This is a genomic window from Actinoallomurus rhizosphaericola (genome assembly GCF_024055675.1).
GTDB lineage: Bacteria > Actinomycetota > Actinomycetes > Streptosporangiales > Streptosporangiaceae > Actinoallomurus > Actinoallomurus soli.
The window spans coordinates 57420-284922 of the sequence record NZ_JAMXMW010000003.1; the positions used below are offsets into that span (position 1 = coordinate 57420).

The following is a 227503-nucleotide window of genomic DNA, read 5'->3' on the forward strand; positions in this document are numbered from 1 at the left end:
CCAGCACTTCGGCGAGCTCGCGCCGGAGAAGGCGCCGAACATCCCGCCGGTCGACGAGCGCGCCGTCGGCGCCCGCCGCATCCCGATCAAGACCAGGATGATCACGCTCCGCACCGGCATCCTCCCGGTCATCCAGGAGGCGACGCAGGGGATGCTGCAGCCGGACGACATCCTCGCCCTGTCGGAGAGCCCGGCGTCGGCCGGTCAGGGGCGCATGATCCCGCTGGAGCTGATCACGCCGGAGGGCATGGCCAAGCAGCTCAGCAAGTTCGTCGGCAAGATCGGCCCGCTGCACAGCCCGGCCGGGATGCAGGGCGCGATCCTCGAGGCGGGCCGCGCCAAGGTCCTGCTCGGCGCGGCCGCGGGCGCGGCCGGCAAGCTCGTCGGCAAGCGCGGCTGGTTCTACCGCGTCGCCGGCCCCGGCGCGGCCATGATCGACGACGTGGCGGCGGCCCTCCCGCCGCACGACCACCACCTGCTGTTCGGCCCCGGCCGGCCGGACAAGCTGTCGGAGGACCTGTCCGCGGCGCTCGGCTGCCACGTCTGTGTCGTCGACGCCAACCACCTCACCGGCGCGTGGGTCGTCGGGGCGTCCAAGGGCGTCGACCGCAAGTGGGTGGAGAAGGTCCTGTCCGACAACCCCGCCGGCAACGAGGACGAGCAGACCCCGATCGTGCTCATCCGCAAGATCTGAGGGCCGGTGCCGCGGTTCCTCCGCGGCACCGCCTCCGGCGCTCCGAAGCCGTCGCGTACGCATGGAAGGGCGCCCGTCCGATCCCGGGCGGGCGCCCTTCCGCGTACGCGCCCGATCCCGGACGGGCGCCCTTTCCCCGCGCGGGACCGGCGTCCTTCGGCTGCGCGGCCGGAATTGCCGAAAGGGGTGGCGCCGTCGTGGAAATGGACCGGCGGCGGCCCGGGAATGGCGGGCCTGTGAAAGGCCGGTGAATTGAGCCGCCGCCGGGCGGCGCCCTCCCTCGTGCGCTCTAGAGTCATGGAACCGCTCACACGGGGAGGGGTTCGCGGGCGGCATGCCGACCATGATCCAGGCGATCGCCGAACTCATCGCGCAGCGTCAGGAGAACGTCCTCCTGGGGCTCCTCATCGTCCTGCTCGTGACGAGCCCCCTCGCCGACCGCTACCTCGTCCGGCGCAGGCGGATCACCTACCGGGTGCTGTACAACTCGAAGATCGGTCTCAGTCCCGTGGCCCTGCACGACGTGGAGGACCGCTCGACGGTGACGGACCCGAGACTGCGGGAGTACGCGCGGACCTTCGACCGGCTCAGCATCGTCATCATCCGCGTCCGGAACACCGGCGGCTACGACATCGAGCCGTCCGACTTCACCAGGCCGTTGTCGTTCACCTTCAAGGACCGGGTCATCTGGAACGCGCGGATATCCGACGCCAGCACCGACCGGCTGCACGACGCCGTACGGGATCACCTGGAATTCTTCGCGACGACCAACGGAAACGCCGTAACGGGAAACGGCGGTCCCGATGTGAGAACGCTCCGGAGATTACTGGCCGACCGTCTGACGGGCCTGGTCAAGAGCCCGGCCGCCGGGCCGCCCGAGGACGTCCGGCAGTGGAACGGCGTCCGGCTGACCGGCCTGTCGCTGGAGCGGCGGCAGCGTTTCAAGCTCGTCGTCGTCCTGCGCGAGCAGGACGATCCGGCGGACGGCGCGATCAGCAAGAAGATCGAAGCGGACGGCGCCCTGACGAGTGGCTGGGTGAAGGACGAGAAACGCCAGCGGCGGCTGGGCTGGCCCGTGGCCGCGATCGCCGCCGGCGTCGTGCTCACCCTCGCCCTGACCGGGAACGTGGTCGCCAACTACTACCAGCGGAGGTCGGACCCGGCGCTGCACTGCGCGAGCGGCCATCTGCGCCTGGAGGGTTCCAGCGCCTTCTCCGACCCGCTCCAGGAGATCGTCCGGCAGTACCGCAGGGCCTGCGCCTCGGCGTCGATCGACCTGCAGCTCGCGGGGAGCCGCGCCGGCATGCACGACCTGTCCGCGGTCGGCGCTCAGAGTCGCGGCGGGCTCGCGGTGCTCAACGACGGGCCGGACACCACCCACCCGGCGATCGACCTGAGGAGTCATCCGGTGGCGGTGGTGGTCTACAGCGTGATCCTCTCGGACACCACCGGGGTCACGAACCTCAGCCTGGCACAGCTCCGGGACATCTACCGCGGCCGGTACCACCGGTGGAGCGAGCTCGGCGGCAAGGACGTCCCGATCCGGATCGTCGGCCGGGACGGTGAGTCCGGCAGCCGCCAGATCTTCCAGAGCAAGCTGCTCGGGCGGTCGGAGGGCGCGGCGTCCTCGACCGAGTGCCGGGAGAGCAGCCCGCCCCTGCACGCGCCGACGATCCGGTGCGAGCTGCGCACCACGGGCGAGCTCATCGACAAGGTCGCCCAGACGCCGGGCGCGGTCGGGTACGCGGACGCGCCGACGGCCAAGGCCGAGGCCGCCCGGCTGCAGAGGTTCCACGTGGTGACGCTCGACGGCCGGCTCCCCGAGGCGACCAGCATCGCCCAGGGCTATCCGTTCTGGACCGTGGAGTACCTCTACACGGCCGGCGCTCCGGCGGGCTCGTCGCTGCTGCGGAACCTCATCGCCTTCCTGGGCAGCGCGAACGCGCGCGCCGAGCTGAGCATCCGGGGCTACCCGCCCTGCATCGACCGGAACGGCGACCGGAATCCGCTGTGCACCCAGACGCCCTGACGGCCTCCTACCGGTGCGCGGCGATGACGGCTTCGCGGGCGGCCTTGGCGACCTGCTCCATGTGCCACGGTGACAGGCCCTGGTGGACCGGCAGGGCGAGCATCTCGTGGCGCAGCGGCTCCAGCTCGGCGAACCGGTGGCGGTCCAGGAGCGGGTGCGGCACCGGCCAGATCTCGATCGAGCGCACGCCGCGCTTCTGCAGCTCAGCGATGGTCCGGTCGCGCTGCGGAACGCGCACGGGGTAGTAGAGCGGCGCCACGCCGTCGGGCAGGCCGCGGAAACGCGGGGGGACCAGGTCGGGCAGGGAGTCCAGCAGGATCGCGTAGTTGCGGCGGCGCTGCTGACGGATCGCCTCGCCGTCGGCGCCGTGGACGGCCCACTCGGTCATCCGGGAGGATTTCGAGGCGGCGACCTCCAGGTCGGCGACCTCGAGGTTCCACTCGCCGATGACGACCTCGGTGAGCGTGCCCTCCTCGACCGCCTGCTCGGCCTTGCTGACCTTGCGGAACACCTTCGTGGCGGGCGCACGCAGCACGCCGGCCCGTGACTGGGCCGCCCAGCCCATGCTCTGCGACGCCATCGACCGGGCCATGCGCTTCCACGGCGGCCGGCCCTGGGCCTCGATGTGACCGTCCCGGATCAGCACGGCGCCGCCGTCCGGCACGCCCAGGGACTTGCGCGGGCAGAAGATCGCCGCGGCGCCGCGTGAGCCGATGGCGGCCCCGCCGTCGTAGGAGAACAGCGCGTGCGCGGCGTCCTCGATCACCAGCGTGCCCGGCGGCAGCGGCGGCATCGGGAAGCCGTAGTAGGAGATGAGGTAGGTCGCGTGGCACTGCCGCGACACGCGGAACAGGTCCTCGTGGTCCGCCTCGAGTGTGGGGAGCACCCGGTAGAACATGACCTCGATGCCGGCCAGCCGGGCGGCCTCGACCTCCGAGCCGCAGTGGTAGGCGGGCATGGCCAGCCGGTGTCCCGGCCCGAGGCCGAGGGCCTTCAGCGCCAGCCAGATCGCGCCGCGCCCCAGGTGGGTCAGCGTCAGCCCGTCCGAGTTGAACGGGAACTGCAGAGACCGCCGGGTGACCAGCGTCGCCGGCTCCAGCGGGGGATAAACGCTCATCAACGGGTCGCTCATAGGTCCCCTACCCTACTGTCCGCCTCCAAGGAGGACGCCGGTTCGCCGATCGGGCGAAACTTCGTCGCGGCGGGACACGTCGTACCTCGTACGGGGCGGTGAGCGGGTCGATGAGGAGAGGTGAGACGTTGCACACGTCAACGATCGGCGGTGTCTGGCACGAGGTCGTCGGCACGCAGCCGCACCCGTCGTGGTGGCTGGTCGGCGTCACCGGCGTGGTGGCGCTCGTGGCGGTGTCCTTCCGCTCGGTGTGGCACGTGCTGCGCAACGTCGTCACCATCGCGCACGAGGGCGGGCACGCGTTCGCGGCGCTGGTCACCGGGCGGCAGCTGCAGGGCATCCGCCTGCACTCCGACACCTCGGGCGTCACGGTGTCGCGCGGCCGGCCGTACGGACCCGGCATGATCGTCACGGCGTTCGCCGGGTACGTGACGCCACCGCTGCTGGGCCTGGGCGCGGCGGGGCTGCTCGCCGCGGGGCACATCACGGCCCTGCTGTGGGCGAGCATCGTCCTGCTCGCCGCGATCCTCGTGATGGTGCGCAACGCGTACGGCGTGGTGTCGGTGGTCACGACCGGCGCGGTCATCTTCGCCGTGTCGTGGTACGGCTCGGCCACCGTGCAGGCGGCGTTCGCCTACGCGTTCACGTGGTTCCTCCTGCTCGCGGGGGCGCGGCCCGTGGTGGAGCTGCAGAGCAAGCGCTCCGGGGGCCGCGCACCCGATTCCGACGCCGACCAACTGGCCCGCCTGACCGGCATGCCCGGACTGCTGTGGGTGTTCGGCTTCGGCGTGGTCGCCGTCGCCGCGCTGCTGGCCGGCGGGTCCTGGCTGTTGCCGGACACGATGCCGCAGCTGCCGAGCTGGTGAGCGACCGGGCAGCTCTAGTGCTTGGTGATGGGAGCGCCCGTGTCGGCGCCGACGACGTACCACGGCGCGCCGAACGACGTGACGCCCTGGCCCTTCATGTCGCCGGGCGCGGTGTCCTTCGCGTAGTAGTACAGCGGCCAGCCGTTGTAGACGATCTGCTTGGTCCCGTCGGACCGGGTCGTCGTCGACAGCATGGACGACTTCACCCCGGGTCCCGCGCTGGGCGTCGCGCCGGGCGAACCACCGGGCGACCCACCAGGCGAACCGCCGGGCGACGCGCCGGGCGAGCCACCGGGTGACGCGCCGGGCGAACCGGGCGCGGCGCCGCCGACGGCGAACGGCGGCCACTCCTTGGCGCAGGCGCCCTCACATGCGGACTTACCGCCCTGGCCCTTGTCCTTCTCGAAGGCGTACAGCGTCCGGCCCGTGCCGTCGACCAGGATCGTGCCCAGACTCGTCTTCTTGGCGTTGAGCACCCCGGCACCGGCGGCCGGCATCGACTCGGACGGCGCAGCCGACGCGGGCGCGGACGGACCCGGCGACGCGGGCCCCGTCGGGGAGACCCCGGGAGGCGAAACCTGTGGGCTGGAAGGCTGGGCGTACGGTCCCCCGCCGCCCTGCGATTCCGGCGTGGTCTTGCTGCCCTCGCCGCAGGCCGAGCCGAGCAGGCCCAGGGCCAGCACTCCGGCGGCAATGACTCCGTTACGCATTGTCCGTTCCTTTCCCCCGATGACGTAGGCGGGCACGTACGGACGCACGCCGTGGTTCGCCGTCATCCCCCGCGTCCGCGAGCCGGGAATGTGCCCCGGCGATTCGGTTACCCATCGCGGCGGCCCGTGAAGTGGAAACGGCCGACTTCTTTAACGGGCAAGGCGGATGTTTGACCGGACATGCCGAGACCGGACGCGAACATGACGGGGTCGGGGAAGACCTCTTCGCCGACCGTGTGGACGGGATCGGCCCACGAGGACGGGGCCGGCCCCTGCGAACCGGTCGGCCCCGAGAGACCGGGCCCGCCCGTGGAGACCGGGCCCGCCCGTGGAGACCGGGTCAGGCCGACAGCGTGTCCACGCCCCGGCGGAAGAAGTCGAGCGCGGTGGCGCGCTGGTCGTCGGCGGCCATGAGCGCGGCGTACGGGAGGGACGCGCCGCCGAACGCGTCGTCGTTCCAGTACGCGCCCCTCCGCCTGGCCCAGGGCGCGACATAGAGGTACGGCTCCGGGTGCGCGGCGTCGCCCGGCGACGCGCCGAACGCGGCCCGCCGGCCGGCGGCCTCGTCCCCCAGGTCCACGGCGGCGTCGAAGTGCTCCGGCCACAACTGCACCCGGCCCGGGCCGAGCGCGGCGGCGTCGAAACGCAGTTGCTCCAGCACCGACCAGGCGAAGCCGTACCACGCGCCCAGCGCCTCGGCGGCGGGCGGGCTCACCGTGAGGGTCAGCCCGGCGTCGGCGGGGGTCTGCGGAGAGTAGAGGTCCGGCGGCATCCCCAGCGGGACGCCGGCCAGGGCGGCGGCGTCCGCGAGGGTCCGCGGCGACGCGATGACGTCGCCGACGACCAGGCGGCCGTTCTCGACGCGGATCTGCCGGTCGTCGCCGAAGTAGGGCGTGCCGAAGCCGCCGCGGGTGAACCGCAGGCCGATCTTCCCGTTGGCGGCGCGGCGGGCGGCCGCGACGACGTGCTCGGCCAGGGCGTGCAGGGACCGGCGGGTCGCGGCGAAGTCCCGTGGCAGCGGCGCGAGGCGGCGCCACGCTCCCAGCCAGCGGTCCGCGCAGAAGCCGGCCAGCTCAGGGCGCTCCCGCGCCAGGTCGTCCCAGGCGCGGCCGAGCCCGCACACCGGGGTCACGAGCTTGGCGCCGTACGGGCCGGCGAGGGGGTCGTCGGCGTACCACGGCGGTGTCGCCACGGCGGGCGGGGACGGTTCGAGCACCCGGACGTCGTACTCACCGCCCAGCAGGTCCCAGGCCTCCCACCGTGGATTCATGGTCCTCCGTTCGGGTGCCGTGCCGCAGGACCCGGGGGCCGGACCGCACGGTCACGGTCGGGCCCCTAGTCGACCATGGATCCGGCCGCGAAGGAACACCGGATGGAGCGGTCGGCGTCGCCGCGAGCAGGACTTCTTTGGTTTTCCTACTAGGAAAGTATATATTTCGCCCCGGCCCGCCGTGGCGGGCCGCCACCGTCACTGTCTCCCGATTGAGAAACCGCCGATGATGCGTCGAGTCCCCGCCCTGCTCACCGCCACCACCCTCCTGGCCGCCGCGACGGCCTGCTCGGGCGGCGGTTCGGCCTCCTCCTCCGCCGGAACGGCGTTCGATCCGAAGAGCTGCCAGGGCGGGACGCTGTACATCCTCAACCAGACCTCGGCGACCGACGAGCACTTCGACCCGGCGCGGATCTACACCTCGGGAGGCGGCGCCGTCCCGTCCCTCGTCTTCCGGACCCTGACCACCCGCAAGCGGGTCCCCGGCCAGGCGGGCACGACCGTCGCACCGGACCTGGCCACCGACACCGGGACGCCGAGCGACGACGCCAGGACGTGGACCTACCACCTCCGCGACGGCCTGAAGTTCGAGGACGGCACGCCCATCACCGCCAAGGACGTCAAGTGGGGCGTGGAGCGGTCGTTCGCGCCGGAGCTGTCGGGCGGCATCCCCTACCTGCGCGACTGGCTGATCGGCGGCACCGACTACAAGGGGCCGTACAAGGGGCGGGAGCTGGACTCGATCCAGACCCCCGACGACAAGACGATCGTCTTCAAGCTGCGCAAGCCCGAGGGCGACTTCCCGTACGTCGCGACGGCCACGCAGTTCACCCCGGTGCCGAAGGCCAAGGACGGCGGCACCGCGTACGAGAGACACCCGATCTCCAGCGGCCCGTACAAGGTGCAGACCCACGTACAGGACAAGAGCCTGACGCTGGTCCGCAACCCCAACTGGTCGCGCACGGTCGACGACCAGCGGCTGGCCTGCCCGGACCGGATCGAGGCGACGTACGGCCTCAGCGCGGCCGTGATCAACCAGCGGCTCAGCACCAGCGCGGGCAAGGACGCCGACGCGGTCACCACCGACACCGACCTCAGCCCCGCCGAGCTGGCCCGCATCTCCACGGATCCGGCCCTCAAGAAGCGCACCGTGCGCGGTCAGTTCGGCTACACGAACTTCATCGCCTTCAACACCAAGGTCAAGCCGTTCGACGACACCCGTGTGCGGGAGGCGATCTCGTACGCCGTCAACCGGCAGGCGGTGGTCAACGCGGTCGGCGGCAGCTCGCTCGCCAAGCCGGCCACGACGTTCCTGCCCGACCAGGCCGCGTTCGGCTACCAGCCGTACGACGCCTTCCCGGCCGGTCCGACGGGGAACCCCGCCAAGGCCAAGGAGCTGCTGGCCCAGGCGGGGCAGTCCAACCTCACGATCACCCTCGCCCACCGCAACAACGACGCGCACCAGGACGGCCCGGCGGTCGCCACGGCCGTGCAGGAGGCCCTCAAGCAGGCGGGCGTCACCGTCAAGCTGAGGGCCTACGACGAGGCGAGCTACCGGTCGGTGCAGACCAAGCCGTCCACCGAGCCGGGCATCTTCCTGTCCGGCTGGGGGGCGGACTGGCCGACGGGCGGGCCGTTCCTGGCCCCGATCTTCGACGGGCGGCAGATCCTCCAGGACGGTGGCAACTTCAACTTCGCGCAGTACGACGACCCGAAGGTGAACGGCGAGTTCGACGCGATCAACAAGATCTCCGACCCGCTGCAGGCGCGGCCCCGCTGGGGCGCGCTGGACGCCGAGCTCGGCCGGCAGGCGCTCACGGTGCCGCTGTTCCACCCGGTCTACCTGCGGTTGTACGGCAAGAACGTCAAGAACACCTACCTCGACGAGTGGCGCGGCTCGTACGACGTGGCCATGGTCTCGGTCAAGTGAGTGAGCGCAGCGAGCGAACCATGAGCACAGCACCTCTGGTCACGCCTCCGACGAAGGAGGTCCCGTGAGTGAGCGCAGCGAGCGAACCATGAGCACAGCACCTCTGGTCACGCCTCCGACGAAGGAGGTCCCGTGACCGAGCTCGTCGCGGAGGTCGGCGATCCGGGCGCTTCGGCTCCCGGATCGCCGGCCCGGGCCCGGCAGGTGCTGCGCCGTCTGCGGTCGGACCGGCCCGCGATGGCCGGCCTGGTCGTCACCACCGTGCTCGTCCTGGCCGCCGTCCTCGCGCCGCTGCTGGCCGCGCTGGAGGGACAGGACACGACCACCTTCCACACCCAGCTCCTGGACTCCGCGCGCGGCGGCGTGCCGCGCGGCGCGCTGGGCGGGCTCGGCGCCGAGCACTGGCTGGGCGTCGAGCCGACCACCGGGCGCGACCTGTTCGCGCGTGCGCTGTACGGGGCGCGGATCTCCTTCACCGTCGCCTTCGGCACGCTCGTCGTGCAACTGCTGCTCGGCGTGGCGATCGGCCTGGCCGCGGGGTTCGGCGGCCGGTGGGTCGACGCCACGCTGGGCCGGCTCATCGACCTGGCCATCTCGTTCCCGCAGCTGATGTTCGCGATCGCGCTGCTGGCGATCGTGCCGCAGTCGTTCCCCCGGCCGGTGCTGCTGATGCTGGTCATCGGGCTGTTCAACTGGGGCGGCACGGCCCGGCTCACCCGGGGGCAGGTGCTGTCCCTCAAGAGCCGGGACTACGTCGCCGCGGCCCGGCTGTCGGGCGCGTCGCCGGCCCGGATCGCGCTGCGCGAGATCCTGCCCGGCGCGCTGCCGCAGGTCCTCACCTACGCCGCGATCCTGCTGCCGGCGAACATGGTGTCCGAGGCGGGGCTGTCGTTCCTCGGCGTGGGCGTGCACCCGCCGACCTCCTCCTGGGGGCAGATGCTGTCGACCGCCACCACCTGGTTCCGCGCCGATCCGATGTACGTGCTCGTACCGGGTCTGTCGCTGCTGACGGCCGTGCTGGCGTTCACGTTGTTCGCGGACGGACTGCGCGCGGCCCTGGATCCCAAGGCGTCCCTGCGAGGCGGCCGGTGACCCTCTACCTGCTCCGCCGTCTCGGCAGCCTGCTCGTGCTGCTGGTCGTCATGACGGCCATCGTCTACGGCATCTTCTACGCCATCCCCGCCGACCCGGCGGTGCTCGTCTGCGGGAAGGGCTGTGACGGCGGCCAGTTGGCCTCCATCCACCACAAGCTCGGCCTCGACCAGCCGATCACCGCCCAGTACTGGCACTTCCTGGAGGGCCTGGTCGTCGGCCGGGACTACAGCTCGGGGCCGGACGTCAGCCACTGCGCGGCGCCGTGCCTGGGCTACTCGTTCCAGACGGACCTTCCGGTGCTCTCGCTGATCGCCCAGCGGCTGCCGGTGTCGCTGTCCCTCACCGCCGGCGCGCTCGTCCTGTGGACCGTCACCGGTGTCGCCCTCGGCCTGGTGTCGGCCCTGCGCGAGAGACGGCTCACCGACCGTCTCGTCACCGTCTTCGTTCTCGGCGGCCTCGGCACGCCGGTGTTCGTGAGCGGCCTGCTGCTGCTCATGGTGTTCTGCGGCTGGCTGAAGTGGCTGGACTTCCCGGTGTACGTGCCGCTGACCGAGGATCCGGTGGGCTGGGCGCGCAACCTCATCCTGCCGTGGCTGACGCTGACGGTCCTGCAGTCGGCGATCTTCACGCGGCTGACGCGCACGGGCATGCTGGAGACCCTGTCGGAGGACCACATCCGGACCTTCCGCGCGTACGGCCTGCCCGAGCGCCGCGTCATCGGACGGCACGCGCTGCGCGGCGCCCTCACCCCGCTGATCTCGATCAACGCGGTGGAGTTCGGCGCGGTCCTGGTCAACGCGATGCTCACCGAGACGCTGTTCGGGCTCCCCGGCATCGGCCAGCTGATCGTCCAGTCGTCGAACAACGTCGACCTGCCGGTGGTGGCCGGGCTGACGCTGACGGCGGGACTGGCCGTCGTCCTGGCCAACACCGCCGCCGACCTCCTGTACGCGGCGGTCGATCGAAGGGTGGTCCTGACATGACCTCGCCGGTCGGCGAGCCCGGCACCGGGCGGAACGGCGGGGCGGGAGGGGACGTCGTCCTGTCGGTGCGCGGGCTGAGCGTCGAGTACTCCACCGGCGCGGGCGCGTTCCGCGCCGTCGACGGGGTCTCGTTCGACCTGACCGCCGGTGCCGCGCTCGGCGTGGTCGGGGAGTCGGGGTCCGGCAAGAGCACGACGGCGCTCGCCCTCCTCGGCCTGCACCGGAACACCGACGCGCGGGTCACCGGCCGGATCCTCCTCGGCGGCCCGGACGGCGTGGAGGTCAACGGGCTCGACGACGAAGGGGTCCGCCGGGTGCGGGGCGGGCGCATCGCGATGATCTTCCAGGATCCGATGACGGCGCTCGATCCCTACTACCGGATCGGCGACCAGATCGCCGAGGTGTACCGCGTCCACTCGGGCGCCGATCGCCGGGCGGCGTGGGCGCGGGCGGTGGAGGTGCTCGACCGGGTCGGCATCCCGGACGCGGCGCGGCGGGCCCGGGCGCGCCCGCACGAGTTCTCCGGCGGCATGCGGCAGCGGGCCCTCATCGCGATGGCGCTGGCCTGCGAACCGGAGATCCTTGTCGCCGACGAACCCACCAGCGCCCTCGACGTCACCGTGCAGGCGCAGATCCTGGACCTGCTCGACGAACTCCGCGCCGACACCGGGATGGCGCTGCTGCTCGTCACGCACGACCTCGGCGTCGTGTCACGGTCGGCCGACGAGGTCCTCGTCATGCACCGGGGCGAGGTCGTCGAGCGCGGCCCGGTGCGTGAGGTGCTGCGCGCTCCGGCGCGGCCGTACACCCGGGCGCTCCTCGACGCCGTGCCCCGCATCGACGCCCCACGGGACGCCCGGCGCGCGCCCGGGGAGCCCCTGCTGACCGTGGCCGGCGTCACGCGGGAGTTCCGGCGGCCCGGACGCGGCCTGCGACGCGAGACGACGCGTGCCGTGGACGACGTCTCGCTCGACGTACGGCGCGGCGAGACCCTCGGCGTCGTCGGGGAGAGCGGCAGCGGCAAGACCACGCTCGTCCGGATGATGGTGGGGCTGCTGCCTCCGACGTCGGGGCGGATCGTCTTCGACGGCGAGACGATCACCGGGCTGCCGGACAGGCGGCTGCGCCGCATCCGGCGGGACATGCAGATGGTGTTCCAGGACCCGGCGTCCTCGCTGAATCCGCGGCGCACCGTCGGCGACGGCATCGCCGACCCGCTGCGGGTCCGCGGCGTGCCCGACGGCGAGGCGCGCAGGACGGCGCGGGAGCTGATGGAGCGCGTCGGCCTGGACCCGGCGCGGCATGACCGCTACCCGCACGAGTTCTCCGGCGGGCAGTGCCAGCGCGTGGGCATCGCCCGTGCGCTGGCGCTGCGGCCCAGGCTGCTGGTCTGCGACGAAGCGGTCTCCGCGCTCGACGTCTCGACGCAGGCGCAGATCCTCGACCTGCTCCGCGACGTGCAGGAGGACTACGGCCTGACGATCGTCTTCGTGTCCCACGACCTCGCGGTGATCCGCCAGGTCAGCGACCGGGTCGCGGTGCTGCGCGGTGGCGCGCTCGTGGAGCTCGCCGACGTGGAGGAGTTGTACGCCTCTCCCGCGCATGAGTACACCCGTTCCCTTCTCGCGGCGGTGCCCGTTCTGGCCTGAGGGGCGGCGGCGAAGACGCCGGCCGCCCGTGGAACGGGCGGCCGGCGCCGTGGGGTCACGCGAATGTGCGGGTCACGCGGGCCCTCGGTCCCCTCCCGGGGCGGCGGCCCGCGTCCGGATCAGTACGCGCAGATCGCGTAGACGCTGATCCCGACCGTGCTGTAGCCGATCTGCCGGCCCAGGGCGATCCAGCCGCGGCCGTCGGGAGTCGGGAAGCTGCCGACGAGGATGGCCCCGTTGCCCTGGGCCTCGCCGCCGCCGCCGATGGCGCGCTTGCCGGCCGGGCAGTAGACGGTGCGCCGCTGGAAGCCGGGGACGTTCGCGTTGGGCAGGTTGACGATCTGGTAGCCGTCGGTCGCCGCCTTGTGGGCGGCCGGCCGTGCGGGTGCCACGCCCTTGTCGGCGTGGGCGGCGAGACCGGTCCCCACGACCGCGGCGAGAGCCATCGTTCCCGTTCCGAGCGCGTACATCTTTCGCATGCAGATCTCCGTTTTGAGGTAGCAGGAACTGCGTTGCCCGGACCTTTTCAGCCACCTTTATCGGCGGCCTTTCGGATCCATCGCCACTACTACCCGGACGACCTTTGCTCACACTCGGTCATCGTCGATTACCGCCTGCGACTTTTGCAGGCGTCGCATTCCTGGGGAGATGTTGGAAAGGTAAGACTGGCGACGCCGACCGGAGATGCCGAGAAGGCCGTCAATGGCCGATTCGAGCCACGGTCACCTCGACATCTCCGGCGTTTCGCCCGGAGCCGGAAAGGTCAGCGAGCCCAGGTCCAGGCGTAATCGGACGCCTCGACGGCGAACGCCTCTCCGCCGATATTCAGCGGCCGGAACGTATCGATCATCACGGCCGTTTCCGTGGTCGTCGTGTGGCCTTTCCCGACGGCGTCGATGACGCCCTCCACGGCGCCGGGCGCCGGGCCGTGGGTGAATCCGGAGGGATGCAGGCTTATCGACCCGATGTCGATTCCCGACCCCCGGCGCGCCGTGTAATCCCCGCCGACGTAGAACATCACCTCGTCGGAGTCGACGTTGTGGTGGTTGTACGGGATCGGGATCGCCGCCGCGTCGAAGTCGAGCGGCCGCGGGCAGAAGGAGCAGATGACGAAGTTCGGCCCCTCGAACGTCTGGTGCACCGGCGGCGGCGCGTGGGTGCGCTTCACGATCGGCTCGAAGTCGGCGATGTTGAAGGCGAACGGGTAGAGGCAGCCGTCCCAGCCGACGACGTCCAGCGGATGGTTCCGGTAGGTCAGCCGGGACAGACCCGCGCGGGTGCGGACGAGCACCGGCACGTCCTCCCCCTCCAGGACCAGCGGGTCGGCCGGACCGCGCAGATCGCGCTCGCTGTACGGCGCGTGCTCCAGGAACTGCCCGTACTGCGACAGGTAGCGCCTCGGCGGCCGGATGTGCCCGGACGCCTCGAAGACGATGAGGCGCAGCGGCGCGGCGGGGTCGGCGCGCACGAACCGGTGGATGGTCCCGGTCGGGATCACGACATAGTCGCCCGGGCCGACGTCCAGCGCCCCGTACGTCGATTCGAGCCGCGCCCGGCCGGCCTCGACGTACACGCACTCGTCACCGGCCGAGTTGCGGTACAGGTCGCCGTCCGTGTCGGCGGCCACGTACGAGATGCGGACGTCGTCGTTGGCCAGCAGCAGCCGCCGTCCGAGCACCGGGTCTCCCCCGGCCGTCAGCTCGTGCATCTTGAAATGGCGCGGCAGGAGCGGGTGGTTGGGCGACGTGCCGGCGGCGTGGGAGGGCAGGTCCACGCCCTCGCTCTTGACGATCGCGGTCGGCGGGTTCACGTGATAGAGCAGCGAGGAGTCGGATGAGAACCCCTCCTCCCCCATCAGTTCCTCGGCGTACAGCCCGCCGTCCGGTCTGCGGAACTGGATGTGCCGTTTACGGGGGATCTCCCCGACGGCGCGGTAGTAGGGCATCTCCACACTCCGGGTCTCGGAAAAGCGTCGATCACCTTCACTGCCGACTGTAGGCCGTGCGCCCCGACGGTCGCCAGAAGGCCTCGGGCCGGTCGGACCGCCCTGGGGAACGGGCGTGGTCACCGGGGCGCCCGCCAGCGACTAAGGTTCTACCGTCGCTCAACGAGGAGGAAGAATGCGCGGAGGCGTACGCCTTCCGGCCTTGATCGTCGCGCTCGGGCTGCTGGCGGGCTGCAGCGACCCGGCCGGCGCCGCCCGGCGCGAACAGGCCGCCGCCCGGAAGAGGTCTCCGTCCCCGCGGCCCACCGCGTCGCACTCGCCCGCGAAGCGCCACGGCAAGGCGGTGGCCTGGTGGCAGGCCGCCGGTACGACGAGGACCGCGGCCGGCCTTCGCGTGCAGACCGGGGCCGTCCACGCCGGGCAGGTGAAGATCATCCTGACCGACGTCTCCGGCCACGCCAGCCGCAGGATCACCGCCTCGGCGACCCCGCAGTCCGTCACGGTCGGGCACTTCACCCTCACCGCGGTCAAGGTCAGCAGGTCCGCCAAGCTCGCTCGGTACGGCGTCGGCTTCCACTACCGCCACTGAGCCGGCGGTTCCCGGGGCGGCCACCACCACCGCGCCGAACCGGTGTACCCCGGGGCGGCCTCCACCAGCGCCGCCGAGCCGGCGTACGTCCGGGACGCCGCGTCGGGCGGATGCCGTACCGGAATGGACCGGTGTCTTCGGGGCAGGAGGACGAGCGTGACAGCACTCGATGATCTCGACCCGTTCGCCATCTTCGACGCCGAGGCCGAGCGCCTCGACCGCTTCTTCAGCGGCCTGAAGGACGACGACTGGGCGCGGCCGTCCCGCTGCGAGGGCTGGACGGTCCGCGACGTCCTCGCCCATCTCGCCGGCGAGGAGGACTACAACCACGCCTGCCTCGACGACGACCTCGAAGGCCTGTGGACCCGCTTGGAGAAGAACGGCGTCTCCGGCCTCGCGGGCTTCAACGACTGGTGTGTGCGCACCCGCCGGAGCATGCCCGTGGAAGAGGTGCTCGACGAGTGGCGCACCCGGAACGGCGACACCCGCCGGCGGATGCGCGACCTCGGCCGCGACGCGCGGCTGCCCACGATGGCCGGACCGTACCCCGTCGGCCTCCAGGCGTTCCACTACGCCTCCGAGTACGCCACCCACGGCGACGACGTCGGCGTTCCGGTCGACGACGCCCGCGAGCGCACGGCCTGGCGCGTCGTGGTCGGCCGGTTCGCGCTGGAGGAGAAGGGCTCCCCGGTCGAGGCCGCCGAGGACGACGACGGCGACCTGGTCGTGCGGACGCCGCAGGCGCTGGGCCGGCTCACCCCGGCGGAGTTCGTCGATGCGACCGTGGGCCGCCTGCCCGGGAACCACCCGCTCGACCCGGGCCTCCGCGACGCCCTGCGCTGCCTCGCCTGACCGGCGCGCCGACCGCACGCGCACGGGCGGACGGGTCCACGCGGCCCGACGAGGCGCCCGGTGCTCCGCGCCGCCCACCTCGAGGCGCCCACCTCGAGGCGCCCACGTCGGTACGCCCGCGGCGGGACGCCCACGCCGGCGCGCCCGCCTCGAGGCGCCCGCGGCGGTACGCCGACGGCGGTGCGCCCGCGGCGGGACGCCGACGGCAAGATCGGTGGATCGGGTGGCGGATACCCTGAGGCCATGCCCACTGCCCTCATCACCGGCGCCACCGCGGGAATCGGCGCGGCGTTCGCCCGGCGGCTCGCCGCGGACGGCTTCCATCTGATCCTGCTCGCCCGCGACGGGGAGCGGCTGGCCCGCACCGCCGAGGACTGCGGCAACGCCGAGGTCGTCGTGGCCGACCTGGCCACCGACGAGGGCCTCGCCAAGGGCGAGGAGGCCGCCCGCCACGCCGACCTCGTCGTCAACAACGCCGGGTTCGGGCATAAGGGGCGTTTCCTGGAGGTGCCTCTCGAGGACGAGCTGACGATGCTGCGCGTGCACTGCGAGGCGGTGCTGCGGCTGACGTACGCGGCCCTGCCCGGCATGCGGGAGCGCGGCCGGGGCGGCGTCATCAACGTCGCCTCGGTGGCGGCGTTCTTCTCGCGCGGCACGTACGGGGCGTCGAAGGCGTGGGTGGTGGGGTTCAGCCAGGGCGTCGCCGCGGACGTCCCAGGCGTCCATGTCATGGCGCTGTGCCCCGGTTTCGTGCACACCGAGTTCCACGACCGGGCGAGGATGAACGTCTCGCGCATTCCGGAGCCCCTCTGGCTGGACGCCGACCGCGTCGTCGCGGACGCGCTGCGCGACCTCCGGCGGGGTGTCACGGTCAGCGTGCCCGGCGCGCAGTACAAGGCCCTGGTCGGGCTCGGCAAGCTGATTCCGCGAAATCTCGCGGGACGCCTCTCCTCGCGCACCGGCCGCCGATACGACTGAACCGGCCGCGGCCGTCACCCGCCGGCCCCGGATCACGCGGGATTCCCGCCGCTTCGGGTGTGATGCGCCGATCGCGGCCGCCCTCCGGCCCGCCGAAGCCCCTCGCGCGACGGGCCCGGTGCCGTTAGGTTTTCAGGCGGACCGAACGGAGGTGTCCCCCCATGCCCCTGTTCCCGCGCCGCACCGCGGCGGTCGCGTTGTCGGCCCTGGCCCTGTGCGCCGGCCTGACGGCGCCCCCGGCGAACGCCGTCGTCGGCGGATCGCCCGCCGCCCCGCCGCCGTGGCTCGCGGCGATCGGCACTCCGGCGTTCCTGATCCGGCCGTCCGGGCAGTTCTGCGGCGGCGCTCTCGTCGCGCCCGACAAGGTCGTGACGGCGGCGCACTGCGTCAACTTCCTGCGCCAGGTGCCGGGTCTGCTCAGCGCCGTCTTCGGCCGCGCCGACCTGACGAAGAAGGACGGCGAGAGCGTCCAGGTCAAGAGGATCTGGGTGAACCCCGGCTTCCACGAGACGTCGTTCCAGGGCGAGACGGTCGAGCACGACGACGTCGCGCTCCTCACGCTCACCCGGCCCGTGAACCGCCTCCCCGTTCCCCTGATCGGCTCGTACGGCGCCTATCCGCCGGGGGCCGAGGCCCGTGTGCTCGGCTGGGGCACGACCTCGGAGCGGGACCTGTTCAACGCGCGGCTCCGCGAGGCGACCGTGCCGATCGTCTCGGACACGCGGTGCGCGTCGGCGTACGGCCACGCCTTCGACGCCAAGGGCATGGTGTGCGCGGGTTCGCCGCAGGCCGACACGTGCCAGTTCGACAGCGGAGGCCCGCTCATCCTGCAGGGCCGGCTCGCCGGGCTGACCTCCTGGGCGTACGGCTGCGCGCGCCCGGGCTATCCGGGCGTCTACACCCGCCTGTCGGCCTACACGCTGCCCCGCTGACGCGGGCCCCGGCGCCGCCGGATGACGGGCCGGGCGCGCCGCCGGATGACGGGCCGGGCGAAGGTCAGAGGTAGAGGCCGGTGCCGTACTCGGGGCGCTCGTTGGCGACGGCGTGCAGGTCGCGCTCGCGCATCACGAGGTACTGCTCGCCCTGCACCTCGACCTGGTACTGGTCCTCGTCGTGGTACAGCACCATGTCGCCGACCTTGACGCTGCGCACGTTGTGACCGACCCCGCAGACCTCGCCCCACACCAGCCTGTTGGACTGCTCGGCGGTCGCCGGGATCACGATGCCTCCGCTGCTGCGACGCTCTCCCGACTCCTTCTCGGGGCGCACCATGACGCGGTCGTGCAGCATCTGTATCTCGAACTTGGGGTCGGCCACAGTCGGGATTCTACCGAGATGGCACGCTGTGTTCCGTCCCGGCCGGAGACGGCGGCCGGGCAGCACTGCACCGCGGTGCCCCGGGGCGAGGTCTCCCCGGGCTCACCGCGAAGATCCAGGATCAGGCCTGGCCGGCGGCGAGCCGTTCGAGCAGGGCGATCGCCGCCTGGCGTACGTCGGCCGGGACGACGCCGTCCAGGACGGTCCGCGCCTGCGCGAAGTCACGGGTGGTCGCGCACGTGACGGCGACGGACCCGGCGGCGGCCTTCTCCAGCGATCCGGCCGGCGCGCGGTCGGCCAGGTCCCGCGCGTGCTCGGCGAGATCGAGGTTGTCTTTGGTACTCGGGCTGCTCAACGCTTCTCCTTGGAGTGGCGGCGGTGCGGGCCGTCGTCGGCACGGTCACCACCGCGGATGCCGAGACGCAAAAAATCGTAGACGAACGGTCCGCGCGCGGCGGCATCCCCCTCCCCCGGACCGGTGGACCGGCCGGCGGCGCGCCCGCCACGTGCGGCGTTCGGCATCATCATTCCCGTCAGTCGGCGAACGTGTCGAGGTAGGCGAGGAAAGCCGCCCGCTCTTCGGCCAGTTGCGCGTGCGCGTCGCCGTACACGTGATCGAACATCTCGCGCGGATCCGGGTCGGGCAGCGCCCGGCACTCCGCGCGGACCCGCGCCCCGAGCTCGTCCGCCTCGGCGTCGAGTGCCGTGAAGAAGTCCTCGCCGGCCAGATCGTTCTTGGTCAGGTAGAGGCGGAGCCGCTCGATCGGGTCCTTCAGCCGCCACTCCTCGACCTCGGCGTCGGCCCGGTAGCGCTTCGGGTCGTCGGAGCTGGTGTGCGCGCTCATCCGGTAGGTGTCGGCCTCGATGAGCGTCGGTCCCTCACCGGCCCGCGCCCGCTCCAGCGCCGTACGGGCCACGGCGAGGGAGGCGAAGACGTCGTTGCCGTCGACCCGCACGCCGGGGAACCCGAAGCCCGCCGCCCGGCGGTAGATGGGCACCCGGGCCTGCGTCTCCGTCGGCGCGGAGATCGCCCAGTGGTTGTTCTGGCAGAGGAAGACGACGGGCGCGTTCTGCGCGGCCGCCCACACGAACGCCTCGTTCACGTCGCCCTGGCTGGTCGCGCCGTCACCGAAGCACGCCAGCACCGCCTCCGCCGCCCCATCGCGCTGCACGCCCATGGCGTAGCCGACGGCCTGGAGCGTGTGCGCGCCGATGACCAGCGTGTACCCGGCCATCCGGAACTTCTCGGCGTCCCAGCCGCTGTAGGAGGTGCACCGCCACAGCTCCAGGAGGTTGGCCGGCGGGATCCCCCTGCAGTAGGCGAAGCCGTGCTCGCGATAGCTCGGGAAGACGAAGTCCTCCGGCCGCAGGGCGCGGGCGGTGCCGATCTGCGCCGCCTCCTGCCCGAGGAGCGGCGCCCACAGGCCCAGCTCGCCCTGCCGCTGCAACGCCATCGCCTCGAGGTCGAGCCGTCGCACGAGCGTCATGTCGCGGAACAGGGCCCGGGCCTCCTCCGCGCTGATCTCGAAGGGATATCCGGGATGGTCGATCCGCTCCCCCTCGGGGGTGAGCAGCTGCACGAGGTCGGTCACACGATCTGATTTTGCCAGCATCGAGTGCGGTGTCTCGTCACCCGGGTGCCCCAGCGCCTCTGGAGTCCCCTCCGGCCCGGTGCTCGGGACGCGTCGCTCCGGCCGCGCCGGTGCCACGGCCGGGCCGGCGGTCCGGCAGCCAGGACCAATGGCGGTTTCGGGTACCGCCGTAATCCCCATTGATTCAATAGGGAACTTGGGACAGGATGAATCCGTAAGAGCGCCTGCACGGTGAGTGACGACACCACCGTCCGAAGGAGCGTTTGCCATGGCTCTGTGGAGACCGGACCCGACCTTCTATCCGTCCCCGCGAGAAGCGGTGAGCGCCCCGCCCGAGACGCTCGCGTACATCGCCGCGTTCGACCGGTCGGCCCGGCGGCCCGACGCGATCGCCGTCGTCGACGTCGACCCGGACTCCACCTCGTACGGCTCCGTGGTCGGCTGGACCGACCTGCCGCACACCGGTGACGAGCTGCACCACTTCGGGTGGAACGCCTGCAGCAGCGCACTGTGCCCGAACGCCCCGCACCCCCACGTCGAGCGGCGCTACCTCGTCGTACCGGGCCTGCGCTCCTCCCGGATCCACATCCTGGACGTCAGGGACGACCCCCTCAAACCGTCGATCGTCAAAGTGATCGAGCCGGAGGAACTGGCCGGCCGCGCCGGGTACTCCCGGCCCCACACCGTGCACTGCGGACCCGACGGGCTGTACATCTCGGCGCTCGGCGGAGCCGGTGGGCAGGACGGTCCCGGGGGCATCGCGGTGCTCGACCATGACTCGTTCGAGGTCGTGGGGGCCTGGGAGGCCGACCGGGGGCCGCAGCACCTCGCGTACGACTTCTGGTGGCACCTCACGCAGGACGTCATGGTCACCTCCGAGTGGGGCACGCCATCGATGATCGAGGACGGGGTGAACGCCGAGCTGCTGCTCGGCCGCAAGTACGGCCACGCCCTGCACTTCTGGGACCTGCGCAAGCGCCGTCACGTCCAGATGGTCGACCTCGGCGACGAGCACCAGATGGTCCTGGAGCTGCGCCCCGCGCACGACCCGACGAAGACCTACGGCTTCGCCGGCGTCGTCGTCAGCGTCGAGGATCTGTCCGCCTCCGTGTGGGTGTGGTACCGCGAGGACGGCGAGTTCAAGGCCCGTAAGGTCATCACGATCCCGGCCGAACCCGCGGACGGGAAGGGCCTGCCGCCGGTGATCGCGCCGTTCGGCGCGGTGCCGCCGCTCGTCACCGACATCGACCTGTCGGTGGACGACCGTTACCTGTACGTCTCGTGCTGGGGCACCGGCGAGCTCAAGCGCTACGACGTGTCCGACCCCTTCCACCCGGTCGAGGCCGGTTCGGTGCGGATCGGCGGGATCGCGCGCCGCACGCCGCACCCGGCGGCGCCAGACCTGCCACTCGCCGGCGGGCCGCAGATGGTCGAGGTCAGCCGCGACGGCCGGCGCGTCTACGTGACGAACTCCCTGTACGGCTCCTGGGACGACCAGTTCTACCCGGACGGCGTCGGCGCCTGGGCGGCGAAGATCGACTCGGGTGACGACTTCACCGTCGACGAGCGGTTCTTCCCACACGGCGACGACTTCCGCGGACTGCGCCCGCACCAGACCCGCCTCCAGGGCGGCGACGCGTCCTCCGACTCGTACTGCTATCCCTGATGACGATGAACGACGGTTCGCTCGTGGCGCTGGTCGCTCTCGGCGCCTTCCACGGGCTGAATCCCGGCATGGGCTGGCTGTTCGCCGTGGCCCGTGGCCTGCAGGAGCGGTCCCGGGCGCTGGTCCTGCAGTCGCTGCCGGCGATCGCGGCCGGGCACGCCGCGTCGGTGTTCCTGGTCGCGGCCGTGGTCACGCTCACCGGGTCGGTGCTGACCTCCCGGATCGTGTCGATCGGCGGCGGGGCCGTGCTGGTGGGGTTCGGGCTGTGGCGGCTGCTGTCGAGCCGGCACTTCCGGTGGGTGGGCATGCGGCTGACGCTGTGGCAGCTCGCCTGCTGGTCGTTCCTGATGTCGTCGGCGCACGGGGCCGGGCTCATGCTGCTGCCGGTGCTGACCCACGGCGCGGTGACCGTGCCCGGCCACTCCCACGGGATGGCGTCGGGCGCGGGCAGCGCGGTGACGACGGCGATCTTCGTGACGGGCGTGCACACGCTCGCCATGTTCGTCGTCGCCGGCACGATCGCCGTGATCGTGTACGAGGTCGTCGGCCTGGCGATCCTGCGCCGCGCCTGGTTCAACCTCGACCGGCTGTGGGCGGCCGCGCTCATCGGCGCGGGCGCGGCCACCCTGCTGATCGCCGTGTGAGGATCAGTGGGCGCTGGAGGCGGCCCAGAGGTTGATGCCGGCCTCGACCGCGTCGCGGTCGATCGCGGCGAGCTCCTCGTCGGTGAAGTCGAGCCGGTTCAGCGCGCCGAGGCTGTCCTCCAGCTGCGCCACGCTGCTCGCCCCGATGAGGGCGGACGTGACCCGCTGGTCGCGCAGCGTCCAGGCGATGGCCATCTGGGCCAGCGTCTGGCCGCGCTCCTCGGCCATCTCGTTCAGCGTGCGGACGTGCTTGAGGGTCTGCTCGGTGAGCAGGTCCGGAGACAGCGACTTGTCCTGGCTGGCCCGCGAGCCCTCGGGGATGCCGTTCAGGTACTTGTCGGTCAGCATGCCCTGCGCCAGCGGCGAGAACGCGATGCAGCCGACTCCCTCCTGTTCGAGGGTGTCGAGCAGGCCGCCCTCGATCCAGCGGTTCAGCATGGAGTACGACGGCTGGTGGATCAGCAGGGGGGTGCCCATCTCACGCAGGATCGCGGCGGCCTCGGCGGTGCGCTCCGGCGAGTACGACGAGATCCCGGCGTACAGTGCCTTGCCCGACCGTACGGCGTGGTCCAGCGCGCCCATCGTCTCCTCGAGGGGCGTCTCCGGGTCGAACCGGTGGCTGTAGAAGATGTCGACGTAGTCCACGCCCATCCGGGCGAGCGACTGGTCGAGGCTGGCCAGCAGGTACTTCCGCGAGCCCCACTCGCCGTACGGGCCGGGCCACATGTCGTAGCCCGCCTTGGTCGACAGCACGAGCTCATCGCGGTACGGCCGGAAGTCCTCCCGGAAGATCCGGCCGAAGTTGGTCTCCGCCGAGCCGTACGGCGGGCCGTAGTTGTTCGCCAGGTCGAAGTGGGTCACGCCCAGGTCGAACGCGCGGCGCAGGATCGCCCGCTGCGTCTCCAGCGGCTTGTCGTCTCCGAAGTTGTGCCACAGCCCCAGGGAGACGGCGGGCAGCTTCAGCCCGCTGCGGCCCGTCCGGCGGTAGGGGATCTGGTCATATCTGTTCTCGGCGGCCAGGTAACTCATGGTTCGCAAGTCTGCACCCTCGGTCCGGCCCTCCGAAGACCGAGGTCGGCCGAAACCGCAGCTCCGGCCGCCTCGGCCCGCACGAGAAGACGGTCCGGTCCGCCGGACCGGACCGTCACCCGACGTCCGTAGGGTCACACCCTCCAGGTGATGAACTCGCTGTCGTGGAACCAGGTGGTGTCGACGGCCGGCCATGCCCCGTTGACCTCCCGCGTGGCCACGGCCTCCTCGTAGTCGATACCGCTGAATGAGTATGACCAGCAAGCGCCCGGGTCGACGATGGTCGATGACAACCAGCCACGCTGCGGGAATTGGACCGTCTCCCGCGCCGAGCTGATGTTGCAGAACGTGAATCTTCCAGTGGCCGCCTGCGCCGCCGCCGGGACCAGCGCGGACGCGCCGACCGCCGCGGCGGTCAGTCCCAGCAGGGCCTTGGTACGAAGAGACACTATCGAATTCCTCCTGTTATATCGGCGGAACCACACACGAACGGATGATGACCGGAACGGGCCGCGAAATGACCGGCCCGGTCACGCGGGCAATTCGCACAGGTGATCTCGCGCCGCCGGACGCGGCGATTCCGTCGGGGCGACGGAGCGCGACACGAATCACGGTAAGAGGCAGTCAAATACCGGTCAACCAGCAGTCAGCGAACTAGGCATGCCTACCTCCGCCGGTTCGTGAGACCGGCGTTCTCGCCCGACGGGGAGATCGTGGCGCCGCGCCGGCCGTCGGTCCGCCGTCGGGCAGGAGGCGGCCGTCCCGGCGTCGCTGCCCGGATTGGCCGATCGTGGCCTGCTTCGACGCCTTCCGCGTAGATCAACGCGGTTCTAGGCTCCGCGTGGCCCTGATCTTGCGTGGAAGGTCCCTGATGCGACAAAGACGTCTGCTCATCTCCCTCGCCGCAGCCGCGGCGCTCGTCGGCGGGGCGGTTCCCGCGCTCGCCGCGCCGTCGACGAAGCCGACCCCGCCCGCGTCGGCGCGGCGTCAGTTCGACGCCAACCACCGCCTGCAGAAGACGCGCGAGCGCGCCGCCGCCACGGACCGGGAGGCCGAGTCCGGCAGCGAGGTGCTCGAGGGCAGCGCCCAGTGGTCGGAGGCCCGGACCTCCCCCGGGCTTCAGGTCCCCGGCGCCGCGCTGAGCGAGGCGGCCGCGCAGGCCGGCCGACTGCCGGTCCGCGGTGGCGCCTGGTCGCAGGTGACGACGGGACCGTACGACAACGACGCCGCCGGTTACGCCGACCCGGTCTGGTCGAACTACGGCGCGGGCTGGGGCCTGGTGTCCGGCCGGAACACCGCGCTCGCGACCGACGGCGGGTGGCTGTACGCCGGGTTCGCCGACGGCGGCGTGTGGACCTCCCGTGACGGCGGCCGGCACTGGAGCCCGACCTTCCAGCACGAGGTGACGTCCTCCATCGGCGCGCTCTGGGTCGACCCGTCGGACCACTCGCTGTGGGTCGGCACCGGTGAGGCCAACACGAGCTCCGACTCGTACGCGGGTCAGGGCGTCTGGCGCTCCACCGACCACGGCCGTACGTTCCGTCCGGTCGGCGGGGCCGAGCTGCGCAACAGCCTGATCTTCTCCATCACCGCGAGCGACCGCTATGTCTTCGCGGCGACCAGCCGGGGCCTGTGGCGCCGCGACCGCCGGAATCCGGCCGGCACGCCCTGGAGCCTGGTTCTCAAACCGGACCCGAACCCGACCGACTCGCCGTACCAGACGTCGTTCATCACCGATGTGGCGATCCGGCCCGGCAGCGGCGGGCAGAGCGTCCTCGCCGTCCTCGGCTGGCGCGGCGGATCCGACTACAACGGCTTCTACCTGTCGAACGCGGGTGGGGCTGCGGGCAGCTTCACGCGGATCACCCCCGCCGGCCTGGACAACTCCGACATCGGCCGCACCAGCCTGTCCTACACGCCGAAGGGCGACGCGCTGTACGCGGTGATCCAGTCACCGGAGTACACCAACGACGGACCGCCCGCCCCCGCGCAGAGCACCGCGCTGAAGGGCGTGTACAAGTCGGCGAACGGCGACCCGAACGGCCCCTGGACGCAGGTCGCCGACGTCGCCAAGCTCGCCCAGTCCGGGTCCGCGCTGAGCTTCCCCTCGACGTACGAGCCGGGCATCCAGACCTGGTACGACGAGTACATCAAGGTGGACCCCGCCGACCCGAACCACGTCTACCTCGGTCTGGAGGAGGTCTTCGAGACCCGCGACGGCGGGCGGACCTGGCACGCCATCGCCCCGTACTGGAACCTCGTCCCGCAGTGCTACACGCCCGGCGGGCCGGACAAGTGCCCCTTCACGACCCACCCCGACCAGCACGGCATCGCCATCGGCGGTGACGGCACGCTGTACGTCGGCAACGACGGCGGCGTGTGGTCGCGGCCGACGTCCCTGGGCACCGTCGCCGGATGGCGTGACCTGAACCGCGACCTCCACACCCTGCAGTACTACTACGCCGAGACCGGCCGCGACCCGCAGGGCGGCACCGGGATCTGGGGCGGGCTGCAGGACAACGGCACCAGCCTCCTGCCGGGCCGCTCCCCGACGATGGTGTCCCCGTTCGGCGGTGACGGCGGGGACGTGCTGGTCGACCCGGGCGACTCCGACCGTGCCGCGGTGGAGTACACCGACGCCTCGATCGCGGTCACCGCCAACGGCGGGCGCTCGGACGGCACCACGCCGTCGTTCCGGCTGATCTCCCCCGCCTGCGAGTGGAACCCGGACCTCCCCGGCTGCGACCCGAGCCCCCGGTTCATCGCGCCGTTCGAGCACGACGCGGCCGACGTGAACCACTGGATCACCGGCGGCCGGTACGTGTGGGAGTCGACGAAGGGCTTCGACACGACCTGCTCCGGAGCGACCTGTGACTGGAAGCCTGTCTTCGACGCCGGCGACGGCAGCTCGGTCACGGCCGTGGAGACGAACCACGGGGTGAGCTACGCGGGCTGGTGCGGGCCCTGCAACCCGCTCGACGACGAGGGCACCGGGTTCGTCCGCGGCCTGGCCACGAACTACGGCGGCACCTGGCACACGATCAACGCGCCGAACCTGCCGAACCGGTACGTCGCGGCGATCACCACCGACCCGGCCGACCCGGCCCACGTCTACGTCGTCTTCAGCGGCTACTCGCGCCACTGGATCCCGAACGCGGGCGTCGGCCACGTCTTCGAGTCGAGGAACGGCGGCGCCACCTGGACCGACATCAGCGGCGACCTGCCCGACGTGCCCGGTGACGACCTGATCGTGTGGCACGGGCACCTGGTCCTCGCCACCGACCATCTGGTCTACGTCGCCGACACCCGGGCGCCGGCCCGCTGGTCGCGGCTGGGCCGCGGCCTGCCGCATTCCGTCGCCGCCGACCTGTCGCTCTACCCGTCGGGCTCCGCCCTCCTGGTCGCCACCCACGGCCGCGGCCTCTGGCGCCTGACCCACCTCTGACGGCAACCGTCCCGCGCGGGCCCGCGTCCCACCGGGACGCGGGCCCGCACACTCTCCATCATCGAACGAGCACTGATCGTGACCTCGATGGATCTACCATGCAGAAGTGACCAGCCCGTTCGAGTACTCGGCCCGCTCCTCCCCCACGGGGATGGACCGCCGATGACGTGGACCGCCTGCCTTCCGAGATCCCGCACGGCGAGTCGGATTCCTTCTCGCGGGTCGAGCTGATCGACGGTGCTCTCGTCTTCGCCGCGCCGCAGAGCCGCCTCCATGAGCGCACGGTCTACGGGCTGAGCAGGGTCGTCGAAGCCCAGGTTCCGGACGATCTGACGACTGTGACGCGGATGGACGTCAAGCTCGGGCACCGTACAAGGCTCTGCCCGGACATGCTCATGATCGACGCCGCGGCGGCGGACGACATGGACCGGACGTTCTACACGCCCGACGAGGTGCATCTGGTCGTCGAGGTGGTGTCGCCCGAGTCGGAGGAGCGGGACCGGAGGCTCAAGCCGGCGCGGTACGCCGAGGCCGGAATCGCGCACTTCTGGCGCGTCGAGGACAACGGCGGTCGACCGGTCGTCTACGTGTACGAGCTGGACCCGGCGACCAGGACGTACGCCGTGACGGGCATCCACCACGGCAAGTTGAGCGTGCCCGTGCCGTTCCCGATCGACATCGACCTGGACGACCTGCCGCGTTAGGGCCGCGCCGGCGGGGCGGTGGAGCGGCGGGCGATGAGCTCGCCGGGCAGGGAGACGCCGGACGGGCGGTGGTCGTCGAGGAGTTCGAGGAGCGCGGTCATGGCCGCCGCGCCCAGTTGCTCGGCGGGCAGCCGGACGGTGGTGAGCTCCGGTTCGAGGGCGGTGGCCAGCAGGACGTCGTCGAAGCCGGTGACGGACAGGTCGCCGGGGATGTCCAGGCCGAGCGCGCGGGCCGCCTTGTACGCGCCCGCGGCGATCACGTCGTCGTCACAGACGAGCGCCGACGGGCGATCGGGCCGGGCCAGCAGTTCGAGGGCGGCCTGCCGGGCGGCCGCGACGTCGATCGCGGTGGCCCGGCGGATGAGGGACCCGGGGAACGCGTCGGCGAGCGCCTCGCCGCGTACGCGGAAGGTCCAGGCGTCGACGGCGGCGGCCAGGTGACCGATCCGGCGGTGGCCGAGCGCGGCCAGGTGACCGGCGATGGCGCGCATCCCCCCGGCGACGTCGAAGTTGATGGTCGGCGCCGGAGCGGCCGGGTCGCTGTCCATCAGGACGACGGGCAGGTCGCCGAAGTCGGTGACGCCGCCGACGATGGATGAGGCGAGGACGCCCTCGATGGCCTGGGTGTCGACCTGGCTGCGCGCCGGGCCGGCGTCGTCGGGCCACGGATGGACGATGAGGCCGAAGCCGCGGGCGGCGGCGACCTCGGCGGCGCCCGCGTAGATGGGGCCGAAGACCGGACCGGTGAGCGTCGGGACGACCAGCAGCACCGTGCGGGTCCGGCCGAGCCGGAGGTTACGGGCGGCGAGGTTGGGGCGGTAGCCGAGGCGCCGCGCGGCCTCGTGCACCGCCTGCCGCGTCTCGGGCTTGACCCTGCCCTCGGCCTTCCCGGCCAGCACGATCGAGACCGTCGACTGGGACACCCCGGCGGCCCGGGCGACGTCTCTGCTGGTCGGTCTCTTGTCCACGGCAAAAAGATTAGACCTGCGAACCGATCAGTGATACGTATGACGGAAGCCTCCGTAATACGTATGACAAGGATCCGATGCGCGCCTACCTCGACTTTCTGCGCAAGCCGTACGCCGCCCGGCTGCTCGGCGGCACGCTCCTCGGCCGGCTTCCGAACGGCATGGCCGCGCTCGCGATCGTGCTGTTCGTCCGCGCGCACGGCGGCGGGTACACCCTCTCCGGCGTGCTGTCGGCGGTGAACGGCCTCGCGGTGGCGGCGGGCCAGCCGGTGCTCGGGCGGGCGATGGATCGTTACGGCCAGACCCGGATCCTGGCCGCGGCGGCGACGGCGTCCGCGGCCGGGTTCGCGCTGCTCGCCGCGTTCGGCGGGCGATCGCCGGTGGTCGCGACCGCCGCGGTCGTCCTGGCCGGGTTCGCGATGCCGCCCCTGGAGGCGGGCCTGCGCGCGCTCTGGCCCTCCGTCCTGAACGGTCCCGCCGAGGTCCAGGCCGCGTACGCCCTGGACGCCGCCGCCCAGGAACTGCTGTTCACGGTCGGCCCCCTGCTCGTGGTCGCCGCCGCGGTGGTCTCGACGGAGACGGCGCTGCTCCTCACCGGCGCCCTCGGCATCGCGGGAACGCTCGTGGTCACGACCTCCCGGCCCTCGCGCGCCTGGCGCGGCGAGCCGGGCGGCGGGCACTGGGCCGGTCCGCTGCGCTCTCCCGGCATGCGCGTCCTGATCGCCTCTCTGAGCTGCGTGGGCGTGTCGCTCGGCGTGTTCAGCGTCGCGGTGGTCGCGTACGCCGACGCGCGCCACACCTCGTACGCCTCGGGGCTGCTGCTGGCGCTGATGTCCGGGGGCGCGCTGATCGGCGGGATCACGTACGGGCTGCGGCCCCGCACCGGGCCGGCGTACCGGCGGCTGGTGCTGTTGATGGCGTGCCTCGCGGCGGGTTACGTCCCGCTGACGTGGGCGCCGGGGTTCCCGGTGATGCCGGTGCTGGCGGTGGTCAGTGGCCTGTTCCTCGCGCCGGTGCTGGCGTGCGTTTTCACGCTGGTCGACGACCTCGCGCCGCGCGGCACCGTGACGGAGGCGTTCGCCTGGCTGGTGACGGCGTTCGCGGTCGGCAGTTCGGCGGGGGCCGCCCTCGCCGGCCTGGCGGGCGACGCGGGCGGCGTCCACGCGGCCTTCGCGGTGGCCGGCGCGGGCGGGGTCCTCGCCTTCCTGGTCATCCTCCTCGCGGGCCCGACCGGCGGCCTGGCGGCCGCCGCGGTCCGTGAGCCCGAGGTCGCCGGCCCGGTGAGCCGCTAGGGGACGTCACTGGGCGGGGAGTCGTACGGAGTAGATCGACGGGCTGTTCAGGTACCGGGACATCAGGGTGGCGCCGGTCACGGCGAACAGCAGGGGGACCATGAGGCCGTCGATGTTGCGGGTCAGTTCCAGGATGAGGACGACGGCGGCGATGGGCGCCTGCATGGCCGCGGCGAGCATGGCGGCCGCGCCGATGAGCGCGTAGCCCATGGCGGACGCCGGCCACAGGTGGGACCAGCCGTCGCCGAGCAGCGTGCCGAGCACGGCGCCGGTCGCCAGGGTCGGGGTGAACAGGCCGCCGCTCGCGCCGCTGCCCAGGCTGGCCGTCGTGGCCAGGGGCTTCAGGACGAGCAGGGCGGCGGCCATCGGAGCGGCGAGGGTCGCGTCCATCGTCAACTGGACGATCCCCTTGCCGTTGCCCAGCAACTGCGGATAGGGGATCGCGAGGACGCCCACGACGGTGAAGATCAGCAGGGGTGCCACGAGCAGGCCCCGGCCCTGTGGCCGGTTGCGGTGCGCGATCGCGATCAGGCGGGTGTAGCCGGTCGCGGCGAGTCCCGCGATCGGCCCGAGCAGGACCGCGAACACGATGAGCGAGGCGCTCCCGTGGAGCTGGCCGACCTGGTAGGACGGGGCGTTCGGCAGCGCCACCCACGCGACCGCGGTCGCGATGCACGAACTCGCCACCGCGGGCAGCACCAGGCGCAGCGAGAACGTCCCCAGCATGACCTCCAGCGTCAGCAGCGCCCCGCCCAGCGGAACGTTGTAGACGCAGGCCATCCCCGCGCCGGCCCCGCAGGCCGCCAGGAGCCTGCGATGCGCGCTGGTCATCCCGGCCCAGTCCGAGAACCGGCCGGCCAGCGCCGCTCCCCACTGGCGCGGAGCGCCCTCCCGGCCCAGGGAGGCGCCCATCCCCACGATCACGATGGACAGCAGCCCGGTGGCCAGGGTGGGGATGAGCGGCATCCGGCCCTCCCGCCGCCACAACGCGGCGCTGACCTCCGTACCGCCGGACCCGAACCGCCGCCGCAGGCACCACCAGCCCAGCCCCGCGATCGCTCCGGCGACGGCGAGCGCCACGACCCGGCGTTCCGGATCGGAACGCTCCACCGCGGCCAGGAACGGCCCCGAGTGGTACCCGTAGGTCAGATGAGAGGTGAGATGCAGCACCTCCATGAGCGCCGCCCCGGCCAGCCCGGTCACCACGCCGACGGCGGCGACCAGCAGCCACATCCGCACCGACAGGCGCGGCACATCGGCCGGGGGGATCAGGTTCGGCTGGTCGACGCCGGATCGCGCCGCCGACCTGGCGGCGGAGCCGTCGTCCTCCTGCCGGTCGTCCACGTCGGGCCGCATCACGCGGACGCGCGGTGTCCGCTCAACGGTACGTGCCGACGTACGGGCATGTCATCGCCCTTGTGCCGCTGATCCATGTTCGACCGGTACCCCTCCGTGTCTGGGCGAACTCAGCTGCGAGCCTAAACGGGAGGTCCGACCGCCCTTTCGGCGGGGCCGAAGATCGATAATGTGCCGATGTGATCGAGTCCCCTGAACCGGCGAAGTCCCGCCACCTGGTCCTCCACGACTACGGAATGGGCGGGCTCTGGTGGTGGATCCGGGCCGCGTCGGCCCAGCAGATCGTCGACACCTGCGCCGAGGTCGAGGTGGTCACCGACCCGGAGACCGTCGCGCGGGCCGAGACGTGGTCCCTCGACGAGCTCGACATCGACGCGCTGTCGGCGGATCCCGCCCTAGCGGCACTCCGCGACAAGCGGGACGGGCACCGGCATCGGCCCGGGTTCGGCGCCCTGGCCGGCCGGGACCGCGTCCACCTCGACATGCCGGGCGAGGACGGGGAGGACAGTCGATACCTGGTGGAGTTCGGTCCCGACGGGCGGTGGCTCCGCCAGGTGGAGCTCACCGGCGACGGCCCCGGCATCAGGACCGACTCCGCGAACTGGCCGATCAACCCGCCCATCGACCTCTACGACCCGCAGTACGCCGCCATGGAGATCGACGCCTCGGCCTTCGAGGACGCCTGGGACCGAGCGCTGCCCGATCCCGGCGACCATTCCTAGAGGGCGCGACGGTCATCGAACGGGCCGCCAGGGCCGAAGGCCGACGCAGAGAGCGTCGTGCTGGTGCCCTCTAACCTCAGCCCGCCAACCGGCCGCCCGATCCGCACATCGTTATCCGGCCCGGGCGAGGCTCAGGCCTGCCGTTCCTCCGCGACGGCCACCTCGACGCACATTCCTCCGGTGTCGTTACTGCGGCGGGACTTGCGCCATTCCAGGTTGCTCACGTTCGCCAGAGCTCCTCTGCGATTCGGCGGATCAGGTCTCTCGACATGTCCACGGGCAGGGCTTCTGTCCGGATCGACTCCCAAGACGACACCACCGTAGCGAGATCCTCCTGCCGTGTGGAGACCGCGCCGCCCAAGGCGCTCTCGGCATGCACGGTCTCGTTCCCGTCCTCCGAGGTCGCGACGGCAAACGGCCCGCGTACGCCGCGGTGGGCGCCGCTGGGGACGATCTGGATGCTGATGTTCTCGCGCTCGCTCAGCGTGAGGAGGTGCTGGAGTTGCTCGTACATCACTTCGGCGCCTCCGACGTTCCGGCGGAGTGCGCTCTCGTCGAGGACGCAGTACAGCGCCGGTGGCGGTGGGGCCTCTCGGGTGAGGATGCTCTGGCGCAGCATGCGCGCCTCGACGGCCGCCTCGTCGCCGCCCAGGAGCGCGCGGGCGTAGTCCGGCGTCTGGAGCAGACCGTGGATGAGGTCGATCTCGAAGACGCGGAGCCGGACGGCCGTGTCCTCGACGGGGATCCAGTCGACGAACCAGGCGGGGTACGCCGGGGCGCCCTTGCGCCAGTCGAGGATGCGGAGGAGCGCACCGCCGGTGGTGAGGGCCTCGTCGGCGGCTTCGGCGAACTCGGGGGTGGCGGGCGCCTGGCCGGTCTCGATCGAGCTGATCAGCGACTCCGAGCAGTAGATCTTCTCCGCGAGCTGGGCCTGGGTGAGGGCGGCCGCCTTGCGGTAGTGGCGTAGTTCGCGACCCCATATGGCTTGTGGGCTGTAGTACTGATTCATTCGCGTTATCTCCTTTGTCGGAATTCAGGCGGCCCCAGCGATGATGACACTCACTCCAGGTCATGGAATGGCAGGCGGAACGCTTCCCTAGAGTAAACCGGTGACGCCAGAATTGAGGGGCCGATCACGGCAACTCGAAAGGGCGATGATGGCGGAAGAAAATGGACGGGAAGAGGTCCAGGAGCTGTGCCGGCGTCTCTCCATGGCGTGCGGCAAGGCCGGCCTCACGGCCGAGGAGATAGCACCGACGCGGATTCGCGTCGGATTCCCGGGAGCGGGAATGCTGGCCGAGATCATCCGATGCATGCCGGACGTATCCGAGCGTCTGCACTGGTGGTGGTCGTGGGGCGACCCGATCTGCCCGGCCGAGGAGATCGACAAGGCGGTCGAGATGATCGTCCACGTCGTCAGGCCGGAATGATGGCCGGCCGTCCCCCGCCGGACGCCATCGCGCGACTCAGGCGTTCGGTGGACCGGTTCTACGCCGCATTGCGCTCGTCACCGTACGGCGGCGTGTCCTATCTCGCCGATCTGGCGTGGCTCAAAGTGCTGATCGAGAAATACCCCGGCGAGGCACGTCGAATGGTCGACGACACGAACCGCGAACACCACGATCGATGAGTCCGGATAATCGGCCGTCACGACCGGATCTCGCCGTCAGCCGTACGCGTTACTCAGGCGTGCCGCGACGATCGGGGCGAGTCTTCGGGCGTCCTCGGGATGGCCGGGCACGGTGAGCCAGACGATGGCGCGCCCGCCGACGATCATCGCCCTGTCCCTCCGGCCTGCGAGAGTGTCGTCGGGTACGAGATAGCCTCCGGCGATCCGTTGCGTTTCGCCGTAAGTGTAAGTGTGGAACGCCGCGAGTTTGGTGGCGACCAACATGTCGGCCTGCTGCTGGGACGCCGCGATCCATGCGATCGAGAGCGTAACGACCGGATCCTTACGCTCGGGCCCGACGTACACGCATGTGAGGGGCTTCGGCCACGTGACATCGGCGAGGGCCGCCTTTCGGGGCGTCGAGACGTAACCGTGCGCGATGATCCGTAGATCGGCGGGCGTCAGGAGCGTACAGGCGTCGGGCCAGTCGGAGGCCCGCACGCCCCCGAGCTCGGTCTGGGCCATCGGGGCACCGTCGCCCCGGTACGCGGTGATGACGGGATTCCGTGGCCCCGGCGACCAGAAGAACACAAGTCCGGCGGCGTTTCCCATGGCGATGGAATCGGTGGTCGGCAGGGGGAATACCGTGCTGCGACCGGTGTCGGTCCGTAGCGCGACGATGAACGAGGGCAGGAACTGGGATCGGTCCTTGACGACGGCGCTTCCGGCGGGCGCGTAGAGGATTCCCCCCGAACCGATGGGGAGAACGGGGTGGTGCCACGTGATCAGGTCGCCGTTCCGTTGCCAGCGGAGTCGTCCGGTCGAGGCATCGATGTCAAGAAGGGAAAGCGCGTGGGCGCCGTCCTGAAGAGAAATCGCGATGTCGGAGCCGTTCTCACCGATCGCGCAAGCGCCACCGCAGGTCATGCCTGAAGGGGCGGTGAAGATCAAACGGCCGTTTGGGGCGAACAGACGCAGCGTCGTTCCGGCCTGGGCGAGCACGTCGCCGTTCCTGGTCGCCAGAAGATCGATGCCGTCGACGCCGGCGGGGTCGGTGGCGAGGAGACGCTGCCAGGACACGCGACCGCCGGCCGGGTCCACGGAGAACAACCGTGCCTCGGTCCCGGCGCAGTGGAACAAGAAGACCGCGGCGGTGGGGGTGCTGGTGGCGGCACCATCGGAGCAGGCGGCGGGTAGTTCGGTCTGCCAACCGATCTTCCCGTCGGTGAGCCTGAGCCCGTACAGCACTCTCGCCTCGTAGCCCTGCGCCACGATCCCTCGAGATGTGACCAACATTGGCTGGAGACTGACACCGATGCGGAGGTCGGTACTCCATACGATCTGACCGGTCCGCAGATCATAGGCGGCGAAACGGTCCACACCGGGCCCGAGTTCGCTCGTGGCGGCGGTGTAGAGCCGATCGTCGAGAACCTCCACCGCATCGAAATTCCACCCTGGATCCGCGGTGATGGTCTGCTCGATCCGCCCGGAGCGTGGGTCGCGAACTGTCAGCGCACCGTCCGGGGCGGGGGCCACGATCGCTCTTTCCTTGATCACGATCAGTTTCGCGGAGCTGTCGAAGTCGGCGCTGGTCTCCGCCGACCAGACGGAGGTGAGCCGACCTGGCAGCGACTCGGGCCGGTGTTGCCTCCCCGACGATCCGCATAGCGCGATCAAAGCCGCGAAGAGTGCGACCCACACCATGGCTCGGCGCATTCAGCACCCCCGGGACGCGCGGAAGAGCTGGCTGCACAGCTCTTGCCTGCCCGCGACCGTGAACTTATCGTCGAGGGAGCCCTCGTAGACCGTTCCGTAGGTGTGGTAATCCGAGCTTCTCGCAGCGAGCCGGAACACGCCGGCCGTGGGGCCGGGGATCGTCTGCTGAAATTGCTTCCCGCCCGTCACGTAGGTGACCACCAGGTCGAACTCGTGGTAACCGGCCGTGGCCGTGAAGGTGACGGCCAGAGTCGTGCGCTCACCACGCGTGAGGTCGATCTGGTGATAACGAAAGTAGGGCCGCGACCCTCCCATGAAGACCGGAGCCCCGTGGCCGAAATCGACGCTCACCGGAATGGTCGGCTCCGATCCGCCCGGAGTGATTGCGAGAAATGCTGCGGCAGGGACTTTCTTCACCGGTCGCGGCCGTGGCCTGATGTCGACGATCCGCAGGCTCGACCTGCGCCCTTCCAAGACGATCGTGGCATCGATCTTGGTCACCGCGGCACCGCCGTGGCGCTGAATCAACGCCATGATGTCGGACTCCCCGGCCGTTCCGCTCTCCAGCGTGACCCGGTCCGCCGTCGATGTCACAGGCTCGGCCAGCACATAAGCGCTCGCCGCGAAGTTGTCGACGTCGACGATCGCGGACAGGGCGGGCCCGCGGTTGGGATTCGAGACGAACGACTTACCCCAGTCCGTCAGCCATCCGCCGAGCGCGCTCGCCAGCACCACTGCCAGGATCCCCGCGGCCCACGCACCCGCCCGATAGCCGAAACTCGGCCGCTTGGCCTCATCTTCGGCCGTCGGCTTCTGGTTATCGGCCCGGCGTTTCACCTTCTTCGATCTGGACCCCATAGCCGCCGCCCCGTTTTCTCACCGGTCGCTCTGATCGCCCTCCGAACAGTAATCCAAGCCGGAGAGGAGGTTGCTACACCGAGATCAGCGAGAGTGGCCTCGCCTCAGGCCGTCACTCATCGCACATGGGCGGCGATGGTCCGGGCGCATTCCAGAGACTCGGTACGGGTGGTGTCCACCTGCAGGTCGTAGACGACGCCCTGGTGAACGATCTTCGCCTGGGATGCCGCCATGCCGATGACCCGATCGCCCCGGGCGATCTCGCGGCCCGCGGCGATGGCCGGCTCACACCGGACCCCGACCCACAGGACCTCGAGCGTGTCGAGTGCCTTCTCCCAGCGGCGCTGGGAGAAGGCGCCGCCGAGGAAGACCTCGTCGACGATGATCCGGGCACCGGCGCGGGCCATCGCCGCCACGCCCTCGATCCACGCCGCCTCGAGCGCGCGGAACTCCGGCCCGACGGCGACCTCGCCGTCCGCGGCGATCTCGAGTCCCGCGGCCGGCGTCCGCGGAGACGCGGGCATCGCCTGGATCAGCGTGTCCACGCCGAGGGCGAGCCAGGGGTCCGGCAGGACGGCCTGCAGACACCGGGCGATCCCGGACTTGCCCGAGCTGGACCCGCCGTTGAGCACGATCACCTGAGTCGTCACCGCGCCACGGTAGCGGCACGCCGACGGCTCCGACCACGCATTTCTCGTCGGCCAGGCCGGATCAGGGGAAGGACCGGCTTTACAGTTCGCAGGACGAACTATATCGTTCGTCCTGCGAACTTTATCTACATTGGGAGTGAGAGAACATGAGTCGTACGGTCGCGGTCATCGGTGGTGGTTATGGGGGTTCCGCGGTCGCCAAGGCGCTGGACGCGGAGACCGATGTCGTACTGATCGAGCCGAAAGACGCGTTCGTCCACGCCGCCGGGTCGCTGCGGGCCCTGGTGCGGCCGGAGTGGGCGGGCAACATCTTCTTCCCGTACGACCGGCTGCTGCGGCGGGGCCGGATCGTCCGCGATCGCGCGGTCTCCGTGGATCCGGAGGGCGTCACCCTGGCCTCGGGAGGACACGTCGCCGCGGACTACCTCGTCCTCGCCTCCGGATCCGGCTATCCCTACCCCGCCAAGACGGAGACCGACTCCGCGGACGAGGCGCTGGACCGGCTCCGGGTCACGCACAAGGAGCTCGCCGGGGCGGCGCGGGTGCTGATCACCGGCGCGGGACCCGTCGGGCTGGAGCTGTCCGGCGAGATCAAGGCGGTCTGGCCGGACAAGCAGGTGACCATCGTCGACCCGGCCGAGGAACTGGTCCCCGGCTTCGCGGCGGAGATGCGGGCGGACCTGCAGCGCCAGCTCGACGCGCTGGGTGTGGACCTGCGGCTGGGCACCGCCCTCACGGGCGAACCGCCGGTCGCACCCGGCCGGGCGGAGACCTTCACGGTGGGCAGCACCGGCGGCGAGATCTCCGCGGACATCTGGTTCCGCGCCCATGGCGTCCGCGTCAACACCGGCTATCTCCGCGACGGCCTGGCCGCGGCGCTCACCCCCCAGGGCCGGGTCCGGGTGACCGAGACCCTCACCGTCGACGGCCACGAGCACGTCTACGCGCTCGGCGACATCACCGACCTCGCCGAGGCGAAGATGGCCGGGTACGCGATGCGGCACGCCGAGGTCATCGCCGCGAACATCCTCGCGCAGGTGCGCGGCGAGCGTCCCACGGCCGTCTACCGGCCGTCGCCGATTCCCGCGATCATCCTGCCGCTCGGCCCGAACGGCGGCGTCGGCCAGTTCCCCTCTCCGGACGGGCCGACGCTCCTGCCCACCGAGACGGTCGCGGAGTACAAGGGACGTGATCTGTTCACCGGCCGCTTCACCGAGCTGTTCGGCACCACCTGATGCACCGCCCTGAAGCCGGGGCGGCGCGGACCGGGCGTTCGGGCCGCTCAGCGCCCGTGCGACGCCGTCTCCCCGTCCGGCTCCACGAAGACGACCGGCACCTCGTTGTCCAGCACCACCCGGCCGAGGAGCTCCGCGAGCAGGCGGCGCTCGTCGTCACCGAGGCCGGCCGGCAGGTCCTCCACCCGCCGGCAGGTCTCGGCGTAGAACTCCTCGACGAGTTCGGCGCCTTCAGGGGTGAGCGCGATCCGTACGGCGCGCCCGTCCTCCGGATCCGGCTCGCGGCGGACGAGGCCGCGCTGGGCGGTGCGGTCGACCAGGCCTGTGAGGCTCGACTTGGCCAGTCCCAGCATCGCGCCGAGCTCGCTCATCCCGTACGGCCCCGGCATCAGCACGCACAGCAGCTGCCCCTGCTGCGGGGTCAGGCCGTACTCGCGGCTCGACGCGGCGTACACGGCGTTCACGAGGAACGACGAGCGCACCAGCGCGGCGACGACTGACATCTGCTGTCCCTGCGGCTTTGCCATTCCCTCAGAATACGTGAACCACTGACATTCGTGATACGAACTAACTCCTCAGAAAGAGAGCCAGGAAGATGACGGAAAGCAGGATCAGGTTCGGGATCGGGGTCAGCACCGCGCTGGATGAGGCGGCCGAGACGCTGCGGCTCACCGCCGAGGCGGACCGTCTGGGGCTCGATCTGTTCACGGTGTCCGACCACCCGTACTTCGGCGACCGGCTGGACGCCTACTCGATCGTCGGGATCGCGCTCGGCGGAACGACGCGGATCGCGGGCATGGTGAACGTCACGAACCTGCCGACCCGGCCGGCGCCGATGCTGGCGCGCGCGGTGACGTCGTTGTCGGCGCTGTCCGGCGGCCGCGTGGTGCTCGGGATGGGCGCGGGCGGTTCCTGGGGCGACATCGCCAGGATGGGCGTGCAGAAGATCGCGCCCGCCGACGCCGTCCGGGCGTTCGAGGAGGCGATCAACCTCGTACGGGCGCTGTGCGGCGGTGGCGAGCCGGTGACCTTCGACGGGGAGTTCTACCAGGTCACCGACCTCGAACCCGCTCCGGTCCCCGCCCCGCCGATCTGGACCGGCTCGGTCGGGCCCAGGTCGCTGGCCGTCACCGGCCGGGTCGCGGACGGGTGGATCCCCGGGCGCGCGGCGGACTGGCTCAGTGACCGGTTCCGGGAGTCCCGCCCGATCATCGACGAGGCGGCGGCCGCCGCCGGGCGGGATCCCCGGGACGTCGCCACGATCTACAACCTGCCGGGCCGCATCACGCGCGATCCGCTCCCGGCCACGCGGGACGGCGACGGGCGCTGGATCGGCGGCTCGGCCGGGCAGTGGGTGGAGGAGCTGACCGGCGCCGTGCTGGACCACGGCGCGGGCGGCTTCACGCTCTTCCCGGTCGGCCCGGTGGACGCCGCGCTCGGACCGTGGGCTCAGGAGATCGTGCCGGCGGTCCGCGAGGCCGTGGCGTCCTGACCGCCGCCGGTGACGGCGAGGGTCGAGCCGGTGCGGGTCTTGCGGACCCGGAGCTGGGTGGGGATGCGGGTGCGAAGCTCGGCGACGTGGCTGACGATGCCGACCGCGCGCCCGCCGTCGCGCAGGCCGTCGAGGACGTCCATCACCTCGTCGAGGGTCTCCTCGTCGAGCGTGCCGAACCCCTCGTCGACGAACAGCGTGCCGATCTCCGCGCCGCCCGCCTCGTCGGTCACCACGTCGGCCAGGCCGAGGGCCAGGGCGAGCGAGGCCATGAACGTCTCCCCGCCCGACAGGGTGGCCGGGTCGCGGTGCTGCCCCGTCCAGCCGTCGATGACGCGCAGCCCCAGACCGCCGGTGCCGTGGCGGCCCCGCTCCCCCGCCGCGCGCTCGACGGTGTGCTCGAGGACGTACCGGGACTGGGACATGCGGGCCAGGCGGTGGTTGGCGCGCGCGACGACCTGCTCCAGCCGGGCGGCCAGGACGTACGCCGACAGCCGCATCCGCGCGGTGTTCACGGCCGGGTCGCCGGACGCCAGCGCGGCCATCCGGGACACGAGCTCGTGGTGCCCGGCGACGGGGCGCCAGGCGGCGGCGTGCCGCCGCAGCTCGGCCGCGAGCGCGGCGAGCCGGTCACGGCGGTGCCGGGCGCGGTCACGCGCCGACGCGACGGCCTGGTGGGCCTGGTCGGCGTCGGCGAGCGCGGCCTCCAGGACGTCCAGGTCGGGCGGCGGCTCGGCGGCGGCCGCGGCCAGGTCCGGATCGTTCAGGAGCGCCGTGACCCTGGCCTCCTCGTCGTCGTACGCCTTGGCGCGCCGCGTCAGCTCCTCGTGCGCCGCGTCGTCCAGGGTGGCGGAGCGTACGGCCTCGACCGAGGGGAAGCCCTCCGCCTCGGCGGCGTCGGCGGCCTCACGCTCCGCGGCGCCGGCGTCGTCGACGGCCGCGCGGAGCCGCTCGATCGCGGCGGCGGTGTCGCGGAGCAGGTCGGCCTCGGCGCCGAGCCGCCGGATCCGCGCCTCCAGGGTCGGGTCGTCGCCGCGCGCGTCGTCGAGGCCGGTGCGCAGGCGGAGCGACTCGGCGGTGAGGGCGACGCGCTGCGCGCGGTTCTCCGCGAGGGCGGCCCTGACCTCCTCCTGCCGGTCGCGGGCCTCCTCGTACTCGGCGTCGACCTGCCGGAGCTCCTCCTCCAGCCGCTCGGCGTCGGTCTCGGCGGCCGTGAGATCGGTCAGCTCCCCCTGGGCCGCGGCGAGGGCGGCGCGCAGATCGTCGGCGACCTCCTCGCCGGCGTCCCTGGCCGCCCCGGCGTGCTCGGCCCGGAGCTCGGCGAGGCGCGCGGCGATCCGCTCCCGGTCCTCCCGTGCCTGTTCGTACGCGGCCTGGGCCGCGGCCTCGACCTCCCCGTCCGGGAGGTCGAGGTCCGCGGTTGCGGGCGCGGGGTGGTCGGTGGAGCCGCAGACGGCGCAGGGCCCGCCGGGCGTCAGCTCGCGGGCGAGCCAGGCGGCCATGCCGTCCAGCCGCGCCTGGCGGATCTCCTGGTACGCCTCGCGGGCCGTCTGGGCGGCGTCGGTGGCGGCGCGGTGCTCTTCCTCGGCCTCCGCGAGCGCCGTGACCAGCGCGTCGCGTCGTTCCGCGGCCTCCAGCCGTCGCCGGGCGGCGTCGACGGCGGCCTCGGCCACGGGCCGGGCGGCGAGGCGGGAGCGGGTCTGCTCCAGCTGCCCGGCGAGGGTCCGGCGGTAGCGCGGGGAGTCGGTGAGGAAGAGGGACAGCTCGGCCTCGCGGGCGTCGAGGTCCTGTCCCTCGGACTCGGCCCGCTTGAGGTCCCGGCCGAGGTCGGCGAGCCGCCGCTCGTCGTCGCGGCGCTGTTCGAGGACGGCGGCCTCGTCCCGGCGGGCGCGCTCCTCCTTGCGCATGACGTCGGCGTCGGCGGTGTCGGGGACGAGCCTGGTCACGGCGTCCCGCTGCCGGGCGACCACGGCCGCGGCCTGCTCACGGCGGGCGGCGCGGGCCTCGGCGGCGTGCAGCAGCGGGAGGACGCGGCGGGCCCGCTCGGCGTCGCGCAGCGCGCCGGCCAGCGCGGCCCGCTCGCCGGCCCGCTCGGCCAGGGCCGCGGCGCCGGCCTCGGCGGCGGCGCGCCGGGCCCGCCGGTCGGCGAGGGCGCGGCCCCGCTCCGCGGCGGCCCGTGCCGCCGACAGCACGCCCGCGGCGGCCGTCACCCGGTCCTCGGCGGCCGCGCGGACGTCGTCCATGTGAGCCGACAGCTCGACGGTCCACGCGGCGAGCGCGTCGGGATCGAGGTCGGGCCGCTCGCCGCCGGCCGCCTCGGCCGCGCGGTCGGCGGTGGACGCGGCGGCGGCGCGCAGGATCTCGGCCTCGCGCCCGGTCTCCTGGCGTTTCTCGCGCAGCCACTTCTCGACGTCGGTGAAGATCTCGGTGGCGAACAGCCGCTCCAGGACGGTGCGCCGCTTCTCGGCGTCGGCGCGCAGGAACGCCGCGAAGTCGCCCTGCGGCAGCAGCACCACCTGGCAGAACTGCTCGGCGGACATGCCGAGCAGATCCCCGATCAGCTGTCCCGCCTCGTCGAACCGGGTGGACAGGGCCGCCCACTCACCGGCGCGCCACTCCTGGAGCAGGACCTTGGCCTTCTCCTCCGTGGTGCCGGTGCCGCGCAGCTTCGGCCGGTCCCAGCGCGGGGACCGCGCGATCCGGAACCGGCGGCCGCGGATCGTCACCTCGCAGACGACCTCGGGCGAGCGATCGGGCGGCGCGTGGTGGCTGCGGAGGTTCTTCGCGTCGTTGCGCACGCTCGGCACCCGCCCGTACAGCGCGAAGCAGACCGCGTCGAGCACGCTGGTCTTGCCCGCGCCGGTCGGGCCATTGATGAGGAACAGCCCCGCGTCGGACAGCGCGTCGAAGTCGATCCGCTCGGTGCCGGCGAACGGCCCGAACGCGGTGATCGTGAGATGGTGCAGCCTCACCGGGCCGCCTCCTCGCGCCGGTAGTGCTCGAACGCCTCGTGCAGCAGCGCGCGCTCGGCCTCGTCCGGCGCCGTGCCGCGCATCTCGGTGACGAAGTCGCAGGCGATCTCGGTCTCGGAGCGGCCCGTGACCCGCTCCGCCCAGGAACGCTCGCCGGTGTCCACGGCCCGCTCCGGTTCGAAGGCCAGCGCGAGGACGTACGGGAACCGCCGCCGCAGCCGGTCCATCGCGCCCACGGGGTGCCGGGCGTCGGTCAGGGTGATCTGCAGCCAGTGGTCCTCGTACACGGCGTGCTGCTCGGCGGTGAGCAGGTCGTCGATGCGGCCCTTGAGGCGCTTGATCCGGCGGGGCACCGGCGCCTCGACGAACTCGGCGCGCACGGTCTCGCCGAGGTCGACCAGCCAGCTGCCCTTGGTATGGCCCTCCTCGGAGAAGGAGTAGGCCAGCGGGGAGCCGGAGTAGCGGACGGTGTCGGACAGGCGCTGCGAGCGGTGCAGGTGGCCGAGCGCGGCGTAGTCGACGCCGTCGAAGACGCCCACCGGGACGTTGGCCACCCCGCCGATCGCGATGTCGCGCTCGCTGTCGCTCGCCTCTCCCCCGGTGACGAACGCGTGCGCCAGGACCACCGACCGGCCGCCGCGGCCCGCCGCGTCGGCGCGGATGCGGCGCATCGCCTCGGTCAGCGCGGCCGTGTGCCCGCGCTCGGGCAGCTCCCACCGGCCGCGGACGACCTCGGGCTCGAGGTAGGGGATGCCGTAGATCGCGGTGCCGTCGTCGAGGAGCACCGGACGGCCGACCGTCTCCGGGTCGGTGCGCAGGTGGACCCCGGAGGCGTCCATCAGGTCGGCACCGAAGCCGAGCCGCCGCGCGGAGTCGTGGTTGCCGCTGATCAGCACGACCCGGACCTTCTCGGCCAGGAGCCGCCGGAGCGCCTGGTCGCACAGGTCGACCGCGTCGACCGGCGGCAGCGCCCGGTCGTACAGGTCACCGGACACCAGCACGCAGTCGACCCGCTCGGCCCGGACCGTCTCGACGAGGTGGTCGACGAAGGCCGCCTGCGCGCCCAGCATGTCCTCGCGGTGGAAGAACCGGCCGAGGTGCCAGTCGGAGGTGTGCAGCAGGCGGGGCATGCCCGGCAAGCTAACAGGCCCCGCCGACAACACGGACCTCACACGCCGCATCAGGTCCCTTTCGTGAGGAACATCCCCATGAAGTCCCCGGGACGCGGAAGACCCCCGGCGAGGGGGCGGTTTCAAGGGGTCGTTGCAACGCCGGGTATCAACTGGCTGGTGCCAGGAGCTTAGCGAGACGCTCGGCTGGGGTTTCCCAGCCGAGCGTTTTGCGTGGCCGGCCGTTGAGGCGGGCGGCGATGGCGGTGAGGTGCTCGGCGCTGTGGACGGACAGGTCGGTGCCTTTGGGGAAGTACTGGCGGAGCAGTCCGTTGGTGTTCTCGTTGCTGCCGCGTTGCCAAGGCGAGTGCGGGTCGCAGAAGTAGACGGGCAGGTCAGCGGCGATTGAGAACTGGTGGTGCAGGTTCATCTCGCTGCCTTGGTCCCAGGTCAGGGATCGTTTCAGCTCGGCGGGGAGTGTCTGCATGGTGGCGGCCAGGGCGTCTCGGACGGTCTCGGCGGCCCGGTCGCCGGGTAGATGGACGAGCAGGACGTAGCGGGTGGCACGCTCGACCAGGGTGCCGATCTGGGACCGGTGGTCCTTGCCGATGATCAGGTCGCCTTCCCAGTGGCCGGGCACGGCCCGGTCCTCGGCTTCGGCGGGGCGTTCGCTGATCATCACCATGGGAGCGGCGAAACGGTGCCGGCGCTGGTCGGGACGGCAGCGCGGGGTGCGGCGGGCCCGGCCGGTCCGCAGTGCCCGGGTCAGCTCGCGGCGTAGTTCGCCGCGTCCTTGGACATACAGCGCCTGGTAAATCGTCTCGTGTGACACCTGCATCTCCGGCTGAGCGGGGAAGTGGATGAGCAGGGTCTTGCTGATCTGCTCAGGACTCCATTCCATCTCCAGCCGGTCCTGGACGGCTTGGCGCAGCCGGGGGTTGGACGCGATCTTCCCGGTTTTCGGGCGTGGCCGGCGGGCGTCGGCGCGGGCTTGGGCGGCGTGCGGCCGGTACTGCCCGTTGATCGGGTGCCGGTTGCGGCGGATCTCCCGGCTGATCGTGGAGGGGGCGCGGCCGAGCTCGGCCGCGATCGCCCGGATCGATGCCTTTTCGCGTAGTCGGTCGGCGATGTGGATCCGGTCGTCTTCTCGCAGGTAACGGCACGGACCTGGCGGGGACGTCACCGAGGTGATCGGTGGCGCCCCCGCGTGCCCCGCGGACCGAGTCCGTCCGTTACGCCAGCGCTTGCCGGTCCGCGGGTTGATCCCGACGATCTGGCAAGCCTGGCTGTTGCTCATGCCCTCACGCATGAGCCGCAAGTATTCCTCGCGTTCACGGACCAGCTTCTTACGTCCTTGGGCCCGTCCCCGGCTCTCCCGGATCTCGAAAGCCATCGCATCCCCTCAGCAGGGACGTTGCGACGACCACTAGAACCCAAGGGGTTCGCCGGGGGCCTCCGTTTCGATGGGGTGGTGCCGCGTCAGGCCGCTTTCCTCAGGTCGGACTTGGCGAGCAGCCGCGCTCGCTCCTCCGGGGTGGCGAGCCTCTCCCACTGTTCCAAGCTCTCAACGAGTCGGTGGGGCCGGACGGTGCGGCGGTGAACGATGCGGTTGACAACTCGACGGAACTTAGGCATGGCGATATCCACTGACAGATGACGGATGGTGGAAGCGGGATACCCCTATTATCGCACGTCACACCTGTTTTACCGGTCACTGGGGTGGCGTGTCGGCGAGGCCACGGCGCGCCGTCGGAGTGACCAGGCGGGTCTCGTAGGCGACCATCACCAGCTGGGCGCGGTCGCGGGCGGCGAGCTTGGCGAGGAGGTTGCCCACGTGGGTCTTCACGGTCGCCGGGCTCAGGTGCAGATGCGCGGCGATCTCGCCGTTGGCCAGGCCGCGGGCGATCAGTTCGAGCACCTCGCGTTCCCGGCCGGTCAGGCCCGCCAGCTCCCGCGCCGGCCGCCGGGCGGGCAGCGGCCGCCCGGCGAACTCCGCGATCAGCCGCCGGGTCACGGCCGGTGCGAGCAGCGCCTCGCCGGAGGCGATGACGCGGATTCCGGCGAGCAGGTCGGCGGGCGGGGTGTTCTTCAGCAGGAACCCGCTCGCCCCCGCGCGCAGCGCGGCGTGGACGTACTCGTCCAGGTCGAACGTCGTGAGGATCAGCACCCGGACGCCGGGCGGGCCGTCCGGGCCGCAGATGCGCCGGGTCGCCTCGATGCCGTCCATCTCCGGCATGCGGACGTCCATCAGCACGACGTCCGGCCGCTCGCGTACGGCGAGGTCGACGGCCTCCGTCCCGGTGCCCGCCTCGCCGACCGTGAGCAGGTCCGGAGCCGTGTCGACGAGCACGCGGAAGCTGCCGCGCAACAGCGCCTGGTCGTCGGCGACCAGGACGCGTACGGGTGCTGTCACGGGACCTCCTTCGTCGGTCCCATGACCAAGGTGCTGTGCTTCCTGATTCCCTCGCTTCGCTCGGTCATGGATCCTCCGGGGAGCGACGGGGCAGGCGGGCGGACACCTCGAACCCGCCCTCGGGGCGCGGCCCGGCGGTCAGCGTGCCGCCGTGCATGAGGGCGCGTTCGCGCATCCCGATGATGCCGTGCCCCGGCTGCCCGGGGAGCACCCGGTTCCCGGGCCCGTCGTCGGTCACCCGGATCCGTATCTCGTCCGCGTCGCCCGCCACGACGACCTCACAGCGCGCCGGGGCGGCGTGCCGGACGACGTTCGTCACCGCCTCCTGCACGATCCGGTACACCGAACGGCCCAGCCCGTCGGGCAGGCCGCCGGCGCCGTCGACGGTCAGGTCGACGCGGACGCCGGCCGCCGCCGCGCGGTCGCGGAGCTCCGGCAGCCCGGCGAGGTCGGGCGCCGGCCGCAGGTCGGGGGACGCGTCATCGGAGCGGAGCATGCCGAGCATGTGCCGCATCTCCACGAGCGCCTCCCGGCTCGTGGTCTCGATGACGCGCAGGGCGTCGCGCACCTCGCCGCCGGGATCCGTCTCCGCGGCGGGACGCGCCTCCAGCACGTAGCCGGCGACGCCGGCCTTGACCCCGATCAGGCTGAGGGTGTGCGACACGACGTCGTGCAGTTCGCGCGCGATCCGCAGCCGCTCCTCGGTCACCGCGCGGTCGGCGAGCTGCCGGGCCGACCGTTCGGCGTACGCGCGGCGCTCCCGCACGGCGCGGCCGATCGTCCACGCCCCGCCCAGCACCGGCGGGCCGATGATCAGCAGGTCCGCGAACCCGGCGCCGTCACGAGGCCCCGCCGCCGTCATGGCCAGCACGCCGAACGCGCTGACCCCCGCGATGATCAACGTGGGCTCCCGCGGATGCCGGGGCTCGGTCAGCGCGACCATGTACAGCGCGTACGCCGCGACGAGCAGGGTGCCCCAGCCGAGGCCGCAGAGCAGCGCCGCCACCGACGCCGTGAACACGACCGCGAAGACGGGCAGCGGCCACAGCCGCCGTACGGAGACCGGCAGGCCGACGGCCGCGACGAGCGGGCAGGCCGCCCAGACCGGCAGGTCCACCGGCCGGGCCAGGGCGAGGGCGAGCAGGACGAGCGTCGACCCGGCGCCGGCCACGGCGTCGAGGGCGATCAGCCGGCCGCGGCCGAGCCGGCGCGGGAAGACCGGCGGTGGATCGGGGTCGCGCGGGAAGACCGGCGGTGGATCGGGGTCACGCACGGCCCGAACCGTACCGGCCCGTGCCCGCCGCCGCCTCCGCCCTGAGTCCCTCCTCCCCTGGTCGGATCCCGGTCCCCGGCCGCGAGGGTCGTACGCGTCCGGGCGGAGGCCGGGATTCGGCCGCCGCTCCGAAGCGCCGGCGGCCCGCCGTACGGCAGCGTCGGGACCGTGATCGAAGTGACCGAACTGACCAAGCGGTACGGCGGCGCGCCCGCCGTCGACCGGCTGTCCTTCCAGGTCCGGCCGGGGCACGTGACCGGTTTCCTCGGCCCCAACGGGGCGGGCAAGTCCACCACGATGCGCGTTCTGCTGGGGCTGGCCGCCCCCACGTCCGGCACCGCCCTCGTGAACGGCCGCCGGTACGCGGACCTGCGCTTCCCGATGCACGAGGTCGGGGCGCTGCTCGACGCGAGCGCCGTGTACGGCGGGCGCACCGCCGTCGACCACCTGCGCTGCCTGGCCCGCGCCAACCGGATCGGGACCGCCCGGGTCGCCGCGGTGCTGGAGCAGGTCGGCCTGGCCGGCGTCGGCCGCAAGAGGACCGGAGGGTTCTCCCTCGGCATGCGGCAGCGGCTCGGCATCGCGGCGGCGCTCCTCGGCGACCCCGGCGTGCTGCTGCTCGACGAACCCGTGAACGGGCTCGACCCGGAGGGCGTCCGCTGGATCCGCGAGCTGACGCGCTCGCTGGCCGCCGAAGGGCGCACGGTGCTGATCTCCAGCCACCTGATGAGCGAGATGGAGCTCACCGCCGACCGGCTCGTCATCATCGGACGGGGCCGGCTGATCGCCGAGACGACGGTGCGGGAGCTGGCCGCACGGTTCCAGCGAGGAGTGCTCGTGCGCACCGGCCGCGTTCCCGAACTGGCCCGCGCGCTCGAGGCCGCCGGGGCGTCCGTCCTCGTCGAGGCCGACGGCGCGCTCGCGGTCGAGGGCCTGGACGCCGTACGGATCGGCGAGCTGGCCGCACGGGACGGCATCCCGGTGCACGAGGTCACCCCGCGGTCCGCCTCGCTCGAAGAGGCGTACCTGGCGCTGACCGCCGGCAGCCTGGAGTACGGAGCGGCGCGATGACCGACGCGTTCGCGGCCGAGTGGCTGAAACTCCGTACGGCCCGGTCCACCTGGTACTGCCTCGGCGTCGTCGCGCTGGTCGCCGGTCTCATGGCGCTGCTGGCCTGGTACGCGGCGCGTCTCTGGGACGGCCTCCCACCGGCGCGGCGGGCCTCGATGGAGGTGTCCTCGCTGCCCGAACAGGCGTGCTGGGTGGCCTACCTCGTCATGGGCGTCCTCGGCGTGCTGGCGATCACGTCGGAGTACTCCACCGGGATGATCCGCGCCACCCTCACCGCGGTGCCCCGGCGGCGTACGGCGCTGGCCGCCAAGGCCGGCGTCGTCGCCGTGGTCGCGCTGGCCGCCGGGGAGGCGACCGGGTTCACGGTGCTCGCGGCCGCCCGGCTGATCATCGGCGACCGGCCCATCCACGGGCAGGAGGCGCATCCGGGCAGGATCGTGACGGCGGGAGTGGTCGTGATGGTGTTCGCGCTGGTCGGGCTGAGCGTGGGCGCGCTGCTGCGCTCGACCGCCGGGGCCATCGTTGTCATGGCCGGGCTCTGGCACATCGTGCCGGTGCTCGTGCACCTTCTCCCGGAGCCGTGGTCGGACCGGCTCGGCTCGCTGATGCCCGCGGCGCTCGTCGAGGAGATCGCGGGCTCCGGCGGGCAGAACTCGATCTACGGGACGGGGCTGCCCTCGGCCGCCGCGGTCGCGGTGCTGCTCGCGTACGTCGTCCTCCCTCTCGGCGCGGCCGGGATCGCGCTGGCCCGCCGGGACGTGCCGTGACCCATGCCACCCTGGACAGGGAGGGAGGGGATGGAGAAGATACCAAGCAAGCACTCGGTCAAAGCTCCTCCCGCCTCCGGAGGTACGGCATGCGTGAACACGATCGGCTCTACATCGGCGGCGAGTGGGCCGCGCCCGCCGGCACCGGCACCATCGACGTCGTCTCCCCGCACACCGAAGAGGTGATCGGGCGGGTGCCCGCGGCGGTCCCGGAGGACATGGACCGGGCCGTCGCGGCGGCGCGGGAGGCGTTCGACCACGGCCCCTGGCCGCGCATGGCGCCGGCCGAGCGCGCCGCCGTCGTCGCCCGCCTGACCGAGCTGTACGCCGCGCGCCTCGGCGACCTGTCCGAGCTGATCACCGCCGAGATGGGCTGCCCGATCTCGTTCTCCCAGCTCGGCCAGACCGGGCAGGCCCAGGCCGTCTACGGCTACTTCGCCGAGCTCGGCAAGGGCTTCGCCTGGGAGGAGGAGCGCGCGGGGCTGATGGGCCCGGTCACGGTCCGCCGCGAGCCGGTCGGCGTGGTCGCCGCGATCGTGCCGTGGAACGTCCCGCAGTTCATCATCGCGCTGAAGCTCGCCCCGGCGCTGATCTCCGGCTGCACGATCGTGATCAAGCCGGCCCCGGAGACCCCGCTGGACGGGTACGTCCTCGCCGACCTGCTCACCGAGGCCGGCGTGCCCAAGGGCGTCGTCAGCATCGTCGCCGCCGGGCGGGAGACCGGCGAGCACCTCGTCCGCCACCCGGGCGTCGACAAGGTCGCCTTCACCGGGTCCACGGCGGCCGGCCGGAGGATCGGCGCGATCTGCGGCGAGCAGCTGAAACGCTGCACGCTGGAGCTCGGCGGCAAGTCCGCGGCCATCATCCTCGACGACGCCGACCTCGGCGCGACGATGGGCTGGCTCAAGATGGCGTCGCTGATGAACAACGGCCAGGCGTGCGTCGCCCAGACCCGCGTCCTCGCCTCGCGGAACCGCTACGACGAGGTCGTCGACGCGCTCGCCGAGACGGTGCGCGGGATGAAGGTCGGCGACCCGGCCGACCCCGCCACCGAGATCGGCCCGCTCGTCGCCAAACGCCAGCAGGAACGCGTCGAGGGCTACATCCGGATCGGCCAGGAGGAGGGCGCCAAGGTGGCGCTCGGCGGATCCGGGCGGCCGTACGACCGCGGCTGGTACGTCACGCCGACCGTCTTCGCCGGCGTCACGAACGACATGCGGATCGCCCGCGAGGAGATCTTCGGCCCGGTCCTGTCGGTCATTCCGTACGAGGACGAGGCCGACGCCGTCCGGATCGCCAACGACAGCGAGTACGGCCTGGCGGGCACGGTCTGGACCGCCGACAACGACCGCGGACTGGAGATCGCCCGCCAGGTCCGCACCGGAACGTACGGCGTGAACATGTACATGATCGAGTCGTCGTCGCCCTTCGGCGGCTACAAGGGCAGCGGTGTCGGCCGCGAGCTCGGCCCCGAGGGCCTGGCCGCCTACCTGGAGTACAAGTCCATCGCCCGCATGGCCTGACCCCCTGAAAGCCCCGGGGCCGGCATTCCCCCCGCCGGCCCCGGCCCGTACGATCCCTGGCCATGACGATTCGGTGGGGAATCCTCGGGACCGGTGGCATCGCGCGCACGTTCACCGAGGACCTGCTCCTGCTCGGCCACAAGGTGGCGGCCGTGGGCTCCCGTGCCCCGGAGACCGCCCAGGCGTTCGCCGACCGCTACGGCATCGTGAGCGCGTACGGGTCCTACGCCGAGCTCGCGGCCGACGACCAGGTCGACGTGGTCTACGTCGCGACGCCGCACAGCGGACACTACGACGCGGCCCGGATCTGCCTGGAGGCCGGCCGCGGGGTCCTGGTCGAGAAGCCGTTCACGACGAACGCGGCCGACGCGGAGGCACTGGCCGCCCTCGCGCGCGAGCGCGGCCTGTTCGCCATGGAGGCGATGTGGACGCGGTTCAACCCGATCGTCGTCCGGATGCGCGAGCTGATCGCCGACGGCGCGATCGGCGACGTCACGGCCGTGTACGCCGACTTCTCCTTCGCCGCCGACTACGACCCGGAGCACCGGCTCTGGGCGCCCGGACTCGCCGGCGGCGCACTGCTCGACCTGGGCATCTACCCGCTGTCCTTCGCGTGGATGCTGCTCGGCGAGCCGGACAGCGTGCAGGCGTTCGCGAGCAGCGCGCCCACCGGCGTGGACGCCAACACCGGCATCCTGCTGGGCTACGCCTCGGGCGCGGTGGCGCTGCTGCACTGCGGCCTGCTCGGCGACTCTCCCCAGACCGCGACCATCGTCGGCACCACCGGCCGCGTCGAGGTGGCGTCGCCGGCCTGGCGGCCGTCGGCCATGACCCTCCACCGCAAGGGCGCCGAGCCGGAGACGTTCACCGCCGACCTGCCCGGCCACGGCTACACCTACCAGGCCGAGGAGGTCGCCCGCTGCCTCGCCGACGGCCGCACCGAGTCAGCCGGCATGCCCCTCGACGAGACCATCGCCATCGCCCGTACCCTCGACAAGATCGCCGCCCGCTTCACCCCCGCGACCTGAGCCTCCGCCAACCGGGACAAACACCACAGATCCCCACCTCCGGTGGCCCGTCCTCACCGGGCCACCGGAAGGGCAGGCCACGGCGGGAGCCGGGCGCCAAGCCTGATCGGCTCTCATGACCGACGGCCCGGTCCGGCATCGCGGTCCTTGAGGTAGTCGGCCAGGCATGACGGCCGGGAGGGAGACTTCGTGAGCGACGCACGAATCACCGACGCCCAGCGCGCCGACGCCGCGCTCATCTGGGACTATCACCGGCTGCGTCACCGGCTCCGGCCGTGTTCGGCGGCGATCGGCCTGGGCAGCCATGACCTGGGCGTGGCGACCTTCGCCGCCGAGCTGTATCGCGCCGGCCTGTTTCCGGTGCTGGTGTTCAGCGGTGCCAACAGTCCCACCACCGCCGAGCGCTTCCCACGCGGCGAAGCCGTCCACTACGCCGAACACGCCATGACCCTGGGCGTACCCCGATCCGCGATCATCATCGAACCGTGCGCGAAGAACACCGGCGACAACATCACCTTGTCCCGCCAAGCGCTTGAGCAGGCGGGCGTCGGGACCTCCTCGGTGTTGTTGATCAGCAAGCCGTACATGGAACGACGGGCGTACGCGACCTGCCGCAGGCTCTGGCCGGAGGTCGATCCCGTCTGCGCGTCCGAACCGTTGAGCTTCGACGACTACGTCAAGTCCATCGGCGACGAACGCCTGGTCATCGACATGATCGTCGGCGACCTCCAGCGCGTCATCGAATACCCCCGGCTCGGCTTCGCCATCGCCCAGCACATCCCCGGCCCGGTGACCACCGCCTACCACCGGCTCGCCGAAGCCGGATTCGACAGCAGGCTCCTGAAACGCCGACCGCCGCTCTCCTGAACGGCGGAGACATTCAGCAGCGGGAATCTTGCCGTCGGTGTTGACCGGACAGAAGGATCGAATGGGACGGCCCTTGTCCACTGTGGCGGCAAGGTGACCGCTACGGCGGCGAAGTGGGCGTCTCGGCCCCGCCGGGGTTGGGCGTGCCGGTGGCCTACGTGCTCGGTGAGGACGACCACGCCCTGGCACGCCGCTGAGCGTGCCCGGCAGCCACCAGTCCATGCTGACACTCCCCGACGAGGTCACCGCGGCACTGCTGAAGTGCTGGCTGTTCCCTTCACCCCGCTCGCCGCGCCGAACGGTCTGCGACCGGCCGGCACGCGACGCGTCGGCGGACGGCCGGGAGCCGTGGCCGCTAGACGCGTGACCGGGCCTGGCGGATGGCGTGCTCGGGGCGGTGGACGGTGGTGCCGCCGTCGATGACGATGGTCTGGCCGGTGATGCAGCGGGCCTCGTCGGAGGCGAGGAAGGCGACCAGCGCGGCGACGTCCGCGGGTTCGGCGGCGTACGGCAGGACGCGTTCGGCCGCCTTCTCGGCCAGCCGCTCGGGCGTCATCACGGCGCGGGCCACGTCGGTCAGGACGAGGCCGGGGGCGACGGCGTTGCAGCGGATGCCCCGGCCGCCGTACATGGTCGCCACGTACCGCGTGAGCGAGGTCAGGGCGGCCTTGGCGGAGCCGTACGCCGCGTGGTCCGTGTCGCCGAGCAGGCCCGACACCGAGGACGTGTTGACGATGGCGCCGCCGGGCCGCATCACCGGCACGGCGTGCTTGCAGCCGAGCATCGCCCCGCGCAGGCTCACCGCGAGCGTCCGGTCCCACACCTCGACGTCCATGGCGGTGAGGTCCAGGTCCCGGCCGTAGACGTCGTGGCCGAGCGCGGCGGCGTTGTTGTGCAGCACGTCGAGGCGGCCGAACTCCCGTACGGTGCCGGCCACCATCCGCCGTACCGCCTCCTCGTCGCCGACGTCGGCCGCGAGGGCGAGGGCCGTGGCGCCGGTCTTCCGCAGGATCTCGGCCGTCTCGCGTGCGGTGTCGTACCGGATGTCGGCGACCGCCACCCGCGCGCCCTCGGCCGCGAGCCGCACCGCGACGGCGCGGCCGATGCCCGATCCGCCGCCGGTGACGAGGGCGACGCGACCCGTGAACCTCACCACTCGACCAGGAGGCTCGGGAGGCCACGGCCGACGAGACTCCTGCGGTAGGCGATGTCCTGGTCGGGGACGAGGCGCAGGCCGGGCAGGCGGGCGGTGATGCGCTCCAGGGCGATGCGGAGTTCGAGGCGGGCGAGCGCCGCGCCGACGCAGTGGTGGACGCCGTAGCCGAAGACCATGTGGTCGCGGGCGTTCGCGCGGTGGATGTCGAACCGCTCGGGGTCGGGGAACACGGTCTCGTCGTGGCCTGCGGAGTCGGCGTGCAGGAAGACCTCCGCGCCCGCCGGGATCGTGACGCCGTGCAGGGTGACGTCCCCGGTGGTGCGGCGGAAGCTGCCGAGGCTGGCGCCGTCGATGCGCAGCGTCTCCTCGATCAGGCCGGGGATGAGTGCGGGGCCGGCGACGACGGCCTCCCAGGACGCACGGTCCCGCTGCATGCGGTGGACGGCGTTGCCGAGGCCGTTCGGGACGGTGTCGTTGCCGCCGAGCAGCAGCGCGCTGATGGTCTCGACGACCTCCCGGTGCGACAGGCCCCCAGGAACCCCGATGAGCTCCGCCATGAGCCCGGCGAAGTCGTCGCGGGGTTCGGCGCGGCGTTCGGTGACGAGGCGGTCGACGTAGTCGAGGTACTTGAGGAAGTCCTGCGCCAGCTCCCGCTGGCGTGCGGGCGGCTGCGGGGACAGGAAGAGCTGGAACCAGGAGTAGACCCACTGCTTGACCTGGTCCTCGTCCTCGGGCGGCACGCCGATGAACGCCGCGGTCAGCCGGGCCGAGGGCGGATGCGCCAGGTCCGCGACGAAGTCGGCGTGTCCCCGGGGCTCGACCGCGTCCAGGACCGCGTCCACCTGCGCCGCGAACGCCTCTCCGAGCCGGGCGACGGCGCGCGGGGTGAACGCGCGGGAGATGGCCCGGCGGATGCGGGTGTGCTGCGGCGGGTCGACGTTGGCGGCGAAGTTGTCCAGGAACGACCGGTGCTCGCCGAGCGACTCCTTGACCTCGTCGGTGAGCGTACGGGAGATGGTGAGCGAGCCGACCGAGGAGAAGCGGCGGTGGTCGCGGTACGCGTCCCGTACGTCGGTGTAGCGGGTGAGCACCCACATGCGCAGGTGGTCGCTCCAGAACACCGGCCGCTCACGGCGCAGGCGGGCCAGGAAGGGGTACGGGTCGGCGACGTGCCAGTCGGCGGTGACGTCGAAGTCCGTCGCCGTCTCGGGTCCGCTCACGAGCCGCCTCCCAGGATGCGCCGGGGGTTGTCGACCAGCATCTGGTGGATCTGCTCCTCGGTGACGCCGCGCTCGCGCAGGGCGGGCAGGACGTCGCGGGAGATGTGCAGCAGGTGGTAGTTCGGGTGCCGCCGCCGTACGACGTCGGGGTCGAACCGGTCGTTGAAGCAGTACGAGTCGTGCGAGAGCACCATCCGGCCGGCGTGGCCGCGCTCGCACAGCGCGGCGACCGTCGCGACCCGGTCCTCGAACGAGGTGAACTCGATGCCGAACCGGTCCATGCCGAGGTACGAGCCGTTCGCGACGAGTTCCTCCAGGTACGCCAGGTCGGTGGAGTCGCCGGCGTGGCCGATGACGACGCGGTCCAGGTCGACGCCCTCGGCGGCGAGAAGCTTCTGCTGGTCGAGGCCGTTGCGGGTGGCCGACTCGCTGTGGGTGGTGATCGGCACGCCGGTGGCGCGGTGGGCCTCGGCGACCGCGCGCATCACCCGCTCCACGCCGGGGGTGATGCCCTGCCGTCCGGTCGCGCACTTGAGCATGCCCGCCCGCACGCCCGTACGGCCGATGCCGTCGGTGATGTCGCGGACGAAGAACCCGGCCAGCCGGTCCGGGCCGCCGAACAGCGTGCCGGGCCCGCGGTTGCCGAAGTACGGCGGCAGCGCGTCGTAGGTGTACAGGCCGGTCGCGACGACGATGTTCAGCTCCGTCTGTTCGGCCACGCGCTGGACCGCGGGGACGTACCGGCCGAGGCCGACGACGGTCAGGTCGACGATCGTGTCGATCCCGGCGGCCTTGAGCTCGTTCAGCTTGCCGGCGGCCTCGCGGGCGCGTTCCTCCAGGTCCCAGCCCTCGGGGAGGTCCGGCCAGTTCCACAGGATCTCGGGGCTGAGCCCGAAGATGTGCTCGTGCATCAGCGTCGCCCCGGGGTCGGTCACGGGACCGCGGACGGTCTGCACCATGTCACTCCACCGGGACGAGGGGGAACCTGGGGTGGTCGAAGGGCCGGTTGACCTCCAGGTCCAGCCCGTCGGTCTGGCCGTACGGCGCGCCGGTGTAGAGCGCGGCGGCGTCGAAGTAGGTCGCGGTGAACGAAAGGCGCGGGGTGTCGCGGCGGTTCTGCGGCGCGCCGTGGACGGTGAGCGCGCTGTGCACGGTGGCGTCGCCGGCCGCCAGGTCGAGCGGCGGGGACAGCTCCAGGTCGCGCAGCCACGGGTGGCGGGTGAGCGCGTCGTCGCCCTCCCGGACGAACGTGCGGCCCAGGGTGCCGTACCGGTGCGAGCCGGTGAAGAACCGCAGGGAGCCCATGTCGGCGGGCACGTCGGCCAGCGCCAGCCACACCGTGAGCATCGCCGAGGTGTCCATCGGCATCCAGGGGAAGTCCTGGTGGAAGACGGTCCGCCCGTGCTCCCCCGGCTCCTTAACGAGCAGGTTGGTGACCTGCAGGCGGACCCGCTGGACGCCGGTCAGCAGCCGTACGGCGCCGCGGGCGAGGGCCGGCGAGGCGGCCAGCGCCCAGAACTCCGCGTCGTGCTCGGCGATGTCGCGGTCCTGGCCGAACGCCCGGTCGACGAGGCCGCTCCCCGCCGTCCGGCGGCGCGCGGCCAGCCGGTCGAGGGCCCGCCGCCGGAGCCGTCCGGCGAGGTCCGGGGCGACCAGGCCGGGCAGCCGCACCCAGCCGTTGTCGCGGAAGAAGCGGGCCTCGTCCTCGGTCACGTCCCGTACGGGTGCAGCCATCGCCACCGCCTCGAGTCGCCGTCACGGACTTCGGCCGCCGGACGCCGTCGCCACGAACCGCCCGCTCGGCCGCCGGACGCCGTCGCTGCGGCCGGCCCGCTCGGTCGGCGGCGCCGTGACGCCGTCCTGCCGCGACGATAGACGCTCGCTCTCCAGCGAGCAAGCGCTTGGTATAGCCTCGGCGGAATGAAGCGCCCGTTCCGTTTCGGCGCCGTCCTCCGCGACGCGGACACGGCCGCCGCATGGGCCGCCAAGGCCCGCCGGCTCGAGGACTCCGGCTTCGACGTCCTCCTCGTCCCCGACCACCTCGTCGGCCCCCGGTTCGCGCCGATCGCCGCGCTGACCGCCGCCGCGTGCGCGACCACGCGGCTCCGGGTCGGCACCCTCGTGTTCGCCAACGACTTCCGGCATCCGGCCGTGCTCGCCAAGGAGACCGCGACGCTCGACCTGCTGTCCGGCGGCCGGCTCGAGGTCGGCCTCGGCACCGGGTGGATGGCCGGGGACTACGCGGGCGCCGGGCTGCCGCTCGATCCGCCCGGCACGCGCGTCGCGCGCCTCGCCGAGGCGATCCAGGTGCTCAAGGGGCTGTGGCGCGGCGGCCCGTGCTCCTTCGCCGGCGAGCACTACGCGGTCGCCGGGCTGGAGCAGCGGCCGCTGCCCGTGCAGCGCCCGCACCCGCCGCTGGTCCTGGGCGGCGGGGGCCCGCGGATGCTGCGCCTGGCCGCCCGGGAGGCCGACGTCGTCAACCTCACCCTGCGGGTACGGGCGGACGGCTCCGGCCCGGACACCGGCGACGGCGGTCTCGGCGCCTTCCGGCGGAAAGTGGAGATCGTGCGGGAGGCGGCGGGGGCGCGGTTCCCGTCGATCGAGCTCGGCACGTCGGTGCTGCGGGTCGGCCCGGACCGTACGGCCGAGGCGTGGAGCGCCGCCGATCCCACCGCGCAGTCCGGCACCCCGCAGGTCCTCACCGGCGACACCCCGGCCGTCTGCGACGCGCTGCACCGCTGGCGCGACGACCTCGGCGTCTCCTACTACGTCCTGCACCACGAGGCCGACCTCGACGCGTTCGCCCCCGTCGTGGAGCGCCTGGCCGGGACCTGACCGGTCGCCGTGGCGCGCCCGGCCGGACCTGGCCGGTCAGGCGGGCGCGAGGCGGGAGCCCGGATACGGGGACAGGAGCGTCTCGCGCCACGTGCCGTCGAGGAACTCGCGGGCGCGCTTGCGCCAGGCGAGCAGGCGCTCGTCGGCGTCGACCTCGTCGTCCAGCCCGAGCGCGGCGTCGTACGACCGCTGCAGCGCGAGGTGCGAGTCGAGGTCGGTCGCCCAGACGGTGACCACCTCGGTGTCGCACAGCAGCACCTCGTACAGGCCGACGGGTCGGTGGCCGTGATCGGCGAGCAGCGGAACGCGCTCCTCGCGGACCGCCGCCAGGTAGTCGAGCGCCGCACCGGGCCGCACCCGCGCGCTCTCCAGGACGAAGAACTCCGCGCCTGTCGCGTCGGCCAGCGCGGGGCTGCCCGGCGCGGCGCCGAGCGGCCGGGAGTACGCGGTGAAGCGCAGGTCGTCGATGTCGGACAGGAAGAGGTTCTCCTTGACGCCGGTGTAGATCTCCAGCATCTGCCGCCACCCGCCGTCCCAGCCGCCGTGACAGTCCCACAGCGTGACGACCTTGAACTGCGGGTGCCCGGTGATGCCGACGGCGTAGAACGCACCGACCAGGTCGATGTCGCGGGAGCGGATGGACCGTCCCTCGGTGAGCACGTGCCGGCCGGATTCGAGCGCCTCGTCCTCCCTCTTGTAGGCGGTGAGCCATCGGAGGTACTCCAGCGGCCGCCGGGAGTTCATCGGATGGAACTCGACCTCTTCCAGCAGACAGACGCCTCGCCGCATGCGCCGCTCCCGTCGTTTGTCGCCAAGCGCTTGCTTGGGACACTAGAGAGTCGGCTCCACGGCGGCAAGGCCGTCGCGGATCGGATCCGCGCTGCGTGCGTCCGTACACACAGCGTCGGAGCGGCGACCGTTAAGATCACGCCGTGCCGACGGTCGTCCCCCGCCTCCGGAGCCCCGTTCGCGGTCGCCTGATCATCTGCGGTGACACGCCGCTCGCCTTCCGGCTGGCCGACGAGCTGTCAACGCGCTACCTGCAGGACGTCACGGTCATCGTGCCCACCCGGAGGCGCAACCACGCGCCGCAGATCAGCGAGCTGCCTCGCGTCCGGGTGCACGAGGCGGCGGAGCTGAACGACGAGACGTTCCGCGCCGTGCACGTCGAATCCGCGCTCGCGGTGGCCCTCGTGAGCAACAGCGAGGTCGGCAACATCCACGCCGCGCTGCGGGTCCAGGAGCTCAACCCCGACATCCGGCTGGTCATCCGGATGTCGAACACCACCCTGGGCAACCGCATCCGCACGCTCTTCAAGGACTGCGCCGTGCTGTCCGACGGCGCGGTGGCCGCGCCGTCGTTCGTGGCCGCCGCCCTCGGCGACCTGCCGCCCAGCCACGTACGCGTCGCGGGCCGCACCCTCTACGTCGCCCACCGCAGCGACCGCGTACGGAACGTCATCTGCGCGCTCGCGGACACCCGCGGGCCGGACGGGAGGCCGCGCCTGCTGCCGGTGGACCAGGACCGGGCGAACCTGGTGCTCGCGGTCGCCGACGGCACGTCGCGCACGTCCCTCGCCGGTCCCCCGGTGACCAGCCGCCCGGTGTCCGGGCTCACCCGCAGCCTGCGGCTGCTGCTCAGTCGGCGGCTGCTCCAGGTGGCGGTGGCCCTGCTCGTGCTGATCCTCGTGGGAAGCGCCGCCCTCAGCATCAGCGACGGGCAGGGCTTCACCTACTCGCTCTACCTCGTCCTCCTCGACATCGCCGGTGCCGCGAACCCCGAACCGACGCTCAGCGGAGCGGCCAAGGTGACGCAGGTGTTCGTCACCCTGAGCAGCCTCGCGCTGGTGCCCGCGATCACCGCCGCGGTCGTCGACGCGGTCGTCCGGGCCCGGCTGGCGGGGCCGCTCGAGCGGCTGCGGGACCCGATCAGCGGGCACGTCGTGGTCGTCGGCCTCGGCGAGGTCGGCCTCCGCGTCGTGTCGCAGCTGCACGACCTGGGTGTTCCCGTCGTCTGCGTCGAGGCGAACGAGGACGCCGTCGGCGTACCGCTGGCCCGCCGGCTGGGGCTGCCGATCGTGTTCGGCGACGCGACCCGGACCGAGACCCTGCGCACGGCGTGGGTCGGCACCTGCCGATCCGTCGTCACCGTCACGAGCGACGACATCACCAACCTCGAGGCCGGGCTGAACGCCCGGGCCCTGCGCGACAACGTCCGCGTCGTGCTCCGGCTGTTCGACGACGACCTGGCGGCGCGCGTGCACCGCAACTTCAAGATCCCGGTGTCGCGCAGCGTGTCCTTCCTCGCGGCCCCGGCGTTCGCCGCCGCCATGATGGAACGCCAGGTCATCGGGACGATCCCCGTCGGCCGCAGCGTCATGCTCATCGCCGACATGCCGATCGGCGAGGGATCCGAGCTCGACGGCCGGCCGCTGCGGGAGGCGAACCTCGCCGGCGAGGCCCGCGTGCTCGCGCTCGGCCGCCGCGGCCGCCCCCGCTTCGACTGGGACTTCCAGGACGGCTACCTGCTGATCCCCGGGGACCGGCTCGTCGTGCTGGCCACCCGGTCGGGCATCGGCCACATCCGCGCCCGTACGATCGGCGCGCCCGCCACCGGCCCCACCCCGCCACCACGCTGAACTCCGCGGGGCCGGGTCAGCGCGCGACGAGTTGTTCGCGGCCGTCGGCGTGGCGCGGCGACACCTGGAAGGAACCGGTCAGGGTCCCACCGCCGAACTCCACGCGGTTCGACGACTCCCGGCCCTTGGTGCCCGCGTCGCCGAGAGGAATGATCAGGTACGCGCGGCCGCCGACCGTTCCCACGAAGACGGACGCGTCCTTCGCCTGGAGCGTCCCGCTCGGCAGCCGGAACGTGCCGTTGAGCCGGGCGAGGATCTCGTACGGGACCTCGCGGGAGACGTAGTAGCCGCCCGCGTCGAGGTCGCCCTCCGCCGTGTTCATCGGAACGAGGACGAGCGCGTGGGAGGTGTCCCGGTACGCGGCGACGAGCGGGTTCACCTGCGGGATCAGGTCGGTGTTCAGCTTGCTGAGGATGTTCTGGATCGCCTGCCGCAGCGTGTCCGACGCCGGCTCGGCGACAGGGGTCACTCCCGTCAGCAGCAGGTCCACCGGTGTCCTGCGGCCCTGGGTGACCTGCCGCTTCCAGTCCTTGCGGGTCTCGTCGAGGAGGAGCCCGGCGACGCCGCCCAGCGCCGTGCTCTCCCCGTCCAGGGTGACCTGACCGGGGTCGACCGTCCCGTCCAGGGGCTTGAGCTGCGTGTACTTGCGGATCGCCGCGAGGTCGCCGCGCTTCGCGCCCATGGCCATCGCCATCGCGACGGCGCCGAAGTAGCCGGCCGCGCCGTCACCGATGTCGCTGACCGAGGCCCGCTTCACCTCATCGGGGAACTCCTTCTGCCAGCGCGACCACCAGTAGGCCGCGCCGGCCAGCCGCCGGCTCCGCTGCTGGGGCGTGGTGTAGGCGGCCACCAGGTCGTTGTAGGCCATCGCGCGGTAGAGCCGGGGCGTGACGGCCAGGGGGAAGTCCGTGCCGCGCAGCTCCCCGCCGCCCTTCTTCCACGCCCGCCACTTCTGCTGCGTTGCGTGGAACAGCTCGTCCGTCGCGGCGGCGAACAGCGTGGCGGCCAGCGGCATCCCCGACGTCGCCGAGTCTGTCCGGTACGAGGGGTCGGCGACGTTCAGGATGACGACCGGGTGCCCGTCCCAGAGGGCGTAGGAGGACCCGCCGCGCGGGATGTCGATCTTCCGTTTGCGCAGCTCGGCCGGGCTCAGGTCCGTCACGCCGTCCACCGTGACCATCCGCGCGCGGGTGCCGTCCCCGAGGATGACCCGCCGGTCCTTCAGCACGGTGCCGGGCCAGATCTTCGAGGACTCCGGCCACACCCGTGCCGCGGCGTCCTGTACCTGGGCGGCGACCGGCTTCAGGGCCGTGACCGCGGGCATCGGCCCGTGCTTGTCGTGGGAGCCGCCGGAACACCCGGCGGCCGAACCGAGGGCGGCGATCGTGACGACGGCCGGCCACCGCAGCTTCGGGCCGGCCGAGCCTCGGCGGCCTGAACGGACGGATCCCGACCCGACGAACCCAGTGAACACCGCACAACCCCCGCGTCGGCCGATCTCGGACATGGGCCGGGGGGTGGTGCGCCCATCCTGACGCGGGCGATCATTCCCCGTGGGAGGGCCGGTTAACGCCCCCGCACGTCGGCAACGCTTTTCAGGCCGTTCAGGAAGGCCACGCTCGTCCGGACGTCGGCGACGGGGCCGTCACCGGGTGCGGGCTCGGCGGCCAGGATCGTGTCCTGTTCGAGGACGTACCAGCCCTGGTAGCCGGCCCGGTCGAGCGCGGCCACGATCCCCGCCGTGTCCACGTCACCGGCGCCTAGCGGGCGGTACAGCCCGCCGCGCACCGCCTCGGTGTACGTGACGCGTCCAGAGCGCACCCGGTCGGCGGCGCCCGCGTCGACGTCCTTGAGGTGGACGTGCGCCACGCGGTCCGCGGCCGACCGCGCCAGGGCCAGCGGGTCGGTGCCGCCGATCAGGAGATGCCCGGTGTCCACGCAGAGGGGCACGCCGCAGCCGGTCAGGACCCGGTCGACCTCGTCCGGGCCCTCGATGATCGTGCCGACGTGCGGGTGCAGGGCCGTCCGGACCCCGAGCCCGGCCGCGTACGCCGCGATCCGGTCGAGGTTGGCCAGCAGCGTCGTCCAGTTCCGGGCGGACAGGGCGGGGCGCTCGTCGTACCCCTCCCGGCCGGTGGCGGCCGCCAGCACGAGCATCGGCGCGTCGCCGAACCCGCGCAGCGCCCGCCCCACCTCCGGCAGCGGGTCGCGGTCCGGCTCGTGCAGGACGGCCGGGACGAAGCCGCCGACCGCCGTGAGGCCGTACGAGGCCAGCAGCGCCGCGCGCTCGGCCGGGCCGGACGGCAGGAACCCGTCCGGGCCGAACTCGGTCGCGGTCAGGCCCGTGTCGCGCATCTCGGCCAGCACCCGGTCCGGGGACATCTGATGGCCCCAGCCCGGCACCTCGCACACGCCCCAGGAGATGGGCGCACCCGCGATCCTCACCGACGGACCTCCTCGATCCTCACGGCGCGCCGCTCCCGGCGGGAACGGTCGCACGCCTCGGCCACGTAGAACGCCTCCAGCGCCTCTTCCGGCGGGCACGGGCTGTCCGCCTGCCCGGCGGCGACCTGAAGGAAGGCCGCCAGCTCGGCCTCGTACGCCGGTCCGAACCGCTGGAGGAAGCCCTCGCAGGGCCGGGCGCCGAGCGCCGCGGCCGTCGGGACCCCGTCGACCGGTGTGAGCGGCGTCCCCTCCCCGAGCCCGGCCGCGAGGCTGTCCTTCGCGCCGAACGCCTCGAAGCGGACGTCGTATCCGGCGCCGTTATAGCGGGTCTCGACGATGATGGCGAGGGTGCCGTCGTCGAGGGTCAGCACGGCCGCGCAGGTGTCGACGTCGTCGCACGCGGCGAAGTACTCCTCCCCCTTGTTGGCCCCGGTCGCCGTGACCTCGACGACCTGCCGCCCGGTCACGAACCGGACGGCGTCGATGTCGTGCACGGCGCAGTCGCGGAAGATGCCGCCGGAGACCCGGACGTACGCGGCGGGCGGCGGCGCGGGGTCGAGCGTGCAGGACCGTACGCTCTGCAGCCGGCCGAGGCGGCCGGCTGCGACGGCGTCCCGCAGCGCGACGTGACCGGCGTCGAAGCGGCGCTGGAATCCGACCTGGACGGGGGTTCCGGCCGCCTGGACCTCCCGGACGACTTGGAGCGTTCCAACACTGTCCGGGGCGACCGGCTTCTCGCAGAAGGTCGGGATCCCCGCCCGCGCGGCCCGGGTCACGAGTTCGGCGTGCGCGTCCGTGGCGGCGGCGACCACCAGACCGTCCAGCCGCTCGCCGAACAGCGCGTCGACCGAGTCGGCGGCCGATCCGCCGTACTCCCTCGCGATCCGGCGCGCCCGCTCACCGTCCGGATCGGCCACCACGAACGCCTCGACCGCGTCGAGCGCGTTGAGGGTCTCCGCATGACGGGCGCCGATACGGCCGGCCCCGGCGAGCCCGATTCTCATAGAGTCCTCCCGGTCGGCGATCTCCATTCGGACGCTCACGGTCCTGCGGGACAGCCGTTTTGGAACGTTCCACCTAGCGGACCGATATTGTCAGGACAATTCAGGGGTGCTTCCCAAAAGCTAAACCGCTTCCTCCGCCGCGTCCATGGGATGGCCGGACCAGGCCGGGGGCCCGGCGCGGCGGCCAGGCCGGTCCTCCCACGCGCGCACACCAAGCGTTAGTTTGAGATCATGCGCGTTCTCGTCACCGGGGGTTCGGGGTTCGTGGGCTCCTACACCGTCGCCGCGCTGCTCCGGGCCGGCCACCGCGTCCGCGTGCTCGCCCGCGACTCCGGCCGGACGGCTCAGGTCCTCGGCGGCGTGGGCGTCGACGCCGACGCCGTCGAGACGTGTCCCGGGGACATGCGCGACGCCGAGGCGGTCGGCCGGGCCCTCGACGGGTGCGACGCCGTCGTCCACGCCGCGGCCGCGCTCGGCGTCACCGACCCGCGGACGAGCGTCCTGGAGGTCAACGTCACCGGCACCCGCAACGTGATCGGCGGCGCGGTCGCCCGCGGGCTCGACCCGGTGATCCACCTGTCCACGATCGCGATCTTCGTCCCGCCGGCGGGCCCGGTGATCCGGGCCGACGATCCCCTCGCGCGCCCGCGTACGGACTACGGCCGCTCGAAGGTCGCGGCCGAACGCTACGTACGCCACCTGCAGGCCGACGGCGCCCCCGTCACCACCTTCTACCCCGGCGGCGTCATCGGCCCCCGGCAGCCGAACCTGGACGCGATGATGGAGGGCCTGGCCGGGGGGCTCAACCTCGTCTGGCCGACGCCGGGCGGCGGCGTGTCGGTCCTCGACGTGCGCGACCTCGCCGAGGCCGTGGCCCGCGCGGTCACCCCCGGTCTCGGGCCACGCCGGTACATGCTCGGCGGCCACTACCTGACCTGGCCGGAGCTGGCCGACCGCTGCGACGCCCTCACCGGCGTACGCTGCCGCCGGATCCCGGTCCCCGGGGGGATGATGGTCGCGCTCGGGTCGCTGCTGGACGCGGCCAAGCGGATACGCCCCTTCGACTACCCGCTGACCGGGGACGCGGCGCGGCTCATGGTGACCCTCGTCCCCTCCGACGACGCCGCGACCCTCGACGCGCTCGGCGTTCCGCTCCGGCCGGTCGAGGAGAGCCTGGCGGACTCCCTGCGCTGGCTCGCCTCCGCCGGTCACCTGGCCCCCGCGCGAGCCGGACGGCTCGCCCCCGCGCGAGCGGGACGTAGAAAGGCAGGACCCGTCATGGCATCGAGCAGGCTGAAGGACGTCATCTCCCCGCCGGTCCAGCGGATGGCCGGATCGGCGTGGTTCGCCAAGGTGGGGCCGAAGGTGGTCCCGCCGCTGGACCGCGCGCTGCACCGGCTGACCGGCGGTCGCTTCCTTCTGCCGCAGTACATCGTGCCCAGCCTCGTGCTGACGGCCGTCGGGCACCGCAGCGGCCTGCCCCGCCGGACGCCCCTGGCCTGCCTGCCCGAACCGGACGGCTCCTTCCTCGTGGTCGGCAGCAACTTCGGCCGCGAGCACCATCCCGCGTGGACGACGAACCTCATGCACGGGCCGGACGCCGAGGTCGACTTCCGTGGCCGCACGATCCCGGTCACCGCGCGGCTCCTCGAAGGAGAGGAACGCGCCGAGGTCTGGCCCCGGCTGGTGCGGATCTGGCCCACGTACGACCGGTACGTCGAGCGCTCCGGGCGGGAGCTCCGGGTCTTCCGCCTCGAACCACGGGACCGGCCCGCATAGACGAACGGCGCCCCTCCCCGGTGGGAGGGGCGCCGTGGTCGGGCGGGCGCGGTTCCGGCCGTGCCGGGGCCGCCCGCCGGTCAGGCGGCCGCCACGCCTCAGGCGGCGACGGCGTCGCGGGTCGTGGCCGGCTCCAGCGCCAGGCCGAGCACCTCCCGGACGTCGCTGACCGGGTGGACGGTCAGCTGCTCCAGGACCTCGGCGGGCACGTCGTCCAGGTCGGGCTCGTTGCGCTTGGGGATGATCACCGTGGTGATCCCCGCCCGGTGCGCGGCCAGCAGCTTCTGCTTGACGCCGCCGATGGGCAGGACCCGCCCGGTCAGCGACACCTCACCGGTCATCGCGACGTCGGCGCGGACCAGCCGCCCGGACAGCAGCGACGCGAGCGCGGTCGTCATCGTGACGCCGGCGCTCGGCCCGTCCTTGGGCACCGCACCGGCCGGCACGTGGACGTGCACGCCCCGGTCCTTCAGGTCGCCGACGGGGAGCTCCAGCTCCGCGCCGCGCGAGCGGAGGTATGACAGCGCGATCCGGGCCGACTCCTTCATCACGTCGCCGAGCTGGCCGGTCAGGGTCACGCCCGTGTCACCGGTCTCCTTGTCGGCCAGCGACGCCTCGATGTAGAGCACGTCGCCGCCCGCCCCGGTGACCGCGAGGCCGGTCGCGACGCCCGGCACCGCCGTGCGCCGCTCGGACTCGTTCAGCGCCGTCTCCGGCGTGAACCGCGGACGTCCCAGGTAGTCGCGCAGGTCGTCGGCGCCGACCGTCACCGGCAGCGCCTTCTCCTCCAGCGCGACCTGCGCCGCCACCTTGCGCAGCACCCGGGCGATCCCCCGCTCCAGGCTCCGTACGCCCGCCTCGCGGGTGTACTCGCCCGCCAGCAGCCGCAGCGCGTCGTCGCCGATCGTCACCTCGTCGGCGGTCAGGCCCGCCTTGTCGAGCTGACGGCGCAGCAGGTGGTCGCGGGCGATGGCGACCTTCTCGTCCTCGGTGTACCCGTCGAGGGCGACGAGCTCCATGCGGTCCAGCAGCGGGCCGGGGATGGTCTCCAGCGCGTTCGCCGTCGCCAGGAAGACGACGTCGGACAGGTCGAGCTCCACCTCGAGGTAGTGGTCGCGGAACGTGTGGTTCTGCGCGGGGTCCAGCACCTCCAGCAGCGCCGCGGTCGGGTCGCCGCGGTAGTCCGCGCCGACCTTGTCGATCTCGTCGAGCAGCACGACCGGGTTCATTGTGCCGGCCTCGCGGATCGCCCGGACGATGCGGCCGGGCAGCGCGCCGACGTACGTCCGCCGGTGGCCGCGGATCTCGGCCTCGTCCCGTACGCCGCCGAGGGCCACGCGAACGAACTCGCGGCCCATCGCCCGCGCCACGCTCTCCCCCAGGGACGTCTTCCCGACCCCGGGAGGCCCGACGAGGGCGAGGACCGCGCCGGACCGGCGGCCGCCGATCACGCCGAGGCCGCGGTCCTCCCGCCGCTTGCGCACGGCGAGGTACTCCACGATCCGCTCCTTGACGTCGTCCAGGCCGGTGTGGTCCTCGTCGAGGATCCGCCGGGCGCCGGCGATGTCGTAGGCGTCCTCGGTCCGCTGGTTCCACGGAATGTCGAGGACCGTGTCCAGCCAGGTGCGGATCCAGCCGCCCTCGGGCGACTGGTCGGAGGTCCGCTCCAGCTTGTCGACCTCCTTCAGGGCCGCCTCGCGGACCTTCTCCGGCAGGTCGGCCGCCTCCACCCGCGCGCGGTAGTCCTCCTCCTCCGAGGAGGGGTCACCGTTGAGCTCGTTCAGCTCCTTGCGGATGGCGGCGAGCTGCTGGCGGAGCAGGAACTCCTTCTGCTGCTTCTCCACGCCCTCCTCGACGTCCTTGCGGATCGTCTCGGCGACGTCCAGCTCCGCGAGGTGCTCACGGGTCCAGCCGATCGCGAGCTGCAGGCGCTCGGTCACGTCGGCCGTCTCCAGGAGGCGCACCTTCTGCTCGGCGCCCAGGTAGGACGCGTAGCCGGCCCGGTCGGCCATCACCGACGGGTCCTCGATCTGCCGGACCATGTCGACGACCTGCCAGGCACCGCGCTTCTCCAGCACGCCGACGACGAGGGCCTTGTACTCCTTGGCCAGTTCGTCGGCGCGGGCGCCGAGCCCGGTGTCCTCGACCTCGGTGCCCTCGACCCACAGGGCCGCGCCCGGCCCGGTCGTCCCCGCTCCGATGCGCACGCGGGCGACGCCGCGGACGACGGCGCCCGGGCCGCCGCCGGGCAGCCGGCCCACCTGCTCGACGACGCCGAGCGTGCCGACGGCCGCGTACTTGCCGTTGAGCCGGGGCACCAGCAGCACCCGCGGCTTGTCCTCCGACCGGATGCCCGGCCCCCGGGAGACGGAGCTCGCCCGCGCGGCGTCGATCGCGGCCCGCACGTCGCTCTCCGACAGGTCGAGCGGCACGACCATCGCGGGCAGCACGACCTCGTCGTCGAGGGGCAGCACCGGCAGAGTGACGTTCTTGCTCATCAGGCCTCCAAAGCTTGAGTCACCCACACTCAAGAAAGAAGAGCCCTGATTAATTTCCGCCGGCCCGTTCGCCGTCAGCGATCAGCGCCCGGCCTGGCCCGTCCCCGCGAATCTTGCGAGGTCCGGCGGCTGTCACCGGTCCGCTGGGCCGGCAGGCGGGTGGTCGTGATCGGCGAGGTCGGCGGCGTGTTCGCGGAGGACGTGGACGAGTGCGTCCATCGGCGGCGTGGTGGGGCCCGGCATGCGAACGAGGCTGACGCGGCGCCGTTCCTCGGGGAGGTCCTCGATGGTGACGAGGCGGACGCCGGGCGGGATCACGGACCGCAGGGTGGAGGGCACGGTGGTGACGCCGGTTCCGGCAGCGACCAGGTGCAGTTTGGTCAGCCAGTCACGGGCGGCGTGGTGGATGCGGGGCCGTCCGGGCAGCCCCGGCCAGATGCCGAGCAGGGGCTCGTCGGTGCCGGACGGGCCGGCGATCCACGTCTCGCCGGTGATGTGCCGGGCGGTGACGCCGGCGCGGTCGGCGAACCGGCCGCCGGCCGGCACCGCCAGGACCAGCCGGTCTTCCAGCAGCGGCTCGGTATGCAGGGGTGGATCGTCGGTGTCGGGTGAGCGGTGCGGTGGCCGGGAGGACAGCAGGGCGAGGTCGAGAGTGCCGGCGCGCAGCGCCCGCACCAGCGAGGGGGTGCTCGCCTCCCGGGTGGTGACCTGGATGCGGGGGCGCTGCCGGCGCAGGGTCGCCAGGGCGCGGCCCACCAGGACCGCCCCGGCGGTGGGGAAGAAGCCGAGCCGCACATGGCCGGTGTCGTCTTCCGCGCCGCGCAGTTCCCGGTCGGCCGCGTCCAACGCGTCGAGCGCGGTCACGGCGTGGTGCAGCAGCGCCCGGCCTGCGGTGGTCAGCCGCACGCCGCCTGGATAGCGGTCGAACAGCCGGACACCGGTGGCCTGCTCCAGGCCGGCCACCTGCCGGGAGACGGCCGATTGGGTGTAGCCCAGCGCCTGGGCGGCGGCGGTGAAGGTGCCCCGCTCGGCCACCTCGCGCAGCACCCGCAGCCCGACCACCGTGAAGTCCATGAGAAATCAGCATATCCACTATGCGGAGCATTCGCTGGCGGAATGGCTACGGGACTTCTAGCGTGAAGGGCATGAACGAGCACGTCACCAACGGAGCCTCCGGGTTGGGCGGCCGGTTGCCCCTCCTCTCTCCCGATGCCCTCGATGAGGAACAACGCGCCGTCCACGCCAGGCTGCAGGTCACGCGGCTGCGCAGCGCGGAGGGGGCGGGCTATACGGCCGCACTGTCCGATGGGAGGCTGATCGGCCCGTTCAACGTCATGCTGCGCCACCCGCGCATAGCCCGGCCCCTGCTGGAGTGGGCCCAGGCGATCGCCGGATCCGGCATCCCGGCCGACGTCCGTGAGGTGGTCATCCTCACCGTGGCCGCCCGCTGGCGGGCCGAGTACGCGCTCTACGCCCACACCGCGGGTGCGGAGCGCGCCGGCGTGCCCGAGACCGCGATCACGGCGCTCCGCCACGGCGACACCCCCCGCGACCTGCGCCCCGAGGCCGACATCGCCCACCGCGTGGCCGGTGCTCTCGTCCGCGACCACCAGGTATCGGACGAACTGTACGCCGAAGCGGTGGCCGTGTTCGGCGCCGAAGGGCTCGTCGCGCTGGTCAACCTCATCGGCCAGTACCTCACCACCTGTGCGCTGCTGGCCTGCTTCCAGGTCCCCGCTCCCGCCCGGCACCGCACTGCGGCGCCCACCGCCTGACGCCGACTCTGAAACGCACCAGAAAGAGACCGACAATGCCGCTGATCAACGTCTACCTGCGCCAGGGAACCACCCCCGAGCACCGCCGCAACGTCTCCACCGCCCTCCACAAGGCCATGGTCGATGTCCTGAAGATCCCCGACGACGACCAGTTCCACGTCTTCCACGAGGTCACGCCCGACAACTTCCACATGCAGCCGGTCGTGTTCGGCCTGCCGCGCAGCGAGCGCACCATGCTCATCCAGCTGTCCTTCAACCAGCGCACGGCCGAGCAGAAGAACGAACTGTTCCGCGCGATCGTCGACGACCTCCGGTTGCTCGCCGGCGTCCCCGAAGAGGACGTCATGATGGTGGTCTTCGAGACGGCCCGCGAGAACTGGTGGGCCGCCGGCCGCGTCGTCAACCCCGAAACCGGCTACGACGAACGCATGACCGACGTCCCGACCACGACCTGACCCCTACACGACCTCACATCCACGACCCAGGGCCGACCGCATTCTCAGGTACTGAGAATGCGGTCAGGACTGCGGACAGCGCCGCCACTGGCAGGATTCGGCCGGACGAGACACCCGGGTCCCGCCTCGACCCCCTAGGCCACTGGATCGCACCAAGGACGACAAGACGCGCAGGTGCGGGCGGACAATGACGGCATGAGCGTTGATCTGAACGCGAGTTTCGAGCCCGCGGGACTCCTCGACCGGATCACCACCGCGACCGAGTACCTCCTCACCACCACCGCCGCCCTCACCGATGCGGACATGCGTGTTCCATCCCTCTTGCCGGGCTGGTCGCGAGGGCATGTGCTGACCCATCTCGCCCGCAACGCCGACGGCGGCAGCCGGTTGCTGACCTGGGCGCGGACCGGAACACCAGCGGCGGAGTATCCGAGCCTGGAGGCGCGGGAAGCGCAGATCGACGCGGGCGCCGGTCGCAGCGCCGCCGAGCTGATCGCCGATGTCCGCGCCAGCGCCGAAAGGTTCGCCACCGAGTACGCCCTGATGCCCGCCGAGGCCTGGCAGAACGAGGTCCGATGGACCGCCGGGCAACGCCATCGTGCCGCCAGGATCGCCGACGCCCGGCTCTGCGAGGTACTCGTCCACCACGTCGATCTGCGAATCGGGGTCACCCCCGACCATTGGCCCGCCGACTTCGTGTCCCACCAACTGGGCCAGGTCACCACGGCCTTCGACACCCGCGAGGGCTCGCCCGCCATGCGCCTCCACGCCGTGGATACCGATGCCTGGTACGAGATCTCCACCAGCGACGACGCCGTGACGATCCACGGCCGTCAGGCATCCCTCCTGGCCTGGTTGATGGGGCGGTCTTCCGGCGATGGCCTCACCACCGACAGCGGCGAGCCCCTGCCCAAGCCGACGTTCCTCTATTGAGAACGCCCTCGCCGGCCGACGCCGTCGTGCGCCCGGGCCGGGGAAGTCCCGGACCTCGTACTCGGTGCCGGCAGCCTTCGGCCCGAACGGACCTCCCGTCTCGCGCGAACCCTGCGAGTTCCGCGCTCAGGTCGCGACGGTTTCGCCCACCGCCTCGGTTCGACCGTGACCGAAGTATCGGGCGCTTAGCCTGCCGGCATGGCGACAGCGGGTACGGCGCCCTCGGACACGACCTCTCGTGCTCGGGCAGACCGGGCACGGCGCGGTCTCGTGCTGGCCGCGACCAGTCTGGGCTTCGCGGTCATCCAGCTCGACGTGAGCGTGGTGAACGTGGCGATCAAGCCGATCGGCGCGGCGCTCGGAGGGGACGTCACGGCACTGCAGTGGGTGGTCGATGCCTACACCATCGCTTTCGCCGCGCTGATCCTCACGGCGGGCACGCTGGGCGATCGCTACGGTGCCAGGCGCCTGTTCGTCGCCGGGTTCGCGCTGTTCAGCCTGGCGTCGGCAGGCTGCGGACTGGCGGCGAACATGACCGGACTGATCATCGCGCGGGCGGCCCAGGGAGTCGGCGCGGCGATGCTGGCGGCCTGCTCGCTGAGCCTGCTGAATCACACCTACCCCGAGCCCGGCCGCCGCGCGCGGGCCGTCGGCCTGTGGGCCGCAGGCGCGAGCGTGGCGCTGGTGGCCGGCCCGCTCGTCGGCGGCGTATTGATCGCGACGCTGGGATGGCGGTCGATCTTCTTCGTCAACGTGCCGATCGGGGTGACCGGTGTATGGCTGACCCTGAGGTACGCCGCCGCCTCACCGTGCTCCCGGGACCGCGGCCTGGACCTGTGGGGGCAGATCAGCGCGGTCGTGGCACTGACCGCGGTCGCGGTGGCCACGATCGAGGCGGGCTCACACGGGGCCGGTGATCCGATCGTGCTGGTGGGCTTCGCCGTCGCCGTCATCGCCGGCGCGGCGTTCGCGGTCGTCGAAGTCCACGGGGTACGGCCGATGCTTCCGCTACGGTTGCTCGGCTCGGCGCGGTTCGGAGTGCCGGTCGCGATCGGACTGCTCGTCAACGTGGCGTTCTACGGACTGATCTTCGTCCTCAGCCTGTTCTTCGAGAAGGAACAGCATGCCTCCACGCTGTGGACCGGTCTGGCCTTCGCACCGATGATGGCGTCGATCATGGCCGCCAACCTTACGGCCAACCGGTTCGCCCGCGCGCTCGGCGCCCGCCGCGTGATCCTCATCGGCGCCGCCCTCTTGGCGGGAGGATGCCTTGCCATGCTCGGCTCCACCGCCGGGACCTCGTACGCCGCATTGATGCTCCCGCTCTCGGCGGAAGGCTTCGGTCTCGGCCTCATCGTCCCCGTCATGACCTCGGTCCTGCTCAGCGGCGTGGACCGCTCGCGCTCGGGACTGGCCTCTGGAGCACTCAATGCCGCACGCCAGACGGGCAGTGTGCTCGGTGTCGCGCTCTTCGGCTCGCTCGCCGCCGGGACCGGCCCGGTCAACGGCCTTCACCTCGCGCTGCTGATCTCCACGGTGCTCATCACCGCCGTTGCCGCGCTGGGCACCAGGATCCTGGGGAGACGGTGAGCCGATCGCACGAAGCCCTGCGCGTCCTCGGCGCGTGGATGCGGGAAAGATCCCTCATCGTGCGTCGCGCAGCTTCAGGATGTACGTCGCGGTGAGCGCGATGGCACGGTCCTCGTCCTGTGACAGCTCCGCGAGGGGTCCGGCTATGTGCTCAGGCAGTTCGAGCATGAACGCCTTCGCCGGCCGACGCCTGTCCATGATGCCCGCGTTCAACGCGCTGGCCGCCGGCAAGGTTCGACCGGAACGGACACGCCCGGCCGAACCCTGCCAAGTCCGGGACTCACTCTGCCGGCGAGGTGGCTCTAGCAGAAGCTCCGTCTCTGCTTCAGGTGAACTCGCAGCCCCGCCCCACGCCTACTTACACGGCGTTGGCGCTAGACCAGGGTGCGCCGGTAGGCAAGTCGTGTCTTGAGCCGTATGGTCCGCGCTACACGGCCACGTTCCACTGCTGGGTCCACAGGCCGTTGCAGTCGTAGATCTGTAGCCGGGTGCCGTTGGCGGTGTCGGCCTGCGGGTCGTCCAGACAGCGGCCCGACTGGGGATTGAGCAATGAGCCGTTGGCCTGCACGCGCCACTGCTGGCCGCCCACGCCCGAAGCGCAGTCCCACAATTGGACCTTGGTGTAGTTGGCCGTGCCGTTGCCGACGATGTCCAGGCACTTGCCGAACGCGCGAAGCGTACCGTCGGGTTCGGCCGACCATTGCTGGCCGGGCACTCCGCCGCAGGTCCACAGCTGAACCGCATTCCCGTTAGTGGGCGTGTTGGTGTCGACGTCGACGCACTTTCCGGTCGTGCCAGGTCCGGTGATGGGCGCCGTAGGCGCGCCGGGCAGCGCCCACTGCTGGGTCCACAGGCCGTTGCAGTCGTAGATCTGTAGCCGGGCGCCGTTGGCGGTGTCGGCCTGCGGGTCGTCCAGACAGCGGCCCGACTGGGGATTGAGCAATGAGCCGTCGGCCTGCACGCGCCACTGCTGGCCGCCCACGCCCGAAGCGCAGTCCCACAATTGGACCTTGGTGTAGTTGGCCGTGCCGTTGCCGACGATGTCCAGGCACTTGCCGAACGCGCGAAGCGTACCGTCGGGTTCGACCGACCATCGCTGGCCGGTGGCGATGCCGCAGTCCCACAGTTGAACCCCGTTGCCGCTTGCCCCGGTGTTCTTGTCGACGTCGACGCACTTACCGGTTGTCCCAGGCCCGGTGATCTGCCCGGTGGGCCCGGGTGTGAGGTCGGTGCCGAAGCGTACCTCGCACTTGCCGTTGCTGATCGCGGTGCCGGAGAGGTACAGGATGGTGTCACCGCTGACCGACGGCAGTATCGGTGAGCTGTAGCCCGGGCAGGCCGTCTCGCCGGCGTCGTACCCGCCGGTCGGGTTCACCGTGACCGGCGAGGTGGTCTCCGTCCAGTTGCCGCTGCCGAGGTTGGTGTTGGCGAACAGGACGGTGCCCGACTCGGGCTGCACGGTGACGTTGCCGTCCGGGCCCGCGATGACGCGCTGCCCCGACATGAGCAGCGTGCCGTTGCTGCCGCCGATCGGCGACCAGGCCAGGTAGGGCGTGTGCAGCAGATGCCGGTTGTCGGCCGTCTGCACGAGACTGCCGAGCCCGGACACCGGCGTCCACGACAGCCCGTCGACCGATGTCTTGAGGTAGACCGAGCATGCCTGGTCTGGGTCGTAGCCGTTCTTGCAGTCCTCGTAGGACATCGCGTAGCTGCCGTTGGGCAGTTTCACCACCGTGGCCATGCCCGGGCGTTGCACATTGTCCTGCACTGCGACGTCGTAGACCTCGCTGTTCCAGGTGGCGCCGCCGTCGGTGCTCCTTACATGGGCGAGTACCTGGTTGTAGCCGTTCGTCGAGGGCCGTTCGTCGGAGAAGTAGCAGACAAGGCTGCCGTCGCCGGCGATGGCGAACTCCGGTTCCCAGATGCCGTGCCCTTGGGAGTTGGCCAGGCCGGACTCGGACGTGCATGAACTGCGGTAGCTCCACGTCGCGCCCTGGTCTGTGCTGGTGAAGACCTCGATCGCCTGCTGGGTGTAGTCGCCGTGGATCCAGGCGGTACCGGCGGCCAGCAAGGTTCCGGCGGGCAGCGGTCCCTCCGCCTGGGGCAGTTCGAACAAGGTCGGCCCGTCGAGGTCCCAGCCATGGACGGTGTCGGTGACGGTGCCGATGGGCGACGCCGACCAGGTATGCCCGTCATCGGTGGAACGGTAGATCGGGAAGTCGGCCTTCCTGCCGCTCACACCGGAGTGCGAGAACGTGGCCAGGATGGTGCCGTTGGCATTGCCGCTGTGGCTGAGCCGGATGACACGCGGATAGCTCGCGTCCTCGTTCGGATTGGCCGAGATGTTAGGCGAGTACAGAACTCTGCCGATGTCAGTGGCGCTGGCGGCGGGCGGCCCGCTGAGCAGGTTGACGCCGGTGAGGATGAGCCCCGTGAGGAGGATGCCCACCAGCTGCCGCAAGCGCGAGCGGGCTGTGTCGGGCCGAGGGCGGAGGGCAAGGACCATGCGCAGCTCCTGTTTCTGCAACGTTGCAATTGCAACGTTGCAGAAACATTAGCCCCAGGGGCCTCAGGTGACAAGGATGAGTTCTCTGGGTGCGAGCGGGGCCACGGGAGACCGGCGCGGTGACAGCCCCACCTGATCTCGTACGGCGAGGATCAGCCGTTCTCCGGGCCGTACGGCGACTCGACCGGGCGAACACCTGCATGGTCCCGTAGCTTGAGGATGTATGTCGCGGTAAGCGCGACGGCACGGTCTTCGTCATGCGACAGATCTGCGAGAGCACGTGATGTCGTGTTTCCCGGGATGTCCGCAAGCGCCTCCGTCAGCCGTCGACGCGTAGACGGATCAGTGGCGGCGCGGGCGAGGCGGTCGATGAGCCCGGTGGCGATCTGATCGGCCAGCGCGGGATCACTCGCCAGCCCACTCAGCGCGTCGGCCGCGTCAACGTCGTTCACCTCCTCGACGATCATGTCGATGAGCGTCGGGATCGCGTCGGCCACTCCCCGTGCCCCGAGCGTCAGAGCCGCGCACCTGCGGACCACGACGTCGGAGTTCGTGAGGGCCTCGTGCAGCAGCGTGGTCGCCGCGGCGTCCGGGATCTCGGCGATGGACTGGACGGCGCGTTTCCGTACCTCGGCCTCCGGTGAGCCGAGGCCCTCCGCCAGCAGCGCCAATCCGGCATCGCCCGATCGCGCCAGAGCCCATCGAAGGGCTCCGGCGACGTTCGGGTCCGTCTCGCTCAACACCGCCTCGACCAGCGCCTCCACCGGCACCGGGACCTCCTCGGCCGAGGACAGGGCCGCCCGCTGGCGCCTCCCGGCGCTCTCCGATCCCAGGGCCTGGAGGAGCGCGACGACCTGGAGGACGTCCTCCCAGCCCGTGGGTTCCGCGGCATCGATCCGGCGGAGTCGCGTGAGCAGTTCCGTCTCGGCCGCGATGCGTTCTCGCGTCCGGCGGATGAGGTCGTCGATGAGCTCGGAGGGCTTGAAACCCGGATCATCCAGCGCACTCCCGGCTTCGCGCAGCGACAGCCCCAAGGACCGCAGGCTCTCGATATGGAAGATCCGCCGGATGTCCTCGCCGGAGTACGCCCGATAGCCGGCCTCGGTACGGCTCATCGGCCGTACCAGGCCGAGCGACTCGTAGTGCCTGAGCATGCGGGCGCTGACCCCGGACCGCCGTGCCACATCACCGATCAACACCGTCTACCGCTCCTCCTCGCCGGTCGTGCCGAGGGCCACGAGGCGCTTCGCCTCCTCGATCGCGGACTCGAATCCGGCATCCGGGTCGCGCGACAGCCGTTCCGTGGCGATCGCGTGCTCCCGCACGCGAGGGTCGGAATCCATCATCGCAGCGCGCAGGGCCGACACCATCGCCTCACCGAGCGCGATCAGCGCCCGGCTGAGGCTCAACCGCGTCTCACGCTCGCCGCGCCCGAGCTGTGTCGCCAGCACTCCGGCCAGCTCGGACTCCTCACCTTCGGGCACGAGTACGACCGCCGCCCGCCACGCGCTCCGCGCCACCTCGTCGTCGGCGTCGGTCAGCAGCGCCCGGGTGATCGCCGGCCACGCTCGCCGATCCCCGATCTTGGACAGGGTGTGCAACGCCTGGCTGCGCGCCTGCACCCGTTCCGAGCGGAGTTCATCGACGAGCTTCGGAAGCGTCATCGATGACGAGTGGCGGGTGAGCGCCCACGTGAGCATCTCGCGCACGAAGAACTCGGGCTCGATCGCGCATCGTTCGATCAGCCGGTCGACGAACCTCGGGTCCGGGGTCGACCCGACCGCCATCGCCGCCTGCAGCCGCACGGACGGATTACCGCTCTCCAGCCCCTGGAGAACTCGCATCGTCTCCGTGTCCTGTTCCGGCATGGTCACCGGGACCACCTCCCTGACCACAGTGAAGACCTTGTCACTGTGTCAAGGTCAACAGGCGCGACTCGTGCTCAGCCCGCAGAAACGGCGTCCTTTCGCAGGCCGTGCTCGTCCATCCAGGCGGCGATGGTCGCGGCGATCGCGTCGGGTTGGTCCTCCGGGGTGTGGTGACCTGCGACGAGGTCGTGTTCGGCGATCTCCAGACCGGCCATCTCGGCGGCGCACCACTCGATCAGTTCCGGTCCCATCATCGTCCCGGGGCCGGGCTGGAAGGTGAGCAACAGCTTCGGCACGTCGGCACTGTGCGCGAGCCAGTCGTCGTACCTGTCGACCCGGGCCACGACGTCGGCCGGTTCCCCGCCGAGCGGCATCGACCGCGCCCACCGCAGCAGTGGCAGACGGCTGTCCCGCGTCGGGTACGGCCGGCGGTAGGTGTCGAGGTCCTCCCCGGCGAGCGGGCCCGCGACGCTGCCGGGCAGCATCTCGTTGACGTCCTCCCCCGCCTGAAGGCGGGGGATTCCAACCCGATCCCTACCCGGAGGAGAGAACAGGTTGAAGTTCGCGGTTCACGGCCCCGCCCAACGGCTGGAGGGCTCCCCGCGCTGTCACCGTCCGCCCGACGGCGATGTCTCTGATGTTCTTGGCCGCGTTCACATCCGCATGATCGACATGCCCGCAGGCGCGACAACGAAAAACCAGCTTGGCTCTCACGGCTCTCCGCAACGCAATGCCCACAGGCATGACAGATCTGAGACGTGTACGCGGGATTGACCTTCTCCACCCGGCCCGGCGCCTTCTGCTCCAGACGGGTCACCAGCAGACCCCAGCCGGCCGCGTGAATGGAGCGATTCAGCCCGGCCTTGGCCCGCACGTTCCTTCCCGGCGCGGCGGTCGTGCCGCGCGCGGACCGCACCATGTTCTTGACCTTCAGGTCCTCGACCCGGATGAGATCGAACCGGCGGGCCAGATCAGTGGAGGTCTGCTCCACCCAGTCCTTGCGCCGGTCGCTCTCACGCGCCTTGACCCGGGCGATCGCGGCCTTGACCCGGGCGCGGCGGTTCGACCCGCGCTTCGCGCGCGCCAGCCTGCGCTGCAACCGCCGCATGCGTGTGGCCTCGGTGGCACGCAGGCCGGGCACCGACAGCCGCTCGCCGGTGGACAAGGCCGCCGAGACGGCCACGCCGCGGTCGATGCCGACGACCTGTCCGGTACCTGGCCCGTCGACGGGCGGCGGGATCACCGCGAACGCAACGTGCCAGCGACCCGCCCGATCCCGCCTTACCCGAAACGACTTCGCGATGCCGGACACCTGCCGGGACCAGCGGAACCGCACCCAGCCGACCTTCGGAATCCACACCTGCCCGACCTTGCGGGACAACCGGCGCACATCCCAGGCCTTGCCGCGCTGCCCGACGATCCGGAACCCCTCATGCACACCCGCCTTACGCCACGTCGGCCGCCGGTGCGTGCCCGCGAAGAAGTTGCTCAGGGCCTGGGCGAAGTCCCGCAACGCCTGCTGCTGCACCGTCTGCGACCCCGCCCCCAGCCACGCGAACGCCCGCCTGGCCTCGGTCAACTGGCGCGACTGCTCGGCATAGCCTGGCGCGCTCTTGCGGCCCGGCCGCCAATGCCGATGCTGCTCGACCGCGAGATTCCACACATATCGGGCGTGGGAGCAGTGCTCCAGCAACACCTGCTCCTGGGCGGGCGTGGGCGCAAGCCGGAACCGCATGCCCGCACCCTAAACACCACCACCGACAATACGAGGAGGGAACGGCGTTCCCCCGGCCTGAAGGCCGGGGTCTCCACGCCGAGAAGCCGATGAACGCGTTCCGGTCGAGCACCATCGCCTCGCTGGCACCCCGGTCTTGATCGACCGGAACAGTTCACGTCCGCCTTCGGGGAACTCCTCCCAGGACATGGGTTTCACGATCGTCTCGGTGAACGCAATGCCCCGCGCACCCGGCTGGGATGGCGGGCGGCCCAGGCGAAGGCCACCGCGCCGCCTGCCCGATCGCCCCCGTGGTCGACATCGTCTTCAGCCGGTGGACCACGCCGATCCTGTGGACGCTCAACGAGTACGGACGGCAGCGTTTCGTGGAACTCGAACGCCGCATCAGCACGATCACTCCCAAGGTGCTGACCCAGCGGCTACGGCAACTGGAGCGCGACGGACTCGTCGTGCGCACCTATCACCCCGAGGTCCCGCCCAGGGTGGAGTACGAGATCACCGACCTGGGCCGCAGCCTGGCACCTCTCTTCGTGACACTCGCCGAATGGTCCGTCAACCTGGACAAGGTCGAACAGGCACGCCGGGACTACGACACGAAGCACCAGACCCGCGGCCGCCGGCTGTAGGCCGGCGATGTAGATCAGCGGGCGAGCCGGTCGAGCCAGTCGCGCAGGAGAGCCGTCTCGGCCGGACGGAGGGGGAAGCCGTCCTCTCCCGCGGCGGCGATCGCGGCGTCGAGGGCGAGGGCTCGGGAGGCGAGGCCAGAGCCGGCGGCCGGGGCCGGGTCGGTGATGAGGGAGTCGATGAGGATGTCGCGCGCCCTCGGGGAGAGCTCCGGATCGCGATCCTCGGCCGGGGTGCCGATCAGCGAGAGGGTGACGCCGGTGACGGCGGCCAGGCAGAGGCGGGCGGAGAGAACGGGCGGGACCCGGAGGCGCCCGGCGTCGGCGGCACGGTCGAGGAACCTCAGCAGGAAGGCATTGGCCTCATCGGCGGCGGGCGGACGGCGGCCGGGGCGATCGGTGCCGTACATCAGCAGGTAGAGGGCCGGGTGGCGCAAGCCGAAGTCGACGTGGGTGTCCCAGCCTCGGCGCATGTCGGCGACCGGGTCGTCGGTGCGCGCCAGCGCGTGCTTCTCGGCCAGGTAGAGGTCGAAGCCATGAATGGCCAGGGCCGCGAGGAGGCCGTCCTTGTCCCCGAAGTACTGATACAGGGAGGCGGCGCGGATGCCGGCCGCCGCGGCGACTGAGCGGGTGGAGACCGCATGGGCGCCCTCCCGTTCCAGGATCTCGGCCGCCACCTCGATGATCTGCCGCCGAGTACGGATCTTCGCATCGTCCACGTTGCAATGTTACGGCATTGGGCGTATCACTGACTCGAACAGTGCCACGCACTTCAGCGTGTCAGTGATACATCCAGGGAGAGACCAGTGAACCGTGTCGGATACGGAGCCATGCAGCTCGCCGGGCCGAACGTGTGGGGACCACCGGACGACCTCGACTCGGCGCGGCAGGTGCTGCGCCTGGCGGTCGAGCTGGGAGTGACGTTCTTCGACACCGCGAACGCCTACGGGCCACGCACGGTCAACCAGCTGATCGGCGAAGCTTTGCGGCCGTTCCCGGACGGGGTGATCGTGGGCAACAAGGTCGGCGCCGGGCGTGGCCCGGACGGATCGTGGATCATCACCGACCACCCGGACACCGTCCGCCGACAGGTGCACGAGGCACTGGCCGACCTGGGCACGGAGACCAGCGAGCTGACATACCTGCGGCTCGGCGGCGACTATCCGGGTCCGCCGAGCGACGTACCGCTGGAGGATTCGCTCGGCGTCCTGGTGGAGCTGCGCGAGCAAGGGCTCATCCGTCGCATCGGGCTGTCCGGCGCGTCACCGGAGATGCTGGCCCGCGCGCGGAAGATGACGCCGATCGTCGCCGTGCAGAACCGATTCAACCTGCTCGACCGCAGCGGCGTGCAGGTCCTCGCCGACTGCGAGGCGCAGGGCATCATGTTCGTCCCCTACTACCCGCTGGCCTCCGGGCGGCTCACCGGCTACGACGAGCTGACCGGCCCCGCGCGGCGCCTCGGCGTGGCTCCGGCCCAGATCGCGCTGGCCTGGCTGCTGCGCCGGTCACCCGCCGTGGTCGTCATCCCCGGCACGAAGGACCCTGAGCACCTGCGGGCCAACGTCGCCGCGGCCGACATCGCGGCAGAGCTGACCGACGCCGAGGTGACCCGGCTGACCGGCCTCGTCGACGAGTCGAAAGCCGCCCTCGACCGGCCGGACCAGTCCACGCTCGACGCACTCAGGTCCGCGAGAGAGCGTCACCGCTGAGTTCTAAGCTCGGTCGAAGCGGTACGCCGCCTCGCGGCCACGCCCGCCGACGCGGTCCCGTACGGTGATGCGAGCGTTCTGCTCGCCTTGACACACTGATCGTGTACGAGGACGGCACACCGCGGGCGACGTCAGCCGCCACCTTCGCCACGCCGCCGCGCAGGCGTAGCCCCCCGGCAGGGTCGCCTCATTCGCTCAGGTTCTTCGCGAAGAAGCCGGCGAGCCTCTCGACGACGGGGTCGACGTACCGCCGCTGGTCGTAGAGGTCGACATGGCTGGCGCCGTCCACCCAGTGGATCTCCTTGGGGCCGGTGGCGCGCTGGAACGCCTCGACGCTCATCCACGAGGTGACGGCGCGGGTGCCGACGACCATGAGCAGCGGCCGCGGCCCGATCAGCGGGACCGGGGCGAAGGCGTCGAAGGCCGCCATCCTGTCGACGCTGGTCCAGGTCATGAAGCTCCCCGAACGAGGGTGCCGGCCGCGCGGAGTGCGGTAGTACTCGAAGCCCTCGGCGCCGTGCTCTCCACCGAGCGTGCGGGCCTGCTCGGCGGTGTCGGGGAAGAGGGTCAGGACCGGCGGCTCCTCCCCACGGGCCTCAGCGGTCCGCGCGCGGGCGGCGGCGTCCAGCATGCCCTGGAAGACGGCCGGGTCCTGTGCTCCGTCGGCCCCCAGGCGGAACTGCCGGGCGACGTCGACGGCGCTCACCGTGCCGACGGCCTTGATGCGGTGATCGCCCGCCGCGGCCGAGAGCGCGTAGCCGCCCGAGGCGCAGATGCCGAGTACGCCGATGCGGTCCGGGTCGGCCTCACGGCGGGTGGTGAGGAAGGAGACGGCGGCCTTGATGTCCTCGACGCGGTGCGCGGGGTCCTCCAGGCCGCGGGGCTCGCCGCCGCTCTCGCCCTGGTAGGCGGCGTCGAAGGCGAGCGTGACGAAGCCCGTGTCCGCCAGCAGCCGCGCGTACAGGCCGGCGGTCTGCTCCTTGACGCCCGTGCCGGGGTGGCCGACGATGATCGCCGGGCGCGGGCCCTCCGACGGAACGTCGGGGAGGTGGAGGTGACCGGCGAGGGGGATGCCGGCGCTGTCGAAGGTGACGTCGATCTTCGCCACGGGATTCTCCGTTTCGCTGTCGCAGCGGTGCCGCGCCGAGAGGGTGGGCTCCGGGTCCGGCACTGTGCCGGGCGTGTCTCCACGGTCGCCGGGGTTCCGGGCGCGCAAAAGAGGCGGGTTCCTGGCTGGGAAAGAACGTGCCCTCTCAGATTCCTGCCGCGGGCGTGACAATGGACGGCATGACTCCCGCACCTGATCGCAGCGAACTCGGCGCGTTCCTGAAGGCCCGCCGGGCACAGCTGGCGCCGGCGGACTTCGGCCTGCCGGACACGGACTCCCGTCGCAAGGTCGCGGGACTCCGCCGCGAGGAGGTCGCGCAGCTCGCGGCGATCAGCGTGGACTACTACACACGGCTGGAGCAGGGCCGGGTCCGAGCGTCCGCGTCGGTGCTCACCACCCTGGCCCGTACGCTGCGTCTCGACGACGACCAGCAGAGATACCTGTACGAGCTCGCGGGCAAGGCCGATGCCCGGCCGCGCCGACGGCGGGCCGCGCAGCGCGTACGGCCCGCCATGCGGCGCCTGCTCGACCAGCTCACCGGCACGCCCGCCATCATCCTGGGCCGACGGCTGGACATCCTGGACTGGAACGCCGGTGCCGCGGCCCTGTACACCGACTTCTCGCTGATCCCGGCGAGCCGGCGCAACTACCTGCTGCTGCTGTTCACCGATCCGGCCATCCGCGGCATGCACCGGGAGTGGGAGCACGACGCCCGCGACGCCGTCGCCGCGCTGCGCATGGAGGCCGCCGCGGACCCCGACGACCCGGAGCTCGCACGGCTCGTCGGCGAGCTCTCCGTCCAGGACACCGACTTCCGCACCTGGTGGGCCGAGCACCGTGTCAACGGCGCCGCCTACGGCACCAAGCGCTACCACCACCGGCTGGTCGGCGATCTCACCCTTGACTGTGACACCTGGAGCAGCCCCGACGGCTCCGGGCAGCGGCTCATGGTCCTCACCGCCGAGCCCGGCTCCCCTTCGCACGATGCCCTGCGCATCCTCACCGCCTGGACGCCCGGGCGAACAGCGGAGGTGCGCCGGGACCAGGCCGCGGCGTCCGGCGGGACCCCGGCTCGCCGGAACTGAGCGATCACGAGGGAGCTCTGCATGTTCACCCTGCTGCCCGAGGTCGGGGTCGAGCTCCCCCACCGGGCAGGGCTGCTGAGGTTCGGGATGTCCGAGCACCGAGCCCAGTGGGCGATCTCGACCCTGGCCGACGTCCGCGAGGAGCGGCTCTGCATCAGATCACGAGCGGCCGGCGTGGCATGGGCGTTCTTCGCCGAGTACGAGGATCTCGTCGTCAGCGTCAGCGGTGGTCCCGGTCCCGGCGGTCATGCCCCCGGCCTCGACGAGATCCGCTTCGCCCGGCGCGGCGATCCTCTCCCGCTCGCCCCGGCGGCCGTCCCGGTCGTCTACGAGGGCATCGACCTCTTCGGATACCCCGCTCCCGAAGTCGAGGAGGCGCTGGCGGCGCTGCATCCCCACGCCACGGGCGAAGAGACCCGCGCCGAGGAGTTCGGCCTGACGCTCGGCCGGCACGCCGCCGCCCGTTCCCCGGGGCCGGCCGGTCGGGAACCGGCCGCGACGCGGTACCTGGCCTCCGTCACGCTGACCGGCCCGGAACGGCACCGGCTCATGGTCGGGTAGCGGCGGACCCGGAGTTGATCGCTGGCGGTCGCCGCCCCTGGGAGCTCGGCGAACGCCAGTGATCTCGGCCTCTCAACGTCTCGCCGACGCTGTCAGACTGCTCGTATGACCGATCGCCGACTGCGGGAGACCTTCGACCGCGCGGCCTCGCACTACCAGGCCGCACGGCCCGACTACCCGGCCGACCTGTACGCCGGCCTGCTCGCGATGACGGGGCTCCGGCCGCCGGCGCATCTCCTGGAGGTCGGCTGCGGGCCGGGGAAGGCCACTCTGCCGCTGGCGCGGATGGGCTTCTCGATCACCGCGGTCGAGCTCGGTCCCGTCCTGGCGGCGGAGGCGCGGCGCAACCTCGCGGAGTTCCCTGACAGTTCCGTGATCACCTCCTCGTTCGAGGAGTGGCGGCCGCCTCCGGGCGCCCGCTTCGACCTCGTCTACGCGGCCACCGCGTGGAGATGGGTGGATCCGGAGGTCAAGTACGCGAAGGCCGCCGATCTCCTCCCCCGAAGCGGCCACCTGGCCGTGTGGGACGCCAGGCACGCGTTCCCTGTCGGCTTCGACCCGTTCTTCACCGAGATCCAGAAGGTCTACGACGAACTCGGCGAAGGCGACGGCGCCGTCTGGCCACCGCCGTCGCCCGGGGAGCGGCCCGATCCCACCGCCGCCGAGTTCGAGGCCTCCGGGCGCTTCGCGGTCGTGGGGACACGGCGCCATGTCTGGGCCCGGCGCTACACCGCCGAGGAGTACATCGCCCTCCTCGGCACCTTCTCCGGCCACATCGCCATGGAGCCCGCCAAGCGCGAGCACCTCTTCCGGGAGGTGCGCCGCCTCCTCGCCACGCGCCCGGATGGACGACTGACCCGCCACTGGTCCGCCGTCCTCACCATCGGCCGTCGCACCTGATGGCGAGCAGCGGGCGGCGCCTCCGCGTACGTTGCCGGGGGTCCCGGTCCGCGTGAGGATGGGGTGATGGCTCTTTCTGATCATGATGAGACGTCGCGGCCGGCCGTGCGGCCGCTGAGCGCCGAGGACCTTCCCTGGATGCGGGAGCTGTTCACGGAACGCTGGGGAGGGGTCGTCTCGGTCAGCCGGGGCGTCGCTCACGACACGACCGCGCTACCCGGGTTCGTCGCCCACCTCGACGGCGTACGGGCCGGGGTCGTCACGTACCGCCTCGACGGGCGGGAGTGCGAACTCGTCACCCTGGACTCCGTACGAGAGGGCGCGGGTGTGGGCACCGCGCTGGTGGACGCCGTGGCCGAGGCGGCGCGCGGCGCGGGCGCCGTACGGCTGTGGCTCGTCACGACCAATGACAACCTGCGGGCGCTGCGCTTCTATCAGCGGTACGGCTTCGACCTCACCGCCCTGCACCGCGACGCCGTCGCCCGGTCGCGAGCGCTGAAGCCGTCCATCCCGGCGACCGGCCTGGACGGCATCCCCGCCCGCCATGAGCTCGAACTCGAACTCGACCCGCGCCGGCCGGGGTCCGCAGGAGCCGGGTTCAGAGGGGCTCGCGGTACCAGCGGCGGTGCACCAGCGGCTCGACCGTGAGGACGCCGACCGCCGCCGTGACCGCCGCGGCCCAGATCACCGGGTCGCGGCTGCCGAGGCAGGCGGCGGCCACGGCCCCCGCCACCACGATGGGGCGGGCGAGAGTGAACGGTCCGAGCCCGACCACGACCATTAAGGCGCCCTCCCGCGTGGGGAGCAGGAGGTACGCCCCGATCGAGAGCACGACGAGAACGGCAAAGGGCGCCAGGACGGCGAGCATCCTGGCCCCGGCCGCGAGCAGAGCCGGGTAGCGTCGGCCCAGGTCCGCCAGTGACACGGCGGCGGTGGCGGCGAGATCCACCAGCGCCACCGCGGCGCCCCGCCCGGCCGCCGTGACGGTGTACGCCCGCCTGCGGATGCGCGCGTTGCGGCCCGCGGCGGCGCGGAACCCGGCGAAGGCCCCGTCGGTGACGGCCAGGGCCGCGAGGAGCGCGGGGACCATGACGTCCTGAGCCGGAACCCACGTCATCCACCGGTCCCCTTCCGCACCCCGCCGACCCCGCCTCGCACGCCGTCGGGCCCCTCCCGCACGTCTCCGACAGCCCCTTGCCCGCCGCCGGTCCCCTCCCCTACGCCGCCGGCGCCGCCTCGTACGACGCCGGGCCCGCCCCACGCCCCACCGGCACCACCCCGCGCCCCACCGGCACCACCCCGCGCCGCGCCGGCACCACCCCGTGCCCCACCGGGCCCGCCCCGTACGCCGTCGGCGCCGGTGAGACCGCGTGCCCGGCGGCCCAGTCCCCGCCGCAACCCTTCGGTGAGCTCGGGCCGTACTCCGATGACCGGCCGCATCGTGGCGCAGCACGGATTCGCGTGGCGCGGCGGCGCGAACAGGAAGGCGCGCATCCCCTCCGCCGACGACGCGGCGTCCAGCAGCACGACGTCACCGTGCGCCCGCCGCGCCGAGGCGACCCCGTCGTGGCGGCCCAGCGGCTCACGCATCCGGGCCCGGTGGAACACCCACGCGCCCAGGGGCGCGAGGCGGGTCGCCGCGATGTCGTAGTGCACGAACCCGGCGGTACCGGGCCGGTCCTGGGCCTGGAAGAACCCGGGCAGCGACGCGGCGGGGAGGTGGTGCAGCACACCGCTGGAGATGTAGAACGTCGCCGGCTCGTCGAGCGCCAAGGCGTCCCGGCGGACGAACCGGCAGGTCAGCCGCTCGTCCTCGGCGAGCCTCGTCGCCTCGGCGACCAGAACGGGATTGAGGTCCGCTCCGATCAGCTCGACGTCGCCGCCGAGCGTCCCGGAGGCCGCCAGGGCCCTCGTCACGGGGCCGATGCCGCATCCGACGTCCACGATCCGCAGCGGCCCGAATCCGGCGCGGCGGGCCGTGGCCACGAGCGGCTCCAGCAGCTCCGCGAACCGCTGGGCCATCCGTATCTCCTCGCCGAGCCGCTGCAGCTCCGTGTGAACCCGGACGAACAGCCGGTCCACCGCCTCCGGGTCCAGGAACCCATCGCAGGCGGGCATCCGCTCGACGATCCGTACGGCGCGGCGGTCGCCCGCCGCGCGCAGCCGGGCGACGACCTCGCCCTTGTCGACCGGCAGGCGCGCCCCCGTCGCGGGATCCCACGCGCCGATCAGGTCGGAGATCTCCAGGACCGGCATGATCCGACCATAACCGGCGGATCAGGCGCTGGCACCGCCGTCGAGGACGAGGTCGTGGCCGACGGTGAACCCCGCCTCGGGCGAGGCGAGCCAGAGGACCGCGGCGGCGGCCTCGTCGAGGGTGCCGGCGCGGCCGATCGGCAGCGCGGTCTTGAGGCGTTCGGCGCGGTCGGCCTCGCTCTCGCCGGGCCGCAGGGACATCGACGTCTCGATCGGGCCGGGACTGATCGCGTTGATGCGGATCCCGTCGCCGATGTACTCCTTCGCCGCCGCGCGGGTCAGCACGCTGACCGCGGCCTTGGAGGCCGCGTAGGCGCCGAGGAGCGGCAACCGCTGGTGCGTTCCCTGGTTCGAGGCGGTGTTCACGATCGCGCCGCCGCCGTGGGCGCGCATGTGGGCGATCTCGTGTTTCATGCAGAGGAAGACGCCCGTGAGGTTCACGGCGAGCTGACGGTCCCAGGCGGCCTCGTCGATGTCCGCGAGCGGCCCGGCCTCGAGGGTGCCGGCGTTGTTGAAGGCGATGTGCAGGCCGCCGTGACGCTCGACCGTGGTCCGGACGAGGCGGGCCACGTCCTCGGCGGAGGACACGTCGGCCGGTACGGCGTCGGCCCGGCCGCCTTCGCCCTCGATCAGATCCACGGTGCGTCCGAGCGACTCGGCGTTCCGGCCGGCGACCACGACGGTGGCGCCCTCCCGGGCGAACGCGAGCGCGGTCGCCCGGCCGATCCCGGAGCCGCCACCGGTGACGAGGGCCACCTTGTGCGTGAAGCGTGCGGACATCGTCTCTCCTTGTTCTCATCGGGTACGGCGCGGCAGCGCCGCGCACAGGGCGGTGGTCGCGAGCGCGGCGGCGGCGACGCGCAGGGCGAAGCCGTAGCCGCTCGCGGGGTCCGGGGAGTGGGCGGCGGCGATGGGGATCAGCAACGCGAGCCCGACGGGCGGGCCGACCTCCATGGCGGTGTTGACCAGACCGCCCGCCAGCCCGGCCTGGTCGTCCCGTACGCCGTGCAGCGTGGCCAGCAGGGCGGCGGAGAAGGTCATGCCGGCGCCGAGGGGGAAGACGACGAGGCCGGCGTAGGGCGTGTCGAGGAGGCTGAGCAGGCCGAGCCCGACGGCCGCGGTGGCCGAGCCGGCCGCCAGGACGCGGTGCGCGCCGAGGCGGGGGGCGAGTCGTCCGGTGAGCGGCCCGGCGGCGAGGAGGGGCGGCGCGGACAGCAGGAAGATCGCCGACGTCCGCAGCGGAGACAGGCCGCGTCCCTGTTGGAGGTACAGGGACAGCATGAAGGACGCGGTCGCCATCGCCGCCGCGCAGAACATGACGGCCACCAGGGGCAGCGCGCGCCGGGCCAGGAACGGCAAAGGTGTCAGCGGGGCCGCGGAACGCCGCTCGGCCAGGCCGAACAGGGCGAGCAGCAGGACACCGCCGAAGACGGCCCCGGCGGAGCGCTGCAGCCCGTAGATCACCACGGCGAGGCCTGTCGTCGCGAGGACCGCGCCCGGCCAGTCGATCCGGGCCGCGCCGGCCGGCCGGTCGGCGGGGAACAGGCGTGGTACCGCGGCCACGGCGAGGGCCGACACGAGCACCGGCGCCAGGAACACCCAGCGCCACGGCACCCACGTGATCATCACTCCGGACAGCACGGTGCCCGCGGTCGCGCCGGCGCTGCTCAGGATGCCCCAGACCGCCATCGCCCGGCTCCGTCGCCGGGGGTCGGGGAACAGCGTGCCCGCCAGCGCCATCGCCGCCGGCGCCGCCAGCGCCGCGCCGACCCCCTGGGCGAACCGGGCGCCCACCATGGCTCCCGTGCCCGGGGCGAGTCCGGCCGCCGCCGAGCCGAGGCCGAAGACGGTCGCGCCGATGAGGAAGACCCTTCTGCGTCCGAGAGAGTCCGCCAGTCGCCCGCCGAGGAGCAGCAGCCCGCCGAACGCCAGGCCGTACGCGGAGGTGACCAGCACGGTCCCGGCGTCGTCCAGGCGCAGATCCCGCCGGATGGCCGGCAGCGCGACGGTGATCACCGTGATCGCCGCCACGAGCGTGAGCTGGACGGTCCCGAGCATCACGTAGGCGATCGATGACCATACCTGATCGATCGTTCTGCTTTCGAGCGGATCGTCTGCGGATTCGATCGACGCCCCACCTGCCGCCAGCCAGCTGTCCTGGGTTTCCCGCACAGCCCGGACCCTAGCCATATCTAGATCGAACGGTCAAATATGTGGCCCGGCTCTCCCCTGGAGACCCGGCTGAGGACTGTGCGACGATCTGCCGGTGCCCGAGAACACACGCGAGCGCCGCCTGGCCGCGATACGCGGCTGCGACCGGATCCTGTCCGGGACCCGGCCGGCGACGATGCGGGAGCTGCTCACCGAGATCGAGGGGGCCGGGGACCTGGACGCCCTGCCCGACTTCTACGACGGCGGGCCGGTGACGGCGCTGGAGGAGCGCGTCGCCGGCCTCCTGGGCGTGGAGGCCGCCGTCTTCTTCCCGACCGGCACCATGGCCCAGCAGGTCGCGCTCCGCCTCGGCGCCGAGGCCACGGGCAGAACGACGGTCGCGCTGCATCCCCTCGGCCATCAGGAACTGCACGAGCGGTACGCGTACTCCTGGCTGACCGGCCTGCGCAGCGTCCGGCCGACGACCGCGCTCCGCAACCCGACGGCCGAGGAGATCCGCGCGCTCGCCGAACCGGTCGGCACCGTCGTGGTCGAACTGCCGCTCCGCGACGCCGGCTTCGTGCTGCCGACCTGGGAGGAGCTGACCGCCGTCGCGACGGCGGTCAGCGACATCGACGCGTGGCTGCACCTGGACGGCGCGCGGATCTGGGAGTCCGCGCCCTACCTCGGGCACTCGCTCGCGGAGATAGCGGGCCTGACCGACAGCACGTACGTCTCGTTCTACAAGACGCTGGAGGGGATCAGCGGCGCGGCGCTCGCGGGGAAGCGGGACCTCGCCGCGTACGCACGGGTGTGGCGGCACCGTTACGGCGGTCAGGTGTTCCAGCAGTGGCCCGCCGCGCTCGCCGCGATGGCCGGTCTCGACCGCGAGCTGCCGCGCGTCCCCGAGTACGTACGGCACGCGCGGACGGTCGCCGCCGCGCTGGCCGGGCTGCCCGGCGCGCGGGTGTTCCCCGAGCCGCCGCACACCCACCAGTTCCGCCTGTGGCTGCCGCACCCGGCGCGGGCGCTCGACGAGGCGGCGCTCGCGCTCGCCGAGGAGGACAAGGTCTGGTTCGCGGGCGGGTGGCGGGACACGGAGGTGCCCGGCATCGCGATGACCGAGATCACCGTCGCCGGCCCCGGCCTGGAGTGGACGGCCGCGGCGGTCGCCGAGGTCGGCGCACGCGTCATCGAGCGGGCCGGCCGCCACCGACCGTGACCGGCGGACCGGTGACGTGATCTTTGCCCGGCGGGGCCGGTCGCAGATTTCTCGCTTGACCTGTGTTTACGCCCGCATGGTCGATGGGTACTCACAGTAACGAGATCGCAACGCCACGTGATGGGATCGCCGGGGACACTCCGGGCCCCGCCCATCGCCTGCGATTCGAGGAGGGCCGGCATGACCGTGCGACACCGGCGGGTGATTTCCCCCCACTCGTTCCGGGCCTGCGCACGGCACCCGGCCCTCCAGGTCCTCCGGTGCCGGTGCGGTACGCCCCCATCGCATCGGCGCCACCCGGCCGGGCCGGCGGTGTTCCCGAGTTCCGCCGTCGGCCCGGCGCCCCGATCCGCCGGCTCGGCGCACGCGAAAGGAGCCTGGATGGACTGACGCCTGAAACCCTCTCGACTCGAACGGTCCCACTGGCCCGCGGCGGACCATACGACGCCGCGGGCCAGTGCCCTGCTCAGAGCTTCAGGCGCCAGGTCTGCTCCGTCAGGCGCGGCCCGTACTCCTCGGACGGCTCCTCTTCGCCCAGTTCGAACCCGGCGCGTTCGTAGAGGCGGCGGGCGTCCCCGAGATTGTCGTGGGTCCACAGCACGAGTTCCTCGTACCCCGACCGGCGGGCGAACCTGACGCACTCCTCGACCAGCCGGCCGCCCACTCCCCTGCCGCGCGCGAACGGCTCCACCAGGAGGAGCCGGAGACGCGCGACGCGCTCGCTCTCCCGTACGCAGAAGATCGTTCCGGCGGGCCGGCCGTCGATCTCCGCGATCCACGCGTTCTCGCCGGGCCCATGACTCTCGGCGTACTCGGCGACGACGCGGGCGACGAGCGTCTCGAAGGTCGTGTTGTACCCGTACTCGGCGGCGTACAGCGCCCCATGCCGCTGGACGACCCAGCCGAGGTCGCCGGGACCGAGCGGGCGCAGCAGGTAGGACGCCGACCGGGGACGCTCTCCCAGGATCTCCTCGATGGCGGCCATGGCACCCAGGAGCCGGCGCTGCTCGTCCTCGGGCAGGCCGGCCAGGATCTGTTCGATCTGGGCCGCGGACCGGCAGTCCAGGTCCTGGAACACCTCCCGGCCGCGGTCGGTCAGCCGGGCCGACTGCCGCCGGGCGTCGTCCTCGGCGCGGCCACGGACGATCAGCCCGTCGCCCTCGAACCGGGTCAGCATCCGGCTCAGGTAGCCGGCGTCCAGGCCGAGCGAGCGGCGGAGGTCGGCGACCTCACAGGCGTCACGCCGGGCGAGTTCGAAGATGACCCTGGCCTCGGTGAGCGAGTACGAGGTCTGGAGCAGTCCCTCGTTCAGCACGCCGATGACCGAGGTGTAGAAGCGGTTGAAGGCGCGGACGGCGTCGACCCGGTCCGGCGACACGACAGAATTCATTGACCACCTCAACGATTAAGTTGACGCAGTCAAAGATAATCCCGCGCGCCCGTACCGTCCAGAGGTGATCGTGAAGTCAGACCGCCGCGTCGGCGCCGGCCGCCGGGACGGTCCGCTCGCGAAGCTCCGCCACCACGCGCCGCTCGACGTAGAACGTCAGGAACGGGATGATCCCCGCCAGCACGATCAGCACCATCTTCCCCAGCGGCCAGCGGACCCGGCGGTACAGGTCGAACGCGGTGATGAGGTACAGCGGGTAGCAGATCATGCCGTGCGGGATGCCGATGGCGGTGGACAGCACACCGTTGTGCGCGAAGAGCTTCAGCGGCACCGCGACGAAGCACAGCGCGATCAGCAGCACGCCCGTCACGTACGCCATGACGCGATAGCGGGTCACCGCTCCTTGCAAGGGTCGTCCCTCCGTGAGGCCGGCGCCGGTCAGGGGCGCGCCGCCTCGTCGTTCAGTCGGGCGAGGCGGCGGTTGTAGGCCGCCAGCTCCTCGTCGTCCTCGTCGTCGATGTCAGCGATCACGGGCGACGGCGCGGCTCCCGCCGGCGTCACCGTCCCCGGGTCGGCGTTCGTCTCGCCGCGCAGCTCGTCGCGCACCATCCGGACCCACATGGCGACCACGAAGATCGCGAACATCGGCCACTCGATGACGTACGCCCAGCTCTGCAGGTTGCCCCCCTGGGCGCGCTCCAGCTGCCACCAGCCGGCCAGCATGAAGATGCCGATCAGCACGATGGCGATCGCATGCAGTCCGAGCCAGCCGGGCCTGAAGAACCGTCGCACGTCTTGAGCGTACCCGCCCCCGCGGCGGACCCTGGTTCGGGTCCGCCCCAAGGACGACGGCCGTGCTCACCCGTCACGCGGCGTCCCTGAGACCGGGCGCGCTCACCCGTCCCAGGGCGTCCCGAGGCCGGGAGCGCTCACCCGTCCCAGGGCGTCCCCGAGACCGGGCGCGCTCACCGGTCGCGCGGCGGGCCGGTGTAGATGGCGCGCGGGCGCAGCGGCGTGCCCCGCGCGTACTCCTCCAGCGCGTGCGCGAGCCAGCCCGCGGTACGGGCGACGGCGAAGATCGCCTCGCCCGCTCCCCTGGGCATGCCGGTCACCGCCCCGAGCGTCGCGAGCGCGAAGTCGATGTTCACGCCGGGCAGGCCGCGGCTCCGCGCCTCGGCCCGGACGGCCTCGGCGACGGCGAGCCGCTCGTGGCCCGGCGCGGCGGCGCGTACGAGGTCGAGCAGGCATCCGGCGCGGCCGTCCCGGGCCGGATAGACGACACCGCCGAAGCCGGGGACGCGCTCGCCCCGGCGCAGGCGTTCGCCGATCACCCGGGCCGCGCGGCCGGGCGCCCCGATCTCGGCCAGCAGCGCCTCCGCGCCGAGCGAGGCGCCGCCGTGCAGGCCACCGCCCGCCGCGCCGAGCCCGGCGGTCACGACGGCGTACGGATCGGCGCGCACGGAGGCGGCGACCCGGGCGGCGAGCGTCGAGGCGGCCAGCTCATGGTCGGCCAGCAGGACGAGCGCGGCGTTCAGCGCACGGACCGCCGCGGGCCACGGCTCCTCCGCGGTCAGGCGCGGCCACAGCCGGGCCGCGATCGAGCCCTGCGCGGGCCACGGCTCCCGCCGCGTCCCCGGCACGCGGGCCGCGGCCTCTTCCCGCGGCGAGCCCGATCCGGACACCGCGGCCTCTCCCGGCAGCGGGCCTGACGCGAGGGCCGCCGCCTCTCCCGATGACCGGCGCGACCCGAGGGCCGCCTCTCCCGATGGCCGACCTGAGCCGAGGGCCGCGGCTTCTCCCGGTGGCGGGCCTGCCGCGAGGGCCGGCCGTTCGCCCGCGAGGCCGTCGCCGACCGGCGGCAGGGAGTCGACCATGCCGGCGATGAGCTGCCGGCCGACGGCGATGACGGCGGGCGGATCGAGGACGAGGCGCAGCGGATCGGCCGCCGCGAGGGCGGCCGTGATCACCTGGAGCCGGTCCAGCGGCAGCGTCTCCTCCGGGAGCCCGGACTGCGCCGCCCGCGCGACCGCCACCGCCTCCGGCCGCGACCGCCACCACGGGGCCCCCGGCCCGGAGCGCGCCCAGGGCGACCCGAAACCCTCGCCGTCCTGCCCCGGCTCAGGACCGGACGACCCGGAGCCTTCGCCATGCCGCCCTGACTCCGGACCGGACGACCTGGAATCTCCGCCGTACCGTCCCGGCTCCGGACCGGACCACCCGGAGCCCTCCGCGTGCCGCGCCGGCTCAGGACCGGCGGACGATCCGGGGCCTTCGCCGTACCGCCCCGGCTGCGCGCCGGGCGGCCCGGAATCCTCGTGCGGCCCCGGGTCCGCGCCGGTCCACAGCCACTCCGCGACGGCCTCGAAGTCGCGGGAGGCCGCCAGGACGAGGGCGTCGCGCCCCCGGTAGTACGGGCGGTCGTCGCCGAGCGCGGTGACGCGCGACTCGATCACCAGCTCGCTCGCGCCGGGCGGCCGTCGCGGCCGTCCCCGGCGGGCCAGCTCCTCGACCTCGGCCGGGTCGAACAGGCTGCGCCGCCCGTCCGGCGAACGCCGCCGCCGCAGCACGCCCCGGCTGACGTACGCGTACAGCGTCGCCGGCTTCACGCCCAGGCGCGCGGCCGCCTGGGCCGCGTCCATCCACTCGGCCGCCGTCTCCGTCACGACCGCCACCGTACGCGGGGTTGCGCGGGAACGGCGATGTCGGATTTCCGCGAGCGTCCGGTGCCCGCGAATTGATAGGAAGAGAGGGTGGACGTCGCGATCGGATCACTGGAGACGCCGCTGGGGCGGCTGGCCTTCGCCTGCACCGCGGAGGGCCTGTGCGGGCTGTCCTTCCGGGACACGCCCCGCGCCCGCGCGCTCCTGCGCGCGAGGCTGCCGCTGGTCGACGCCCCGGCGCGGACGGAGCCCGTGCGGGAGCAGCTGAGCGGCTACTTCGCGGGAGATCTGCGGGCGTTCGACCTGCCGATCGACTGGCGCCACACCTCCGGCGCCCAGCGGGACGTGCTGGAGAAGCTGTACGCCGGCGTGTCCTACGGCGAGACGGTCACCTACGGGCGGCTCGCCGGCCTCAGCGGCACGGGCGTGCCCGCACGGGCCATCGGCTCGATCATGGGCTCCAACCCGATCCCGATCGTCGTGCCGTGTCACCGGGTCGTGGCCTCCGACGGCCTCGGCGGCTACAGCGGCGGCTCCGGCGTCGAGGTGAAGCGCTGGCTGCTCACCATGGAGGGCGCGATCCCCGCCACCCTCGACTGGGACCCGTCCGCCGGGCCGCTCTCCTGAGCCCCGATACGCGTCAGTCCGTCCTCGCCCCGAGCGCGTCGTAGGTGACGCCGGTCCGTTCCTCCGAGATCTCCCACAGCCGCCGGCCGAGCCCGGGGTCGTCCGCGGCGCGCAGGGTCGGCACCCGGCGCGGGGCGCCTCGGCTCTGTCCCGGCCCGCGCGGTCCGTAGCACTGCCCGCCGCGCACGCCGGCGGCGGTCGCCGCGTACAGCGTGGGCTGCGCGCCGGCGGCGTCGGACTGCGCGAGGATCGCGGTGCCCAGCCCCTGGACGAGCTCGCCGATCCTGCTGCCGGCCATCCGCGGCCCGGCCTGCTGCAGGTTGGTCGCGGCGTAGCCCGGATGGGCCGCGACGCTGACCAGCCGGCCGCCGGCGCGGCGGTCGAGCTCCTTGGCGAAGACGAGGTTGGCCAGCTTGGACCGGCAGTACGCGGCCCACTTGCGGTAGCGGCGCTCGCCGTCGAGGTCGTCGAAGTCGAGGCGCCCGAGCCGGTGCATCATGCTCGTGACGGTGACGACGCGCGCCCCGGGCCGGTCGAGCAGGGCGGGCAGCAGAAGGCCGGTCAGCGCGAAGTGGCCCAGGTGGTTCGTGCCGAACTGCAGCTCGAACCCGTCGGCGGTGGTCCGGTGCGGCGGCGCCATCACGCCCGCGTTGTTGATCAGTAGGTCGAGCCCGTGCTCCCCCTGCTCCTCCGCGAACGCCCGGACGGAGCCGAGGTCGGCCAGGTCCAGGGAGCCGAGCGCGATGTCGCAGTCCGGCACGGCCGCGCGGACGCGGTCGAGCGCCGCCCGGCCGCGTTCGGCGCTCCGGCAGGCGAGGACCACGGTCGCGCCGTGGCGGGCCAGTTCGAGCACGGTCCGCAGGCCGATCCCGCTGTTGGCGCCCGTGACGATGACGCGTGTCCCGGTGAGGTCCGGGATGTCATCGGTGGTCCACTTGGCCATGACGCCACCTCCACTGGCCGCCCATACTAGAACGTGCTTCGGTTCCCCGGCCGGAACCCCGGCCGATCCCGGACGCCACGGTCGTACGTCCGTTTGACGGCGGGCGGGCCGGTCGATAATTGGATCATGTCGTCGCAGGTCATCGTCCCGCACCGGCCCGGTCCGCTCATCGACCCGCCGGTCCTGGCGGACGGCGGCGGACCGGCCGAAGACCAGGAGAGGGGAATGGGGATCCCCGAGGTGGTGCTCGCGGCCGGCGGCGCCGTCCTGTTCGCCGCGGTCATCGCGGCCGGCCTCCCCGCCTGGCTCAGCGTGGTGGCGGTCGCCTGCCTGGCGCTGGGCCTCGCGCTGCCGGCGCAGGCGGCGACGCTGCGCGCGGTGCGCCGGCGCCGGCTCCGGCGGCACTCCAGGGCCCTCGACCGCGGCATTCCCCTGGACGTGTCCCACTCCTCGGTGCGCCGTCTCGTCACCGCGTACGAACGGCTCCGGCGCACCGCCGGGCCCGGGATGGCGGTGGACGCGGGCCATCTCGCGCTCGTCGAGGCCGCGGTCCTGCTGGGCGGCCGCGCGCCGGGCGAGGAGGAGGTCGACTACGTCCTCCGCCGGGCCGAGGCGGTGTCCGCGCTGGCCGACCGGCTCGCCGACGGGCCGGTCCCGCCGGTCGAGCTCGCCGGCCCGGACTCGGTCGCGCGGATCGAGGCGCTGCTGTCCTGAGGCCCCTCGCCCCGGTCCCTGCCGCCGTACCAGGGCTCTCCGGCCCGCCGCCGCTCAGGGGACGGCGAGGCGAACGGCCTCCTCCGCGTCCGCGGCCCGCGTGACGCCCGGCAGCGGCTCGCCGCGCTCGTCGAGGACCTGCCAGCCGCCCAGCTGCACGACCGGGACGTCGCCCCGGCGCATGGCCAGGGCCAGCTCGGACAGGGTCCCCCACGAACCGCCCACGACGATGACCGCGTCGGCGGAGGCCACGAGCACGGCGTTGCGCGCCTCGCCCATCCCGGTGGCGATCGCCGCGCTCAGCCCCGGCGCGGCGCCCTCCCGGTCGGACCGGGACAGCACGCCGACGACCAGGCCGCCGGCGGAGCGGGCGCCCTCCGTCACCGCCGCCATGACGCCGGTGTACCCGCCGCACAACACCACGACGCCGCGCTCGGCCAGCAGCCTGCCGACCTCGTGCGCGGCGTCGCGCTCGGCGCCGGTGCAGTCGCGGGGACCGCACACGGCGACCTGGATCAGGACAGGGATCCCTCGATCGCCCCGATCACCTCGTCGGTGTCCGGCTCCATGCGCGGGTCGAACCGCGCCACGACCGTGCCGTCCGGGCCGATGAGGAACTTCTCGAAGTTCCACCGGATGTCGCCGGTGTAGCCGGACGCGTCCGGGACGGTGACGAGCTCGGCGTACAGCGGATGCCGGTGCTCGCCGTTCACGTCGACCTTCTCGGTGAGCGGGAAGTCGACGCCGTACGTCGTCGAGCAGAACTCGGCGATCTCCTCCGGGCTTCCGGGCTCCTGACCGGCGAACTGGTTGCAGGGCACGCCCAGCACGGTGAACCCGCGGTCGGCGTAGGTCTCCTGCAGCCGCTGAAGTCCCTCGTACTGCGGGGTGAGCCCGCACTTGGAGGCGACGTTCACGATGAGCACGCTCTTCCCGCGGTACTGACCGAGGTCCGCGGGGCCGCCCTCGAGGCGGTCGATGTCCACGTCATAGATCGACACAGTCCGAAATCCTAGTCTTGATTCATGGGCGAGATCCTGGTCGGCACGGCGTCGTGGACGGACAAGACCCTCCTGGAGAGCGGCTGGTACCCGCCGGACGTGAAGACGGCCGAGGATCGCTTGAAGTACTACTCCTCGCGGTTCCCGCTGGTCGAGGTCGACTCCACGTACTACTCGCCTCCGGCCGAGCGGACGGTCGGCTACTGGCGGGACCGCACGCCGGCGGGCTTCACCTTCAACGTCAAGGCCTTCTCGCTGCTGACGCAGCACCCGACCCGCCGGGACGCGCTGTACAAGGAGCTGCGGGAGCGGGTGCCCGACAAGAGGACGGTCTACCTGCGCGACGTCCCCGGCGAGGTGGTGGAGGAGGTGTGGCAGCGGTTCCTCGACGCGCTGTGGCCGCTGCACGAGGCGGGCCGGCTCGGCGCGCTGCTGTTCCAGTTCCCGCAGTGGTTCCCGATCGGCCGGGCGAACAAGGAGTACATCCTCCAGGTGAGGCGCAGGTGCGATCCGATGCGCGTCTGCGTGGAGTTCCGCAACCGGACGTGGATGAGCGAGGACAACCGGGAGGAGACCCTGGACTTCCTGCGCCGGTACGACGTGCCGTACGTCAGCGTGGACATGCCGCAGGGCCATCCGAGCTCGATCCCGCCGGTGCTCTCCGCGACGTCCGGCCTGGCCGTCGTGCGTTTCCACGGTCACTCGGACAAGTGGACCAGTAAGAACATCTACGAGCGCTTCGGCTACCTGTACTCGGAGCGGGAGCTGAGGGAATGGGCGCCGAAGCTGGAACGCCTGGCCGAGGACGCCGACACGACGCACGTGCTCCTCAACAACTGCTACCGCGACCATGCCCAGCGCAACGCGGCCCAGTTGGCCGCGCTGCTCGAATCATCCTCGGAACAGCGGCCCTAGCGGTTCGGCAGGTCGCTGACGAAGGTGGACAGTGAGTTGGCCGCGCCGCTGATGCCGCCCAGCGCGCCGTGCACGACGTTCGCCGCGCTGTGCGGCCGGCTGATGAGGTAGAACGCCAGGAACGCCAGGCCCCCCCACTTGAAGAACTTCTTCATGCGAGTCACTCCTCGTATCGAGTGAGATACAAGGAGTAACTTCCCAGCTATCGCGGCGGGCAGCAGCGGGTGCCCGCAAAGCGGTGTCCTCAAACGGCAAAAGTTTCCGCCGGAGCGCCCGCCCCGGCGGGCCACCGGGGGCCGGACCGCGCCGGCGGCCGCCTCGCCGGCGGGCGCCGCCGCGCCGGGCGACCCGCCGCCCGGCCGCGCGGCGGGCTAGCGGGTCCCGAAGCTCCGCGGTATCTGCTTGTCCTCGCGCAGGTCGCGGAACAGCGTGCCGGCCCGCGCGGTGTCCCAGGTGATGTACTCCCCGACGCCGGCCGCCGAGCCGGTGCCGCCGATGGGGACCGTGGTGGTCAGGCCGTCGCCGCTCGTGATGCCGCGCATGGCCCAGGCGAAGCTCACCAGGTTGTAGAGATGGTCGTCCTGGTCGACCGCGAAGGTGTCCGTGGAGCGCAGCGCGAACGGGACGATCCGGAAGGGGTTGAGGAGCACGCCCGGGCTGGTCGCCTTGTGCACGAGCGCGGCGAGGAACTTGCGCTGGTTCTCGACCCGCTGCAGGTCGGCGCGGGCGAAGGCGCGGCTGCGGACGAAGCCGAGGGCCTCACCGCCCTTGAGCGTCTGGCAGCCCGGTTTGAGGTCGATCCCGGCCTTGCGGTCCTTCATCTCCTCGGGGATGCACATCCGCACGCCGCCGACCGCGTCGGTCATGCCGACGAACCCGGCGAAGCCGATCTCGGCGTAGTGGTCGATGTGGATCCTGGTGGCCTGCTCCACCGTGCGGACGAGGAGCTTCGGCCCGCCGAAGGCGAAGGCGGCGTTGAGCTTGTTCGAGCCGTGGCCGGGGATCGGCACGTACGAGTCGCGGGGCAGGCTGACCAGCGTCGTGCCGTGGTCGCCGATGTGCAGCAGCATCATCGTGTCGGTGCGGCGCCCCGCGGCCTGGCCCGTCTTGAACTCACTGCGCTGCGCCTTCGACAGGCCCTCGCGGCTGTCGGAGCCGACGATGAGCCAGTTGGTGCCCGGCGTGTCCCCCGGACGGCCGGCGTAGTCCTCGAACACGTCGATGCGGTGCAGCCGCGAGTCGAGGTAGAAGTAGCAGCCGACGAGCAGCAACAGGAGAACGAGGAAGGCGATCAGCAGGCGGCGCCCCCAGTGGGCGCGCCGCCGCGGCGTCACGCCGCCTCGGTCGTGCGATCCCGGCGTGCCGGCGTACGAGGACGCGCCGACCCCTCCGTACTCGGGCCGATTACTCATGGTGGCCACGTTAAGGGGCGCAATCGGGTGCTCGCGTCACCTTCCCGGATGATTCACCCGCCACGGAGCATCATCCTTCCGAGTGCGGTCCGGCCGCCCGGCCTGCTCCGTACGGAGACCGGCGGCCGGGGAGACACGGGGGCGTGGTCGAATAAGGACATGGCGGAAGAGCTGGAGACGCTGTCGTCCAAGGAACTACACGACCGGGCCATCGAGCGCGCGGTGCGGCATCTCGACATCGGGTTCCTGTGGCGGCTGCTGAAGGCGATCCCCGCGGCCGAGGCGGCCGCGGGTCACCAGGACCAGGCCGAGGCGGACGTCTCCCACCTGTCCTCGATCCTCAACGAGTTCGCGCACGCGGGCGACGGCGACGTCGCCGATGCCCTGCGTCCCCTCTACATCGAGTACCTCCGCCGGACGGAGTCCTGACCCGAGTCCTGACCCGTTCGACGACCCGTCACTGACCGAATGCGGACACACGGGCTGCATGTGGTCCAGAACGCATCTAGCGTCCCTTCCGGAACCTGAGTGACACGGCGACGGAAGAGCGACCACAGCGGCCGGTGCGCGGAGGTCTCGCGCCCGAGGCCGGCGTTCGGGCAGGACATCTGCCCGGGATGGGAGCCCCATGACGGGCATCGGGCGACGGGATCTCCTGACGGGCGCGGCCGGTGCCGCGGCGATCGCGGGCATGGGAGTCGGCGCGGCTCCCCCCGCGGAGGGCGCGGCCCCGTCAGCACCGAGGGAGGAGGGGTCCGGCCGGCCGACGGGCCGCACCGTACGGCTGCGCGAGGGCACGGACCTGGCCGCCCAGGTCTCGCCCGACGGACGGCTCATCGCGATCGACCTCGTCGGTGTGCTGTGGGTCCTGCCGGCCTCCGGCGGCCCCGCGCGCCGGCTGACCGACGATCTGTTCGACATCGCGCAGCCCGAGTGGTCACCCGACGGGCGGCGGCTCACCTTCCAGGCGTACCGCGACGGCGTGTTCGACGTGTGGGTGATCGACGCCGACGGATCGAACCCGCGCCGCCTGACCCAGGGACCGTACGACCACCGCGAGCCGCGGTTCTCCCCCGACGGCACCCGGATCGCCTTCTCCTCGGACCTGTCCGGGAGTTACGGCATCCACACGCTGCGGCTGGACACGGGGGCCATCGCCCCGGTGACCGACTCGGCGGCCGAGGAGTACGAGCCGGCGTGGTCGCCGGACGGCACCCGCATCGCCTTCGTGGTCGCGAACACCCGCATCGACGTCGTCGAGCCGGCGACCGGCGCGCGCCGTACGGCCGTGACGGTGCCGTCCGGCCAGGTGATCCACAGCCCGGCCTGGACGCCCGACGGCCGGGACATCGTCTACACCCTCGTGGTGGACGACCGCAGCGAGCTGTGGCGCTCGGGCCGGGCGCTGGTGACCGGCGAGGAGGTCTTCCCGTTCCGGGTGTCCTGGCCGTCGGCGAAGGAGTTCGTCTACACGGCGAACGGCCGGATCCGCCGCCGGTCGCTCACGGGCGGCCGGCCGCGTGACATCGGCTTCACGGCGCCGGTCACGGTCGTCGCCCCGTCCTACCGCAGGCGGAGGCGCGACTTCGACTCGACGGCGCCCAAGCCCGTCGTGGGCATCGGCAGCCCGGTCCTGTCCCCCGACGGCGGGCAGGTGGCGTTCCGTGCCCTCAACGACATCTACACCATGAAGATCGGGCAGGCGCCGCGACCGCTCACCCGCGACCACTGGTGGAAGTGCGATCCGGCCTGGTCCCCCGACGGCCGTTACCTGTCCTACTCCACGGACCGTGGCGGCAAGCTCGACATCTGGATCCGGAACCTGCGCACCGGGCAGGACCGCCGGCTCACGAACCTGCCGGGCGCCGCGGCGCTCTCGGGGACCTGGTCCCATGACGGGTCGCACCTGGCGTTCCTCGACCAGACCGGGGCGCTCTACACCGTCGCGGTGGCGTCCGGGGACGTCCAGCGCGTCTACCCGGCGACCTTCGAGCCCGGCCGCCCGACCTGGTCCCCCGACGGGAACGTCATCGCCCTGGCGGCGATCAAGCCGTACTCGGCGCGGTACCGCGAGGGCCTGAGCAAGATCCTCCTCGTCGACCGCCGCACGGGGGCCGGCACGTACGTCGACCCGCTGCCCGACCGCTCGCTCCAGACGCGCGGGGACGACGGACCGGTGTGGTCGCCCGACGGCACGAAGATGGCGTTCGTCGTCGCCAGCGTGCTCTGGGTGGTCGACGTCCACGCCGACGGCACTCCGGCGGGCGAACCCCGGCAGGTGACCGACGAGGTCACCGACGCCGTGAGCTGGAGCGGCGACTCCTCCGAGCTGCTGTACCTGAACAACGGCCGCCTCCGCGTCGTCTCCGTGGACGGCCGCCGCACCCGCACCGTTCCGGCCCCGCTGACCTGGACGAACACGCGGCCACGCGGCCGCACCGTCGTACGCGCGCGGCGAATGTGGGACGGCAGCGCACGGGGACTGCGGCACGACGTGGACATCGTCGTCGAGGGGCACCGCATCGTCGCTGTCGAGGCGCGCGGGCACGGCCTCGGCGACCGGATCCTCGACGCCGGGGACTCGGTGGTCATCCCCGGCCTGGTCGACATGCACAACCACCGGGAGATGCAGGGGTACGCGTACGGCGACCGCCAGGGCCGGCTCTGGCTGTCCCTGGGTGTGACGACGACCCGCTCGCCGGGCAGCCCGGCGTACCACATGGTCGAGGCCCGCGAGTCGTTCCAGTCCGGCGCCCGCGTCGCACCGCGGTACTTCGCCACCGGCGAGGCCGTCGACGGGCCGCGCATCTTCTACAACTTCATGCGCCCGACCTTCGACGCCCGCCAGCTCGCCCTCGAACTCGAACGCGCGGGCGCGCTCGACTACGACCTGATGAAGGCGTACGTGCGGTTGCCGGCCGGATGGCAGCGGGAGCTGATCGAGTGGGCGCACCGGCACGGTGTTCCCGCCACCTCCCACTACCACTATCCGGCGTTCGCCTTCGGCGGGGACGGCATGGAGCACATCGGCGCCACGAACCGGCTGGGCTACTCCCGTACGGTCACCGCGCTCGGCACCGGATACGACGACGTCATCGAGATCTTCAACGCCTCGGGAGCGGCACGGACGCCGACGCTGTTCGGAGCGGTGACGCTCCTCCGGGAGGACACCTCACTCGTCACCGACCGGCGGGTCACGACCCTCTACCCGTCATGGGAGTACGCCTCGCTGCAGGCGGCGGTGACGACGGCCAAGACCACCGACCAGACCGTCACCCGGCAGAACCTCGCCCGTCAGGTCGCCCAGGTCGCGGCCATGATCCGGGGCGGCGGGCGGGTCATCACCGGCACGGACTCCCCCATCGCCAACACCGCCGTCAGCACCCACCTGAACCTCCGGGCCATGGTGAAGTACGGCCTGACGCCGTACGAGGCGCTGACCACCGCGACGCGGATGCCCGGCGAGGTCCTCGGCGAGCCCCTCGGCCAGATCAAGCCCGGCATGTACGCCGACCTGGTCCTCCTGGGCGGGGACCCTCTCGAGGACATCACGCGGGTCGCCGACGTCCGGCAGGTGATGGTCAACGGGGAGACGCACACGGTCGACGCGTTGCTCGCGCCGTTCGCCGCCGCGGAGCAGGCGGCGGCCTCCCCGGTGGGGCGGATGCTGCCGCCCGTCCCGGAGCATCCGTCCAACCGGCGGTACTGGTGGCACGACCCGCACTATCTGGAGGAGAGCAAGCGGTCCTGCTGCGTGGACTCCTGACTTTTCGGTCGGCTTTTACGGCCGTTCGTGAATGGCCGAACAGCGCGGACGGGCATACCTGGCGAACACCAGGTGCACCACGGCGTAACGCTTTTGTCCGGCTCGGACCGATTCTTCCCAGATGCGACCCATCGGTCTAAGATCACTACCGTTTGTCAAATCTTCTGACAAGCTTGGAAACTCCGGTCCAATGAAGTGCCGGGAAATCCAGGCTTCGCCGAGCGATCTGACAGGGGAGTCCTTCATGACCGGTGACGACCAGATCAAGAACATCGTTGTCCTGGGAGGCGGCACGGCGGGCTGGATGTCGGCCGCCTACCTGGGAAGGGCCCTCGGGCGATCGGTCAGGATCACGGTGCTCGAAGCGCCGGCCATTCCGCGGATCGGGGTGGGCGAGGCAACGATCCCCAATCTGCAGAAGGTGTTCTTCGACTTCCTCGGCCTGTCCGAGGAAGACTGGATGCCGGAATGCAACGCGAGCTACAAGATGGGCATCAGATTCATCAACTGGCGGACGCCCGGCGAGGGTGAGGCCCGATCCCGGCCGCACGGAAAGGGGCGGGACGAGTTCGATCACTCATTCGGCCTGCTCCCGGAGCACGACAACCTGCCGCTGTCGCACTACTGGACCTACAAGAAGCTGCACGGCGGCACCGATGAGCCGTTCGACCGCGCATGCTACGTCCAGCCGGCGATCTTCGACCGGAAACTGTCCCCCCGCCACAGGGACGGCACGAAGTGGGCGAGCTACGCGTGGCACTTCGACGCCCAGCTGGTCGCCGACTTCCTGCGCCGGTTCGCCACCAAGGAGCAGGGGGCGGTGCACATCGAGGACAGGTTCACCGACGCGGAGATCGACCAGAACGGGCACATCACCGCGATCAACACTGAGGCCGGCCGCAGGCTCGAAGGCGACCTGTTCATCGACTGCTCGGGGTTCCGGAGCCTTCTCATCAACCAGGTCATGAAGGAACCGTTCCTGGACATGAGCGACCACCTGCTGAACGACCGGGCGGTCGCCACCCAGGTGCCGAACGACGACGAGAACGACGGCATCGAGCCGTACACCTCGGCGATCGCGATGTCCTCGGGCTGGACCTGGAAGATCCCGCTGCTCGGCCGGTTCGGCACCGGCTACGTGTACTCGAGCCGCTTCGCCACGCAGGACGAGGCGACCGAGGAGTTCTGCCGGATGTGGAACCTCGACCCGGAGAAGCACTCGCTCAACCACATCAGGTTCCGGGTCGGCCGGAACCGGCGGGCCTGGGTGAAGAACTGCGTCGGCATCGGCCTGTCCTCCTGCTTCCTGGAGCCGCTGGAGTCCACCGGCATCTACTTCGTGTACGCCGCGCTGTACCAGCTGGTCAGGAACTTCCCGGACAAGCGCTTCGACCCGGTCGTGACGAACCGGTTCAACCGCGAGATCGAGAAGATGTTCGACGACACGCGGGACTTCATCCAGGCCCATTTCAGCTTCGCCCCGCGGAACGACACGCCGTTCTGGCGCGCCTGCAAGGAGCTGGAGCTCGCCGACGACTTCAAGGAGAAGGTCGCGCGGTACAAGGCCGGCCTGGGGGTCGACCTGCCGGTCACCGACGAGAGCAGCTACTACGGCAACTTCGAGGCGGAGTTCCGCAACTTCTGGAGCAACGCGAACTACTACTGCGTCTTCACCGGACTCGACGTCCTGCCGGAGCACTCGACACCCCTCCTGAGCCACCGCCCGGACTCGGTTCGGTCCGCCGAAGCGGTGTTCGCCGAGGTCGCACGCCGGCGGGACGAGCTCCTGGGCACTCTGCCCTCGACCTACGCCTACCTCCGCCACCTCCACGGGAACTGACGGCGCGCCGCCCCCGGGCGCGCCTGCCCGGGGGCGGGGCGATGAACGAGGCGCGGAGGGCGATGCGCAGTGACTGAATCATCCGTCTCGATGCCGGATGTCTGCTCACCGAACGAGTTCCGGTCGCTGATGTCGGAGTTCCCCAGCGGGGTCGCCATCGTGACCACCCTGGATGACGACCGGCGGCCGTGGGGTATGACGTGCTCGGCGCTGTGCAGTCTCACGACGGCCCCGCCCACACTGCTGGTGTGTCTCCGTGCGGAGAGCCCCACCCTGGACGCCATCCTGCGGCGGGGAACCTTCGCGGTGAACCTCCTGCACGGCGGCTCGCAGTCCATCGCCGAGCTGTTCAGCTCGAGGACGAGCGTCCCGGAGCGGTTCGCGTCGGTGGACTGGTCGGCCGGGCCGTCGGGACCACATCTGACCGGGCACGCGCACGCGATAGCCGACTGCCGGGTCGCTCGCACGGCGGACGGGGGGAGCCATGTGGTCCTCTTCGGGAGGGTCGGCCGCGTCACCCAGCACCGGGGACCCGGCCCGTTGCTCTACGGCAGGCGGCGGTATCGCAACTGGCCGGAGTAGGGGGACGCCGGCGCTAGAGATCGAATACATACATGGCTGGAGAATGGCGGACATGTGGCAGACGCTGGGACCGTACCTCGGACTGTGCTTACTGATCACCATCACGCCGGGCCTGGACACCGCCGTGGTCATCCGCAACGTTCTCAAGGGCGGTACGTGGACCGGGCTGGCGACGGCTCTGGGGTGCGCCCTCGGGTTGTTCGTCCACGCGGTCGCGGTGGCTCTCGGCCTGGCGGGGCTGCTGCTGCGCAGCGAGACGACCTTTGAGGCGGTCAAGCTGACCGGAGCCGTGTTCCTCCTGCTTCTCGGCCTTCGCTCCCTGTGGTCGGCATGGCGAGGAGCCCCGCCGGAGCCGGAGGACGTCGTCGCGGAACGCGCGCCGCGCCGGCTGTCTCCGCGCTCTCCCCTGGCACAAGGGCTGCTGACGAACCTGACGAACCCGAAGGCGTCACTGTTCTTCCTGGCCACCCTCCCCCAGTTCCTCCCGGCCGACCGCGCCGGGGCCGCCATGCCGCTGGCCCTGGGGCTGGCGACGATCGCGGTGGCGTTCAGCCTCACCGGGCTCAGCCTGATCGCCCTGGGTCTCGGGAGGGTACGTCGCTGGCTCAACGCGCCACGGTTCCACCGCGCTCAGGAGGGGATGCTCGGCATGACGCTGGTGGCCCTGGGCCTCCGGGTCGCCCTCGAGTAGACGAAGAGGACCGAGCGGAGGCGCGTCCGGGACCAGGGGTCCGTCCTCAGGTACGGACCCCTGGTCACAGGGCCCCTGGTCACAGGTCCTCGGTCAGAGGTACTGGCCGAGGCGCTCGTCCCGGTCGGCGGGCGCGTCGGTCTCCGGGAGGTCCTCCTGCCGGAGCAGCCGGATCTCCTCGTGGTCGGGCGCCTCCTGCCCGGTGATGCGCTGCGCCTGCAGGGCGACGGCGCGGTCCAGGATGTTCCGCATGAGACGGGCGTTCCCGAACGACTCGCCGCGGGCCGCCGCGCGCAGCCGGGAGCGTACGGCGTCGAGCACGCCCTCGGCGACCTGGAAGCCGGCGTCGGCCGCCATCACCTCGAAGATCGCGACGAGCTCGTCGTCGGTGTAGTCCGGGAACCGCAGGACGGTCGGGAAGCGCGAGGCGAGGCCCGGATTGAACTCCAGGAACCGCAACATCGGCCCTTCGTAGCCCGCCACGATGACGACGAGGTCGGCGCGGTGCTCCTCCATGAGCTTGAGCAGCTCGGCGATCGCCTCGTGCCCGTAGTCGCGTCCGGAGTCGGCGGGCGTCAGGGCGTACGCCTCGTCGATGAACAGCACGCCGCCCAGCGCCCGCTCCACCGCCGCGCGCACCTTCGGCGCGGTCTGCCCGACGTACTCGCCGACGAGGTCGGCGCGGGAGACCTCGACCAGGTGCCCCGACGACAGCAGCCCGAGCTTGACGTAGACCGCGGCCAGCAGCCGGGCCATGGTCGTCTTGGCCGTTCCGGGGTTGCCGGTGAACACCATGTGCCGCGTCGGTGAGGCGATCGGGATGCCGGCGTCACGGCGGAGCTGCTCGGCCTTGGCCTCGGCGACGAGCAGGCGCACCTCCTGCTTGACCGCGTCCAGGCCGATCAGCCGCTCGATCTCGGCGAGCGGGTCGCCGGGCAGGTCGATGTGGCCGCCGGCGGCCAGCGTGCCGGGGATGTCCTCGGCGAAGATCTCGTCGAGGGACTCGTCGTCGGTGAGCACGCCGTCGTCGAGGACGCGCCGCGACTGCATCGCCACGGCGCGGTCGAGCAGGTTGATCATCAGCCGGGCGTTCCCGGCGGCCCGGTCGCGCGCCCCCGCGTGTACGAGGTCGCGGACCTTGTCGAGCACACCCTCCCGCAGCGCGAAACCCGCGTCGGCGGCCTTCGCCTGGAAGATCTCGATCAGCTCGTCCTCGGTGAGGTCCGGGAACCGCAGTTGCTTGGGGAAGAACGCCGCCAGCTCCGAGTCGCTCTTGAGCAGGCCGTTCATCGCGGCCTCAGGCCCGCACAGCACGACGATGAGGTCCTCCGGGTGGGACTGCACGGCGGCCAGCAGGACATCGATCGACTCCCGGTTGCGCGGCGAGTCGCCCGGCATGAGGTTGTGCGCGTCGTTGATGGCCAGCACGCCGCCGTGCGCGCGCTCCACCGCCCGGCGCACCCGCGGGCCGCTCTCGCTGACGTACTCGCCGACCAGGTCGGAGCGGTCCACCTCGACGAGGTGGCCGGAGGACAGCACGCCGAGGTCGGCGTAGATGCGGCCGAGGATCCGCGCGACCTTGGACTTGCCCGTGCCGGAGTTGCCGGTGAAGACCAGGTGCCTCGGCCGGGCGGCGACCGGCATGCCCGCCTCGCGGCGCATCCGGGCGGCCTCGGCCTCGGCGACGAGCAGGCGCACCTCGTTCTTCACCGACTTCAGGCCCACGCACGCGTCGAGCTCGGCCATCGGGTCGGCGTCGGCGGCGCCGCCGGGGATGACCCGCTGCGGCAGGTCCGCGACCGCGACCTCCGTCTCGCCGCGGGCGGCCGCCGCCGCCACGCACTGCTCGGCGAGGTACTCCACGAGGCGCGCGCCGCGCAGGTTCAGCAGCGGCGGGGTACGGGACAGCAGCACCCCGGCGGTCACCGCGGCCTCCCGCGCGGCGGTCAGGCCGCGCCGTGCGACGGCCCGCCGGAACAGCTCCGCGTAGTCGTCCTCGGCGAACTCCCGGGTGCGGGCCACCCGGAAGTGCTGGTGCAGGGCCGGGTTCGCGTCGAAGATCCGCTCGTCGCCGCCCGTACGGCACGCCGCGACGACGTGCAGTTTCTGGTGGCGTTCGAGGACGCGGCGCAGCTCCTCGGCGAACGCGCCACCGCAGTGCTCGAGGGCGAGGATGCGGTCGAGGCCCTCGATGACGAGGACCCGCCCTTCGAGGCACTCGCGCACCCGCGCCAGGAGGTACAGGATCGTGTCGCTGACGTGGAGGTTCGCGAACACCTGGTCGGAGACCCAGACGGCCTCGCGCACGTCCCCGCGTTCGGTCAGGGTCTGCTCGATGACCCGGATCGCCGTGCCCTTGCCCGTGGCGTCGGGCCCGCTGAGCAGGAGGCGCACCGGCTGCGCGGACGCGCCGGTCCGCAGGACGTCGGCGAGCGTCGTCACGATCTCCGGCTGGCCGACGAGGTCGGCGCCGGTCTCCTCGGCCGCCGTCGCGTTCCGCGCCTCCTCGGCCGACGGCACGCCGGCGAACCGTGCGGTGAGCGGGTTGACGACCGTACGGGCGCGGAACAGGCGGCGCAGGTCCGTCTGGAAGCCGCGGACCGGCAGCCGGCTCTTCGGGCTCACGGCGCTGTCGGGCAGGCCCTGCGCGCACCCGGTGATCCGCAGGCCCATGTCCAGCCAGGCCCGGCAGGCGTCGGCCTCGCCCGCGACGAGGCCCCGCGCGAGCCAGGACCGCACCTCCGCCTGCCACGGGTCGGCGCGGAAGCCCTCCCGCAGGTGCTGGAAGCGCTCCTGGACGCTCTCATACCGCTCGACGCCGACGGCGAACGCGAAGTCCGCGGGCACCGCCTGCGCGTCGGCCTGCAGGAGCAGCCGGGCCAGCGCGGTCACCAGCGGGTCTCCGCCCGGGACCGCCGCGAGCAGTCGCTCGTGCGCGGCGATCCAGCCCGCGCACGCCCAGGTGAGATAGCCGGTCGGCCCGGCCAGCTCCGGCAGTGCGGAGACGGTCTCGTCCGGCAGGTCCGACGCCCAGGCCCGCTCCAGCTCGCCGTGCGGCGTGGTCAGGTCGCGGGCCCGTAGCTCCGGGTCCTCCGCGTGCCGGTCGAACAGCGCGATGAGGGCCCGGCGGCGCTCCTCGAGCGGCGTGACCCCCGCGAACACGTCAAGGGACTCGCGGCCGAGGGCGAACATCGTCTCCCGGAGCTCGACGTCGTCACCGGCGTTCTCCACCAGCCACAGGCCGGGCGGCCGCAGCCGGCCGCCCTGGCTGAACCAGGCGACCGGGTCGCGGACCGGCGGCTCGGGCTTGGCCAGGAACTGCGTGAGCAGCTCGTAGTCGATGTCGCCGCGCGAGCCGGCCCGGATCGCCGCGGCGCCGAGCAGGAACGTGAGCAGGGACCACAGCTCCGCGCCCGCCGCGGAGGTGCCCGTGGCGTAGAAGTCGCTGAGCCCGCCGGTCAGCGCGCGGGCGCGCTCGTCGGCGTCGAACGCGCGGGCGCGCTCGCGGATCTCGTCGTACAACCCGTCGGGGACACGCCAGGGTCCGTACGAGTACACGTCCAGAACGGGTTCTTCGGTCAGCAGCAGTTCGAGGTGTTCCGGTAGGCGTGGGGGGCTCACGACGTAGACCTTACGACCGACCGGAGGAAGGCCGCAGCCCTCTGGAGATCCGCCCGGCCGGGACCGCCGGAACGGTCCGCCCGCGCCCGCGGCGGAACGCGGCCCGCGTCGAGCCATGAGCCGCGGCGGGGCCGTACTCGATGGCGCGCCCTCATCGGCGCGCTGCGATCCGTCGGTGGGTCGTGTCAGCGCTTCCAGCGGGGACGGCCGGACCGGCCGGCCTCCCGGCGCTCCGCCGCGATGCGCAGCGGGCCGGACGGGCGCGGCGGCTGTTCGGGCTCGGGCTCCGCCTCGGCGGGCAGCGACAGAGTGAAGCCGATCTCCGCGGGCCGCCGTTCGAGTGCCTCAAGGTCCTCCACCGGCACCAGGGCCGCGAGCGGCTTGCCGTGCCGGGTCAGGAGGACCCTCTCGCCGGTGTAGCCGACACGGTTGACGAGCTCCGCCAGGTCGGCGCGGGCCTGCGTCACGGGGACCTCTCGTGTCATGCAGCGATTCTATCATTCTGTACGTTCTTGCTATTCTGTACAGAACTCGCCCGGCGCAGGAGCGCGCCGGCTCGCGGACACCCGCCACGCGCGCAGGGGCGTGTGGCAGCGAAGGAGCGCTGATGGACTTTCCGACTCTGCAACCACGCGCGCGGGTCACCGAGATTCCGCAGGACATCCACTCCCAGCAGCTCTTCCAGCGGCTGCTCGACCAGCGGATCGTCTTCATCGGCTCGGAGATCGACGACGACCTGGCCAACCGGGTGTGCTCCCAGTTGCTGCTCCTCGCCGCCCAGGACGGGGAGCGCGACATCAAGATCTTCATCAACTCGCCGGGCGGGTCGATGGACGCGATGTTCGCCATGTTCGACGTGATGAGGTACCTGCCGAACGACGTCTCGACGGTCGCGCTCGGCATGGCCGCCTCGGCCGGGCAGTTCCTGCTGACGGCGGGCACGCGCGGCAAACGCTACGCGCTGCGCAACACGCGGATCATGATGCACCAGCCGTCCGGCGGCATCCGGGGCACCGCCTCCGACATCCGCATCCAGGCCGAGCAGAGCGTGCACATGAAGCACCGCTTCCTGCAGCTCATCGCCGAGCACACCGGCCGGCCATACGAGCAGATCGAGCACGACGCCGATCGCGACCGCTACTTCACCGCCGAGGAGGCCCGCGAGTACGGCCTCATCGACCACGTCGTCACCAGCGCCATCGAGGCCGGAGGGGTGGCCCCGTGAGGAACGCAACGGCCCGGTACATCCTGCCGTCCTACGTCGAGCGCACGTCGTACGGGATGAAGGAGAGCAACCCGTACAACAAGCTGTTCGAGGAGCGCATCGTCTTCGTCGGCGCGCCCATCGACGACACCCTCGCCAACGACGTCATCGCGCAGCTCATCGCGCTGGAGGGGATGGACCCGGACCGGGTCATCAGCCTGTACATCAACTCCCCCGGCGGCTCGCTCACCGCGATGACGGCGATCTACGACACGATGCAGTTCGTCAAGCCGCAGATCGAGACGACGTGCATCGGCCAGGCCGCCTCGGCCGCCGCCGTGCTGCTCGCCGCGGGCGCCACCGGCAAGCGCGCCGCGCTCCCGCACTCGCGGATCCTGATCCACCAGCCGAGCACCGAGGGCGGCTACGGCCAGACCAGCGACATGGAGATCCAGGCCAACGAGATCATCCGGCTGCGCGAGCAGTTGGAGACCATCCTGGCCCGGCACACCGGCCGCCCGGCCGAGCAGGTCCGCGCCGACATCGAGCGGGACCGGTACCTCACGGCCGAGGATGCACGGGAGTACGGCCTGATCGACGAGATCATCACGAGCCGCAAGCCGGGTTAGGCACGTCCGTGCCGAGGATCTCCGTCGTCGGGGCACGGAGATCCTCGGCACGGGCGGTTCAGTCCGGGAGTGCCCGCGCCGTCCGGAGCGGGGAGAAGAAGGTCGGTACCCAGACCAGGGCGAACAGCGCCGCCCCCGCCCACAGGGCCGCTCGGACGCCGGCGAACTGGCCGAGCAGGCCCGCGAGCGCCCCGCCGAGCGCGAGCGCGCCGGTCATGACGAAGCGCACGGTGGCGTTCATCCGGCCCAGGAGCCGATCCGGCGTGACCGACTGCCGGAAACTCACCTGGATCACGTTGTCCACGCCGACCTTGAAGGTGATGACCAGCCAGGCGAAGGCGGCGAGCCAGAACGCCGGACCGCGGTCGACGAGGGCGACGCCGATTCCGGTCGGCGCGATCGCCAGGCCCACGAGCCACAGGATCCGCCCCGACCCGAGACCGCGGGCGAGACGGTGGGCGGACAGCGACCCCAGCAGCGTCCCGGCGCCGCCCACGGCGAAGAAGACGCCGATGGCGACGCCGGACAGTCCCAGACGGACGAAGACCACGGGGAGCATGGTCTGGCAGACCTGAATGGCGAGGTTCGTGCACGTGCCCGCGAGGACGATGGGCCGCAGGACGGCGTGGCCGAACACGTGACGGACGCCCTCGGCGACGTCCCTTCGGAGCGCCGGGCTCCCGGCGGGCCGCGGCCGCGGCTCGGGCCGCCGGACGCGTCGCAGCAGCACCGCCGACCAGAGGTACGTGGCCGCGTCGACCCCGATCGCGACGGGGGCGGAGACGAGAGCGACCAGGAGCCCGCCCACGCTCCGCCCTCCGATCTCCGTGACGGCGTCGAGCGCCACCAGGTGCGCGTTCGCCCGCCCCAGCCGGTCGCGGCCGACCAGGTCCTCGGCGACCTCGACGGGCCGTACGCGCCCCGGTCTCCGAGGATCGACGCCCTGCGCGCCGACCCGCGTGCCGGACTCGATCGCCTCGTCGAGACCATCGAGGCGTACTGGCACGCGGCGCTCGCTCCGTACTGGCCCCGCATGCGAACTCTGCTCGAAGGCGACGTGCTGCATCGCGCGAGGATCCTGGCCGAGGGCGGCGCGCAGCGCCTGCTGGACGACCTCGACCCGAACGTCAGCTGGCACAGTGAGACCCTCTACGTCGGCCTCCGGTACTTCTCCGGCACCGGTCGTCTCCGGGGCCGCGGACTGCTGCTCGTCCCCTCCGTGTTCGTCTGGCCCCATCTGTTCGCTGTCACCACTCCGGGCTGGCAACCGACACTGCGGTACCCCCCCCGCGCGGCATCGCCGCCCTGTGGGAGCGACGCGGCGGACAGGCGCCTCGGTCACTGGCCGCGGTGCTCGGCCGGTCGAAGGCGCTGCTGCTCGGCGAACTGGACACTCCCGCCTCCACCACCCACCTGGCGCACCGGATCGGGATGACCGCCGGCGCGGTCTCCCAGCACCTGACGGCCCTGCGTTCCGCCGGCCTGGTCGGCTCGCACCGAACCGGCCGCTACGTCCTCTACACCCGTACGTCCACCGGCGAGGCGCTTCTCGCCGCCGCAGGTGAACGTGCCTACGAGGCCGCCGACGGTCCGCCGGAGTGACCCACGGCGGAGCGCCTCGGCTAAGGCGTCGATCGTGGTGGCCGACGGGCTGCCGGCCATTCCTGCTCCGACCCACCGACACGGTCACGGGGCGCGCCGCGCAGGAGGATCGGCGCCGAGGATCCTCGTCGTCGGAGCGGCGAAAATCCTCGGCGCAGAGTTCAGCGGCGCCGGACGGCGCGCAGAACCGTGTCGTGGACGGTGACCTCGTTGCCGTCGGGGTCCGTGGCCGGGCGGGGACGGGCCTCGGCGGCGACGACGTCCCACCGGCCGGAGTCGAGGCAGGCCACGACGTCCTCGGCGGTGAAGAACAGCTCCGGGAGCGGCGGGCGCCCGACCGTGGTCTCCAGGTCCGACGGATGATGGCCGACGACGAGCAGCGAGCCGCCCGGCGCGACGGCCGCCGCCATCCGGCGGAAGAACGCCGCGCGCTCCCCCGCCAGGTGGACGTAGTGGGTGGAGACCAGGTCGAACCGCTGCTCGGGCGGTGCCCAGGCGGTCAGGTCGGCCTGCAGCCAGTCGATCCGGCCCGCGGCGTCGGCGTCGAAGGTCTCGGCGTGCTCCCGCGCGCGGCGCAGCGCGGTGGCGGCGAAGTCCACCGCCGTGACCCGCCAGCCGCGGGAGGCGAGCCAGACGGCGTCGGCGCCCTCACCGCACCCCGCGTCCAGGGCCGTGCCGGGCGTGAGGTCCCCGGCCTCCGCGACGAGCTGCGGGTTGGGCCGCCCGCTCCAGACGTGGGTGTCGCCGGCGTAACGCTCTTCCCAGAAGTCCTGGCCGAACTGCTCGGACATGGTGGATTCCCCTTCGTTGTTCACAGGCCGTGGCGACGGTCGCCCATCACCTGTTCGCACAGGCGGGCCTCGGCCTCGGCCGAGAAGGGGTCCCGGAGGGCGGCGACCGCCCGACGGGTCTCCTCGGCGACCAGGTCCGCGTTGATCTGGGCCCCGGCCATGGTGCCCGCCGCGGCGGCGGCGCCGACCTGGGCGGCCGGGTCGGCGACGTTCCCGGCAGCCCACACTCCGGGCACGTCGGTACGGCCGGTGGCGTCGGCGGGGAGGTACTGGCCGATCCCCGTCGGATGGTCCGCCGGCCGCAGCCCGAGCCCGGCGAGGAAGTCCGCGCGCACCGCGATACGGGACGCGACCGCGAGCGCCTCGCGCTCCACGACCGTGCCGTCGCTCAGGCGTACTCCCACCAGGCGATCGTCGGCGATCTCCAGCGCGGCGACCTCGCCGTGGACGATCCGGACGCCCCGGGCGGTCAGCTCCTCCGTCTGCTCGCCGGTCGGCGCCGTGGTGTGGGAGAAGAACACGACGTCGGCGCTCAGCTGCCGGAACAGCTTCGCCTGGTGGGCCGACATCGGACCGGTGGCCAGCACGCCGATGGCCTGGTCACGGACCTCCCAGCCGTGGCAGTACGGGCAGTGGAGCACGTCCCGGCCCCAGCGTTCGCGCAGCCCCGGGACGTCCGGCAGCTCGTCGACCGCGCCGGTGGCGACCAGCAGCCGGCGCGCCCGGACCGCCCGGCCGTCCGTCAGGGTCACCGCGAAGCCGTCCTCCTCGCGGGCGACCGCGCCGACCTCGCCGGGCACCACCTGGCCGCCGTACCCGCGGACCTCCGCCCGGCCGCGCTCCAGCAGCTCGGCCGGCGGGATCCCCTCGCGGGCCAGCAGCGCGTGCACGCCCTCGGCCGGGGCGTTGCGCGGCGAACCCGCGTCGATCACCAGCACCGACCGCCGCGACCGGGCCAGCGTCACCGCTCCGCTCAGCCCCGCCGCGCCACCGCCGACCACCACCACGTCATAGTCGTCTCTCAACAGATCGGTCACGTCGACCACCTCCACCGCGAGGATGCGAGATCCTTGGCCGGAATCGCAAACGTTGTTGCGGTTCTGGCAAACTGGTGGCATGGACGACGACCTCGATCAGGCACTCGGGGCGGTCGGGCCCCGGCTACGCGCGCTGCGGCGCCAGCGGGAGACCACGCTCGCGGAGCTGTCGGCGGCGACCGGCATCTCGGTGAGCACCCTGTCCCGGCTGGAGTCCGGGGCCCGCCGGCCGACCCTGGAGCTGCTGCTCCCGCTCGCCAGGGCCCACGGCGTGACACTCGACGAGCTCGTCGACGCTCCGCCCACCGGCGACCCGCGCATCCACCTGCGGCCGATCGAGCGCCACGGCATGACGCTGCTGCCGCTGACCCGCCGGGCCGGCGGCATCCAGGCGTACAAGACCGTCATCCCGGCGGGCAGCAGCCGCCGGGAGCCCGAGCTGCGGACCCACGAGGGCTATGACTGGGTGTACGTCCTCAACGGACGGCTGCGGATCGTCCTCGGCGACCAGGACCTGGTGCTCTCCCCCGGCGAGGCGGCCGAGTTCGACACGCGGGTGCCGCACTGGTTCGGCGCCGCCGACGCCGAGGCGGTCGAGTTCCTCAGCCTCTTCGGCCGGCAGGGCGAACGCGCCCACCTCCGCGCCCGTTCGAAGGGTGGGGGCTCCGCCTAGCCGGCAACGGCGGGCCTGAGCACCTCCTCGCACCACTGGCGGAAGCCGGTCGGAGTCGTGGATCGCGGCGTACGCGGCTGCGCGCGGTACAGACCCTCGTCGACCGCGGCGGCCATGTCGACGAGACCCTGCGCCCAGACCTCGCTCACCCCGTTCCGTACGAGAGTGGCCTTGTACGCCTCACCGGAGACCTGCTGGAAGCGGATCGGCCGCCCCAGCACCTCCGACATGATCCGCGTCATGTCGTTCGGCGACAGATCCTCGGGTCCGAGGATCGGCACGCCGTCCTGCCCGCTCCAGGAGTGATCGAGTAGCAGCTCGGCCGCGACGGCGGCGATGTCGCGGGTGGCGCACGTCGGGTTCTTCCGGTCCGGGGACAGCGTGAGGAAGAAGGCGCCCTGGTTCCTGAGCGCGCCGACCTGCTGCAGCGTGTTCTCCATGAAGCCGGGCATCTGCAGGGCCCGGTAGTTCACGCCGGTGCTCTCGATCAGCTCGTCCATGGTGAGTGACGCGGAGATCTGCCCGGCGTTCCGGGCGATGCCGCGGCCCAGGGTCGAGACGCCGACGACCCGCTGTACCTCCCGGCTCTCAATGGCCTCGCAGAACGGGCGGGTGAAGCCGAGAACGTGTCCTTCGACGCTGTCGGCCCGGGGGTCGGGAGGCACGAGCCAGAAGACGGAGTCGGCGCCGTCCAGGGCCTCGGCGAGGACGTCGAGGCGGTTGTGCGAACCCGCCACGACCTCGACCCGTTCGCGCACTCGGGGAGAGAGGCGGGAGGGGTCGCGCGCGATCACACGCACCGGCTCTCCGCTCGCCAGGACGCGGTCGAGGACCTGCCGGCCGATCCGGCCGGTGGGCGTGGTGATGACGATCATTGACTCTCCAAGGGAAGCGCGATCACATGGGCGCCCGCGTCAGGCGGTGCGCGGGACGGCACTGGGCAGTCAATCCGGCCGCGGCGGGAACCTGAAGGACCGATCCGATTCGGATTGATACCCTGGCGATATGAATGACCTGGAGTCGCGCGAGCTCCGGTACTTCGTCGCGGTCGCCGAAGAGCTGCACTTCGGGCGCGCCGCCCAGCGGTTGGGCATGGCGCAGCCCCCGCTCTCCCGGGCGATCCGCGAGCTGGAACGCCGGCTGGGCGTACGGCTGCTCGAGCGCACCACCCGTCAGGTGAGACTCACGGCGGCCGGGGAGGTCCTCCTGCGGGATGCCCGCACCGCGCTCGACGCGATCGGCGCCGCCGGCCGGCGGGCCCGCAACGCCGGGCGGTCCGCCCCGGTGCTGCGGCTCGCGCTGAAGGCGGACAACGACGCGGGGCTGCTGCCACGGATCCTGTCCGTGTACGAGCGCGACAGCGCGGCGATCGACGTCGAACTGGTGCTCGGCGGCCGGGGCGAGCAGGCGCCGGCGCTGCGCGACGGGCGGGCCGACGTCGCGCTGCTCGTCAGCCCCTTCGACGACCGCGGACTGGACGTCGAGCCGCTGCTGACCGAACCCCGCCTGGTCGCTCTGGCCGCGAGCGACCCCCTCGCGGCCCGGCCGTCTTTGCGGCTGGCCGACCTGGCCGGCCGGAGCCTCCCGGACGGCACCCTCGCCGGGGAGGGCGGGTCGCCGCGCTCGCGAGTTCACACCGGTGAGAGCGCTTCTGCGCGGCCACGGACGGCACCGCGCGAGCTCACGGCCGGAACCCGGCAGCCGCTCTCGGACATCACCCAGATCTTCCGGCTGGTAGAGCTGGGGCGCATGGTCTGCTTCCTTCCGGCCTGGGTGACGCGGCGTTACCCGCTGCCCGGAATCGCCTACCGGCCGGTCGCGGACCTGGAACCGGCCACACTCGCCGTCGCCTGGCCCCAAGATGCGAACTCCCCGGCGGTCGCCGCCTTCGTCCGCGCCGCCACCTCGGTGATGCATCCCGTCGGTTGATCCCCGGCGTGCTCGCAGTGGCCGGAGACGACGTCGCGGTCGAACCGGCGACCGATGGCCACCCACGTGGCATCCGTACGCACACTTAAGGTTGATCTCGACAACCTGCAAGCAGCGGCCGTTGACTCCGGACGAATCCACGAAGCTCATCGCCGCCGTCGCCGAGGAGTAGCCCACCCATGGCCATCCACGAGGATGAATCGAAGCCGCCCTCATGGCGTAAGAGCCTCCGCAGCGGCGACGCGAGCAATTGCGGCGAGGTCACCGTCGTCGAGTCGGCCGGCCGGTGATGCGGACGCTGACGACCGAGCGGCTCGTTCTGCCGCCCTGGGATGACCGGTTCGAGGAGGATCTGTGCCGGTTGAGCGCTGATCCGCGGATCGCCCGGTACCTCGGGGACGGGCGGCCGTGGGATCGTGCGCGCGCCCTGGCGCGACACCGGGAGATTCTGGCGCACTGGGGCGAGCACGGCTTCGGCTGGCGCGGCATCCTTCTTCGCGACGGGGGTGACGAGCGGACCCTCGGAGTGGCGGCGCTGAACCGTCTCCGCCGGGACGTGCCGGGGATCGAGGAGCCCGTCATCGAGATCGGCTGGTGGGTCGATCCGCGCTACTGGGGAATGGGGCTCGCCACCGAGGCCGCGGCCGCGCTCCGCGACGAGGCGTTCACCGACCACGGCGCCGAGCGGCTCGTCGCGCTGTACCAGCCCGCGAACCACGCCTCCGGCAACGTCATGCGCAAGATCGGCATGCTACGCCACGGCGACATCACCGGCCCGTACGGCGAGGCCATGCGCGTCTACGTCCTCGACCGCTCCGACTGGGCCGCCGCGCGCGCTGTTCCTGACCGCGCCGCTTACCGTACGACTGACGAAGTATGACCGTTTTATACCGTCTCTTGACCTTTATGATCGTTCGCCACCATAGTCCCTGAGGTGAGCCTCCTCCCACATCGACGTGATGTCGAGTTTCGCCTGCCTCGTACGCATTGGCGTGCGGGGCCACGATCGAAGCTGATCAGAGCCGGTCTCGCGCTGGCCGGCGTCGCGGGCCTCGTGGTCGCCGCTTCCTCCCCGGCGACCGCGTCCGCTCCCGGGCAGCAGGCCGGCCGACACGCGGTCGAGTCGGGTAACGCCCGGTTCGAGGTCCTGTCCCCCACGCTGATCCGGATGGAGTACGCCGGCGACGGCGCCTTCACCGACGCGGCCACGTTCAACGCCGTGGGACGTGACGGCTTCGGGCGGACGCAGTTCACCAAGAAGGTGGAAGACGGCTGGCTGACCATCGACACCGGGCCCGTGAAGCTGTCGTACAAGGTCGGCTCCGGCCCGTTCACCGCGGACAACGTCTCCGTGCGGCTGCGGTCCGGCGACCAGAAGGTGATCGCGCACCCGACCTTCCCCGGAGCGGCCACCTGCGTCGCCGGGACCCTCTGTGAGGGCGAGGGGGCCCTGCTCCAGGGCGGCGTCTCCGTCGCCCGGGACCACACGGGATTCACCGGCACCGGGTTCGCCGCCGGGTTCGAGAGCGTGGGCGGGTCGCTCGCCTACACGCTCGACGTGCCGAAGGACGGCGACTACGATCTGCGCCTGCGCTACGCCAACAACCAGGGCGGCGACGGAAAGATCACGACCCGTACGCTGAGCGCCGCCATCGACGGCGGAACGCCCGCGACGCTGACGATGCCGACGACCGCGAACTGGGACACCTGGGCGTTCACCTCCGTCCCTGGCCTGCACCTGACCGCCGGCCGGCACACGCTCGTGATCTCCCGTGCCGCGAACGACTCGGGCCAGGTGAACATCGACAGCCTGGCGCTGACGGCGCCCGGCGCGCCGTACCCGACGACGGTACCTCCGGCCGCCTGCGACTACGGCACCGTGTGCGAGGCCGAGGCCGGCACGCTCGCCGGCGGCGCGAAGCTCGCCGCCGACCACAACGGCCACTCCGGTGACGGGTTCGTCGCCGGACTGGAGCGTGCGGGTCCGTCCGACACCGTCACGGTGCGGAACGTCCCCGCCGACGGCACCTACTCCCTGCAGGTCCGGTACGCGAACGGCGGCGGAACGCAGCGGACGATCTCGACGGCCGTCAACGGCGGGACCGCCTCGACGGCGAATCTCGCGCCGACGGCCGACTGGGACAGCTGGTCGACGGCCGTCATCCCGGTGACCCTGACCAAGGGCGAGGACACCATCACGCTCGGCTGCCCGACGGCGGACAGCTGCCACGTCAACCTCGACACCGTCGCCGTCGCCCCGGCCTCCTCAAAGGTGCTGCCGGCGCACAGCCCCCTCGGCGGGTACCGGCGCAGCCTCGACGGCGTCAACGGCAGCGCGCTCACCACACCGGGTCTGCTGTACCGCGACGGGTGGTACCTGCTCGACGACACGCCCTCGGCCGTCTTCGACCCGGACACCCGGACCGTCCACGCGCGGCCCGGTCACGACGGCAAGCCCTACCAGGACGGCTACCTCTTCGGATACGGCCAGGACTACAAGCAGGGCCTGTCGGACCTGAAGACGCTGACCGGCCCGTCGATGCTCCTGCCCCGGTGGGCGTACGGCATCTGGTTCTCCGAGTACTACGACTTCACCGCCGCCGAGTACGAGAACGACCTGCTGCCGAAGTTCCGGTCGGAGGGCGTTCCCTTGGACGTCCTGGTCACCGACACGGACTTCAAGGCGCCGACCGCCTGGAACGGCTGGGAGTTCAACGACCAGAAGTTCCCCGACCCGGCGGCGTTCTTCGCCTGGGAGCACGCGCAGGGCCTGCACGGCGGCCTGAACATCCACCCGAGCATCGCGAGCGGCGACCCGGCCTACGCGCAGGCGCAGGCCACGGCCAAGAACAAGCTGGCCACCTCCAACTGCCAGGCGCCTTCCGGACAGACCTGCCACACGTTCGACTGGGGCGACCCGGACCAGCTCGCGGCCTACTTCGACCTGCACAAGAGCGCCGAGCAGCAGGGCGTCGACCTGTGGTGGCTGGACTGGTGCTGTGAGAACTCCCAGTCCTCGCTGCCAGGCGTGACGCCGGACGCGTGGATCAACCAGCAGTACGCCGACGACACCGCCAAGCGCGTCGGGCGCGGGTTCGCCTTCTCCCGGGCGTACGGCTCCCTGCAGGCGGCGGGCTACAGCGGTCAGGCGCCGGTGCCGACCGGCCCCTGGGCGGACAAGCGCACCACGCTCCACTTCACCGGGGACACCACCTCGAGCTGGGACACCCTGAAGTACGAGGTCGGCTACACGCCGGGCGAGTCCGCAGCCACGGGACTGTCGCCGGTCAGCCACGACATCGGCGGGCACAACGGTGGAGCCGAGCTCGCGGACGACCTGTACGTCCGGTGGGTGCAGATGGCGGCGTTCCAGCCGATCCTGCGACTGCACAGCAACCACGGCGCCCGGCTTCCCTGGCAGTACGGCGACCAGGCCCGCGTCGCGGCCGACAAGTTCCTCAACCTCCGCGAGAACCTCGTGCCCTACACCTACACGCTGGCCAAGGAGGCGACCGACACCGGCGTGCCCGTCGTCCGGGCCACCTACCTGGAGTACCCGGACCAGCAGGGCGCCTACGACGCGGCGGGACGGGAGTACTTCTACGGCTCCGACGTGCTCGTGGCCCCGGCCACTTCACCCGGCACCACGGCGACGACGTCGGTGTGGTTCCCGCCGGGGCAGTGGACCGACTACTTCACCGGCAAGACCTACACCGGCCCCTCGACCCAGAACGTCAGCACCGACTGGAACGCGATGCCGGTGTTCATCAAGGCCGGCGGGATCCTGCCGACGCGGACCGACAACGTGTCGAACGACGAGCAGAACCCGCTGACCAAGGTCACGGTGAACGTCGCCGGCGGCACCGACAGCGTGTTCCGCCTCTACGAGGACGACGGTCACTCCACCGACCCGAACGCCTCGGCCACCACCACCATCCGCTACACCGAACACGGCGGTGACCACAGCCTGCGGATGGCACCGCCCCAGGGCAGGTTCTCCGGTCAGGTGACGAAGCGGCAGTGGACGGTCGTCTTCTACGCCGCGACCAAGCCGACGACCGTCCAGGTCGACGGTGAGGCGGCCCCCCAGGGCAGCTGGACCTACGACGACGGCAAGGGAACCCTGACGGTCACCCTCCCCGCCCGGAAGACCGGCGCCGGAACGACGGTCGACTACCGCTGATCCGACTGAGTCGATCATTGGCGCCCGCCGCCTTCCCCGAGGCGGCGGGCGCCGGTGTTCCGCGCCGTCACCGCCCTTCGGGGAAGAACCCCGTTCTCTCGGGATAGTGGGCACCATCGGAGGATGGGCATGCGCGAGTGACCGATTTAGACCAGCTATTGACGAGTCTGATCATTTGACCCCATAGTCCACAGGTGAGCCTCCTCCCCCATCTGCGTCACGGCAGAGTGCGCCCTCGGCGCATGCATCGGCGCACCGGATCCGGATCCAGGGCGATCCGAGCCGGTCTCGCGCTGGCCGGCGTGGCCGGCCTGGTAGTCGCCACCTCCTCCCCCGCGACCGCGTCTCCTCCCGGGCAGCGGGCCGACAAGCACGCGGTCCAGTCGGGCGACGCTCGCTTCGAGGTCCTGTCCCCCACGCTGATCCGGATGGAGTACGCCGGCGACGGCGCCTTCACCGACGCCGCCACGTTCAACGCCGTGGGACGGGACGGCTTCGGGCGGACGCAGTTCACCAAGAAGGTGGAAGACGGCTGGCTGACCATCGACACCGGGCCGGTGAAGCTGCGGTACAAGGTCGGTTCCGGCCCGTTCACCGCGGACAACGTCTCCGTGCAGGTGCGCGCCGCCGATCAGAAGGTGATCGCGCACCCGACCTTCCCCGGAGCCGCCACCTGTGCCACCGACACCCTCTGCGAGGCGGAGCGGGGCCTGCTCCAAGGGGTGAGCGTCGCCTCGGACCACACCGGGTTCACCGGCACCGGGTTCGCCGCCGGGTTCGAGAGCACCGGCGGATCGCTCGCCTACACACTCGACGTGCCGAAGGACGGCACCTATGACCTGCGCCTGCGCTACGCCAACAGTCAAGGCGGCGACGGAAAGACCACGACCCGTACGCTGAGCGCCGCCATCGACGGCGGAACGCCCGCGACGCTGACGATGCCGACGACCGCGAACTGGGACACCTGGGCGTTCACCTCCGTCCCTGGCCTGCACCTGACCGCCGGCCGGCACACGCTCCTGATCTCCCGGACCGCGAACGACTCGGGCGACGTGAACATCGACAGCCTGGCGCTGACGGCGCCCGGCGCGCCGTACCCGACGACGGCGCCATCGACCGCCTGCGACTACGGCACCGTGTGCGAGGCCGAGGCCGGCGCGCTCGCCGGCGGCGCGAAGCTCGCCGCCGACCACAACGGCCACTCCGGTGACGGGTTCGTCGCCGGACTGGAGCGTGCGGGCGCGTCCGACACCGTCACGGTGCGGAACGTCCCCGCCAACGGCTCGTACGGGCTGCAGGTCCGCTACTCGAACGGCGGCGGAACAGCGCGAACGATCTCGACCGCGGTGAACGGCGGGACGGCCACGACGGCGAATCTCGCGCCGACGGCCGACTGGGACAGCTGGTCGACGGCCGTCATCCCGGTGACCCTGGCCAAGGGCACCGACACGATCGCGCTCGGCTGCCCGACGGCGGACAGCTGCCACGTCAACCTCGACACCGTCGCCGTCGCCCCGGCCTCCTCAAAGGTGCTGCCGGCGCACAGCCCCCTCGGCGGGTACCGGCGCGGCCTCGACGGCGTGAACGGCAGCGCGGTCACCACTCCGGGCCTGCTTTACCGCGACGGGTGGTACCTGCTCGACGACACGCCCTCGGCGATCTTCGACCCGGAGACCCGCACGGTCCACGCGCGGCCCGGTCACGACGGCAAGCCCTACCAGGACGGCTACCTCTTCGGATACGGCCAGGACTACAAGCAGGGCCTGTCGGACCTGAAGACGCTGACCGGCCCGTCGGAGCTGCTGCCCCGGTGGGCGTACGGCATCTGGTTCTCCGAGTACTACGACTTCACCGCCGCCGACTACCAGAACAGTCTCCTGCCGAAGTTCCGGTCGGAGGGCGTCCCGCTGGACGTCCTGGTCACCGACACGGACTACAAGGCGCCCGCCACCTGGGACGGCTGGCAGATCGACACGAACAAGTTCCCGGACCCGGCGGCGTTCTTCGCCTGGGAGCACGCGCAGGGCCTGCACAGCGCGCTGAACATCCACCCGAGCATCGCGAGCGGCGACCCGCAATACGCGCAGGCGCAGGCCACGGCCAAGGGCAAGCTGGCCGTCTCCGGCTGCGGAGCGCCGTCGGGGCAGACCTGCAACGTGTTCGACTGGGGCGACCCGGACCAGCTCTCGGCCTACTTCGGCCTGCACAAGAAGATGGAGCAGCAGGGCAACGACCTGTGGTGGCTGGACTGGTGCTGTGACGGCTCCCAGTCCTCGCTGGCCGGCGTCACGCCCGACGCGTGGATCAACCAGCAGTACGCCGACGACACCGCCAAGCGCGTCGGGCGCGGGTTCGCCTTCTCCCGGGCGTACAGCTCCCTGCAGGCCTCGGGTTACAGCGGTCAGGCGCCGGTGCCGACCGGTCCGTGGGCGGACAAGCGGACGACGGTGCACTTCACCGGGGACACCGCATCGAGCTGGGACACCCTGAAGTTCGAGGTCGGCTACACGCCGGGCGAGTCCGCAGCCACGGGACTGTCGGCGGTCAGCCACGACATCGGCGGGTTCAACGGCCCGTCCCATCTCGCCGACGACCTGTACGTGCGCTGGGTGCAGATGGCGGCGTTCCAGCCGATCCTGCGGCTGCACAGCAACCACAGTGACCGGCTGCCGTGGCAGTACGGCGACCAGGCCCGTACGGCGGCGGAGAAGTTCCTGAACCTCCGCGAGAACCTGGTCCCCTACACCTACACGCTGGCCAAGGAGGCCGCTGACACCGGCGTGCCCGTCGTCCGGGCCACCTACCTGGAGTACCCGGACGAGCAGGGCGCCTATGACGCTTCTGCCCGGGAGTACTTCTACGGCTCCGACGTGCTCGTGGCCCCGGCCACCTCGTCCGGCACCACGGCGACGACGTCGGTGTGGTTCCCGCCGGGGCAGTGGACCGACTACTTCACCGGCAAGACCTACACCGGCCCCTCGACCCAGAACGTCACGACGGACTGGAACGCGATGCCGGTGTTCATCAAGGCCGGCGGGATTCTCCCGACGCGGACCGACAACGTGTCGAACGACGAGCAGAACCCGCTGACCAAGGTCACGGTGAACGTCGCCGGCGGCACCGACAGCGTGTTCCGCCTCTACGAGGACGACGGTCACTCCACCGACCCGAACGCCTCGGCCACCACCACCATCCGCTACACCGAACACGGCGGTGACCACAGCCTGCGGATGGCACCGCCCCAGGGCAGGTTCTCCGGTCAGGTGACGAAGCGGCAGTGGACGGTCGTCTTCTACGCCGCGACCAAGCCGACGACCGTCCAGGTCGACGGTGAGGCGGCCCCCCAGGGCAGCTGGACCTACGACGACGGCAAGGGAACCCTGACGGTCACCCTCCCCGCCCGGAAGACCGGCGCCGGAACGACGGTCGACTACCGCTGATCCGACTGAGTCGATCATTGGCGCCCGCCGCCTTCCCCGAGGCGGCGGGCGCCCGTGCTTTCCGCCGGAGACCTGGTCCGCGAGGACCGGGCCTCGGTCAGCAGTTCTGCTTGTAGAGGTACTTGGCGATGTCGGGCTGGTCCACGTTGTCCTTGGTGACCGCCACGAGCTGCGTCTTGATCTGCTTGGTCACCGGCTTCCCGTTCAGGGCGGCGACGGCCTGGTCGATGCCCTGACGGCCGATGTCCAGCGGCTCCTGGCTGATCAGCGCCTGGATGGTGCCGGCGCGCAGGTCCTCGACCTGCTTCGGGCTGGCGTCGAACTCGATCAGCTTGACGGCGCCGGTCTTCTTGGCCTGCTTGAGCGCGGCTCCGGCGCCCTCACCGGTGACGAGGTTGGAGGCGAAGATCCCGGCCAGGTCCGGGTTCTTCGACAGCTCGCCGTTCATGATCTCGGTGGCCTTGCCCGCGTCGTCGCCGGGGTACTGCTCCGAGACGAGCCTGATGTTCGGATGCTTGGCGATCTCCTCCTTGAAGCCGGTGACCCGGTCGTCGGTCGTCGCGATGCCCTTCTTGGGGGCCAGCACGACGACCTTGCCCTTGTCGCCGATCTGCCCGGCCAGCGTCCGGGCGGCGAGCTGCCCGCCGAGCCGGTTGTCCGAGGAGATCCGCGACAGGCCGAGCGACGGGTCGGACAGGTCGGTGTCCACGAAGATCACCTTGCTGCCGTTTCCGGTGAGCTGGCGGACCGGGCCGGCCATCGCGTCCTTGTCGACGGGCGCGATCAGCACGGCCTTGGGCCGGGAGGCGGCGACGGAGGTGACGACCTGCGTCTGCTGGGCGACGTCCCACTGCGCGGGCGCCTGAACGCTGAGCTGGACGCCCTGCTTGGCCGCCTCGGCCTTCGCTCCGCAGTACATGGAGATGTAGAACGGCTCGTTCGCGATGCCCTGGATCAGGGTGATCTTCTTGGGTCCGCTCGAGCCGCCGGACGAGGAGTCCGAGCACGCCCCGGTCACGGCGAGCGCGAGCACCGATGCCACGACGATGTACCTGTTCACCACGTGCCTCCCTCTATTCGCGTTCTCGCGCCCGACGGCGCAACTGGTCGAAGTAGACGGCGACGACCAGGACGGCTCCGACCGCCACGTCGAGCCAGAACCGCTGCGCCCCGAGGATGATGAGACCGTTGCGCAGGACGCCGGGGATCAGCACGCCGATCACCGTCCCGCCGATGCCGCCGACGCCGCCGAACAGGCTGGCCCCGCCGATGACGACCGCGGCGATCGCGCCGAGGTTGTCGGAGGTGTGGCTGGCGATCGTCGTGGTGCTGTAGTGCGCCAGGGACAGCACCCCGGCGACCCCGGACAGCAGGCCCGACAGCGCGTACACCTTGATCAGGTGCCGGTCGACCTTGATGCCGACCCGCCGCGACGCCTCGGCGTTGGAGCCGATGGCGTAGGTGTGCCGGCCGAACCGCGACAGTGCGAGCAGCAGCCCGAACAGCACCGCGATCAGGCCCGCGATGACGACCAGCCACGGCACTCCCGCGACGAGCCCGAACCCGATCACGTTGGACAGCTTCGCCGGGATCCGGTTGACGTCGCTTCCGTTGGTGATGACCTGCGCGAGGCCGAGCGACACGCCCAGCGTGCCGAGCGTCGCGATCAGCGAGGGGATCTTCGCCTTGGCGACCAGGAGGCCGTTGACGATCCCCCACCCGAGGCCGCAGCCGACGCCCGCGAGCGCGCCGAGGAGGATCCCGCCCCAGCCCGCCGTCGTTCCGCCCAGGGCCACCATCGTCTTGGCCGCCACGACGCCCGAGAACACCAGGATCGAGCCGACCGACAGGTCGATCCCGGCGGTCACGATGACGTACGTCATGCCGACCGCGAGCACGAGCAGGATCGCCGACTCGGTCAGGACGTTGCGGATGTTGAACGTCGTGGCGAACTCCGCCGGCCTGAGCACCGCGAAGGACAGGAACAGCACCACCAGGACGGCCAGCGTCCACAGCGTGTTGTTCCGCAGCAGCGCCGCGCCCCGCCCTCTGCCCCCGTCCGCCGTGTCGTCGTACGACTCCGTTATGGAGCTCATGCCGCGTCCTCCTGGTCCAGGCCGCCGGTCATGGCGGAGACGAGTTCCTCGACGGTGGTGTCGGCGGCGGTGAGACGGGCGACGCGGCGGCCGAGTCGCAGAACCTCGATCCGGTCGGCGACGGCCAGGACCTCCGGCATGTTGTGGCTGATCAGGATGACCGTGACGCCCCGGTCGCGGACCCGGCGGATCAGGTCGAGGACCTGTTCGCGCTGGACGACGCCGAGGGCCGCCGTCGGCTCGTCCATGAACACCACCTTCGACGCCCAGGCGACGGCCCGCGCGACCGCGACGCACTGGCGCTGGCCGCCGGACAGCTGCCGGACGGGGGCGGACATGTCCGGCAGCCGGATGCCGAGTTCGTCGAAGGCCTCGGCGGCCCGCCGGCGCATCGCGCCGCGGTCGAGCAGGCGCAGCGGCGGAAAGCGGGTGATCTCCCGGCCGAGGAAGAGGTTCGCGGCCGCGTCGAGGTCGTGGGCGAGCGCGAGATCCTGGTACACCGTCTCGATGCCGCGCCGCTGCGCGTCCACGGGACCGGCGAACTCCACGGGCCGGCCGTCGAGGAGAATCTCGCCGGCGTCCGGTCGCAGCGCGCCGGACAGCGTCTTGACCAGGGTGCTCTTTCCGGCACCGTTGTCGCCGATCAGGGCGACGACCTCGCCGGGATGGGCGGTGAAGGCGGCCCCGCGCAGGGCCTGGACGTGGCCGAAGCGCTTGGTGACGCCCCGTGCCTCCAGTAGCGGATCTGTCAACGGTGCACCTTCCCTTGGGTCAGATCGGCGGCGACTCCCCCGAGCCACGGACGATGAGGCGGGTCGGCAGCAGCACGCGCTGCGGCGGCAGGTCCTCGCCGTCCATGCGACGGCACAGCAGTTCGGCGGCGCGGCGGCCCATCTCGGCCGGGTAGTGCGCCACGACGGTGACGGGTGTGGCCAGCATGTCGGCCAGTTCGAAGTCGTCGAAGCCGACGAGGGCGGTCGTCCTGCCGGCCGCCTGGATGGCGCGCAGCGCGCCGATGGTCAGGCGGTTGTTGCCGGCGAACACGGCCGTGGGCGGGTCACCGAGGGCCAGCAGCTCGGCCGTCGCGGCCTCCGCCCCCGCGACGTCGTGCGGGCCGAGGTGGACGAGTGACTCGTCGACCGGGATGCCGTGGGCCTGGAGCGCCTCGTCGTAGCCCCGGCGGCGCTCGCGTGCGGTGAAGATGCCGGGCAGGTCGGCGAGGCAGGCGATGCGGCGGTGCCCGTGCGCGATGAGGTGCTCGACGGCGGACCGGGCTCCGCCGACGTTGTCGATCAGGACGACGTCGGCCCGGATGGCCTCCTCGGGCGGGCGGTCCATGAAGACCGCCGCGGTGCCCATGTTCAGCTCGGGAATCAGGTAGCGGTGGTCGGCGGCGGAGGGCACCACGAGGAGCCCGTCGACGCGGCGCTCGCACAGGGAGCGGATGAGGTGCCGCTCGCGGGCCGGGTCCTCGTCGGAACAGCCGGAGATGACGAACAGGTCGTGGAGGCGCGCGACCTCCTCCACGCCGCGCGCGATCTGCGAGTAGAAGGGATTGGCGACGTCCTTGATCACCAGGCCGAGGCTGCGGGTGCGCTTTCCGCCGCGCAGGGCGCGCGCGATGTCGTTGCGCCGGAACCCCAGCGCCGAGATGGCCTCGTTGACCTTCTCCGCCGTGTCCGGGCGGACGCCCACCTCGCCGTTGACGACGCGGGAGACGGTCTTGAGACTCACCCCGGCGTGCCGCGCGACGTCCCGCATGGTCGGACGCATGCGCCCCCTTCGATCCAGGCTCGGTCCACTGAGACGACAACGTTGTCATCTCATTCCCCGTAACGCGCGTCAAGAGTAACGCCCGTTAAAGGCCACGGGTGGCCGGAACGAGGCCTGCGGCCGAAGGCACCGATGACCCGACGAGATCATCCGCCGATGGTCGCCGGACGGCTCAGAAGGGCAGCAGGTCCGGCCGCTTGGCGGCGATCCGGTCGCCCGACGACTCGCCCCGCAGCCGCCGCTGGATCCAGGGCAGGAAGTACGTGCGCGCCCACCGCAGGTCGGCCTTGCGGGAGGTCAGCCAGTCGGCGGACGGCGCGGGCGGCCACGGGTCGCGCCAGTCGCCCGTCACGGGCACGCCCAGCGCCTCACAGGCGGCGAGCCCGACCCGGCGGTGCCCCTCCGGGGACAGGTGCAGCCGGTCCTCGGCCCACGCCCGGGGGTCGAGGAGCTGCCGCATCGACCACAGGTCGACGAGACGGCAGTCGTGCCGGTCCGCGATGGCCCGCAGGTGCAGGTTGAACATCGCGGCCCTGCCGCGGATCCGGCGCAGGACCGGTACGTCACGTGTGTCGAACCCGGTGAAGATCAGCACGTCGGCGCCGGTGGCGCGCAGGCTCCGTACGGCGTCGTTGAACACCACGGCGAGCGCGTCCGGGTCGGCCCCGGGGCGGAGCAGGTCGTTGCCTCCGCCCGCGAACGTGATCAGGTCGGGCCGCAGTTCGACCGCGCGGGGCACCTGCTCGTCGACGATCTGCCGGAGCAGCCTGCCGCGCACGGCGAGGTTGGCATAGCGAAGGCCCGGCCCGGCGGCGGCCAGGTGCTCGGCGAGCCGGTCGGCCCAGCCGCGGTATCCCGCGGCCGGGGCCGGGTCTTCCAGACCCTCCGTGAAACTGTCGCCGATGGCGACATAGGAGGTGTACGTCGAGGTTTCAGTCACGTCCGACCATGATGCAACACGCGGTCATCGGGCCGTCAACCGGCCTAGTGGTTGATGGGCACGCCTCTCGCGCGCATGCTCAACGCGTGCTCGACGAGCGTGATCAGCGTCATCTTGGTCGACTCGCGGTTCCGGGCGTCGCAGGTGACGATCGGGACGTGCTGCCCGATCGTCAGCGCCTCGCGCACGTCCTCGATCCCGTGGCTGTACACCCCGTCGAAGCCGTTGATGCCGACGACGAACGGCAGCCCGGACTCCTCGAAGTAGTCCACCGCCGGGAAGGCGTCGGCCAGCCGGCGGGTGTCGACCAGCACGACCGCGCCGATCGCGCCCTTCACCAGGTCGTCCCACATGAACCAGAACCGGTGCTGACCGGGCGTGCCGAACAGGTAAAGGATGAGTTCCTGGTCGAGGCTGACCCGGCCGAAGTCCATGGCCACGGTCGTGGTCGTCTTGTCCGGCGTGGCGGAAAGGTCGTCGACCCCGGTGCTGGCCGATGTCATCACGGCCTCGGTCGTCAGCGGCATGATCTCTGAGACCGAGCCGACGAAGGTCGTCTTCCCGACGCCGAAGCCACCTCCGACGATGATCTTGACGGAGGTCATGCCGGGCGAAGCGCCCGGACTAGAGCTTGCGAAGTCCAACGAGAACCCTTTCCAGCAGCTGGAGGTCGGGCTGCCCCTCGGTGAAGGGGGACTGGTGCACGCGTACCAGGCCTTCGTGTGTCATGTCAGCGATGAGCACACGCGCGACGCCGAGCGGCAGCCTCAGCAGCGCCGACACCTCCGCCACCGAACGCCAGTTCCGGCACAGATCGAGGATGGCTTTGAATTCAGGAGTGAGGGTGGTGATGTCCCGGCGGGGATACGGGGCCGCCGAGATCAACGCCTCGATGGGCAGGTCGTACCTGGGTTTCGTACGCCCGCCGGTGACGGCGTACGGCCGCACCAGCGAGCTGCTCTGTCCCGTGTCCGAGGGCTGCGGGGGCGGCCCCGGCGGCGGGTTGTGGTTCGGTCCGGACCCCGGCCCGTGGTACCCGCCGAAGTCCCGGTCTCCGTACCGACCCCCGTCCACCGCTTAACCGATCCCTGGTTCCGCGCGCAACGCCGGAGTGAGCACCCGGCCGACGCGCTCGACGAGCAGTGCCATCTCGTAGGCCACCAATCCCATGTCGCAGTCGGGCGCGGCCAGGACGCCGAGCACCGAGCCGTCACTGATAGCCATCACGAACAGCAGGCCGCGTTCCATCTCCACCAGGGTCTGGGTGACCGCCCCGCCCTCGAAGATTCGCGCCGCACCCTGCGTGAGGCTGGTCAACCCGGAGGCGATCGCGGCGAGCTGGTCGACGCGGTCGGCCGGGAAGCCTTCGGAATACGCCATCGGCAGGCCGTCGGAGGACACCACGACCGCGTGCGCGACGCGAGGGACGCGCTCAACGAATGTGGTCACCAGCCAACTGAGATCCTGGCGGCTGTTCACTGGTTCTCCCGTTCATCATCTTCGGGCCGGATCGCGGCGCGACCCCTGCGTACGCCCTGCTGGAAGCTGGAGAAACGGTTCCGTACCGTTTCGGCCTCCGGCGGCTGGAAGGCCGGCCGGACCGGTGGCTGCACCGGTTGCTGCATCGACTGCTGAGGCGGTGGCGCCGGCCTCGCCGAGGCGATCGACCCGGGGATCCGGTTGTTGCCCGGCACCCGTTTCGGCAGCCCGGCCGCGGTCTTCCCACCCACCGAGGGAGCGCGCACCGTCTCCGCCGCCCGGAAGCCCTCGTCCGCGGGCGAGCTCCACTCCGGCGGAGGAGTAGTCGACTCAGATCTGGCCATTGATCCTGTCTTGCGGCGTTGGAACCATTCCGACTGCATTGCCTCGAAGATAGGGGAACGTCCTCCGTTCTGGTCTCCCAAACGACCTTCCTCGCGCATCGAACCGGTCACCGACGGCCGAGTCGGCTGCCTCGCGGGCGGGAACGGGGGGTTCTGCGGCCTCGACGGACGCGCCGGAGGCGGTCCACCGCCCGGAGTTCCCGATCGGCCGGGAGCCGACGGCGCGGCCCCCCGACCCGGAGGCGAGGTGTTCGCCGGCTTCCGCTTGGGAAGGGGCGAACCCTGCGGACCCCGAGGCTGCTCGGACTGACCGTACACCGGCTCGGCGGGCTCGGCGGGCTCGGCCGGACGCCGTTCGGGCTCCCGCCGGCCCCAGGCCGGTTCCGCCGGCTCCGGCTCGTCCCAGACCGGCTGCGCCGACCTGCGCAGCGGCTCGACCGGGCTCTGCGGCGGCTCGAGGGGGCCGCGCGGAGGCTCGGTGTCCAGCGGCGCGGGTTCGAAGGCGGTACGCCCCGTCTCGGGGCGAGCGCGGGCGGGCTCCCACGGCGTGTCGGGAACCGGCGCCGGGGCGATCGGCTCGGCGCTGCGCGGCAGCTGCCCCCGTACGGCGGGCGCCTCCACCGCGGACGACCTGCGGGGAGCCACCTCCACCGGCGAGTCGAGACGGCGGGGCGCCGGCGGGTTGCCGTCCTGGATGGCGTTGGCGGGCAGGATGACGAAGGCGGTCAGACCGCCCGACAGGGCGGCGCGCAGCTCGACCCGGATGCCGTGGCGCTGGGCCAGCCGGCCGACGACGAACAGGCCCATGCGGCGGGAGATCGACACGTCGATCGTCGGCGGGTTGGCCAGCTTCCAGTTGGCCTCCTCCAGTTCCTCCGGCGACATGCCGACGCCGTTGTCGGAGATCTGGAGCATGGCGCCGCCGCCGCTGAGCAGGTGACCCGACACCGCGACCTTGGTGTGCTCGGGCGAGAACGTGGTGGAGTTCTCCACGAGCTCGGCGACGAGGTGGACGAGGTCGTTGACGACCCGGCCGATCACCGAGACGTCGTCCTGGATCCGCAGGGTGACCCGCTCGTACTGCTCGACCTCCGACAGCGACGCGCGGACGATGTCGACCAGCGGCACGGGCTTGTTCCACCGGCGGGTCTGTTCCTGACCGCCGAGGACGAGGAGGTTCTCTCCGTTGCGCCGCATGCGGGTCGCCAGGTGGTCGAGCTTGAACAGCGACTCCAGCCGCGCGGCGTCCTGCTCGCTCTGTTCGAGATCCTCGATCAGCCGCAGCTGGCGCTCGATCAGCGACTGGCTGCGGCGGGACAGGTTGACGAACATCGCGTTGACGTTGCCCCGCAGCAGCGCCTCGTTGGACGCCAGGCGCACGGCCTCACGGTGGACCTCGTCGAAGGACCGCGCGACCTCACCGATCTCATCGGTGGTGAAGACGTCGATCGGCTCCACGGCGATCGGCTCGTTGCCGGCCTCCGCGTCGCGCAGGCGGCGGACCAGGTCCGGCAGACGGTGGCTGGCGACCTCGAGAGCGCCCTCGCGGAGCTTGCGGAGCGGCCGGACGAGGGACTGGGCCATGACCAGCGTGACGATGAGGACCAGGATCAGGACGATGGCGATCGCGGCCGAGTTGAGGATCGCCGACCGGAGCGCGTCGGACTGACGGTGCTTGCTGCCCGCGATGACCTCGTCGGCCAGCTTCCGCTCCACCTGGCGCATCAGGTCGATCTTGGCCGTCGACGTCTTCAGCCAGTCTCCGGCGTCGTCGGTGGTGTCGGGGTCGAGATCGAGGTGCTTGGTGCCCTTGCCGCCGAGCCCGAGCGCGATCGCGCGCTGGAGGAGCACCGCCGACTCGTCGACGTCCGGGCCGATGACCGTGTCGTCGTACAGCTGGCTCTGCTGGAGCGTCGCGGCCTCGCGGAAGGAGGCCAGCTCGCTCTGCTCCCGGGCCTCGGCGGCGGCGAGGGACGAGACGTCGTTGACGGTCAGGGCGCCGTTCAGCGCGGCCGAGTACAGGAGCGCGCGCTGCTCGGAGGCCTGCTCCTTCGCACGGGACACGGCGACGAGCGCGCGGACGTCCGCCGTGAGCGTCTCGTCGGCGGCGCCCTGCGCGATGACGTCGTTGAAGGCCAGCAGGTCGTTGATCGACTCGGAGTACACGATGATCACCGAGGCCGCCGGCATCTTGGTCCTGGCCGCGTTGTCGCGCAGGTTGGGGATGGCGTCCAGCCGGTTGCGCATTCGCGTCGCGTTGGCGCTGACCTGGGAACCGTAGGACGCGTTGAGCTTCGCCGCCAGCTTGCGGACCTGGACGACCGCGGCGTCCGCCTTCGGGTACTGCTCCTGGACCTGAGCGAGCAATGTCGGGTTGCGATTGTCCGCGATGTACGCGGCCGTCAGGTCGCGCTCGCTGCTGAGCGCGTGCACGAGGGCGGTGATCTGACTGCCGAGCTCGGCCAGGTTCTCGACCCGGTTGTACGCCTGGGCGCGGGAGACGGAGGTGGCGATCCGGAGTCCACCGAAGGCCACGGCGACCACCGTGGGGATCAGGATCAGGGCGATCAGCCGTCGCCGCACACGCCAGTTGCGCAGCCGGAACCTACTGCCGGGCCCACGCGCACCAGCAGACGGGGCGCCGTCCTCCTCCGCCACCGGAGGCGGCGGAGTGCGGTCACCAGGCTCGTCGTTCGGTTGCATCCGCACTTGGCGTTTACACCCTCTCACGGTAAGGATCCGCGCTGGTAAGAAGCTGGGGGAAAAGGGAGGCGCCGACAAGGGGGACATCGCGTCTGCCATCCAGCGTCCGACATTGCAGCACACTGCGGGGACCGCTCGCAAAGAGATCGAAATACTGCGCCTAGTGTTACTACTGGAGTAACCTCACCGCAGCTCACAGTGACGGACAACTCGACGACGCACCATAACGCTTAGTGAGTTGCTATTCATCCTCTGTGATATGCGGCTCTGCCACGCCCGCTGCGATCGCACTCGACAATGGCGGACGGAAATTCGCCCCGGCCCCGAGACGGCGAAGTCGGCCGGGTCGCGACCTCGACCGGACGGCACGGCCGGACTCCACGGCCCCCGGCCCGCCGCCCCGAGTCGCGCACCGAGCGCCTACGGTGCGTCAACCTCACAAACAGCTCAGAACATGACATTCATGCGTCAATCTCCCTTGACGGATGGTCAAAGGGACCTCTTCTGCCGCCTGCGCACCACTGGGCGTGTGCTGTAACCTCCCCCGTGATCGGGACCAATCGGGCGTTGTCGCCGGACATCGGCTCGTCCTCGGTCCCCGCCCCCCATGCCCCCGCAATCTTCCGCTTCTTCCCCTCCTAAAGGAGCACCATGAGACGGTTCGGGTCTCGCCCCGCCTTCCTCACGAGTCTTCTTCTCACCGCCTCCCTCGCCGTGGGCTGCGGTGGCTCAAAGTCGAGCAACGACGACGCCGGCAGCGGCCTTGAGAAGAAGACCATCACCGTCGCCTCGCTTCCCCTCGTCGACGCGGCCGGTCTGCATATCGCCGTCCAGCACAAGTTTTTCGAGGCCGAGGGCCTCAAGGTCAACATCAAGCCTGTCGCGCAAAGCATCCTCGCCCTGCCCGCGCTCAAGAACGGACAGGTCGACGTCATCGCCGGCGGCAACTACGTGACGTTCCTCCAGGCGAATGACACGGGCCAGCTGAAGTTGCGCATCCTCGCCGACGGCGCCGCCGAGGCGCCTCGCTTCATGGAGTTGCTGGTCCCGAAGGACTCGCCCATCAAGCAGCCTAAGGACCTTGAGGGCAAGACCGTCGCGGTCAATATTCCGAACAACATTCAGTCTCTGACCTTCAACGAGGTCCTCAAGGCGAACAACGTCGATCCCACCAAGATCAAATATGTCAAGGTCGCCTTCCCCGAGATGGGCGCCGCGCTGCAGAAGCACCAGGTCGACGCGGTCCACACCGGCGAGCCCTTCGGCACCGACATTCAGCGCAAGCAGGGCGCGCGGATGGTCCTCGACGGCGGCGGCGCCCCCGTCACCGACCTCCCCGTGAGCGGCTACCTCAGCACGCAGGACTTCGTCACCAAGTACCCGAAGACCGCCGCCGCCTTCCAGCGGGCCCTCGAGAAGGCGCAGCAGCTGGCGTCCAGCGACCGCAAGCAGGTCGAGCAGGTCCTGCCCAGCTACACCAAGGGCATCGACGCCCAGGCCGCCTCGGTCCTCAGCCTGCCCGGGTACCCGACCTCGTCGAACCCGACGCGGCTGCAGCGGCTGATCGACCTGATGATGGCCAACAACATGCTCAAGGCCAAGCCGGACCCGAAGACGCTGCTCTACAGCCCCTCGAGCAAGTGACCAAGGCAGTATGACAACGCACAACCCGCGGTCCCGGCATCTCTCGCGCACCGGCAGGTGGCTGCGGGGGATCGCCGGGCTCGCGATTCTCGTCGCGGCGAGCGAGGTTCTCGGGCGGGCGGGCATCGTCGACAAGACCTACCTCCCCCCGGCCTCGACCATCCTCTCCCGGGCGATCGGCCTGGCGGCCGACCCGGACTTCATGGCGAACGTCCTCAGCACGATCAAGGCCTGGGCCCTCGGCCTCGCGATCGCGGTCGGCGCCGGTGTTCTCCTCGGCCTGCTCCTCGGCGGTCTCCCCGTCGTCGGCACCGCCGTCCGGGCGGTCCTGGAGTTCCTCCGGCCGATCCCGTCCGTGGCCCTGATCCCCCTCGTCAGCCTCCTGCTGGGGACCGGCCTCGCGACGGAGACGACCCTCATCGTCTACGCCGCCATCTGGCCGGTGCTGTTCAACACCATCTACGGTCTCCAGGACGTCGACCCGGTCGCCAAGGAGACTCTGCGCACGTTCGGCTTCGGCAAGGTCGCCATCATGTGGCGGGTCTCCCTGCCGGCGGCGGCGCCGTTCATCGCGACCGGAGTGCGACTGGCGGCCGCGGTCGCACTGATCCTCGCGGTGGGCACCGAGATCCTGTCGGGCTTCGGGTCGGGCCTCGGCATCTTCATCGGCCAGGCCGAGCAGGGCCTCGACGGCGCGCGGGACGTCCTGGCGGGCACCGTCTGGGCCGGAGCCCTCGGCCTCGTCATCAACACCGTGCTGGTGCAGTGCGAACGCCGCCTGTTCCGCTGGCACGCCGCGCAGTCGGGAGGACGCTCATGAGCGCCGCCGTCGCCGGCCGCCGCCCGCGCCGTTACGGCGTGGGCCTGCTGACCGGCATCCTGCACCGCTGGATCGTCCTCGCCGTCGCGGTCGTGCTCTGGGAGGTGGGCACCCGGATCGCGCGGAGCCCGTCCTTCCCTCCGCCGTCGACGATCGTGGCGAAGATGTACCACCTGTGGTTCGCGGGTCCGGCGTCCCACCTGTTCCTGACCTCGGACGCCACCGGCAACCTCCTGCCGAGCCTGGGCCGGATGGCCGTGGGGCTGGCCGCCTCGATCGTCGCGGGGGTGGGTCTCGGCCTGCTGCTCGGCCGGTCGGAGCGGATGTTCGCCTATCTCGACCCGCTGTTCCAGTTCGCCCGGGTGATCCCGCCGCCGACCCTGGCGCCGGTCTTCATCGTGCTGTTCAAGCTGGGCTCCCAGATGCAGATCGCGTCGATCATCTTCAGCGCGATCTGGCCGATCCTCCTCAACACGGCGGACGGCGCGCGGTCGGTGGACCAGCTGCAGATGGCCACCGCGCGGGTGTTCCGGCTGTCGTCCACCGACCGCCTGTTCAAGATCGTCCTTCCGTCCACGATGCCCAAGATCTTCGCCGGTCTGCGACTGAGCCTGTCCCTGGCGCTCATCCTGATGGTCTTCTCGGAGCTGCTTCCCGGCGCCACGGACGGGATCGGATTCCTGATGAGCGACGCCCAGAGCCGGTCGGACCTGCCGACCCTGTGGGCGGGCATCGTGCTGCTGGGAATCCTCGGATACGTCCTCAACACCCTGCTGCTGATGGCGGAACGCCGCGCCCTGGCCGGGCACCGGGCCGCCCGCCGGGTCGACGCGACATGAGAGGCATGATGACCGACGGGCTCACCGTACGGGACGCCGTCTTCGGCTTCCTCCGCGACGTCGGGCTGACCACCTTCTTCGGCAACCCCGGCTCGACCGAGCTGCGGATGTTCGCGGGATGGCCGGCCGACTTCCGCTACGTGCTCGGCCTGCAGGAGTCGGTGGCGGTCGCGGTCGCGGCCGGCCACGCGCTGGGCACCGGACGCGCCTCGCTGGTCAGCCTGCACTCCGCCGGCGGAGTGGGGCACTCCCTCGGCGCGGTGTTCAACGCCTACCGTGACCGCGTGCCGGTCCTCATCGTCGCCGGCCAGCAGTCACGCGCCATGCTGCCGACACGGCCCTTCCTGTCGGCGGACGAACCGGCGCTCTTCCCCCGGCCGTACGTGAAGTGGAGCCGGCAGCCCGAACGCGCCGAGGACGTCCCCGCGGCGTTCGCCGAGGCGTACCACGTCGCGATGACCCCGCCGCGCGGGCCGGTGTTCCTGTCGGTGCCCGAGGACGACTGGGACCGCCCGGCCCGGCCGGTCGAGCCGCGCGAGGTCCGCGCCGGGTTCGTCGGAGAGCCGGCGGCGCTGCGTGAGGTGGCCGACGCCCTGAACGCCGCCCGCGAGCCGGCGATCATCGTCGGCGCCGGCGTCGACGACGACGGCGCGTCGCCGCTCGTCACCGAACTGGCCGAGCGCACCGGCGCGGCCGTCTGGATCGCCCCGCTGTCCAGCCGGTCCGGTTTCCCGGAGGACCACCGGCTCTTCCGCGGCTTCCTGCCGCCGGTCCGCGACCAGCTCGCCCGGGCCCTCGAACCGTACGACGTGATCGTGTCGGTCGGCGCGCCGATCTTCACGTACCACGTGCACACCGAGGGCCCGTACCTCCCGGCCGGCGCGCGGCTGTTCCACCTCGACTGCGACCCCGCGCAGACGGCCTGGGCCCCGGTGGGCACCAGCGTGCTCACCACGATCCGGGCCGGGGTCACGACGCTGCTGGAACTCGTCGAGAAGGCCGACCGGCCGGCGCCCCCACCCCTCGTCCGGCCGCCCCTGCCGCCGGTCACGGACCCGATCCAGCCCGCGCTGGCGGTCGAGACGCTGCGCGGGCTGCTCCCCGACGACGCGGTCGTCGTCGAGGAGGTCCCCAGCCACCGGGACGACCTGCACGCCCGCCTGCCGATCACCCGGCCGGGCGGGTTCCTCACCACGGGCAGCGGCGCGCTCGGCTGGGGGCTTCCCCTCGCCGTCGGCCGCGCGCTGGCGGGTACGGGACAGCGCGTCGTCTGCGTCGTGGGCGACGGGTCCAGCATGTACTCGATCCAGGCGCTGTGGACGGCCGCGCGTCACCGGGCACCGGTCACGTTCGTGGTGCTGAACAACCAGGCGTACGAGGCCGTCAAGGCGCTCGGCCGCCGGATCGACATACCGGACGTGCCCGGCACCGACCTGGGCGGCATCGACTTCGTCTCGGTCGCCGCCGGGCTCGGGTGCCCCGGCCGCCGCGTCGAGCGTGCCGACGAGCTGACCGACGCGCTGACGCAGGCCCTCGGCCACGACGGCCCGTTCCTCGTGGACGTACGGGTGGCCGCCGGCACCTCCTCCGCCTACTCCTCCCCCAACGACTCCCGGACCAGGTGAAAGCCCGTGCTCCAGATCGAGAAGCTCGGTCACTACTACGCCGATCACACGGCCCTGGAAGATGTGAACCTCGAGGTCGCCGAGGGCGAACTGGTGAGCATCGTCGGGCCGTCCGGCTGCGGAAAGTCCACGCTGCTCCGCTGCATCGCCGGGCTGATCCGGCCCTCGCAGGGCCGGATCACGCTGAACGGCAGAGAGATCACCGACGTGCCCGACAACCTGGCCGTCGTGTTCCAGGACTACAGCCGTTCGCTGCTGCCGTGGCTGACCGTGCGCGACAACGTCGCGCTTCCCCTGCGCCGGCGCGGCAGGTCCAAGTCCGAGCGCCAGGCGGCCGCGCTGGGCGCCCTCCAGGCCGTCGGCCTGGCGGACGCCGCGCACAAGTACCCCTGGCAGCTGTCGGGCGGCATGCAGCAGCGCGTGTCGATCGCCCGCGCCCTCGCCTACCAGCCGGCCCTCCTCCTGATGGACGAGCCGTTCGGCTCGGTCGACGCGCAGACCCGCGAGGACCTGGAGGACCTCGTCCTGCGCGTGCGCAAGGACGGGATGACGATCCTGCTCGTCACGCACGACATCGACGAGAGCGTCTACGTCGGCGACCGGGTCATCGTCCTGGACCGCGCGCCGGGGCGGGTCGCCGCCGATCTCGCCGTCGGACTGCCGTCGGCGCGTGACCAGATCAGCACGCGGGAACTCCCGGAGTTCGTGCACATGCGGGCCGAGGTCGGCCGTCTCGTCCGCGGTCAGGCGCCGCCCGGAGCCGTCCTCTGACGCGGACCTCCCGCAGGACTCCGCTCCGGCCCTCGCCCGCCATCCCGATGGAGAGACCACACGTGACCGAAGACTTCCGACCTCGTACGACGGCCGAGCACCTGCTGTGGCTGCTCCACCAGCACGGCGTCGACCACCTCTTCCTCAACCCCGGCACCGACTCGGCCCCGCTGCAGGAGGCGGCGGTCACGCTCGCCGAGGCGGGCGTCGGCATGCCGCAGATCATCACTTGCACGTTCGAGTCGGTCGCCCTCGCCGCGGCGCACGGATACTGGCAGGTGACCGGGCGCCCGCAGGCGGTGTTCGTCCACGTGGACGTCGGCACGCAGAACCTCGGCGCGATGGTGCACAACGCGATGCGGGACCGGGCCGGGGTCGTCGTCATCGCCGGGAAGACCCCGTACGGGGAGGACCCGGACTCTCCCGGAGGCCGTTCGCACACGATCCACTGGCAGCAGGACGTGCCCGACCAGGCGGGCGTCGTCCGGGCGTACGCGAAATGGTCGCTGGAGGTGACCCGCCCGGACGTCCTGCCCCGCGCCATCGGCCGCGCCGTGCAGGTCGCCCGCAGCGGGCGGCCCGGCCCCGCGTACCTCATGGTGTCCCGCGACGTGCTGATGGACCCGCCCGCCACCGAGCCGGGACGGACCGACCGCTACGCCGTGCCGGGCCCACCCGCCGCGGACGCCGGGACCGTACGGCGGATCGCGGACCTGCTCACCACGGCCGAGCGGCCCCTGCTGATCACCTCGCGGACGGGCCGCCGCCCCGGCGGCTTCGAGGCGGTAACCCGGCTGGCCGAACGCGCCGGGGTCCGCGTCATCGACACGCCGGAGAGCGGATGCCTCAACATCGCCACCTCCCATCCGATGCACGTCCGCTCCGCCGGGGCCGCCCGCCGCGCCGTCGGCGAGGCGGACCTGATCATCGTCGCCGACTGTGACGTCCCGTGGATTCCCAAGTTCGTCCGGCCCGCCGCGGACGCCACGGTCGTCCTGATCGACATGGACCCGGTGAAGGACGACATGCCGCTGTGGACCTTCCCGGTCGACCTGGCCGTCGCCGCGCCCGGGGCGGTCGTCCTCGACCAGGTGGCGGCCGCGCTGGGCGACCTCGACCCGGCGGCGAAGTGGCGGGGCGCCGGCGCGGCCGAGGAGCCCGCCGCCTCCGCCGGCGCGGATGACGCGATCGTCGCCCGGGAGGTCTTCGAGGCCCTGAACGCCGTGCTCCGCGCGGACGACATCGTCGTCGAGGAGGCGGTCACCAACGCGGGAACGCTCCACGAGACCCTGGAGCGCAGCCTGCCCGGCACCATGGCCGGGACGGGCAGCCCCGGGCTGGGCTGGGGCCTCGGCGGAGCCGTCGGCGTGAAACTGGCCGCTCCCGACCAGCGCGTGATCACGGTCGTCGGGGACGGCAGCTTCATGTTCGGCGTGCCCACGGCGGCCCTGTGCCTCGCCGCGGAGGCCGGCGCGCCGATCCTCGCCGTCGTGCTGAACAACGACGGCTACAAGGCCAGCAGGATGCCGGTCTTCGAACTCTTCCCCGAGGGACGCTCCGCCGCGCGGGGCGACGCGGTCGGCACGCGGTTCCAGAGCCCGCCCGACTTCGCCGCGGTGGCCCGCGCGTGCCACGCCCACGGGGAGAGCGTCGCGGACCGCGCGGACCTGGTGCCGGCCCTGCAGCGCGCCCTCAAGGCGCTGGAGGCCGGGCGCTCGGCGGTCGTGGACGTGCGCCTGGCGCCGAACTGACCCGGTGCGGTGAGCCGGGGCCGGCCCGGCCGGTCCCGGCCCGCGCTTCCCGGTGACACCTCGCGGCGTAGAAGGAGGATTCTCGTGGACGTGCTCGTCGTAGGCGCGGGCATCGCCGGCCTGACCACGGCGCTGGCGCTGGAGAAGGCCGGCGTGAACGCCCGCGTCGTCGAGGCGGCACCGGCGCTCCGGCCGCTCGGTGTGGGCATCAACCTGCAGCCGCACGCGGTACGGGAACTGATCGAACTCGGGCTGGGCGAAGAACTGGCGGCCACCGGGATCGAGACCCGCGAGGTGATCACGATGGACCGGTTCGGCAACCGGATCGTCGTCCATCCGCGCGGCCGGCGCGCCGGATACGACTGGCCGCAGTACTCCATTCACCGCGGCGACCTGCAGATGCTGCTGGCCGACGCGGTGCGGGAGCGCCTCGGCGCCGACGCCGTACGGACCGGGCTGGCGTTCGAGGAGTTCGAGGAGGACGCCGACGGCGTCCTGGCGCGGCTGCGCGACCGGGCGAGCGGGGAGGTCGTCACGCTGCGCGCCGACCTGCTCGTGGGCGCGGACGGCATCCACTCCGAGGTCCGGCGGCTGCTGCACCCGGGCGAGGGCGCGCCGCTGTGGAACGGCGTCCGCATGTGGCGCGGCGTCACCGAGGTCGACGAGTTCCTGACCGGCGACACCATGCTGGTGATGGGCTCGCACAACGTCGGCCGCATGGTCCTCTATCCGATCTCTCAGAAGGCGGCCGAGCGCGGTCGCTGCCTGGTGAACTGGGTCGCGGAGGTCCGCGTCTCCGCCGACCCGCACGGCGAGGGCGTCTCGGCGAACTGGACGCGCGAGGGCCGGCTGGAGGACGTGCTCCCCCACTACGCCGACTGGCGCCACGACGGCTTCGACGTTCCCACGCTGCTGGCGGAATCGCGGTTCATCCTCGACTACCCCATGGTCGACCGTGACCCGCTGCCCTCCTGGGGCCGGGGACGGGTGACACTGGCCGGGGACGCCGCCCACCCGATGTACCCGGTGGGCGCCAACGGCGGCTCGCAGGCGATCCTGGACGCGCGGGTCCTCGCCCGGGAGCTGGCCTCCTCGGCGACGGACCCGGTCGCCGCTCTACGGTCGTACGAGGAGATCCGCCTTCCGGAGGCGAACGCGGTCGTGATGGCCTGCCGGAACATGCCGCTGGACAAGATGCTCGACCTGGTCGCCGAGCGTGCGCCCGAGGGGTTCGCCCGGATCGAGGACATCCTCGACGCCGACGAGGTCGCCAGTGTGCGGGGGATCTGGAGGCAGACGACCGACCTGGACGCCGAGGCCCTGAACAAGCGGGAGTCCTGGGACCCGGTCGCCGGCTGAGCGACCCGGCCGCCGGAGAATCCGGCGCGGCCGACGCGACCCGGCCCCTCGGACCCGACCGCCGGTGGATCCGACCGGTCGCCGGCCGACGCGATCCGGCCGCCAGAGCATCCGGCCCCGGCCGCCGGCCGGGGCGGGGTGGGGCGGGGCGGGGTGGGGCGGGGCGCTATTTGGCGTCCGCGTAGCACTCGACCGCGACCGCCTCCATCGGGAAGCGGACCGGGGTGTCGCCGAACACCAGCCGGCGCGCCTCCGCCGCGGAGTCCCGGACCGCGGCGATCACCGCCTCGGCGAGCTCCCGCGGCGCGTGCACGATCACCTCGTCGTGCTGGAAGAAGACCAGCCGCGGGGCGGTGTCACCGGAGCCCAGCGCGGTCAGCCTGCGGCGCAGCGCCGCCAGGAGGACGAGCGCCCAGTCGGCGGCGCTGGCCTGGACGACGAAGTTGCGCGTGAACCGGCCGCGGCTGCGCACCGCCGACCCGCCACCGTCCTGGACGGCGAGATCGCGCCACTCCGGCGACGGCGGCGGGCAGGTGCGGCCCAGCCGCGACCGCACCACGCGCCCCGCCTCCCCGGCGCGGGCGGCCGCCTCCACGTAGTCGTACGCGGCGGGGAACCGGCGGCGCATCACCGCCAGCAGCTGCGGCGCCTCGCCGCTCGTCCCGCCGTACATGGCGGACAGCAGCGCGATCTTGGCCTTGTCGCGTGCGCCGCCGAAGACGCCCGCGAGCGCGGAGTAGAGGTCGTTCTCACCCGCCGCGGCGGCGAACGCGTCGTCCCCGGCCAGTGCGGCCAGCACCCGTGGCTCCAGCTGGGCCGCGTCGGCGACCACGAGGCGCCATCCGGGATCGGCGACGACCGCGCGCCGCAGCACCTTCGGGATCTGCAGCGCTCCCCCGCCGTTCGTCGCCCAGCGCCCGGAGACCACGCCGCCGACGACGTACTCCGGGCGGAACCGGCCGTCGCGCACCCAGGTGTCGGCCCACGACCAGCCGTGCGCGGCGTACAGCCGGGCGAGCTCCTTGTACTCCAGCAGCAGCCGGGCGGCCGGATGCTCGACCTGCCGCAGCACATGCGACCGTGTCGACGAGATCTGCACGCCCGCCTGCGCGAACGCCTTGACGATCTGCGACGGCGAGTCCGGGTTGATCCGGCGGCCCAGCGCCTCACCGATCAGGTCGGCCAGCCGCTGCAGCTCACGCGGCCGCAGGCCCGGCGCCGGGCGAGGGCCCATGAGGCCGGTGAGCAGCGCGTCGTGGACGTCGGCGCGCCAGGGCAGGCCGTCGTGGCCCATCTCCGCGGCGGCCAGCGCGCCCGCCGACTCGGCGGCGGCGAGCATCCGCAGCCCGGTCTCGGCGACCCGTCGCTGCTGCTCGGCGTGGACGGCGACGACGGCGTCGATGTCGTCCGACGGGCCCTCGTCGAACAGCGTCGGCAGGTCGCCGGCCACGACGGGATCCTCCGGGACGGGGCCTCCCCGCAGGCGCGCCAGGGCCGCCGCGACGGATCGCGGCTCGCCGAAGCGGCCCGCGTGCCCGAGCAGGAGCGTCTCGGTCAGCTCGAGGTCGTGGCAGCGCGCGACGCGGACCCCCGCCCTGAGCAGGCGGGGATAGAGACCGGCGGTCGAGGGCCACACCCAGCGGATGCCGCCGGGCGGGGACGCGGCGTCGCCTCGCGTCATACCGGATCGCTCCAGGGAGTCGCCGCCGGGCCGCGCCGTGACGTCGCCTCCACGCCGGGACGCGACGTCGTCCCCGGCGGCGTCGCCTCGCGCTGCACCGGGGCGGGACGCCATGGCCTCGCGCCGGGCGATGGCGGCGACGAGGTCGGCGACCGGCTCGGCGGGTCCGACAGGGGTGCCGTCATCCGCGACCGGCCGCAGCACCCCGCCCTCCCCCACCGCGCCGACTGCGATCCGCATGGGTCGATTCTGCCCGGCCCCACCGACGTTCCGGGCAGGCGGGACCGGGCGGACCGCCGCCGACGAAAACGAGGAAGGCCCTGTGACCAGGGCCTTCCTCTACGGAACTTCTCTACCTACGGGACTCGTGCGGCGACCCGTCAGGCCGCGAGCGGGACCTGGGCGCCGGCGGGCGCACCCTCGTAGCGGTCGACGACCTTGTTCAGCTCGATCTGGTAGTACAGCATGCCGAAGCCGAAGATGCCGAGCAGGAAGCCGAGGCCGCCGCTGCAGCTGGGCTGGAGGCCGGCCGCCTGCTGGGCGTTGCGGATGTGCCCGGCCAGCTGGATGTAGGTGATGAGCGGCCAGATGCCGAGCGTGATCCACCCGAACAGCAGCGAGCACAGCGCCGCGCCGGCGCTGACCGAACGGCGGCGGTCGAAGTTCGCCAGCTCGTTGTGCACCTTGTAGTACCAGACCAGGTTGTAGATGCCGAGGGTGATCAGCGGCAGGCCCAGCCAGACGCCGACCGGGTTCCGGCGCTTCATCTGGATGCCCATGAGGGCCGGGTGCCCGTGCTGGGCGGACACCATCTGCCCGGGGCCCTGCGCCATTCCCTGGTAACCGGGCTGCCCTTGGTACTGCGGCGTCGCCCCCGCGTACTGCTGGTGCTGCTGAGGGTAGGGGTTGCTCATTGAGGCCTCTCCTGAGGTCGGGGGGTCGCGGCAGAGCGGGAGCCGCCGTTCGTGCATGAGTCAGACGCCGGACATGGCGCGGCGGTTCACGCGAATAATCCGTTATCGCCCGAGATTGATGATCAGTTCGTCCTCGAGCGGCGGGTCCAACTCGTGTTCCCGGCATCCGGTCGCGGCGAAGCAGCGGATCCGCAGGCGTTCCGGCGTGACGTCGAGGCGCAGGAAGCTCTTGAACAGGGGCGGCCGGTTCCAGTCGGACACGGGGGACAGGAACCGCTGGTAGATGCGCCGGACGGGGAGCCGCAGGCGGGACCGCCGATGCGGCCGCGACGGCACCCCGAGCAGCGACGCGACGACCCTGGAACGCCACGTCACCGTCGCCGTGGAGATGTCGCGGTGCGGCGGTATCCCGAGCCGCCGTTCGATCACCGCGGCCGCCTCGTCCTCGGTGAGCTCGAACAACCGCCGCAGCCGGAACCTCCGGCCGTACAGCCTGCTGTAGAACGAGAGGCAGTCACCGCGCAGGGGGTAACAGCGGAACTCGTCCTCGGTGACGCCGCCCACGCTCACGCGCGGGATCGTGTGGGTCGCGTGCATGAAGGCGCCGCCGCCGCCCGACACGATGTACTGGATCACGCGGTCGCCCACCCGCACCGGATACCGCTGGTAGTTGTGGATGTCCCCGCCGATCGCCGCGACGTAGTTGCAGGCCGGGTCGCGGACGATCTCGTCCACGGTCCCGCCGCCCGCGATCGGGCCGGGATGGTGCGCGTCGTCCACGTACAGCGGCTTGCCCGTGATGAGGATCTTCGGCTTCGGCCCCTGGGACACCCGGCGCAGCCAGGCGCCCTGGTCGGCGTCGATGCCGCCGAGGATGCCCGTGTCGATGCCGATGAGGCGCAACGGGCCGGCGTCCATCACCCAGTACGGTCCCGGCTGCTCCGCGCGCTGCTCCGGCGCGGCCCGCAGGGCCTCCGCCGCGGCGAGACGCTCCTCGTCGGCGACCTCGGGTTCCTTCCAGAACAGCCGCCGCCACCACGCGGCCGAGAACGTCTTGGGCCGGCCGTCAGGGGAGAGCGGAGGCGCGCCGCAGAAGACGCGCATGAACCCACCGAGACCGTCGTACCAGTCGTGGTTGCCGGGCACGGCGTAGATCGGGGCGTCGTAGCCCTGGTAGGGGCGGAAGAAGTTGTCCGGGTAGTCGTTGATGCTCCCGGTCGGGTAGATCACGTCGCTTGCGATGATCGCGAACCGGGTGCCCTCGGCGATCCGCTCGAAGCCCGGCACCACGGCGTACTGCGAGGCGTCGCCCTCCCCCGTGTCCCCCAGGACCATGAAGGAGAAGGAGCCCGGGTCGTCACGCTCGATCGTGAAGTCCGGCGGGGCTCCCCGGGCCGACTGCTCGCGGACCCAGCGCGCCCGTTCGTCGTCGGTCGGGTCGCCGAACCACCGCGCGAGGACGTCGTTGCGGGCCCGCCAGAGCGTCGCGGGATTGATCCACGACAGGTTCCGCGCCTGGCTCGGCATCAGCGAGGTGTACGTTCCCGGCTCCCGGCACGTCCAGCCGGCACCGGCCGCGGAATCGCGGGAAGAGGGGGGCACCATGGGCACGTTAGCAGCGAAGATCACTCATCGGCGCCGGTTCGGCACATTCCGGCCAGGTCACCGGCGCGAGCGATCCGCGGCGACACGACGAGGCGCCACGTGGGCACCGCGCAGGAGGACGGAGGGGCTTTTCGAGGCGGGCCCTCAAGCCCCGGCGTGGCCCGGCGGCCGCGGCTCGAACCGCTCGCGCGGCGGCGGCTCGTCGCCCGCCGGACGCGGCTCGGGCCGTCCGTACGGGGCGGCGGGCCGGGACTCGTAGTGCCCCGGAGCTCCTGGTTCGTACGACGCGGGAGGCCGTGGCTCGCCTTCCGCCGGAGCGGAGTCGTACCGGCCGGCGGGCCGCGGTTCGTACCGCTCGGCGGGCGGGGGCTCGTACTGCCCGGCGGCCGAGGATTCGTACCGCTCGACCGGCGGCTCGTACCGCTCGGCGGGAGGAGGCTCGTACTGTCCGGTCTGCGGCAGCGGCGGCCGGGTCTCCGGGGCCGCGCTCAGCAGCGCCTCGGCCAGCACGGCGATCTGGTCCGCCGGGAGCCGGAACGTCCCCTGGCACACGCCGCCGTTCCAGATGCTCAGCACGACGACGCCGGCGTCGGGGTGGCGGCTGAGCCGCAGCGCACGGTCCGCTCCCCGGGAGTCGAAGAACACGTCGCCCTGCCTGGGCAACGGCGTGGCCGCTGACATGGGGCAAGTGTGTCCCGGCGGCCGTCGGCTGTCCAGCCCGCGAACAAAGAGGATGATCTTTCTCACCCGAGACTTGGCCCGCCGAGCCCGGCGGCGGGGCCGTGATCGACCCCACCGTCACGGGTTGCTCAGGCGAACGCGCGCGCGTCGCCGGTGGAGACGATCTCGCGTCCCAGCGGCAGCAGCGACACCGGAATGAGCTTGAAGTTCGCGATGCCGAGAGGAATCCCGATGATGGTGACGCACAGCGCGATCCCGGTGAACAGGTGGCCGATGGCCAGCCACAGCCCCGCGACGAAGAACCAGATGACGTTGCCGATCGCCGACATCACCCCCGCGTCGCCCCTCCGGACCACCGTCTTGCCGAACGGCCACAGCGCGTACGCCGCGATCCGGAACGAGGCGATGCCGAAGGGGATCGTGATGATGAGGACGCAGCAGATGATCCCGGCGATGCAGTAGCCGATCGCGAGCCACAGCCCGGCGAGGATCAACCAGATGATGTTGAGGATGGTCCGCATGTCCCCTGTTTCTTCCCGACGGTGACGTCCTGTCCTCACAGTCAGACGTGCTGTCAGACGCGACGGTTCCAGGGCGCTCGGGAGTCGCGGGTCACCGGGGGCGGACCAGGGTGGAGACCTGGGCCGTGTCGTCGTCGGGGACCGGGTCGGGCACACCGCCGACCGCCGCGATCCGGCCCCGGGCGACGAGCTCGCCACGGGCGTCCGGCGGCACCCGGACGTCGAACCGCGCGGCCAGCGACCGGCCGGGTTCGAGCCGGCGCACCACCAGCGCGGTCTCACGGTCGCCGGTGTACCCGTCGACGCCCGTGGGCAGCCACGCCCCGGTCCGTACGGTGCCGGGCGGCAGCACGCTGCGCACCGTGATCGGGCCGGGAGTGCCGGGCCCGTGGTTGGTCAGCCGCACCGAGTACGAGAGGCGGCCGCCGGGCCGGACGGTGGGCGGCGCGACGATGGACAGCTCCAGGTCGGCCGGGCGCGCCGGCCCCTCACCGGAGGGCCGGTCGGCCGGGCGCGGCGAGGACCGGCCGGACGGATGCGGCGAGGACCGGTCGGCCGGGCGGTCCGGCGGAGTCTCCGCCGGGCCACCCGTTGGGATCTCGACCGGGGACGGCGACGGCTCGCCGGCCGGATCCGGCGCCGGCGCGGGCGGATGCTCGGCGGGGCGGTCCTCGCCGAGCGGCGTGGTCCGGCCGGGTTCCTCGCGCACCGGCCGGCGGTACGGGGCCGTGAGCGGGCCGTGGACCATCGTCTGGGCCTGCGGGGCCGGTCGCGGTGTCCGGCCGGGAGAGGACGCGGCGGTCCTGCGGACGGCCCGGTGGTCCGGCTCGGGCCCGTCCGCGAACGTCCTCGGAAAGCGGTGCCCGACGCGGGCCCAGGGCACGTACCGGGCCGGCAGTCCCCCGGCGGGCCGCCCGTCCTGCCGGGACGCCAGGGCGGCCAGCAGCGGCAGGCCCACCGCGATGCCCGCCACCGCGGCCAGCGCGTGTTTCACAGTGATCGCCCCCGAAATCACGGCACACCCGGGACGGTATCGCCGTCGCCTTCTGAGGCCGGTAAACCTCGCGCCAAGTGTCAGGCCGGATCGGCGATCACGTTGAGCGCGCCGGGCAGCACGCGTGCCGTCGCCGGCAGGTCGCCCAGCAGCTCGCCGTCGGCGCCGTACGGGATGTCCCGGTCGGCCTCGACGCGCACCTCCCGGCCCCGCAGCACCTCGACCACCGGCCGGTGGACGTGCGTGCCCTTGGGCAGCTCCCGCATGACGGCGAAGAACAGCCGCTTCGGCGCGTGCCGGATGATGACGACGTCGAGGAGCCCGTCGTCGACCGCCGCGTCGGGCGCGATGTGCAGGCCGTAGCCGTAGAACCCGGAGTTCGCGACGACGACGGTGTAGCCGCGCTCCTCGTGGAGCTCGCCGTCCACGGTGACGCGGTAGGAGACCGGCCGCCAGGTCGCGATGGCGCGCAGCGGGCCGAGGTAGTAGGCGAGCGATCCGGGCAGGCGGGTGAGCCGGTTGATGTGGACGTTCGCCACGGAGTCGACCCCGGCGTACACGCTGCCGGCGACGACGCGCGCCCCGCCGTCCGGGGTGGTCACCTCGATGGCGTCGATCCGTCTCGGCTCGGCCTCCAGGAGCAGGGCGGCGAGCCGGTCCGGCTCCTCCGGCAGGCCGAGCTGGCGGGCGAAGTCGTTGCCCCGGCCCGCCGGCAGGATGCCGAGCACGCCGTCCGTGCCGGCGAGGGCCCCGGCCAGCCCGCCGACCATGCCGTCACCGCCCGCGGCGACGACCGTGTGGCCCTTGTCCGCCGCGGTCCGCGCGAGCTCGGCCGCGTGCTCGAGGCTGCGGCTGTACTCCACGGTCATCTCCGCGCCGGCCTCGCGCAGCAGCCGCGCGAGCGGGATGAGCCGGGCGGCCGCGTCGCCGCCCGCGGCAGGGTTCACCACGGCGGTGAACGAACGCATCCTGAGCACCCTTCTTCCAGTACCGCGAGTCCGGCCCCGCTCGTGCCGGCCGCGCCCTCGGCCGGATCGTACGGGTCCTCCGCCGGATCGTACGGGTCATCCGCCCGCGGGCGGGATGAGCACGCCGGGGTTGAGGATGCCGGCGGGGTCGAGCCGGTCCTTGACCGCGCGCAGGACGTCGACGCCGAGCGGGCCGATCTCACGGGCGAGCCAGGCGCGGTGGTCGGTGCCGACGCCGTGGTGATGGGTGATGGTTCCGCCGGCCTCGACGATCGCGTCGCTCACGGCGGCCTTCGCGCGCCGCCACCGCCCGACGGGATCGTCGCCCTGGGCGGTGACCACGGTGAAGTACAGCGAGGCCCCGTCCCGGTAGACGTGCGAGATGTGGCACATGACCAGGGACGACGGCAGCTCGCGCGACAGCGTCTGCCGGACGGCGTCGGCGAGACGCGGCAGCGCCGACCAGAAGCCGGCGGTCTCCAGCGTCTCGGCGAAGGCGCCGACGTCGAGGAGGGCGTCGCGGAGGTACGGCGCGGAGTACCGCCCCGCGGCCCAGCTCTCCCCGGGCGCGTCGCCGAGCGGCTCCCCGCCGTGCGCGGTCAGGGCGGCGTGCGCGCCCGCGCGGCGCGCCGCCACGTCATCCGGGCCGCCCTCGTACCCGCAGACCGCCAGGCAGCCGCCACCGTGCGTTCCGCCGATCTCGCCGGGCCGGGCCAGGCCGATCATCGTCTCGGTCTCGTCGGACAGCCGGAGCACGGTCGGCATCGGCCCGTCCTGGGCCAGGGCCCGCACGGCGGCGGTGCCCTCCGCGAACGTCGGGAACCGCCAGCCCTCGTACCGGCGCTGCTCCGGCAGGGGACGGATCCGCACGGTCACGTCCGTGATCACGCCGAAGGCGCCCTCGGAGCCGAGGACCAGCTCCCGCAGGTCGGGGCCTGCCGCGGACTTCGGGGCCCGGCCGAGCGTCAGGGTGCCGCGAGGCGTGGCGACGGTCAGCCCGGCCACCATCTCGTCGAACCGGCCGTAGCCCGCCGACGCCTGGCCGGAGGACCGCGTGGCGGCGAACCCGCCGATCGTCGCCCATTCGTACGACTGGGGGTAGTGGCCGAGCGTGAAGCCGCGCTCGGCCAGCAGGGCCTCGGCGCGCGGGGCGCGCAGGCCGGCCTGGAGGGTCGCGGTCCGCGCGACGGTGTCGAGCGCGGTGACCCGGTCGAGGCGGCGCAGGTCGAGGGCCACCACGCCGGCGAACCCCTCCCCCGCCGCGGCGAGACCGCCGACGACCGACGTCCCGCCGCCGAAGGGGACGACCGCGACGCGCTCGCGCGAACACCGGTCCAGGACGGCCAGGACCTCCTCGTGGCCGGCGGGGAGCACGACGGCGTCCGGGGCGGCGCCCGCGTCACCGGCGCGGATGCGCAGCAGGTCCGGCGTGGACTTTCCGCGGGTGTGCCGGATCCGCGCCTCGTCGTCGGTCAGCACCGCGTCGGGCCCCACGATCTCCGTCAGCGCCCGCACGACGGGGGCCGGCGCGGGCGGCGCCACCTCCGCGAGCGGCACCGGCGGGACGGGATCCGGCCGGACGCCGAGCAGCTCCCGCAGCAGCCCCACGACGGAGTCGGGCAGCGGGGCGGCCCGGTCCGGATCGCCCCAGCCGTTCCAGCGCATCGTCGGCACGGCCCCTCCCTTCCTGCGGACTTCGACGGGATTTACACTGTTACATATGACGTCCATTCGTCACAAGAAGGACGCGATGCTCGACGCCGCCCGCGACTGCGTCCTCGCCGTCGGTGTACGGCGCACGACGCTCACCGACGTCGCGCGGCGCGCCGGCGTGTCCCGCATGACGATCTACCGGCGCTGGCCGGACGTGCGCACCCTCGTCGCCGACCTGATGACCCGGGAGTGGGCGAGCGTCGTCGCCCGCGTCACCCCGCCCGGCGAGGGCGCGCCGGTCCGGCCGCAGGCCGTCGAGGCGCTCGTCGCGGGCGTGGCCGCGCTCCGTGGGCACCCGCTGTTCCACAAGATCCTGGAGGTCGACCCCGAGGTCCTCCTGCCGTACCTCCTGCAGCGGCGCGGCACCACCCAGGACGCCATGCTGCGCGCGTTCGAGAAGACCCTGCGCGCCGGGCACCGCGACGGCACCATCCGCGCCGGCGACCCCGCACGGCAGGCCCGCGCCGTCCTGCTCATCGTGCAGTCCTTCGCCATGTCCGGGCACATCGTCGCCGACGGCGCCCCGGCCCTGTCGCCGCAGGCCTTCGACGACGAGCTGCGGCAGATCCTCGACCGGTACCTCGCGCCATGACGGCCTCGACCTCCTCGCTGAACGCCGCCCGGCGGACCCGCGACCTGGCCGCGCTCGCCGCCGGCGAGGTCGTCGACGTCCTGGTCGTCGGGCTCGGGGCGACCGGCGCCGGCGTCGCCCTCGACGCGGCCTCCCGCGGCCTGTCGGTCGCCGCCGTCGACGCGCACGACCTCGCCTTCGGCACGTCCCGGTGGAGCTCGAAGCTCGTGCACGGCGGTCTGCGGTACCTGGCCTCGGGGCAGCTCGGCATCGCCCGCGAGAGCGCGGTCGAGCGCGGCGTGCTCATGGCGCGCACCGCCCCGCACCTCGTGCACGCCCTGCCGTTCGTGCTGCCGCTCACGCCGCTGGTGTCCGGATCGGCGGCGACCCTGTCCATGGCCGGGGTGCGGGCCGGCGACCTGCTCCGGCTCAGCGCGCGCACGCGCCGCGCGGTCCTCCCCCGCCCGCGCCGGCTGTCCGCCGTGGAGACGCTGCGACTGGTGCCCGCGCTGCGCTCGTACGGGCTGCGCGGCGGCATCCTGTCCTGGGACGGCCAGCTCGCCGACGACGCCCGCCTGGTGACGGCGATCGCGCGGACGGCGGCCGCGCACGGCGCCCGGATCATCACCCGCTGCCGGGCCCTCGCCCTGCGCGGCAACGGCGCGGACGTCCGGGACGAGCGGACCGGCGCGGAGCACGTCATCCGGGCCCGCGCCGTGATCAACGCGACCGGGGTGTGGGCCGGCGAACTGGCCGACGGCGTACGGCTGCGCCCCTCCCGCGGCACCCACCTCGTGCTGCGGGCCGAGACGCTCGGCGCGCCGCTCGCCGGGCTGCACCTGCCCGTTCCGGGGACGACCGGGCGGTTCGCCCTCGTCCTGCCCCAGGACGACGGCCGGGTCTACGTCGGGCTGACGGACGAGCCCGCGGACGCCCCGATCCCGGACGTGCCGCGGCCGACGGAGGCCGAGATCGGATTCCTGCTCGACATCGTCGACTCGGCGCTCGAGGTCCCCGTGCGCCGCGCCGACGTCGTGGGCGCGTTCGCCGGGCTGCGCCCGCTGCTCGCCGGTCCCGGCGGCCGCACCGCCGACCTGTCGCGGCGGCACGCGGTCCTGACCGGCCGGGACGGCGTGGTCACGGTCGTCGGCGGCAAACTCACCACCTACCGGCGGATGGCCCAGGACGCCGTGGACGCGGCGATCGAGGGGCGCGGGCTCACCGCCGGGCCGTGCCGGACGACCCGGCTGCCGCTGGTCGGCGCCGCTCCGGACCTCGGCCGGCTGACCGCGCCGACGCGCCTCGTCCGCCGGTACGGCGCCGAGGCCACCGCCGTGGCGGCCCTCGCGGCGGCGGACCCCTCCCTGGCCGAGCCGGTCGCGCCGGGCTCGGCCACCATCGGCGCCGAGCTGGTCTGGGCCGTTCTGCACGAGGGCGCTCTCGACGAGTCCGACCTCCTCGACCGCCGCACCCGCGTCGGCCTCGTCCCCGCCGACCGGCAGGCCGCCCTCCCCGCCGCCCGCCGCGCGCTGATCCACGCCCCGACCGGGACCGGCACGCGCTGACCGCTGCCCCGGGGGTGGTCAGGCGCGGGGAAAAGTGGCAACCTAGCGATTGCTTGTTTTTCTTCGCGCGGTGCACCGACGGAGGGCCCGACATGATCGAATTCCACCCCGTGACACGGCACATCGGCGCCGAGGTGACAGGACTCGACCTGCGGAAACCGCCGTCGGACGAAGAGGCCGCGCAGATCCGCCGTGGCCTGCTCGACCACCTGGTCCTGTTCTTCCGCGACCAGGAGATCACCGACGAGCAGCATCTGGCCTTCGCGCGGCGGTTCGGCACGCTGAACGAGCCGCCGATGAAGACGTCGGCCAGCGCCATCCACATCCTCGACCAGAAGGACCCCAAGGGCGAGGGCGGAGACTCCTGGCACAGCGACAACACCTTCATGCCGGTGCCTCCGATGGGATCGCTGCTGCGCGCGGTGATCCTGCCCGACGTCGGCGGTGACACCCTCTGGGCGAACATGTACCTGGCCTACGAGTCGCTGCCCCGGTCGATCCAGCGGCTGTGCGACGAGCTCGAGGCCGAGCACGACCTGACCATGTCGGTGACGAAGGCCATCGCCAAGGGGCACCGGCTCGACCTGGCGGAGATGCAGCGCCAATGGCCGCCCGTACGGCATCCGGTCGTGCGCGTCCATCCGGAGACCGGCCGCAAGGCGCTCTTCGTCAACCGCAGCTCGACCACCCGCCTCGTCGGCCTGGACGACCGGGAGAACGAGGCGCTCCTGCCGCTGCTGCAGGACGTCGTCCGGTCGCCGGAGTTCCAGGTGCGGCTGAAGTGGCGGGTCGGCACGCTGGCCTTCTGGGACAACCGCCCCACTCAGCACTACGCGGTCGCCGACTACACCCAGCGCCGCAAGATGCACCGGGTCACGATCAACGCCCCCGCCGAGATCGACGACGGCGTCCCCAAGGGCCCGCAGCGGGCCTGAGGCCCCGGGTCAGGGTTCCACCGCGGTCGCGTGCGCCGCTCCCGGCGCGAACGGCCGGGACGGTGCGAGGCGGGGCCCCAGGACAGGGGACGGCTCACCGTCGCCGGACCGCCGGGCGAGTTCGACCAGGGCGCCGGCCTGGGCCACCGGCGCCCACGCCGCGAGCAGGTTCATGGCGTCGGGGAGGGTCTCGGCGAAGACGTGCTCGACGACGTTCCCGGCGTTCCCCTCCAGCTGCAGCAGGAACTGCAGGGGCGGCTTCTCGCGGGAGTAGACCGTCAGCGTCAGCGGGGTGGCGGCGAACCCCTCGTCGCCGATCCGGCACCAGGCCTCGAACCCGAGCCCGGCCATCGCGGCGTACACGTCGCCGCCCTGCGGGTCACAGGCCGCCATCACCGGGTCCTCGCACTCGATCCACTCACCGTTGACCAGGCACCATGCGGGGACGGGCTCCATCGCGATCACAGCGTCACGGTAGGACGCCGCCGGGTCACTGGCGAGGACGCCACGCCATGGGCGTACGGCCGGCACGGGCGCGGGCCGGCCCGCGTTCCCGGCGAACGGCGCACCTCCGGACGGGTCACCGCGCCGGAGGGCCGGCCGCAGGCCCCTCCTCGGGACACCAGGAGGGAGGAACCGCCTCGGGGCGGTCCGTCTCACCGCTCACGGCGATGACGGGACGGGGAGCGCCCGGCCCGTCGGCGCGTTCCACCGGCCCGGTGACGCCGGAGCACCCGGCGTCCGGCGCGCTCCGCTCGGGCGGCCAGAGGTCGATGACGACGCCGCGGCACTCCTTGATCGCCTCGTCCAGGGCGGCGATCGCCTCGTAGATCTTCCGCGCGCCCACCTCGACCTCGACGCGCTCGCGAATGTGCCCCAGCGCGGCGTGCAGGTCCAGACCGACCTCGAAGAGACGGTGGATGAGCATGTCCACCCGCTCGTACGGCAGGGCGTCCTCGTCGCCGGCCGGCCGGGGCGCCGCACAGGAAGGGGGCTCCTCGCCGGGCGTGGCCGCCGGGTTCCCGGGGTTCCACCGCCTCTCAGCGCCGTTCACACGCCTCGCCCCCTTCGTACGGTCCGCCGGGGGCGGCACCGCAGATTTTGCCCGTTTGCTGGGGGATTGACGGTATTCACAACTCGTACCCACCGGACGACCGGATGCACCTCTTCTTTGTGGGTAGGGCTGTGATGAAAGGCCGCTCAAAGGCCCCCTCATCCGTGCGAGGTGGTCGTCGTGGGTTGGAGCCGTCAGGGCGTACGGCTGCCCTTCACCGATCGCGCCGAGGCCGGACGCCTGCTCGCGGAGGAACTCGTGCCGCTGGGGCTCGCCGATCCGCTCGTCCTCGCCCTGCCCCGTGGCGGCGTACCGGTCGGCCGGGAGATCGCCCGCCGCCTGGACGCGCCGCTCGGCGTCCTGGTGACCCGGAAGATCGGCTGCCCGGGCCAGCCCGAGCTGGGCGTGGGCGCGATCGCCGAGGGCGGGGAGCCCGTCTTCGACGCCGACCTGATGCGCAGGGTGGGGCTGACCCGGGCGGATGTGGAGGAGACCGTACGACGCGAGCGCGCCGAACTCGCGCGCCGTGTCGCGGCCTACCGGGGCGACCGGGCGTTGCCGTCCGTCAAGGACCGGAACGTCGTGGTCGTCGACGACGGCCTGGCCACGGGCGGTACGGCACGGGCCGCGCTCGCGGCGGTCCGGGCGGGAGAACCCCGACGGCTCGTCCTCGCCGTACCGGTCGGAGCAGCGCAGACGGTGAAGGCCCTCGCCCGCGACGCCGACGAGGTCGTGGTGCTGGCGGCCCCCTGGACGTTCCGCGCGGTGGGGCAGTGGTACGTGCGCTTCGACCAGCTGTCCGACGACGACGTGCAGAGGTTGCTCTGACGCCGTCCCCGCCGTGACGTGGGAGTCCGCGCCGCCGAAGCGGCCGCCGGCGCGCCGCTGCGGTGGTGTCCCGCGGCGGCCGTCCGGCCTCGTCGGCCAGTCCTCAGCGGTCGTACGTGCGCCTACACTGTTGATCGTGGGGCGGACGCGACCTGGACGTGCCGTCGCCGAGCGGGCGGGCGGCCGCACGGATGACGACCGAGACGGCGACCGTGATGGTGCCTGGCCCGGGTCATCCGTGCAGCGAGCCGGGCGCACTCGAGGAGGTCGCCCGGCTCTTGGGGGAATGGTCCGCCCGCCGCATGAAGGGGTGAAGCATCTGAGGTTTTCGGCGCTCTCGCCGTTCGGCCCGCAGTCGTCGGGCCCTGGTCGCGCGGCCGCGGGTAGCGGAGGAAACGCTACGCGGCGTTGGCGCGACGCATGCGACGGCGACGCTCGGAGGCGCGCTCGTCTTCGTTCAGGCCGCCCCATGTGCCGTACTTCTCGGGCCGGGAGACGGCGTAGTCAAGGCATTCGGTGCGCACGGGGCAGCGCATGCACACGGCCTTGGCCTTACGCTCGCGGATCTCACGCTCCGGCTGACGCTCGCCGTCGGGGCCGAAGAACAGGATGAGGTCCTCCCCCCGGCACTCGGCAGCGTCCTGCCAGCCCCAGCTGGGACGGGGGAGGTTTGCCTGCCGACGTACCTGAGCCATAGAACTACCACCTCGTAGCTTGCTGGTGAGCAAATTTCGGTCACGGGCGCTACAGCAGTAAGAAGCGCGCAAAATCTTGCAACGTCTTGAAGCGCCGTGATGTTCCCCGAGAGCCGCCGTGTCCCCTCGGGAACGGCGAATAGGGCCTCGGAGAGGCTACACGAGGGCCGCCCCGTTGAGAAGGGCCAGGTCCCTTTTAACATACGTGGCGAGGTTCTCCGAACACTCCGCGCCGCAGCCGCCGAGGTCCGCCCGCTCGACCCTGACGCGGTATCGCGCCTGGCCGGCGCGTACGACGGCGGTGTCTCCGACCATCGACTCGACCGCGACGCCGCCTACGGCGAGGATCCCGGTGTGCGCCCGCACGAAGTGCTCGGCGGCCTGCACCGGCTCGGGCAGGCCCGCACGTCCACGGTAGCGGTCGAGCACCACTTCTCCGTACCGGTAGGCCGTCGCGGCGGCCACCGCGCGCCGTTCGTCCAGGTCGCCGTAGTACAGACCGTGTGGGAGGCAGACGAGGTTGGCGGCGTAGCGGTCACCGCCGACATGTGTCGTTTCCCACACTTGTGATCCGAAGCGCTCGCGCAGGGCGCGGGCCAGCGGCGCGCCGGTCCGTGCGCAGCAGGCGTTCCGGCGGCCGTGTGCGCAGACGAGCAGAAGCGGATCCGCGACCGGCCCGCCGAACCCGGGAGGCCGCCCGGCCGCCACCGCCGCCAGGTCGAGGCCGGCCAGTTCCTCCGGGCGGGTCAGCTCCCGCCCTTCCAGCCAGGGTGTCACGGGCCGGCCGTCAGGGGCGCTGTCGCCGGAGAAACCGGTGTAGACCCACAGCGGAGGCGTCGGGCGTCTCCCGCGCGGGGCCCGGATGAACTGGACGCGCACGCCGTGGCGTCCGGCCCGGCGAAGGACGTCGGCGACCGGCCCCGGCACCGTGGTGGCCTCGACGCGTTCGGCCCAGGGCCCCGGTTGCTCGATCAGCAGCCACGACCGCGCTCCGGTCGTGGCGCTGGCCAGGCACGGGCGCTCCCCCGTGTGACTTCCCGGACAGTGTGCACAGCGGTGGTCCGCCAAGGGGTCCCCTGTCGATCGGCCGTGTCGGAGTCGGCGCCGGTCATGGTCAGTGCCGTCGGGATCGGCGCTGGATCGCGACCGGCGCGGGTCGTGATCATCCACGCCCACCTTATTAGGTGAGACTAACCTAACCTCCCTCCGCTCGCTCCGTGGGTAAGGCGGGAAGAAGGCCCTGGTGAAGCCCTGGTTACGCGGACGTGAACTGCCGCAGGAAGTCCGAGCCCGCCCCGGATCGGAGGCGTGACCGCCGGTCCCGGCGTTCTAGAGTGTCGGGGTCCGCCCGCCCGGCGATCAACGCGCCGGCGCGGCCGGTGACCACCGACCGGGGACGGCCGCGCGCCGGTCCCCTCGAAGACCCGATGGAGTCGTGATGCGCTTGCCGGCGCTCGCAGCGGGCGCGGCCCTGCTGCTCGCCATGGCCGGCGACGGCACGCGCCCGGCGCCGAAGGCGCCGTCGGCGGCGCCTGCGATCGAGGCCGGCGCCTCGGGCTGCGGTACCGGCCGGATGCCGCTGCGGCCGGGCCCGCAGGTGCTGCCGCTGCGCAACGACGGCGACACGTCGACGAGCGTCACCCTGCTCGATCCTCGGACGGGCGCGGTCTACGCCGAACTGGAGGGCATGGGCCCCGGGACCGTCCGCTCGCTGCGGATCACACTCGGCCCCGGCTCGTACGCCTTCCGCTGCGCGCAGGACGGACCCGCCGACCCGGTCACCGGCCCCGTGACGCGGATCACCGGCGCCGGAGGCGGGACACCGGGGATCGTCCCGGTCTCCGAGAACGACCTGTACGCGCCGACCCGGGCCTACCAGACGTACGTCTCCACCGGCCTCGACCGCCTGGTCGACCGGACCGACGCCCTGCGGTCCGCCGTCGACGACGGCGACCTCGGCGCGGCACGGGCCGCCTGGACGCCGGCGCACCTCGCGTACGAGCGTCTCGGGGCCGCGTACGGCACGTTCGGCGACTTCGACGGCCGGATCGACGGCCTCCCTGCGGGGCTCGCCGGAGGCGTCCACGACGCGGGCTTCACCGGCTTCCACCGCGTGGAGTACGGCCTGTGGCACGGCGAGTCCGCCGCCTCGCTGGCCGGCGTGACCGACCGGCTCGCCCGCGACGTGCGCGCCCTGCGGTCTTCGTGGGCCGATGAGCGCATGGAGCCCGGCGATCTCCCGCTGCGCGCGCACGAGGTCCTGGAGAACACCCTGCAGTTCCAGCTGACCGGCGAGGCCGACCAGGGCAGCGGCACGACGCTGCGGACCGCCGCCGCCAACCTCGAGGGCACCCGGGAGCTCGTCGGCCTGCTCCGCCCGCTGCTGCGCCCCCGCTACGCGGGCCTGGCCGGCGTCGACGCGTCGATGGACCGGATGGACGCCCTGTTGAAGGGCCGCTCGTCGGTCGGCGCGCTCTCGCGCATCGACCGCGAGCGCCTGAACGGCGCCGCGGGAGACCTGCTCGAACGCCTCGCCCCGATCGCCACGATCTGCGCCCCCCGTCGTCGCCCCCAGGGAGCGGGATGATGCCCTCCGACCGCCGATCCTTCCTGCGCGGCGCGCTTGCCGCCGGCGTGGCCGGCGCCGTCGCCGGCCCCTCCGCCGCCCGTGCGGCCGGCGCCGTGACCGACATCGCCGCCGACCGGACCGCGGCGCGTTCGTTCCACGGCGTACATCAGGCCGGCATCCTCGAGCGGCCGAGGCGGCGGACCGTCGTCGTGTCGTTCGACGTCATCGCGACGGGCCGCGACGAGCTCACCGGGCTGTTCCGCACGCTCACCGACCGCGCCCGCGCGCTGACCGCCGGAGGCACGCCCGTGGACGCCGGGATCAGCGCGCCGCCCGCCGACTCGGGGGTGCTCGGGCCCGAGGTGCCCGGCGGCGGGCTGATGATGACGGTCGGGGTCGGCGCGTCCCTGTTCGACGACCGGTACGGACTGGCGGCGCGGAAGCCGCCCGGCCTGACGCCGATGCGGACCTTCCCCAACGACTCGCTCGACCCGGCCTGGTGCCACGGCGACCTGAGCCTGCAACTGTCCGCCGACGACGAGGACACGGTCGTGCACGCGCTGCGCGACGTCGCCCGGCACACGCGCGGCGGCATGCAGGTGCGGTGGCGGATCAACGGCTTCACCAGCCCGCCGCGGCCCAGCGGCACGCCGCGCAACCTCATGGGCTTCAAGGACGGCATCGCGAACCCCGACGCGGCGGACGCGCGGGAGATGAGCCGTCTGGTCTGGGCCGCCCCCGGCACGACCGGCCAGGGCCGGAACGCGCCGGAGCCGGCCTGGACGGCCGGCGGCTCGTACGTCGTGATCCGGCTCATCCGGATGCTCGTGGAGTTCTGGGACCGGGTGGGGCTCGCCGAGCAGGAGCAGATGTTCGGCCGGGCACGGGACACGGGCGCCCCCCTCGACGGGAACCACGAGCTCGACGAGCCCCGGTACACCGCGGACCCGATCGGCAAGGTCATCCCGCTGACGAGCCACATCCGGCGGGCCAACCCGCGTACACCGCAGACCGCCGACAGCCGGATCCTGCGCCGCAGCTTCAACTACGACCGTGGCGTGGACGCGGTCGGCGACCTCGACATGGGGCTGGTCTTCAGCTGTTACCAGCAGGACATCGCCCGGCAGTTCGAGGCGGTGCAGACCCGGCTGGCGGACGAGCCGCTCACCGACTACATCCGGCCGTTCGGCGGCGGCTACTTCTTCGCGCTGCCCGGCGTTCGTGACGCCTCGGACTTCTTCGCCCGCGCCCTCCTGAGCTGACCGCCACACAGGCCCCATATGGGTCGAGCCGGTCATTCGCGGGACAGACGACCTCGAGATCGTATAAAGATCGTCTAAAGAGATTTTTTGGAGCCATGGCGTCCTGTTCACGCGCGCGTCATCTTACGTCAGCGTGATCGTCGTCGCGGCTCGATGGGATCCCGGCTGAGCCGGGACTCCCATCGGAGGACCGGTGTTTCACACCTTCAGGAGGCAACAGGATGGGTCCCGGAAAGTGGAAGGGCCGACGGTCCGCGGTGATCGCCGGATCGGTGGCCGCGGCCGGAGCGCTCGCGCTGGCCGCGGTGCCGAGCTGGGCGAGCGGCGGGCGGCATGAAGGCGCCTCGCTGACCGCGGCCGTGACGCAGGTCCGCACCGCCACGCCGATCAAGCACGTCGTCGTGCTCTTCGGTGAGAACATCTCCTTCGACCACTACTTCGGCACGTACCCGAAGGCGGCCAACACCGACGGCACCAAGTTCGTCGCCAAGCGGCACACGCCCCGCGTCGACGGGCTGACGCACAAGCTGCTCAAGGACAACCCGAACCAGTACAACCCCAAGCGCCTCACTCCCGCCCAGGCGATGACCTGCGACCAGGACCACGGCTACGGGTCCGAGCAGAAGGCCGTCGACAACGGCAAGATGGACGGGTTCGTCGAGCACACCGAGAAGGACAAGTGCACCGGCCAGCCCGTGCTGTTCGGCGAGCCCGGCCTGGTGATGGACTACTACGACGGCAACACCGTCACCGCGCTGTGGAACTACGCCCAGAACTACGCGATGAGCGACAACTCCTGGGACACGGTCTTCGGGCCGTCCACGCCGGGTGCGCTCAACCTGATCTCGGGCCAGACGCACGGCGGCTACGCCGTCGACCCGGTGACCCACAACAAGGTCAGCGACTCGTACGTCGTCCAGTCGCCGGACGCGAACGGCGTCGGCACGGTCATCAACGACCCGGACCCGGCGTTCGACGACTGCTCGGACAGCAACCACACGTCCAAGAACAACCTGGCCGTGATGACCGGGCAGAACATCGGTGACCTGCTCAACAAGAACAAGGTCACCTGGGGCTGGTTCCAGGGCGGCTTCCGGCCCACCGGCACCGCGAACGGCTACGCCGTCTGCGGCTCGGCGCACCCGAACGTCGGCGGCATCAACGCCACCGACTACAGCCCGCACCACGAGCCGTTCCAGTACTACAAGTCGACGGCCAACGAGAAGCACCTGCCGCCGTCCTCGGTCGCCGCGATCGGCCGCACCGACCAGGCCAACCACCAGTACGACCTGAGCGACTTCGACGCGGCGCTCGCGGCGCACAACCTGCCCGCGGTGAGCTTCCTCAAGGCCGCCGAGTACCAGGACGGCCACGCCGGCTACTCCGACCCGCTCGACGAGCAGCAGTTCATCGTCAACACGATCAACAAGCTGCAGAAGTCGCCCGAGTGGAGCTCCACCGCGGTCGTCCTCGCCTACGACGACTCCGACGGCTGGTACGACCACAAGGCCCCGCGGATCCTCAACGGCTCCACGGACGCCGCGCAGGACACGACGCTGTGCGGCAAGGCCAAGGTCGCCGGCGGCTACCAGGACCGCTGTGGCCCGAGCCAGCGCCTCCCGCTCCTCGTCGTCTCGCCGTACGCGAAGGTCAACCACGTCGACCACCGCTACACCGAGCAGACGTCGGTGCTGAAGTTCATCGAGGACAACTGGGGCGTCGGCCGGATCGGCGACGCGTCGTTCGACCAGCGGGCCGGAAGCCTGAGCGGCATGTTCGACTTCCGTCACCCGCGCGCGGGCCGTCTGATCCTCGACCCGAAGTCCGGCGCCCCGGCCTTCCACTGAGCGGACGTCTCGTCCTCGGGGCTCCACGACCCCGGTCCCGGAGCCCCGAGTCCACCACCCTGGAAGCCCCCCGCCTCGGCGGGGGGCTTCCGCCATGTCCGGGGGGCGTCAGGACTCACGGCCTCATGGGCCCGGGGCGAGAGGCTCCACGGCTCAGGGCCCGCCCCCGTGGCCGGGCGAAAGACGTCAGGGCTCACGGCCCGCCCGCGGCTGCGCCGAGGGCCTCAGTGCTTACGGCCCGCCCGCGGCCGCGCGGAGGGCCTCAGGGCTCGCGGCCGGGGGCGGGGGCGTCGTCCTCCAGGCGGGCGCGCGAGGTGAACTCCCCCGGCCAGAGTTTGTCGATCTCGGCGTTCAGGGCCGCGCCGATCAGCACGGCCAGCGCGGTGACGTACAGCCAGGCGAGCACGGCGATGGCCGCGCCCAGCGACCCGTACACCGACACGGCCGTCGTGGAGCCGTCCAGGTAGAGCCGCAGCACGAGGCTGCCGAGCCCCCAGATGGCCATGGCCGTGACCCCGCCGGGAATCTCCCGCCACCAGGCCGTCCGTACGGGGACGCTCAGGTGGTAGAGCAGCGCCAGGAAGATGACGGCGACGATGACGAGGATCGGCCAGTAGAGGATCCGCACGACCACGGCCCCGGCCGGGACCCAGTGCAGGACCAGGGTCGGCCCGGCGACCAGCACGGGGATGATGACCAGTCCGACGCCGATCCCCGCGAGGTAGAGGAAGAACGCGCGCAGGCGGGTACGGATCACGCCGCGCACGCCGGACAGGCCGTGCGCGATCGTGATCGTGTCGACATAGACGTTCAGCGCGCGCGAGCCGGCCCACAGGGAGATCAGGAAGCTGATCGAGACGATCCCGACCTGGCCGCCGCGCAGCACCTCGTCGAGCAGCGGCTCGACGACGGACTTGACGGTCTGCTCGGTGAGCACCGTCTGGGCGCGGTCCAGCACCCACTCACGGGTCTCGCTGATCGTCGTCGCGCCGAGCAGGTTCCGGAAGTGCCCGAGCAGGCCGATCAGGCCGAGCGCCAGGGGCGGCAGCGACAGGAGGGTGAAGAAGGCCGCCTCGGCGGCCAGCCCGGTCACCCGGTAGCGGAACGCCGACAGGGTCGTGCCACGGACGACCTGCCAGGCGGCGGAACGCATCCGTGCGACGGCGGACGGCCCGGAAACGCCCGTCGAGGCATCGGAGGCGGTGGTCATGGGGCTCTACCGTAGGGGCTGATACGCCCGGTGTGCGGCATGACGCTCATCTCGCCGATCGCCTCCGGCCGGTCGCCCCGGACCCGGGCCGGGGCCGGAGATCCCCGTCCGGAGCGGGGATACGAAGGCTCCTCCCTGAGATGACCCGGTCGGAGCGGCGGACGCATCACCTAGCTGTGACGATCATCACATCTCAGGCGAATCGGCCGGGCGGCCGACCGCTGCCGGGTGGCCCGGCGAACGCCTGCGCGATGCTCATCCACTCCTCCGCGACCGGTCCGGCGACCGTGAGGCCGACGTCGGCGCGGTTCCGTCGCTGCGTCACGAGCAGGCAGAAGTCCAGCGCCGGGCCGCGCACGACGTCCGCGGCGTCCTCCGGGCCCGCGGTCCACACGTCGCCGCCGGGAAGCGTGAGCTCGACGCGCACCGGCGCCTGCGGCGCCGGCCTGCCGCGGACGACGAAACTCCACGACAGGGTCCGCACACCGATCTGGGCGACGTGGCGGAGCCGGTCGGTGGGCTCGCGCCGGACGCCGACGGCGTCCGCCACGTCCTGGCCGTGCGCCCACGTCTCCATCAGGCGCGCCGTCGCGAAGGAGGCCGCGCCCATGTCAGGGCCGTACCAGGGGATCCGGGCCTTCGGGTCGAGGACCGTCAGCGCCTCGATCATGCGGCCCCGGGCGGTACGGAACCACTCCAGGACCTCGTCGCCGGGCATGGAGCGCCGCTCCTCCACGATCCGGTCGGTGTCGAAACCCTCCTCCACCAGCCGGCGGACCTCCTCGCGGAAGGCGCCGGGGTCCGTCACGGCGCGGACGGCGGCCTCATCGAACCAGGCCAGGTGGGTCACCTGGTCGCGTACGGTCCAGCCCTCGGCGGGCGTGGGCAGGTCCCAGGCGTCCGGTCCGAGGAGGCGTTCGAGGTCGCCCGTCTCCTCGCGCAGGTCGGTGAGCAGTCGATCCATCGCCACGGCCACGCGCCACAGCGTACAGAACGGAGTTCGGTCGCGCCCGCTCCCGGCGCCGGCGATGAGACGGCGCCGAGTGGGCACAATGAACACGTGATCTGCGAAGCGTGTCGTGAGCGGCGGCACGGCGAGTGCCGCGGCGGCACGTGGTGCGACTGCCAGCACCTGCCGCCCGAAGCCGATGCCCCCGAGGAGGGCCCCGCTCCCGCCGAGGGCACCGAGCCGGACATCAACTGGCTCCGGCAGGGCTGAGGTGCGGCCGCCCGTCCCCGAGCCGTACGGCCACCAGGCCCGGCCTTCCGTCCACGGATCACGTGGCCGCCCGCCGATGGCTTGGTCGCCTGTCCACGGACCAATGCGACGGACGTCCGCATTCCGGACATGGTTGGACAGTCATCGAACCACATGTCATCATCGAGGCATGGCTGCTGCGGATCCGTTGCTGGTTATGCGCCGGCACGTCGACTATCTCCGCGTGGGCAGCGCGATCTGTCGCTGACACCTGACCACCGCCACTGCCTCACGGGCGCGCGGTATGCCGGTGTCATTCCCCACACAGCTCAGCGTTGAGCCAGCAGTGCGATCTGCCGGCGTGCTTCGCGTCCCCCACGACCACGGAGGACGCGCACGATGCCATCCCGTACGCAGCGGAAACGGGGCGAGGGCCAATGGGCCCTGGGCTACCGTGAACCGCTCAACAAGAACGAAGAGAGCAAGAAGAACGACGACGGCCTGAACGTCCGCCGTCGCATCATCGACATCTACGCCAAGGGTGGCTTCGACTCCATCGACCCCGCGGACCTGCGGGGCCGGTTCCGCTGGTACGGCCTGTACACGCAGCGCCGGCCCGGCATCGACGGCGGCAAGACGGCCGTGCTTGAGCCCGAGGAGCTCGACGACCGGTACTTCATGCTGCGCGTCCGCATCGACGGCGGCCGGCTGAACCTCGACCAGCTACGGACGATCGCCGACGTGTCGTCGAAGTACGCCCGGGGCACCGCGGACATCACCGACCGGCAGAACATCCAGCTGCACTGGGTCGAGATCGAGAACGTCCCGGCCATCTGGGAGGCCCTGGAGGCGGTCGGGCTGCACACCACCGAGGCCTGCGGCGACACGCCGCGCGTCATCCTCGGCTGCCCGCTGGCCGGGATCGACGCCGACGAGGTCATCGACGCGACGCCGCAGCTCCGCGAGATCCACGACCGGTACATCGGCAGCCCGGACTTCTCGAACCTGCCGCGCAAGTTCAAGACGGCGCTGTCCGGCTGCACCGCCCAGTGCACGATCCACGAGATCAACGACATCGCGTTCGTCGGCGTGGTCAACGACGAGGGCGAGGCCGGCTACGACGTCTGGGCGGGCGGCGGCCTGTCCACGAACCCGATGTTCGCCAAGCGGCTGGGCGCGTTCGTCCGGCCGGAGCAGGTCCACGAGGTCTGGGCGGGCATCACCGGGATCTTCCGCGACTACGGTTACCGCCGCCTCCGTCACCGCGCCCGGCTCAAGTTCCTGATGAACGACTGGGGCCCGGAGCGCTTCCGCGAGGTCCTGGAGAAGGAGTACCTCGGGTACGCCCTGGCGGACGGGCCGGCGCCCGGTGGCCCGCGGGACCAGCGCCGGGATCACGTCGGCATCCACCGGCAGCGCGACGGCCGGTACTACGTCGGCTTCGCGCCGAAGGTCGGCCGGATCAACGGCGACCTGCTGCACGTCATCGCGGACCTGGCCGAGGAGTACGGCTCCGGCCGGGTGCACACGACGACCGAGCAGAAGATGGTCATCCTGGACGTTCCGGAGGACCGGACCGAGGAGCTGGCCGCCGAGCTGGAGGCGCACGACCTGCGGGTCCGCCCGTCGACGTTCCGGCGCCAGACGATGGCCTGCACCGGCATCGAGTACTGCAAGCTCGCCATCGTCGAGACCAAGCAGCGCGGCATGGACCTGATCGAGGAGCTGGAGCAGCGCCTGCCGGACTTCGACGAGCCGCTGACGATCAACATCAACGGCTGCCCGAACTCCTGCGCCCGCATCCAGACCGCCGACATCGGGTTGAAGGGCCAGCTGGTCACGGACGCGAACGGCGAGCAGGTCGAGGGCTTTCAGGTCCACCTGGGCGGCTCGATCGGCGGCGAGTTCGGCAAGAAGATCCGCGGCCTGAAGACCACCGCCGAGGAGCTGCCGGACTACGTGGAGCGGGTGCTCCGCAACTTCCAGCAGGGCAGGAACGACGGTGAGTCCTTCGCCGCCTGGGTGCAGCGTGCCGAGGAAGGTGAGCTGAAGTGACCGAGAGGGCCGTTCCCTTCTACTGCCCCTACTGCGGGGACGAGGACCTGGAGCCGTACGAGAGCGACGGCGGCTGGCACTGCCGCGCCTGCACGCGGGCGTTCCGGCTCCGCTTCGTCGGGTTCGGCGCGCTGAGCTCGGCCGGCGCTCCCCGGCGGGAGGGCTCGGCATGACGCTCCTGTTCGAACGCCCCACCGCCGCGCTCGACCTCACCGACATCGTCGAATCGGCCGCCGACGCGCTCGAGGAGGCGTCCGCCGAGGAGATCGTCCGCTGGTCGATCGCGACCTTCGGCGACCGGATCTGCGTGACGTCGTCCATGAAGGACGCCGTGCTGGTCGACATCGCCTCAAAGGTCCGGCCCGGGATCGACGTGCTGTTCGTCGACACGGGCTACCACTTCGCCGAGACGATCGGCACCCGCGACGCGGTCGAGGCCGTCTACCCGGTGAACGTGGTGAACGTCACCTCCTCCCGTACGGTCGCCGAGCAGGAGCGCGACCTCGGTCCCCGGCTGTACGGGCGGAACCCGGACCTGTGCTGCCACCTGCGCAAGGTGGAGCCGCTGAACCGCGCGCTGGAGCCGTACCTCGCCTGGATCACCGGGATCCGGCGCGAGGAGACCTCGCACCGGCGCGGCGCGCGCGTGGTCGAGTGGAACGCCGCGCGCGGCAAGGTCAAGGTCAACCCCCTCGCCCGCTGGACCCAGGACGACCTGCACGGCTACATCGAGGAGCACGGCATCCTGGTGAACCCGCTGCAGTACGACGGGTACCCCTCGATCGGCTGCGAGCCCTGCACCAAGCGGGTCGCGCCGGGTGAGGACCCGCGCAGCGGACGCTGGGCCGGCACCGGAAAGACCGAATGCGGCATCAACCTGTGAGAGCCGGGCGATCCGGGGGCGGCGGGGCGGTCCCCCTGGTCGCCGTGGCCCACGGAAGCCGGGACTCGCGGGCGGCGGCGACGGTCGAGGAACTTCTCGATCTTGTACGCCGTTCCTCGGGGGTGCGGGTCGTGACCTCGTATCTCGACCACGCTCCCCCGGCGCCGGGGCAGGTGCTCGGTGGTCTCGTCGGAGAGGGGGCCGACGAGGCCGTCGTGCTCCCTCTCCTGCTCACCGCGGCGTACCACAGCAAGACCGACATCCCCGGGGTGCTGCGCGCGGCGCGGGCGTCTTATCCGCGGCTGACGCTGCACTACGGCGCCACGCTCGGCCCCCACCCTCTGATGACCGGCGCCCTGGAGCGGCGGCTCGCCGAGGTCGGCGTCCGGCCGGACCCGGAGACGGCCGTCGTGCTCGCCGCCGCCGGCTCCAGCGATCCGGCGGCGAACGCGACGATCGGCCGGATGGCGCGCGGCTGGCGGGGCTGGCGCGCCGTCGTCCCGGCGTACGCCTCCGCGGCCCGTCCCACGCCCGCGGAGGCCGTGCGCGCGCTCTACGCGGCGGGAGCGCGGCGTGTGGTCGTGGCGTCCTATTTCCTGGCCCCGGGCTTCTTCGCGGACAAGGTGCGGGACGAGGCCCTGGCGGCCGGCGCCGTGGCCGTCTCGCCGGCTCTGGGCGCCGTCCCGGAGCTGGCGGAGATCACCGCGCAGCGCTACCGGGAGGCCCTCCTCAACGCCGGTCCCGTCGCGGTCGCGGGCTGAGCGACCAGCGCGGCGGGTATCTCCTCCCGGCGCCGCAAAGCCTTGTGCCGTCAGGCTTTGCGATTGATCGCCATTTCGGCGATCTTTATCGAGGCGCAAATTCGATCATTCGGAACCGATCATTAGACGATCTTTTAGCGATCATCTATTCCGGCCCGCGATGTGAGCCATGTCGCAAACATAGGTATTTGGTCGGCCGATATTTGTCTGCTATGTTCCCACTAAGTCCGGAGGGACGCCCCCCATGCGCCTCCCGGACATCCGCCGGCGGCGGCCGGCCCACCAGCGCAGACGGCGCAGCGCGAAGACGCGTGAGGGCCTCCGTACAGAGCCGAGACGGTTCATATCCAAATCACGCCACTCCCGCGGAGCACCGCTCGATCCCCATGGAGCGGGAGCGGCAACGTCGAGTCCGTGAGAGTCACGGAGCCGGGGACCCATGAGCAGTCCCGGGGTGAATCGGCACATCCGTCGTGTCGTAGGGCGACTTCCACGCCCGAACCCGTCAGCTAACCCGGTAGGCGTACTGGAAGTAAGGAGTCAGAACCTTGTCCGCGAGTCTTCCCTGATCTGAATATCCGGTCGTCGTCCCGCCCCTGGGACCGTACGGCCAGACCCTGTCTCTTTGTTCGTGCCGTCCGCGCAAGCGGGCGACCCGCTGAATCCGCACCTCGCGGAACCGGGGACCCACCGCACCATTGGGGTGAATCGGCACTTCTGTGCCGTAGGGCAGCTTCCACGCCCGAACCCGTCAGCTAACCCGGTAAGCGGCATGGAAGCCGAAGGAGTACCCCCCGTGTCCCCTCGACACGCCAAACCCCGCTTTACCTCGAAGAAGAAGTGTCTCACCGGCCTCATCGCCGGCGCCGTGACCGCCGGCGCGGCGGCGACGACCGTCGTGACCGCAGGGCCCGCCCTGTCCGCGCAGGCCTCCACCGTGTCCCGTCCGGCCGTCCACCAGGTGGCACAGAAACCCGCACCCGGTACGGGTAAGGCGGAGCACGCCCGCCCCGCGGGCGACGACGCGCACCTCAACGTGCACACCGTCGCCGAGCAGAAGCAGAAGAAGCTGCCCACGGCCGCGGACGTCCTGAAGCTCGCCGAGTCCCAGGTCGGTACGACCGAGAACGCCACGGGCGGCAGCAAGTTCAACCAGTGGTTCATGACCACCCCGTACGCCAAGGCCGGTGCCGCCCGCGACGGCGGCTCCGTCAGCGACTACGCCAACGCGTCCTGGTGCGACATGTTCGTCACCTGGGTCGGCGACACGCTGGGCGTCAAGGGCATGGGCGGCGACGCGTTCACCCCCTCCCACGCCAAGTGGTTCATCTCGCAGGGCCGCTGGGGCAGCGTTCCCAAGCCCGGCGCGGTCGTCTTCTTCTCCTGGAGCGGCGGCGGGGTCGACAACATCGATCACGTGGGCCTGGTCGTCAAGGACAACCACGACGGCACCATCCAGACGGTCGAGGGCAACACGGACGACGCCGTGAAGGTCCGGACGCGTAACACCTCCACCGTCGTGGGCTACGGCTACCCGGAGTACCCGCAGCAGTAGCCGCCCGTCGGCGCGTGCCGTGCCGCCGCCGGTGCCGCGGCACGCGCGACCTCCCCTTCCCGGACTTCTCTCCGGATCTCTCTCACCCCTTCCCCGGTACCCCCATGCCCTCATCCCCGCATGCCCCCGAAAGGAAAGCGATGATCAGGCTTTCGACCAAGGCCATCGCCAGCGTCGCCGCCGGAGTCACCCTGGCCGGCGCCGGCGTCACCACCGCCCTCGCCTACGGGGGCACCTCGGAGGCGGCGGCGTCGCCTCAGGCGCAGAGCGCCCCGGCGAAGGTCGCGCAGCAGGCGCCCGCGCAGGCCGAGAAGCGCGTCCAGAGCGGTGCCCAGGACCGGATGCTCCTGTCGGTCAAGAAGGGCAACGACCCCAAGAAGCAGGCCAAGGCCCCGGCCCTGCCCACCGGTGTCTCCACCGCGACCTCCTTCTGGGACCCGTCGACGGCGTCGGGTAAGCCGATGGCGTACGAGACGATCGCCAGCCCGTACTGGCCGCTCGGCACCAAGGTGAAGGTCACCTACAACGGCAAGAGCGAGATCGGGATCGTCGAGGACTTCGGCCCGGCGGAGTGGGCGGTCGCCCAGCACAACCCGCCGGCGCTCATCGACCTGTCGGAGAAGATGATGAAGCACCTCACCGGCACCGCGTCCAACTCGATCACGGTCAAGTTCCAGGTGCTGGAGCTGGGCAAGGGCCCGGTGTACCGCCACTCGGGCACCGGCTACGCCACGGCGACCGGCGCGGCTCAGGCCACCGGCAAGGCGTAACCCGCTCCCCCTCGCCTGCCGGCCGGACGGCGCGGGATCCCCTCTCGGGATCCCGCGCCGTTTTTGTGCCCGTTGTCCGCGCAGGCTTGCCGGGAAGGAGTGAACTGAGGTTCAATCCTTGTGTGCCGTACCGCCGTACCCCCCGGGTCGAGGCCCGGCTCAGCGCCTCGCGGGACCGCATCCGCGCCGCCGCGCTCTCCGTCGTGGCCGAGCAGGGTTACGCCGGATGCTCGATCGCCGCCGTCGCCCGGCGGGCGGGTGTGGCGACCGGCAGCGTGTACCGCCATTTCCCGTCGAAGTCCGAACTGGTCGCCGAGGTCTTCCGCGTCGCCTCCCAGCGCGAGGTGGACGCGTTCGCCCGCGCCGCGTCACCGGACCGGGCCGCGGCCGAGAGCGTCGCGGCGGTGATCGAGACCTTCGCGGGCCGGGCCCTGCGCGCGCCGCGCATGGCCTACGCGCTCCTCGCCGAGCCGGTGGACCCCTCCGTCGACGCCGAACGCCTGGTTTTCCGCCGGGCGTACGCCGCCGTCCTCGCCGAGATCATCAGTCGCGGGATCGCCGCCGGCGAGCTGCCCGAGCAGGACGTCGAGGTCGGCGCCGCCGCGCTCGTCGGCGCCATCGGCGAGGCCCTCGTCGGACCGCTCGCGGTCGGCGCGGGGCAGCCCGCCGACCCGGATCCGCCTGGCGTCCCGGCCCAGCCCGCCGACCCGGCCCAGCCCGCCCGTACCGACGCGGCGGCGGATGGGCAGGCCCGGATCGACCTGATCTCCCATCTCATCTCGTTCGCCCAGCGCAGCATCGGAGCGGTCAGTGACTACGCATGAGGTCTTCAACCAGGTCCCCCCGCTGTTCGGCCACGACGTGGCCGACGACCCGGCACTCCTCGACGGGCTCTTCCGCGAGGGCGGCGGCTGGGCGGCCGAGGCCGTCCACGAGCTGGGCCGGCTGGCGGGCACCGAACAGGCGCGGGAGTGGGGCCGCCTCGCGAACGAGCACCCGCCGGTGCTGCGCACCCACGACCGGTACGGCCACCGCATCGACGAGGTGGAGTTCCACCCCGCCTGGCACGAGCTGATGCGCGTCGCGGTGAGCCACGGGCTGCACGCGCGCGCCTGGACCGAACGGTCCGGGGCGCACGTCGCCCGCGCCGCCAAGTTCTACGTCTGGCGGGTCGACGCCGGGCACGGCTGCCCGATCTCGATGACCTACGCCGCCGTGCCCGCGCTCCGGCACGCGCCGGAGCTGGCCCGGCGGTACGAGCCGCTGCTGACCTCCGACACATACGACTTCGGGCTGCGCGACCCGGCCGGCAAGCGCGGCATCCTCGCCGGCATGTCGATGACGGAGAAGCAGGGCGGGTCCGACGTCCGGGCCAACACGACGCGGGCGGTGCCGCAGCCCGACGGCACGTACCTGCTGACCGGCCACAAGTGGTTCACCAGCGCGCCGATGTGCGACGTGTTCCTCGTCCTCGCGCAGGCCCCGGAGGGCCTCACCTGCTTCCTGCTGCCCCGGGTGCTGCCCGACGGCACCCGCAACGCCATCCGCCTGCAGCGGCTCAAGGACAAGCTGGGCAACCGGTCGAACGCGTCCGCCGAGGTCGAGTACGAGGAGGCCGTCGCCTGGCGCGTCGGCGACGAGGGGCGCGGCGTCCGCACGATCATCGAGATGGTCAACATGACCCGGCTCGACTGCGTCATCGGCGCGGCCGCCGGGATGCGCGAGGGCCTCATCCAGGCGGCCCACCACGCCGCGCACCGGCAGGCGTTCGGCCGGTACCTCATCGACCAGCCGCTGATGCGCAACGTCCTGGCCGACCTGGCCGTCGAGTCCGAAGCGGCGACCCTCCTGATGCTCCGCCTGGCCGGGGCGACCGACCGCGGCGAGACCGCGTTCAAACGGTTCGGGCTCGCCGTGAGCAAGTACTGGGTGTGCAAGCGCTGGCCCGCCCACGCGGCGGAGGCCCTCGAATGCCTCGGCGGCAACGGTTACGTCGAGGACTCCGGCATGCCGCGGCTGTTCCGCGAGTCGCCCCTCAACGGGATCTGGGAGGGCTCGGGCAACGTCTCGGCGCTCGACGTGCTCCGGGCGATGGTCAAGGAGCCGGAGACGGTCGAGGCGTTCTTCGACGAGGTCGGCCTGGCCTCGGGCGCGGACGCCCGGCTGGACGCCGCGGCCGCCGAGGTCAGGGACGCGCTCACCGACGTGGCGACGATCGAGGTGCGCGCCCGGCGGATCGTGGAGCGCCTCGCCCTGGTCCTCCAGGGCTCGCTGCTGGTCCGGCACGGCCATCCGGCCGTCGCCGACGCCTTCTGCGCCTCCCGCCTGGGCGGTGACTGGGGCCGGGCGTTCGGCACCCTGCCGGCCGGCGTCGACTTCGGCGCGATCATCGAGCGGGCCCGCCCGAAGACCGGCTGAGCGCCGCGAGTTCACCCGCGCTTTGAAGGTCGCCCGGCGGTGACCAGGCCATTGATCGGCGTCATCGGCGAAAAGTCTCACAGGGAACTTCAATGGAACCCTGGAAGGGAGAACGCGACCGAGATCGGAAGGGCGTCATGACGCAGGACGAGATCATTCAGTTCGCAGCCGGCCTGCCGGGGACCGTGGTGGTCACGGCGAGCGAGGAGACCGGCGCTCCGGAGCCGGCCTGGGGTGACACGTTCATCTCCTACGATCCGCGCGGCGACGCGGCCGCAGACCGGTTCCTCCCCTTCGCAACGATCGTGACCAAGGACTACGACGGGTTCGACACCGCCTCTGACCTCGACCGCCCCGGCGTGTTCCGGTTGAACCTCGCCGTCGGCCGCAGGAGGTTCGAGGAGCTGATCGGTCACTCACCGGCGGCGCACGCGGACCACCGCGGCGGCATCGACTTCACGGTGACCGACCGGGTCCTCCCCCACCCCGTGTACGCGGCGCAGGGCTGGGTCTGCGTCCTCAGCCCCGGCGAGGCCACCTCCTCACTCGCCCGCACCCTCCTGGAGGAGGCCCGCGCCCGGGCCGCGGGACGACTCGACCGGACCCGGCCGGGCCCCGCCTGACGGCCGAGCCGGCCGCTCGCGGTCCCCGGCCGGCGCCGGGCGCGTCGCGCACCCGCCGCCCGGGGTCTCATCCGCCGCCGGACGGGGCCCGGAGCCCCGCGCCTCCGGGCCCCGCGTCCATCAGGCGGCGGCGACGGCCGGGGTGTAGTGCTGCGCCTCGTCGCCCTCGATGACGTGGCTCCGCGTGCCGTCGACGCCCACGGGGACGTCGCCCGCCACGGTCACCCGGTGCAGCCTGCGGGGCTGGTCCCCGTAGTCGTCCGGGGCATAGTGCTGGGTGATCCGGTTGTCGAACACCACGAGGTCGCCGGGGTTCCACTGGACGCGCAAAATGTTCTCCGGCCGGATGACGTACTCCTGGAGGATGCGCAGGATGTCACGCGACTCCGTGCTGTTCAGCCCGATGATCCGCTGGGCGAACCCGCCGATGAACAGTCCGCGTTCGCCCGTCTCCGGGTGCACCCGCACGACCGGATGCCCGGTCCGGTACCGCCGGGAGACGAACGTCTCCCGGTACTCCACCGCCTTCCTGGTGTTCGTACGGGGCAGGACGTAGTCGTAGTCGTTGGTGTGCACGGCCCAGAGGCGGTCGGCGAACTCCCGCAGCTGCTCCGGCAGGTCACGGTAGGCGGCCGCGGCGTTCGCGATCAGCGTGTTGCCCCCGTACGGCGGCACGACCAGTGCGCGGAGCGTGGTGACCTTGGGCGGCGTGCGCACGAACGTCACGTCCGTATGCCAGTGGTTCGACCGGATGCCCTCCTCGCCGTCGACCGGCAGGATGTTGGGGCTCCCGTCCACGGACGGCACGGTGGGATGGGCGGCGGTCAGCTCGCCGAACCTCGCGGCGAAGCGGATCTGGCCCTCGTCGTCGAGGCCGGTGTTACGGAACACCAGCGCCTTGTGCTCGAGCAGGGCCGCGTTGAGCTCACGGAACTCCTCGCCGCCGAGGCGGTCGAGGCCGACGCCGGTGACCTCCGCGCCGATGCGTCCGCCGACCTTGCGAATGTCGAGGGTGGACATGGGGCACTCCTTGTCTTTCAGGGGTCTCACGAGTGGCGGATGGTGGGGTCGGCGGCGCGCAGCAGAAGGCGCAGCAGGCCGTCGAAGACGAAGCCGAGGACGGCGATGACGATGATCCCGCTGAAGATCAGCGGAGTCTGGAGGTAGTTGCCGGCCTGCAGGATCAGGAAGCCGACCCCTCCGGTGGCGGCGATCATCTCGGCCGCGATGATGCTCGTCCAGGCGCCGCCCATGGCGATCCGCATCCCGGTGATCACGCCGGGGACGGCGGCGCGGAGCCGTACGTGCACCATCGTGTGGAAGTGCGAGGCGCCCAGGCTCCGGCTGGCGTTCACCAGTTCGGCCGGGACGGCGTCGAGGGCGCCCAGGGTCGCGATCGTGATGACCGGGACCACGCCGAAGAACAGCAGCGCCACCTTCGACGTCTCACCGATGCCGAACCAGACGACGAGCAGCGGGATGAACGCGATCGGCGGCAGGGGCCGTACGACCGCGATGATGGGGTCGGCGAGTTCGCGGATCACGCGGACGCCCGCCATCGCGGCGCCCAGGACGAGGCCCACGACCGTGCCGAGCCCGAATCCGGCGAGGATCCGGCCGGTGCTGATCAGGGCGTCCTCCAGGAGGGTCTTGCCCTGGACCTCCGGGTACCGATGGGTGACGTAGTGCCCGAACTCACGGACGGTCCCGGTGACCGACGGCAGCGTCACCGGGTCGCCGATGATCAGCGCCGCGACCTGCCAGACGCCGAGCGCCAGCAGCAGGCCCGCGCCGCCGAACGCCACGCGCCGCCACGAACGCCGCCTCCGCCGCCCCGGCGCGCCGGTCGTCCCGGACGTCACCGGCGGCGGTTCCTCTCCGTCGGGCGCCTGCGCGGCGGTCAGGGGCGCCGCGCTCGTGATCTGCTCGCTCATCGCTCCAGCACCTCCCTGATCCGCCGTTTGGCGGTGACGAACTCGAGCGTCTCGGTGTCCTCGTAGACCCGGGGGCGCGGGAGGGGGATGTCGACGACGGCCTTCGTCCGGCCGGGCCGCCCGGACAGCACCGCCACCCGGTCGCCGAGGAGGGTCGCCTCCTCGACGTCATGGGTGACGAACACGATCGTCATCCGGTGCCGCTGCCAGAGCTCCAGCAGGAACCGCTGCATCCCGGCGCGGGTGATGGCGTCCAGCGCCCCGAACGGCTCGTCCATGAGGAGCACGCTCGGGTGGTTGATCAGCACGCGGGCGAACGCCGCCCGGTGGCGCATCCCGCCGGACAGCTCGTGCGGGTAGGCGTCCCGGAAGTCCGCCAGCCCGACCGTCTCCAGCAGGGCGTCGGCCTCCTCCCGCACCTCCCGGGTGAGCGCGCCCCTGGCCTTCGGGCCGTACAGGACGTTCTGGCGGGTGGTGAGCCACGGGAAGAGCGTCGGCGTCTGGAACAGCACGCCCCGGTCGGGGCCCGGCCCCCGCACCGGCCGCCCGTCCACCAGCACCTCGCCGGAGTCGGCGGGGACGAACCCGGCGAGAACGCCCAGCAGCGTGGACTTGCCGCACCCGGAGGGACCGAGCAGGCAGAGGAACTCCCCCGCCTCGATGTCCAGGCTGACGCCTTCGAGCGCGGCGGTCCGCCGGCGCCGTCCGCGAAAGGTCTTGCCGACGTCCCGGAGCCGGATCGCGGACGGACGTTCGGTGACCCGGGGCTCCGCGACGACCGCGTTCGCCGGCCGGCGTTCCGCGGCGGCCGGCGCCTGAGGCGTGCCGGGCCGGCTCACGAGCAGCCTCCCGCCTGCGCCTTGGCCCAGAAGCCGGGATCGATGTGCGCGGCGATCTGGGCGATGGACGGAACGGCCTTCGCCCGGCCCTGCGTCACCAGGAACTCCCCGGTGCGCTGGAAGTTGGCGGCCAGCCGGCCGGAGGCCGCCCTGCCGTCCGTTCCCTGGAGCCAGCCGGTCTCCTCGGCCGCCGGGATGTAGGGGTAGCTCTTCGTCGCCTCGACGGCGTCGTCGGGCCGTACGCCGAGGAACCGGGCCGCCGGGCGGACGTACTTGGCGGCCTGGTCCCCGTGGACCAGCGTCTGGGCCTGGGAGACCTGGCAGACCAGCTGCTGGACCAGGTCGCGGTTCTTCGCGGCGTACGTCCGGCTGACGGCGAGCAGGTTGACCGCGGCGTATCCGAGCCTGGCGATGTCCGCCGCCGTCGTGAGCACCCGGCCGCCGTGCTTCTTCAGCTCGATGAGGAAGGACTGGCTGATGTAGACCGCGTCGATCTTGTGGGCCTTCCAGGCGGCGGCCTCGGCCGCCTCGCTTGCGAAGCTGGCGATCTGCACCCTGCCGGTGAGGCCCTGACTCTTCAGCCAGCCCCGGAGCTGGAAGTCGAGGGTGGAGCCGACGAGCACCCCGACCTTCCGCAGGTCGGCGTTCGACCTGATCGCGTCGCTGACGACCAGCCCGGACTCGTCGATGCTCTCGGCGAAGACCACCTCCACGTCCGTGCCGGAGGAGAACGCGCCGACGAACGGCGGGTTGCCGACACCGGAGACCACCGGGAAGGCGCCGGCGCGCAACTGGGCCATGCCGGCCACGCCGCTGTCGATCGGACGGAGCTCGATCTTCGCTTTGACGTGCGACGACAGGCCGGGGTCGGCTGCCACGACGGCCTCGGGGCCGGCGACGGCCCCCTGGAAGTATCCGATCTTCAGGGTCGGCGAGTCGGCCGAGCGCGCCTGCGCGGCGCAGCCGGTGCCGGCGAGGGTCAGGGCCAGGACGGCCGAGAGAGATCTTCTGGGCATGAGGGAATGCGCTCCTGTACGGGGGCGGCGCCGTCTTCGTGGTGTGCGGCACTCGCCGGACGAGTGCCGTGGGGCACCGTGACGGGGAACGAACTGCGGGGATGGGGGAACGCGGCCGAGGAGGAGGCCGCGGGAGGCGGGATCGGCGAGATCGTCAGCCGCGACAGCGGGCTGCGGCGACACGGACCAGGTCGACGTGCCGCCGGCGGGTGAGGGCGGGCCGGACGCGCATGGACTGATCGAAACACGGCGGACCGTACGCAGTCAACCTTTCCTACCGACTTACCATGGAATTGATCGTCTCAACTCTGGGTAAAGATCGGCTGGGAGCGACGGATCGGACTAAGGACCCCCCATGGGCGTACCCCTGCTCGGCGACATCCGCGACCAGGCCGGCGGCCTCGATCGTGATCAGCGCAACGCCTTCCTCGCCGCCTTCCTCGGCTGGATGATGGACGCGTTCGACTACTTCCTCCTCGTCTTCGTGATCACCGAGGTCGCCAAGGACTTCGGCACGTCGGCCGAGAAGGTCACCGTCGCGACCACGCTGACGCTGATCGCCCGGCCGCTCGGCGCGTACCTGTTCGGCCTGTGGGCGGACAAGGCCGGCCGCCGGATCCCGCTGATGGCGGACGTGCTGTTCTACTCCGTCGTCGAGCTGATCTCCGGCTTCTCGACCTCGCTGACCATGCTGCTCGCCCTGCGCTTCCTGTACGGCATCGGCATGGGCGGCGAGTGGGGCCTGGGCGTCTCCCTGGCGATGGAGAAGATCCCGCCGGCCAAGCGCGGGTTCTACTCCGGGATGCTCCAGGTCGGATACCCGGCGGGCTACCTGGTGGCCGCGCTCGCGTACTTCGTGATCACGCCGATCTTCGGCTGGCGCGGCCTGTTCGTCTTCGGCGCGGTGCCCGCGCTCATCGCGCTGTACGTGCGGTACCGCGTGGGCGAGTCGGAGGTCTGGGAGCGCACGAACGCGCGGCTGCAGATGACGCGCACGCCCCTGCGCAAGGTCTTCTTCGACCGCAAGGTCCTGGTCCGGTTCTTCTACCTCGTGCTGCTCATGACGGCCTTCAACTTCATGAGCCACGGGACGCAGGACATCTACCCGACCTTCCTGAAGAAGGGCCTGCACCATTCCCCGCACTACGCGGTCGGCATCGCGGTGATCTACAACGTCGGCGCCATCGTCGGAGGCGTGGTGGTCGGCACCCTGTCGCAGCGCTTCGGGCGGCGCCGGGCCATCGTCGGCGCGTCCCTGCTGGCGCTGCTCGTCGTACCGCTGTTCGCCTACTCCAAGAGCACGGCGCTGCTGGCGGTCAGCGCGTTCCTCATGCAGCTGTTCGTCCAGGGGGCCTGGGGCGTCATCCCGGCGCACCTGACCGAGATGTCGCCGGACGCGATCCGGGGCTTCTACCCCGGCGTCACCTACCAGCTCGGCAACCTCCTCGCCGCGATCAACCTGCCCCTGCAGGAGCGCCTGGCGAGCGGGCACGGCTACCCGTTCTCGTTCGCCGTCGTGATCGCGCCGACGCTGCTCGCCGTGGTCCTGCTGACCGCGTTCGGCCGGGAGGCGCACGGCGTGGAGTTCGGCGCCTCTCCGGCGGTCCCGCCGGAGCGGGAGCAGGCGGAGCCGGTGGAGGCGGAGGGGACCAGCCGCCCGGAGGGCCGGCCTGGCACTGACCTTTCCTGACCTCACATAGAGTGCATCCCTGGCGGATCCGGAGAAACTTCCTGGTCAGCCACGTACTCGGCATGCGTCGCGCGGCTCGGGGCACCGGATCCCGGTCCTCCCCGGCCGCGCCATTCGCGTCTCGGCCGAGGTACGGCGACAATTCGATGAGGCATGTCCGTGGACACCGAGGAGAGCGATGCAGGAGGTCTGGCCCGGCACCCCGTACCCCCTGGGCGCCACCTGGGACGGGACCGGCACGAACTTCGCGCTGTTCTCTGAGGTGGCGCGGCGGGTCGAGCTGTGCCTGTTCGACGAGGACGGCACCGAGACCCGTTACGCCCTGCCCGAGACCGACGGCTTCGTCTGGCACGGCTACCTTCCCGGCATCGGCCCCGGGCAGCGGTACGGCTACCGCGTGCACGGGCCGTACGAGCCGGCGCTGGGACACCGGTGCAACCCCGCCAAGCTCCTCCTGGACCCGTACGGCAAGGCCGTCGAGGGCGACGTGCGATGGCACGAGTCGGTGTTCTCCTACCGGTTCGCGGCGCCGGCCGAGCTCAACACCGAGGACAGCGCGCCGTACATGCCGAAGAACGTCGTGATCAACCCGTTCTTCGACTGGGGCGAGGACCGGTCACCGCGGACGCCGTACCACGAGACGGTCATCTACGAGGCTCACGTCAAGGGCCTGACGCGGCTGCACCCGGACATCCCGGAGGAGCAGCGCGGCACCTACGCCGCGCTCGCCCACCCGGCGATGATCGAGCACCTTCGCCGGCTCGGCGTCACGGCGATCGAGCTGATGCCGGTGCACCAGTTCGTCTCCGAGCACGCCCTGGTGGCACGCGGGCTGACCAACTACTGGGGCTACAACACGATCGGGTTCCTCGCGCCGCACAACGCCTACTCCTCCTCCGGTGAGCTCGGCGAGCAGGTCCTGGAGTTCAAGGCCATGGTGCGGGCGATGCACGAGGCGGGCATCGAGGTGATCCTCGACGTCGTCTACAACCACACCGCCGAGGGCGACCACCTGGGCCCGACGCTCAGCTTCCGCGGCATCGACAATGCCGCCTACTACCGGCTCCGGGACACCGACAAGCGGTACAACCTCGACTACACCGGCTGCGGCAACAGCCTCAACGCCCGGCACCCGCACGCACTCCAGCTGATCATGGACTCGCTGCGGTACTGGGTGACCGAGATGCACGTGGACGGGTTCCGGTTCGACCTCGCGTCCGCGCTGGCACGGGAGTTCCACGACGTCGACCGGCTCTCGGCGTTCTTCGACCTGGTTCAGCAGGATCCCATCGTCTCGCAGGTGAAGCTGATCGCCGAGCCCTGGGACGTCGGTGAGGGCGGTTACCAGGTCGGCAACTTCCCGCCGCTGTGGACGGAGTGGAACGGCAAGTACCGCGACTCGGTCCGGGACTTCTGGCGCGGTCAGCCCGCGCTGCAGGAGTTCGCCTCCCGCCTGACCGGCTCCAGCGACCTGTACGCCGACGACGGCCGCCGCCCGCTGGCCTCGATCAACTTCGTCACCTGCCACGACGGCTTCACCCTGCACGACCTGGTCACCTACGACCGCAAGCACAACGAGGCCAACGGCGAGGACAACCGCGACGGGACCGACGACAACCGCTCCTGGAACCACGGCGTGGAGGGCGAGACGGACGACCCGGCGGTCCGGTCGCTGCGCGCCCGCCAGCAGCGCAACCTCATCGCCACGCTGTTCCTGTCGCAGGGCGTGCCGATGCTGTCGCACGGCGACGAGCTGAACCGCACGCAGCACGGCAACAACAACGCCTACTGTCAGGACGACGAGCTCGCCTGGGTGTCCTGGAACGACGACCGGGACCTCGTCGACTTCATCCGTACGGTGTCGGAGCTGCGGAGGGACCACCCGGTCTTCCGGCGGCGGCGGTTCTTCCAGGGGCACACGCACGGCGGCGAGCTGGACGGCCAGCGCGACATCTGCTGGCTCACCCCGTCCGGCACGGAGATGACCGAGGCGGACTGGAACATCGGCTACGCCAAGGCCGTCGCGGTGTACCTCAACGGCGACGCGATCACCGAGCCCGACCCGCGGGGGCGGCGGGTCCGCGACGACTCGTTCCTGCTGCTGTTCAACGCGCACTCCGACGGCATCGTCTTCCACATTCCGGACGAGCGCTTCGGCGAACGGTGGGAGGTCGTCCTCGACACCGCGACGCCGGCGCCGGCCGACCGCGAGGCGGTCAAGGCCAACGACGACCTGGCGGTCGCCGACCGGGCCCTGGTCCTGCTGCGCCGCGTCCTGCCCGCCTGAGCACGGCCGGACGCCGCTCGTCACGGCCGACCGCGGCGATCGGAAGCCTGACTGCCGGGCTGCCTGACTGCCGGGCTGCCTGACTGCCGGGCTGCCTGACTGCCGGGCTGCCTGACTGCCGACGCCGGCCCGCAGCCGTCAGGGCTGGCCGCGGGCGGCCCTGATCGCGGTGAGCAGCACCAGCACGAACGTCAGGAGGGCGACCGTGCCGTGCGCGAGCACACCGATCAGGGGGAAGTGCTGCTCCGCGCCGCGCGCGTGCTTGCCGCCGCGCCCGGTGAGCCAGCGCGTCAGGAGGGTGAAGCCCAGCAACGCCACGACGGCCAGCACGCCGAACGAACTCCACGCGTACGCGACGCGCGCCGTCTGCAGGAACTTCACCCAGGCGCCCAGGGACACCACGGCCAGGGCGGGGTGGCCGAGGACGACCGTCAGCGGAAAGCGGGTGACCTTCGTGCCCTGGCGCCGCAGGCCGCCGTTGGCCAGCCAGACGATCAGCAGGTAGGCGCCCGCGACGGCGGCCAGCGACCACATCACCAATGCGGCGATACCCAAGCCCATTCCCCCTCTTGACCCGGCTCTTACCCAACTGTCACCTCGGCCACACTGCGACAAGAGCGCGGTACCGTCACGAAGCGAACGCTGTGCCACCCTGGGTGTCATGCGACGACTCGAACCCGCCGGCCTCGCGGACCTCGCGGAGGCGTACGCCTATCCGGACACCGCCCCCTGGCTCCGGTGCAACATGGTCGCCAGCGCCGACGGCGCCGCGACGTTCGAGGGCAAGGCCGGGGGGCTGGGCAACGAGGCCGACCGGCGCCTGCTGTCCCTGCTGCGCGGGCTGGCCGACGTCGTCATCGCCGGCGCGGCGACGGTCCGTGTCGAGGGGTACGGCCCGGTCCAGCCCCGCGAGTGGTGGGGCGACATCCGTACGGGACGGCCGGCGGCGCCGCCACTGGCCATCGTGTCGCGCTCGCTGGAGCTCGACGTCGACGCCCCCGTCTTCACCGAGGCGACCGCCCGCACGATCGTCATCACGTGCGCGTCGGCCCCGGACGACCGGCGCAGCGGCCTGGAGAAGCACGCCGATGTGATCGTCGCCGGCGAGGAGGCGGTCGACGTGGCGGCCGCGCTCGACGCGCTGGCCGAGCGCGGCCTCACCCGTCAGCTCACCGAGGGCGGCCCGCGGCTGCTCGCCCAGTTCGTCGCCGCGGAGCGGCTCGACGAGCTGTGCCTCACCGTCAGCCCGCAGATCACCGCGGGCGACGCGGCCCGGATCGTCGACGGCCCGGGACCGGCGTCGACCCCGTACCGTCTCCGGCACGTCCTGGAGGACGAGGACTTCCTGTTCCTCCGCTACACCCGCCGTGACGACCGGGGATCGTCGTAGGCGTGTTCTAGTGTGAGGTCATGGACCTGCCCGTGAGCCCGCCCGTGGCGCCGATGCTGGCCAAGGCCGTCAAGGAGCTACCCCGCGGGGACGTGCTCTACGAGCCGAAGTGGGACGGGTTCCGGGCGATCGTGTTCCGGGACCGCGACGAGGTGGCGATCTACGGGCGCAACGGCAAGCCGCTGGACCGCTACTTCCCCGAGCTGGTGGAGGGCTTCCGCCGCGAGTTGCCCGAGCGGTCCGTCCTCGACGGGGAGATCGTCGTGCGCCGGGGCCACGTCCTCGACTTCGAGGCGCTGCAGCAGCGCATCCACCCCGCCGCCTCGCGGATCAAGCTGCTCTCCGAGGAGACGCCGGCGGGCTTCGTCGCCTTCGACGTGCTCGCGCTCGGCGCCGAGTCGCTGTTGGAGACCCCGTTCGGCGACCGGCGCGCCCGGCTCGCCGAGGCGCTCGCCGGCGCGAAGCCGCCCGTCCACGTCACCCCCGCGACCGACGCGTACGACGTGGCCCTGCGCTGGTTCGACGAGTTCGAGGGCGCCGGGCTGGACGGCGTGGTCGTCAAGCCGCTGGACGGCGCGTACGAGCCGGACCGGCGGGCGATGTTCAAGGTCAAGCACGAGCGCACCGCCGACTGCGTCGTCGGCGGGTTCCGCTGGCACAAGTCCGGGCCGGTCGTCGGCTCGCTCCTGCTCGGCCTGTACGACGGCGATCGGCTCCAGCACGTCGGGGTCTCGGCGTCCTTCCCGATGAAACGCCGCGAGGAGCTGGTCGCGGAGCTGGAGCCCTACCGTGTCACGGATCTCACCGGGCACCCGTGGGCCGGATGGGCCGAGCAGACCGACGCGCGAGCCGACCGCATGCCCGGGGCGGTCAGCCGCTGGACCGGCAAGAAGGACCTGTCGTGGGTTCCGCTGCGGCCCGCGCTGGTGTGCGAGGTCGCCTACGACCACATGGAGGGCCGCCGGTTCCGGCACACCGCGCGGTTCCGCCGCTGGCGGCCGGACCGCACGCCGGAGTCGTGCGGATACGACCAGCTCGAGGTGCCGGTCGCGTACGACCTGGACGACATCCTCGGCGACTGAGCCCCGGTCTTCTCCCGCGCCACCAACCAAGCGTACGCTTGGCACAGTGCACGGCAGGCGCGGGCGGGCTCCGTCGCGCGCGGGGAGAAGGGATCGCGATGCGGGAGTTCTCCAACCTGATCGGCGGCGAGCTGCGCTCCGCCGACCGCACGCTCGACTCGGTCGATCCCTCGACCGGGAGGGTCTGGGCGAGGATCCCGCGCAGCACGGCCGACGACGCGGACGCGGCCGTCGCGGCGGCCCGCGCGGCGTTCCCCGCCTGGTCCGCGCTGCCGGCGGCCGGCCGGGCGCACCTGCTCCGCAAGGTGGCCGGGGTCTTCGCCGCCAACGCGCGGGAGCTGGCCGAGCTGGAGACCCGCGACAACGGCCGCATCATCACCGAGACCGCCAGGCGCGATCTGCCCGGCATGACCTACCTGTGGCAGCTGGCCGCCGCCGAGTGCGGCGCCGCCGTCGAGGGCAAGACCGTCATCCTCGGACCGGGCAGCCTGGGATTCACCCGGCGTGTCCCGTACGGGGTGGTGGTCGGGATCATCCCGTGGAACTCCCCGATCTCCACCTTCTCGGCGAAGGCGGCGTTCGCGCTGGCCGCCGGCAACACCGTCGTCATCAAGCCCGCCGAACAGGCGACCGCCTCCACGCTGCGGCTCGGCGAGCTACTGCGCGAGGTCCTGCCACCCGGCGTGCTCAACATCGTGTCCGGACTCGGCGAGGAGGTCGGCGACGCCCTCGTCCGCCACCCCGGCGTGAACCGGATCAGCCTCACCGGCTCCACGGAGACGGCGCGGATCATCACCCGGGCCAGCACGGACGCTCTCAAGCCCCTCGCCTTCGAGCTCGGCGGCAAGTCCCCCAACATCGTTTTCGCGGACGCCGACCTGGACCGCGCGGCCCTCGGCGTGTCGACGCAGAGCGTCTTCACCGCCAACGCGGGCCAGGTATGCGTGGCGGGCTCGCGGATCCTCATCGAGCGGCCGGTCTTCGCCGAGATGATCGACCGGATCACCGCGATCGCCCGGGAGATCCGGCTCGGCGATCCGCTGTCGGAGGAGACGACGATGGGGCCGATCGTCTCCGCCGAACAGTTCCAGCGCGTCACGGGCTACCTGGAGATCGCCGCGAAGGAAGGCGCGGAACTGGTCTTCGGCGGGCGCTCCGGCGGCGAGATCGTGGACGAGGCGTACGCGGGCGGCTACTGGGTCGAGCCGACGCTGTTCACGACCGAGGACAACGCGCTGCGCGTCTGCCAGGAGGAGATCTTCGGCCCGGTCGCCGTGGCGCTGCCCTTCGACACCGAGGAGGAGGCGGTCGCGCTCGCCAACGACTCGGCGTACGGCCTGGCGGCGGGCGTGTGGACACGGGACCTCGGCCGCGCGCACCGCATGTGCCGGGACCTCGAGGCCGGCACGGTCTGGGTGAACACCTACCGGAAGATGCCGCCGGGCCTGCCGTTCGAGGGCCTCAAGGACAGCGGCTACGGCCACGACTCGGTGCTCGCCAACACCCGCGAGAAGTCCTGCCTGATCGAGACCTGAGCCGATCGAGGCTCAGGCCGCGCGCCGCCGGCGACGACGTTCGCGGACGGTGAGGGTCAGCCGCCCAGCTCGACCGCACGGCGTACGTCGCCGGCGTAGGCCTCGGGCTGCTCCCAGGCCGCGAAGTGGCCGCCGGCGGGGTGTTCCACATACTCGCGGACGTTGAGGAACGCCTCGGCGTAGCTTCGCGGCTCCGGCTTGGTGTCGCGCGGGAACACCGAGAGCACGGTCGGCGTGTCGATCCGGGCGGGGAGGGCGGCCGGTTCCGCGTAGGTGGCGAACGAGGTGCCGATCGTGCCGGTGACCCAGTAGGCGGTGACCCAGGTGAGGAGCTCGTCGGCGGTGAAGGCCGACTCCTCGGACCAGGACTCCAGCTTCTCGACGATCCACGCCGCGAGGCCGGCGGGTGAGTCGCCGAGGGCGACGGCGAGCGTGTTCGGCCGCGTCGACTGCTCCGCGATGTACCCGCCCTCGGCGCGGAACCACTGCGCCGCCCGGCCGAGGTAGGCCGCCGCGTCGGGCGCGAGCGTCGCCGGGTCCACCGTGAGCGCGCGCTGCGGGGCGACGTTCGTGAGGTGCAGGGCGGCCACCCTGTCCGGGTGCTCGCCCGCGAGGATCTCCGCGACGGTGCCGCCCACGTCCCCTCCGGACACCGTGTACCTCGGGTGACCGAGCTCGTCGAGAGCGTCCGCGACGATCCCGGCGATCCGGTTGACCGACATGCCGGGCGTGGTGAGCGGGGCGGCGAACGGGAAGCCCGGCAGCGCGGGAACCACCACGTGCAGGTCCGCGAGCAGAGGGAGGACGCGCTCGAAGCGCAGCACCGAGTCCGGCCAGCCGTGCAGCAGCACGACGACCGGGGCGCCCGGATCCGCGGACCGCCGGTGGATCACACGCAGGTCGGTGCCGCCCGCCCGCACCGTCACCCAGGGGAACCCGCCGATGCGGCGCTCGTGCACGCCCCAGTCGTACTCGGTCGCCCAGCGTTCGAGCAGGTCGTCGAGGTGAGCGCCGCTGACGCCGCGCGCCCTGTCGTCACTCCACGGGGTCGTGACACGCCGTGTCCGCCGGAGTCGTTCCCGCAAGTCGTCGATCATGTGTACGAGCATACACATGATGTGTATGCTCGTACACATGAGTTCGCGCAACGCGGCGGCCACACGCAACGCGGCAGCCACCAGACAGCGGATCCTGGAACACGCGCGTAGCCAGTTCGCCCGGCACGGGTACACGGCGGTCACCGTCAAGGGCGTGGCCGACGCGGCAGGCGTGTCACCCAACCTCATCACGCGCTACTTCGGCGGCAAGGACGGTCTCTTCCTGGCGGCGACCCAGGTGGAGATCCCGGTCTCGGACTCCTTCGACGGCGAGCGTTCCGCGCTGGGTTCACGCCTCGCGGCGAGCATCGTCCAGCGCTGGTTCGGCGCACCCGGCGATGATCCACTGCTCGTCCTGCAGCGCGCGTCCGGCGAACGGCCGGAGGCGGCGGAGGCACTGGCCGTCTTCCTCGACACCAACTCGCTGGAGCCGCTGTACCGCTACCTCCGCGACAGCGGCCTGGACGACGCGAGCGCCCGCAGCCGCGCCGCGGCGATCGACGCGTTCGTGCTCGGCGTCTCGACCCGCCGCCGGGTCCTGCGTTCCGAGCTCGGCGACCCCGCCGAGCTCCAGGCCTGGCTGAGCGCCACCATCCAGCGCCTCGCCGACGGGTGAGGCACGACGACCGTCGACGATCGATTCAGTCGCGGCGGGCCTTGCTCGGCTGGACGCGCTTGGGCTCGCCCGCCATCTTCGGGTAGTTCGGCGGATAGGGCATGTCGCCCAGCCCGTGCTCCCGCTCGTCCCGGTCGGCCCACTCCAGCAGCGTCTCCAGGGAGAACGCCCGCTCGTCGATCGCGGCGTGCAGGTCGCCGATCTTCGCGAACCGCTCCGGCATCGTGGCGATCGTGAAGTCCTCCGGTTCGACGTCGGGCAGCTCCTCCCACGTCAGCGGCGCGGACACCGGGGCGTACGGCTTCGGGCGGACGCTGTAGGCGGACGCGATGGTGCGATCACGGGCGTTCTGGTTGAAGTCGATGAAGACCTTCTCGCCGCGCTCCTCCTTCCACCAGTTGGTGGTGACCAGGTCGGGCATCCGGCGCTCGATCTCCCGGCCGAAGGCCAGCGCGCAGCGGCGGACCTCGGTGAAGGTCCAGCGGGGCTCGATCCGCACGTAGACGTGGACGCCGCGCCCGCCGGAGGTCTTCGGGAAGCCGATGAAGCCGAGCTCGCCGAGGATCTCGCGGACGGCCTCCAGGGCGACCTTCTTCGCCTCGGCGAAGCCGGTGCCGGGCTGGGGGTCGAGGTCGATGCGCAGCTCGTCGGGATGGTCGACGTCTCCGCAGCGCACCGGCCACGGGTGGAAGGTGACGGTGCCGAGGTTGGCGCACCAGGCCACGGCCGCGAGCTCGGTGGGGCAGATCTCGTCGGCGTGCCGCCCGCTGGGGAACGCGATCCGGGCCGTCTCGAGCCACTCCGGAGCGTTCTTCGGCACGCGCTTCTGGTAGAAGGCGTCGCCCCGGTTGTCGGCGCGCGTCGCCATCTTCGCGCCCTCGAACACCCCGCCCGGCCAGCGCTCCAGCGTCGTCGGCCGGCGGCGCAGCGCCCGCAGGATGCCGTCACCGACGGCCAGGTAGTAGTTCACCAGGTCCAGCTTGGTCTCTCCCCGCGCCGGGAAGTAGACCTTGTCCGGATTGGTGATCTTGACGACGCGATCTCCGACCTGGATCTCCACGAAAGGCGATGCCATAACGGCACGGTACATCCGCCCGGTGACAGATCACCGGAATGGCCCGTCCCCGCCGCGGGTTATGCGGGACATGACAGTCATTCGCAAGAGCGAGGAAGAGTGGAAGGTCCAGCTCTCGCCGGAGGAGTTCCACGTCCTGCGCGAGGCGGGCACCGAGCCGCCCTGGTCCGGGGAGTACGTCTCCACCAAGACCGAAGGGGTGTACCGCTGCCGGGCCTGCGGCGCGGAGCTGTTCCGCTCGGACACCAAGTTCGACTCGCACTGCGGCTGGCCGAGCTTCTACCAGCCGACCGAGTCGGACGCGGTCACGCTGCTGCGGGACACCTCGCACGGCATGATCCGCATCGAGGTCCGCTGCGCCCGGTGCGACTCGCACCTGGGCCACGTCTTCGAGGGTGAGGGCTACCCCACCCCGACGGACCAGCGCTACTGCATCAACAGCGTCTCGCTGAGCCTCGAGCCGGCCGAGTAGGCCCGCTCGGCGAAATCCGGAACGCGCCGGCGCGTCACCGCCCCGGCGCGTTCCGGCATTCTCAGCGGCGCTTCACATCGATCCGCTGAAGGTTCTTCGCCGGCGCCCATCCGGTCCTGCCGCCGCCCAGCCTCACCTCGAGGTACCCGTGGGAGGACCCGCCCGTTCCGGTGGTCGTCGCGCCCGCGCCGAGGTGGCCGACGATCCGCGACCTCGGGTCGGCCGCCGCCTGAACGGCGAGCTCACGCCCCTTCCGCACGCCGACGACACGGTAGGTCTGCGGCGCCTTGGTGCTCGGAGCGTGCGCGGAGACGGGCCGTACGGCGGCCTCCGCCGTCGCCCCCATGGCCAGGACTCCGCCGGCTCCGATGGTCACGGCGGCGACGACAGTGACGGCCCGGTTGCGCAGATTCATGTCCACTCCCTCGTGTTCGACAGTCCTTTCGGATATCGGCCAAATTAATCGGCACATCTGGAAGGACGATGAAGCACGACGAGGAATTGGATGAGATCGGTTTCAGAGTGGAATGAGGCGCATTAACGCGATATGAGAAGCGCTGTGCGACGCGCCGCCCGATGGGACGGCCGCCAAGTGCCATGAGAGCGTCAGCGGGTAGTGCCGCCGGGTGTCAGTGGGTTTGCCACGGCGACGTCAGTAGGTTTGTCACAAGAGCGTCAGTAGCGCTGGTAGGCCCTCCGCTGGGGTCCGTGTCGCCGGGGGAAAGTAGCTCTGGGGGTGCTTTGGCTGTTCCGTCCGGGTGTTTTTGCCCGGGTAACAGCCCCGGTCGCTTCCGGCGGCAATCGTAGAGAAGTGCGCGTGTCGCACACCAGCAATCGCCTGACCACTGATAGTGATGCTATGATCACGTAGCGTAGTTGATCAGTGGTGTCCCCCATGGGGACGCCACGCGGCAGATGGATGATGCTGATGCGGCATTTCTCTCACGCGCTGGGCGCGGTCGTCCTTGTCGTTGCGGGGTCTACTGCTCTGCTGTCAGGCAGAGCAAGCGCCGCCCCGTGTGCACCTGGCTCGCCGACCAGTACCAATTGCACGTTGACCGCGACGGCCAGCTTGACCGCAGGCACGTTGACGCTGGCGGCGCCGGCGTCGCTGGCCTGGTCCACGATCTTGAACGGTAACAACCAGAGCCTGGTCGACACGACGGCCGCCGACCAGGAGTACACCGTCAATGACGCCACCGGGAGCGGGGCGGGCTGGCACGTCACGACGTCCGCCACGACCTTCACCAACGGAACTCACACCTTCCCCGACAGCGGCACGTTCGTGACGAACGGCAGCACCGGCTCGATCGCCAGTGCCGCTGCGCCGACGGCCACCTGTAGTGGGAGCTGTACGCTGCCGACCAACTCGATCACCTACCCCGTGGCGATCACCACGGCGGCGGCGACGCCTACCCCGGTCACCATCTACAACGCCGCTGCGGCGTCCGGGCTCGGGCAGGTGGTCATCGGCGGCAGTACGGCGACCAACCCGGTCGGCTGGTGGGTGAACGTTCCGGCCAGCGCGTCGGCCGGTTCGTACACCTCCACGGTCACGATGGCGATCATCTCCGGGCCCTGAGCCCCGCGCCGGCGGCCCGCGTGCCCGCACGCGGGGTAACGGTGGGCTCTTTCGCGGTCGTGATGACGGTGCCACCCGGGGCGGGCGGCACCGTCTCCCACGCGCGCACGATGCCCACCCGCATGCCCTGGGCACCCGCGACCGCCGGTTACCAGATCTTGCGATCACACACGGCACGATCGGCGACCACACTGATGTCCCGGCACACCGCGACCGATCCCGTCCGCCACCACGTCGTACACCCAGGCGGGTCCTGGCCAGTGCCCACACTGCAACCAGGCGGTGCCCATCAGGCCGGGACCGGTCAACGAGGCGCAGCCAACGCCACCGGAGGTCATCGGCTTGACAGCATCACCGGCCCGACGTCAGCGCGTACCGCATGCCGCCATCGGCCTCGTGAGCATCGCCGCGCTCGCCCTCGCCGCTGTGGGCGCGGCCGTTCCGGCGCGAGCGGGTGGCGGCGTGGGGGGCGGCTCGTTCGGCCTCACGCCGACCTCGGTCTCGGCCGGTCGGCCGCGCTCCTACTTCAATCTGACCGTGCCGGCCGGAAAGACGGCCCGGGATACCGCGATCATCAGCAACACCGGGTCCCGGACCCAGCGCCTGAAGATCAGCATCTCCCGGGGCGTCACCGCGGCCAATTCCGGCTCCGCGTACCAGAACACGCCCGGCGGTTGCACCGGAGCCAGTTGCTGGGTGACCGGGCTTCCCACCGCCATCACCCTGGCCCCCGGTGAACGCAGGGCCCTGGGGTTCCGGGTCGCCGTTCCGGCCGATGCCCGGCCGGCGCAATACCTCACCGGCATCACCGCCGAATCCCTCGCACGACCCAGCGCGGTCGCGGCCGGCTCGAACGGGCAGGCATCCGCCAAAGTGATCATCGTCAGGCAGGTCACCGCCGGTATCGCGATCACCGTCGGCGCACTCGCGCAGATGAAGACCGCCCTGGCGGTCTCCCCGGTCTCAGCCGAATGGATCGGGAACACACCCCGCCTGCTCATCCCCGTACGCAATCCCGGCCAGACGTTCGTCAAGGCGAAGGGAACCATCTCCTGCCGAGTCCACGGCAGACCCCACTCCTACGACGTCATCATGCAAACGGTCCTGCCCGGCACCAGCGCGGTACTTCCGATCAACGCCCCGGGCCTGAGCGGTGAATCGATACCGTGCAAGGTCCGGCTGCGCAGGGGAACCGGCCCCGCGGCCCTGTGGTCCGGCACCGTGACACTGCCCTCCCGGACCCAAAAGAAGATCATCCACACCGGCAACGGCGCGTACACGACGCTCCCGGACAGCACCATCCCTTTCTGGGCGATCGCGCTTATCGTGCTCGGAGTACTGATCCTCACCGCCCTGCTGGTGCTGCTCGTCCTCCAGCGAAAGCACCGGCAGCGCACCCCCGGCTAGCCCGGTGGCCATGAGACGGGCCCGGTCGGGTCATCGGCAAGACCGATCACCCGGCGCCGGCTAACACGGTCCGGCGTGTGTCGCCGATGTCTCCGCCGTCGTCGGACGTGGTCATCGCGGCGAACGCTCGTCGGTCAGGGCCTTACGGATCGCCATCACCATAGTTACCTAGAGTGATACCGTTCGGCCGATACTTGTCACGCAGAGTAGTCAACGAAAGGGCAGTCCGTGATGTTCCGCTTTCGTATCGCCGCCATCGCCGCCGCACTGACCCTGAGCAGCGCGGGATCGGTCGTTCCCGCTCCGTCCGCGTCCGCCGCCGTCGGGCTGGCTCTCGACGGTCTCAGGTGTCTTGTCGACCAACACATCTGCTTCGCCAGCGGGACCGTGAACGCCACCCGGCCCGGGCACACCGAGAACCTGACCACGACGGTCGCCCCGGCGAACGGCGGTGCCGACATCGGCAGCGGGTCAGTGCAGCAGACAGGCAATGGCGGGAACGAGAAATTCACCACCGCGATCAAGACGACCCCCGCGGCTCCCATCACCGCCGGAGAGAAGATCAAGATCACCGCGACCGACGTGGAGACCTCCGGCCCGAGACAGATCGACAAGGCAACAACCAGCAAGAACATGACCTGCCAAGCGCACAGGGACCACACCGTCACCTGCGCATAGGCACGCCACGACCCAGGCCACCCAAGCCCTCACACGCCACGATGACGGAGGTCACCGCCGCCGGATCCGCCACGGGCGGATCCGGCTTGGCAACGGCGCGCCGCGCTCAGCGCAGGACCGACAGCCGGTCGAGGACGCCGAACGGCTGCAGCCCGTAGGCGTAGAAGTCGACCGCGTCGGCCGTCGCCGCGACCGACTCGGCCTTGGCCGCCAGGTCGGCCGCCGAGGTGGTGTCCGGCGGGCCCGGGCGCAGCAGGGCGCGCAGCTCGCGGCCCGGCCCGAGGGCGGCGCGGTACGCCTCCAGGTCGGTCGCGACGCGACCGGCGTCCCGCGCGTACGCGGTGACGGCGTAGCCGCCGGCGACCCGCGCGACCGCGGCCGGGTCGATCCCGATCCGCCATGCGTCGGACGCCGCGGGGCCGCCCGCCGGGCGGCCGTCCGCGTACCCCTTCACCGCGCCGGTGATGTCGAGGAAGATCAGCCGGGATCCCTCCGCGGCGACCGCCTCGGCCACCTCGGCGGCGAGCGCGGTGACCGTCGCCCGCCGGGCCATCGCGAACTCCGTGATCGCCGCCGGCAGGCCGGCCTCCGCCTGCCGCGCCCCGCCGCCTTCGAACGCCTCCTCCACCAGGCGCACGGCCTCCTCCCGCGCCGCCTCCGCGCCCTCGACGCGCCGGCAGTCCGGGCAGAAGCACAGGCCGAGGGCGTACTCGGCGACCGGGCCGAGCGCGACGAAGGAGCGTTCGTGGTGGTAGCCGTGCCCGAAGAACCCGAAGTGCAGCGACTCGGCGACGACGCCGTCGACGCCGTACCGCGCCATCGAACGGGCCAGGGCCACGGCGTACGCGCGGACGTCGGGGTTGGACGGGCACAGGTCCGCCGGGGCCGCGCGGTCGCCGAAGCAGTTCTCCTGCGTCACGTCGGGGTGCTTCAGGCCGATCGTGGTGTTGTGCAGGAAGACCCCCCACGCGTACAGCGACGCGCCGCGTGAGCGGGTCAGGGCCCGCAGCGAGCGGAGCGGGTCGTCCTCCGCGCCCGCCTGCACGGGCGGCACCAGCCTCCCGAACAGGTCGCCGGGCGGGAAGTGCACGCCGTCGTGGCGGAACGTCACCCGTGACGCGCCGTGCGGGGTGACGTCGCGGGCCCGGTGGTAGGCCGCCGCGACGGTCAGCCCGGTACAGCCGTAGCCGAGGACCCGCTCGAGGACCGGCGCGGCGCCCTCGCCGCGCACGTCCTCGACGAAGGTGTAGACGGTGGAGTCCATCAGCCCTTGTACGCCACGAAGTCGATCTCGACCAGGATGTTCATCAGGTCCGAGCCGACCGTCGTGCGCACCGGGTACGGCTCCGTGAAGTGCTCGCGGTAGACCTCGTCGTAGGCGGCGAAGTCGCGGTGCAGCTCCTGCAGGTGCACGGTCGACTTGACGACGTCGTCGAAGGTCAGGCCCTCCGCGGCGAGGACCGCGGCCAGGTTCTTCAGCACCTGCCGAGTCTGGGTGGCCACGTCGTCGCCGACGACCTGGCCGGTCTCCGGATCGATCGGGCCCATCCCGGCGGTGAACAGGAAGTCGCCGACGACGATCCCGTGCGAGTAGGTCCCGCCCGGCGCGGGGACGTTCTCCGGCTGGACGCGCTTCTTGGAAGGAATGGTCTTCTCCAATCGCTGGTCAGCGCACCACGTCGTCGGTGGTGCGCATGAGGATGAGATCTTCCCGGGAGGGCAGACCCTCCCAGTCTCCCTGGACGGTGACGGCGTACGCGCCCGCGCACGCCCCGGCCGCCAGGCGTTCGGTGATGCGGCGGCCGAGCACCCGCTCGGCGAGGTACGCCGCGGCGAACGCGTCCCCGGCCCCGACCGGGTCGAGCGTCTCGACCGGCAGGGCGGGCTCGTCGTACAGGTCGCCGTCGCAGCAGGCGACGGCGCCCAGCGCGCCGCGCTTGACGATCGCCTCGCGCGGGCCGAGGGCGGCCAGGCCGGCCGCGAGCGCGGACGCGTCCGCGCCGCCGGTGACGAGCCGGGCCTCCACCTCGGTCGCGAAGACGACGTCCGACCGCATGACGAGGGGTTTCAGCCGCGCACCGGCCTCCGCCGGCGTCCACAGGGCCCGGCGGAAGTTCAGGTCGAGCGAGACCGGGACGCCGGCGGCGCGCGCGATGTCGATGGCGGCGTGCACCGCCGCGTGCGCGCCGTAACTGAGGGCGGCGGTGATCCCGGTGACGTGCAGGACGCGGGCCCGGCGGATCAGGTCCTCCGGGACGTCCTGCGGGGAGAGCCGCGATCCGGCGCTGCCGGAACGGTAGTACTGGACCCGCGTGAGCCGGCCGGTCCGGCGCTCCTTGATGAGCAGCGCGGTCGGGGCGGCGGGGTCGACGACGACGTGGCCGACGTCGACGCCCTGGCCGGCCAGCGTCATCTGGATCAGCCGGCCGAACTCGTCCTCACCGACCCGCCCGACCCAGGCGGCGCTGCCGCCGAGCCGGCGGAAGCCGATGGCGACGTTCGACTCGGCGCCGGCGACGCCCAGGTCCAGGCTGCGGGCGTGGCGCAGCGGCCCGACCGCCGGTCCCTCCAGCCGGGCCAGCGACTCGCCGATGGTGACGAGCTGCGGCCCGTCCCCCGCAAGGTGCGACCCGTCCCCCGCCGGCTCGCGCCCGTCCCCCGACGTGGCGCTCATCCGCGTGCTCCGGCGACGGCCGCGACGAGGCGGCGGGCCCGGTCGGCCAGGGCGTCCAGCGACCCTCCGTCGAGCGCGTCGCCGAGGAGGGGCCCGCCGACGCCGACCGCGACGGCTCCGGCCCTGACGTAGTCGCCGGCCACGTCGACGCCGATACCGCCGGTCGGCAGGAGCGGGATGTCGCGGAACGGCCCGCGCAGGTCGCGCAGGTACCCGGGGCCGAACGCACCGGCCGGGAAGACCTTCACGGCGGACGCGCCGAGCTCCCAGGCCGCGCCGATCTCGGTGGGCGTGAGGGCGCCCGGATAGTAGGCGAGGCCGCGCGCGGCGGCGCGCTCGGCGACCTGCGGCCGCGTGTCGGGCGCGACGACGAAGGACGCGCCCGCGTCGGCGGCGGCGTCGACCTGCTCGGCGGTCAGCACGGTGCCCGCGCCGAGTTCGACGTCGCCGGGCAGCCGGCGGCGCGCCGCCCGGAGGGATTCGAGCGCCCCGGGGGTGTTGAGGGTCACCTCCAGGCAGCGCACGCCGGCGGTGGTGAGCGTGTCGAGCACCGCGTCCGTCCGGTCCCCGCTGGTGCCCCGCACGACGGCGACGACGCCGCCGGCGAGCAGCACCGGGCCGGGGCTGACTCGGCTGGTCATGAGGTGTTTCCTTCCTTCCGGAGGATGCGGGTGTCTCAGAAGTAGGTGCGGATCAGGTCGACGACCGTGCGATCCTCGTCGATCACGGGGATGACCTGCCACTTGTCGAAGGCCGTGCAGGGGTGGGAGATGCCGAAGCAGACCAGGTCGCCCGGGGTGAGCCGGACGTCGCCGGTCAGGTAGGCGTGGTGGTCGTTCATCCGCTCGACGACGAGGCCGTCGGCGGGCTCCTCGCTCCCGTCGCGGCGGCGGATCAGGCGCGGCACCGGCAGGCCCTCGTCGTACGGCGCCTCGCGCTTGCCCATGCCGACGAGGGCGAGCCCGTCCTCCGGCGTGGAGGTGACCTGCGCCCAGACCTCCAGCGCCGCGTCGAGCGAGCCGTCGATCCGGGTGTAGGGCGTCTTGACGCGGTAGACCCCGTCGTCGTGACTGACGTACGCGCCGCTGCGCAGGATGGTGCGCAGCCGGTGGCCGGGCAGCCAGTCGCCGCCGAGCCGGTCGGCGACGACGTCGAAGTAGGCGCTGCCACCGGCGGTGACGATCACGGTCTCGGGCAGCAGCCCGGCGTGCGACAGCTCCAGCGTCGCGGCGCGCACGTCGTTCAGGTACGCGGTGACGGCGGGCACGCTCGTCAGGCCGCCCTCGTAGGCCGCCACGCCCGCGAGCTCGATGTTCGGGGCGGCGGCGACGGCGCGGGCGACCTCGGTCAGCTCGGCGGCGGTGCGGCAGCCCGTACGCCCGCCGGCGTGCCCGAGTTCGACCAGGACCCGGAAGGACCCGGGCACCGACGCGATCGTCTCGACGCCGGCGACCGAGTCGACGTAGCACAGGAACTCCAGGCCGCGGTCGATCTCCTCGCCGATCCAGCGCAGCGCCACCGGGTCGAGCAGCTCGTTGGCCAGCAGCACCCGGGGCACGCCGAACGTACGGTAGGCCAGCACCTGGTTCGCGGTGGCGGCGGTGATCCCCCACGCTCCGGCGTCGAACTGCGCCTGGAACAGCGAGGGCGCCATCGTCGTCTTGCCGTGCGGGGCGAACTCCAGCCCGTGCTCCGCGCAGAACGCCGCGAGCCGGTCGATGTTGTGATCGAGGGCCGAGCGCCGGGCCACCATGACCGGCCAGGTGAACGCCCCGCCGAACAGGTGGTGCCGGGCGGCGGCGAAGTCCTCCAGGGACTCGGCCGGTCCCGGGTGCCACAGGCCCTTGGTCAGCGCGTCGACCGACGCGGGCGGGACGGTGAGGCACACCCCGGCCCCGTCCGCCCGGCCGCCGGTCGCCTCACCGGTCGTCGCAGCGCCGGTCCCGTCGGCCCGGCCGGTGGTCGCCTCGTCGATGCCGTGTTCGCTCACTGGACGTTCCCCTCTGCGGCAGCGCCGTGTCGTGTTGATCCGAGGATCCGTGATATCTCCGCCGCCGTGCGGACCACCAGGGGGCCCACCTCACGGACCCGTACCGGTGTCATCCGGGAGGTCAGCCCTGAGACGCTCAGTGCGGCGACGGCCTGGTCGGTGTGGTCGAAGACGGCCGCCGCGACGCAGCGGACCTCGGGCTCGTTCTCCCGGTCGTCGATGGAGTAGCCGCGCCGGCGGATCCATTCGAGCTCGGCCCGCAGCGCCTTCGGGTCGGTCACGGTCTTCTCGGTGATCGGCGGCATCCCCGCCTCGACGATCAGACGGAACGCGTCCTCGTCGAGCCAGGCGAGGACGGCCTTGCCGACGGCGGTGCAGTAGGCCGGGGCCCGGCTGCCGACCCGGGAGGCCATCCGGACGTTGTGCTCGTTCTCCACCTTGTCGATGTACACGACGTCCGGCGCGTCGTACAGGACCAGGTGGCAGGTCTCACGGACGGCGCGCTGGAGCCGGCGCAGCGGTTCGGCGGCGACGGCCCGCACGTCGATGGAGGACAGGTACGCCTGGCCGAGCCGCAGCGAGCCGTGCCCCAGCCGGAACCATCCGGTCTCGTGGTCGCGGGCGAGCAGGTCCTCCTCCAGCAGCGGCGCGGACAGCCGCAGCACCGTGCTCTTGCTCATGCCGAGGTCCTCGGCGATCCGGGTCAGCGAGGCGGGCCGCCCCGCGTTGTCACGCAGGTACCCCAGCACGGCGAGGGCCCGCCGCAGTGAGGAGGACTGATTGCGCCCGGCCGGTGTGACGGTCATATCGTGCTCGCGCCGTCGTTGACGCCGCAGGCCGGCACCGCCGTGACCGCGCCGAGACCGGCGGCGGTCAGGACGGCTCCTTTGAGTCCAGCGAACATGGGGGACTCCTTCATGAGGTCCGGGAGGAGGATCGGGAGCGCGCCGCGGAGGCGCGGTGCGGTCAGTTCGGGGTGAGGGCGCGGCCGGGCAGCGCGCCGGTCAGGGCTCCCCCGGCCAGGACGGGCACCCCGCCGACGAGGACGTGGTCGACGCCTTCGGCGGGGGTGCGCGGGGATTCGTAGGTCGAGCGGTCGGTGACCGTACGGGGGTCCAGGACGACGAGGTCGGCGGCGAAGCCGCGGCGGACGAGGCCCCGGTCGAGCAGGCGGAACCGGCGCGCGGCGTGCGCGGACAGGTGCACCGCCGCCTGTTCCCACGTCCAGTCGCCGAGCTCGCGCACGTGCCGGCCCAGGAGCCGGGCGAAGGCGCCCCATCCGCGCGGGTGGGGGTGACCGCCCTGGTAGATGGCGTCCGAGCCGGTGGTCTGCGCGGGGTGGCGCAACAGGGCCCGCACCGACTCCTCGGTGTTGGTCGGCGGCTGCCCGAACACGCACCCGGCCTCCAGGCGGGTCGCCACGAGCAGCTCGCAGCAGAACTCGCCCGGGGAGCGGCCCGCCCGCTCGGCGGCCTCGGGCAGCGTCAGGCCCTCGGTCCACCGCAGGTCGTCGGCCGGCACGTGCGACAGCGTGATGCGCGGCCACAGGTCGGCCGTCCACTCCCCTTCCAGCCGCCGGCGTACGGCGGGGTCGGCCAGCGCCTCCAGGGTCGCGTCCAGGTCGGCGACGGGGAGCCAGCCGGGCAGGGTGACGAGCGTGAGGGTGCTGGATCCGCGCAGGTAGGGGTAGTTGTCGAAGGTCAGGTCGATGCCCTGCGCCCGCGCGTCGTCCACCATCGCGATCAGGTGGTCGCGGGGGCCGTGGTAGTGGGAGACGTGCGGCACGACTCCGCTGGCCTCCGCGATCCGGCGCACCTCGGCCATCCCGTCGCCGGCCTTGGCCTCGTACCCTCGCATGTGCGTGACGTACGGCAGGCCGGCCGCGGCGACCGGCGCGCACAGCGCCGCCAGCTCGTCCGCCTCGGCGTACGCGCCGGGGAAGTACTCCAGGCCGGTGGACAGGCCCGCCGCGCCCTCCTCCAGGCCGCGTTCGACGTCGCGGAGCATGGCGGCCAGTTCGCCGGCGTCGGGCGCGCGGCGGGCGGCGCCGAGCGCGTTGCGCCGGATCGTCCCGTGCGGGAGCAGGTAGACCGTGTGGAGGGGAAGGCGGCGGTCGTAGCCGGCGAGCAGGTCCGCGACCGTCACCGGGCCGTCGTCGAGGCCGGGGTGCCGGCCGTTGACCGGCGCGAAGTACCGCGAGACGTACGCCAGCGTCGCCGCGCTCGCCGGGGCGAAGGAGACGCCGTCCTGGCCGAGCACGAAGGCGGTGACGCCCTGGCGCAGGGCGGCGAGCTGAACCTCCGGGTCGAAGACCGCGGCGTCGCCGTGGACGTGGGTGTCGATGAACCCCGGCATGACGTACCGGCCGGTCGCGTCGATCTCCGTCGCCGCACGCGCCCCGGGCAGAGGGCCGACCCCGGTGATCCGGTCGCCCGAGATCGCGACGTCGGCGCGGAAGGCGGGCGAACCGGTCCCGTCAACGACCCATCCACCCCGAATCACCGCATCAGCCACATCTCACCCCTTAAGTAACGAAGCCCCCAAAAAGCGGCGTCCGTCCGCATGGCAGGCGACGTTAGGAGCCGGGGAGCCGGGCGCGCCAGATCTGCAACACAGAATTTTGCGATGCAGAACTCGATCTATCTCCGCAGGTCACAGGGGTTCACGAGCGAGCGTAGCGCCCGGTCCGGCCCCGTCGCCCCGCCCCCCGGAGGCCGCTCCGGCCCACCAGGACGCGGCCCCGCACTTCACCGCCCGCCGCCCAGGGAGCCATCCGGCGGGATGAACTCGGCATAAACCCGCGCCTCACGGTGGGGCCTGCGCTCCAAGGGCGGCGTCTACCTAGTGCTGTGACCGGGAAGGTTCACCGTGATCGGAAGGCGGCTCGTGGGACGCGAAACGGCTGGTATTACTGTGGCATGCAGGAAGAGACCGCACGCTCCGCGATCGACACGTTCATCTCCGCGTTCAACGCGTCGGACGACAGCTATGTGACTGCCCTGCTCTCCCAGGCCCTGACCTCGGACGTGGTCTTCTGGGGGCCGTTGGGTCGCAGCGAAGGAATCGGGGCGGTCGAGCGGTTCGTGCTGGACATCCGACGCCACCCGGCGGGGACCGGCACGATGGGGCGCTGCTCAGCGGTGGACATGCCTGACGAATGGGCCCGTTACCGGTGGGTCTTCACCACGCCTGATGGAGGCCCCCGCCTGGCGGGAACGGATGTCGTCCATCTGCGACGGAGCCTCATCGACCAGATCATCGTCTTCGCGGGGGAGATCGAGCCGCTCGCCTCCTGAGTCATCCTTCTGTCGCTGTCCCTCTCCTGAACTTGCCCCGTCGGCGTTCGGGGGCTGCTGTTCGCGGTTGGTCAGGCCGCGATGTTGAGGGGGCGTCCGCCCCAGCGAATGCCCTTTTCGCTGCGGGTGCGGGCGCGTTCCTTGCGTTGGGCGGCGAGTACGTCGAGGTGGCGGGCGTTGGTGTTGCGCCAGCGCAGGTAGCGGTGCAGTGCCTGGGTTTGCGCAGGGTGGCTGCGGTGGTGGGAGTTGGCCAGGGTGAACTGCCGCAGCGGGCCGAAGTGGGCCTCGATCGGGTTGGCCCAGGAAGCGTAGGTCGGGGTGAAGGTCCAGAACCTGCTCGATCCGGTCGAGCTTGGCGTCTGCCGGGGGTGAGCGGTGAGAGTCGCCCGATCCGGAGCCGTTCACGGAGATCGAGCCAGAACCGCATTCTTCTCGTCTCTGTGGGCGGCACGGAGCGCGACGAGCCCCCTGGGCGGTCACGGGAAGGGCGCGTGCCGAGCCGCGTGTTCTACGGCACGCGGCTCAGGCGGCAGTCGTCCTTGAGGTCCATCTTGTTGGCGAGGACCGGGTACCCGTCGCGTTCGCGCGCGTGCACGAAGACCACCGGGGCCCGGCCCCGGACCTCGAGGTACGCCGCGCCCGTCCGGCACAGGGCCAGGGCGTCCGGCGAGTTCGCGTCGGTGGCGGGCAGGTCGGTGTAGACGCGCAGGATCGGCGCGGTCCAGATCACCTCGCGCACGTGCCCGGCGGCCCGGGGATCCGCGCTCCGGTAGTACGCCACGGCCGCCGTGTCCCGGGCGTCGTCACGCCCCGCCGGCACGGTCGGCGCCGCGCTGGGCGCCGCCGGTGTCGGCCGTTCCCCCTCGACCACCGGCCGGCCCGGCCGCCGGTGCGGGGCGGACGGGGTGAGCACGACGGCCACCAGCACGAGCCCGGTCGCCCCGCCGAGCAGCAGGCACACCGGGCGTACGACGGAGGCAGGCAGCAGCCGGACGAGCATGCCGGGCACACCGGCGCGCGGCCGCACATGTCGCCCCCTCCGGCGCCCTGATCGAGTCACGCGTGGAATACTCCGCCGCGCCACGCCGACCGATCCGCCCGATGCCCAACTCTTCGACCGCCCTTGACCTTCCGATGGACAGGCGAGAGAACAACGCCCGATCGGCCGCGCGCGTTTCCCCTGCACGAAGCGTCGGCGAGACGCCACCGCGCCTGACCGCGGACGCCTAGGGCAGGGAGGCGACGAGTTCGGAGACGGGCTTGCGGGCGCCGGTGTAGAAGGGGATCTCCTCGCGGACGTGCCTGCGGGCCGCCGCGCCGCGGAGGTGGCGCATGAGGTCGACGATGCGGTGCAGTTCGTCCGCCTCGAAGGCCAGGATCCACTCGTAGTCGTTCAGCGAGAACGACGCGACCGTGTTGGCCCGCACGTCGGGGTAGCCGCGCGCCATCATCCCGTGCTCGGCGAGCATCGCGCGGCGCTCCTCGTCGGGCAGGAGGTACCACTCGTACGACCGGACGAACGGGTAGACGGAGAGGTACGCGCGAGGCTCCTCGTCGGCGAGGAACGCCGGGATGTGGCTCTTGTTGAACTCGGCCGGGCGGTGCAGGGCCATCACGGACCACACCGGCTCGGAGGCGCGGCCGAGCGCCGTACGGCGGAAGCGGTGGTAGATCTCCTGCAGGTCGTCGGAGCTCGGCGCGTGCCACCAGAACATGTAGTCGGCGTCGGCGCGCAGCCCGGCGACGTCGTACAGGCCGCGGGTCGTGACGTCCTTGGCCGCCGCCTGCTCGAGCAGGTCCTCGACCTCACGGGCGACCGCGGCGCGATCGGCCTCGGCCAGGTCGCGGGCCCGGAACACCGACCACATGGTGTACCGGATGACCTGGTTGAGCTCCCGTGCCTTCGGTCGGCCCGTCTCTGCGGCACTCACGGTCGCACTCCTCTTCGCTGTTCGGGGGAACGCCTGGGGTCACACGGGCCGGTCGCCGACCGGCTCGGCGCCCCGGTTCGATTGTCCCCGACCCTTCAGGTGGTCGAGCACCCGGGCCGCCGCGACCCGGGCGGACGCGACGCAGGCGGGAACGCCGACGCCGTCGTAGGCCGCGCCGCACACCGCCACGCCGGGCAGTGCGGCGACCGCCGCGCGGATCCGCGCGACCCGGTCGAGGTGCCCGACGGTGTACTGCGGCAGGCCGCCGCCCCATCGGGTGACCCGCGTGTCGATGGGGAGCTCGGTGACCTCGGCGGTGCGGGCCAGCTCGGTCATGGCCGCGGCCGTCAGCTCCTCGTCGGAGCGCTGGAGCGCGAACTCGTCACCGTACCGGCCGATCGAGCAGCGCGCGACGACCAGGTCGGGTGAGCCGTCGGTGAGGTGCGGCCACTTGGTGGTGCTGAACGTCACGGCCTTGACCTCGCGCGTCTCGACGGCGGGCACGAGGTAGCCGCTGCGGCGCGGCCGCTCGGGAAAGGCCGTGCCGGAGTAGGCCAGCGTGATGATCGCCATACTGGCGTACTCGACGCGGTCGAGCTCGGCGGCCGCGGCCGGGGACTCCTCCTTCAGGAGGCGGCCGGCGGGCCGGGCGGGCACCGCGAGGACGACGGCGTCGACGTCGAGGGTCTCGGGGGCGCGGGCGGGCCCGATCGTCAGCCGCCAGCCGCCGGGCGTACGGGTCAGCTCGCGCACCATCGCCTCGGTGCGCACGTCGGCCCCGAGGTCGGCGAGTCTCGCGGCCAGCGCGCCGGGCAGCGAACCCATGCCGCCGACGAGCGTCGTGAAGACCGGCCCGGGGTTGGCGGGCGCCGCCTCGACGACGGAGCGGGCGGCGTTGATCAGGGACCGGTGGCTGCGGGACGCGGCGGCCAGCCCGCCCATCGTCGCCTCGAACGACAGCTCCTCGACCCGCCCGGCGTAGACCCCGCCGAGCAGCGGCTCCACCAGGCGGTCCACCACCTCGCGGCCGACCCGCGCGCCGACGTAGTCGGCGACCGACACGTCCTCGCCGCGCGGGGTCTCGGGGCGGACCAGGTCGAGCGGCACCCGGGCCAGGCCGGCGGGCGAAAGGACCTGGGAGCGGGCGAGGGCGGTCAGGTCGGCGGGCACGCCCATCACCTGACCGGCGGGCATCGGATGCAGCGCGCCCCGGCTCCAGATCGCCGCGGACGTGGTGCCGGGGAAGGCGAGCCGGTCGCCGAGCCCGAGCTCGCGGGCGAGCTCCAGGCCCTCGGGGCGGCGCGCGAGCATCGCCTCGGTGCCCTCGTCCACGGCGACGCCCGCGATCTCGCTCACCCGGAGCTTGCCCCCGACGTCCGGCGACCCCTCCAGGAGGGTGACGCGGGCGCCCTTCTTCGCCAGCTCGTACGCGGCGGTCAGCCCGGCGACGCCGCCGCCGACGACGGCGACGTGGCCGCGATGCGACTCATCGGTCATGGCTTCCACGATGGCAGACGGTCCGCGCGATGGGCGTTCAGGGGCGCGTGTCGGCGGTCAGCGCGCCGACTCCTCGTGGACGAACTCGACGAGCCGGGTGAGCTTGTCGGGGTCGGCCGCGGGCGGCACGCCGTGGCCGAGGTTGAAGACGTGGCCCTCGGCGGTACGGCCGCGGGCGAGCACGTCGCGGGTGCGCTTCTCGATGACGTCCCAGGGGGCGAACAGGATCGCCGGGTCGAGGTTGCCCTGCAGCGCCTTGCCGGGCCCGACGCGCAGGACCGCCTCGTCGAGGGGCACCCGCCAGTCGACGCCGACGACGTCGGCGCCGGCCTCGCCCATCAGGCCGAGGAGCTCGCCCGTGCCGACGCCGAAGTGGATGCGCGGCACGTCGTACGGCTCCAGCGCCTCGAAGATCTTGCGGGTGTACGGCAGCACCGACGTGCGGTAGTCCTGCGGGCCGACGGCGCCGATCCACGAGTCGAACAGCTGGATCGCGCGCGCCCCGGCCTCGACCTGGATCTTCAGGTAGGTCGCGGCGATGTCGGCGAGCCGGTCGAGCAGCCGGGCCCACAGCTCGGGCTCGCCGTACATCATCGCCTTGGTCCGGTCGTGCGTCTTGGACGGGCCGCCCTCGATGAGGTACGACGCGAGCGTGAACGGGGCGCCGGCGAACCCGATGAGCGGGGTGGCGCCGAGCTCGCCGGTGAGCGCGCCGAACGCCTCGGGAACGAAGGGGACGTCGCCGGGCTCGAGCGGGCGCAGCCGGTCGACGGCGGCGGCGTCGCGGACGGGGTCGGCGATGACCGGGCCGACGCCGGGCTTGAAGTCGAGGTCGACGCCGACCGCCTTGAGCGGCACGACGATGTCGCTGAAGAAGATGGCCGCGTCGACGCCGTAGCGCCGGACGGGCTGCATCGTGATCTCGACGATGAGGTCGGGCCGGGCGAGCGCCTCGAGCATGGGGATGCCCGCCCGCGCCTCGCGGTACTCCGGCAGGGCGCGGCCCGCCTGGCGCATGAACCACACGGGCGTGTACGGCACGGGCCGGCGGCGGCAGGCGAGGAGGAAGGGGCTCTCCTCGCCCGGGCCCGAGGCGGCCGTGGCGCTGTCTTGCGGCATGCCGGTGCTCTCCTGTCTGGCTTCCCGCGGAAGGTCATGGGTTTGAGGAACGCTTTGGATCGTCCCACGAAACGACGAGGCCCCGCGCGTCACCCTGTGGACGACCCCGCTGGAACGGTCCCGGACCGGTTCTCGGTCCCGTACGATGTGGTGCCCGCGCGGGCGGCCGGGGAGCGCCGCCGGGGCGTGGCCCTACGTCCGTTATGAGAATCTTCAGGACACGCCGAGCGAGGTCCTGCGATCACGGCGGGGCGCATGCGAACGTGTGAACGCTCCCCCTGCCGAATCGAGGGAGGTCACCGAGAGATGGCCCTCACACGTCATTGTTCCGCCTGTGGCGGCGAACGCCGCTTCGAGCAGCCGCCGTGCGCGGACGACCACGGCGCGGACTGCCCCGAGTGGGCGTGCGCGGACTGCGGCATGGCGATCCTGATCGGCGACGCGCCGGAGGCTCCGGTCACCGCCCGTTCCGAGGCCGCCTGAGGCTCCCTGTGCTGATGTGCCCGTCGAAGCGTTCCGAGGTGTGCCCGGTGGATCGGCCGTACGCCCGATGACGGCGCGGAGTGATCCCGCGCCGGGACCGTTCCAACGCGTGCTCGACACCTTGCGCGCCGTCGTCGACGCCGAACCCACGCGACCCGAGCTCCTCATCGAGGACATGCCGGCGCCGCAGCGGCTGGCGCCGTACGCTGCGGCGATCATGGCGACGGTGTACCGCGAGGACGACACCGAACTCGCCGTCGGCCGCCTCATCGTGCTGTACGACCCCGAGGGGCAGCGCGGCTGGGACGGGGACTTCCGGCTGGTCGCCTACGTGCGCGCCGAGCTGGAGCCGGAGATCGCGGCGGACCCGCTGATCGGCCCGGTCGGGTGGAGCTGGCTGACCGAGGCCCTGGAGGGCCACCGGGCCGGGTACAAGGCCGCGTCGGGGACCATCACCCGCGCGGTGTCGGAGAGCTTCGGGGACAAGGGCGCCGATCCGGCGACGACCGAGCTGGAGCTTCGCGCCTCCTGGTCACCGACAAGTGATGATATTGCTGGGCATATCAGTGCGTGGTGCGATGTTCTATGTCAGGCGGCCGGCTTGCCGCCGGCGGGAGTCACCTCACTGCCGAGTCCAGGAGCTTGAACACATACGGTAGGCGCGTGGAAGTGTCGGAAGCAGAAGTCGTACCCCTACTCGAACCGCGGGAGGGCATTCCTCCGGTCATCGAGACCCCGGAGGCGCTCAGGGACGCCGTCGAGCGGCTGGCCGCCGGGGATGGCCCGGTCGCGGTGGACGCCGAGCGCGCGTCCGGCTACCGCTATGGCCAGCGGGCCTATCTCGTGCAGCTGCGCCGTTTCGGCGCCGGCACGTTCCTGATCGACCCGGTCCCCTGCTCCGACCTGTCCGCGCTGGACGCCGCGCTGGCCGGCACCGAGATGGTGCTGCACGCGGCCAGCCAGGACCTGCCGTGCCTGGCCGAGCTCGGGCTCGTGCCGCGGCGGCTGTTCGACACCGAGCTCGCCGGCCGGCTGCTCGGCTATCCCCGCGTCGGCCTCGGCACGATGGTGGAGACCGTCCTCGGCTTCACCCTTGAGAAGGGGCACTCGGCGGCCGACTGGTCCAGCCGCCCGCTGCCGGCCGACTGGCTCCGCTACGCCGCGCTCGACGTCGAGCTCCTGGTCGAGCTGCGCGACGCGCTGGAGGTCGAGCTGAAGCAGGCGGGCAAGCTCGAGTGGGCCCTGGAGGAGTTCGCCGCGATCCTGACCACGCCGCCGAAGGAGCCCCGGCAGGACCCCTGGCGGCGCACCTCCGGCATCCACCGGCTGCGCAGCCGCCGGAGCCTCGCCGTCGTCCGCGAGCTGTGGACGACCCGCGACCGGATCGCCCGCGACCGCGACCTGTCCCCCGGCCGGGTCCTGCCCGACGCCGCGATCGTCGAGGCGGCGCTCGAGCTCCCCCGTACGCCGGACGACCTGGCGGCGCTGTCGACGTTCCGGGGGCGCAACACGCGGCGGCACGCGCCGGCCTGGTTCCGCGCCGTGCAGCGCGGCCGTACACTGCCGGACGCCTCGCTGCCCGAGCACAGCGTCCCCGGCGACGGACCGCCGCCCGCGCACCGCTGGGCCGAGCGCGACCCGGCGGCGGCCGAGCGCCTCAGCACTCTGCGGGCCGTGGTCGCCGCGCTGGCCGACGAGCACACGCTGCCCACGGAGAACCTCCTGCAGCCCGACACCGTACGACGGCTCGCCTGGGATCCGCCCGAGGACGCGACGCCGGAGTCCGTCGGCGTGGTGCTCACCGCCCTCGGGGCGCGGTCCTGGCAGGTCGAGCTGACGGCCACGCCTCTCGCCAAGGCGCTGTGCCGGCTGGCCGCCAAGCGTGAGGCCTGATCACCGGGCCGCACGCGCGGGCCGGATCGTCACGCGGCGTCTCGTCCTGGACCGCCTCGAACGCGGCCCCGCCCGTGCCCTCGCCGAGGGGGACTGCTCGGGCGTGGTCCCCGCGCGCGGGTGGCCGACGGACGCGACCGCGATCGTCGCCCACCGGGCGGCCACGGACGCCGAGGCGCTCACCTGGCTGATCCAGCGCGAGGGCGCGGTGATCGGGGAATGCGGGCTCAAGCACGCGCCGGACGCCGACGGGGTGGTCGAGATCGGCTACGGGCTCGGCGCGCCCTGGCGATCGCAGGGATACGGCACAGAGGCGATCCGCGGGCTGCTGAGCCGGCTCGAGGAGTCCCCGGCCTACCGCGGGGTGACCGCCGAGGTCCACGAGGGGAACCTCCCGTCCCGGCGGCTCCTGGAGCGGCTCGGGTTCGCCGTCGACGACCTCACGCCGCCGTACGTCTGGTACGCCCGCGCCCTGCGGTGACGGGCCCGTCAGAGCTGGATGAAGGACAGGCCCCGGGCCTGGAGCTTCGGGAGGACCTTCCGCAGCGCCTTGATGGTCTCGGAGCGGTCGCCGCCGCCGTCGTGGCACAGGAGGATGTCGCCGCCCTTGGCGGCCAGCATGCTGCGCCTGATGTGGGCGGTGCCCGGGCGGGCCCAGTCCCTCGGGTCGATGTCCCAGTCGATCGGCACCATGCCGTGCCGGGCCGCCGAGGCGAAGACCGCCTTCGACCACGCCCCGCCGGGCGAGCGGAAGAACCGCGGGGCGACGCCGGTCGCATGGGCGATCCGTTCGTGCGCCTCGGTGATCTCCTTGTCGACCTTGTGGGACGACATCTCGGCGATCCACAGCGGGTGGTTCATCGTGTGGTTGCAGAGCTGGTGGCCCTCGGCGACGATCCGCTGCGCGAGCTTCGGGTACTGCTTCACCTGGATGCCGATCAGCGAGAACGTCGCCTTGACGTCGTGCTCGGCGAGCACGTCGAGCATCTTCGGCGTCCACTCCGGATGCGGCCCGTCGTCGATGGTCAGCGCGATCGCGTTGGGCGGCGCGTCGGGGAGGATGTCGTGGATCCGGTACACGGCCTGCTTGCGGCGCGGTACGGGCGTCGGCGACGGCGGCGTGGGTGTCGGCGTGGGCGACGGGCTGGTGTCCACGGGCGGGATGACGGCACGGCCCCGCGCCAGCGGGTGCCGGGCACCGGCGGGCGCCCCTTTGACCCGGTCCCCGGCGAGCAGCAGGGCGGCGCTCGCGGCACCGAGGGCGATCATGCGACGACGGGTCATCACGTCCCGAAACTCCACATGTCGAACGCTATGCCGTAACGGCTCTCGGCGGATGTATTTGATCGGATCGAAACAAGGAGCCGGTACCGGGAACGTGACCCATTCAACACTAAAACGGCTTCTGAGTGACATTCCGGGCTTGCGATCGCCGATCCCCTCCCTCAAACTCGGGTTAGGTTAGGTTTGCCTAAGACCCCCCGTCGTCCGAAGGAGCGCGTCCCCTTGTTGCTCGGCAACTTCCTCATCGGCCTGCGCGAGGGGCTGGAAGCCTCGCTCGTCGTCAGCATCCTCATCGCGTACCTGGTCAAGTCGGGCAACCGCCGGGCGCTCGTTCCCGTCTGGACCGGCATCGGCGCCGCCATCGCCCTCAGCGTCGCGTTCTGCGTGGTGCTGAGCGTCGCCTCGGGCGAGATGCAGTTCAAGACGCAGGAGACCTTCGGCGGCTTCCTGTCGATCCTCGCCGTCTGCCTGGTGACGTGGATGGTGTTCTGGATGCGCCGGGCCGCGCGGTCCATGAAGGCCGAACTCGAGGGCAAGCTGGAGGGCGCGCTGTCCCTGGGGACAGGCGCCCTGTTCGCCGTGGCGATCCTCGCGGTCGGGCGGGAGGGACTGGAGACGGCCCTGTTCCTGTGGACCAACATCAACGCCGCCCAGGACAGCAGCGCTCAGCCGATCGCCGGCGCCGTGCTCGGCCTGCTCACCGCCGCCCTGCTGGGCTACCTGCTCTACCGGGGCGGACTCCGGCTCAACCTCAAGCGCTTCTTCACGATCACCGGCGCGGCGCTGATCGTGGTGGCCGCCGGGGTGTTCGGCTACGGCTTCCACGACCTGCAGGAGGCCGACATCCTGCCGGGCCTCAACTCCTGGGCGTTCCAGCCGCACACCTGGTTCGACGGCATGGGCAGCATGGGCCAGTGGCTGCAGACCGCCCTCCAGGGCGTCTTCAACCTGACGCCTCAGGTGACCAAGGTCCAGGCCGTGATGTGGGTCCTCTACCTGGTGCCGGTCATGTTCTTCTTCCTGCGCCCGGCCAAGCCCGCCGCTCCCAAGCCGGAGCGGCAGACCGCCCCCGCGCGCGGCTGAACCCGCGCAGGGCGATCTCAGCCTCTCAGCCGGCCTCCGGCCCCGCCCGGAGTGCTCGCTCCCCCGCCCCCGGCCGCCCGGCCGGGGGCGTTCGTCGTATCCGGACGAGATGACGTTCGTACAGCCGCCGGGCACGGTCGAGGAAGTCCACCAGCAGCTCCAGCTCCTCGGCGGTGTACCCGGCGATCTCCTGGAGGCCCTCATCCGCGATCGGGCCGTACAGCTCCCGGGCGGCGTGGGCGGCGTCCGCAGTGGCGCGCACCACGACCCTGCGCCGATCCCTCGGATCCGGGGCGCGGGTGAGATGACCCGCCCTCTCCAGTCGGTCGAGCATCGCGGTGACACTGCCCGTCGACAGGCCCAGCTCCTTCCCGAGACCGCTCGGTGAGGTCGTCGTCCCGGTCAAAAGGATCTCCAGGCAGCGCAGATCCGTCCGGTTGACGCCGAGCCGTACGGCCGCCGCCTCGTCGAAGGCGTCCACGGCCGCCTGGTGCGCCTGGGCCGCGGCCCCGACCCGGCGCCTTAGCTCTATAAGAGAGTAACTTGACATGCGAGAAACTCTACCTCCAATATGCTCGATAAGCGAGAAAGTTGGAGCGAACAGGAGAACAGGATGCGCGTACTGGTCATCGGCGGGGGCGTCGCGGGAGCGGTCGCGGGGATCGCCGCGAAGAAGGCGGGCCTGGACCCGGTGATCTACGAGGCCTATGAGCACAGCTCGGGGCTGTCCCACGGCGTCTACCTGACCGTGGCGGTGAACGGGCTCGACGCGCTGCGGGCGGTGAACGCCGACAAGGTGGTCACCTCGGCCGGCTTCCCGTCCGGCCGGATACGCTTCCTGAACGGCGCCGGCAGGCAACTCGGGGCCATGCCCCTCGGGCCGACGCTCTCCGACGGCACGGTCACGCACACCATCCGGCGGGCGGACCTGTACGGCGGTCTGTACGACGAGGCCGAGCGGCGCGGAGTCGCGATCGAACACGGCAAGCGCCTGGTCGGCGCGACGACGGTGGGCGGGCGCGTCGTGGCGCACTTCGCCGACGGGAGCACGGCCGAGGGAGATCTCCTGGTCGGCGCCGACGGCGTGCACTCGCCCACCCGCTCCATCATCGACCCCGCCAACCCCGGCCCGCGCTACACCGGACTCGGCAACACCGGCGGCTTCACCCGCGACGCGGACGTCGACGCCTCCCCCGGCGACTACGTCATGACCTGGGGGAAGAACTGCTTCTTCGGGTACACCGTGAGCCCCGACGGGGAGATCTGGTGGTTCGCGAACCCGCCCCGGGCCAAGGAACGGTCGCGCGAGGAACTGCGCACACTGACGGCCGACCGTCTCCGCGAGGAGCTCATCGGCCTGCTGTCGGCGGACCGGACACCGGGGGCGCGCATCGTGCGGGCGACGTCGGGCGACTTCCCGCTGACCAACCAGTACGACCTGCCGAACGTCCCGACCTGGCGGAGCGACCGGATGGTCCTCATCGGCGACGCGGCCCACGCCGTCGCCCCCGCCTCCGGGCAGGGCGCCTCCCTGGCCGCCGAGGACGCCGTGACGCTCGCCCGCTGCCTGCGCGACGCCCCGGACGTCCCGCGCGCGCTGGCCGCGTACGAGAGTCTCCGCCGTGAGCGCGTGGAGCGGGTGGTGGCCTGGGGTTCGGGCATGAACAACACCAAGAGGCAGGGGCTGGCCGGCCGCGTCCTCCGCGACGTCGCCCTCCCGCTGATCCTGCGGAACGCCGGCAGCCCCAGGTCGATGGCGAAGATGGCGTGGCTGTTCGAGCACCACATCGACTGGGACGCCCCCGTCGCGTTCTGATCGGCCGGCGGACACGGACGGCCCGGCTCCGGGCCGGGCCCCGCGCGCCGGGCGGCCCCGGGTTACCCGTCAGTCGTTACCGACGAGTAACGTATGGGTAGGAGTACTCAGGAGTGCTCCGCAGGCTCTGTCAGAAGGAGAACCGACCGTGCCCCGTACCGCACGTGACGTGGTCTTCGTCGACGGCGTTCGCACGCCGTTCGGCAAGGCGGGCCCCAAGGGGCTCTACGCCGAGACCCGCGCAGATGATCTCGTCGTCCGCGTGATCCGCGAGTTGCGGAGGCGCAACCCCTCCCTGCCTACCGACCGCATCGACGAGGTCGCCATCGCCGCGACCACGCAGATCGGCGACCAGGGCCTCACCATCGGCCGCTCGGCCGCCGTGCTCGCCGGACTGCCCAAGAGCGTCCCCGGGTTCGCCATCGACCGCATGTGCGCGGGCGCGATGACCGCCGTCACGACCGTGGCCGGCGGCATCGCCTTCGGCGCGTACGACGTCGCGATCGCCGGCGGCGTCGAGCACATGGGCCGGCACCCGATGGGCGAGGGCGTCGACCCGAACCCGCGGTTCCTCGCCGAGAAGCTCGTCGACCCCTCAGCGCTGGTCATGGGGTCCACGGCGGAGAACCTCCACGACCGGTACCCGCACCTCACCCGCGAGCGCGCCGACGCGTACGCCCTGCGCAGCCAGCAGAAGGTGGCCGCGGCGTACGAGGCCGGCAAGATCCAGCCGGACCTGGTGCCGATGGCGATCCGCTCGCAGGAGAAGGGCTACGGCCTGGCGACCTCCGACGAGCCGCCGCGCCCGGAGACGACGCTGGAGGGCCTGGCCGGCCTGAAGACGCCGTTCCGGCCGCACGGCCACGTCACGGCGGGCAACGCCGCGGGCCTCAACGACGGTGCCACCGGCTGCATCGTCGCGGCCGAGGACGTCGCCGCCGAGCTGGGCCTCACCGCCAAGATGCGGCTGGTCGACTACGCGTTCGCGGGCGTCGAGCCCGAGGTCATGGGCGTCGGGCCCGTCCCGGCCACCGAGAAGCTCCTGGCCCGCAACTCGATCACGATGGACGACATCGGCCTGATCGAGATCAACGAGGCGTTCGCCGTGCAGGTCCTCGCCTTCCTCGACCACTTCAAGATCGCCGACGACGACGCGCGGGTGAACCCCTGGGGCGGCGCCATCGCGCTCGGCCACCCGCTCGCGTCCTCCGGGGTGCGGCTGATGATGCAGCTGGCCCGCCAGTTCGCCGAGCGGCCCGACGTCCGCTTCGGCCTCACCACGATGTGCGTGGGCATGGGCATGGGCGGCACCGTCCTTTGGGAGAACCCGAACTTCGAGGGGGGCAAGTGACCACGGTGCAGACGTGGCGTTCGCTGCTGGACGCCGGGAACGTCGACCACGACGAGGTCGTGACGCACGCGCGCGTACGCGACGTCGAGCTGCCGTACGGCGCGGGCACGATGGCGCTGATCACGCTCGACAACGGGTTCGACCACACCAAGCCGAACACCTTCGGCCCGCGCGGCCTGCTGGAGCTGAACGACGCCCTCGACCAGGTCGCGGCGCGCGACGACCTCGTGGCCGTCGGCGTGACCGGCAAGCCGTTCATCTTCGCGGTCGGCGCGGACCTCAAGGGCGTGCAGGCCCTGGAGGGCCGCGAGCAGGCCGAGCTCGTGGCCCGGCTGGGCCACGACGTGTTCCGGCGCCTCGGCGAGCTGAACGTCCCGTCGTTCGCGTTCGTCAACGGCGCGGCGATGGGCGGCGGCGTCGAGGTGGCGCTGCACTGCGCGTACCGGACGATCTCCTCCGGCGTGCCCGCGCTGGCGCTGCCCGAGTGCTTCCTGGGCCTGGTGCCCGGCTGGGGCGGGACGTACCTGCTCCCCCGGCTGATCGGCGCGGAGAAGGCCCTCAAGGTCATCATCGAGAACCCGCTGAACCAGAACAAGATGCTCCGCGGCCCCCAGGCGTACGAGCTGGGCATCGCGGACGTGATGTTCGAGCCGGCCGACTTCCTGGAGGAGTCGCTGCGCTGGGCCGCCCGCGTGCTGACCGGCGAGGTGACGGTCGAGCGCGCCGAGGTCGACACCGGCAAGGCCTGGGACGACGCGATCGCGCAGGCCCGGTGGTTCGCCGAGGGCAAGCTGCACGGCGCGGCCCCGGCGCCGCTGCGGGCGCTGGACCTCGTCGCGGCGGCCAAGGACCGCACCCGCGACGAGGGCTTCGCCGCCGAGGACGAGGCCCTCGCCGACCTGATCATGAGCCCGGAGCTGCGCTCCGGCCTGTACGCCTTCGACCTGGTGCAGAAGCGCGCCAAGCGGCCCGCCGGCGCGCCCGACAAGTCCCTGGCGCGGCCGGTGACGAAGGTCGGCGTGGTCGGGGCCGGGCTGATGGCCTCGCAGCTGGCCCTGCTGTTCGCCCGGCGGCTGAACGTCCCGGTCGTGCTCACCGACCTGGACCAGGAGCGTCTCGACAAGGGCGTCGGCTACGTCCACGGCGAGGTCGACAAGCTGCTCGGCAAGGGCCGGATCTCGGCGGACACGGCGTCGCGGCTCAAGGGCCTGGTCACCGGGTCGCTGACCAAGGACGCCTTCGCCGACGCGGACTTCGTCATCGAGGCCGTGTTCGAGGAGATGGGCGTCAAGCAGAAGGTCTTCGCCGAGGTCGAGGCGGTCGTCTCGCCCGAGTGCGTGCTGGCCACCAACACCTCCTCGCTGTCGGTGAGCGAGATGGCCGCCAAGCTGAAGCACCCCGAACGAGTCGTCGGCTTCCACTTCTTCAACCCGGTCGCCGTCCTGCCGCTGCTGGAGATCGTCCGTGGTGAGCGGACCGACGACGCCGCGCTGGCGACCGCGTTCGCCACCGGCAAGGCGCTGAAGAAGTCCTGCGTGCTGGTCAAGGACGCGCCCGCGTTCGTGGTCAACCGCATCCTGCTGCGGCTGCAGGCGGAGATCCTCAAGACCGTGGAGGAGGGCACGCCGATCGAGGTCGTCGAGCGCTCCACCAACCCGCTCGGCCTGCCGATGTCGCCGTTCGTGCTGATGGGGCTCGTCGGCCCGGCGATCGCGCTGCACGTCGGCGAGACGCTGCACGCGGCGTTCCCCGAGCGGTTCCCGGTCTCGGAGGGCCTGGCCAAGCTGGTCGCGGCGGGCAAGCCCGGCGTCTACCGCCCGGACTTCACCTTCGACCCGGAGGCCGTGGCGTTCTTCGAGGGCGGCACGTCCCCGTCCACGGAGGAGCAGGTCCTCGCCCGGGCGCTCGACGGGCTCGCCGAGGAGATCAAGATCATGCTGGACGAGGGCGTCGTCGCGGCGCCCGAGGACATCGACCTGTGCCTGATCCTGGGCGCGGGCTGGCCGTTCCACCTGGGCGGCATCACGCCGTACCTCGACCGCACCGGCATCGCGGAGAAGGTCAACGGAGCGCGCTTCCACTCCTGACGCCCGATCCGACGTGGCGCCCCGGCACATCGTGCCGGGGCGTTCGCGTACGCGCAGGACGTACGCGGAAGGCGCCCGAGCGGACCGGCGGTCAGGGCGTGTGCGAGCCGCAGGCGTGGCGGAGGGCGTCCCAGCCGGCGAGCTTGACCCGCTCCCCGCGGGCGAGCGTACGGGCCAGCTCGATCTCCTCGGCGTCGATGCGGAGCCAGTCGTCGTACGTCACCGCTCGGACGTTCCGCGCCTCCAGCAGCCCCTCGATCGACGGGCGTTCGCGGGCCCTGCCGTCCAGGTCGGCGAGCAGGGCGCGCACGGTCTCGGCGGCGTCGGCCTTGTTCGTGCCGATCACCCCGGTGGGCCCGCGCTTGAGCCAGCCGGCGACGTACTCCCCCGGCCTCGGCGCGCCGTCCTCGCCGAGCACCCGCCCGGACTCGTTCGGCACGACGTACGCCCGTGGATCGAACGGCACGCCGGTCAGCGGAACGCTCTGGTAGCCGACCGAGCGCAGCACCATCCCGACCGGCAGCGTCTCGTGGACGCCCGTGCCGACGACCCGGCCCTCGGCGTTCAGCGTGGTGCGCTCCAGGCGCAGGCCCTCGACCCGGTCGGTGCCGAGGATCTCCACGGGCCGCAGCCAGAACCGCAGGTCGAGCCGGCGCGGCCGGCCCTCCAGCGGGCGCCCGCCCCAGTCGCGCATGACGGTGACGTTGCCGCGCACGTGCCGGTCGGACTCGGCGAGCGCGGCGCTCGCCGGGTCGAGCTCCAGGTCCTCAGGCCGCACGTGGACCTCGGTGTGCGGCAGCGCGCCCAGCTCACGCAGCTCCTTCGTGGTGAACTTGGCCTGCGCCGGACCGCGCCTGCCGATCATGTGGATGTGGCGTACGGCGCTGCCGCCGAGCAGGTCGAGCACCGGCTCGGGCACGTCGGTGGCGCGCAGTTCGTCCGCGGTCTTGGCGAGGATCCGCGCGACGTCGACGGCGACGTTGCCGACCCCGATGACCGCGACCTCGTCGGCGGACAGGTCGACGTCGAGGCCGGCGGCGTCCGGGTGGCCGCAGTACCAGTTGACGAAGTCGGTCGCGGCGACGCTGCCGGGCAGGTCCTCCCCCGGCACGCCGAGGTGCCGGTCGACCATGGCGCCGGTCGCGTAGATCACCGCGTCGTAGCAGGCGAGCAGGTCGTCCCGCGTGACGTCGGCGCCGAACTCCACGCCGCCCAGGAAGCGCACTCCGGGGTGCTCCAGCACCCGCTGCAGGTAACGCGCGATCGATTTGATCGACGTGTGGTCCGGCGCGACGCCGTACCGTACGAGGCCGTACGGTGTCGGGAGCCGGTCGAAGACGTCGACGAGTACATTGCCGTCCGCCTGCTTCACCAGGGCCTCGGCGGCGTAGATGCCCGCCGGCCCGGACCCGATGACCGCCACGCGGAGCGGAGGTGTGTCCGCCACCTCGCCATTGTGCGCGCAGGAGGCGGCCGGCGTCAGGACCGGCGGGGCCACATCACCGGGATTCGACCGACGGTTTACCGGCCCTGCTGTGGGCGTACCCGTACGTGAAGTAGATGGCGAAGCCGATGAGCATCCAGACGACGAACCGGATCCACGTCTCCACGGGCAGGTTGAGCATGAGGTAGACGCAGGCCAGGACGGCCAGGATCGGCACGACCGGGGACGCCGGCACGCGGAACGACCGCTCCAGGTCCGGCCGGGTGCGCCGCAGGAGGACGACGCCGACCGAGACGACCACGAACGCGAACAGGGTGCCGATGTTGACCAGGTCGGCCAGGGCGGACAGCGGGACCAGGCCGGCGATCGCCGCGACGATCACGCCGATGATGACGGTCATCCGGGCGGGCGTGCCGTACTTCGGGTGGACCTTGGCGAGCCACGGCGGGAGCAGCCCGTCCCGGCTCATCGCGAAGAACACCCGGCTCTGGCCCAGGATGAGGATCAGCACCACGGTGGTCAGGCCCGCGAGCGCGCCGACGCTGACGATCGTGGCGAACCCGGAGTGGCCGATCGCCTTGAACGCGTCGGCGAGGGGCGCGTCGACGCTCAGCTGCCGGTAGTTCTGGATGCCGACCACGACGAGGGAGACGGCGACGTACAGCGTGGTGCAGATGGCGAGCGAGGCGATGATGCCGACGGGCAGGTCGCGCTGCGGCTTCTTGGTCTCCTCCGCGGCGGTCGCGACGATGTCGAAGCCGATGAAGGCGAAGAAGACGATCGCGGCGCCCGCGAAGACGCCGGCCCATCCGTAGGTGGACGGGACGAAGCCGAAGATGACCTGGATCAGGGGGGTCTTCCCCCCGTGGGCCTCGGGCGTGGGGACGGCCTTCGGGACGAACGGGTGGTAGTTGGCGCCCTTGATGAAGAACAGGCCCGCGACGATCACGAAGAGGACCACCGCGATCTTGATCGCGACGATGACGGCGTTGACCCGTGAGGAGACCTTCACGCCGAGGACGAGGACGCCCGTCACGATGAGCACGATGAGCGCCGCCGGGACGTTGAACGTCGCGTGTTCGCCGGCGACGGACGACGGCAGGTCCCAACCGAGGTCGCTGAGCAGCGTTCTGGCATAGCCGGACCAGCCCACCGCCACGGTCGCCGCCGCCAGCGCCAGCTCCAGGACCAGGTCCCAGCCGATGATCCAGGCGGGCAGCTCGCCGAGCGTCGCGAACGAGAACGTGTACGCGGAGCCCGCCACCGGAACGGTCGAGGCGAACTCCGCGTAGCACAGCGCGGCGAGGCCGCAGGCGATGGCCGCGGCGACGAAGGACAACGCCACCGCGGGCCCGGACTTCTCCTTGGCGACCTCGCCGGTGAGCACGAAGATGCCGGTGCCGATGATGACCCCGACGCCGAAGACGGTCAGGTCCAGTGCGCTGAGGTCCCGACGCAGCCGGTGACCGGGCTCGTCCGTATCTCGAATGGACCGCTCAACCGATTTCGTTCGGAAGACACGCACCAGGAACTCCTTTGCCGCCTTTTTGGCCCTCCTCTACCCAGCGTCGGAGAAAATCAACGGACCGCGTCTTATCCGTACTCGGTCAGGACTCGGTCGGTTCGAGGACTTCGTCCCTGGCGGTGGCCGCCGTGATGTCCCGGGCGAGACCCTGCGGGGTCAGCCCCATGTCGGCGAGGATCTGCGCACGCTTGGCGTGGTCGAGGAACCGGTCCGGGATGCCGAACGTCCGGACCGGCACGTCCACGTCGGCGTCACGCAGCGCCCGCGCCACCGCGTCGCCCACGCCGCCGACCCGGCAGTTGTCCTCGACGACCGCGACGACCCGGTGACCGGCGGCCAGATCGGGCAGCTCCGCGTCCAGCGGCTTGACCCAGCGCGGGTCGACGACCGTGACGCCGATGCCGTGCGCGTCGATGGTCCGGGCGGCCTCGACCGCCACGCCCGCCATCGGGCCCGCCGCGACGATCAGCACGTCCTGCGCGCCCGAGCGCACGAGCACGTCCATCCCGCCGACCCGGTCGACGGCCGGAACGTCCTCGGCCACCGGCCCCTTCGGGAACCGGATGGCCGTCGGCCCGTCGGCGACGCCCACCGCCTCGCGCAGCAGCTCCGTCAGCCGCGCGCCGTCCCGCGGCGCGGCGACGCGCAGGCCCGGCACGACCTGCAGGATCGACATGTCCCACATGCCGTTGTGGCTCGGCCCGTCGTCGCCGGTCACCCCGGCCCGGTCGAGGACGACCGTGACCGGCAGCTTATGCAGCGCGACGTCCATGAGCAGCTGGTCGAACGCCCGGTTGAGGAACGTGGCGTACACCGCGACGACCGGGTGCATGCCGCCGAAGGCCAGTCCCGCCGCCGACGTCACCGCGTGCTGCTCGGCGATCCCCACGTCGAACGTGCGCTCGGGGTAGGCCTCGGCGAACGCGGCGAGGCCCGTCGGATGCAGCATCGCCGCGGTGATGGCCACCACGTCGGGACGCTCGGCGCCCAGCGCCACGAGCTCGTCGCTGAACGCGTTGGTCCAGGTGCGGGAGCTCTTGGCCAGCTTGCGCCCCGTGGCCGCATCGAACAGGCCGGGGGCGTGGAACGCCTCCTCCTCGTCGTTCTCCGCGGGCGCGTAGCCGAAGCCCTTGCGGGTGATGCAGTGCACGATCACCGGCTCGCCGAAGTCCTTGGCCTTGCGCAGCGCGTGCTCCACGGCCTCCTCGTCGTGGCCGTCGATCGGCCCGAGGTACTTCAGGCCCAGGTCCTCGAACATCGCCTGCGGCTGCAGGATGTCCTTGATCCCCTTCTTGATGCCGTGCAGCGCCTCGTACGCCATCGGTCCCACGACCGGGGTGCGCGGCACCGTGCGCTTGATGAGGTCCAGGGCGTGCTCGTACCCCCGCGTCATCCGCAGGTCCGCGAGGTGGCTGGCCAGCCCGCCGATCGTCGGGGAGTACGACCGGCCGTTGTCGTTGACGACGATGACGACCCTGCGGTCCTTGCCCGCCGCGATGTTGTTCAGCGCCTCCCAGGCCATGCCGCCGGTCAGCGCGCCGTCGCCGATGAACGGCACGACGAACCGGTCGCCCTCGCCGCGCAGCTGGTACGCCTTCGCGAGCCCGTCGGCGTACGACAGGGCGGTGGAGGCGTGGGAGTTCTCGATCACGTCGTGCTCGGACTCGGCCTGGCTCGGGTAGCCGGACAGCCCGCCCGCCTGCCGCAGCGTGCCGAAGTCCTGCCGCCCGGTGAGCAGCTTGTGGACGTACGCCTGGTGGCCCGTGTCGAAGAGGATCCGGTCGCGCGGGGAGTCGAAGACGCGGTGCAGGGCGATGGTGAGCTCGACCACGCCGAGGTTCGGGCCGAGGTGACCGCCGTTCTTCGACGTCGACACCGCGGTGACGAGGAGGTCTCGTATCTCGCCGGCGAGCTGCGGAAGCTGCTCCGGAGCCAGGCGCTTGAGGTCCTCGGGCCCTCGGATCGACTCAAGAAGGGTCACGCGGGTCATCTCCTCGTTTTTTCTGCGGATGCTGATTTTAGTGGCCGCTCAGCTATGAGACGCGAAGCCCCTGAGCCGAGTTCACGTGGCGCAGCGTAGCGATCGGATATAAAGAGAGTGATGGATGACGAACGAATCGTGCTGCTGGGCGCCGACGGCCATGCCATCGGCACGGCCCCGAAGGCGTCGAGTCACCACGACGCCACGCCCCTGCACCTCGCGTTCTCGTGCTATCTGACGGACCCGGCGGGGCGCATCCTGATCACTCAACGAGCGCACGGCAAGCGAACGTTCCCATCCGTGTGGACCAACAGCTGCTGCGGTCATCCGGCACCCGGCGAGGGCCTGCGCGACGCCGTACGCCGCCGCGTCCGCCTGGAGCTGGGCCTGGAGATCGAGAGCATGACGCTCATTCTCCCGGAGTTCCACTACCGCGCGACCGCCGCGGACGGCGTCGTGGAGTACGAGCTGTGTCCCGTGGTCCGCGCCCTCGCAACGGGCGACCTGCGCCTCCACCCGGACGAGACCGCGGCGGCCGACTGGCGCGACTGGGAGTCCTGCGTCGCGCTGGTGGACGACCCCGCGGCGTCTCCGTGGTATCGCGAGCAGATGGCCCAGCTTGTCCCGCTCGGCAAGCCGGCCGACTGGCCCGCCGCGCCCACCTCCCTGCTGCCGCCCGCCATCGCCTGGTAGCCGGGACCCGCCGTCCGGCGCCTCGTTCGCCCGTTCTGAGAACCTCGTCCGCACCCGGCCCCGTCCGCGCTTGACCTTGACATTAATGTGATGGTTTACCGTCCCGTCATTGATTGATCCCCGAAAAGGAGTCAGTGATGCCGGGTGCAGTGATCATCGGAGCCGGTCCGGGCATCGGCCGCGCCGTGGCCCGCCGATTCGCGCGCGAGGGCCTGCCCGTGGCCCTGGTGGCCAGATCACAGGCGACGCTGAAGGCGACGGTCGACGCGGTCGCCCCCACCGGAGTCCAGGTCCTCGCCCTCAGCGCCGACGCGGCCGACGAGACGTCGCTGCGCGCCGCGCTCGACGAGGCCGCCGCCGAGCTGGGCGCGCCCGAGGTCGTGGTGTACAACGCCGCGATCATCCGGCCCGACGGCCCCGGCGACCTCACCGTACGCGAGCACCTGGACGCCTGGGCGGTCAACGTGGTCGGCGCACTCACCGCCGCCGCCCACGTCGCCCCCGGGATGGCGGCGCGCGGCCGCGGGACGTTCCTCATCACCGGCGGGATGCCGGAGCCGAAGCGCGAGTACGTCAGCCTCTCCCTCGGCAAGGCCGGCGTGCGCACGCTCGTGGAACTGCTCGACCAGGAGTACGGCCCGTCGGGCGTCCACGTCGCGAGCGTGACCGTGGCCGGCCCGGTCGCCCCGGGCACCGCCTTCGACCCGGACGACATCGCCGAGCACTACTGGCACCTTCACACCCAGCCCCGCGACGCCTGGGACCGGGAGGTCGTGCACGACGGATCGTGAGCGAGACCGCCGTCAGTCCCGCAACCGGCGGAACTCCTCGGCCAGCGCCGCCGGCGTGTAGTGCGCGTTGAGGCCGGAGGGGTTCGGCAGGATCCACAACGTCGCCCCGGCCAGCCGGTCCTCCTGCGGGCCGATCCTCACCTTCGGCCGCCCGAACGCCGTACGGAACGCGGTCACGCCGAGCACCGCGACGATCCGCGGCCGGTGTTCCGCCACGAACTTCTCCAGCAGCGTGCCGCCCTCCCGCAGCTCCTCGGCGGTCAGCTCGGCGGCCTGAGCGGTGGCGCGGGCGGCCAGGTTCGTGATCCCCGCACCGTACGACGGCAGCAGCTCCTGCTCACTCGGGTGCAGCAGCCGATCGGTGAATCCGGACCGGTGCAGCGCGGGCCAGAACCGGTTGCCCGGCCGCGCGAAGTGCCACCCGGTCGCGGCCGAGTAGAGGCCGGGGTTGATCCCGCAGAACAGCACCCCGCCCGGCGGCGGCACGACGTCCGGGATCGTCCGGTCCCGCGCGGCCTCCAGGTCGGCGGCGGTCGGTCGGCTCGTCACCCTCGGACCATACCGGCCGGTCGGCCCGGTCCGGGCAGGACCTCGGCGAGGAACGAGCCGATCCGCCCGGCCAGATCCTCCGGCACCTCCTCCGCCATGTGGTGGCCGCAGTCCAGGCCGTTACCGCGCAGGTCGGCCGTCCAGGGCCGCCACACGGCGAGCGGGTCGCCGTACAGCTCCTCCATGTCGTCCTTCACCCCCCACAGCACCAGCGTGGGGCAGGAGACCCGGCGACCGACGGCTCGGTCGGCATCGTCGTGCGCGCGGTCCACGCCGAGTCCGGCGCGGTAGTCCTCCATCATCGCGTGCACGGTCGCCGGATCGTGGATGGCGTTCTGGTAGTCCGCCCACGCCTCGGGCTCCATGTGCTCGTCCGTCGCGGTGTACCAGGCGTCCGGGTCGGCGTTGATGACCCGCTCCGCCGGCTTTCCGGTCTGTGCGAAGAAGAACCAGTGCCACCAGCTCGCCGCGAACCGCGCGTCACAGCGCGCCAGCGCCTCCCCGATCGGCACCATGTCCATGGCGATCAGTGCCATGACGGAGCCGGCGTGGTCGAGCGCGGTGCGCAGAGCCACGTAACCGCCCCGATCGTGGCCCGCGACGGCGAATCGCTCGTGCCCGAGCGCCCGCATCAACGCCACGCAGTCCCGGGCCATCGCCCGTTTGGAATACGGCGTGTGGTCCGGCGTCGTCGGAGGCTTCGACGACTGCCCATATCCCCGCAGGTCGGGGCAGACGACGGTGAACCGGTCGGCGAGCAGGGGCGCGACCTTGTGCCAGGTCGCGTGCGTCCGCGGATGCCCGTGCAGCAGCAGAAGCGCCGGCCCGGACCCGCCGTACCGCACCCGCAGCTCGGCCTCCCCGACGTCCACCCGCTCAAGGTCGAATCCCTCGAAGAACATGGCGGGCGATCTGCCCCAGCGGGCACGTCGCAAACCGATCATTTTTGATCACTGACCGTCACCGCCGCCAGGAGCAGCGACCGTCGGCGATCACGCGTGTCCCGGTGACCGCGGCCGCGGAATCACGAATCCGTCTCGTCCGACCATGGAGCGGATCTGCGTGATCGTCCGGAGGCTTCTAGAGATATGAGGCGGGCCGCCACCCCTCCCGGCGGCGGCCCGCTCGGTCGGTCGGTTACTTCTTCAGGAGGGAGCGGAGGACGTACTGCAGGATGCCGCCGTGGCGGTAGTAGTCCGCCTCGCCCGGCGTGTCGATGCGGACGACCGCCTGGAACTCCTTGTCGCCGGCCTTGACCGTGACCTCGCGCGGGGTCTCCCCGCCGTTGAGCGCCTCGATCCCGACGATGTCGAAGGTCTCGTGGCCGGTCAGGCCGAGTGACTCGACCGACTCGCCGTCCTTGAACTGCAGCGGCAGGACGCCCATGCCGATGAGGTTCGAGCGGTGGATCCGCTCGAACGACTCGGCCAGCACGGCGCGGACGCCCAGGAGCGCGGTGCCCTTGGCCGCCCAGTCGCGGGAGGAGCCGGAGCCGTACTCCTTGCCGCCCAGCACGATCAGCGGCGTGTTCTCCGCGGCGTACGCCTGCGCGGCGTCGTAGATGGACAGCTGCTCGCCGTCCTTGACGGTGACGCCGCCCTCGGTGCCGGGCGCGAGGAGGTTGCGCAGCCGGATGTTGGCGAACGTGCCGCGGATCATCACCTCGTGGTTGCCGCGCCGGGAACCGTACGAGTTGAAGTCGCGCCGCTCGACGCCGTGCTCGGTCAGGTACTTCCCGGCCGGGCTGTCGGGCTTGATCGCGCCGGCCGGCGAGATGTGGTCGGTGGTGACCGAGTCGCCGAGCAGGGCGAGGACCTTGGCGCCGCGGATGTCCCCGACCGGCTCGGGCTTCTCCGCCATGCCGTCGAAGTACGGCGGCTTGCGGACGTACGTCGAGTCGGCGTCCCACTCGAAGGTGTTGCCGGTCGGCACCGGCAGGGCCTGCCAGCGCTGCTCACCGGCGAACACGTCGGCGTAGTCGCGGCTGAACATCTCCTGGGCGATCGCCGAGTCGACGACCTCCTGGACCTCCTGCGGCGACGGCCAGATGTCCTTCAGGTACACCGGCTGCCCGTCGGAGCCCGTGCCGATCGGGTCCTTCGCGATGTCGACGTCCATGGATCCGGCCAGGGCGTACGCGACGACGAGCGGCGGGGAGGCCAGGTAGTTCATCTTGACGTCGGGGTTGATCCGGCCCTCGAAGTTGCGGTTGCCGGACAGCACCGAGGTGACGGCCAGGTCGTTCTCGTTCACGGCCGCACTGATCTCCTCCGGCAGCGGGCCGGAGTTGCCGATGCAGGTCGTGCAGCCGTAGCCGACCAGGTTGAAGCCGAGCTTCTCGAGGTACGGGGTGAGGCCCGCGCGGTCGTAGTAGTCCATGACGACCTTGGAACCCGGGGCGAGGGAGGTCTTGACCCACGGCTTGCGGGACAGGCCCTTCTCGACGGCCTTCTTGGCGAGCAGCGCGGCGCCGATCATGACCGACGGGTTCGAGGTGTTGGTGCAGGAGGTGATCGCGGCGATCACGACCGCGCCGTGGTCGAGCTCGAACTCGGCGCCGTCCAGGCTGACGGTGACCGGGTTGCTCGGCCGGCCGGCCGTCGCGTCGGCGGCGCTCTCGTGGGGGCGGTCGCCGTTGGAGCCGTGGGAGATCGCCGGGGAGTCCGAGGCCGGGAAGGACTCGGCGGACGACTCGTCGGTGGGGCCCTCGACGCCGTCCGGGACGTAGTCGCGGACGGCGGTGCGCCAGGCGGACTTGGCGTCCGACAGCGCGATGCGGTCCTGCGGGCGCTTCGGACCGGCGATCGAGGGGACCACGGTGGACAGGTCCAGCTCGAGGTACTCGGAGTACTCCGCCTCGCGGGACGGGTCGTGCCAGAGGCCCTGCTCCTTGGCGTACGCCTCGACGAGGTCGACCTGCTCGGCCGGGCGGCCGGTGAGCCGCATGTACGAGACGGTCTCCTCGTCGATCGGGAAGATCGCGCAGGTGGAGCCGAACTCCGGGCTCATGTTGCCGATGGTGGCGCGGTTGGCCAGCGGCACCGCCGCGACGCCCTCGCCGTAGAACTCGACGAACTTGCCGACCACGCCGTGCTTGCGCAGCATCTCGGTGATCGTGAGCACGAGGTCGGTGGCGGTGGTGCCGGCCGGGAGCTCGCCGGTCAGCTTGAACCCGACGACGCGCGGGATGAGCATCGAGATCGGCTGGCCGAGCATGGCCGCCTCGGCCTCGATGCCGCCGACGCCCCAGCCGAGGACGCCGAGGCCGTTCTGCATCGTGGTGTGGGAGTCGGTGCCGACGCACGTGTCGGGGTAGGCCGTGCCGTTGCTGTCGAAGACGACGCGGGCCAGGTGCTCGATGTTCACCTGGTGCACGATGCCGGTGCCCGGGGGGACGACCTTGAAGTTGTCGAAGGCGTTCTGGCCCCACTTGAGGAACTGGTAGCGCTCCTTGTTGCGGCCGTACTCGAACTCGACGTTCCGCTCGAAGGCGTCCTCACGGCCGAAGACGTCGACCTGCACCGAGTGGTCGATCACCATCTCGGCGGGGTTC

Annotated in this window: 214 protein-coding genes, 2 pseudogenes and 2 riboswitches (2 of these 218 only partly in view); of the genes and pseudogenes, 102 read left to right on the plus strand and 114 right to left on the minus strand. The window is 72.1% G+C overall.

The window, feature by feature from the left end; genetic code table 11:
• A protein-coding gene (locus tag NE234_RS07950) for a tetratricopeptide repeat protein (protein WP_252778227.1) crosses the window boundary here: on the plus strand, positions 1-694 show its 3' portion. It extends 635 nt beyond the left edge of the window; only the last 694 of its 1329 coding nucleotides appear in the window; its start codon lies beyond the left edge, outside the window; the stop codon is at positions 692-694.
• 334 nt (positions 695-1028) lie between these two features.
• On the plus strand, positions 1029-2723 hold the full coding sequence (locus tag NE234_RS07955; protein ID WP_252778228.1) for a substrate-binding domain-containing protein: 1695 nt from the start codon (positions 1029-1031) through the stop codon (positions 2721-2723).
• A 7-nt stretch (positions 2724-2730) separates the two neighbouring features.
• Here the strand turns inward: NE234_RS07955 and NE234_RS07960 are convergent, their stop codons facing one another.
• Positions 2731-3855 carry a DegT/DnrJ/EryC1/StrS family aminotransferase gene (locus NE234_RS07960; protein WP_252778229.1) on the minus strand — a complete coding sequence of 375 codons (1125 nt, stop codon included), beginning with the start codon at positions 3853-3855 and terminating at the stop codon, positions 2731-2733.
• 110 nt (positions 3856-3965) lie between these two features.
• On the opposite strand from NE234_RS07960, the gene NE234_RS07965 reads away from it, so the two are divergent.
• Complete coding sequence (locus NE234_RS07965) at positions 3966-4721, plus strand: M50 family metallopeptidase (protein WP_252778230.1); 756 nt, start codon at positions 3966-3968, stop codon at positions 4719-4721.
• 14 nt (positions 4722-4735) lie between these two features.
• Here NE234_RS07965 and NE234_RS07970 read toward each other — a convergent pair whose 3' ends face one another.
• Together NE234_RS07970 and NE234_RS07975 are read right to left on the minus strand one after the other, a co-directional pair.
• On the minus strand, positions 4736-5431 hold the full coding sequence (locus tag NE234_RS07970; protein WP_252778231.1) for a COG4315 family predicted lipoprotein: 696 nt from the start codon (positions 5429-5431) through the stop codon (positions 4736-4738).
• 340 nt (positions 5432-5771) lie between these two features.
• Positions 5772-6701, minus strand: coding sequence for a hypothetical protein (locus NE234_RS07975; RefSeq protein ID WP_252778232.1), 930 nt, complete (start codon positions 6699-6701; stop codon positions 5772-5774).
• Positions 6702-6927: 226 nt separating this feature from the next.
• Between NE234_RS07975 and NE234_RS07980 the strand changes: the two genes are divergently transcribed.
• The 4 genes from NE234_RS07980 to NE234_RS07995 all read left to right on the plus strand — a co-directional run bounded on the left by NE234_RS07980 (position 6928) and on the right by NE234_RS07995 (position 12358).
• A complete protein-coding gene (locus NE234_RS07980) occupies positions 6928-8631 on the plus strand; it encodes an ABC transporter substrate-binding protein (protein WP_252778233.1) in 1704 nt (567 codons plus the stop codon).
• A gap of 132 nt (positions 8632-8763) precedes the next feature.
• Entirely contained in the window at positions 8764-9723 is a 960-nt protein-coding gene (locus tag NE234_RS07985; protein WP_252778234.1) for an ABC transporter permease, read from the plus strand.
• Positions 9720-10709 (plus strand): ABC transporter permease, encoded by a 990-nt coding sequence (locus tag NE234_RS07990; RefSeq protein ID WP_252778235.1) that lies wholly within the window; start codon positions 9720-9722, stop codon positions 10707-10709. The genes NE234_RS07985 and NE234_RS07990 overlap by 4 nt, the downstream gene beginning before the upstream one ends.
• The gene (locus NE234_RS07995) at positions 10706-12358 is read left to right on the plus strand and encodes a dipeptide ABC transporter ATP-binding protein (RefSeq protein ID WP_252778236.1); all 1653 of its coding nucleotides are present in this window, start codon (positions 10706-10708) and stop codon (positions 12356-12358) included. Before NE234_RS07990 ends, NE234_RS07995 begins: the two co-directional genes overlap by 4 nt.
• 119 nt (positions 12359-12477) lie before the next feature.
• Here NE234_RS07995 and NE234_RS08000 read toward each other — a convergent pair whose 3' ends face one another.
• Positions 12478-12837, minus strand: a complete 360-nt coding sequence (locus NE234_RS08000) for a hypothetical protein (protein WP_252778237.1) — start codon at positions 12835-12837, stop codon at positions 12478-12480.
• 284 nt (positions 12838-13121) lie between these two features.
• Complete coding sequence (locus tag NE234_RS08005) at positions 13122-14303, minus strand: homogentisate 1,2-dioxygenase (RefSeq protein WP_252778238.1); 1182 nt, start codon at positions 14301-14303, stop codon at positions 13122-13124.
• A 175-nt stretch (positions 14304-14478) separates the two neighbouring features.
• Here NE234_RS08005 and NE234_RS08010 point away from each other — a divergent pair, with 175 nt between their 5' ends.
• The 4 genes from NE234_RS08010 (at position 14479) to NE234_RS08025 (ending at position 17654) form a co-directional block, all read left to right on the plus strand.
• Complete coding sequence (locus tag NE234_RS08010; RefSeq protein WP_252778239.1) at positions 14479-14892, plus strand: hypothetical protein; 414 nt, start codon at positions 14479-14481, stop codon at positions 14890-14892.
• Positions 14893-15048: 156 nt separating this feature from the next.
• Positions 15049-15744: a maleylpyruvate isomerase family mycothiol-dependent enzyme gene (locus tag NE234_RS08015; RefSeq protein ID WP_252778240.1), complete on the plus strand. Its 696-nt coding sequence runs from the start codon at positions 15049-15051 to the stop codon at positions 15742-15744.
• 243 nt (positions 15745-15987) lie between these two features.
• Complete coding sequence (locus tag NE234_RS08020; protein WP_252778241.1) at positions 15988-16722, plus strand: SDR family NAD(P)-dependent oxidoreductase; 735 nt, start codon at positions 15988-15990, stop codon at positions 16720-16722.
• A 161-nt stretch (positions 16723-16883) separates the two neighbouring features.
• Positions 16884-17654, plus strand: coding sequence for a serine protease (locus NE234_RS08025; RefSeq protein ID WP_252778242.1), 771 nt, complete (start codon positions 16884-16886; stop codon positions 17652-17654).
• 64 nt (positions 17655-17718) lie between these two features.
• Here the strand turns inward: NE234_RS08025 and NE234_RS08030 are convergent, their stop codons facing one another.
• From NE234_RS08030 to pdhA, 4 genes are all read right to left on the minus strand, one after another.
• Positions 17719-18039, minus strand: a complete 321-nt coding sequence (locus NE234_RS08030; protein WP_252778243.1) for a GroES family chaperonin — start codon at positions 18037-18039, stop codon at positions 17719-17721.
• 121 nt (positions 18040-18160) lie between these two features.
• Positions 18161-18394, minus strand: a complete 234-nt coding sequence (locus NE234_RS08035) for a hypothetical protein (protein ID WP_252778244.1) — start codon at positions 18392-18394, stop codon at positions 18161-18163.
• Positions 18391-18567, minus strand: coding sequence for a hypothetical protein (locus NE234_RS08040; RefSeq protein WP_252778245.1), 177 nt, complete (start codon positions 18565-18567; stop codon positions 18391-18393). Before NE234_RS08040 ends, NE234_RS08035 begins: the two co-directional genes overlap by 4 nt.
• Before the next feature lie 5 nt (positions 18568-18572).
• On the minus strand, positions 18573-19652 hold the full coding sequence (pdhA, locus tag NE234_RS08045; RefSeq protein WP_406566958.1) for a pyruvate dehydrogenase (acetyl-transferring) E1 component subunit alpha: 1080 nt from the start codon (positions 19650-19652) through the stop codon (positions 18573-18575).
• A 247-nt stretch (positions 19653-19899) separates the two neighbouring features.
• On the opposite strand from pdhA, the gene NE234_RS08050 reads away from it, so the two are divergent.
• Together NE234_RS08050 and NE234_RS08055 are read left to right on the plus strand one after the other, a co-directional pair.
• The gene (locus NE234_RS08050) at positions 19900-21297 is read left to right on the plus strand and encodes a selenium-binding family protein (protein WP_252778247.1); all 1398 of its coding nucleotides are present in this window, start codon (positions 19900-19902) and stop codon (positions 21295-21297) included.
• Between the two features lie 5 nt (positions 21298-21302).
• Positions 21303-21941 (plus strand): hypothetical protein, encoded by a 639-nt coding sequence (locus NE234_RS08055; RefSeq protein WP_252778820.1) that lies wholly within the window; start codon positions 21303-21305, stop codon positions 21939-21941.
• Positions 21942-21944: 3 nt separating this feature from the next.
• On the opposite strand, the gene mgrA is transcribed toward NE234_RS08055, so the two are convergent.
• Both mgrA and NE234_RS08065 read right to left on the minus strand, forming a co-directional pair.
• The gene (mgrA, locus tag NE234_RS08060) at positions 21945-22970 is read right to left on the minus strand and encodes an L-glyceraldehyde 3-phosphate reductase (RefSeq protein ID WP_252778821.1); all 1026 of its coding nucleotides are present in this window, start codon (positions 22968-22970) and stop codon (positions 21945-21947) included.
• A gap of 134 nt (positions 22971-23104) precedes the next feature.
• On the minus strand, positions 23105-23419 hold the full coding sequence (locus tag NE234_RS08065; RefSeq protein WP_252778248.1) for a hypothetical protein: 315 nt from the start codon (positions 23417-23419) through the stop codon (positions 23105-23107).
• 422 nt (positions 23420-23841) lie between these two features.
• Here NE234_RS08065 and NE234_RS08070 point away from each other — a divergent pair, with 422 nt between their 5' ends.
• Together NE234_RS08070 and NE234_RS08075 are read left to right on the plus strand one after the other, a co-directional pair.
• Entirely contained in the window at positions 23842-26415 is a 2574-nt protein-coding gene (locus NE234_RS08070) for a beta propeller repeat protein (protein ID WP_252778249.1), read from the plus strand.
• 167 nt (positions 26416-26582) lie between these two features.
• Positions 26583-27119 carry a Uma2 family endonuclease gene (locus tag NE234_RS08075; RefSeq protein ID WP_252778250.1) on the plus strand — a complete coding sequence of 179 codons (537 nt, stop codon included), beginning with the start codon at positions 26583-26585 and terminating at the stop codon, positions 27117-27119.
• Here the strand turns inward: NE234_RS08075 and NE234_RS08080 are convergent.
• On the minus strand, positions 27116-28087 hold the full coding sequence (locus tag NE234_RS08080) for a LacI family DNA-binding transcriptional regulator (RefSeq protein ID WP_252778251.1): 972 nt from the start codon (positions 28085-28087) through the stop codon (positions 27116-27118). The genes NE234_RS08075 and NE234_RS08080 overlap by 4 nt on opposite strands.
• A 77-nt stretch (positions 28088-28164) precedes the next feature.
• Between NE234_RS08080 and NE234_RS08085 the strand changes: the two genes are divergently transcribed.
• Positions 28165-29379 (plus strand): MFS transporter, encoded by a 1215-nt coding sequence (locus tag NE234_RS08085; RefSeq protein WP_252778252.1) that lies wholly within the window; start codon positions 28165-28167, stop codon positions 29377-29379.
• A 6-nt stretch (positions 29380-29385) separates the two neighbouring features.
• Here NE234_RS08085 and NE234_RS08090 read toward each other — a convergent pair whose 3' ends face one another.
• A complete protein-coding gene (locus tag NE234_RS08090) occupies positions 29386-30735 on the minus strand; it encodes a chloride channel protein (RefSeq protein ID WP_252778253.1) in 1350 nt (449 codons plus the stop codon).
• Positions 30736-30914: 179 nt separating this feature from the next.
• On the opposite strand from NE234_RS08090, the gene NE234_RS08095 reads away from it, so the two are divergent.
• Positions 30915-31457 (plus strand): hypothetical protein, encoded by a 543-nt coding sequence (locus NE234_RS08095; protein WP_252778254.1) that lies wholly within the window; start codon positions 30915-30917, stop codon positions 31455-31457.
• 131 nt (positions 31458-31588) lie between these two features.
• On the opposite strand, the gene NE234_RS08100 is transcribed toward NE234_RS08095, so the two are convergent.
• Positions 31589-31681 (minus strand): DUF397 domain-containing protein, encoded by a 93-nt coding sequence (locus tag NE234_RS08100; protein ID WP_252778255.1) that lies wholly within the window; start codon positions 31679-31681, stop codon positions 31589-31591.
• Positions 31678-32466: a DUF5753 domain-containing protein gene (locus tag NE234_RS08105; RefSeq protein ID WP_252778256.1), complete on the minus strand. Its 789-nt coding sequence runs from the start codon at positions 32464-32466 to the stop codon at positions 31678-31680. Before NE234_RS08105 ends, NE234_RS08100 begins: the two co-directional genes overlap by 4 nt.
• Before the next feature lie 100 nt (positions 32467-32566).
• Here NE234_RS08105 and NE234_RS08110 point away from each other — a divergent pair, with 100 nt between their 5' ends.
• Both NE234_RS08110 and NE234_RS08115 read left to right on the plus strand, forming a co-directional pair.
• Positions 32567-32887, plus strand: coding sequence for a hypothetical protein (locus tag NE234_RS08110; RefSeq protein ID WP_252778257.1), 321 nt, complete (start codon positions 32567-32569; stop codon positions 32885-32887).
• A 47-nt stretch (positions 32888-32934) separates the two neighbouring features.
• Positions 32935-33087, plus strand: a complete 153-nt coding sequence (locus NE234_RS08115) for a hypothetical protein (protein WP_252778258.1) — start codon at positions 32935-32937, stop codon at positions 33085-33087.
• Between the two features lie 36 nt (positions 33088-33123).
• Here NE234_RS08115 and NE234_RS08120 read toward each other — a convergent pair whose 3' ends face one another.
• The 3 genes from NE234_RS08120 to cpt form a co-directional block, all read right to left on the minus strand.
• Complete coding sequence (locus tag NE234_RS08120; protein WP_252778259.1) at positions 33124-34770, minus strand: outer membrane protein assembly factor BamB family protein; 1647 nt, start codon at positions 34768-34770, stop codon at positions 33124-33126.
• Between the two features lie 12 nt (positions 34771-34782).
• A complete protein-coding gene (locus NE234_RS08125; protein ID WP_252778260.1) occupies positions 34783-35640 on the minus strand; it encodes a hypothetical protein in 858 nt (285 codons plus the stop codon).
• A gap of 116 nt (positions 35641-35756) precedes the next feature.
• Complete coding sequence (gene cpt / locus NE234_RS08130) at positions 35757-36290, minus strand: chloramphenicol phosphotransferase CPT (protein ID WP_252778261.1); 534 nt, start codon at positions 36288-36290, stop codon at positions 35757-35759.
• A 146-nt stretch (positions 36291-36436) separates the two neighbouring features.
• On the opposite strand from cpt, the gene NE234_RS08135 reads away from it, so the two are divergent.
• Entirely contained in the window at positions 36437-37525 is a 1089-nt protein-coding gene (locus tag NE234_RS08135; RefSeq protein ID WP_252778262.1) for an NAD(P)/FAD-dependent oxidoreductase, read from the plus strand.
• Positions 37526-37572: 47 nt separating this feature from the next.
• Here NE234_RS08135 and NE234_RS08140 read toward each other — a convergent pair whose 3' ends face one another.
• A complete protein-coding gene (locus tag NE234_RS08140; RefSeq protein WP_252778263.1) occupies positions 37573-38052 on the minus strand; it encodes a MarR family winged helix-turn-helix transcriptional regulator in 480 nt (159 codons plus the stop codon).
• Positions 38053-38120: 68 nt separating this feature from the next.
• Between NE234_RS08140 and NE234_RS08145 the strand changes: the two genes are divergently transcribed.
• Positions 38121-39017 (plus strand): LLM class flavin-dependent oxidoreductase, encoded by an 897-nt coding sequence (locus NE234_RS08145; protein WP_252778264.1) that lies wholly within the window; start codon positions 38121-38123, stop codon positions 39015-39017.
• Here NE234_RS08145 and NE234_RS08150 read toward each other — a convergent pair.
• The 5 genes from NE234_RS08150 to NE234_RS08170 form a co-directional block, all read right to left on the minus strand.
• Positions 38975-41989: an SMC family ATPase gene (locus tag NE234_RS08150; protein ID WP_308206862.1), complete on the minus strand. Its 3015-nt coding sequence runs from the start codon at positions 41987-41989 to the stop codon at positions 38975-38977. The two genes, NE234_RS08145 and NE234_RS08150, sit on opposite strands and share 43 nt — an antisense overlap.
• Entirely contained in the window at positions 41986-43119 is a 1134-nt protein-coding gene (locus tag NE234_RS08155) for an exonuclease SbcCD subunit D (RefSeq protein WP_252778265.1), read from the minus strand. Before NE234_RS08155 ends, NE234_RS08150 begins: the two co-directional genes overlap by 4 nt.
• A 148-nt stretch (positions 43120-43267) precedes the next feature.
• On the minus strand, positions 43268-44491 hold the full coding sequence (locus NE234_RS08160) for an IS30 family transposase (RefSeq protein WP_252778266.1): 1224 nt from the start codon (positions 44489-44491) through the stop codon (positions 43268-43270).
• A gap of 318 nt (positions 44492-44809) precedes the next feature.
• Positions 44810-45511, minus strand: a complete 702-nt coding sequence (locus tag NE234_RS08165; RefSeq protein WP_252778267.1) for a response regulator — start codon at positions 45509-45511, stop codon at positions 44810-44812.
• 64 nt (positions 45512-45575) lie between these two features.
• Positions 45576-46784, minus strand: a complete 1209-nt coding sequence (locus tag NE234_RS08170; RefSeq protein ID WP_252778268.1) for a sensor histidine kinase — start codon at positions 46782-46784, stop codon at positions 45576-45578.
• Positions 46785-46952: 168 nt separating this feature from the next.
• Here NE234_RS08170 and NE234_RS08175 point away from each other — a divergent pair, with 168 nt between their 5' ends.
• The 5 genes from NE234_RS08175 to NE234_RS08195 all read left to right on the plus strand — a co-directional run bounded on the left by NE234_RS08175 (position 46953) and on the right by NE234_RS08195 (position 52040).
• On the plus strand, positions 46953-47855 hold the full coding sequence (locus NE234_RS08175) for an ABC transporter ATP-binding protein (protein WP_252778269.1): 903 nt from the start codon (positions 46953-46955) through the stop codon (positions 47853-47855).
• Positions 47852-48622 carry an ABC transporter permease gene (locus tag NE234_RS08180; protein ID WP_252778270.1) on the plus strand — a complete coding sequence of 257 codons (771 nt, stop codon included), beginning with the start codon at positions 47852-47854 and terminating at the stop codon, positions 48620-48622. The genes NE234_RS08175 and NE234_RS08180 overlap by 4 nt, the downstream gene beginning before the upstream one ends.
• An 89-nt stretch (positions 48623-48711) precedes the next feature.
• A complete protein-coding gene (locus NE234_RS08185; RefSeq protein WP_252778271.1) occupies positions 48712-50145 on the plus strand; it encodes an aldehyde dehydrogenase in 1434 nt (477 codons plus the stop codon).
• 62 nt (positions 50146-50207) lie between these two features.
• Positions 50208-51173 (plus strand): Gfo/Idh/MocA family protein, encoded by a 966-nt coding sequence (locus NE234_RS08190; protein WP_252778272.1) that lies wholly within the window; start codon positions 50208-50210, stop codon positions 51171-51173.
• 189 nt (positions 51174-51362) lie between these two features.
• Entirely contained in the window at positions 51363-52040 is a 678-nt protein-coding gene (locus NE234_RS08195) for a YdcF family protein (protein WP_252778273.1), read from the plus strand.
• Between the two features lie 355 nt (positions 52041-52395).
• Here NE234_RS08195 and NE234_RS08200 read toward each other — a convergent pair whose 3' ends face one another.
• Genes NE234_RS08200 through NE234_RS08215 form a run of 4 tightly spaced genes read right to left on the minus strand, consistent with a single transcriptional unit; the run spans position 52396 to position 56150 of the window.
• A complete protein-coding gene (locus NE234_RS08200) occupies positions 52396-53193 on the minus strand; it encodes an SDR family NAD(P)-dependent oxidoreductase (protein WP_252778274.1) in 798 nt (265 codons plus the stop codon).
• Positions 53190-54416: a cytochrome P450 gene (locus tag NE234_RS45220; protein ID WP_252778275.1), complete on the minus strand. Its 1227-nt coding sequence runs from the start codon at positions 54414-54416 to the stop codon at positions 53190-53192. The genes NE234_RS08200 and NE234_RS45220 overlap by 4 nt, the downstream gene beginning before the upstream one ends.
• A complete protein-coding gene (locus NE234_RS08210; RefSeq protein WP_252778276.1) occupies positions 54413-55375 on the minus strand; it encodes a phosphotriesterase family protein in 963 nt (320 codons plus the stop codon). Before NE234_RS08210 ends, NE234_RS45220 begins: the two co-directional genes overlap by 4 nt.
• A 1-nt stretch (position 55376) precedes the next feature.
• Positions 55377-56150 (minus strand): phytanoyl-CoA dioxygenase family protein, encoded by a 774-nt coding sequence (locus NE234_RS08215; protein ID WP_252778277.1) that lies wholly within the window; start codon positions 56148-56150, stop codon positions 55377-55379.
• A gap of 186 nt (positions 56151-56336) precedes the next feature.
• Here NE234_RS08215 and NE234_RS08220 point away from each other — a divergent pair, with 186 nt between their 5' ends.
• Positions 56337-57251, plus strand: a complete 915-nt coding sequence (locus tag NE234_RS08220) for a TIGR03621 family F420-dependent LLM class oxidoreductase (protein ID WP_252778278.1) — start codon at positions 56337-56339, stop codon at positions 57249-57251.
• 36 nt (positions 57252-57287) lie between these two features.
• Here the strand turns inward: NE234_RS08220 and NE234_RS08225 are convergent, their stop codons facing one another.
• Positions 57288-58040, minus strand: a complete 753-nt coding sequence (locus NE234_RS08225; protein ID WP_252778279.1) for a hypothetical protein — start codon at positions 58038-58040, stop codon at positions 57288-57290.
• A 143-nt stretch (positions 58041-58183) separates the two neighbouring features.
• Between NE234_RS08225 and NE234_RS08230 the strand changes: the two genes are divergently transcribed.
• Positions 58184-59890: an NAD-binding protein gene (locus NE234_RS08230; RefSeq protein WP_252778280.1), complete on the plus strand. Its 1707-nt coding sequence runs from the start codon at positions 58184-58186 to the stop codon at positions 59888-59890.
• A 16-nt stretch (positions 59891-59906) separates the two neighbouring features.
• Here NE234_RS08230 and NE234_RS08235 read toward each other — a convergent pair whose 3' ends face one another.
• The 3 genes from NE234_RS08235 to NE234_RS08245 all read right to left on the minus strand — a co-directional run bounded on the left by NE234_RS08235 (position 59907) and on the right by NE234_RS08245 (position 63339).
• Complete coding sequence (locus tag NE234_RS08235) at positions 59907-61214, minus strand: hypothetical protein (protein ID WP_252778281.1); 1308 nt, start codon at positions 61212-61214, stop codon at positions 59907-59909.
• A gap of 242 nt (positions 61215-61456) precedes the next feature.
• Positions 61457-62335, minus strand: coding sequence for a TIM barrel protein (locus NE234_RS08240; protein ID WP_252778282.1), 879 nt, complete (start codon positions 62333-62335; stop codon positions 61457-61459).
• A complete protein-coding gene (locus NE234_RS08245) occupies positions 62332-63339 on the minus strand; it encodes a Gfo/Idh/MocA family protein (RefSeq protein ID WP_252778283.1) in 1008 nt (335 codons plus the stop codon). Before NE234_RS08245 ends, NE234_RS08240 begins: the two co-directional genes overlap by 4 nt.
• A 231-nt stretch (positions 63340-63570) precedes the next feature.
• Here NE234_RS08245 and NE234_RS08250 point away from each other — a divergent pair, with 231 nt between their 5' ends.
• Positions 63571-65118 carry a nitroreductase family deazaflavin-dependent oxidoreductase gene (locus NE234_RS08250; protein WP_252778284.1) on the plus strand — a complete coding sequence of 516 codons (1548 nt, stop codon included), beginning with the start codon at positions 63571-63573 and terminating at the stop codon, positions 65116-65118.
• 98 nt (positions 65119-65216) lie between these two features.
• Here the strand turns inward: NE234_RS08250 and lon are convergent, their stop codons facing one another.
• Both lon and NE234_RS08260 read right to left on the minus strand, forming a co-directional pair.
• Positions 65217-67616 (minus strand): endopeptidase La, encoded by a 2400-nt coding sequence (gene lon / locus NE234_RS08255; RefSeq protein ID WP_252778285.1) that lies wholly within the window; start codon positions 67614-67616, stop codon positions 65217-65219.
• Positions 67617-67748: 132 nt separating this feature from the next.
• Positions 67749-68690, minus strand: a complete 942-nt coding sequence (locus tag NE234_RS08260) for a LysR family transcriptional regulator (protein WP_252778286.1) — start codon at positions 68688-68690, stop codon at positions 67749-67751.
• Between the two features lie 71 nt (positions 68691-68761).
• On the opposite strand from NE234_RS08260, the gene NE234_RS08265 reads away from it, so the two are divergent.
• From NE234_RS08265 to NE234_RS08280, 4 genes are all read left to right on the plus strand, one after another.
• Positions 68762-69391 (plus strand): carboxymuconolactone decarboxylase family protein, encoded by a 630-nt coding sequence (locus NE234_RS08265; RefSeq protein WP_252778287.1) that lies wholly within the window; start codon positions 68762-68764, stop codon positions 69389-69391.
• Between the two features lie 35 nt (positions 69392-69426).
• The gene (locus NE234_RS08270) at positions 69427-69846 is read left to right on the plus strand and encodes a tautomerase family protein (RefSeq protein ID WP_252778288.1); all 420 of its coding nucleotides are present in this window, start codon (positions 69427-69429) and stop codon (positions 69844-69846) included.
• Positions 69847-70041: 195 nt separating this feature from the next.
• Entirely contained in the window at positions 70042-70779 is a 738-nt protein-coding gene (locus tag NE234_RS08275; protein WP_252778289.1) for a maleylpyruvate isomerase family mycothiol-dependent enzyme, read from the plus strand.
• A 198-nt stretch (positions 70780-70977) separates the two neighbouring features.
• Positions 70978-72369 carry an MFS transporter gene (locus tag NE234_RS08280; protein WP_252778290.1) on the plus strand — a complete coding sequence of 464 codons (1392 nt, stop codon included), beginning with the start codon at positions 70978-70980 and terminating at the stop codon, positions 72367-72369.
• A 54-nt stretch (positions 72370-72423) separates the two neighbouring features.
• On the opposite strand, the gene NE234_RS08285 is transcribed toward NE234_RS08280, so the two are convergent.
• From NE234_RS08285 to NE234_RS45835, 7 genes and pseudogenes are all read right to left on the minus strand, one after another.
• On the minus strand, positions 72424-72567 hold the full coding sequence (locus NE234_RS08285; protein WP_252778291.1) for a hypothetical protein: 144 nt from the start codon (positions 72565-72567) through the stop codon (positions 72424-72426).
• Between the two features lie 229 nt (positions 72568-72796).
• Complete coding sequence (locus tag NE234_RS08290; RefSeq protein WP_252778292.1) at positions 72797-74830, minus strand: ricin-type beta-trefoil lectin domain protein; 2034 nt, start codon at positions 74828-74830, stop codon at positions 72797-72799.
• Between the two features lie 197 nt (positions 74831-75027).
• Complete coding sequence (locus tag NE234_RS08295) at positions 75028-76074, minus strand: HEAT repeat domain-containing protein (RefSeq protein WP_252778293.1); 1047 nt, start codon at positions 76072-76074, stop codon at positions 75028-75030.
• Between the two features lie 3 nt (positions 76075-76077).
• The gene (locus tag NE234_RS08300; RefSeq protein ID WP_252778822.1) at positions 76078-76743 is read right to left on the minus strand and encodes a HEAT repeat domain-containing protein; all 666 of its coding nucleotides are present in this window, start codon (positions 76741-76743) and stop codon (positions 76078-76080) included.
• Between the two features lie 74 nt (positions 76744-76817).
• Entirely contained in the window at positions 76818-77228 is a 411-nt protein-coding gene (locus tag NE234_RS08305; RefSeq protein WP_252778294.1) for a hypothetical protein, read from the minus strand.
• Between the two features lie 49 nt (positions 77229-77277).
• Positions 77278-77487: a zinc ribbon domain-containing protein gene (locus NE234_RS46240; RefSeq protein ID WP_454923396.1), complete on the minus strand. Its 210-nt coding sequence runs from the start codon at positions 77485-77487 to the stop codon at positions 77278-77280.
• Positions 77456-78478: pseudogene (locus tag NE234_RS45835) on the minus strand (RNA-guided endonuclease InsQ/TnpB family protein); the annotation flags it as partial. The pseudogene NE234_RS45835 and the gene NE234_RS46240, both read right to left, overlap by 32 nt.
• A gap of 290 nt (positions 78479-78768) precedes the next feature.
• Between NE234_RS45835 and NE234_RS08310 the strand changes: the two are divergent.
• Entirely contained in the window at positions 78769-79104 is a 336-nt protein-coding gene (locus tag NE234_RS08310; protein WP_252778295.1) for a winged helix-turn-helix transcriptional regulator, read from the plus strand.
• Positions 79105-79118: 14 nt separating this feature from the next.
• Here NE234_RS08310 and NE234_RS45225 read toward each other — a convergent pair whose 3' ends face one another.
• On the minus strand, positions 79119-79820 hold the full coding sequence (locus NE234_RS45225; protein ID WP_252778296.1) for a TetR/AcrR family transcriptional regulator: 702 nt from the start codon (positions 79818-79820) through the stop codon (positions 79119-79121).
• An 87-nt stretch (positions 79821-79907) separates the two neighbouring features.
• Between NE234_RS45225 and NE234_RS08320 the strand changes: the two genes are divergently transcribed.
• Positions 79908-80810, plus strand: a complete 903-nt coding sequence (locus tag NE234_RS08320) for an aldo/keto reductase (RefSeq protein ID WP_252778297.1) — start codon at positions 79908-79910, stop codon at positions 80808-80810.
• 187 nt (positions 80811-80997) lie between these two features.
• Here the strand turns inward: NE234_RS08320 and NE234_RS08325 are convergent, their stop codons facing one another.
• On the minus strand, positions 80998-81918 hold the full coding sequence (locus NE234_RS08325; RefSeq protein WP_252778298.1) for an alpha/beta hydrolase: 921 nt from the start codon (positions 81916-81918) through the stop codon (positions 80998-81000).
• 179 nt (positions 81919-82097) lie between these two features.
• Between NE234_RS08325 and NE234_RS08330 the strand changes: the two genes are divergently transcribed.
• The 4 genes from NE234_RS08330 (at position 82098) to NE234_RS08345 (ending at position 85112) form a co-directional block, all read left to right on the plus strand.
• Positions 82098-83003: a helix-turn-helix domain-containing protein gene (locus tag NE234_RS08330; protein ID WP_252778299.1), complete on the plus strand. Its 906-nt coding sequence runs from the start codon at positions 82098-82100 to the stop codon at positions 83001-83003.
• Between the two features lie 21 nt (positions 83004-83024).
• Positions 83025-83564 carry a hypothetical protein gene (locus NE234_RS08335; RefSeq protein ID WP_252778300.1) on the plus strand — a complete coding sequence of 180 codons (540 nt, stop codon included), beginning with the start codon at positions 83025-83027 and terminating at the stop codon, positions 83562-83564.
• Between the two features lie 105 nt (positions 83565-83669).
• Entirely contained in the window at positions 83670-84464 is a 795-nt protein-coding gene (locus NE234_RS08340; protein ID WP_252778301.1) for a class I SAM-dependent methyltransferase, read from the plus strand.
• A gap of 66 nt (positions 84465-84530) precedes the next feature.
• A complete protein-coding gene (locus tag NE234_RS08345; protein ID WP_252778302.1) occupies positions 84531-85112 on the plus strand; it encodes a GNAT family N-acetyltransferase in 582 nt (193 codons plus the stop codon).
• Here the strand turns inward: NE234_RS08345 and NE234_RS08350 are convergent.
• From NE234_RS08350 to NE234_RS08365, 4 genes are read right to left on the minus strand one after another with little or no spacing between them, the layout of a single operon-like run.
• The gene (locus tag NE234_RS08350; RefSeq protein WP_252778303.1) at positions 85063-85581 is read right to left on the minus strand and encodes a hypothetical protein; all 519 of its coding nucleotides are present in this window, start codon (positions 85579-85581) and stop codon (positions 85063-85065) included. The two genes, NE234_RS08345 and NE234_RS08350, sit on opposite strands and share 50 nt — an antisense overlap.
• Complete coding sequence (locus NE234_RS08355) at positions 85578-86720, minus strand: methyltransferase domain-containing protein (RefSeq protein WP_252778304.1); 1143 nt, start codon at positions 86718-86720, stop codon at positions 85578-85580. The genes NE234_RS08350 and NE234_RS08355 overlap by 4 nt, the downstream gene beginning before the upstream one ends.
• A 21-nt stretch (positions 86721-86741) precedes the next feature.
• Positions 86742-87500, minus strand: a complete 759-nt coding sequence (locus tag NE234_RS08360) for an SDR family NAD(P)-dependent oxidoreductase (RefSeq protein ID WP_252778305.1) — start codon at positions 87498-87500, stop codon at positions 86742-86744.
• Between the two features lie 15 nt (positions 87501-87515).
• A complete protein-coding gene (locus tag NE234_RS08365; protein WP_252778306.1) occupies positions 87516-88892 on the minus strand; it encodes an MFS transporter in 1377 nt (458 codons plus the stop codon).
• Between the two features lie 94 nt (positions 88893-88986).
• On the opposite strand from NE234_RS08365, the gene NE234_RS08370 reads away from it, so the two are divergent.
• Positions 88987-90093, plus strand: a complete 1107-nt coding sequence (locus tag NE234_RS08370; protein WP_252778307.1) for a threonine aldolase family protein — start codon at positions 88987-88989, stop codon at positions 90091-90093.
• Positions 90094-90559: 466 nt separating this feature from the next.
• Here NE234_RS08370 and NE234_RS08375 read toward each other — a convergent pair whose 3' ends face one another.
• The 4 genes from NE234_RS08375 to NE234_RS08390 all read right to left on the minus strand — a co-directional run bounded on the left by NE234_RS08375 (position 90560) and on the right by NE234_RS08390 (position 94146).
• The gene (locus tag NE234_RS08375) at positions 90560-91483 is read right to left on the minus strand and encodes a bifunctional helix-turn-helix transcriptional regulator/GNAT family N-acetyltransferase (protein WP_252778308.1); all 924 of its coding nucleotides are present in this window, start codon (positions 91481-91483) and stop codon (positions 90560-90562) included.
• A 76-nt stretch (positions 91484-91559) separates the two neighbouring features.
• Entirely contained in the window at positions 91560-91880 is a 321-nt protein-coding gene (locus tag NE234_RS08380; protein ID WP_252778309.1) for a DUF3817 domain-containing protein, read from the minus strand.
• Between the two features lie 41 nt (positions 91881-91921).
• Positions 91922-92275: a hypothetical protein gene (locus NE234_RS08385; protein ID WP_252778310.1), complete on the minus strand. Its 354-nt coding sequence runs from the start codon at positions 92273-92275 to the stop codon at positions 91922-91924.
• A 173-nt stretch (positions 92276-92448) separates the two neighbouring features.
• Complete coding sequence (locus tag NE234_RS08390) at positions 92449-94146, minus strand: citrate/2-methylcitrate synthase (RefSeq protein WP_252778311.1); 1698 nt, start codon at positions 94144-94146, stop codon at positions 92449-92451.
• A gap of 87 nt (positions 94147-94233) precedes the next feature.
• Between NE234_RS08390 and NE234_RS08395 the strand changes: the two genes are divergently transcribed.
• On the plus strand, positions 94234-94770 hold the full coding sequence (locus NE234_RS08395) for a methylated-DNA--[protein]-cysteine S-methyltransferase (protein WP_252778312.1): 537 nt from the start codon (positions 94234-94236) through the stop codon (positions 94768-94770).
• Positions 94771-94783: 13 nt separating this feature from the next.
• Here the strand turns inward: NE234_RS08395 and NE234_RS08400 are convergent, their stop codons facing one another.
• A complete protein-coding gene (locus NE234_RS08400; RefSeq protein WP_252778313.1) occupies positions 94784-95713 on the minus strand; it encodes an oxidoreductase in 930 nt (309 codons plus the stop codon).
• A gap of 126 nt (positions 95714-95839) precedes the next feature.
• Between NE234_RS08400 and NE234_RS08405 the strand changes: the two genes are divergently transcribed.
• Complete coding sequence (locus tag NE234_RS08405) at positions 95840-96427, plus strand: hypothetical protein (RefSeq protein WP_252778314.1); 588 nt, start codon at positions 95840-95842, stop codon at positions 96425-96427.
• Between the two features lie 54 nt (positions 96428-96481).
• Here the strand turns inward: NE234_RS08405 and NE234_RS08410 are convergent, their stop codons facing one another.
• Both NE234_RS08410 and NE234_RS08415 read right to left on the minus strand, forming a co-directional pair.
• Positions 96482-96931 (minus strand): TIGR00725 family protein, encoded by a 450-nt coding sequence (locus tag NE234_RS08410; protein WP_252778315.1) that lies wholly within the window; start codon positions 96929-96931, stop codon positions 96482-96484.
• Positions 96932-96942: 11 nt separating this feature from the next.
• Positions 96943-97428 carry a glutathione peroxidase gene (locus NE234_RS08415; RefSeq protein ID WP_252778316.1) on the minus strand — a complete coding sequence of 162 codons (486 nt, stop codon included), beginning with the start codon at positions 97426-97428 and terminating at the stop codon, positions 96943-96945.
• A gap of 24 nt (positions 97429-97452) precedes the next feature.
• On the opposite strand from NE234_RS08415, the gene NE234_RS08420 reads away from it, so the two are divergent.
• A complete protein-coding gene (locus NE234_RS08420; protein ID WP_252778317.1) occupies positions 97453-98343 on the plus strand; it encodes a DUF72 domain-containing protein in 891 nt (296 codons plus the stop codon).
• On the opposite strand, the gene NE234_RS08425 is transcribed toward NE234_RS08420, so the two are convergent.
• Together NE234_RS08425 and NE234_RS08430 are read right to left on the minus strand one after the other, a co-directional pair.
• On the minus strand, positions 98340-98498 hold the full coding sequence (locus NE234_RS08425; protein WP_252778318.1) for a hypothetical protein: 159 nt from the start codon (positions 98496-98498) through the stop codon (positions 98340-98342). The genes NE234_RS08420 and NE234_RS08425 overlap by 4 nt on opposite strands.
• A 216-nt stretch (positions 98499-98714) precedes the next feature.
• Positions 98715-99755: an LCP family protein gene (locus tag NE234_RS08430; RefSeq protein ID WP_252778319.1), complete on the minus strand. Its 1041-nt coding sequence runs from the start codon at positions 99753-99755 to the stop codon at positions 98715-98717.
• A 159-nt stretch (positions 99756-99914) separates the two neighbouring features.
• Here NE234_RS08430 and NE234_RS08435 point away from each other — a divergent pair, with 159 nt between their 5' ends.
• The 5 genes from NE234_RS08435 (at position 99915) to NE234_RS08455 (ending at position 106634) form a co-directional block, all read left to right on the plus strand.
• Positions 99915-100184, plus strand: a complete 270-nt coding sequence (locus tag NE234_RS08435) for a hypothetical protein (protein WP_252778320.1) — start codon at positions 99915-99917, stop codon at positions 100182-100184.
• Between the two features lie 199 nt (positions 100185-100383).
• A complete protein-coding gene (locus tag NE234_RS08440) occupies positions 100384-103521 on the plus strand; it encodes an amidohydrolase family protein (protein WP_252778321.1) in 3138 nt (1045 codons plus the stop codon).
• 244 nt (positions 103522-103765) lie between these two features.
• Positions 103766-105361 carry a tryptophan halogenase family protein gene (locus NE234_RS08445; protein WP_252778322.1) on the plus strand — a complete coding sequence of 532 codons (1596 nt, stop codon included), beginning with the start codon at positions 103766-103768 and terminating at the stop codon, positions 105359-105361.
• A 90-nt stretch (positions 105362-105451) separates the two neighbouring features.
• Complete coding sequence (locus NE234_RS08450; protein ID WP_252778323.1) at positions 105452-105943, plus strand: flavin reductase family protein; 492 nt, start codon at positions 105452-105454, stop codon at positions 105941-105943.
• Positions 105944-105995: 52 nt separating this feature from the next.
• On the plus strand, positions 105996-106634 hold the full coding sequence (locus NE234_RS08455; protein WP_252778324.1) for a LysE family translocator: 639 nt from the start codon (positions 105996-105998) through the stop codon (positions 106632-106634).
• A gap of 93 nt (positions 106635-106727) precedes the next feature.
• On the opposite strand, the gene NE234_RS45230 is transcribed toward NE234_RS08455, so the two are convergent.
• Together NE234_RS45230 and NE234_RS08465 are read right to left on the minus strand one after the other, a co-directional pair.
• A complete protein-coding gene (locus NE234_RS45230) occupies positions 106728-110255 on the minus strand; it encodes an AAA family ATPase (protein WP_252778325.1) in 3528 nt (1175 codons plus the stop codon).
• Positions 110256-110440: 185 nt separating this feature from the next.
• Complete coding sequence (locus tag NE234_RS08465; protein WP_252778326.1) at positions 110441-110740, minus strand: type II toxin-antitoxin system Phd/YefM family antitoxin; 300 nt, start codon at positions 110738-110740, stop codon at positions 110441-110443.
• Positions 110741-110862: 122 nt separating this feature from the next.
• On the opposite strand from NE234_RS08465, the gene NE234_RS08470 reads away from it, so the two are divergent.
• Entirely contained in the window at positions 110863-111480 is a 618-nt protein-coding gene (locus NE234_RS08470; RefSeq protein WP_252778327.1) for a ClpP family protease, read from the plus strand.
• Positions 111477-112088 (plus strand): ATP-dependent Clp protease proteolytic subunit, encoded by a 612-nt coding sequence (locus NE234_RS08475; protein ID WP_406566959.1) that lies wholly within the window; start codon positions 111477-111479, stop codon positions 112086-112088. The genes NE234_RS08470 and NE234_RS08475 overlap by 4 nt, the downstream gene beginning before the upstream one ends.
• A gap of 58 nt (positions 112089-112146) precedes the next feature.
• On the opposite strand, the gene NE234_RS08480 is transcribed toward NE234_RS08475, so the two are convergent.
• A complete protein-coding gene (locus NE234_RS08480) occupies positions 112147-113154 on the minus strand; it encodes an MFS transporter (protein ID WP_256528556.1) in 1008 nt (335 codons plus the stop codon).
• Between NE234_RS08480 and NE234_RS45840 the strand changes: the two genes are divergently transcribed.
• Positions 113077-113523: a DUF5937 family protein gene (locus NE234_RS45840; protein WP_406566977.1), complete on the plus strand. Its 447-nt coding sequence runs from the start codon at positions 113077-113079 to the stop codon at positions 113521-113523. The genes NE234_RS08480 and NE234_RS45840 overlap by 78 nt on opposite strands.
• Positions 113439-113690, plus strand: coding sequence for an ArsR/SmtB family transcription factor (locus NE234_RS08485; RefSeq protein WP_252778329.1), 252 nt, complete (start codon positions 113439-113441; stop codon positions 113688-113690). Before NE234_RS45840 ends, NE234_RS08485 begins: the two co-directional genes overlap by 85 nt.
• A 161-nt stretch (positions 113691-113851) precedes the next feature.
• Here NE234_RS08485 and NE234_RS08490 read toward each other — a convergent pair whose 3' ends face one another.
• Together NE234_RS08490 and NE234_RS08495 are read right to left on the minus strand one after the other, a co-directional pair.
• Complete coding sequence (locus NE234_RS08490; RefSeq protein ID WP_252778330.1) at positions 113852-114481, minus strand: class I SAM-dependent methyltransferase; 630 nt, start codon at positions 114479-114481, stop codon at positions 113852-113854.
• 20 nt (positions 114482-114501) lie between these two features.
• Positions 114502-115533 (minus strand): NAD(P)/FAD-dependent oxidoreductase, encoded by a 1032-nt coding sequence (locus tag NE234_RS08495; RefSeq protein ID WP_252778331.1) that lies wholly within the window; start codon positions 115531-115533, stop codon positions 114502-114504.
• A gap of 64 nt (positions 115534-115597) precedes the next feature.
• Here NE234_RS08495 and NE234_RS08500 point away from each other — a divergent pair, with 64 nt between their 5' ends.
• Complete coding sequence (locus NE234_RS08500) at positions 115598-116191, plus strand: helix-turn-helix domain-containing protein (RefSeq protein ID WP_252778332.1); 594 nt, start codon at positions 115598-115600, stop codon at positions 116189-116191.
• Here NE234_RS08500 and NE234_RS08505 read toward each other — a convergent pair.
• Positions 116188-117066, minus strand: coding sequence for an NAD(P)H-binding protein (locus NE234_RS08505; RefSeq protein ID WP_252778333.1), 879 nt, complete (start codon positions 117064-117066; stop codon positions 116188-116190). The two genes, NE234_RS08500 and NE234_RS08505, sit on opposite strands and share 4 nt — an antisense overlap.
• A 130-nt stretch (positions 117067-117196) precedes the next feature.
• On the opposite strand from NE234_RS08505, the gene NE234_RS08510 reads away from it, so the two are divergent.
• The 4 genes from NE234_RS08510 to NE234_RS08525 all read left to right on the plus strand — a co-directional run bounded on the left by NE234_RS08510 (position 117197) and on the right by NE234_RS08525 (position 125743).
• Positions 117197-118120: a LysR family transcriptional regulator gene (locus NE234_RS08510; protein ID WP_252778334.1), complete on the plus strand. Its 924-nt coding sequence runs from the start codon at positions 117197-117199 to the stop codon at positions 118118-118120.
• 289 nt (positions 118121-118409) lie between these two features.
• Positions 118410-119000, plus strand: a complete 591-nt coding sequence (locus NE234_RS08515) for a GNAT family N-acetyltransferase (RefSeq protein WP_252778335.1) — start codon at positions 118410-118412, stop codon at positions 118998-119000.
• 174 nt (positions 119001-119174) lie between these two features.
• Positions 119175-122303 (plus strand): TIM-barrel domain-containing protein, encoded by a 3129-nt coding sequence (locus tag NE234_RS08520; protein WP_252778336.1) that lies wholly within the window; start codon positions 119175-119177, stop codon positions 122301-122303.
• 242 nt (positions 122304-122545) lie between these two features.
• Positions 122546-125743: a TIM-barrel domain-containing protein gene (locus NE234_RS08525; protein WP_252778337.1), complete on the plus strand. Its 3198-nt coding sequence runs from the start codon at positions 122546-122548 to the stop codon at positions 125741-125743.
• A 97-nt stretch (positions 125744-125840) separates the two neighbouring features.
• Here NE234_RS08525 and NE234_RS08530 read toward each other — a convergent pair whose 3' ends face one another.
• The 9 genes from NE234_RS08530 to NE234_RS08570 form a co-directional block, all read right to left on the minus strand.
• On the minus strand, positions 125841-126803 hold the full coding sequence (locus NE234_RS08530) for an ABC transporter substrate-binding protein (RefSeq protein WP_252778338.1): 963 nt from the start codon (positions 126801-126803) through the stop codon (positions 125841-125843).
• Positions 126804-126816: 13 nt separating this feature from the next.
• On the minus strand, positions 126817-127839 hold the full coding sequence (locus tag NE234_RS08535) for an ABC transporter permease (protein WP_252778339.1): 1023 nt from the start codon (positions 127837-127839) through the stop codon (positions 126817-126819).
• Positions 127836-128591 (minus strand): ATP-binding cassette domain-containing protein, encoded by a 756-nt coding sequence (locus NE234_RS08540; RefSeq protein WP_252778340.1) that lies wholly within the window; start codon positions 128589-128591, stop codon positions 127836-127838. The genes NE234_RS08535 and NE234_RS08540 overlap by 4 nt, the downstream gene beginning before the upstream one ends.
• Positions 128592-128610: 19 nt before the next feature.
• Positions 128611-129612: a LacI family DNA-binding transcriptional regulator gene (locus NE234_RS08545; protein WP_252778341.1), complete on the minus strand. Its 1002-nt coding sequence runs from the start codon at positions 129610-129612 to the stop codon at positions 128611-128613.
• A 172-nt stretch (positions 129613-129784) separates the two neighbouring features.
• The gene (locus NE234_RS08550; protein WP_252778342.1) at positions 129785-130552 is read right to left on the minus strand and encodes an SGNH/GDSL hydrolase family protein; all 768 of its coding nucleotides are present in this window, start codon (positions 130550-130552) and stop codon (positions 129785-129787) included.
• 44 nt (positions 130553-130596) lie between these two features.
• Positions 130597-131157, minus strand: coding sequence for a GTP-binding protein (locus NE234_RS08555; RefSeq protein ID WP_252778343.1), 561 nt, complete (start codon positions 131155-131157; stop codon positions 130597-130599).
• Positions 131158-131176: 19 nt separating this feature from the next.
• The gene (locus NE234_RS08560; protein ID WP_252778344.1) at positions 131177-131626 is read right to left on the minus strand and encodes a DUF742 domain-containing protein; all 450 of its coding nucleotides are present in this window, start codon (positions 131624-131626) and stop codon (positions 131177-131179) included.
• A 3-nt stretch (positions 131627-131629) separates the two neighbouring features.
• On the minus strand, positions 131630-132031 hold the full coding sequence (locus tag NE234_RS08565; RefSeq protein WP_141959232.1) for a roadblock/LC7 domain-containing protein: 402 nt from the start codon (positions 132029-132031) through the stop codon (positions 131630-131632).
• Complete coding sequence (locus tag NE234_RS08570) at positions 132028-135078, minus strand: sensor histidine kinase (protein ID WP_252778824.1); 3051 nt, start codon at positions 135076-135078, stop codon at positions 132028-132030. Before NE234_RS08570 ends, NE234_RS08565 begins: the two co-directional genes overlap by 4 nt.
• A 651-nt stretch (positions 135079-135729) precedes the next feature.
• Between NE234_RS08570 and NE234_RS08575 the strand changes: the two genes are divergently transcribed.
• From NE234_RS08575 to NE234_RS08605, 7 genes are all read left to right on the plus strand, one after another.
• A complete protein-coding gene (locus NE234_RS08575; protein ID WP_252778345.1) occupies positions 135730-136722 on the plus strand; it encodes an ABC transporter substrate-binding protein in 993 nt (330 codons plus the stop codon).
• A 10-nt stretch (positions 136723-136732) separates the two neighbouring features.
• Positions 136733-137542 carry an ABC transporter permease gene (locus NE234_RS08580; RefSeq protein ID WP_252778346.1) on the plus strand — a complete coding sequence of 270 codons (810 nt, stop codon included), beginning with the start codon at positions 136733-136735 and terminating at the stop codon, positions 137540-137542.
• Positions 137539-138381, plus strand: a complete 843-nt coding sequence (locus tag NE234_RS08585) for an ABC transporter permease (RefSeq protein ID WP_252778347.1) — start codon at positions 137539-137541, stop codon at positions 138379-138381. Before NE234_RS08580 ends, NE234_RS08585 begins: the two co-directional genes overlap by 4 nt.
• 8 nt (positions 138382-138389) lie before the next feature.
• Positions 138390-140006 carry a benzoylformate decarboxylase gene (gene mdlC / locus NE234_RS08590; protein ID WP_252778348.1) on the plus strand — a complete coding sequence of 539 codons (1617 nt, stop codon included), beginning with the start codon at positions 138390-138392 and terminating at the stop codon, positions 140004-140006.
• Between the two features lie 6 nt (positions 140007-140012).
• Positions 140013-140777, plus strand: a complete 765-nt coding sequence (locus tag NE234_RS08595; protein ID WP_252778349.1) for an ABC transporter ATP-binding protein — start codon at positions 140013-140015, stop codon at positions 140775-140777.
• 62 nt (positions 140778-140839) lie between these two features.
• Positions 140840-142528, plus strand: a complete 1689-nt coding sequence (locus tag NE234_RS08600; protein ID WP_252778350.1) for a thiamine pyrophosphate-requiring protein — start codon at positions 140840-140842, stop codon at positions 142526-142528.
• An 84-nt stretch (positions 142529-142612) separates the two neighbouring features.
• Positions 142613-143887 (plus strand): flavin-dependent oxidoreductase, encoded by a 1275-nt coding sequence (locus tag NE234_RS08605; protein WP_252778351.1) that lies wholly within the window; start codon positions 142613-142615, stop codon positions 143885-143887.
• Positions 143888-144053: 166 nt separating this feature from the next.
• Here the strand turns inward: NE234_RS08605 and NE234_RS08610 are convergent, their stop codons facing one another.
• From NE234_RS08610 to NE234_RS08645, 8 genes are all read right to left on the minus strand, one after another.
• Positions 144054-145808, minus strand: coding sequence for a bifunctional 3'-5' exonuclease/DNA polymerase (locus NE234_RS08610; protein WP_252778352.1), 1755 nt, complete (start codon positions 145806-145808; stop codon positions 144054-144056).
• 140 nt (positions 145809-145948) lie between these two features.
• Positions 145949-146482: a DUF4234 domain-containing protein gene (locus NE234_RS08615; RefSeq protein ID WP_252778353.1), complete on the minus strand. Its 534-nt coding sequence runs from the start codon at positions 146480-146482 to the stop codon at positions 145949-145951.
• Between the two features lie 102 nt (positions 146483-146584).
• Entirely contained in the window at positions 146585-148084 is a 1500-nt protein-coding gene (locus tag NE234_RS08620; RefSeq protein WP_252778354.1) for a metallophosphoesterase family protein, read from the minus strand.
• Positions 148085-148231: 147 nt separating this feature from the next.
• Entirely contained in the window at positions 148232-148768 is a 537-nt protein-coding gene (locus NE234_RS08625; protein WP_252778355.1) for a hypothetical protein, read from the minus strand.
• Between the two features lie 128 nt (positions 148769-148896).
• Complete coding sequence (locus NE234_RS08630; RefSeq protein ID WP_252778356.1) at positions 148897-149289, minus strand: YccF domain-containing protein; 393 nt, start codon at positions 149287-149289, stop codon at positions 148897-148899.
• A gap of 91 nt (positions 149290-149380) precedes the next feature.
• Positions 149381-150283: a DUF11 domain-containing protein gene (locus tag NE234_RS08635; protein WP_252778357.1), complete on the minus strand. Its 903-nt coding sequence runs from the start codon at positions 150281-150283 to the stop codon at positions 149381-149383.
• An 80-nt stretch (positions 150284-150363) separates the two neighbouring features.
• Positions 150364-151251, minus strand: coding sequence for a diacylglycerol/lipid kinase family protein (locus NE234_RS08640; RefSeq protein ID WP_252778358.1), 888 nt, complete (start codon positions 151249-151251; stop codon positions 150364-150366).
• 96 nt (positions 151252-151347) lie between these two features.
• The gene (locus NE234_RS08645; protein WP_252778825.1) at positions 151348-152916 is read right to left on the minus strand and encodes an FAD-binding oxidoreductase; all 1569 of its coding nucleotides are present in this window, start codon (positions 152914-152916) and stop codon (positions 151348-151350) included.
• Positions 152917-152971: 55 nt separating this feature from the next.
• On the opposite strand from NE234_RS08645, the gene NE234_RS08650 reads away from it, so the two are divergent.
• The 3 genes from NE234_RS08650 (at position 152972) to NE234_RS08660 (ending at position 156035) form a co-directional block, all read left to right on the plus strand.
• Positions 152972-153556: a TetR/AcrR family transcriptional regulator gene (locus NE234_RS08650; RefSeq protein ID WP_252778359.1), complete on the plus strand. Its 585-nt coding sequence runs from the start codon at positions 152972-152974 to the stop codon at positions 153554-153556.
• Positions 153553-155100: a glycerol-3-phosphate dehydrogenase/oxidase gene (locus tag NE234_RS08655; protein WP_252778360.1), complete on the plus strand. Its 1548-nt coding sequence runs from the start codon at positions 153553-153555 to the stop codon at positions 155098-155100. The genes NE234_RS08650 and NE234_RS08655 overlap by 4 nt, the downstream gene beginning before the upstream one ends.
• Positions 155101-155192: 92 nt before the next feature.
• Positions 155193-156035: a TauD/TfdA dioxygenase family protein gene (locus NE234_RS08660; protein ID WP_252778361.1), complete on the plus strand. Its 843-nt coding sequence runs from the start codon at positions 155193-155195 to the stop codon at positions 156033-156035.
• A gap of 9 nt (positions 156036-156044) precedes the next feature.
• Here NE234_RS08660 and NE234_RS08665 read toward each other — a convergent pair whose 3' ends face one another.
• Positions 156045-156500 carry a hypothetical protein gene (locus NE234_RS08665; RefSeq protein ID WP_252778362.1) on the minus strand — a complete coding sequence of 152 codons (456 nt, stop codon included), beginning with the start codon at positions 156498-156500 and terminating at the stop codon, positions 156045-156047.
• Between the two features lie 115 nt (positions 156501-156615).
• Positions 156616-157089, minus strand: a complete 474-nt coding sequence (locus tag NE234_RS08670; RefSeq protein ID WP_252778363.1) for a hypothetical protein — start codon at positions 157087-157089, stop codon at positions 156616-156618.
• A 180-nt stretch (positions 157090-157269) separates the two neighbouring features.
• On the opposite strand from NE234_RS08670, the gene NE234_RS08675 reads away from it, so the two are divergent.
• Positions 157270-157917 (plus strand): phosphoribosyltransferase, encoded by a 648-nt coding sequence (locus NE234_RS08675; RefSeq protein WP_252778364.1) that lies wholly within the window; start codon positions 157270-157272, stop codon positions 157915-157917.
• Between the two features lie 398 nt (positions 157918-158315).
• Here the strand turns inward: NE234_RS08675 and NE234_RS08680 are convergent, their stop codons facing one another.
• Complete coding sequence (locus NE234_RS08680; protein ID WP_252778365.1) at positions 158316-158612, minus strand: WhiB family transcriptional regulator; 297 nt, start codon at positions 158610-158612, stop codon at positions 158316-158318.
• Between the two features lie 156 nt (positions 158613-158768).
• A complete protein-coding gene (locus tag NE234_RS08685; RefSeq protein ID WP_252778366.1) occupies positions 158769-159680 on the minus strand; it encodes a sucrase ferredoxin in 912 nt (303 codons plus the stop codon).
• 370 nt (positions 159681-160050) lie between these two features.
• Here NE234_RS08685 and NE234_RS08690 point away from each other — a divergent pair, with 370 nt between their 5' ends.
• From NE234_RS08690 to NE234_RS08700, 3 genes are all read left to right on the plus strand, one after another.
• Entirely contained in the window at positions 160051-161199 is a 1149-nt protein-coding gene (locus tag NE234_RS08690; protein WP_252778367.1) for an EfeM/EfeO family lipoprotein, read from the plus strand.
• Complete coding sequence (gene efeB / locus NE234_RS08695; RefSeq protein ID WP_252778368.1) at positions 161199-162443, plus strand: iron uptake transporter deferrochelatase/peroxidase subunit; 1245 nt, start codon at positions 161199-161201, stop codon at positions 162441-162443. Before NE234_RS08690 ends, efeB begins: the two co-directional genes overlap by 1 nt.
• A gap of 221 nt (positions 162444-162664) precedes the next feature.
• A complete protein-coding gene (locus tag NE234_RS08700) occupies positions 162665-164290 on the plus strand; it encodes a phospholipase C (protein WP_252778369.1) in 1626 nt (541 codons plus the stop codon).
• Between the two features lie 262 nt (positions 164291-164552).
• Here the strand turns inward: NE234_RS08700 and NE234_RS08705 are convergent, their stop codons facing one another.
• The gene (locus NE234_RS08705; RefSeq protein WP_252778370.1) at positions 164553-165500 is read right to left on the minus strand and encodes a YihY/virulence factor BrkB family protein; all 948 of its coding nucleotides are present in this window, start codon (positions 165498-165500) and stop codon (positions 164553-164555) included.
• 193 nt (positions 165501-165693) lie between these two features.
• Complete coding sequence (locus NE234_RS08710; RefSeq protein ID WP_252778371.1) at positions 165694-166476, minus strand: TIGR03084 family metal-binding protein; 783 nt, start codon at positions 166474-166476, stop codon at positions 165694-165696.
• A gap of 84 nt (positions 166477-166560) precedes the next feature.
• On the opposite strand from NE234_RS08710, the gene NE234_RS08715 reads away from it, so the two are divergent.
• From NE234_RS08715 to NE234_RS08760, 10 genes are all read left to right on the plus strand, one after another.
• Positions 166561-166719 carry a hypothetical protein gene (locus tag NE234_RS08715; protein WP_252778372.1) on the plus strand — a complete coding sequence of 53 codons (159 nt, stop codon included), beginning with the start codon at positions 166561-166563 and terminating at the stop codon, positions 166717-166719.
• A gap of 378 nt (positions 166720-167097) precedes the next feature.
• On the plus strand, positions 167098-168753 hold the full coding sequence (locus tag NE234_RS08720) for a nitrite/sulfite reductase (RefSeq protein WP_252778373.1): 1656 nt from the start codon (positions 167098-167100) through the stop codon (positions 168751-168753).
• Positions 168750-168926 (plus strand): Insertion element protein, encoded by a 177-nt coding sequence (locus tag NE234_RS08725; protein WP_252778374.1) that lies wholly within the window; start codon positions 168750-168752, stop codon positions 168924-168926. Before NE234_RS08720 ends, NE234_RS08725 begins: the two co-directional genes overlap by 4 nt.
• Entirely contained in the window at positions 168923-169636 is a 714-nt protein-coding gene (locus tag NE234_RS08730) for a phosphoadenylyl-sulfate reductase (protein ID WP_252778375.1), read from the plus strand. The genes NE234_RS08725 and NE234_RS08730 overlap by 4 nt, the downstream gene beginning before the upstream one ends.
• Positions 169618-170397 carry a sirohydrochlorin chelatase gene (locus NE234_RS08735; RefSeq protein ID WP_252778376.1) on the plus strand — a complete coding sequence of 260 codons (780 nt, stop codon included), beginning with the start codon at positions 169618-169620 and terminating at the stop codon, positions 170395-170397. Before NE234_RS08730 ends, NE234_RS08735 begins: the two co-directional genes overlap by 19 nt.
• 394 nt (positions 170398-170791) lie before the next feature.
• Positions 170792-170935, plus strand: a riboswitch (cyclic di-AMP (ydaO/yuaA leader).
• A gap of 108 nt (positions 170936-171043) precedes the next feature.
• A riboswitch (cyclic di-AMP (ydaO/yuaA leader) is annotated at positions 171044-171181 on the plus strand.
• Between the two features lie 12 nt (positions 171182-171193).
• A complete protein-coding gene (locus tag NE234_RS08740) occupies positions 171194-171952 on the plus strand; it encodes a CHAP domain-containing protein (RefSeq protein ID WP_252778377.1) in 759 nt (252 codons plus the stop codon).
• A 140-nt stretch (positions 171953-172092) separates the two neighbouring features.
• On the plus strand, positions 172093-172722 hold the full coding sequence (locus NE234_RS08745; protein ID WP_252778378.1) for a septal ring lytic transglycosylase RlpA family protein: 630 nt from the start codon (positions 172093-172095) through the stop codon (positions 172720-172722).
• A 122-nt stretch (positions 172723-172844) separates the two neighbouring features.
• Entirely contained in the window at positions 172845-173546 is a 702-nt protein-coding gene (locus NE234_RS08750) for a TetR/AcrR family transcriptional regulator (RefSeq protein ID WP_252778379.1), read from the plus strand.
• Positions 173533-175140 (plus strand): acyl-CoA dehydrogenase family protein, encoded by a 1608-nt coding sequence (locus NE234_RS08755; protein WP_252778380.1) that lies wholly within the window; start codon positions 173533-173535, stop codon positions 175138-175140. Before NE234_RS08750 ends, NE234_RS08755 begins: the two co-directional genes overlap by 14 nt.
• A 92-nt stretch (positions 175141-175232) precedes the next feature.
• Positions 175233-175763 carry a DUF6194 family protein gene (locus tag NE234_RS08760; RefSeq protein WP_252778381.1) on the plus strand — a complete coding sequence of 177 codons (531 nt, stop codon included), beginning with the start codon at positions 175233-175235 and terminating at the stop codon, positions 175761-175763.
• Positions 175764-175883: 120 nt separating this feature from the next.
• Here the strand turns inward: NE234_RS08760 and NE234_RS08765 are convergent, their stop codons facing one another.
• The 5 genes from NE234_RS08765 to NE234_RS45845 form a co-directional block, all read right to left on the minus strand.
• On the minus strand, positions 175884-176783 hold the full coding sequence (locus tag NE234_RS08765) for a TauD/TfdA dioxygenase family protein (protein ID WP_252778382.1): 900 nt from the start codon (positions 176781-176783) through the stop codon (positions 175884-175886).
• A 26-nt stretch (positions 176784-176809) separates the two neighbouring features.
• Entirely contained in the window at positions 176810-177697 is an 888-nt protein-coding gene (locus tag NE234_RS08770) for an ABC transporter permease (RefSeq protein WP_252778383.1), read from the minus strand.
• Entirely contained in the window at positions 177694-178536 is an 843-nt protein-coding gene (locus NE234_RS08775; protein ID WP_252778384.1) for an ABC transporter ATP-binding protein, read from the minus strand. Before NE234_RS08775 ends, NE234_RS08770 begins: the two co-directional genes overlap by 4 nt.
• A complete protein-coding gene (locus tag NE234_RS08780) occupies positions 178533-179552 on the minus strand; it encodes an ABC transporter substrate-binding protein (RefSeq protein WP_252778385.1) in 1020 nt (339 codons plus the stop codon). Before NE234_RS08780 ends, NE234_RS08775 begins: the two co-directional genes overlap by 4 nt.
• A gap of 154 nt (positions 179553-179706) precedes the next feature.
• Entirely contained in the window at positions 179707-179784 is a 78-nt protein-coding gene (locus tag NE234_RS45845) for a putative leader peptide (RefSeq protein WP_360890854.1), read from the minus strand.
• Positions 179785-179907: 123 nt separating this feature from the next.
• Between NE234_RS45845 and NE234_RS08785 the strand changes: the two genes are divergently transcribed.
• Together NE234_RS08785 and glgX are read left to right on the plus strand one after the other, a co-directional pair.
• The gene (locus NE234_RS08785) at positions 179908-181242 is read left to right on the plus strand and encodes an MFS transporter (protein ID WP_252778386.1); all 1335 of its coding nucleotides are present in this window, start codon (positions 179908-179910) and stop codon (positions 181240-181242) included.
• A gap of 178 nt (positions 181243-181420) precedes the next feature.
• The gene (glgX, locus tag NE234_RS08790; protein WP_252778387.1) at positions 181421-183529 is read left to right on the plus strand and encodes a glycogen debranching protein GlgX; all 2109 of its coding nucleotides are present in this window, start codon (positions 181421-181423) and stop codon (positions 183527-183529) included.
• A gap of 138 nt (positions 183530-183667) precedes the next feature.
• Here the strand turns inward: glgX and NE234_RS08795 are convergent, their stop codons facing one another.
• Complete coding sequence (locus tag NE234_RS08795) at positions 183668-184090, minus strand: hypothetical protein (RefSeq protein WP_252778388.1); 423 nt, start codon at positions 184088-184090, stop codon at positions 183668-183670.
• A 100-nt stretch (positions 184091-184190) separates the two neighbouring features.
• Between NE234_RS08795 and NE234_RS08800 the strand changes: the two genes are divergently transcribed.
• From NE234_RS08800 to NE234_RS08810, 3 genes are all read left to right on the plus strand, one after another.
• Positions 184191-184919, plus strand: a complete 729-nt coding sequence (locus NE234_RS08800; RefSeq protein WP_252778389.1) for a pyrimidine reductase family protein — start codon at positions 184191-184193, stop codon at positions 184917-184919.
• Positions 184920-184939: 20 nt separating this feature from the next.
• A complete protein-coding gene (locus NE234_RS08805) occupies positions 184940-186001 on the plus strand; it encodes an ATP-dependent DNA ligase (RefSeq protein ID WP_252778390.1) in 1062 nt (353 codons plus the stop codon).
• Between the two features lie 98 nt (positions 186002-186099).
• The gene (locus NE234_RS08810; RefSeq protein ID WP_252778391.1) at positions 186100-187536 is read left to right on the plus strand and encodes an aldehyde dehydrogenase family protein; all 1437 of its coding nucleotides are present in this window, start codon (positions 186100-186102) and stop codon (positions 187534-187536) included.
• A 56-nt stretch (positions 187537-187592) separates the two neighbouring features.
• Here NE234_RS08810 and NE234_RS08815 read toward each other — a convergent pair whose 3' ends face one another.
• Entirely contained in the window at positions 187593-188633 is a 1041-nt protein-coding gene (locus NE234_RS08815; RefSeq protein ID WP_252778392.1) for an epoxide hydrolase family protein, read from the minus strand.
• Between the two features lie 37 nt (positions 188634-188670).
• Here NE234_RS08815 and NE234_RS08820 point away from each other — a divergent pair, with 37 nt between their 5' ends.
• A complete protein-coding gene (locus NE234_RS08820; RefSeq protein ID WP_252778393.1) occupies positions 188671-189249 on the plus strand; it encodes a TetR/AcrR family transcriptional regulator in 579 nt (192 codons plus the stop codon).
• Positions 189250-189274: 25 nt separating this feature from the next.
• Here NE234_RS08820 and ligD read toward each other — a convergent pair whose 3' ends face one another.
• Positions 189275-190324, minus strand: coding sequence for a non-homologous end-joining DNA ligase (gene ligD / locus NE234_RS08825; RefSeq protein ID WP_252778394.1), 1050 nt, complete (start codon positions 190322-190324; stop codon positions 189275-189277).
• A 70-nt stretch (positions 190325-190394) separates the two neighbouring features.
• On the opposite strand from ligD, the gene msrB reads away from it, so the two are divergent.
• A complete protein-coding gene (msrB, locus tag NE234_RS08830; protein ID WP_252778395.1) occupies positions 190395-190796 on the plus strand; it encodes a peptide-methionine (R)-S-oxide reductase MsrB in 402 nt (133 codons plus the stop codon).
• Positions 190797-190857: 61 nt separating this feature from the next.
• On the opposite strand, the gene NE234_RS08835 is transcribed toward msrB, so the two are convergent.
• The gene (locus NE234_RS08835) at positions 190858-191211 is read right to left on the minus strand and encodes a hypothetical protein (RefSeq protein WP_252778396.1); all 354 of its coding nucleotides are present in this window, start codon (positions 191209-191211) and stop codon (positions 190858-190860) included.
• Between the two features lie 639 nt (positions 191212-191850).
• Here NE234_RS08835 and NE234_RS08840 point away from each other — a divergent pair.
• The 3 genes from NE234_RS08840 to NE234_RS08850 all read left to right on the plus strand — a co-directional run bounded on the left by NE234_RS08840 (position 191851) and on the right by NE234_RS08850 (position 194463).
• Entirely contained in the window at positions 191851-192378 is a 528-nt protein-coding gene (locus NE234_RS08840) for a hypothetical protein (protein WP_252778397.1), read from the plus strand.
• Between the two features lie 396 nt (positions 192379-192774).
• On the plus strand, positions 192775-193785 hold the full coding sequence (locus tag NE234_RS08845) for a WxL protein peptidoglycan domain-containing protein (protein ID WP_252778398.1): 1011 nt from the start codon (positions 192775-192777) through the stop codon (positions 193783-193785).
• Positions 193786-194016: 231 nt separating this feature from the next.
• Positions 194017-194463 (plus strand): hypothetical protein, encoded by a 447-nt coding sequence (locus NE234_RS08850; protein ID WP_252778399.1) that lies wholly within the window; start codon positions 194017-194019, stop codon positions 194461-194463.
• Positions 194464-194569: 106 nt separating this feature from the next.
• Here NE234_RS08850 and NE234_RS08855 read toward each other — a convergent pair whose 3' ends face one another.
• From NE234_RS08855 to NE234_RS08885, 7 genes are all read right to left on the minus strand, one after another.
• Positions 194570-195727: a hypothetical protein gene (locus NE234_RS08855; protein WP_252778400.1), complete on the minus strand. Its 1158-nt coding sequence runs from the start codon at positions 195725-195727 to the stop codon at positions 194570-194572.
• Entirely contained in the window at positions 195727-196122 is a 396-nt protein-coding gene (locus NE234_RS08860) for a RidA family protein (protein WP_252778401.1), read from the minus strand. The genes NE234_RS08855 and NE234_RS08860 overlap by 1 nt, the downstream gene beginning before the upstream one ends.
• A 7-nt stretch (positions 196123-196129) precedes the next feature.
• Positions 196130-197137: a sugar kinase gene (locus NE234_RS08865; RefSeq protein ID WP_252778402.1), complete on the minus strand. Its 1008-nt coding sequence runs from the start codon at positions 197135-197137 to the stop codon at positions 196130-196132.
• Entirely contained in the window at positions 197134-197778 is a 645-nt protein-coding gene (locus NE234_RS08870) for a bifunctional 4-hydroxy-2-oxoglutarate aldolase/2-dehydro-3-deoxy-phosphogluconate aldolase (RefSeq protein ID WP_252778403.1), read from the minus strand. The genes NE234_RS08865 and NE234_RS08870 overlap by 4 nt, the downstream gene beginning before the upstream one ends.
• 35 nt (positions 197779-197813) lie before the next feature.
• Positions 197814-199025, minus strand: a complete 1212-nt coding sequence (locus NE234_RS08875; protein ID WP_252778826.1) for an alanine racemase — start codon at positions 199023-199025, stop codon at positions 197814-197816.
• 98 nt (positions 199026-199123) lie between these two features.
• Positions 199124-199933, minus strand: a complete 810-nt coding sequence (locus NE234_RS08880) for an IclR family transcriptional regulator (RefSeq protein ID WP_252778404.1) — start codon at positions 199931-199933, stop codon at positions 199124-199126.
• A 160-nt stretch (positions 199934-200093) separates the two neighbouring features.
• On the minus strand, positions 200094-201641 hold the full coding sequence (locus NE234_RS08885; RefSeq protein WP_252778405.1) for an N-acyl-D-amino-acid deacylase family protein: 1548 nt from the start codon (positions 201639-201641) through the stop codon (positions 200094-200096).
• A gap of 404 nt (positions 201642-202045) precedes the next feature.
• Between NE234_RS08885 and NE234_RS08890 the strand changes: the two genes are divergently transcribed.
• Positions 202046-202423 carry a nuclear transport factor 2 family protein gene (locus NE234_RS08890; RefSeq protein ID WP_252778406.1) on the plus strand — a complete coding sequence of 126 codons (378 nt, stop codon included), beginning with the start codon at positions 202046-202048 and terminating at the stop codon, positions 202421-202423.
• Between the two features lie 71 nt (positions 202424-202494).
• Here NE234_RS08890 and NE234_RS45040 read toward each other — a convergent pair.
• The 5 genes and pseudogenes from NE234_RS45040 to hemE all read right to left on the minus strand — a co-directional run.
• Positions 202495-202746 (minus strand): annotated as a pseudogene (locus NE234_RS45040) (IS630 family transposase); the annotation flags it as partial.
• A gap of 185 nt (positions 202747-202931) precedes the next feature.
• Positions 202932-203450, minus strand: a complete 519-nt coding sequence (locus NE234_RS08895) for a hypothetical protein (RefSeq protein WP_252778407.1) — start codon at positions 203448-203450, stop codon at positions 202932-202934.
• Positions 203451-203649: 199 nt separating this feature from the next.
• Positions 203650-204354, minus strand: a complete 705-nt coding sequence (hemQ, locus tag NE234_RS08900; RefSeq protein WP_319947027.1) for a hydrogen peroxide-dependent heme synthase — start codon at positions 204352-204354, stop codon at positions 203650-203652.
• Between the two features lie 39 nt (positions 204355-204393).
• A complete protein-coding gene (gene hemG / locus NE234_RS08905; protein WP_252778408.1) occupies positions 204394-205851 on the minus strand; it encodes a protoporphyrinogen oxidase in 1458 nt (485 codons plus the stop codon).
• Between the two features lie 57 nt (positions 205852-205908).
• Positions 205909-206970 (minus strand): uroporphyrinogen decarboxylase, encoded by a 1062-nt coding sequence (gene hemE, locus NE234_RS08910; protein ID WP_252778409.1) that lies wholly within the window; start codon positions 206968-206970, stop codon positions 205909-205911.
• A gap of 306 nt (positions 206971-207276) precedes the next feature.
• On the opposite strand from hemE, the gene NE234_RS08915 reads away from it, so the two are divergent.
• From NE234_RS08915 to NE234_RS08930, 4 genes are all read left to right on the plus strand, one after another.
• Positions 207277-207453, plus strand: coding sequence for a hypothetical protein (locus tag NE234_RS08915; protein ID WP_252778410.1), 177 nt, complete (start codon positions 207277-207279; stop codon positions 207451-207453).
• 67 nt (positions 207454-207520) lie between these two features.
• Positions 207521-208099, plus strand: a complete 579-nt coding sequence (locus NE234_RS08920) for a DUF3000 domain-containing protein (protein WP_252778828.1) — start codon at positions 207521-207523, stop codon at positions 208097-208099.
• 23 nt (positions 208100-208122) lie between these two features.
• Positions 208123-209346, plus strand: a complete 1224-nt coding sequence (locus NE234_RS08925) for a ribonuclease D (protein WP_252778829.1) — start codon at positions 208123-208125, stop codon at positions 209344-209346.
• Positions 209336-209827 (plus strand): GNAT family N-acetyltransferase, encoded by a 492-nt coding sequence (locus NE234_RS08930; protein ID WP_252778411.1) that lies wholly within the window; start codon positions 209336-209338, stop codon positions 209825-209827. Before NE234_RS08925 ends, NE234_RS08930 begins: the two co-directional genes overlap by 11 nt.
• An 8-nt stretch (positions 209828-209835) precedes the next feature.
• Here the strand turns inward: NE234_RS08930 and NE234_RS08935 are convergent, their stop codons facing one another.
• Positions 209836-210648, minus strand: a complete 813-nt coding sequence (locus NE234_RS08935; RefSeq protein WP_252778412.1) for a polysaccharide deacetylase family protein — start codon at positions 210646-210648, stop codon at positions 209836-209838.
• Between the two features lie 204 nt (positions 210649-210852).
• Here NE234_RS08935 and efeU point away from each other — a divergent pair, with 204 nt between their 5' ends.
• A complete protein-coding gene (gene efeU / locus NE234_RS08940; RefSeq protein WP_252778413.1) occupies positions 210853-211713 on the plus strand; it encodes an iron uptake transporter permease EfeU in 861 nt (286 codons plus the stop codon).
• Positions 211714-211738: 25 nt separating this feature from the next.
• Here the strand turns inward: efeU and NE234_RS08945 are convergent, their stop codons facing one another.
• A complete protein-coding gene (locus tag NE234_RS08945; RefSeq protein WP_252778414.1) occupies positions 211739-212263 on the minus strand; it encodes a MarR family transcriptional regulator in 525 nt (174 codons plus the stop codon).
• Positions 212264-212326: 63 nt separating this feature from the next.
• On the opposite strand from NE234_RS08945, the gene NE234_RS08950 reads away from it, so the two are divergent.
• From NE234_RS08950 to NE234_RS08960, 3 genes are all read left to right on the plus strand, one after another.
• Positions 212327-213529, plus strand: coding sequence for an FAD-dependent oxidoreductase (locus NE234_RS08950; RefSeq protein ID WP_252778415.1), 1203 nt, complete (start codon positions 212327-212329; stop codon positions 213527-213529).
• A 148-nt stretch (positions 213530-213677) separates the two neighbouring features.
• Positions 213678-214880 carry a thiolase family protein gene (locus tag NE234_RS08955; RefSeq protein ID WP_252778416.1) on the plus strand — a complete coding sequence of 401 codons (1203 nt, stop codon included), beginning with the start codon at positions 213678-213680 and terminating at the stop codon, positions 214878-214880.
• On the plus strand, positions 214877-216967 hold the full coding sequence (locus NE234_RS08960; protein ID WP_252778417.1) for a 3-hydroxyacyl-CoA dehydrogenase NAD-binding domain-containing protein: 2091 nt from the start codon (positions 214877-214879) through the stop codon (positions 216965-216967). The genes NE234_RS08955 and NE234_RS08960 overlap by 4 nt, the downstream gene beginning before the upstream one ends.
• Positions 216968-217058: 91 nt before the next feature.
• Here NE234_RS08960 and NE234_RS08965 read toward each other — a convergent pair whose 3' ends face one another.
• The 3 genes from NE234_RS08965 to dxs all read right to left on the minus strand — a co-directional run bounded on the left by NE234_RS08965 (position 217059) and on the right by dxs (position 221917).
• On the minus strand, positions 217059-218414 hold the full coding sequence (locus NE234_RS08965) for an FAD-dependent oxidoreductase (protein WP_252778418.1): 1356 nt from the start codon (positions 218412-218414) through the stop codon (positions 217059-217061).
• Positions 218415-218466: 52 nt separating this feature from the next.
• A complete protein-coding gene (locus NE234_RS08970) occupies positions 218467-219936 on the minus strand; it encodes an amino acid permease (RefSeq protein ID WP_252778419.1) in 1470 nt (489 codons plus the stop codon).
• Positions 219937-220018: 82 nt separating this feature from the next.
• On the minus strand, positions 220019-221917 hold the full coding sequence (gene dxs, locus NE234_RS08975) for a 1-deoxy-D-xylulose-5-phosphate synthase (protein ID WP_252778420.1): 1899 nt from the start codon (positions 221915-221917) through the stop codon (positions 220019-220021).
• A gap of 120 nt (positions 221918-222037) precedes the next feature.
• On the opposite strand from dxs, the gene idi reads away from it, so the two are divergent.
• Positions 222038-222610: an isopentenyl-diphosphate Delta-isomerase gene (idi, locus tag NE234_RS08980; RefSeq protein ID WP_252778421.1), complete on the plus strand. Its 573-nt coding sequence runs from the start codon at positions 222038-222040 to the stop codon at positions 222608-222610.
• 137 nt (positions 222611-222747) lie between these two features.
• A complete protein-coding gene (locus NE234_RS08985) occupies positions 222748-223401 on the plus strand; it encodes an SDR family NAD(P)-dependent oxidoreductase (RefSeq protein WP_252778422.1) in 654 nt (217 codons plus the stop codon).
• A 12-nt stretch (positions 223402-223413) separates the two neighbouring features.
• Here the strand turns inward: NE234_RS08985 and mug are convergent, their stop codons facing one another.
• From mug to NE234_RS09000, 3 genes are all read right to left on the minus strand, one after another.
• Complete coding sequence (gene mug / locus NE234_RS08990) at positions 223414-223950, minus strand: G/U mismatch-specific DNA glycosylase (protein WP_252778423.1); 537 nt, start codon at positions 223948-223950, stop codon at positions 223414-223416.
• Entirely contained in the window at positions 223947-224894 is a 948-nt protein-coding gene (locus tag NE234_RS08995; RefSeq protein WP_252778424.1) for an alpha/beta fold hydrolase, read from the minus strand. Before NE234_RS08995 ends, mug begins: the two co-directional genes overlap by 4 nt.
• Positions 224895-225087: 193 nt before the next feature.
• Positions 225088-227503: the 3' portion of an aconitate hydratase gene (locus tag NE234_RS09000; protein WP_252778425.1), read on the minus strand. It continues 395 nt past the right edge of the window; the window shows 2416 of its 2811 coding nt (coding positions 396-2811); its start codon lies off the right edge, out of view; it ends in the stop codon at positions 225088-225090.

Excerpts from the sequence above, each read along its gene's own strand:
- lon (WP_252778285.1), bottom strand. The coding sequence starts at position 67,616 with ATGAGCAAGAACGTCACTCTGCCGGTGCTGCCCCTCGACGACGAGGTC.
- NE234_RS08005 (WP_252778238.1), bottom strand. The coding sequence starts at position 14,303 with ATGCCCTACTACCGCGCCGTCGGGGAGATCCCCCGTAAACGGCACATC.
- efeB (WP_252778368.1), top strand. The coding sequence starts at position 161,199 with ATGCCCTCCGACCGCCGATCCTTCCTGCGCGGCGCGCTTGCCGCCGGC.
- NE234_RS08500 (WP_252778332.1), top strand. The coding sequence starts at position 115,598 with ATGGACGACGACCTCGATCAGGCACTCGGGGCGGTCGGGCCCCGGCTA.
- NE234_RS08610 (WP_252778352.1), bottom strand. The coding sequence starts at position 145,808 with ATGCGGATCGCAGTCGGCGCGGTGGGGGAGGGCGGGGTGCTGCGGCCG.
- NE234_RS08835 (WP_252778396.1), bottom strand. The coding sequence starts at position 191,211 with ATGAATCTGCGCAACCGGGCCGTCACTGTCGTCGCCGCCGTGACCATC.
- NE234_RS08700 (WP_252778369.1), top strand. The coding sequence starts at position 162,665 with ATGGGTCCCGGAAAGTGGAAGGGCCGACGGTCCGCGGTGATCGCCGGA.
- NE234_RS08535 (WP_252778339.1), bottom strand. The coding sequence starts at position 127,839 with ATGAGCTCCATAACGGAGTCGTACGACGACACGGCGGACGGGGGCAGA.
- NE234_RS08020 (WP_252778241.1), top strand. The coding sequence starts at position 15,988 with ATGCCCACTGCCCTCATCACCGGCGCCACCGCGGGAATCGGCGCGGCG.
- NE234_RS08335 (WP_252778300.1), top strand. The coding sequence starts at position 83,025 with ATGTTCACCCTGCTGCCCGAGGTCGGGGTCGAGCTCCCCCACCGGGCA.
- NE234_RS08090 (WP_252778253.1), bottom strand. The coding sequence starts at position 30,735 with ATGCGGCCCGACGTGGACGACCGGCAGGAGGACGACGGCTCCGCCGCC.
- NE234_RS08745 (WP_252778378.1), top strand. The coding sequence starts at position 172,093 with ATGATCAGGCTTTCGACCAAGGCCATCGCCAGCGTCGCCGCCGGAGTC.
- NE234_RS08780 (WP_252778385.1), bottom strand. The coding sequence starts at position 179,552 with ATGCCCAGAAGATCTCTCTCGGCCGTCCTGGCCCTGACCCTCGCCGGC.
- NE234_RS08515 (WP_252778335.1), top strand. The coding sequence starts at position 118,410 with ATGCGGACGCTGACGACCGAGCGGCTCGTTCTGCCGCCCTGGGATGAC.
- NE234_RS08735 (WP_252778376.1), top strand. The coding sequence starts at position 169,618 with ATGCGGCATCAACCTGTGAGAGCCGGGCGATCCGGGGGCGGCGGGGCG.
- NE234_RS08730 (WP_252778375.1), top strand. The coding sequence starts at position 168,923 with ATGACGCTCCTGTTCGAACGCCCCACCGCCGCGCTCGACCTCACCGAC.
- NE234_RS08870 (WP_252778403.1), bottom strand. The coding sequence starts at position 197,778 with ATGACCAGCCGAGTCAGCCCCGGCCCGGTGCTGCTCGCCGGCGGCGTC.
- NE234_RS08545 (WP_252778341.1), bottom strand. The coding sequence starts at position 129,612 with ATGCGTCCGACCATGCGGGACGTCGCGCGGCACGCCGGGGTGAGTCTC.
- NE234_RS08270 (WP_252778288.1), top strand. The coding sequence starts at position 69,427 with ATGCCGCTGATCAACGTCTACCTGCGCCAGGGAACCACCCCCGAGCAC.
- NE234_RS08140 (WP_252778263.1), bottom strand. The coding sequence starts at position 38,052 with ATGGCAAAGCCGCAGGGACAGCAGATGTCAGTCGTCGCCGCGCTGGTG.
- NE234_RS08215 (WP_252778277.1), bottom strand. The coding sequence starts at position 56,150 with ATGGCTGCACCCGTACGGGACGTGACCGAGGACGAGGCCCGCTTCTTC.
- NE234_RS08480 (WP_256528556.1), bottom strand. The coding sequence starts at position 113,154 with ATGCAGCACGTCGCCTTCGAGCAGAGTTCGCATGCGGGGCCAGTACGG.
- NE234_RS08420 (WP_252778317.1), top strand. The coding sequence starts at position 97,453 with ATGGGCGAGATCCTGGTCGGCACGGCGTCGTGGACGGACAAGACCCTC.
- NE234_RS07965 (WP_252778230.1), top strand. The coding sequence starts at position 3,966 with ATGAGGAGAGGTGAGACGTTGCACACGTCAACGATCGGCGGTGTCTGG.
- NE234_RS08470 (WP_252778327.1), top strand. The coding sequence starts at position 110,863 with ATGGACTTTCCGACTCTGCAACCACGCGCGCGGGTCACCGAGATTCCG.
- NE234_RS07980 (WP_252778233.1), top strand. The coding sequence starts at position 6,928 with ATGATGCGTCGAGTCCCCGCCCTGCTCACCGCCACCACCCTCCTGGCC.
- NE234_RS08815 (WP_252778392.1), bottom strand. The coding sequence starts at position 188,633 with ATGATCGACGACTTGCGGGAACGACTCCGGCGGACACGGCGTGTCACG.
- NE234_RS07955 (WP_252778228.1), top strand. The coding sequence starts at position 1,029 with ATGCCGACCATGATCCAGGCGATCGCCGAACTCATCGCGCAGCGTCAG.
- NE234_RS08435 (WP_252778320.1), top strand. The coding sequence starts at position 99,915 with ATGGCGGAAGAGCTGGAGACGCTGTCGTCCAAGGAACTACACGACCGG.
- NE234_RS08510 (WP_252778334.1), top strand. The coding sequence starts at position 117,197 with ATGAATGACCTGGAGTCGCGCGAGCTCCGGTACTTCGTCGCGGTCGCC.
- NE234_RS08450 (WP_252778323.1), top strand. The coding sequence starts at position 105,452 with ATGCCGGATGTCTGCTCACCGAACGAGTTCCGGTCGCTGATGTCGGAG.
- NE234_RS08275 (WP_252778289.1), top strand. The coding sequence starts at position 70,042 with ATGAGCGTTGATCTGAACGCGAGTTTCGAGCCCGCGGGACTCCTCGAC.
- NE234_RS08305 (WP_252778294.1), bottom strand. The coding sequence starts at position 77,228 with ATGCTGCCCGGCAGCGTCGCGGGCCCGCTCGCCGGGGAGGACCTCGAC.
- NE234_RS08220 (WP_252778278.1), top strand. The coding sequence starts at position 56,337 with ATGAAGCGCCCGTTCCGTTTCGGCGCCGTCCTCCGCGACGCGGACACG.
- msrB (WP_252778395.1), top strand. The coding sequence starts at position 190,395 with ATGACAGTCATTCGCAAGAGCGAGGAAGAGTGGAAGGTCCAGCTCTCG.
- NE234_RS08375 (WP_252778308.1), bottom strand. The coding sequence starts at position 91,483 with ATGAATTCTGTCGTGTCGCCGGACCGGGTCGACGCCGTCCGCGCCTTC.
- NE234_RS08445 (WP_252778322.1), top strand. The coding sequence starts at position 103,766 with ATGACCGGTGACGACCAGATCAAGAACATCGTTGTCCTGGGAGGCGGC.
- NE234_RS08920 (WP_252778828.1), top strand. The coding sequence starts at position 207,521 with ATGACGGCGCGGAGTGATCCCGCGCCGGGACCGTTCCAACGCGTGCTC.
- idi (WP_252778421.1), top strand. The coding sequence starts at position 222,038 with ATGGATGACGAACGAATCGTGCTGCTGGGCGCCGACGGCCATGCCATC.
- NE234_RS08250 (WP_252778284.1), top strand. The coding sequence starts at position 63,571 with ATGCGCGTTCTCGTCACCGGGGGTTCGGGGTTCGTGGGCTCCTACACC.
- NE234_RS08300 (WP_252778822.1), bottom strand. The coding sequence starts at position 76,743 with ATGCCGGAACAGGACACGGAGACGATGCGAGTTCTCCAGGGGCTGGAG.
- NE234_RS08655 (WP_252778360.1), top strand. The coding sequence starts at position 153,553 with ATGACGGCCTCGACCTCCTCGCTGAACGCCGCCCGGCGGACCCGCGAC.
- NE234_RS08490 (WP_252778330.1), bottom strand. The coding sequence starts at position 114,481 with ATGTCCGAGCAGTTCGGCCAGGACTTCTGGGAAGAGCGTTACGCCGGC.
- NE234_RS08820 (WP_252778393.1), top strand. The coding sequence starts at position 188,671 with ATGAGTTCGCGCAACGCGGCGGCCACACGCAACGCGGCAGCCACCAGA.
- NE234_RS08880 (WP_252778404.1), bottom strand. The coding sequence starts at position 199,933 with ATGACCGTCACACCGGCCGGGCGCAATCAGTCCTCCTCACTGCGGCGG.
- NE234_RS08120 (WP_252778259.1), bottom strand. The coding sequence starts at position 34,770 with ATGGTGTGGGTCGCACTCTTCGCGGCTTTGATCGCGCTATGCGGATCG.
- NE234_RS08660 (WP_252778361.1), top strand. The coding sequence starts at position 155,193 with ATGATCGAATTCCACCCCGTGACACGGCACATCGGCGCCGAGGTGACA.
- ligD (WP_252778394.1), bottom strand. The coding sequence starts at position 190,324 with ATGGCATCGCCTTTCGTGGAGATCCAGGTCGGAGATCGCGTCGTCAAG.
- NE234_RS08690 (WP_252778367.1), top strand. The coding sequence starts at position 160,051 with ATGCGCTTGCCGGCGCTCGCAGCGGGCGCGGCCCTGCTGCTCGCCATG.
- NE234_RS08465 (WP_252778326.1), bottom strand. The coding sequence starts at position 110,740 with ATGACACGAGAGGTCCCCGTGACGCAGGCCCGCGCCGACCTGGCGGAG.
- NE234_RS08000 (WP_252778237.1), bottom strand. The coding sequence starts at position 12,837 with ATGCGAAAGATGTACGCGCTCGGAACGGGAACGATGGCTCTCGCCGCG.
- NE234_RS08985 (WP_252778422.1), top strand. The coding sequence starts at position 222,748 with ATGCCGGGTGCAGTGATCATCGGAGCCGGTCCGGGCATCGGCCGCGCC.
- NE234_RS08155 (WP_252778265.1), bottom strand. The coding sequence starts at position 43,119 with ATGCCCCGCCTGCTGCACACCTCCGACTGGCACCTCGGCCGGTTCTTC.
- NE234_RS08705 (WP_252778370.1), bottom strand. The coding sequence starts at position 165,500 with ATGACCACCGCCTCCGATGCCTCGACGGGCGTTTCCGGGCCGTCCGCC.
- NE234_RS45845 (WP_360890854.1), bottom strand. The coding sequence starts at position 179,784 with ATGCGCGTCCGGCCCGCCCTCACCCGCCGGCGGCACGTCGACCTGGTC.
- NE234_RS08105 (WP_252778256.1), bottom strand. The coding sequence starts at position 32,466 with ATGAATCAGTACTACAGCCCACAAGCCATATGGGGTCGCGAACTACGC.
- NE234_RS08145 (WP_252778264.1), top strand. The coding sequence starts at position 38,121 with ATGACGGAAAGCAGGATCAGGTTCGGGATCGGGGTCAGCACCGCGCTG.
- NE234_RS08800 (WP_252778389.1), top strand. The coding sequence starts at position 184,191 with ATGCGACGACTCGAACCCGCCGGCCTCGCGGACCTCGCGGAGGCGTAC.
- NE234_RS08995 (WP_252778424.1), bottom strand. The coding sequence starts at position 224,894 with ATGATCGGTTTGCGACGTGCCCGCTGGGGCAGATCGCCCGCCATGTTC.
- NE234_RS08455 (WP_252778324.1), top strand. The coding sequence starts at position 105,996 with ATGTGGCAGACGCTGGGACCGTACCTCGGACTGTGCTTACTGATCACC.
- NE234_RS08235 (WP_252778281.1), bottom strand. The coding sequence starts at position 61,214 with ATGCCCGCGGTCACGGCCCTGAAGCCGGTCGCCGCCCAGGTACAGGAC.
- NE234_RS08855 (WP_252778400.1), bottom strand. The coding sequence starts at position 195,727 with ATGGACTCCACCGTCTACACCTTCGTCGAGGACGTGCGCGGCGAGGGC.
- NE234_RS08805 (WP_252778390.1), top strand. The coding sequence starts at position 184,940 with ATGGACCTGCCCGTGAGCCCGCCCGTGGCGCCGATGCTGGCCAAGGCC.
- NE234_RS08865 (WP_252778402.1), bottom strand. The coding sequence starts at position 197,137 with ATGAGCGCCACGTCGGGGGACGGGCGCGAGCCGGCGGGGGACGGGTCG.
- NE234_RS08285 (WP_252778291.1), bottom strand. The coding sequence starts at position 72,567 with ATGGACAGGCGTCGGCCGGCGAAGGCGTTCATGCTCGAACTGCCTGAG.
- NE234_RS07970 (WP_252778231.1), bottom strand. The coding sequence starts at position 5,431 with ATGCGTAACGGAGTCATTGCCGCCGGAGTGCTGGCCCTGGGCCTGCTC.
- NE234_RS08245 (WP_252778283.1), bottom strand. The coding sequence starts at position 63,339 with ATGAGAATCGGGCTCGCCGGGGCCGGCCGTATCGGCGCCCGTCATGCG.
- NE234_RS07975 (WP_252778232.1), bottom strand. The coding sequence starts at position 6,701 with ATGAATCCACGGTGGGAGGCCTGGGACCTGCTGGGCGGTGAGTACGAC.
- NE234_RS08890 (WP_252778406.1), top strand. The coding sequence starts at position 202,046 with ATGCAGGAAGAGACCGCACGCTCCGCGATCGACACGTTCATCTCCGCG.
- NE234_RS08810 (WP_252778391.1), top strand. The coding sequence starts at position 186,100 with ATGCGGGAGTTCTCCAACCTGATCGGCGGCGAGCTGCGCTCCGCCGAC.
- NE234_RS08785 (WP_252778386.1), top strand. The coding sequence starts at position 179,908 with ATGGGCGTACCCCTGCTCGGCGACATCCGCGACCAGGCCGGCGGCCTC.
- NE234_RS08350 (WP_252778303.1), bottom strand. The coding sequence starts at position 85,581 with ATGACGTGGGTTCCGGCTCAGGACGTCATGGTCCCCGCGCTCCTCGCG.
- NE234_RS08570 (WP_252778824.1), bottom strand. The coding sequence starts at position 135,078 with ATGCAACCGAACGACGAGCCTGGTGACCGCACTCCGCCGCCTCCGGTG.
- NE234_RS08265 (WP_252778287.1), top strand. The coding sequence starts at position 68,762 with ATGAACGAGCACGTCACCAACGGAGCCTCCGGGTTGGGCGGCCGGTTG.
- NE234_RS08040 (WP_252778245.1), bottom strand. The coding sequence starts at position 18,567 with ATGATGATGCCGAACGCCGCACGTGGCGGGCGCGCCGCCGGCCGGTCC.
- NE234_RS08915 (WP_252778410.1), top strand. The coding sequence starts at position 207,277 with ATGGCCCTCACACGTCATTGTTCCGCCTGTGGCGGCGAACGCCGCTTC.
- NE234_RS08585 (WP_252778347.1), top strand. The coding sequence starts at position 137,539 with ATGAGCGCCGCCGTCGCCGGCCGCCGCCCGCGCCGTTACGGCGTGGGC.
- NE234_RS08345 (WP_252778302.1), top strand. The coding sequence starts at position 84,531 with ATGGCTCTTTCTGATCATGATGAGACGTCGCGGCCGGCCGTGCGGCCG.
- glgX (WP_252778387.1), top strand. The coding sequence starts at position 181,421 with ATGCAGGAGGTCTGGCCCGGCACCCCGTACCCCCTGGGCGCCACCTGG.
- NE234_RS08650 (WP_252778359.1), top strand. The coding sequence starts at position 152,972 with ATGACGTCCATTCGTCACAAGAAGGACGCGATGCTCGACGCCGCCCGC.
- NE234_RS08260 (WP_252778286.1), bottom strand. The coding sequence starts at position 68,690 with ATGGACTTCACGGTGGTCGGGCTGCGGGTGCTGCGCGAGGTGGCCGAG.
- NE234_RS08085 (WP_252778252.1), top strand. The coding sequence starts at position 28,165 with ATGCGCGCCTACCTCGACTTTCTGCGCAAGCCGTACGCCGCCCGGCTG.
- NE234_RS08355 (WP_252778304.1), bottom strand. The coding sequence starts at position 86,720 with ATGCCGGTCCTGGAGATCTCCGACCTGATCGGCGCGTGGGATCCCGCG.
- NE234_RS08360 (WP_252778305.1), bottom strand. The coding sequence starts at position 87,500 with ATGTCCGCACGCTTCACGCACAAGGTGGCCCTCGTCACCGGTGGCGGC.
- NE234_RS08770 (WP_252778383.1), bottom strand. The coding sequence starts at position 177,697 with ATGAGCGAGCAGATCACGAGCGCGGCGCCCCTGACCGCCGCGCAGGCG.
- NE234_RS08400 (WP_252778313.1), bottom strand. The coding sequence starts at position 95,713 with ATGGCCAAGTGGACCACCGATGACATCCCGGACCTCACCGGGACACGC.
- NE234_RS08135 (WP_252778262.1), top strand. The coding sequence starts at position 36,437 with ATGAGTCGTACGGTCGCGGTCATCGGTGGTGGTTATGGGGGTTCCGCG.
- NE234_RS07960 (WP_252778229.1), bottom strand. The coding sequence starts at position 3,855 with ATGAGCGACCCGTTGATGAGCGTTTATCCCCCGCTGGAGCCGGCGACG.
- NE234_RS08210 (WP_252778276.1), bottom strand. The coding sequence starts at position 55,375 with ATGGTGCAGACCGTCCGCGGTCCCGTGACCGACCCCGGGGCGACGCTG.
- NE234_RS08765 (WP_252778382.1), bottom strand. The coding sequence starts at position 176,783 with ATGTCCACCCTCGACATTCGCAAGGTCGGCGGACGCATCGGCGCGGAG.
- NE234_RS08330 (WP_252778299.1), top strand. The coding sequence starts at position 82,098 with ATGACTCCCGCACCTGATCGCAGCGAACTCGGCGCGTTCCTGAAGGCC.
- NE234_RS08025 (WP_252778242.1), top strand. The coding sequence starts at position 16,884 with ATGCCCCTGTTCCCGCGCCGCACCGCGGCGGTCGCGTTGTCGGCCCTG.
- NE234_RS08950 (WP_252778415.1), top strand. The coding sequence starts at position 212,327 with ATGCGCGTACTGGTCATCGGCGGGGGCGTCGCGGGAGCGGTCGCGGGG.
- NE234_RS08440 (WP_252778321.1), top strand. The coding sequence starts at position 100,384 with ATGACGGGCATCGGGCGACGGGATCTCCTGACGGGCGCGGCCGGTGCC.
- NE234_RS08425 (WP_252778318.1), bottom strand. The coding sequence starts at position 98,498 with ATGAAGAAGTTCTTCAAGTGGGGGGGCCTGGCGTTCCTGGCGTTCTAC.
- NE234_RS08555 (WP_252778343.1), bottom strand. The coding sequence starts at position 131,157 with ATGACCTCCGTCAAGATCATCGTCGGAGGTGGCTTCGGCGTCGGGAAG.
- NE234_RS46240 (WP_454923396.1), bottom strand. The coding sequence starts at position 77,487 with ATGCCTGTGGGCATTGCGTTGCGGAGAGCCGTGAGAGCCAAGCTGGTT.
- NE234_RS08525 (WP_252778337.1), top strand. The coding sequence starts at position 122,546 with ATGCATCGGCGCACCGGATCCGGATCCAGGGCGATCCGAGCCGGTCTC.
- NE234_RS08640 (WP_252778358.1), bottom strand. The coding sequence starts at position 151,251 with ATGCGTTCGTTCACCGCCGTGGTGAACCCTGCCGCGGGCGGCGACGCG.
- NE234_RS08160 (WP_252778266.1), bottom strand. The coding sequence starts at position 44,491 with ATGGCTTTCGAGATCCGGGAGAGCCGGGGACGGGCCCAAGGACGTAAG.
- NE234_RS08180 (WP_252778270.1), top strand. The coding sequence starts at position 47,852 with ATGACCGACGCGTTCGCGGCCGAGTGGCTGAAACTCCGTACGGCCCGG.
- NE234_RS08430 (WP_252778319.1), bottom strand. The coding sequence starts at position 99,755 with ATGAGTAATCGGCCCGAGTACGGAGGGGTCGGCGCGTCCTCGTACGCC.
- NE234_RS08280 (WP_252778290.1), top strand. The coding sequence starts at position 70,978 with ATGGCGACAGCGGGTACGGCGCCCTCGGACACGACCTCTCGTGCTCGG.
- NE234_RS08580 (WP_252778346.1), top strand. The coding sequence starts at position 136,733 with ATGACAACGCACAACCCGCGGTCCCGGCATCTCTCGCGCACCGGCAGG.
- NE234_RS08760 (WP_252778381.1), top strand. The coding sequence starts at position 175,233 with ATGGAACCCTGGAAGGGAGAACGCGACCGAGATCGGAAGGGCGTCATG.
- NE234_RS08050 (WP_252778247.1), top strand. The coding sequence starts at position 19,900 with ATGGCTCTGTGGAGACCGGACCCGACCTTCTATCCGTCCCCGCGAGAA.
- pdhA (WP_406566958.1), bottom strand. The coding sequence starts at position 19,652 with ATGCTGGCAAAATCAGATCGTGTGACCGACCTCGTGCAGCTGCTCACC.
- NE234_RS08645 (WP_252778825.1), bottom strand. The coding sequence starts at position 152,916 with ATGCGCTGGAACGGCTGGGGCGATCCGGACCGGGCCGCCCCGCTGCCC.
- NE234_RS08225 (WP_252778279.1), bottom strand. The coding sequence starts at position 58,040 with ATGCGGCGAGGCGTCTGTCTGCTGGAAGAGGTCGAGTTCCATCCGATG.
- NE234_RS08070 (WP_252778249.1), top strand. The coding sequence starts at position 23,842 with ATGCGACAAAGACGTCTGCTCATCTCCCTCGCCGCAGCCGCGGCGCTC.
- NE234_RS08615 (WP_252778353.1), bottom strand. The coding sequence starts at position 146,482 with ATGAGCAACCCCTACCCTCAGCAGCACCAGCAGTACGCGGGGGCGACG.
- NE234_RS08190 (WP_252778272.1), top strand. The coding sequence starts at position 50,208 with ATGACGATTCGGTGGGGAATCCTCGGGACCGGTGGCATCGCGCGCACG.
- hemG (WP_252778408.1), bottom strand. The coding sequence starts at position 205,851 with ATGACCGATGAGTCGCATCGCGGCCACGTCGCCGTCGTCGGCGGCGGC.
- NE234_RS08405 (WP_252778314.1), top strand. The coding sequence starts at position 95,840 with ATGTCGTCGCAGGTCATCGTCCCGCACCGGCCCGGTCCGCTCATCGAC.
- NE234_RS08575 (WP_252778345.1), top strand. The coding sequence starts at position 135,730 with ATGAGACGGTTCGGGTCTCGCCCCGCCTTCCTCACGAGTCTTCTTCTC.
- NE234_RS08125 (WP_252778260.1), bottom strand. The coding sequence starts at position 35,640 with ATGGGGTCCAGATCGAAGAAGGTGAAACGCCGGGCCGATAACCAGAAG.
- NE234_RS08010 (WP_252778239.1), top strand. The coding sequence starts at position 14,479 with ATGCGCGGAGGCGTACGCCTTCCGGCCTTGATCGTCGCGCTCGGGCTG.
- NE234_RS08720 (WP_252778373.1), top strand. The coding sequence starts at position 167,098 with ATGCCATCCCGTACGCAGCGGAAACGGGGCGAGGGCCAATGGGCCCTG.
- NE234_RS08945 (WP_252778414.1), bottom strand. The coding sequence starts at position 212,263 with ATGTCAAGTTACTCTCTTATAGAGCTAAGGCGCCGGGTCGGGGCCGCG.
- NE234_RS08505 (WP_252778333.1), bottom strand. The coding sequence starts at position 117,066 with ATGATCGTCATCACCACGCCCACCGGCCGGATCGGCCGGCAGGTCCTC.
- NE234_RS08185 (WP_252778271.1), top strand. The coding sequence starts at position 48,712 with ATGCGTGAACACGATCGGCTCTACATCGGCGGCGAGTGGGCCGCGCCC.
- NE234_RS08630 (WP_252778356.1), bottom strand. The coding sequence starts at position 149,289 with ATGCGGACCATCCTCAACATCATCTGGTTGATCCTCGCCGGGCTGTGG.
- NE234_RS08850 (WP_252778399.1), top strand. The coding sequence starts at position 194,017 with ATGTTCCGCTTTCGTATCGCCGCCATCGCCGCCGCACTGACCCTGAGC.
- NE234_RS08625 (WP_252778355.1), bottom strand. The coding sequence starts at position 148,768 with ATGTCAGCGGCCACGCCGTTGCCCAGGCAGGGCGACGTGTTCTTCGAC.
- NE234_RS08680 (WP_252778365.1), bottom strand. The coding sequence starts at position 158,612 with ATGGCTCAGGTACGTCGGCAGGCAAACCTCCCCCGTCCCAGCTGGGGC.
- NE234_RS08340 (WP_252778301.1), top strand. The coding sequence starts at position 83,670 with ATGACCGATCGCCGACTGCGGGAGACCTTCGACCGCGCGGCCTCGCAC.
- NE234_RS07995 (WP_252778236.1), top strand. The coding sequence starts at position 10,706 with ATGACCTCGCCGGTCGGCGAGCCCGGCACCGGGCGGAACGGCGGGGCG.
- NE234_RS08055 (WP_252778820.1), top strand. The coding sequence starts at position 21,303 with ATGAACGACGGTTCGCTCGTGGCGCTGGTCGCTCTCGGCGCCTTCCAC.
- mgrA (WP_252778821.1), bottom strand. The coding sequence starts at position 22,970 with ATGAGTTACCTGGCCGCCGAGAACAGATATGACCAGATCCCCTACCGC.
- mdlC (WP_252778348.1), top strand. The coding sequence starts at position 138,390 with ATGACCGACGGGCTCACCGTACGGGACGCCGTCTTCGGCTTCCTCCGC.
- NE234_RS08795 (WP_252778388.1), bottom strand. The coding sequence starts at position 184,090 with ATGGGCTTGGGTATCGCCGCATTGGTGATGTGGTCGCTGGCCGCCGTC.
- hemE (WP_252778409.1), bottom strand. The coding sequence starts at position 206,970 with ATGCCGCAAGACAGCGCCACGGCCGCCTCGGGCCCGGGCGAGGAGAGC.